Source organism: Bradyrhizobium sp. BLXBL-03, assembly GCF_051853015.1.
Lineage (GTDB): Bacteria > Pseudomonadota > Alphaproteobacteria > Rhizobiales > Xanthobacteraceae > Bradyrhizobium > Bradyrhizobium manausense.
The window spans coordinates 2311227-2536102 of the sequence record NZ_CP182470.1 but is presented as its reverse complement, the minus strand read 5'-3'; the positions used below and the strand labels follow the sequence as shown (position 1 = coordinate 2536102).

At 64.6% G+C, this 224876-nt stretch carries 216 protein-coding genes, 2 other RNA genes, 4 pseudogenes and 1 riboswitch (2 of these 223 cut by a window edge); of the genes and pseudogenes, 97 read left to right on the top strand and 125 right to left on the bottom strand.

Annotation, left to right across the window (positions count from 1 at the left end):
• The 5 genes from ACNJX9_RS12055 to ACNJX9_RS12035 form a co-directional block, all read right to left on the bottom strand.
• Window positions 1-143, bottom strand: partial view of an ABC transporter substrate-binding protein gene (locus ACNJX9_RS12055; RefSeq protein ID WP_439408954.1) — the beginning only. The gene continues 1180 nt to the left of window position 1, outside the view; the window shows 143 of its 1323 coding nt (coding positions 1-143); its start codon is at window positions 141-143; its stop codon lies off the left edge, out of view.
• Window positions 144-236: 93 nt separating this feature from the next.
• Window positions 237-941: a hypothetical protein gene (locus ACNJX9_RS12050; RefSeq protein ID WP_057747265.1), complete on the bottom strand. Its 705-nt coding sequence runs from the start codon at window positions 939-941 to the stop codon at window positions 237-239.
• A gap of 29 nt (window positions 942-970) precedes the next feature.
• Window positions 971-1996, bottom strand: coding sequence for an ABC transporter substrate-binding protein (locus ACNJX9_RS12045; protein ID WP_057747264.1), 1026 nt, complete (start codon window positions 1994-1996; stop codon window positions 971-973).
• Window positions 1997-2068: 72 nt separating this feature from the next.
• On the bottom strand, window positions 2069-2854 hold the full coding sequence (locus ACNJX9_RS12040) for an ABC transporter permease (protein ID WP_439408952.1): 786 nt from the start codon (window positions 2852-2854) through the stop codon (window positions 2069-2071).
• Window positions 2854-3672 (bottom strand): ABC transporter ATP-binding protein, encoded by an 819-nt coding sequence (locus ACNJX9_RS12035; protein ID WP_057747262.1) that lies wholly within the window; start codon window positions 3670-3672, stop codon window positions 2854-2856. The genes ACNJX9_RS12040 and ACNJX9_RS12035 overlap by 1 nt, the downstream gene beginning before the upstream one ends.
• A 138-nt stretch (window positions 3673-3810) precedes the next feature.
• On the opposite strand from ACNJX9_RS12035, the gene ACNJX9_RS12030 reads away from it, so the two are divergent.
• Both ACNJX9_RS12030 and ACNJX9_RS12025 read left to right on the top strand, forming a co-directional pair.
• Window positions 3811-4593, top strand: a complete 783-nt coding sequence (locus ACNJX9_RS12030; RefSeq protein ID WP_439408950.1) for an ATP-binding cassette domain-containing protein — start codon at window positions 3811-3813, stop codon at window positions 4591-4593.
• Window positions 4590-6149, top strand: coding sequence for a glycine betaine ABC transporter substrate-binding protein (locus tag ACNJX9_RS12025; protein ID WP_057747260.1), 1560 nt, complete (start codon window positions 4590-4592; stop codon window positions 6147-6149). The genes ACNJX9_RS12030 and ACNJX9_RS12025 overlap by 4 nt, the downstream gene beginning before the upstream one ends.
• Before the next feature lie 86 nt (window positions 6150-6235).
• Here the strand turns inward: ACNJX9_RS12025 and ACNJX9_RS12020 are convergent, their stop codons facing one another.
• From ACNJX9_RS12020 to ACNJX9_RS12000, 5 genes are all read right to left on the bottom strand, one after another.
• The gene (locus ACNJX9_RS12020; RefSeq protein ID WP_057747259.1) at window positions 6236-7198 is read right to left on the bottom strand and encodes an ABC transporter permease; all 963 of its coding nucleotides are present in this window, start codon (window positions 7196-7198) and stop codon (window positions 6236-6238) included.
• Complete coding sequence (locus ACNJX9_RS12015; protein WP_439408948.1) at window positions 7188-8174, bottom strand: ABC transporter ATP-binding protein; 987 nt, start codon at window positions 8172-8174, stop codon at window positions 7188-7190. Before ACNJX9_RS12015 ends, ACNJX9_RS12020 begins: the two co-directional genes overlap by 11 nt.
• A complete protein-coding gene (locus ACNJX9_RS12010; protein ID WP_439408946.1) occupies window positions 8171-9337 on the bottom strand; it encodes a COG1470 family protein in 1167 nt (388 codons plus the stop codon). Before ACNJX9_RS12010 ends, ACNJX9_RS12015 begins: the two co-directional genes overlap by 4 nt.
• 234 nt (window positions 9338-9571) lie before the next feature.
• On the bottom strand, window positions 9572-11284 hold the full coding sequence (locus ACNJX9_RS12005; RefSeq protein WP_439408945.1) for a sulfatase-like hydrolase/transferase: 1713 nt from the start codon (window positions 11282-11284) through the stop codon (window positions 9572-9574).
• A gap of 196 nt (window positions 11285-11480) precedes the next feature.
• On the bottom strand, window positions 11481-12149 hold the full coding sequence (locus tag ACNJX9_RS12000; RefSeq protein WP_439408943.1) for a TetR/AcrR family transcriptional regulator: 669 nt from the start codon (window positions 12147-12149) through the stop codon (window positions 11481-11483).
• Window positions 12150-12259: 110 nt separating this feature from the next.
• Between ACNJX9_RS12000 and ACNJX9_RS11995 the strand changes: the two genes are divergently transcribed.
• Entirely contained in the window at window positions 12260-12880 is a 621-nt protein-coding gene (locus ACNJX9_RS11995) for a hypothetical protein (RefSeq protein ID WP_439408942.1), read from the top strand.
• A gap of 183 nt (window positions 12881-13063) precedes the next feature.
• Here ACNJX9_RS11995 and ACNJX9_RS11990 read toward each other — a convergent pair whose 3' ends face one another.
• From ACNJX9_RS11990 to miaA, 9 genes are all read right to left on the bottom strand, one after another.
• The gene (locus ACNJX9_RS11990) at window positions 13064-13252 is read right to left on the bottom strand and encodes a hypothetical protein (protein WP_439408940.1); all 189 of its coding nucleotides are present in this window, start codon (window positions 13250-13252) and stop codon (window positions 13064-13066) included.
• 43 nt (window positions 13253-13295) lie between these two features.
• Window positions 13296-14315: a ketol-acid reductoisomerase gene (ilvC, locus tag ACNJX9_RS11985; protein WP_057747255.1), complete on the bottom strand. Its 1020-nt coding sequence runs from the start codon at window positions 14313-14315 to the stop codon at window positions 13296-13298.
• Window positions 14316-14449: 134 nt separating this feature from the next.
• A complete protein-coding gene (locus tag ACNJX9_RS11980) occupies window positions 14450-15052 on the bottom strand; it encodes a LysE family translocator (RefSeq protein ID WP_057747279.1) in 603 nt (200 codons plus the stop codon).
• A gap of 7 nt (window positions 15053-15059) precedes the next feature.
• Window positions 15060-15935 carry an EamA family transporter gene (locus ACNJX9_RS11975; protein ID WP_057747254.1) on the bottom strand — a complete coding sequence of 292 codons (876 nt, stop codon included), beginning with the start codon at window positions 15933-15935 and terminating at the stop codon, window positions 15060-15062.
• A 47-nt stretch (window positions 15936-15982) separates the two neighbouring features.
• Window positions 15983-16678, bottom strand: a complete 696-nt coding sequence (locus tag ACNJX9_RS11970; RefSeq protein WP_057747253.1) for a class I SAM-dependent methyltransferase — start codon at window positions 16676-16678, stop codon at window positions 15983-15985.
• Window positions 16679-16681: 3 nt separating this feature from the next.
• Entirely contained in the window at window positions 16682-17224 is a 543-nt protein-coding gene (ilvN, locus tag ACNJX9_RS11965) for an acetolactate synthase small subunit (protein WP_057747252.1), read from the bottom strand.
• Window positions 17225-17247: 23 nt separating this feature from the next.
• A complete protein-coding gene (locus tag ACNJX9_RS11960; protein WP_439408937.1) occupies window positions 17248-18231 on the bottom strand; it encodes a threonine dehydratase in 984 nt (327 codons plus the stop codon).
• 4 nt (window positions 18232-18235) lie between these two features.
• The gene (locus ACNJX9_RS11955) at window positions 18236-20011 is read right to left on the bottom strand and encodes an acetolactate synthase 3 large subunit (protein WP_439408936.1); all 1776 of its coding nucleotides are present in this window, start codon (window positions 20009-20011) and stop codon (window positions 18236-18238) included.
• A 329-nt stretch (window positions 20012-20340) separates the two neighbouring features.
• Window positions 20341-21297 (bottom strand): tRNA (adenosine(37)-N6)-dimethylallyltransferase MiaA, encoded by a 957-nt coding sequence (miaA, locus tag ACNJX9_RS11950; RefSeq protein WP_439408934.1) that lies wholly within the window; start codon window positions 21295-21297, stop codon window positions 20341-20343.
• Window positions 21298-21308: 11 nt separating this feature from the next.
• On the opposite strand from miaA, the gene serB reads away from it, so the two are divergent.
• Entirely contained in the window at window positions 21309-22214 is a 906-nt protein-coding gene (gene serB, locus ACNJX9_RS11945) for a phosphoserine phosphatase SerB (RefSeq protein WP_439408932.1), read from the top strand.
• A 127-nt stretch (window positions 22215-22341) separates the two neighbouring features.
• Here the strand turns inward: serB and ACNJX9_RS11940 are convergent, their stop codons facing one another.
• From ACNJX9_RS11940 to ACNJX9_RS11890, 11 genes are all read right to left on the bottom strand, one after another.
• Window positions 22342-23835, bottom strand: a complete 1494-nt coding sequence (locus tag ACNJX9_RS11940; protein ID WP_271602610.1) for a Do family serine endopeptidase — start codon at window positions 23833-23835, stop codon at window positions 22342-22344.
• 143 nt (window positions 23836-23978) lie between these two features.
• Window positions 23979-24185 (bottom strand): DUF2065 domain-containing protein, encoded by a 207-nt coding sequence (locus ACNJX9_RS11935; RefSeq protein ID WP_057747247.1) that lies wholly within the window; start codon window positions 24183-24185, stop codon window positions 23979-23981.
• Window positions 24186-24256: 71 nt separating this feature from the next.
• Window positions 24257-25153: a protease modulator HflC gene (gene hflC / locus ACNJX9_RS11930; RefSeq protein WP_057747246.1), complete on the bottom strand. Its 897-nt coding sequence runs from the start codon at window positions 25151-25153 to the stop codon at window positions 24257-24259.
• Window positions 25150-26286 (bottom strand): FtsH protease activity modulator HflK, encoded by a 1137-nt coding sequence (hflK, locus tag ACNJX9_RS11925; RefSeq protein ID WP_439408930.1) that lies wholly within the window; start codon window positions 26284-26286, stop codon window positions 25150-25152. The genes hflC and hflK overlap by 4 nt, the downstream gene beginning before the upstream one ends.
• A gap of 160 nt (window positions 26287-26446) precedes the next feature.
• On the bottom strand, window positions 26447-26959 hold the full coding sequence (locus ACNJX9_RS11920) for a dihydrofolate reductase (RefSeq protein WP_439408929.1): 513 nt from the start codon (window positions 26957-26959) through the stop codon (window positions 26447-26449).
• Window positions 26959-27444, bottom strand: coding sequence for a GNAT family N-acetyltransferase (locus ACNJX9_RS11915; RefSeq protein ID WP_439408928.1), 486 nt, complete (start codon window positions 27442-27444; stop codon window positions 26959-26961). The genes ACNJX9_RS11920 and ACNJX9_RS11915 overlap by 1 nt, the downstream gene beginning before the upstream one ends.
• Window positions 27445-27449: 5 nt before the next feature.
• Window positions 27450-28244, bottom strand: a complete 795-nt coding sequence (locus tag ACNJX9_RS11910) for a thymidylate synthase (RefSeq protein WP_057747242.1) — start codon at window positions 28242-28244, stop codon at window positions 27450-27452.
• A gap of 244 nt (window positions 28245-28488) precedes the next feature.
• Window positions 28489-30003 carry a tripartite tricarboxylate transporter permease gene (locus ACNJX9_RS11905; RefSeq protein ID WP_057747241.1) on the bottom strand — a complete coding sequence of 505 codons (1515 nt, stop codon included), beginning with the start codon at window positions 30001-30003 and terminating at the stop codon, window positions 28489-28491.
• Between the two features lie 7 nt (window positions 30004-30010).
• Window positions 30011-30772, bottom strand: coding sequence for a tripartite tricarboxylate transporter TctB family protein (locus ACNJX9_RS11900; protein ID WP_439408926.1), 762 nt, complete (start codon window positions 30770-30772; stop codon window positions 30011-30013).
• A gap of 94 nt (window positions 30773-30866) precedes the next feature.
• On the bottom strand, window positions 30867-31397 hold the full coding sequence (locus tag ACNJX9_RS11895; protein ID WP_439408925.1) for a chromate transporter: 531 nt from the start codon (window positions 31395-31397) through the stop codon (window positions 30867-30869).
• A complete protein-coding gene (locus ACNJX9_RS11890; protein WP_439408923.1) occupies window positions 31394-31999 on the bottom strand; it encodes a chromate transporter in 606 nt (201 codons plus the stop codon). Before ACNJX9_RS11890 ends, ACNJX9_RS11895 begins: the two co-directional genes overlap by 4 nt.
• Window positions 32000-32094: 95 nt before the next feature.
• On the opposite strand from ACNJX9_RS11890, the gene ssrA reads away from it, so the two are divergent.
• The 10 genes from ssrA to ACNJX9_RS11840 all read left to right on the top strand — a co-directional run bounded on the left by ssrA (window position 32095) and on the right by ACNJX9_RS11840 (window position 41931).
• Window positions 32095-32473, top strand: a transfer-messenger RNA (tmRNA) gene (gene ssrA, locus ACNJX9_RS11885).
• A gap of 115 nt (window positions 32474-32588) precedes the next feature.
• Window positions 32589-33104 carry an SspB family protein gene (locus ACNJX9_RS11880; protein ID WP_439408922.1) on the top strand — a complete coding sequence of 172 codons (516 nt, stop codon included), beginning with the start codon at window positions 32589-32591 and terminating at the stop codon, window positions 33102-33104.
• Between the two features lie 88 nt (window positions 33105-33192).
• The gene (gene fumC / locus ACNJX9_RS11875; protein ID WP_439410045.1) at window positions 33193-34620 is read left to right on the top strand and encodes a class II fumarate hydratase; all 1428 of its coding nucleotides are present in this window, start codon (window positions 33193-33195) and stop codon (window positions 34618-34620) included.
• A gap of 284 nt (window positions 34621-34904) precedes the next feature.
• Window positions 34905-35093, top strand: coding sequence for a DUF4169 family protein (locus ACNJX9_RS11870; RefSeq protein WP_057747236.1), 189 nt, complete (start codon window positions 34905-34907; stop codon window positions 35091-35093).
• A complete protein-coding gene (locus ACNJX9_RS11865) occupies window positions 35090-35335 on the top strand; it encodes a ribbon-helix-helix domain-containing protein (RefSeq protein WP_057747235.1) in 246 nt (81 codons plus the stop codon). Before ACNJX9_RS11870 ends, ACNJX9_RS11865 begins: the two co-directional genes overlap by 4 nt.
• A 109-nt stretch (window positions 35336-35444) precedes the next feature.
• Window positions 35445-35720, top strand: coding sequence for a FeoA family protein (locus ACNJX9_RS11860; RefSeq protein ID WP_057747234.1), 276 nt, complete (start codon window positions 35445-35447; stop codon window positions 35718-35720).
• 25 nt (window positions 35721-35745) lie between these two features.
• On the top strand, window positions 35746-37617 hold the full coding sequence (gene feoB, locus ACNJX9_RS11855; protein WP_057747233.1) for a ferrous iron transporter B: 1872 nt from the start codon (window positions 35746-35748) through the stop codon (window positions 37615-37617).
• Between the two features lie 540 nt (window positions 37618-38157).
• A complete protein-coding gene (locus ACNJX9_RS11850; protein ID WP_439408919.1) occupies window positions 38158-39669 on the top strand; it encodes an ATPase domain-containing protein in 1512 nt (503 codons plus the stop codon).
• Window positions 39666-41372, top strand: coding sequence for a response regulator (locus tag ACNJX9_RS11845; RefSeq protein WP_439408918.1), 1707 nt, complete (start codon window positions 39666-39668; stop codon window positions 41370-41372). Before ACNJX9_RS11850 ends, ACNJX9_RS11845 begins: the two co-directional genes overlap by 4 nt.
• A 61-nt stretch (window positions 41373-41433) precedes the next feature.
• On the top strand, window positions 41434-41931 hold the full coding sequence (locus tag ACNJX9_RS11840; RefSeq protein WP_439408916.1) for a GNAT family N-acetyltransferase: 498 nt from the start codon (window positions 41434-41436) through the stop codon (window positions 41929-41931).
• 19 nt (window positions 41932-41950) lie between these two features.
• Here ACNJX9_RS11840 and ACNJX9_RS11835 read toward each other — a convergent pair whose 3' ends face one another.
• A complete protein-coding gene (locus ACNJX9_RS11835) occupies window positions 41951-42448 on the bottom strand; it encodes a response regulator (protein ID WP_439408915.1) in 498 nt (165 codons plus the stop codon).
• A gap of 54 nt (window positions 42449-42502) precedes the next feature.
• Here ACNJX9_RS11835 and ACNJX9_RS11830 point away from each other — a divergent pair, with 54 nt between their 5' ends.
• Both ACNJX9_RS11830 and ACNJX9_RS11825 read left to right on the top strand, forming a co-directional pair.
• Window positions 42503-42736, top strand: a complete 234-nt coding sequence (locus ACNJX9_RS11830) for a hypothetical protein (RefSeq protein WP_063958233.1) — start codon at window positions 42503-42505, stop codon at window positions 42734-42736.
• Window positions 42737-42991: 255 nt separating this feature from the next.
• Window positions 42992-43354, top strand: a complete 363-nt coding sequence (locus tag ACNJX9_RS11825) for a hypothetical protein (protein WP_057747275.1) — start codon at window positions 42992-42994, stop codon at window positions 43352-43354.
• A 167-nt stretch (window positions 43355-43521) separates the two neighbouring features.
• On the opposite strand, the gene ACNJX9_RS11820 is transcribed toward ACNJX9_RS11825, so the two are convergent.
• From ACNJX9_RS11820 to ACNJX9_RS11805, 4 genes are all read right to left on the bottom strand, one after another.
• Complete coding sequence (locus ACNJX9_RS11820) at window positions 43522-43782, bottom strand: hypothetical protein (RefSeq protein WP_057747228.1); 261 nt, start codon at window positions 43780-43782, stop codon at window positions 43522-43524.
• A gap of 25 nt (window positions 43783-43807) precedes the next feature.
• Window positions 43808-44932, bottom strand: a complete 1125-nt coding sequence (locus ACNJX9_RS11815) for a DUF2336 domain-containing protein (RefSeq protein ID WP_057747227.1) — start codon at window positions 44930-44932, stop codon at window positions 43808-43810.
• 363 nt (window positions 44933-45295) lie between these two features.
• Window positions 45296-48922, bottom strand: a complete 3627-nt coding sequence (locus ACNJX9_RS11810) for an AsmA family protein (RefSeq protein ID WP_439408914.1) — start codon at window positions 48920-48922, stop codon at window positions 45296-45298.
• A gap of 144 nt (window positions 48923-49066) precedes the next feature.
• Window positions 49067-50299, bottom strand: coding sequence for a cytochrome P450 (locus ACNJX9_RS11805; RefSeq protein WP_439408912.1), 1233 nt, complete (start codon window positions 50297-50299; stop codon window positions 49067-49069).
• Window positions 50300-50432: 133 nt separating this feature from the next.
• On the opposite strand from ACNJX9_RS11805, the gene ACNJX9_RS11800 reads away from it, so the two are divergent.
• The 4 genes from ACNJX9_RS11800 (at window position 50433) to ACNJX9_RS11785 (ending at window position 52299) form a co-directional block, all read left to right on the top strand.
• Complete coding sequence (locus tag ACNJX9_RS11800) at window positions 50433-51044, top strand: TetR/AcrR family transcriptional regulator (RefSeq protein WP_439408910.1); 612 nt, start codon at window positions 50433-50435, stop codon at window positions 51042-51044.
• 139 nt (window positions 51045-51183) lie between these two features.
• Window positions 51184-51633, top strand: a complete 450-nt coding sequence (locus ACNJX9_RS11795; protein ID WP_057747224.1) for an ester cyclase — start codon at window positions 51184-51186, stop codon at window positions 51631-51633.
• Between the two features lie 105 nt (window positions 51634-51738).
• Window positions 51739-51951: a hypothetical protein gene (locus ACNJX9_RS11790; RefSeq protein ID WP_439408908.1), complete on the top strand. Its 213-nt coding sequence runs from the start codon at window positions 51739-51741 to the stop codon at window positions 51949-51951.
• Window positions 51952-52086: 135 nt separating this feature from the next.
• The gene (locus ACNJX9_RS11785) at window positions 52087-52299 is read left to right on the top strand and encodes an isocitrate lyase/phosphoenolpyruvate mutase family protein (protein ID WP_439408907.1); all 213 of its coding nucleotides are present in this window, start codon (window positions 52087-52089) and stop codon (window positions 52297-52299) included.
• A 21-nt stretch (window positions 52300-52320) separates the two neighbouring features.
• On the opposite strand, the gene ACNJX9_RS11780 is transcribed toward ACNJX9_RS11785, so the two are convergent.
• The 3 genes from ACNJX9_RS11780 to ACNJX9_RS11770 all read right to left on the bottom strand — a co-directional run bounded on the left by ACNJX9_RS11780 (window position 52321) and on the right by ACNJX9_RS11770 (window position 59135).
• Window positions 52321-54900, bottom strand: a complete 2580-nt coding sequence (locus ACNJX9_RS11780; protein ID WP_439410044.1) for an EAL domain-containing protein — start codon at window positions 54898-54900, stop codon at window positions 52321-52323.
• A 280-nt stretch (window positions 54901-55180) separates the two neighbouring features.
• Window positions 55181-56461: an MFS transporter gene (locus ACNJX9_RS11775; protein WP_439408906.1), complete on the bottom strand. Its 1281-nt coding sequence runs from the start codon at window positions 56459-56461 to the stop codon at window positions 55181-55183.
• A gap of 244 nt (window positions 56462-56705) precedes the next feature.
• Window positions 56706-59135 carry a bifunctional diguanylate cyclase/phosphodiesterase gene (locus ACNJX9_RS11770; protein WP_439410043.1) on the bottom strand — a complete coding sequence of 810 codons (2430 nt, stop codon included), beginning with the start codon at window positions 59133-59135 and terminating at the stop codon, window positions 56706-56708.
• Window positions 59136-59424: 289 nt separating this feature from the next.
• On the opposite strand from ACNJX9_RS11770, the gene ACNJX9_RS11765 reads away from it, so the two are divergent.
• Window positions 59425-60591 (top strand): ABC transporter substrate-binding protein, encoded by a 1167-nt coding sequence (locus ACNJX9_RS11765; protein WP_439408904.1) that lies wholly within the window; start codon window positions 59425-59427, stop codon window positions 60589-60591.
• 6 nt (window positions 60592-60597) lie between these two features.
• Here the strand turns inward: ACNJX9_RS11765 and ACNJX9_RS11760 are convergent, their stop codons facing one another.
• Genes ACNJX9_RS11760 through ACNJX9_RS11750 form a run of 3 tightly spaced genes read right to left on the bottom strand, consistent with a single transcriptional unit; the run spans window position 60598 to window position 64480 of the window.
• Window positions 60598-61575 (bottom strand): hydroxyacid dehydrogenase, encoded by a 978-nt coding sequence (locus ACNJX9_RS11760; RefSeq protein ID WP_439408902.1) that lies wholly within the window; start codon window positions 61573-61575, stop codon window positions 60598-60600.
• A gap of 12 nt (window positions 61576-61587) precedes the next feature.
• Complete coding sequence (locus ACNJX9_RS11755) at window positions 61588-63441, bottom strand: TRAP transporter large permease (protein WP_057747273.1); 1854 nt, start codon at window positions 63439-63441, stop codon at window positions 61588-61590.
• 7 nt (window positions 63442-63448) lie between these two features.
• Window positions 63449-64480: a TRAP transporter substrate-binding protein gene (locus ACNJX9_RS11750; protein ID WP_057747209.1), complete on the bottom strand. Its 1032-nt coding sequence runs from the start codon at window positions 64478-64480 to the stop codon at window positions 63449-63451.
• Window positions 64481-64634: 154 nt separating this feature from the next.
• Here ACNJX9_RS11750 and ACNJX9_RS11745 point away from each other — a divergent pair, with 154 nt between their 5' ends.
• Window positions 64635-64814 (top strand): hypothetical protein, encoded by a 180-nt coding sequence (locus ACNJX9_RS11745; protein ID WP_439408900.1) that lies wholly within the window; start codon window positions 64635-64637, stop codon window positions 64812-64814.
• A gap of 2 nt (window positions 64815-64816) precedes the next feature.
• Here the strand turns inward: ACNJX9_RS11745 and ACNJX9_RS11740 are convergent, their stop codons facing one another.
• Window positions 64817-65260: a DoxX family protein gene (locus tag ACNJX9_RS11740; RefSeq protein WP_057747272.1), complete on the bottom strand. Its 444-nt coding sequence runs from the start codon at window positions 65258-65260 to the stop codon at window positions 64817-64819.
• Window positions 65261-65355: 95 nt separating this feature from the next.
• Here ACNJX9_RS11740 and ACNJX9_RS11735 point away from each other — a divergent pair, with 95 nt between their 5' ends.
• The 3 genes from ACNJX9_RS11735 to ACNJX9_RS11725 all read left to right on the top strand — a co-directional run bounded on the left by ACNJX9_RS11735 (window position 65356) and on the right by ACNJX9_RS11725 (window position 69783).
• Window positions 65356-66276 carry a LysR family transcriptional regulator gene (locus ACNJX9_RS11735; RefSeq protein ID WP_439408898.1) on the top strand — a complete coding sequence of 307 codons (921 nt, stop codon included), beginning with the start codon at window positions 65356-65358 and terminating at the stop codon, window positions 66274-66276.
• A gap of 144 nt (window positions 66277-66420) precedes the next feature.
• Window positions 66421-67917 carry a caspase family protein gene (locus ACNJX9_RS11730; RefSeq protein ID WP_057747203.1) on the top strand — a complete coding sequence of 499 codons (1497 nt, stop codon included), beginning with the start codon at window positions 66421-66423 and terminating at the stop codon, window positions 67915-67917.
• Between the two features lie 198 nt (window positions 67918-68115).
• Window positions 68116-69783 carry a SulP family inorganic anion transporter gene (locus ACNJX9_RS11725; protein ID WP_439408897.1) on the top strand — a complete coding sequence of 556 codons (1668 nt, stop codon included), beginning with the start codon at window positions 68116-68118 and terminating at the stop codon, window positions 69781-69783.
• On the opposite strand, the gene ACNJX9_RS11720 is transcribed toward ACNJX9_RS11725, so the two are convergent.
• From ACNJX9_RS11720 to ACNJX9_RS11710, 3 genes are all read right to left on the bottom strand, one after another.
• Window positions 69784-70146: a hypothetical protein gene (locus ACNJX9_RS11720; protein WP_439408895.1), complete on the bottom strand. Its 363-nt coding sequence runs from the start codon at window positions 70144-70146 to the stop codon at window positions 69784-69786.
• Between the two features lie 99 nt (window positions 70147-70245).
• On the bottom strand, window positions 70246-71580 hold the full coding sequence (locus ACNJX9_RS11715) for a Spy/CpxP family protein refolding chaperone (protein WP_057747306.1): 1335 nt from the start codon (window positions 71578-71580) through the stop codon (window positions 70246-70248).
• Between the two features lie 95 nt (window positions 71581-71675).
• Window positions 71676-73100 carry an FAD-binding oxidoreductase gene (locus ACNJX9_RS11710; RefSeq protein WP_057747284.1) on the bottom strand — a complete coding sequence of 475 codons (1425 nt, stop codon included), beginning with the start codon at window positions 73098-73100 and terminating at the stop codon, window positions 71676-71678.
• An 87-nt stretch (window positions 73101-73187) separates the two neighbouring features.
• Here ACNJX9_RS11710 and ACNJX9_RS11705 point away from each other — a divergent pair, with 87 nt between their 5' ends.
• A complete protein-coding gene (locus ACNJX9_RS11705; RefSeq protein ID WP_057747285.1) occupies window positions 73188-73691 on the top strand; it encodes a thioesterase family protein in 504 nt (167 codons plus the stop codon).
• A 47-nt stretch (window positions 73692-73738) separates the two neighbouring features.
• Here ACNJX9_RS11705 and ACNJX9_RS11700 read toward each other — a convergent pair whose 3' ends face one another.
• Window positions 73739-73909, bottom strand: coding sequence for a DUF1328 domain-containing protein (locus ACNJX9_RS11700; RefSeq protein WP_027529527.1), 171 nt, complete (start codon window positions 73907-73909; stop codon window positions 73739-73741).
• A gap of 239 nt (window positions 73910-74148) precedes the next feature.
• Between ACNJX9_RS11700 and ACNJX9_RS11695 the strand changes: the two genes are divergently transcribed.
• From ACNJX9_RS11695 to ACNJX9_RS11655, 9 genes are all read left to right on the top strand, one after another.
• Window positions 74149-76734 carry an ATP-dependent helicase gene (locus ACNJX9_RS11695; protein WP_439408893.1) on the top strand — a complete coding sequence of 862 codons (2586 nt, stop codon included), beginning with the start codon at window positions 74149-74151 and terminating at the stop codon, window positions 76732-76734.
• A 6-nt stretch (window positions 76735-76740) separates the two neighbouring features.
• Window positions 76741-77022 (top strand): type II toxin-antitoxin system HicB family antitoxin, encoded by a 282-nt coding sequence (locus ACNJX9_RS11690; RefSeq protein ID WP_057747288.1) that lies wholly within the window; start codon window positions 76741-76743, stop codon window positions 77020-77022.
• 88 nt (window positions 77023-77110) lie between these two features.
• Entirely contained in the window at window positions 77111-77527 is a 417-nt protein-coding gene (locus ACNJX9_RS11685) for a hypothetical protein (RefSeq protein WP_057747289.1), read from the top strand.
• On the top strand, window positions 77527-78195 hold the full coding sequence (locus ACNJX9_RS11680; protein ID WP_439410042.1) for an OmpA family protein: 669 nt from the start codon (window positions 77527-77529) through the stop codon (window positions 78193-78195). The genes ACNJX9_RS11685 and ACNJX9_RS11680 overlap by 1 nt, the downstream gene beginning before the upstream one ends.
• Before the next feature lie 171 nt (window positions 78196-78366).
• Window positions 78367-78885: an Mpo1 family 2-hydroxy fatty acid dioxygenase gene (locus ACNJX9_RS11675; protein WP_057747308.1), complete on the top strand. Its 519-nt coding sequence runs from the start codon at window positions 78367-78369 to the stop codon at window positions 78883-78885.
• Between the two features lie 31 nt (window positions 78886-78916).
• Window positions 78917-79948: an NAD-dependent epimerase/dehydratase family protein gene (locus ACNJX9_RS11670; RefSeq protein ID WP_439408891.1), complete on the top strand. Its 1032-nt coding sequence runs from the start codon at window positions 78917-78919 to the stop codon at window positions 79946-79948.
• A gap of 29 nt (window positions 79949-79977) precedes the next feature.
• Entirely contained in the window at window positions 79978-80604 is a 627-nt protein-coding gene (locus ACNJX9_RS11665; protein ID WP_439408889.1) for a methyltransferase family protein, read from the top strand.
• A gap of 256 nt (window positions 80605-80860) precedes the next feature.
• A complete protein-coding gene (locus tag ACNJX9_RS11660) occupies window positions 80861-81070 on the top strand; it encodes a hypothetical protein (protein WP_057747292.1) in 210 nt (69 codons plus the stop codon).
• A 144-nt stretch (window positions 81071-81214) separates the two neighbouring features.
• Window positions 81215-82519, top strand: a complete 1305-nt coding sequence (locus ACNJX9_RS11655) for a PQQ-dependent sugar dehydrogenase (protein ID WP_439408887.1) — start codon at window positions 81215-81217, stop codon at window positions 82517-82519.
• Window positions 82520-82522: 3 nt separating this feature from the next.
• On the opposite strand, the gene ACNJX9_RS11650 is transcribed toward ACNJX9_RS11655, so the two are convergent.
• Both ACNJX9_RS11650 and ACNJX9_RS11645 read right to left on the bottom strand, forming a co-directional pair.
• Entirely contained in the window at window positions 82523-83347 is an 825-nt protein-coding gene (locus ACNJX9_RS11650) for an aspartate dehydrogenase (RefSeq protein WP_439408886.1), read from the bottom strand.
• A gap of 40 nt (window positions 83348-83387) precedes the next feature.
• Window positions 83388-84305, bottom strand: a complete 918-nt coding sequence (locus ACNJX9_RS11645) for a LysR substrate-binding domain-containing protein (RefSeq protein WP_439408885.1) — start codon at window positions 84303-84305, stop codon at window positions 83388-83390.
• Window positions 84306-84428: 123 nt separating this feature from the next.
• Between ACNJX9_RS11645 and ACNJX9_RS11640 the strand changes: the two genes are divergently transcribed.
• Complete coding sequence (locus ACNJX9_RS11640) at window positions 84429-85502, top strand: tartrate dehydrogenase (RefSeq protein WP_439408883.1); 1074 nt, start codon at window positions 84429-84431, stop codon at window positions 85500-85502.
• 7 nt (window positions 85503-85509) lie between these two features.
• Here ACNJX9_RS11640 and ACNJX9_RS11635 read toward each other — a convergent pair whose 3' ends face one another.
• Together ACNJX9_RS11635 and ACNJX9_RS11630 are read right to left on the bottom strand one after the other, a co-directional pair.
• Entirely contained in the window at window positions 85510-86463 is a 954-nt protein-coding gene (locus ACNJX9_RS11635) for a LysM peptidoglycan-binding domain-containing protein (RefSeq protein WP_439408881.1), read from the bottom strand.
• A 124-nt stretch (window positions 86464-86587) separates the two neighbouring features.
• Window positions 86588-87208 carry a CGNR zinc finger domain-containing protein gene (locus ACNJX9_RS11630; RefSeq protein ID WP_439408880.1) on the bottom strand — a complete coding sequence of 207 codons (621 nt, stop codon included), beginning with the start codon at window positions 87206-87208 and terminating at the stop codon, window positions 86588-86590.
• 125 nt (window positions 87209-87333) lie between these two features.
• Between ACNJX9_RS11630 and ACNJX9_RS11625 the strand changes: the two genes are divergently transcribed.
• The gene (locus ACNJX9_RS11625) at window positions 87334-88185 is read left to right on the top strand and encodes an alpha/beta fold hydrolase (RefSeq protein WP_439408878.1); all 852 of its coding nucleotides are present in this window, start codon (window positions 87334-87336) and stop codon (window positions 88183-88185) included.
• A 105-nt stretch (window positions 88186-88290) separates the two neighbouring features.
• Here the strand turns inward: ACNJX9_RS11625 and ACNJX9_RS11620 are convergent, their stop codons facing one another.
• Window positions 88291-89007: a hypothetical protein gene (locus ACNJX9_RS11620; RefSeq protein WP_439408876.1), complete on the bottom strand. Its 717-nt coding sequence runs from the start codon at window positions 89005-89007 to the stop codon at window positions 88291-88293.
• Between the two features lie 275 nt (window positions 89008-89282).
• Here ACNJX9_RS11620 and ACNJX9_RS11615 point away from each other — a divergent pair, with 275 nt between their 5' ends.
• The 4 genes from ACNJX9_RS11615 to ACNJX9_RS11600 all read left to right on the top strand — a co-directional run bounded on the left by ACNJX9_RS11615 (window position 89283) and on the right by ACNJX9_RS11600 (window position 93292).
• Entirely contained in the window at window positions 89283-90206 is a 924-nt protein-coding gene (locus tag ACNJX9_RS11615; RefSeq protein ID WP_057747310.1) for an ABC transporter ATP-binding protein, read from the top strand.
• Window positions 90203-90964 carry an ABC transporter permease gene (locus ACNJX9_RS11610; RefSeq protein WP_057747300.1) on the top strand — a complete coding sequence of 254 codons (762 nt, stop codon included), beginning with the start codon at window positions 90203-90205 and terminating at the stop codon, window positions 90962-90964. Before ACNJX9_RS11615 ends, ACNJX9_RS11610 begins: the two co-directional genes overlap by 4 nt.
• A gap of 423 nt (window positions 90965-91387) precedes the next feature.
• A complete protein-coding gene (locus tag ACNJX9_RS11605; protein ID WP_439408873.1) occupies window positions 91388-92170 on the top strand; it encodes a L,D-transpeptidase family protein in 783 nt (260 codons plus the stop codon).
• A 183-nt stretch (window positions 92171-92353) separates the two neighbouring features.
• Window positions 92354-93292: a glycerophosphodiester phosphodiesterase gene (locus tag ACNJX9_RS11600; protein ID WP_439408872.1), complete on the top strand. Its 939-nt coding sequence runs from the start codon at window positions 92354-92356 to the stop codon at window positions 93290-93292.
• Window positions 93293-93398: 106 nt separating this feature from the next.
• Here ACNJX9_RS11600 and ACNJX9_RS11595 read toward each other — a convergent pair whose 3' ends face one another.
• Window positions 93399-95681 carry a fused MFS/spermidine synthase gene (locus tag ACNJX9_RS11595; protein ID WP_439408870.1) on the bottom strand — a complete coding sequence of 761 codons (2283 nt, stop codon included), beginning with the start codon at window positions 95679-95681 and terminating at the stop codon, window positions 93399-93401.
• 216 nt (window positions 95682-95897) lie between these two features.
• Here ACNJX9_RS11595 and ACNJX9_RS11590 point away from each other — a divergent pair, with 216 nt between their 5' ends.
• Window positions 95898-97508, top strand: coding sequence for a phytoene desaturase family protein (locus ACNJX9_RS11590; protein WP_439408869.1), 1611 nt, complete (start codon window positions 95898-95900; stop codon window positions 97506-97508).
• Window positions 97509-97819: 311 nt separating this feature from the next.
• On the opposite strand, the gene ACNJX9_RS11585 is transcribed toward ACNJX9_RS11590, so the two are convergent.
• Window positions 97820-97975, bottom strand: coding sequence for a Flp family type IVb pilin (locus tag ACNJX9_RS11585; protein WP_083514188.1), 156 nt, complete (start codon window positions 97973-97975; stop codon window positions 97820-97822).
• Window positions 97976-98137: 162 nt separating this feature from the next.
• Between ACNJX9_RS11585 and ACNJX9_RS11580 the strand changes: the two genes are divergently transcribed.
• Window positions 98138-99025 (top strand): 50S ribosomal protein L11 methyltransferase, encoded by an 888-nt coding sequence (locus ACNJX9_RS11580; protein WP_439408868.1) that lies wholly within the window; start codon window positions 98138-98140, stop codon window positions 99023-99025.
• Window positions 99026-99152: 127 nt separating this feature from the next.
• Here the strand turns inward: ACNJX9_RS11580 and ACNJX9_RS11575 are convergent, their stop codons facing one another.
• Entirely contained in the window at window positions 99153-99326 is a 174-nt protein-coding gene (locus tag ACNJX9_RS11575; RefSeq protein WP_167354003.1) for a hypothetical protein, read from the bottom strand.
• 185 nt (window positions 99327-99511) lie between these two features.
• Here ACNJX9_RS11575 and ACNJX9_RS11570 point away from each other — a divergent pair, with 185 nt between their 5' ends.
• A complete protein-coding gene (locus ACNJX9_RS11570; protein ID WP_439408866.1) occupies window positions 99512-101341 on the top strand; it encodes an aminopeptidase P family protein in 1830 nt (609 codons plus the stop codon).
• Between the two features lie 109 nt (window positions 101342-101450).
• Window positions 101451-102728: a multidrug effflux MFS transporter gene (locus ACNJX9_RS11565; RefSeq protein ID WP_439408865.1), complete on the top strand. Its 1278-nt coding sequence runs from the start codon at window positions 101451-101453 to the stop codon at window positions 102726-102728.
• Between the two features lie 102 nt (window positions 102729-102830).
• Here ACNJX9_RS11565 and ligA read toward each other — a convergent pair whose 3' ends face one another.
• A complete protein-coding gene (gene ligA / locus ACNJX9_RS11560; protein ID WP_439408863.1) occupies window positions 102831-104978 on the bottom strand; it encodes an NAD-dependent DNA ligase LigA in 2148 nt (715 codons plus the stop codon).
• A gap of 120 nt (window positions 104979-105098) precedes the next feature.
• Between ligA and ACNJX9_RS11555 the strand changes: the two genes are divergently transcribed.
• Complete coding sequence (locus tag ACNJX9_RS11555; protein WP_439408861.1) at window positions 105099-105386, top strand: GIY-YIG nuclease family protein; 288 nt, start codon at window positions 105099-105101, stop codon at window positions 105384-105386.
• A gap of 114 nt (window positions 105387-105500) precedes the next feature.
• Here the strand turns inward: ACNJX9_RS11555 and recN are convergent, their stop codons facing one another.
• The 18 genes from recN to rsmH form a co-directional block, all read right to left on the bottom strand.
• Entirely contained in the window at window positions 105501-107174 is a 1674-nt protein-coding gene (recN, locus tag ACNJX9_RS11550) for a DNA repair protein RecN (RefSeq protein ID WP_439408859.1), read from the bottom strand.
• A 24-nt stretch (window positions 107175-107198) separates the two neighbouring features.
• The gene (locus ACNJX9_RS11545) at window positions 107199-108086 is read right to left on the bottom strand and encodes an outer membrane protein assembly factor BamD (protein ID WP_057754431.1); all 888 of its coding nucleotides are present in this window, start codon (window positions 108084-108086) and stop codon (window positions 107199-107201) included.
• 282 nt (window positions 108087-108368) lie between these two features.
• Entirely contained in the window at window positions 108369-109331 is a 963-nt protein-coding gene (lpxC, locus tag ACNJX9_RS11540; protein WP_439408857.1) for a UDP-3-O-acyl-N-acetylglucosamine deacetylase, read from the bottom strand.
• A 362-nt stretch (window positions 109332-109693) separates the two neighbouring features.
• On the bottom strand, window positions 109694-111487 hold the full coding sequence (gene ftsZ / locus ACNJX9_RS11535) for a cell division protein FtsZ (RefSeq protein WP_271602543.1): 1794 nt from the start codon (window positions 111485-111487) through the stop codon (window positions 109694-109696).
• 87 nt (window positions 111488-111574) lie between these two features.
• Window positions 111575-112897 carry a cell division protein FtsA gene (gene ftsA / locus ACNJX9_RS11530; protein ID WP_439408855.1) on the bottom strand — a complete coding sequence of 441 codons (1323 nt, stop codon included), beginning with the start codon at window positions 112895-112897 and terminating at the stop codon, window positions 111575-111577.
• Window positions 112894-113910 (bottom strand): cell division protein FtsQ/DivIB, encoded by a 1017-nt coding sequence (locus tag ACNJX9_RS11525; protein WP_439408853.1) that lies wholly within the window; start codon window positions 113908-113910, stop codon window positions 112894-112896. Before ACNJX9_RS11525 ends, ftsA begins: the two co-directional genes overlap by 4 nt.
• A 348-nt stretch (window positions 113911-114258) precedes the next feature.
• Window positions 114259-115245, bottom strand: a complete 987-nt coding sequence (locus tag ACNJX9_RS11520) for a D-alanine--D-alanine ligase family protein (protein WP_439408851.1) — start codon at window positions 115243-115245, stop codon at window positions 114259-114261.
• 96 nt (window positions 115246-115341) lie between these two features.
• Entirely contained in the window at window positions 115342-116262 is a 921-nt protein-coding gene (murB, locus tag ACNJX9_RS11515) for a UDP-N-acetylmuramate dehydrogenase (protein WP_439408850.1), read from the bottom strand.
• 4 nt (window positions 116263-116266) lie between these two features.
• A complete protein-coding gene (gene murC / locus ACNJX9_RS11510; RefSeq protein ID WP_439408849.1) occupies window positions 116267-117670 on the bottom strand; it encodes a UDP-N-acetylmuramate--L-alanine ligase in 1404 nt (467 codons plus the stop codon).
• Between the two features lie 151 nt (window positions 117671-117821).
• Window positions 117822-118922 carry an undecaprenyldiphospho-muramoylpentapeptide beta-N-acetylglucosaminyltransferase gene (murG, locus tag ACNJX9_RS11505; protein WP_439408848.1) on the bottom strand — a complete coding sequence of 367 codons (1101 nt, stop codon included), beginning with the start codon at window positions 118920-118922 and terminating at the stop codon, window positions 117822-117824.
• A 216-nt stretch (window positions 118923-119138) separates the two neighbouring features.
• Window positions 119139-120290 carry a putative lipid II flippase FtsW gene (gene ftsW, locus ACNJX9_RS11500; protein WP_057754406.1) on the bottom strand — a complete coding sequence of 384 codons (1152 nt, stop codon included), beginning with the start codon at window positions 120288-120290 and terminating at the stop codon, window positions 119139-119141.
• A 252-nt stretch (window positions 120291-120542) separates the two neighbouring features.
• Window positions 120543-121940, bottom strand: coding sequence for a UDP-N-acetylmuramoyl-L-alanine--D-glutamate ligase (murD, locus tag ACNJX9_RS11495; RefSeq protein WP_439408846.1), 1398 nt, complete (start codon window positions 121938-121940; stop codon window positions 120543-120545).
• 118 nt (window positions 121941-122058) lie between these two features.
• Entirely contained in the window at window positions 122059-123162 is a 1104-nt protein-coding gene (gene mraY / locus ACNJX9_RS11490) for a phospho-N-acetylmuramoyl-pentapeptide-transferase (RefSeq protein WP_057754400.1), read from the bottom strand.
• Between the two features lie 150 nt (window positions 123163-123312).
• Window positions 123313-124692, bottom strand: coding sequence for a UDP-N-acetylmuramoyl-tripeptide--D-alanyl-D-alanine ligase (locus ACNJX9_RS11485; protein ID WP_439408844.1), 1380 nt, complete (start codon window positions 124690-124692; stop codon window positions 123313-123315).
• Window positions 124689-126161, bottom strand: a complete 1473-nt coding sequence (locus ACNJX9_RS11480; RefSeq protein ID WP_439408842.1) for a UDP-N-acetylmuramoyl-L-alanyl-D-glutamate--2,6-diaminopimelate ligase — start codon at window positions 126159-126161, stop codon at window positions 124689-124691. Before ACNJX9_RS11480 ends, ACNJX9_RS11485 begins: the two co-directional genes overlap by 4 nt.
• 83 nt (window positions 126162-126244) lie before the next feature.
• Window positions 126245-127996: a peptidoglycan D,D-transpeptidase FtsI family protein gene (locus tag ACNJX9_RS11475; protein ID WP_439408840.1), complete on the bottom strand. Its 1752-nt coding sequence runs from the start codon at window positions 127994-127996 to the stop codon at window positions 126245-126247.
• The gene (gene ftsL / locus ACNJX9_RS11470; RefSeq protein WP_057754387.1) at window positions 127993-128385 is read right to left on the bottom strand and encodes a cell division protein FtsL; all 393 of its coding nucleotides are present in this window, start codon (window positions 128383-128385) and stop codon (window positions 127993-127995) included. Before ftsL ends, ACNJX9_RS11475 begins: the two co-directional genes overlap by 4 nt.
• 3 nt (window positions 128386-128388) lie before the next feature.
• Entirely contained in the window at window positions 128389-129378 is a 990-nt protein-coding gene (gene rsmH, locus ACNJX9_RS11465) for a 16S rRNA (cytosine(1402)-N(4))-methyltransferase RsmH (protein ID WP_439408839.1), read from the bottom strand.
• Window positions 129379-129902: 524 nt separating this feature from the next.
• Between rsmH and ACNJX9_RS11460 the strand changes: the two genes are divergently transcribed.
• Window positions 129903-130685, top strand: coding sequence for an N-acetylmuramoyl-L-alanine amidase (locus ACNJX9_RS11460; protein WP_057754380.1), 783 nt, complete (start codon window positions 129903-129905; stop codon window positions 130683-130685).
• Window positions 130686-130795: 110 nt separating this feature from the next.
• Here the strand turns inward: ACNJX9_RS11460 and ACNJX9_RS11455 are convergent, their stop codons facing one another.
• Both ACNJX9_RS11455 and ACNJX9_RS11450 read right to left on the bottom strand, forming a co-directional pair.
• The gene (locus ACNJX9_RS11455) at window positions 130796-132028 is read right to left on the bottom strand and encodes an RNA polymerase sigma factor (RefSeq protein ID WP_057754452.1); all 1233 of its coding nucleotides are present in this window, start codon (window positions 132026-132028) and stop codon (window positions 130796-130798) included.
• Window positions 132028-132378, bottom strand: a complete 351-nt coding sequence (locus tag ACNJX9_RS11450) for a YciI family protein (RefSeq protein WP_057754450.1) — start codon at window positions 132376-132378, stop codon at window positions 132028-132030. Before ACNJX9_RS11450 ends, ACNJX9_RS11455 begins: the two co-directional genes overlap by 1 nt.
• Window positions 132379-132526: 148 nt before the next feature.
• Between ACNJX9_RS11450 and rnpB the strand changes: the two genes are divergently transcribed.
• An RNA gene (rnpB, locus tag ACNJX9_RS11445) (RNase P RNA component class A) lies at window positions 132527-132944 on the top strand.
• Between the two features lie 182 nt (window positions 132945-133126).
• On the opposite strand, the gene ACNJX9_RS11440 is transcribed toward rnpB, so the two are convergent.
• Both ACNJX9_RS11440 and ACNJX9_RS11435 read right to left on the bottom strand, forming a co-directional pair.
• Entirely contained in the window at window positions 133127-133840 is a 714-nt protein-coding gene (locus ACNJX9_RS11440; protein ID WP_439408837.1) for an alpha/beta fold hydrolase, read from the bottom strand.
• A gap of 76 nt (window positions 133841-133916) precedes the next feature.
• Entirely contained in the window at window positions 133917-134378 is a 462-nt protein-coding gene (locus ACNJX9_RS11435) for a DUF983 domain-containing protein (protein WP_439408835.1), read from the bottom strand.
• A gap of 49 nt (window positions 134379-134427) precedes the next feature.
• Between ACNJX9_RS11435 and ACNJX9_RS11430 the strand changes: the two genes are divergently transcribed.
• Window positions 134428-135804: a PLP-dependent aminotransferase family protein gene (locus ACNJX9_RS11430; RefSeq protein WP_057754374.1), complete on the top strand. Its 1377-nt coding sequence runs from the start codon at window positions 134428-134430 to the stop codon at window positions 135802-135804.
• Window positions 135805-136424: 620 nt separating this feature from the next.
• Window positions 136425-137168 (top strand): sulfite exporter TauE/SafE family protein, encoded by a 744-nt coding sequence (locus ACNJX9_RS11425; protein ID WP_439408833.1) that lies wholly within the window; start codon window positions 136425-136427, stop codon window positions 137166-137168.
• Here ACNJX9_RS11425 and ACNJX9_RS11420 read toward each other — a convergent pair.
• From ACNJX9_RS11420 to ACNJX9_RS11400, 5 genes are all read right to left on the bottom strand, one after another.
• Window positions 137165-138430, bottom strand: a complete 1266-nt coding sequence (locus tag ACNJX9_RS11420) for an O-antigen ligase family protein (RefSeq protein WP_439408831.1) — start codon at window positions 138428-138430, stop codon at window positions 137165-137167. The two genes, ACNJX9_RS11425 and ACNJX9_RS11420, sit on opposite strands and share 4 nt — an antisense overlap.
• A 172-nt stretch (window positions 138431-138602) precedes the next feature.
• Entirely contained in the window at window positions 138603-140006 is a 1404-nt protein-coding gene (locus tag ACNJX9_RS11415) for an MATE family efflux transporter (protein WP_057754363.1), read from the bottom strand.
• Between the two features lie 53 nt (window positions 140007-140059).
• Complete coding sequence (locus ACNJX9_RS11410; protein ID WP_439408829.1) at window positions 140060-141859, bottom strand: ABC transporter ATP-binding protein; 1800 nt, start codon at window positions 141857-141859, stop codon at window positions 140060-140062.
• Between the two features lie 421 nt (window positions 141860-142280).
• Window positions 142281-143867 (bottom strand): DHA2 family efflux MFS transporter permease subunit, encoded by a 1587-nt coding sequence (locus ACNJX9_RS11405; protein ID WP_057754357.1) that lies wholly within the window; start codon window positions 143865-143867, stop codon window positions 142281-142283.
• Window positions 143868-143897: 30 nt separating this feature from the next.
• Window positions 143898-145196 (bottom strand): HlyD family efflux transporter periplasmic adaptor subunit, encoded by a 1299-nt coding sequence (locus ACNJX9_RS11400; protein WP_439408828.1) that lies wholly within the window; start codon window positions 145194-145196, stop codon window positions 143898-143900.
• Window positions 145197-145403: 207 nt separating this feature from the next.
• Here ACNJX9_RS11400 and ACNJX9_RS11395 point away from each other — a divergent pair, with 207 nt between their 5' ends.
• Both ACNJX9_RS11395 and ACNJX9_RS11390 read left to right on the top strand, forming a co-directional pair.
• Window positions 145404-146039: a TetR/AcrR family transcriptional regulator gene (locus ACNJX9_RS11395; protein WP_057754352.1), complete on the top strand. Its 636-nt coding sequence runs from the start codon at window positions 145404-145406 to the stop codon at window positions 146037-146039.
• Between the two features lie 55 nt (window positions 146040-146094).
• Window positions 146095-146448, top strand: coding sequence for a DUF6665 family protein (locus ACNJX9_RS11390; protein ID WP_057754349.1), 354 nt, complete (start codon window positions 146095-146097; stop codon window positions 146446-146448).
• Between the two features lie 19 nt (window positions 146449-146467).
• Here the strand turns inward: ACNJX9_RS11390 and ACNJX9_RS11385 are convergent, their stop codons facing one another.
• The 6 genes from ACNJX9_RS11385 to ACNJX9_RS11360 form a co-directional block, all read right to left on the bottom strand.
• On the bottom strand, window positions 146468-147208 hold the full coding sequence (locus ACNJX9_RS11385) for a Crp/Fnr family transcriptional regulator (RefSeq protein WP_439408826.1): 741 nt from the start codon (window positions 147206-147208) through the stop codon (window positions 146468-146470).
• Between the two features lie 72 nt (window positions 147209-147280).
• Window positions 147281-148636, bottom strand: a complete 1356-nt coding sequence (locus ACNJX9_RS11380) for an amidase family protein (RefSeq protein ID WP_439408824.1) — start codon at window positions 148634-148636, stop codon at window positions 147281-147283.
• A gap of 60 nt (window positions 148637-148696) precedes the next feature.
• A complete protein-coding gene (locus ACNJX9_RS11375; protein ID WP_057754340.1) occupies window positions 148697-149707 on the bottom strand; it encodes a taurine ABC transporter substrate-binding protein in 1011 nt (336 codons plus the stop codon).
• Between the two features lie 36 nt (window positions 149708-149743).
• Window positions 149744-150577, bottom strand: coding sequence for an ABC transporter permease (locus ACNJX9_RS11370; protein ID WP_083514580.1), 834 nt, complete (start codon window positions 150575-150577; stop codon window positions 149744-149746).
• Complete coding sequence (locus ACNJX9_RS11365) at window positions 150574-151872, bottom strand: M20 family metallopeptidase (protein ID WP_439408823.1); 1299 nt, start codon at window positions 151870-151872, stop codon at window positions 150574-150576. The genes ACNJX9_RS11370 and ACNJX9_RS11365 overlap by 4 nt, the downstream gene beginning before the upstream one ends.
• Window positions 151873-152102: 230 nt before the next feature.
• Window positions 152103-153305 carry an extensin family protein gene (locus ACNJX9_RS11360; protein ID WP_439408822.1) on the bottom strand — a complete coding sequence of 401 codons (1203 nt, stop codon included), beginning with the start codon at window positions 153303-153305 and terminating at the stop codon, window positions 152103-152105.
• 244 nt (window positions 153306-153549) lie between these two features.
• Between ACNJX9_RS11360 and ACNJX9_RS11355 the strand changes: the two genes are divergently transcribed.
• Together ACNJX9_RS11355 and ACNJX9_RS11350 are read left to right on the top strand one after the other, a co-directional pair.
• On the top strand, window positions 153550-154326 hold the full coding sequence (locus tag ACNJX9_RS11355; RefSeq protein ID WP_439408821.1) for a DUF2147 domain-containing protein: 777 nt from the start codon (window positions 153550-153552) through the stop codon (window positions 154324-154326).
• A gap of 303 nt (window positions 154327-154629) precedes the next feature.
• Entirely contained in the window at window positions 154630-156084 is a 1455-nt protein-coding gene (locus ACNJX9_RS11350) for a FecR domain-containing protein (RefSeq protein ID WP_439410041.1), read from the top strand.
• A 129-nt stretch (window positions 156085-156213) separates the two neighbouring features.
• Here ACNJX9_RS11350 and ACNJX9_RS11345 read toward each other — a convergent pair whose 3' ends face one another.
• Together ACNJX9_RS11345 and asd are read right to left on the bottom strand one after the other, a co-directional pair.
• Complete coding sequence (locus ACNJX9_RS11345) at window positions 156214-156777, bottom strand: NUDIX hydrolase (protein ID WP_439408819.1); 564 nt, start codon at window positions 156775-156777, stop codon at window positions 156214-156216.
• A 69-nt stretch (window positions 156778-156846) separates the two neighbouring features.
• On the bottom strand, window positions 156847-157710 hold the full coding sequence (gene asd / locus ACNJX9_RS11340) for an archaetidylserine decarboxylase (RefSeq protein ID WP_057754320.1): 864 nt from the start codon (window positions 157708-157710) through the stop codon (window positions 156847-156849).
• A 35-nt stretch (window positions 157711-157745) separates the two neighbouring features.
• Here asd and ACNJX9_RS11335 point away from each other — a divergent pair, with 35 nt between their 5' ends.
• Window positions 157746-159410, top strand: coding sequence for an aminotransferase class III-fold pyridoxal phosphate-dependent enzyme (locus ACNJX9_RS11335; protein ID WP_439408817.1), 1665 nt, complete (start codon window positions 157746-157748; stop codon window positions 159408-159410).
• Window positions 159411-159610: 200 nt separating this feature from the next.
• On the opposite strand, the gene ACNJX9_RS11330 is transcribed toward ACNJX9_RS11335, so the two are convergent.
• From ACNJX9_RS11330 to ACNJX9_RS11320, 3 genes are all read right to left on the bottom strand, one after another.
• On the bottom strand, window positions 159611-160270 hold the full coding sequence (locus tag ACNJX9_RS11330) for a hypothetical protein (protein WP_439408815.1): 660 nt from the start codon (window positions 160268-160270) through the stop codon (window positions 159611-159613).
• Between the two features lie 146 nt (window positions 160271-160416).
• Complete coding sequence (locus tag ACNJX9_RS11325; protein ID WP_057754311.1) at window positions 160417-161106, bottom strand: class I SAM-dependent methyltransferase; 690 nt, start codon at window positions 161104-161106, stop codon at window positions 160417-160419.
• A gap of 33 nt (window positions 161107-161139) precedes the next feature.
• Window positions 161140-162192, bottom strand: a complete 1053-nt coding sequence (locus ACNJX9_RS11320) for a glycosyltransferase family 4 protein (protein WP_439408814.1) — start codon at window positions 162190-162192, stop codon at window positions 161140-161142.
• Between the two features lie 275 nt (window positions 162193-162467).
• On the opposite strand from ACNJX9_RS11320, the gene ACNJX9_RS11315 reads away from it, so the two are divergent.
• Window positions 162468-163172 (top strand): L,D-transpeptidase, encoded by a 705-nt coding sequence (locus ACNJX9_RS11315; protein ID WP_439408812.1) that lies wholly within the window; start codon window positions 162468-162470, stop codon window positions 163170-163172.
• A gap of 147 nt (window positions 163173-163319) precedes the next feature.
• Here ACNJX9_RS11315 and ACNJX9_RS11310 read toward each other — a convergent pair whose 3' ends face one another.
• A complete protein-coding gene (locus ACNJX9_RS11310) occupies window positions 163320-163601 on the bottom strand; it encodes a hypothetical protein (RefSeq protein ID WP_439408810.1) in 282 nt (93 codons plus the stop codon).
• Window positions 163598-164383, bottom strand: a complete 786-nt coding sequence (locus ACNJX9_RS11305) for a DUF899 domain-containing protein (RefSeq protein ID WP_057754299.1) — start codon at window positions 164381-164383, stop codon at window positions 163598-163600. Before ACNJX9_RS11305 ends, ACNJX9_RS11310 begins: the two co-directional genes overlap by 4 nt.
• Before the next feature lie 99 nt (window positions 164384-164482).
• Here ACNJX9_RS11305 and ACNJX9_RS11300 point away from each other — a divergent pair, with 99 nt between their 5' ends.
• The 9 genes from ACNJX9_RS11300 (at window position 164483) to ACNJX9_RS11260 (ending at window position 174106) form a co-directional block, all read left to right on the top strand.
• Window positions 164483-165703, top strand: a complete 1221-nt coding sequence (locus tag ACNJX9_RS11300; protein ID WP_439408808.1) for a helix-turn-helix domain-containing protein — start codon at window positions 164483-164485, stop codon at window positions 165701-165703.
• A 31-nt stretch (window positions 165704-165734) separates the two neighbouring features.
• A complete protein-coding gene (locus ACNJX9_RS11295) occupies window positions 165735-166373 on the top strand; it encodes a Vgb family protein (protein WP_439408806.1) in 639 nt (212 codons plus the stop codon).
• A 137-nt stretch (window positions 166374-166510) separates the two neighbouring features.
• Window positions 166511-168073 carry a DUF4403 family protein gene (locus ACNJX9_RS11290; protein WP_439408804.1) on the top strand — a complete coding sequence of 521 codons (1563 nt, stop codon included), beginning with the start codon at window positions 166511-166513 and terminating at the stop codon, window positions 168071-168073.
• A 137-nt stretch (window positions 168074-168210) separates the two neighbouring features.
• Window positions 168211-169314 carry an ABC transporter ATP-binding protein gene (locus tag ACNJX9_RS11285; RefSeq protein ID WP_439408803.1) on the top strand — a complete coding sequence of 368 codons (1104 nt, stop codon included), beginning with the start codon at window positions 168211-168213 and terminating at the stop codon, window positions 169312-169314.
• Between the two features lie 47 nt (window positions 169315-169361).
• The gene (locus ACNJX9_RS11280; RefSeq protein ID WP_439408801.1) at window positions 169362-170432 is read left to right on the top strand and encodes an ABC transporter substrate-binding protein; all 1071 of its coding nucleotides are present in this window, start codon (window positions 169362-169364) and stop codon (window positions 170430-170432) included.
• An 83-nt stretch (window positions 170433-170515) separates the two neighbouring features.
• On the top strand, window positions 170516-171778 hold the full coding sequence (locus ACNJX9_RS11275; protein WP_057754281.1) for an ABC transporter permease: 1263 nt from the start codon (window positions 170516-170518) through the stop codon (window positions 171776-171778).
• Window positions 171775-172602: an ABC transporter permease gene (locus ACNJX9_RS11270; protein WP_439408799.1), complete on the top strand. Its 828-nt coding sequence runs from the start codon at window positions 171775-171777 to the stop codon at window positions 172600-172602. The genes ACNJX9_RS11275 and ACNJX9_RS11270 overlap by 4 nt, the downstream gene beginning before the upstream one ends.
• 227 nt (window positions 172603-172829) lie before the next feature.
• Window positions 172830-173075 carry a hypothetical protein gene (locus tag ACNJX9_RS11265; protein WP_439408798.1) on the top strand — a complete coding sequence of 82 codons (246 nt, stop codon included), beginning with the start codon at window positions 172830-172832 and terminating at the stop codon, window positions 173073-173075.
• Window positions 173076-173101: 26 nt separating this feature from the next.
• A complete protein-coding gene (locus ACNJX9_RS11260) occupies window positions 173102-174106 on the top strand; it encodes a hypothetical protein (RefSeq protein ID WP_439408796.1) in 1005 nt (334 codons plus the stop codon).
• A gap of 156 nt (window positions 174107-174262) precedes the next feature.
• Here the strand turns inward: ACNJX9_RS11260 and ACNJX9_RS11255 are convergent, their stop codons facing one another.
• The 3 genes from ACNJX9_RS11255 to ACNJX9_RS11245 all read right to left on the bottom strand — a co-directional run bounded on the left by ACNJX9_RS11255 (window position 174263) and on the right by ACNJX9_RS11245 (window position 175566).
• Window positions 174263-174655 carry a hypothetical protein gene (locus tag ACNJX9_RS11255; RefSeq protein ID WP_439408795.1) on the bottom strand — a complete coding sequence of 131 codons (393 nt, stop codon included), beginning with the start codon at window positions 174653-174655 and terminating at the stop codon, window positions 174263-174265.
• Window positions 174656-174676: 21 nt separating this feature from the next.
• A complete protein-coding gene (locus ACNJX9_RS11250) occupies window positions 174677-175195 on the bottom strand; it encodes a hypothetical protein (RefSeq protein WP_439408793.1) in 519 nt (172 codons plus the stop codon).
• Window positions 175196-175443: 248 nt separating this feature from the next.
• Window positions 175444-175566: a hypothetical protein gene (locus ACNJX9_RS11245; protein WP_439408792.1), complete on the bottom strand. Its 123-nt coding sequence runs from the start codon at window positions 175564-175566 to the stop codon at window positions 175444-175446.
• Between the two features lie 432 nt (window positions 175567-175998).
• Here ACNJX9_RS11245 and ACNJX9_RS11240 point away from each other — a divergent pair, with 432 nt between their 5' ends.
• Window positions 175999-177213, top strand: a complete 1215-nt coding sequence (locus ACNJX9_RS11240) for an ABC transporter substrate-binding protein (protein ID WP_057754275.1) — start codon at window positions 175999-176001, stop codon at window positions 177211-177213.
• Window positions 177214-177293: 80 nt separating this feature from the next.
• Here the strand turns inward: ACNJX9_RS11240 and ACNJX9_RS11235 are convergent, their stop codons facing one another.
• Window positions 177294-177830 carry a PRC-barrel domain-containing protein gene (locus ACNJX9_RS11235; protein ID WP_057754272.1) on the bottom strand — a complete coding sequence of 179 codons (537 nt, stop codon included), beginning with the start codon at window positions 177828-177830 and terminating at the stop codon, window positions 177294-177296.
• Window positions 177831-177976: 146 nt separating this feature from the next.
• Between ACNJX9_RS11235 and ACNJX9_RS11230 the strand changes: the two are divergent.
• A pseudogene (locus ACNJX9_RS11230) lies at window positions 177977-178075 on the top strand (DNA-binding response regulator); the annotation flags it as partial.
• Window positions 178076-178177: 102 nt separating this feature from the next.
• Window positions 178178-178831 (top strand): annotated as a pseudogene (locus tag ACNJX9_RS11225) (sensor histidine kinase); the annotation flags it as partial.
• A gap of 10 nt (window positions 178832-178841) precedes the next feature.
• Here the strand turns inward: ACNJX9_RS11225 and ACNJX9_RS11220 are convergent.
• Window positions 178842-179036, bottom strand: a complete 195-nt coding sequence (locus ACNJX9_RS11220; RefSeq protein ID WP_057754269.1) for a hypothetical protein — start codon at window positions 179034-179036, stop codon at window positions 178842-178844.
• A 224-nt stretch (window positions 179037-179260) separates the two neighbouring features.
• Here ACNJX9_RS11220 and ACNJX9_RS11215 point away from each other — a divergent pair, with 224 nt between their 5' ends.
• From ACNJX9_RS11215 to ACNJX9_RS11180, 8 genes are all read left to right on the top strand, one after another.
• On the top strand, window positions 179261-179794 hold the full coding sequence (locus ACNJX9_RS11215) for a transglycosylase SLT domain-containing protein (protein WP_439408790.1): 534 nt from the start codon (window positions 179261-179263) through the stop codon (window positions 179792-179794).
• A 150-nt stretch (window positions 179795-179944) separates the two neighbouring features.
• A riboswitch (TPP riboswitch) is annotated at window positions 179945-180089 on the top strand.
• Complete coding sequence (locus ACNJX9_RS11210) at window positions 180077-181087, top strand: FAD-dependent oxidoreductase (protein ID WP_439408789.1); 1011 nt, start codon at window positions 180077-180079, stop codon at window positions 181085-181087. Its footprint overlaps the riboswitch before it by 13 nt.
• Before the next feature lie 7 nt (window positions 181088-181094).
• Window positions 181095-181292, top strand: coding sequence for a sulfur carrier protein ThiS (gene thiS, locus ACNJX9_RS11205; RefSeq protein WP_057754260.1), 198 nt, complete (start codon window positions 181095-181097; stop codon window positions 181290-181292).
• Window positions 181293-181482: 190 nt separating this feature from the next.
• The gene (locus ACNJX9_RS11200) at window positions 181483-182265 is read left to right on the top strand and encodes a thiazole synthase (protein WP_057754257.1); all 783 of its coding nucleotides are present in this window, start codon (window positions 181483-181485) and stop codon (window positions 182263-182265) included.
• The gene (locus tag ACNJX9_RS11195) at window positions 182252-182875 is read left to right on the top strand and encodes a thiamine phosphate synthase (protein ID WP_439408788.1); all 624 of its coding nucleotides are present in this window, start codon (window positions 182252-182254) and stop codon (window positions 182873-182875) included. Before ACNJX9_RS11200 ends, ACNJX9_RS11195 begins: the two co-directional genes overlap by 14 nt.
• On the top strand, window positions 182872-183027 hold the full coding sequence (locus ACNJX9_RS11190; RefSeq protein WP_439408786.1) for a hypothetical protein: 156 nt from the start codon (window positions 182872-182874) through the stop codon (window positions 183025-183027). Before ACNJX9_RS11195 ends, ACNJX9_RS11190 begins: the two co-directional genes overlap by 4 nt.
• Before the next feature lie 12 nt (window positions 183028-183039).
• Window positions 183040-184938, top strand: coding sequence for a phosphomethylpyrimidine synthase ThiC (thiC, locus tag ACNJX9_RS11185; RefSeq protein ID WP_439408785.1), 1899 nt, complete (start codon window positions 183040-183042; stop codon window positions 184936-184938).
• 247 nt (window positions 184939-185185) lie between these two features.
• Window positions 185186-185722, top strand: a complete 537-nt coding sequence (locus tag ACNJX9_RS11180) for a mismatch-specific DNA-glycosylase (RefSeq protein ID WP_439408783.1) — start codon at window positions 185186-185188, stop codon at window positions 185720-185722.
• A 140-nt stretch (window positions 185723-185862) separates the two neighbouring features.
• Here ACNJX9_RS11180 and ACNJX9_RS11175 read toward each other — a convergent pair whose 3' ends face one another.
• The 3 genes from ACNJX9_RS11175 to ACNJX9_RS11165 form a co-directional block, all read right to left on the bottom strand.
• A complete protein-coding gene (locus ACNJX9_RS11175; protein WP_439408782.1) occupies window positions 185863-186423 on the bottom strand; it encodes an HD domain-containing protein in 561 nt (186 codons plus the stop codon).
• 239 nt (window positions 186424-186662) lie between these two features.
• Window positions 186663-187391: an SDR family oxidoreductase gene (locus ACNJX9_RS11170; RefSeq protein ID WP_439408780.1), complete on the bottom strand. Its 729-nt coding sequence runs from the start codon at window positions 187389-187391 to the stop codon at window positions 186663-186665.
• A gap of 168 nt (window positions 187392-187559) precedes the next feature.
• A complete protein-coding gene (locus ACNJX9_RS11165) occupies window positions 187560-187997 on the bottom strand; it encodes a VOC family protein (RefSeq protein WP_057754237.1) in 438 nt (145 codons plus the stop codon).
• A 264-nt stretch (window positions 187998-188261) separates the two neighbouring features.
• On the opposite strand from ACNJX9_RS11165, the gene ACNJX9_RS11160 reads away from it, so the two are divergent.
• Both ACNJX9_RS11160 and ACNJX9_RS11155 read left to right on the top strand, forming a co-directional pair.
• Window positions 188262-188657 carry a hypothetical protein gene (locus ACNJX9_RS11160; protein WP_057754233.1) on the top strand — a complete coding sequence of 132 codons (396 nt, stop codon included), beginning with the start codon at window positions 188262-188264 and terminating at the stop codon, window positions 188655-188657.
• An 11-nt stretch (window positions 188658-188668) separates the two neighbouring features.
• Window positions 188669-189361, top strand: coding sequence for a glutathione S-transferase family protein (locus tag ACNJX9_RS11155; protein WP_439408779.1), 693 nt, complete (start codon window positions 188669-188671; stop codon window positions 189359-189361).
• A gap of 164 nt (window positions 189362-189525) precedes the next feature.
• Here ACNJX9_RS11155 and ACNJX9_RS11150 read toward each other — a convergent pair whose 3' ends face one another.
• The gene (locus tag ACNJX9_RS11150) at window positions 189526-189960 is read right to left on the bottom strand and encodes a hypothetical protein (RefSeq protein WP_439408777.1); all 435 of its coding nucleotides are present in this window, start codon (window positions 189958-189960) and stop codon (window positions 189526-189528) included.
• 481 nt (window positions 189961-190441) lie between these two features.
• Between ACNJX9_RS11150 and ACNJX9_RS11145 the strand changes: the two genes are divergently transcribed.
• The 4 genes from ACNJX9_RS11145 to ACNJX9_RS11130 all read left to right on the top strand — a co-directional run bounded on the left by ACNJX9_RS11145 (window position 190442) and on the right by ACNJX9_RS11130 (window position 192407).
• On the top strand, window positions 190442-190825 hold the full coding sequence (locus ACNJX9_RS11145) for a RidA family protein (protein ID WP_439408776.1): 384 nt from the start codon (window positions 190442-190444) through the stop codon (window positions 190823-190825).
• A 145-nt stretch (window positions 190826-190970) separates the two neighbouring features.
• Entirely contained in the window at window positions 190971-191231 is a 261-nt protein-coding gene (locus tag ACNJX9_RS11140) for a hypothetical protein (protein ID WP_057754219.1), read from the top strand.
• 191 nt (window positions 191232-191422) lie between these two features.
• Window positions 191423-191677, top strand: a complete 255-nt coding sequence (locus ACNJX9_RS11135) for a hypothetical protein (protein ID WP_057754216.1) — start codon at window positions 191423-191425, stop codon at window positions 191675-191677.
• 91 nt (window positions 191678-191768) lie between these two features.
• Window positions 191769-192407 (top strand): hypothetical protein, encoded by a 639-nt coding sequence (locus ACNJX9_RS11130; protein ID WP_439408775.1) that lies wholly within the window; start codon window positions 191769-191771, stop codon window positions 192405-192407.
• A 6-nt stretch (window positions 192408-192413) separates the two neighbouring features.
• On the opposite strand, the gene ACNJX9_RS11125 is transcribed toward ACNJX9_RS11130, so the two are convergent.
• Complete coding sequence (locus ACNJX9_RS11125) at window positions 192414-192899, bottom strand: J domain-containing protein (RefSeq protein ID WP_439408774.1); 486 nt, start codon at window positions 192897-192899, stop codon at window positions 192414-192416.
• Window positions 192900-193010: 111 nt separating this feature from the next.
• On the opposite strand from ACNJX9_RS11125, the gene ACNJX9_RS11120 reads away from it, so the two are divergent.
• From ACNJX9_RS11120 to ACNJX9_RS11110, 3 genes and pseudogenes are all read left to right on the top strand, one after another.
• Window positions 193011-193778, top strand: a complete 768-nt coding sequence (locus ACNJX9_RS11120) for an SDR family NAD(P)-dependent oxidoreductase (RefSeq protein ID WP_439408772.1) — start codon at window positions 193011-193013, stop codon at window positions 193776-193778.
• A gap of 198 nt (window positions 193779-193976) precedes the next feature.
• The gene (locus tag ACNJX9_RS11115; protein WP_057754205.1) at window positions 193977-194225 is read left to right on the top strand and encodes a helix-turn-helix domain-containing protein; all 249 of its coding nucleotides are present in this window, start codon (window positions 193977-193979) and stop codon (window positions 194223-194225) included.
• A 284-nt stretch (window positions 194226-194509) separates the two neighbouring features.
• A pseudogene (locus tag ACNJX9_RS11110) lies at window positions 194510-195027 on the top strand (collagen-like protein).
• A 102-nt stretch (window positions 195028-195129) separates the two neighbouring features.
• Here the strand turns inward: ACNJX9_RS11110 and ACNJX9_RS11105 are convergent.
• Entirely contained in the window at window positions 195130-195345 is a 216-nt protein-coding gene (locus ACNJX9_RS11105; protein WP_057754199.1) for a hypothetical protein, read from the bottom strand.
• A 97-nt stretch (window positions 195346-195442) separates the two neighbouring features.
• Window positions 195443-195709: a DUF2277 domain-containing protein gene (locus ACNJX9_RS11100; protein ID WP_439408770.1), complete on the bottom strand. Its 267-nt coding sequence runs from the start codon at window positions 195707-195709 to the stop codon at window positions 195443-195445.
• A gap of 37 nt (window positions 195710-195746) precedes the next feature.
• On the opposite strand from ACNJX9_RS11100, the pseudogene ACNJX9_RS11095 reads away from it, so the two are divergent.
• The 3 genes and pseudogenes from ACNJX9_RS11095 to ACNJX9_RS11085 all read left to right on the top strand — a co-directional run.
• Window positions 195747-195988, top strand: a pseudogene (locus tag ACNJX9_RS11095) (hypothetical protein); the annotation flags it as partial.
• 166 nt (window positions 195989-196154) lie between these two features.
• Entirely contained in the window at window positions 196155-196499 is a 345-nt protein-coding gene (locus ACNJX9_RS11090) for a hypothetical protein (RefSeq protein WP_128950206.1), read from the top strand.
• A gap of 76 nt (window positions 196500-196575) precedes the next feature.
• Entirely contained in the window at window positions 196576-197178 is a 603-nt protein-coding gene (locus ACNJX9_RS11085; protein ID WP_057754446.1) for an MSMEG_1061 family FMN-dependent PPOX-type flavoprotein, read from the top strand.
• 128 nt (window positions 197179-197306) lie between these two features.
• Here ACNJX9_RS11085 and bfr read toward each other — a convergent pair whose 3' ends face one another.
• The 3 genes from bfr to ACNJX9_RS11070 all read right to left on the bottom strand — a co-directional run bounded on the left by bfr (window position 197307) and on the right by ACNJX9_RS11070 (window position 198656).
• Window positions 197307-197795, bottom strand: coding sequence for a bacterioferritin (gene bfr / locus ACNJX9_RS11080; RefSeq protein ID WP_011089420.1), 489 nt, complete (start codon window positions 197793-197795; stop codon window positions 197307-197309).
• A gap of 131 nt (window positions 197796-197926) precedes the next feature.
• Window positions 197927-198199: a (2Fe-2S)-binding protein gene (locus ACNJX9_RS11075; RefSeq protein ID WP_057754191.1), complete on the bottom strand. Its 273-nt coding sequence runs from the start codon at window positions 198197-198199 to the stop codon at window positions 197927-197929.
• A gap of 166 nt (window positions 198200-198365) precedes the next feature.
• A complete protein-coding gene (locus ACNJX9_RS11070) occupies window positions 198366-198656 on the bottom strand; it encodes a hypothetical protein (RefSeq protein WP_439408767.1) in 291 nt (96 codons plus the stop codon).
• Window positions 198657-198784: 128 nt separating this feature from the next.
• On the opposite strand from ACNJX9_RS11070, the gene ACNJX9_RS11065 reads away from it, so the two are divergent.
• Together ACNJX9_RS11065 and ACNJX9_RS11060 are read left to right on the top strand one after the other, a co-directional pair.
• Window positions 198785-199117, top strand: a complete 333-nt coding sequence (locus tag ACNJX9_RS11065; protein WP_057754185.1) for a hypothetical protein — start codon at window positions 198785-198787, stop codon at window positions 199115-199117.
• A gap of 238 nt (window positions 199118-199355) precedes the next feature.
• Entirely contained in the window at window positions 199356-199640 is a 285-nt protein-coding gene (locus ACNJX9_RS11060; RefSeq protein WP_057754182.1) for a hypothetical protein, read from the top strand.
• Window positions 199641-199721: 81 nt separating this feature from the next.
• Here ACNJX9_RS11060 and ACNJX9_RS11055 read toward each other — a convergent pair whose 3' ends face one another.
• On the bottom strand, window positions 199722-200948 hold the full coding sequence (locus tag ACNJX9_RS11055) for a lytic murein transglycosylase (RefSeq protein ID WP_439408766.1): 1227 nt from the start codon (window positions 200946-200948) through the stop codon (window positions 199722-199724).
• Between the two features lie 7 nt (window positions 200949-200955).
• The gene (gene ettA, locus ACNJX9_RS11050; protein WP_439408765.1) at window positions 200956-202605 is read right to left on the bottom strand and encodes an energy-dependent translational throttle protein EttA; all 1650 of its coding nucleotides are present in this window, start codon (window positions 202603-202605) and stop codon (window positions 200956-200958) included.
• Window positions 202606-202837: 232 nt separating this feature from the next.
• Here ettA and ACNJX9_RS11045 point away from each other — a divergent pair, with 232 nt between their 5' ends.
• Window positions 202838-203047 (top strand): hypothetical protein, encoded by a 210-nt coding sequence (locus ACNJX9_RS11045; RefSeq protein ID WP_439408764.1) that lies wholly within the window; start codon window positions 202838-202840, stop codon window positions 203045-203047.
• Window positions 203048-203192: 145 nt separating this feature from the next.
• Window positions 203193-204155, top strand: coding sequence for a D-2-hydroxyacid dehydrogenase family protein (locus ACNJX9_RS11040; protein ID WP_439408763.1), 963 nt, complete (start codon window positions 203193-203195; stop codon window positions 204153-204155).
• Window positions 204156-204212: 57 nt separating this feature from the next.
• Here ACNJX9_RS11040 and ACNJX9_RS11035 read toward each other — a convergent pair whose 3' ends face one another.
• Window positions 204213-205382, bottom strand: coding sequence for a L,D-transpeptidase family protein (locus ACNJX9_RS11035; protein WP_439408762.1), 1170 nt, complete (start codon window positions 205380-205382; stop codon window positions 204213-204215).
• A 220-nt stretch (window positions 205383-205602) separates the two neighbouring features.
• Between ACNJX9_RS11035 and ACNJX9_RS11030 the strand changes: the two genes are divergently transcribed.
• Window positions 205603-206718 (top strand): hypothetical protein, encoded by a 1116-nt coding sequence (locus ACNJX9_RS11030; protein WP_439408761.1) that lies wholly within the window; start codon window positions 205603-205605, stop codon window positions 206716-206718.
• Between the two features lie 3 nt (window positions 206719-206721).
• Here ACNJX9_RS11030 and sseA read toward each other — a convergent pair whose 3' ends face one another.
• The 3 genes from sseA to ACNJX9_RS11015 form a co-directional block, all read right to left on the bottom strand.
• The gene (sseA, locus tag ACNJX9_RS11025) at window positions 206722-207573 is read right to left on the bottom strand and encodes a 3-mercaptopyruvate sulfurtransferase (RefSeq protein WP_439408760.1); all 852 of its coding nucleotides are present in this window, start codon (window positions 207571-207573) and stop codon (window positions 206722-206724) included.
• A 124-nt stretch (window positions 207574-207697) separates the two neighbouring features.
• Window positions 207698-208108 (bottom strand): rhodanese-like domain-containing protein, encoded by a 411-nt coding sequence (locus ACNJX9_RS11020; protein ID WP_057754161.1) that lies wholly within the window; start codon window positions 208106-208108, stop codon window positions 207698-207700.
• Between the two features lie 133 nt (window positions 208109-208241).
• On the bottom strand, window positions 208242-209417 hold the full coding sequence (locus ACNJX9_RS11015; protein WP_057754158.1) for a vWA domain-containing protein: 1176 nt from the start codon (window positions 209415-209417) through the stop codon (window positions 208242-208244).
• Between the two features lie 123 nt (window positions 209418-209540).
• On the opposite strand from ACNJX9_RS11015, the gene ACNJX9_RS11010 reads away from it, so the two are divergent.
• Together ACNJX9_RS11010 and ACNJX9_RS11005 are read left to right on the top strand one after the other, a co-directional pair.
• Window positions 209541-209786 (top strand): GlsB/YeaQ/YmgE family stress response membrane protein, encoded by a 246-nt coding sequence (locus tag ACNJX9_RS11010; protein WP_057754156.1) that lies wholly within the window; start codon window positions 209541-209543, stop codon window positions 209784-209786.
• 107 nt (window positions 209787-209893) lie between these two features.
• Entirely contained in the window at window positions 209894-210736 is an 843-nt protein-coding gene (locus tag ACNJX9_RS11005; protein ID WP_018641030.1) for an AAA family ATPase, read from the top strand.
• A 1099-nt stretch (window positions 210737-211835) separates the two neighbouring features.
• Here ACNJX9_RS11005 and ACNJX9_RS11000 read toward each other — a convergent pair.
• The 5 genes from ACNJX9_RS11000 to ACNJX9_RS10980 all read right to left on the bottom strand — a co-directional run bounded on the left by ACNJX9_RS11000 (window position 211836) and on the right by ACNJX9_RS10980 (window position 216675).
• Window positions 211836-213491, bottom strand: coding sequence for a GMC family oxidoreductase (locus ACNJX9_RS11000; RefSeq protein ID WP_439408759.1), 1656 nt, complete (start codon window positions 213489-213491; stop codon window positions 211836-211838).
• 17 nt (window positions 213492-213508) lie between these two features.
• Entirely contained in the window at window positions 213509-214102 is a 594-nt protein-coding gene (locus tag ACNJX9_RS10995) for a GNAT family N-acetyltransferase (protein ID WP_439408758.1), read from the bottom strand.
• A 118-nt stretch (window positions 214103-214220) separates the two neighbouring features.
• Complete coding sequence (locus ACNJX9_RS10990; protein WP_057743146.1) at window positions 214221-215147, bottom strand: SMP-30/gluconolactonase/LRE family protein; 927 nt, start codon at window positions 215145-215147, stop codon at window positions 214221-214223.
• 148 nt (window positions 215148-215295) lie between these two features.
• On the bottom strand, window positions 215296-216129 hold the full coding sequence (locus tag ACNJX9_RS10985; RefSeq protein ID WP_439408757.1) for a GyrI-like domain-containing protein: 834 nt from the start codon (window positions 216127-216129) through the stop codon (window positions 215296-215298).
• 198 nt (window positions 216130-216327) lie between these two features.
• Entirely contained in the window at window positions 216328-216675 is a 348-nt protein-coding gene (locus ACNJX9_RS10980) for a hypothetical protein (RefSeq protein WP_057743142.1), read from the bottom strand.
• A 192-nt stretch (window positions 216676-216867) separates the two neighbouring features.
• Here ACNJX9_RS10980 and ACNJX9_RS10975 point away from each other — a divergent pair, with 192 nt between their 5' ends.
• Window positions 216868-217092, top strand: a complete 225-nt coding sequence (locus ACNJX9_RS10975; protein WP_220005815.1) for a hypothetical protein — start codon at window positions 216868-216870, stop codon at window positions 217090-217092.
• A 279-nt stretch (window positions 217093-217371) separates the two neighbouring features.
• Here ACNJX9_RS10975 and ACNJX9_RS10970 read toward each other — a convergent pair whose 3' ends face one another.
• Entirely contained in the window at window positions 217372-218028 is a 657-nt protein-coding gene (locus tag ACNJX9_RS10970) for a glutathione S-transferase family protein (protein ID WP_057743140.1), read from the bottom strand.
• Between the two features lie 123 nt (window positions 218029-218151).
• Here ACNJX9_RS10970 and ACNJX9_RS10965 point away from each other — a divergent pair, with 123 nt between their 5' ends.
• On the top strand, window positions 218152-219375 hold the full coding sequence (locus tag ACNJX9_RS10965) for a polyhydroxyalkanoate depolymerase (RefSeq protein WP_083513980.1): 1224 nt from the start codon (window positions 218152-218154) through the stop codon (window positions 219373-219375).
• Window positions 219376-219404: 29 nt separating this feature from the next.
• Here ACNJX9_RS10965 and ACNJX9_RS10960 read toward each other — a convergent pair whose 3' ends face one another.
• From ACNJX9_RS10960 to ACNJX9_RS10950, 3 genes are all read right to left on the bottom strand, one after another.
• Complete coding sequence (locus ACNJX9_RS10960; RefSeq protein WP_057743138.1) at window positions 219405-221309, bottom strand: diguanylate cyclase domain-containing protein; 1905 nt, start codon at window positions 221307-221309, stop codon at window positions 219405-219407.
• 171 nt (window positions 221310-221480) lie between these two features.
• Window positions 221481-223673, bottom strand: coding sequence for a glycosyltransferase (locus tag ACNJX9_RS10955; protein ID WP_439408756.1), 2193 nt, complete (start codon window positions 223671-223673; stop codon window positions 221481-221483).
• A 12-nt stretch (window positions 223674-223685) separates the two neighbouring features.
• Window positions 223686-224876 carry the 3' portion of an HlyD family efflux transporter periplasmic adaptor subunit gene (locus ACNJX9_RS10950; protein ID WP_439408755.1) on the bottom strand. The gene runs 90 nt beyond the window's last position, so 1191 of the gene's 1281 nt are visible here — the last part of the coding sequence; its start codon lies beyond the right edge, outside the window — the gene reads right to left on this strand; its stop codon occupies window positions 223686-223688.

Genomic DNA, 224876 nt, shown 5'->3' with positions numbered 1-224876 from the left:
GGGCCGGTCAGGTCGAAAATCACGCCGATCTTGATTTTCTTGTCCTGAGCCTTGTCTTCAGCCTTGGCCGAAGCCGTCAGGCCCATCGTCGCAATCGCGATCAACAGCCCACCTACCAAGCGGGCAGCCATGCGCAGGCGCATCTAAACCTCCCTGGACGATTATGCGTCGTATTCTTGTTGCTTTTGCTTTTTGCCCATCACATGGGCTGCGCGCGGCGATGTCAAGCCTCGCGCTCAGCGCGAGGCGAACTGCTGCTCGACGAAGGCCGTGACAAATCGCGGCATGGCCGGCGTGAGATCGCCGATTCCGCGCACGAGATGAATGGCCGACAGTTCGGGCTCGGTCTCGCGTGCAAGATTGGCCTGGATCCGGGCGCGGGCCACGTCGCCCGGCACATCAAGGTTGAGGACCTGTATCATTGCAATCGAGGGGCCCGTGACGATGCAGTGCCAATCCGGCTCGGCCCAGTAGTCGGCCGTGGTCAGCCCGGTCTCTTCCCCGAGTTCTCGGATGACACTGCCGGGAATGTCGAGGACTCCCTCCGTGACGTCATCGAGGTCGGGCGTACCGGAGGGGAAATAGATGCGGCCGGCATTCGCAGTGTGGTGCGCCATCTCGCCCATGATGAAGGCGCCGTCCGAGGCGCGCAGCGCGCCCATGCCAAAGCCGTTGAACACGGCCTTGTCGGGAAAGCCCCAGTCGCGCCAGGCGAGGAAACTGGCGAAATCGGTCTCGAAATAGGTCGCGGCAAGATGACCGTCACCGAACACGGCATCGCGCCCGAGCAGGACACGGCCGTTCCAGAGCTTAGGCCGCTCACGCTGCTTCTCGGCGAAATGCGCCGCGATCTCGGCGCGCCGTTCCTGCGCGAACGGCCAGACGACCGGCCGCACGGCAAGGTCGAGCGTCGTGACGCGATGAATGACCAATGACGTCATGACGCCTTGTTACTACGACTTCGCGTCAGTTATTTGGCGCTCCCCGTGGTCTTCTTGGCCTGGTCGACGAACTTGTTGGTAAATGTCTTGTTGACGTCGATCTTGGCGTTCGCGACCTCCGGCGAGCCGACGCTGAACACCGCGAGCACGGCATCCGCGCCCTTCGGGTCCATCTTGCCGGTCTCGGAGAACATCGGGATCGTGTTCTTCAGCGCAGCGAGATAGAGGTCCTTGTTCTTGCCGACCATCTCCTCCGGCATCTTCGCCATGATCTCCTCTGGAGAGTGCGAATGGATCCAGGCGAGCGTCGACAGCATCGCGTTGGTGAGCGCCTGCACCTCCTTCTCGTGGCCAGCGACCCAGGCCGCCGTCGAGTATAGCGCGCCACCCGGATATTCACCGCCGAAGGTCTCGAGCGTGTCCTTTTGTGTCCGGGTGTCGCTGAGGATACGCAAGTCCGGATGGCTGCCCTTGAGCACCGTGACGGAGGGATCGAGCATCACCGCGGCGTCGATTTGCCCCTGCTCCATCGCAGCCACCGCGGTGGCGCCGAGGCCGACGCCGATGACGGCGGTACCGGCGGGGTCGAGACCATTCTTCTTCAGGAGATATTTCAGGAAGAAATCGGTCGAGGAGCCGGGTGCGCTGACGCCGACCTTCTTGCCGGCAAGATCCTTGATCGACTTGATGTCGGCCGTATGCGAAGGCGCCACCACCAGCACGAGGCCGGGATAGCGGTCATAGACCACGAAGGCCTGCAACTCCTGCTTCTTGGCGGCCAGGTTGACGCAATGGTCGAAATAGCCGGATACGACGTCGGCGCTGCCGCCGAGCACGGCCTTGAGCGCGTCCGAGCCGCCCTTGAGGTCGACCAGATCGACATTGAGGCCGGCCTTCTCGTACTCGCCAAGCTGCTTGGCAAGCACCGTCGGCAGATAGCACAGGCACGCGCCGCCCCCGACCGCAACGGTGACTTTGCTTTGCGCTGCGGCAAGCGAGGTGGTGAGCGTCAGCGCAAGCAAGGCGCCGGCGAGCCTGGCAATCGTGTTCTTCATTGGTTTCCTCCGTTCGGCTGGCGGCACCATAGAGCAGCAGGGTGGGCTTGAGAAGGCGACTAACGGATACGCCTACCCGCGGCCGTCTACGGTCGGCCGCCAGACCAGCAGACGCCGCTCCACCAGCGTGACCCCGAAATCGATCAGGATGACGAAGGCCGACAGCACGAACATGCCGGCGAACACGCCGGCGACATCGAACACGCCCTCGGCCTGCTGAATGAGATAGCCAAGGCCGGCCGCCGACCCCAGATATTCACCGACGACGGCGCCGACCACGGCGAAACCCACTGACGTGTGCAGCGAGGAGAACATCCACGACAGCGCCGACGGCCAATAGACGTGCCGCATCAACTGCCCCTCGCTCATGCCGAGCATGCGGCCATTGTCGAGCACGGTGCGGCTGACTTCCTTGACGCCCTGATAGACGTTGAAGAACACGATGAAGAACACCAGCGTCACGCCGAGCGCAACCTTGGACCAGATGCCGAGGCCCAGCCACAGCGCGAAGATCGGCGCCAGCACCACGCGCGGCAACGCATTGACCATCTTCACGTAAGGGTCGAACACGGCGGCAACCAGCGGCTGGCGCGCGAACCAGAAGCCGATGAGAACGCCGCCGAGCGATCCGATCACGAAGGCCAGGATCGATTCCATGAGCGTAATGCCGAGATGCTTCCAGATCACGCCGGAGACGAACCATTTGACGATCTGATCGAGCACATCGACCGGATTGGAAAAGAAGAACGGCGGCAGCAGGATCTTGCCGAACACCGGCACCGTCGACAGCAACTGCCACAGCACGATGCCGACGATCGCGACCAGGAGCTGCAGCGCAAGCAGCGCGACGCGCGACATCAGACCGCCTCCGCCGCGTGGGTGGATTGCGCGTAGCCCTTCATCACCTCGTCCTTGAGCACGCTCCAGATCTCGCGATGCAGCGCATGGAACTCCTTGTCCAGCCGCACCTCGAAAATGTCGCGCGGGCGGGGAAGCGTGACACGCCAATCGCCGATGATGCGCGAGGACGGCCCCGCCGACATGATCACGACGCGGTCGGCGAGCGCGATGGCCTCCTCTAGGTCATGCGTCACGAACAGCACGGCCTTGCGGTCGGCGTTCCAGAGATCGAGCAGCAGATTGCCCATGACTTGCCGCGTCTGCGCATCGAGGGGCCCGAACGGCTCGTCCATGAGGAGGATTTTGGGATCGCGGATCAGGACCTGCGCCAGCGCCACGCGCTTGCGCTGGCCGCCTGAGAGCATGTGGGGATAGCGGCCCGCAAAGGCGCCGAGGCCCACGGACGTCAGCCATTTCTGCGCCTGGGGTAGCGCCTCGGCGCGCGCCGTGCCCCTGATCTCGAGGCCGATGGCAACGTTGTCGAGCGCAGTCTTCCAGGGGAACAGCGCGTCGGCCTGGAACAGATAGCCGGCATCCCGGTTCAGCCCCGCGAGCGGCCGATCAAAAATCCTGACGCTGCCGGCGGCAGGCTTGAGCAGGCCGGCGGCGACGTTGAGCAGCGTGGATTTTCCGCAGCCGGTCGGCCCGACAATGGCGACGAACTCGCCCTGGGCGACTGTGAGATGGGCCTTCTCCACCGCTGTATAGACCCGTCCGTCCCCCAGCCGGAACGCAACCTTGGCATCTTCCAGCGCCACTGCCGTGGGCGTTGTCATATGTTCCCTCCAAACTTGGCTTGATGCCTTAGCCGCTCGCGCGACCAAGTTCAATCAAGCGACCAGGCGTGCTACGCATGGGCCTTGGCCCTGCTCTCACCTGAGGGGGAGGGTAAGAGAACAGCGAGCCCGTCAGCGATGCCTTCCAAGCCGGCGATCAGCTACCGAAACGTCAGCAAGAGCTTCGGCGCCCTCAGGGCCGTCGACGATGTGTCGCTCGACATCGCCGAGGGCGAGCTTCTGGCCGTCGTCGGCCGCTCGGGCTCGGGCAAGACGACGCTGCTGCGGCTCGTCAACCGGCTGATCGAGCCCGATGGCGGCACCATCACGGTCGAGGGCAGGAACGTGCAGGACATCGATCCGGTCGCACTGCGGCGCCGGATCGGCTACGTTTTCCAGAGCGGCGGGCTGTTTCCGCATCTGAGCGTCGCCGACAATATCGGGATCACGCCAAAACTGCTCGGCGCGCCCGCAGCCGAGATTGTCGCGCGCGTCGACGAGTTGATCGAGCTGATGCAGCTCGACCGTGCCTCCCATCGCGACCGGCTGCCGGAAGCGCTCTCGGGCGGCGAACGCCAGCGCGTTGGCGTGGCGCGGGCACTGGCCGCCAAGCCCCGCATCATGCTGATGGACGAGCCGTTCGGCGCGCTCGACCCCCTCACCCGCGACGCCCTCGGCGAGGATTTTCGCGAGCTGCACCGCAAGCTCGGCCTGACCACCGTCATGATCACGCATGATATGACGGAGGCGATCTTGCTCGCCGACCGGATCGCGGTGATGCGCGGCGGAAGGCTGCTCGCGCAAGGTACGCCGGCGGAGCTGTCAGCGAGCAGCGATGCCTATGTGCTGGAATTGCTGCGCACGCCCCGCCGCCAGGTCGAGCGGCTGAACGCGCTGCTGCGACAGGGCGGTGCGGCATGAGCCTTTTCAACGATCCGCGTTGGGGCGAGGCGCTGTCGCATCTGCCCGACTATCTCGGCAATCATGTGCGGGTGAGCCTCGCCGCGCTCGCGCTTGGCCTCGTTGTCAGCCTGCCGCTCGCCATCCTGACGCGCAATCGTCCGGCGCCGCGCGCCATCCTGCTCGCCCTCGCCAGCATCGTGCAGACGGTGCCGGGGCTGGCGCTGCTCGCATTGTTCTACCCGCTGTTGCTGCTCGCCGCCTCCCTGGCACTGAAGTGGTTCGGCGTTTCCTTCTCCGCGTTCGGCTTCCTGCCGGCGATGCTGGCGCTGGCGCTCTATTCGATGCTGCCGGTGCTGCGCAACGGCATCACCGGACTGAACGGCATCGATCCCGCATTGATCGAAGCCGCCAAGGGCGTCGGCATGACCCCACGGCAGTCGTTGGTCATGGTCGAGTTGCCGCTGGCTCTGCCGGTGATGATGGCCGGCATCCGCACCGCCTCGGTGTGGGTGATCGGCACCGCCACGCTGTCGACGCCGATCGGGCAGACCAGCCTCGGCAATTACATCTTCGCCGGACTCCAGACCCAGAACTGGGTGTTTGTGCTGTTCGGCTGCGTCGCCTCGGCCCTGCTGGCGCTCGCCGTCGATCAGCTGCTCGGCCTGATCGAGGGCGGCCTGCGTCAGCGCGGCCGCTTGCGTACTGCGCTCGGCGCGGCCGGGATCGCGGCGCTGGTTGCGGCGACGCTGGTGCCGACGATGGGACGCTCGTCGTCCGGCTACGTTGTCGGCGCGAAAACCTTTGCCGAGCAATATGTGCTCTCGGCCCTGCTTCGCGACCGCCTCCAGGCCGCAGGCCTCTCCGCAACGGCGCGATCCGGCCTCGGCTCGAGCGTGGTCTTCGGGGCGTTGAAGGCCGGGGATATCGATCTCTATGTCGATTATTCCGGCACGCTCTGGGCCAATCAGTTGCACCGCACCGATATCAAGCCGCGCGCAGAGCTGGTGGCGGAGTTGAAGACGGCGCTCGCCAAGGACAACATCACCCTGCTCGGCGAGCTCGGCTTCGAGAATGCCTATGCGCTGGTGATGCCGAAAAAGCGCGCCGACGCGCTCGGCGTCCACACCATCGCCGATCTCGCCGCGCACACCTCGACGATGTCGATCGCCGGCGACTACGAGTTCTTCTCACGTCCGGAATGGGCGGCGTTGCAGAAGGCTTACGGCCTTCAGTTCGGCGCCCAGCGCCAGATGCAACCGGACTTCATGTATGCGGCGGTGGCGAGCGGCGAGGTCGACGTGATCGCGGGCTACACCAGCGACGGCCTGATCGCGAAATATGATCTGGTGGCCCTCGACGATCCCAAGCAGGCGATCCCGCCCTACGACGCGATCCTGCTGCTGGCGCCGAAGCGCGCCGGCGACGAGCGGCTCAAGGCGGCGCTGAGCCCGCTGCTCGGCAAGATCGACATCTCCACCATGCGCGAGGCAAACCTGCGCGCCAGCGGCAACGATGCGAACTCCTCGCCGGATGCGGTCGCGAAGTGGCTGTGGGAGAAGATCGGGCGACCATAGATGGAGTTGAGGGGGTAGCCGCAGGGGACACCGGCCACCCCCTCGTGCCCATCTCTTGGAGGATGAGAGGGCAAAGCGCAATCAGTTCACGCCCTCACCTCCTGGCGCTGAAACAGCACATAGCTGAAGACGAACAGAATGATGGTGCCGGCGATGAGGCCGACGGTCTGCGGCCAGGCGAGCATGACGCTTTCGCCGAAGGGCAGCGGCGCGCCGATGACGGCGCCGCGGAGCTGATCGAGGAACACCGGTCCGAGTGAGCGGGTTGTCGGTGACAGCACGGCAAGCATCGCTTCTTCGAACAGATCGTTCGGCGATAGCCGCAACAACTCCTGGGCCCACACTGTCGTTGCCGGATCGTTCAGGCCGAGCAGCGCATAGCGCGGGTCAGGAGGCGCGACCACCTGTGCCAGGGCCGGGGCCAGCATCGGCCACAGTATCGTCAGGAACAGCCAGATACCCAGCGAGACCAAGGCCGCGGTGGCAGCCGACCGGAACACCGTGGACAGCAGCATCGCCAGCGACAACCAGACACCCGCGTAGAAGATCGCCACAACCAGGAACACGAGCGATCGCGCGACCTCCTCGCTGCCGGGCGGCACGCCGAGAAAGATCAGGCCGAGGCCGATCACCAGCAACCAGAGGGCGGCAAGGCTGATACCGATGGTCGCGAGCGCCGCAAGGAACTTTCCCATCAGCAAAGCATCACGATAGATCGGCTGCGCCAGGATGCGCGACAAGGTTCGCCTGTTGTGCTCGCCATTGACTGCGTCAAAGCCAAGTCCAATCGCCATCAGCGGGATGAGGAAGCCGAGGATCGCGACAAAGGACGGTAACGGCGCCTGGTCGATCGTAAACAGCCGCAGCAGCAGGAACGGATCCTCGGCGGTGTTCTGCCTGAGACTGTTGATCGCCTCGTACAGCGCGGCGAGCGCCGTGAAGACGATCAGGAGCTGCAGCATCAGCATCCGGACGCTGGAAATATGGTCGGCGAGCTCCTTGACGAAGACGGTCGACATTCCCTGAAACGGTGATCCCTCACGCCGCATGACGAGCGCCTCCCGCAGGCAGGTCCTGGAAATAGCGTGTGTAGATCGCTTCGAGGCTCGGCTCATCGACGGACAGTCTGCGCAAGGAACCGTCAACCGCGACCACCGCGCGCGCCGCATCCGGCCGCACGTCGCGCTCAGCCGTCATGCGAAAGCGATTGACGGAGAGTGTCTCGACATGCGTGACGCCAGGGATCATGGCGAGCCGCCGGGCGAGACCAAGCCCCTCGGCCTCGACCTCCACGACAAAGCCAGCGCCCAGCACCTTGACCGCGAGCTCAGGCACCGCCCCCATCAGCACGATGTGACCGGCCCTGAACAACGCGACACGGTCGCAAATGCGCTGAACCTGATCGAGCATATGGGACGACAGCAGCACCGTGATGCCTTCGGCCTTGAGTTCTCCGATCATGCCCAGAAACTCCTGGGTCGCCTGCGGATCGAGGCCCGACGTCGGCTCGTCCAGGACCGCGATCTCGGCCCGCTTCATGATGATCTCGGCGAGGCCCAGCCGCTGCCGCATGCCGCGCGAGAAGGTCGCGACCCGCTTCGAGGCAACCTCGGTCAGCCCGGCGCGCCAGAGCGCCTGCTCGATCCTGCGCGCACGCTCCGCGCGGGCGAGCCCCATCAGCTTGCCTGTGTAGGCGAGGTTCTCTGTCGCCGTGAGCTGGTCATAGAAGCCGACGGCATCAGGCAGATAGCCGACGCGACGCTTGACCTTGAGCGGCTCGCGCGCCGGATTGAAGCCGAGCACGCTCATCTCGCCCGATGATATCTCGGTAAGGCCCAGCATCATCAGGATGGTCGTGGTCTTGCCGGCGCCGTTCGGGCCGAGCAAGCCGAACACCTCGCCCCTGGCGATGTCGAGGTCGATGCCATCGACGACCGCTTTATCGCCGTAGCATCGGGTCAGGCCGCGCGCATGGATGACCGGAACCTGCGGTGGAGTCCTGGTCTCGGTGGGTTGCTCGCTCATCGCCGTCCGAACCTCGCAACGGCGCCCAGCATCAACAACAACGCAACGCCGATGACGCCGGCTCCGGCCATGCCCCATACGGTGGAGGTGCCGACGGTGATGCGGAACTGGCTCGAGGCGGTCTCACCCCTGGACGTGGCGCGGATGTTGGCCTGATAATCGCCGGCCAAGGATTTGTCGCTGGGCGTGAGCAGCGCCTGCACCTCGCTATCCTTGCCGGGCACGAGATGATCGATCGACGCCGGCTCGAAGGTCACTTTCCAGCCGTTCGGCGCCGTGGCGGCGAGGCTGATATTCTCGGCCGGCGCCGTTCCATTGTTGCTCACGACGATCGGGATCGAGCTCTGCTTGCCCGCGACGGCCCGCGCGCTCAGCAGGCCATCGCGGCCCGAGATCTGAAGCTGCGGCTCGCCGACAACGTCGAGCGCAAGCTCGGTCGAGGCCAAAGCGTCGCCCGCCTTCACCGTGACCTTCACCGGAAAATGTCCGGCAGCGGTCGAGCTGGGTGGCCGCACCTTCAGCTTGACGTCTTTGGATTGACCGGCGTCAATCGGGATCGATGACAGCTCCTGCGTGCCATAGGCTTCGGTGAAGGAGGTTTCGAAATTGGCGGGCGCATCGGCCGCGAAGCTGGCCACAACGTTGCGACCCGAATCGTTCTTGATCGAGAGCGTGTAATCGAAATTCGATTTCGGGCTACCACGCAGCGAGGGCAGGCCCGACTTGACCGAGAGCTTGGCGGGCAGCTCCTTGGCGAGCGAGACGGCTATGGGAAGTTCGGCGTTGGTGCCCTGCCCCTCCGCCTTGACCGTAAGCGTATGAGCGGTGAGATCGCTGGTGGCGGGGATGTCGAGCCGAAGCTGGAGCGCCACACTGCCATCGGGCGCCGGCATCGCTGCACCAACCGGCTGGCCGCCGCCCAGCAATGTCGCGGACCAGCCGCTCGGCACGCCGGAGACCGAAAGCTGGTAGCGCGCCGGCGCGAGACCATAGTCGTGCAACCGCAGCGAAACATTGGTCGTTGTCCCCGGCCGCACCGTGACGGCCGGATAATCCGTCATGAGGTAGAGACCTTTGATGTCCTGCGCCGGTTCGGCCGCGTAAGCCGTCGAGCTGAGCAGCAAAAGGGCAAATGCAAGACGCGCAGCATCAAGCGCTCGCATGGATGATACTCCTGCAAGGAAAATGGACCCAGAGATGGATGACGCCGCCTGAAAGACGACGGCGACGGCTTGCCGGATGATGGGAGAAATCGTGACAAAGTTTGGGAAATGAGGCGCCGCCCCAATTACAAGTCGGTGATTTCAGGTATTTTTTGCTCAGACTTTAGTTTGAAATGCACCTCGCGCATCCCGACGATTAATATGTCGTAAGGCGATATATATTGTTCGCCGGCGCTACAGCCCCCGGATCATCCCCGCATCGATCAGCAGCCGGTTCAGCCGCCGCGCCTCGGCGCCGTCCTTGCAGCCGTAGAAGATGCCCTTGCAGCGGAGCATGATCTCCTTCTGCTCCGCGAACGACGGATCGAGCGGGATGCCGGCAGCCTCCTGGATCACCAGCGGCAGATAGGGACCATCGATCGTGTCCATCACGGCGTCGCTCTTCACCGGCTCGAAATTGAGCGCGTCGATGGCGTAATAGGTGGCGTAGAGGCGCGGATCATAGGCGTCGAGCCTCTTGCCGATCGCGCCTTCGTCGAGCCCGGGCTCGAGGATAGCAGGAGCGAACTCCGGCTGGTGATCGCCATAGCGCACGATCAGGAACGGCTCGCCCGGAAAATTCTTGGTCAAGCCCGCGAGGAAGGCTTTGTATTGCTCGGCACTCATGACCTGGCGGCGCAGATATTCGTCGATGGACGGCAGGTTGCCCGGTGCGCGCCAGTTCGGCAGCAGGTCGGGACGGAAGCGCGTCTCCCAGGGGAAATGGTTGGCGCCGAGATAGATGAAGGTGAACAGCGGCTTGTTCGGCGTGCGCTCGGCCATCAACCGCAGCGCCTTGTCGTAGAAGAAGCTGTCGGGCTCGACGTCTTTGGCGCCGAGATCATGAGAATCGAGAAAGCGCTCGACACCGGTCGTCATCTGGAAGCCGCGTGCGCTCATGAAGCCGCCATAGGCAGGGTAGAGCGACATGGTGTCATAGCCGCAACGGCGTAAGCTGAGCGGCAGGCCACGCTCGACGCGGCCCGACGCAAGGCGCGTCACGAAATAGGCAAAGCGGCCAAACGAGCGCGAGGACAGACCCGCCAGCACGTTGTATTCGGTGAACCAACTCGGCCCGCCATTGCTTTCAGCCAGGAAGGTGCGCTCCTTGCCGTCCCAGGACTTGAAATGACTGCCGTAGCCCGGTGGCACCTTGATGCCCTGCGCGGCGCGGATATCGAAGCTCGATTCATCATGGATCATGATGATGTTCGGTCGGCGGCCCGCCGGGTGGCAGGCGTCGACCAGCGGTATATTGAGCCGCTCATTGGTCGCGGCGGCCGACTCCATGAAGCCGTACTCCACGAAATCGGACACCGCAGTGACGCCGGAGCGGAAGAACTTCGAAAGATAGCCGTCGTCGTAATAGCCGCGCCAGGCCTCGTCCGGATGATAGGCGGAATAGAAAACCAGGGCGGCGAGACAGGCGAGCTTGCAGGCCAGCGCTGGAAGGCGGCGGATGCGGAACGGATCGAGCCACCACAGCGCATACATCAGCGGCAGCGTGACAAGGCCCGCCCCGATCACCGACCAGCGCAAATTCGGGAAGATCGTGAACAGGAACGCGACCGTGTCGCGATCGATCATCATCAGGTCGATGAAGTTCACCGTCATCTGCACGACGTCGTGCTTGAGCCGGGACAGCAGCACCAACATCACGACCATAGTCAGCGACAATGCGCCCGAGAGTGCCGGCCGGCGCAGCAGCGTGATCCAGAAGAAGTTGAGAATGCCCCAGGCGAGCAGGAAGGACAGGCGCGAGCCGAAATCGGTCTCGGTCTCGTACATCAACGCAAGAGCAGCGACATGCGGCGCGGCCACCGCCAGCAGCCGCCAGATGCCGACCGCAGCGACGCTCGCCAGAACGGCGGTGGTGGCAGAAGGACCTGGATTGGGCGCGGACGCCATCGACGGCACGCTGAACTTGGGTCCGGCGCGGTGATGCCAAGCCGTCTGGCCAGCCTCGAGGCCGCCAAGGCGGACGGCGCAGCCGGCTGCACCGTGTCACAAAACTGTAATGGAACGGTCACGAACAGGCAACGCGCGCGACGATCCGACCTTCGCTTAATGTTAGCGGACGGCGAAGGGCCCGCACTTGGATGACCTAGCTCTTGGCGATCCCGGCGATGAACAGATCGATCACGCCCTCCGCCATCCGCTCGATCTCCCCCTCCTCGACGCCCCAGCGCGGGAAATGGCCGTCGAGGTGCATGCGGGCAAAGCCGTAGATCAGAGCGCGGCCGGCGATCAGGATACGTTTCAGATCCGGCGAGCGCAGCAGGCCCTGCGCGGCCGCCTCTGCCAACATCCGTTCGGTCAGCGCCACGAGCTCGGCGTTGTCGCGGAGCAATTCGGCCGAGCTGCCATACGCGAAATAGCGTCCCGTGGAAATGATCTCGAAATGCGCGGGGTTGTGCATCGCCCAGCGCACATAGGCGATGCCGAAGGCGCGGAAGCGCGCCAGCGGATCGGTGGAGCTCGCTTCCGCCAGCGCAGCCTCGATCTCGGCGCGAAAGCGCCGCTGCGCCTCCTCGGCCACCGCAGCCATCAAGGCGTCGCGGTTGGGAAAGTGCCGGAAGGGCGCCCCCGGCGACACCGCGGCGCGGCGCGCGGCCTCGCGCACGGAGACCTCGGCTCCTTCGGCCGCCAGTTGCAACGCAGCATCGATCAGCACCCGGCGGAGGTCACCGTGGTGATAGGGCCGGGCTCCCGGTGCCTGTCGACGGGTGCGGGGCTTTGAAATCCGGGGCCTAGGGGACTGACGGGCGGGCATGACCGCTTCCTAGCATCACCCGAACGTGAATGTAAGCATCGATTACACTATTGACGATCATGCCAGCTCGAAATGTAATCGATGATTACATGACGGAGGAGACCGCTACGATGTCACAGCGCCACAACTGGTTCGAAGGCTGGCGGCTGCTTGCCGTGCTCACGCTGAACCTGATCGCCTTGAGCTTGTGGATCGCCTCGATGCGCCAGTTCGAGGTCGAGGGCGTCCGCATGGTGATCCGCTTCACGGCGCGCAGCTCGCTGCTGCTGTTCTGTCTGGCCTTCAGCGCTGCAGCGGTGGCCCGACTGTGGCCCAACGCCTGGACGCGCTGGCAGCGGCGCAACCGCCGCTATCTTGGCCTGAGCTTTGCGGTCTCCCACGCCATCCATGCGGTGGCGATCGTCGGCTTCGCCAGGATGGATCCAGCAGGCTTTGCGGAAGCCACTTCGCCGGCCTCCTACATCTTCGGCGGCATCGGCTATGCCATGATCATTGCCATGAGCGCGACCTCGTTCGATCGTGCTGCCGCACTGCTCGGACCGCGGGCCTGGCGCACGCTGCACCTCGTCGGCGGCTACTATCTCTGGGTCCAGTTCATGGTGTCGTTCGGCAAGCGCGTGCCGGCGATGCCGGCCTACGCCGCGTTCCTCATTCCGCTGCTCGCGGTCATGGCGCTGCGGATGATCGCAAAGGCCCGCCACCCGCGCGGGCAAGCCATCACGGCGAGCTGAGAGGACGGCTTGCAAGAAGGCGTATCGGGTGTGCGTTCTTAAGATGAAGCGGCGTGCGAACGTTGCCAACCGCGATCGATGATGCCTTGAGAGCGCGGATGAAGAGCCGACTTCTAGCCGCTGAGTGCATTGCGCTTTTGGCGATCACGGCTTCTAAAAAAGGTCCTGAAAAACGACGCGAACTCAAGAATGTGGTTTAAGCGTCAGTTCTTCGCTCTGGGAAAGCACATCAAGGCGCGAAGAATTTGAATGAAGCAGCAATGCTTCGCGCGAGAAGGAAAGAGCGAGACCGCTGATTGCGATCTCGCTCACAAATAATCGCGAAGATTTAAAATTTGGTTTGGCGAGCGAAGCTTGTGCTTCATTCGTCATTCCGGGGCGCGCTTAGCGCGAACCCGGAATGACGGCGATGCCGTCAGTTCTTCGACTTGTCGACCAGCGCGCCCTTCTTGATCCAGGGCATCATGTCGCGGAGTTTCGCGCCGACTTCCTCGATCGGGTGCGCGGCGAGCTTGGCGCGGGTCGCCTTGAACGAAGTCTGGTTGACCTTGTTCTCCAGCATCCAGTCGCGGGCGAACTTGCCGCCCTGGATGTCGGCGAGAACGCGCTTCATCTCGGCCTTGGTCTCGGCGGTGACGATGCGCGGGCCGGTGACGTACTCGCCGTACTCAGCGGTGTTGGAGATCGAGTAGTTCATGTTGGCGATGCCGCCTTCATAGATCAGGTCGACGATCAGCTTCACTTCGTGCAGGCACTCGAAATAGGCCATCTCCGGCGCGTAGCCGGCTTCGACCAGAGTCTCGTAGCCGCCCTTGATCAGCTCGACCAAGCCACCGCAGAGCACGACCTGCTCACCGAACAGGTCGGTCTCGCACTCTTCCTTGAAGGTGGTCTCGATGATGCCGGCACGGCCGCCGCCGACAGCCGAAGCGTAGGACAGGCCGAGATCATGGGCATTGCCCGAGACGTCCTTGGCGATCGCGATCAGGCAGGGCACGCCGCCACCGCGCTGATATTCCGAGCGCACGGTGTGGCCGGGGCCCTTCGGCGCGATCATCAGCACGTCGAGATCGGCGCGCGGGTCGAGCAGATTGAAGTGGACGTTGAGGCCGTGCGCGAACACCAGGGCCGCGCCCTTCTTCATGTTGTCGTGCAGGTGCTCGCGATAGATGTCGCCCTGGAGCTCGTCCGGGGTCAGCATCATGACGAGGTCGGCCCATTTGGCGGCTTCGGCCACTTCCATCACCTTGAAGCCGGCGGCTTCGGCCTTCTTGACCGAGCTCGAATCCTTGCGCAGCGCAATGGCGACGTCCTTGACGCCGGAGTCCTTCAGATTGAGCGCATGGGCGTGGCCCTGGCTGCCATAGCCGACGATGGCGACCTTCTTCCCCTTGATCAGGTTCAGGTCGGCGTCGCGATCGTAATAAACACGCATAGTCGTTTCCTCGTTGAGGGCCGGAAATCGGCCGATGGGTCAGGGTCCGAAGGGTGGAATTTGCGGATTTCGGGGGCTGTCTAGAGCATTTTCAGCCTTTAGGGAAACCCGTTTCTGCATGGAAATCCGCGACATCATGCATCCATGAAAACGGGGTAGAGGGAGGCGAGCAGCAAGAGCGCCATCAGGATATTGAAGGCGCGGACCAGCCGCTCCGAGGTCAGCACCGGCCTCAGTGCAGTGCCGAATAAAGCCCAGACCACGGTCGAGGCGGTGCCGACCAACAGGCTGATCAGGGTCTGGATCGCGATGTTGACCGGGAACTGGGCAATCGCCGCATAGGCGGTGATGGTGCCGATCACGATCACCCAGCCCTTGGCATTGATCCACTGAAACATGGCCGCGCCCCAGAACGACATCGGGCCGCGGCCGTCTGCCTCGCCCGGCTTGGCCGGACCGGACATGGCGATGACGACGGCAAGATAGATCAGGTAGGCCGCACCGGCATATTTCAGGATGGTCTGGAGGATTGGATAGGCCAGAAACACGGCGCCGAGCCCGAGGCCGACGGCACCGACCATGAAGGCGAAGCCAAGGACGATGCCCGCGATGTGAGGGATGGTACGCCGGAAGCCGTAGGTCAGGCCCGAGGCCAGCAGCATGATGTTATTCGGCCCGGGGGTGAAATACATCACCACCATGAAGGCGAGAAAGGCATAGAATAGCGAGTGGGTCATGCTCACCTCACGCGGTCTTCGGCAGGATTTGCGGACGCTTCGCCAGCACCATCACGGCGATACCGCCGATCACGGTGAGCATGCCGGCGAGGCGCAGCGGGCCGAACCGTTCGCCGAACACGATGCTGGAGGCGGCTGAGCCGACGAACGGCACCAGCAGCGCGAATGGCACCACCTGCGCCGCCGCATAATCGCGCAAAAGGCGGCCCCAGAGCCAATAGGCGATGCTGGTGGAAATGCCGCCGAGCATCAGCATGCAGAGCGCCGATCTCAGCGAGATATGCGTCAGCGACGTCAAGGTCGATGCCGGCCCGTCCGCGATCAGCGCCAGCGCGAACAGCGGCACCGCGGCAGCGAGACACAGCCAGGCAAACAGATCGAACATCGGCACGCCGCGAGCACCGCGCAGCAGCAGATTGCCGACGGCAAAACTGATCGGCGAGATCATCAGCACAGCGAATGCGGCAACGCTGAAATCATAGCCGACGGTGCCGCAGATCATCAGCAGGCCGATCGCAGCAATGACGATGCCCAGCGTCTGCATGGGCGTCGGCCGCTCGCCAAAGGCGAGCGCGGCAAAGCCGATCGTGAACAGCGCCTGGCTCTGCACCACGACGCTGGTCAGGCCCACCGGCACGCCGTGGGCGATGCCATAGGCCTGAGACAGGAACTGGCCGAGGAACAGCGTGAAGCTGATTGCGATGAGAAGTGACCAGGCGACCTTCGGCTTGCGGATGAACAGGCACGGCACCGCGGCGATCGCAAAGCGCAACGCCGTCATCAGCTCCGGCGAAAGCTCGTCGAGCGCGATCCGGCTCGCCACGAAGGCGAGCCCCCAGATGATCGCCACCATGAGGGCGATGAGGATATCGGCCGGCTTCATTGTTGTTCTCGGTTCTGCCTCTCGTGCAGCCCTGCTTGTTCTTCTGTCTAGCCTTGCTCGCCGGCTTTGGGTTTGCGTAGGAGATAAGTGCCGTGCATCGGCGCGTGATAGTCGGCCGAGACCAGCGTGAAGCCGACGTCGGTCAGCATCCGCTCCATCACCCAGCCGAAGGTGGAATATTCGTCGCGCATATGCGTCACCACGCTCTCGCGCGAGAAGTCGTGGTTCTTGATCTGGTAGTCGGCCCATTGCTCGATGTCGCGCTCGACCGCGTCAGGCATCGAGGCATAGACGATATCGCGCAGATAGAAGCTTGCGCCGGGCTTGAGCGCGCGAAAGATCCGCGACATCGCCACGACCTTCCAGAAGTCGGGCAGATGATGCAGCGTGAACTCGCTGACGATCAGATCGTAGGATTCCGGGCGATAGGCGAAGCTGAGCAGACCGGCGGACTGCGTGCGCACGGGCGCCTTGCGGTCGCGGGCGTAGATCTCGGCGAGCGCCAGCATCGCCGGCGAGATGTCGATGGCGTCGACATCGGCGCCCATCAGCGCGGCTTCGGTGGCGAGAACGCCGTTGCCGCAGCCGATGTCGGCGATGCGCCAGCCGCGCTGGACGCCCAGCATTTTCAGTGCGGCGCGCGCCCGCAGATCGGCATCATCGTGAGCATCGTAGATCGACGCCACTGCGGGCTCGATGCCCATACGGTTCCGCTCGTTGTAATACCAGTCGCGCGCCAGCATGGCTCACATCCCTTCAGGCCCGCGGCCGATCGCGGCAACACCGGTGCGCGACACCTCGACAAGACCGATCGGGCGCATCAGGTCGATAAACTGATTGATCTTCTCCGTATTGCCTGTGATCTCGAACACAAAGCTCTCGGTGGTGGCGTCGATCACGCGGGCGCGGAACGCATCGGCCAGCCGCAGTGCCTCGACGCGATGCTCGCCCTGCCCGCGCACCTTCACCATCGCCAGCTCGCGCTCGATCGAGCGGCGGGTCTCGGTCATGTCGACGACCTGGTAGACCGGGATCATGCGATCGAGCTGATGCTTGATCTGCGCGATCACCATCGGCGTGCCCGTGGTGACGATGGTGATGCGCGAGAGGTGCTTCTGGGCCTCGGTCTCCGAGACCGTGAGGCTCTCGATGTTGTAGCCGCGCCCCGAGAACAGGCCGATGACGCGCGCGAGCACGCCCGGCTCGTTCTGGACGAGCACCGCAAGCGTGTGCGTCTCGTTGGGATCGTGGCGCTCTTCGATGAAGTAGGCGGATGCGGGCTGATTCATTGTCGTCCTCTCTTGTCTCGTCCTCACGCCTTGCCCAGTTCTTTGGCGGGCGCGTCCGTCCCGACCCAGCGGCGGAACAGATCGAAATCGATATTGCCGCCGGACAGCACGAGACCGACGCGCTTGCCCTTCAGCTTGCTCTTTTCCTGCAACGCCGCGGCGAGTGCGGCCGCGCCGGCGCCTTCGGCGAGATTGTGCGTGTCCGTCCAGTAGGCGCGGATCGCGGCAGCCACCTCGTCGTCGGTCACCTGAACGATGCGCGAAGCGCCCTTGCGGATCAGCGCGAGCGCATCCGCGTCGGGAATGCGCGTTGCCATGCCGTCGGCGCGCGTATTGGCGGTCTCGGTGGTCACGACCTTGCCGGCGGCAAACGACAATGCGTAGGACGGTGCTTCCGTCGACTGCACGCCGACAATCTCGGTGTTCAGGCCGAGCAGGTCGCGCGCCATGATGCAGCCGCAGATGCCGGAGCCCTGCCCGATCGGCACGTAGAGAATGTCGAGATCGGGCGCAGAGCGGAACAGCTCCAGCGCGTAGGTCGCGACACCCAGCACCAGGTCCGGATGGAACGACGGCACCATGTGAAGGCCGGCGAACTGCGCGCGGCGCTCGGCTTCCTCGCGGGCGGCCTGAAAATCCTCGCCATGCTCGACAAGCTCGGCGCCAAAGGCCTTCATGGCACGGTTCTTTTCGACCGAGTTGCCGCGCGGCACGTAGATCACAGCCGGCACGCCGTGGCGGCTGGCAGCGAACGCCAGGCTCTGACCGTGATTGCCACGGGTTGCCGAGATGATGCCGGGACCATTCGGCCGCTCGCGCTTCAGCCGTTCGAGATAGACCAGCCCGCCGCGCACCTTGAAGGCCCCGATCGGCGTATGGTTCTCGTGCTTGACCACGACCTGCGTGCCAAGCCGCCGGCTAAGCAGCGGCCAGGCATGCGCCGGCGTTGCCGGCACCGCCTGCCCCACGATCGCATGTGCGCGCTCGAGCTCCGTCAGGTCGAACATGACCTCACACCAGCGCCTTGCCGCCGGCGAACGCCTTGGCGGTGGCCTCGTCGTTAGCCTGCTCGGGCAACAGCATCTCGTTGTGCGCCTTGCCGGAGGGGATCATCGGGAAGCAGTTTTCCAGCGCGGCGACACGACAGTCGAACAGCACGGGGCGCTTGACCGAGATCATCTCCTTGATGGCACCTTCGAGATCGGCGGGCTTGGTAACCTGGAGACCGACGCCACCATAGGCTTCCGCGAGCTTGACGAAATCAGGCAGCGCCTCCGAATAGGAATGCGACAGCCGGTTGCCATGCAGCAACTGCTGCCACTGCCGCACCATGCCCATATATTGGTTGTTCAGGATGAAGATCTTGATCGGCAGCTCGTATTGAACCGCGGTCGACATCTCCTGCATCGTCATCTGCACCGAGGCATCGCCCGCGATGTCGATGACAAGGCTGTCCGGATGGGCGACCTGCACGCCGATCGCGGCCGGCAGGCCGTAGCCCATCGTGCCGAGACCGCCGGAGGTCATCCAGCGATGAGGCTCCTCGAAGCCGTAGAATTGCGCCGCCCACATCTGGTGCTGACCAACCTCGGTCGTGATGTAGGTGTCCTTGCCGCGCGTGGCCTCGAACAGGCTCTGGATCGCATGCTGGGGCAGGATGACGTCATTGCTCTTCTTGTAATAGAGCGAGTTGCGGGCACGCCATTGCGCGATCTGCTGCCACCAGCTCTTGATGTCGGGCTTCTTCGCCTCCGCCTTGAACACTTGCAGGATGTCGCCCAGAACGTTGCCGCAATCGCCGATAATCGGCACGTCGACGCGGATGTTCTTGTTGATCGAGGACGGGTCGATGTCGATGTGGATCTTCTTCGAGTTCGGCGAGAACGCATCGACACGGCCGGTGATGCGATCGTCGAAACGCGCGCCGACGCACAGCATGACGTCGCAATCATGCATGGTCATGTTGGCCTCGTAGGTGCCGTGCATGCCGAGCATGCCCAGCCAGTTCTTGCCCGACGCCGGGTAGGCGCCGAGGCCCATCAGCGTCGAGGTGATCGGGAAGCCCGTGACCTCGACCAGCTCGCGCAGCAGCTTCGTCGCCTCCGGCCCGGAGTTGATCACGCCACCGCCGCTGTAGATCACAGGGCGCCTGGCGCCCGCGAGCAACGCCACGGCCTTGCGGATCTGCGTCGCATCGCCCTTCACGCGTGGCGCGTAGGAGCGATGCACGTCGGATTTTCGTGGCGGATGATAGGTGCCGATTGCGAACTGCACGTCCTTGGGAACGTCGACCAGCACCGGGCCTGGACGGCCCGTGGTCGCAACGTAGAAGGCCTCGTGCAGGACCTTGGCGAGATCGTTGACGTCGCGCACCAGCCAATTGTGCTTGGTGCAGGGCCGCGTGATGCCGACGGTGTCGCATTCCTGGAACGCATCGTTGCCGATCAGATGCGTCGGCACCTGACCGGAGATGCAGACCAGCGGGATCGAATCCATCAGCGCGTCGGTCAGCGGCGTCACCATGTTGGTGGCGCCGGGACCTGAGGTCACCAGCGCAACGCCGGGCTTGCCGGTCGAGCGCGCGTAGCCCTCGGCGGCGTGACCGGCGCCCTGCTCGTGGCGGACCAGGATGTGCTGGACCTGGCTCTGCTGGAAGATCTCGTCATAGATCGGAAGCACCGCGCCGCCGGGATAGCCGAAAATGTCGGTCACGCCGTGATCGATCAGTGCGCGGACGATCATCGCTGCGCCGGTCATCTGGTTCGGATCGTGGCTCTTGTCGCTCATTGGCTTGCTCCGGATGCGCTGTTGCCAGCGGCTTCGTTCGTGTCTGGTTCGGGAAATAAAAAAGGCCCCGAAGAGGGCCCATGCACACCGCCTGTCATGTGGATGGCAGCTAGCCACCCCCGGCGGTGTGCCTGGGTACGACGGCGATAAGGAGTTTGGCAATAATGTTGCGCATGGCAGACGTTCGGCTTCCCAAAGGTTGCGCGAAACATAGCGACCAAAGCCCCGATGTCAAGGCAAAGCGGCCACTTCCGCGCGATTTTGGCAGTGTAACCGCGTTCCCGGGGTTCGGCGAGAGGTAAATTCGGGAAGCCGCGCACAAAAGCACGTCAACCGGGCTTCCCGGCCGCATCGGCGGCGGCAGACAGCCAGCCCCTCGCCTCCGCCGGCCTCACCCACTCGAATTCGGGCAATTGGTGCCTGAACCAGGTGAATTGCCGCTTGGCATAGTGGCGGGTATCGGCCCGGCCGATCGTCGCGGACTCCTCGAGGCTGAGCTCACCGCGCAGATGCCGGATCAGCGCCGGCACGCCATGGGCCTTCATGGCCGGCAGCAGCGGATCGAGGCCGCGGGCGGCAAGCTGCTCGACCTCGTTCAACGCGCCGGCCCTCAGCATGGCGTCGAAACGGGCGTCGATGCGGGCATAGAGCTCGTCACGCTCCGGGGCGAGAAACACCGCCCGAAAGCTGTCCTTGGGCAGCAGCGATGGCTGGGCCTCATGGTGCCAGTCGAGCAGTGAACGCCCGGTCGCCTCGACCACTTCGAGGGCGCGCGCGATGCGCGTGCGGTCGCGGAGATTCAGTCGTTCCGCCGCGCGCGGATCGCGGCGCGCCAGTTCCGCATGCAGCGCCTCGACGCCGTTCCGCTCCAGCCGCGCGCGCACAGCCTCGCGCACCTCGGCGGGGATCGGCGGCACCACCGAAAGGGCCGCCGTCAGCGCCTTGAAATACAGCCCTGTGCCGCCGACGAAGATCGGCAGGCGGCCCTCGGCCCGCACTTCGTCGAGCACCTTGGCGGCATCGCTCACCCAGGCGCCGGCCGAAAAATTCACGGCCGCATCGACATGGCCGTAGAGGCGATGCGGCACCTGCGCTTCTTCGTCGAGCGTAGGACGCGCCGTGATGATACGGAGGTCACGATAGACCTGCATGGAATCGGCATTAATCACGACTCCGCCTGCACGGCAGGCAAGCTCGAGCGCCAGCGCCGACTTGCCGCTGGCGGTCGGGCCTGCGATAAGCACGGCCTTGCCAACATGCTTTCTGCCGACTTGCCCCTCGTTCACGAAAACCTCAAATGTCCCTCGTCGCCACGCTGATCTGCAACCCCAACAATCCCGCGCTCGACTCTACCATCGTCGATGGCGCCCGCGCCGTGCTGCCCAGCGCAGCGCCCGCGCACTGGCTGTTCGACGGGGTTGCGGTCGACATTCCCTTCGGCGCCGACAGTAACCTCGAAGGCGACCGTCACGCCATCGAAGAGCGGCTGCGCGAGCTCCGCGGCGACCTGCCCATCGACATCGTGGTGCAGCCTGTTGGCTTCAGGCGCAAGAAGCTTTTTCTCGCCGACATGGATTCCACCATGATTGGCCAGGAATGCATCGACGAACTCGCCGATCTCGTCGGGATGAAGGCGCATGTCGCTGGCATCACCGAGCGCGCGATGCGCGGCGAAATCGAGTTCGAGCCGGCGCTGCGCGAGCGCGTCGCGCTGCTGAAGGACCTCCCCGCCAGCGTGGTCGATGAGGTGCTGGCCAAGCGCATCACGCTGACCCCGGGCGGCCGCGAATTGGTCGCGACCATGCGCGCGCATGGCGCCTATACCTGCCTCGTCTCCGGCGGCTTCACGCTGTTTACCAGCGCGGTCGCCGCCAGGATCGGCTTCCAGGAGAACCGCGCCAACGAACTCGTCGTGCGCGAGGGCAAATTCACCGGCGAGGTGAAGGAGCCGATTCTGGGTCGCGCGGCGAAGCTGGCGACGCTGGTGGATCTGATGGAATCGTTCGATCTCGACGACATCGACTCCGTCGTCGTCGGCGACGGCGCCAATGATCTGGCAATGATCCAGGCGGCGGGACTGGGCGTGGCGTATCACGCCAAGCCGGCGGTGGCGGCTGCCGCTGCGGCGCGGATCGACCACGGCGATCTCACGGCCCTGCTGTACGCGCAGGGATATCGGCGGGACGAGTTCGTGGAGGCGTAGGCTCTGCCTCACACTCCGCTGCCGTAGGGTGGGCAAAGGCGCACTTGGGCCGTGCCCACCACTCTTGCCGATATGATAGAGATGGTGGGCACGCTTCGCTTTGCCCACCCTAGGAGATCGTTTCCGCCTACTGCACGCTGAGCGCCACGAAGCGCAATTCGCCGTCGCCGTTGGACACCAGCAGCAGCACGGACTTCTTGCCGTCCTTCTTGAGCTGGTCGATCCGCTTCTGGATGTCCTCGCCGCTCGAGACCGCTTCCTGTGCGACTTCGACGATGACGTCTCCCGCGGAGAGCCGCTTCTCGGCGGCATCCGAAGTGGCATCGACATTGGTGACGACCACGCCCTTGACGCTGTCCTTGATCTTGTAGCGCGCGCGCAGATCCTTGTTCAGCACGGCGAGATCGAGGCCGAGCGCCTTCTGCGTCACCAGCTTCTCCGGCGGCGGCTCGTCCGTCTTCACCGCGGCCTGCACCTTGTCGGGATCCTGCAGGCGGCCGAGCGTCACCTTCTTGGTCTGCTCCTCGCCCTTGCGGATCACGATGACGTCGACTTCCTTGCCGACCGCGGTGTCGGCGACGACGCGGGAGAGATCCTTGGGGTCCTTGACGTCCTTGCCGTCGAACTTGACGACGACGTCACCAGGCTCGATGCCGGCGGGCTTGGCCGGGCCCTTGTCGTCGACGCCGGCCACCAGCGCGCCGCGCGCCGGCTTGATGTTGAGGCTCTCGGCGATCTCGTCAGTGACGCTCTGGATGCGCACGCCCAGCCAGCCGCGGCGCAGTTCGCCGAACTGGCGGAGCTGGTCGACCACGCCCGCAACCGTCTTTGACGGCACGGCAAAGCCGATGCCGATCGAGCCTCCGGAGGGCGAGATGATCAGCGTGTTGACGCCGATGACGTCGCCTTCGAGGTTGAACAGCGGACCACCGGAGTTGCCGCGATTGATGGCGGCGTCGGTCTGGATGTAGCTGTCATAGGGCCCCGAGGAGATGTCGCGGTTCTTGGCCGAGACGATGCCCGCCGTCACCGTGCCGCCGAGGCTGAAGGGGTTGCCGATTGCGACCACCCAGTCACCCAGACGCAGTTTGTCGGAGTCGCCGAACTTCACTGCAATCAGCGGCTTCGGCGGCTTGAACTTCAGGACAGCGAGGTCGGTCTTCTTGTCGACGCCAACCAGTTCGGCCTTGATCTTGGTGCCGTCGTTGAGAATGACATTGATCTCGTCGGCATCGGCGATGACGTGATTGTTGGTGACGACGACACCTGAGGTGTCGATGATGAAGCCGGACCCGAGCGAGTTGGTCTTGCGCGGCGGGCTATTGTCGCCGCCCTTGCTGCCGCCACCCGGGCCTTTGCGGTTCTTGAAGAAGTCGTCGAAGAATTCCTCGAAGGGCGAGCCGGGCGGCAGTTGCGGCATGGTGTTGCTGCCGCCGCCTTTGGCCTCGACAGTCTGCGAGGTCGAGATGTTGACGACCGCGTCGATCACCTTCTCGGCGACGTCGGCGATGCCCTCCGGTCCGCGTGCATAGGCTGGCGAACCGAATGCGCTGACAGCGCCGATGGCGAGCGCAGCCAACCCAAATCGCAAGCGGGTCGGGACAATGGTGGCAGCGGTCATTGTGATCTCCAGAGAAAAGGATTCGGCGCCAAGACTGCGCTCGAACATGGGCACGGCGCAAGCACGGAGCTTAACGGCCCTCAAGATCCGGATAATACGGCGAAAACCCGCCGCTCGCCTTCACTTTGGCGTTGGCGCTGCGGCTAGATCGGGCGTCGCATGACCCAGATCAGGATCAAACCGGCCACAGCCGAGCCGATCCCCACCGCCCGCAGGATATTGTCCGGCGTGGCGATGGCGCTCTTCATGGCCTTGCGCATCCAGTTCGGACTTGCCGCGAACATCAAGCCTTCCAGCACAAACAGGATGCCTAAGCCGATGAGGAAGTCGGCGAACGCAATGGACCTCATCGGATTGGAACCTCCCGTGGTGCTGTTTTTGTCTGGACGAAGGGCGGCCAAACCTGCCGCCCTTGTCTAACTTACGGTTTCGCCGGCGTCTCGGTCGACGTCTTGCCGGAGGGGTTACCAAAATACCGGAAGAAATCCGAGTCCGGCCGCAGTAGATAGCGGGTGTCGTCCTTCTTCAGCCCGTTCTCATAGGCCGTCATCGACCGGTAGAAAGCGAAGAAGTCAGGATCCTTGCCATAGGCTTCGGCGAACAGGCGGTTGCGCTCGGCGTCGCCGACACCGCGGGTCTGTTCGGCCTGCGAATTGGCCTCGGCGACGATCACGGTTGCCTCGCGATCCGCCTTGGATCGGATTTCCTGCGCTTTCTGGCCGCCCTGCGCGCGGAACTCCGCCGCTTCCCGCTGACGTTCGGTCTGCATGCGCTGATAGACCGCCTGGCTGTTCTGCTCCGGCAGATCGGCGCGGCGGATCCGGACGTCGACCACCTCGATGCCGTATCCGTCCGCCTCATGGTCGAGCTGTTCACGGATGCGGCCCATCAGCTTCTCGCGCTCATCACGCACCACGGTGATGAAGGTGACTTCGCCGAGCACGCGACGGAGCGCCGCGTTCAGGAGCGATGTGAGCTGGAGATTCGCCGCCTGGATCGAGCCGACGCTCTGATAGAAGCGTAGCGCGTCCTTGATGCGATAGCGCGCGAAGGCGTCGACCACGAGCCGCTTCTGGTCGGACGCGATGACTTCCTGCGAGGGATTCTCGAGGTCGAGGATCCGCTTGTCGATGTTGATCACGGAGTTCCAGGGCGCCTTGAAGTGCAGCCCGGGGTCGGTGACGACGTCCACCGGCTTGCCGAATTGCAGCACGATGGTCTGCTCGGTCTGCTGCACCGTAAACAGCGACATATAGCCGACGATCACGACCAGAAGCGCCGCAAGCAGCGCGACGATGCCTGTAACCGGAGACCTCATCGGGTGCCTCCGCTCGGTTGCTGGCCCAGCGTCGTAGGCTTCTTGGCAGACAATTCATTGAGGGGCAGATAAGGCACCACGCCCTGGCCCGATGAGCCACCATCATAAATCAGCTTGTCCGAGCCGCCGAGCACGCGCTCCATCGTCTCCAGATAGATCCGTTCACGCGTCACGTCGGGCGCCTTCTTGTATTCCTCGTACACTTTCAGGAAGCGTGCGCTCTGGCCCTTGGCCTCGGCAACCGCCTGCTCCTTGTATCCTTCGGCAGCTTGCAGGATCCGCGCCGCGTTTCCGCGCGCTTCCGGCACGATCTTGTTGGCATAAGTCTGCGCTTCGTTTTGCAGCTGCTCCAGATTGGCGCGCGCTGCCTGCACGTCGCGGAAGGCGTCGATCACCTGTGCCGGCGGATCGACCTTCTGCATCTGCACTTGCGTGATCTGGATGCCGGCGCCGTAGCCGTCGAGCGTCTTCTGCATCAGGTCCTGCACCGTGGTCTCGGTCTGCGTCCGCGCGCCGGTCAGGATCGGCTGGATGTTGGAGCGGCCGATCACCTCGCGCATTGCGCTCTCGGCCACCGCCTTCACGGTGCCTTCGGGGTTCTGGATGTTGAACAGGAAATTGCCGACGCCGTTGGGCTTGATCCGCCACAGCACGGTGAAGTCGACGTCGACGATGTTCTCGTCGCCGGTCAGCATCAGGCTCTCTTCCGGCACGTCACGGATCGAGCGGCCGCGCCGGGCCGGATCGTCGATCAGCGTCATGCCGATCGAAATGGTGGAAACGCGCAGCGCTTTCGGCAGCAGCACTGTCTCGATCGGATAGGGCAGATGATAATTCAGGCCCGGATCGACGGTGCGCACATGCTTGCCGAAACGGAGCACGACACCCTGCTCTTCGGACTGCACCCGGAAGAAGCCCGACAACAGCCAGAGCGCGACGATGATGAGCAGGATCAGCGTGATGCCGACACCGGAGAAATAGCCGCCCGGCATGATCTGCTGCAGCCGGTCCTGGCCACGCCGCAGAAGGTCTTCCAGATCCGGCGGCCTCGGCCCGACCGGTTGCGGGCCTGTGCCCCATGGTCCTTTCGGACCCGAGCCCCACGGGCCACCGCCCTGATTCTTCCACGGCATTCGACGTTCTCCTCGGCAGGCCGGGACTAGAACTAAAGCCGGCCCGCATTGTCCGGTCCGGCTTTATAGGGGACCGAAAGGGCCCTTACAACGCAAGCCTGACCGTCTCACGAGCTATGCTCGGGGGCGGAAAAGTCAATGTAAACATTGGCGAATGCGGTTAATGGGAGGGCCGCCGACGATATGTCACATAGGAGAAGTCGGCGCTGTCGTCCGGGCCGGCGGCATGGCGGACGCGCTCGGTCTCCTCCCACTGCGCCTTGTCGATGTCGAAATGCGTGTCGCCGTCTGGCCGCGCATGCACTTCGGTGATCTCGAGGCGGTCGGCGCGGTCGAGCCATTGCCGATAGATTTCGGCACCGCCGATCACGGCGATTTCAGCGACCGAACGCCGCAAGGCATCGCCAAGGGCGACCGCGCCGGCGTCCTCCGCCGAGGTCGTGACGATGGCGCCGGCGGCGCGATAGGCCGCATCGCGCGTGATGACGATGTTCGTGCGGTTTGGCAGCGGCCGGCGCGGCAAGGATTCGAAGGTCTTGCGGCCCATGATCACGGGCTTGCCGATGGTGAGCGCCTTGAAGCGCGCCACGTCGGATTTCAAACGCCACGGGATCGCATTGCCGGCGCCGATGATTCCGTTTTCCGCGATCGCAACGACGAACACGATCTCCATCAGGACGCGCTCCCCGCAAGGCGCGTCAGCGCAGGGCCGGAGACGCGGCACAACGTCCAGTCGTCGAGCATGACGGCGCCGAGCGATTTGTAGAACGCGATGGACGGCGCGTTCCAGTCGAGCACCGCCCATTGCAGGCGCGACCAGCCGTTGTCGACGCATTCCTTCGCCAGATAGGTGAGCAGCGCCTTGCCGAGACCCTTGCCCCGATGCGACGGCCGCACATACAGATCTTCCAGATAGATGCCGTGGCGGCCGCTGAAGGTGGAGAAATTCAGGAACCAGACGGCAAAGCCGACCGGCTCGCCGTTCCACTCCGCAATCGCAGAGAACAGCCTGGAATCGCGACCGAATAGTGCATCCGCAATGTCAGTCTCCGTCGCCTCGACTTCATGCGAGAGCTTTTCGTACTCGGCAAGCTCGCGGACAAACGCAAGAACGAGGCCGGTCTCGTCCGAGCGCACGCGGCGGATGTTGAGCGACATCAGTGCTAGACCGCGACTTCCGCCTTGATATGCGGATGCGGATCATAGCCGACGAGCTCGAAATCCTCGTAGCGGAAGGAGAAGATGTCCTTCACGTCAGGATTGATCCTCATCACCGGCAGCGCACGCGGCGTGCGCGTGAGCTGGAGCCGCGCCTGCTCCAGATGGTTCGAATAGAGATGCGTGTCGCCGAACGAGTGCACGAAATCGCCGGGCTTCAGCCCCGTGACCTGCGCCACCATCATGGTGAGCAGCGCATAGGAGGCGATGTTGAAGGGCACGCCGAGAAACACGTCGGCCGAACGCTGATAGAGCTGGCACGACAGTTTTCCATTGGCGACGTAGAACTGGAACAGGCAGTGGCACGGCGGCAGCGCCATCTTGTCGACCTCGGCCGGATTCCAGGCCGAGACGATCAGGCGGCGCGAGTCCGGGTTGCGCTTGATCATGTCGACGACGTTGGCGATCTGGTCGATGCTGCGTCCATCAGGCGCGGGCCAGGAGCGCCATTGATGCCCGTAGACCGGGCCGAGATCGCCATTGGCGTCCGCCCATTCGTCCCAGATGGTGACGCCGTTCTCCCTGAGATATCTGATGTTGGTGTCGCCCTTCAGGAACCACAGCAGCTCATGCACGATCGCCTTCAGCGGCAGCCGCTTGGTCGTCAGCATCGGGAAGCCGGCGGACAGGTTGAAGCGCATCTGATGGCCGAACACCGAGAGCGTGCCGGTACCGGTCCGATCCGTCTTCTCGGCGCCGTCTGAAAGAATCCGCTCGAGCAGGTCCTGATACTGGTGCATGTGCGATTTAGCCTTTGGGGATCGGCGAACTTATCGGCCGCTCCGGCGCTGCGACAGCGGCGATTCGCCGTCCACTGGGATTATACCCGGAAAATGAGTGTTCCCGGTCGAAACGACAAGGGCGGAACTCACGTTCCGCCCCCTCCCCTATCGGCTTGATCCTTCTGACAAAACGGCCGGATCGAGAAGCCGCGCCCCGTTTTCGCGCGCCCCTGCCCGGCATGCCGACGCGAGTACACCTCGATCAATTCTCGGATTCGGTGAACACCTCGTCGCGCTTGGCGCGCAGCATGGGCAGCAGCGTCAGCACCAGCAGGAAGGCGGCGATCGCGAGCAGCACGGCCGAGAGCGGACGCGTCAGGAACACGCTCCAGTCACCACGCGAGATCAGCAATGCGCGGCGAAGGTTCTCTTCCATCAGCGGTCCGAGCACCATGCCGAGCAGCAGCGGCGCCGGCTCGAAATCATGCTTGATCAACCAGTAGCCCACCAGGCCAAACACACCTGCGAGGATGACATCGACCGGTGCGTTATTCACCGAGTAGATGCCGATCGCGCAGAAGATCACGATGGAGGGGAACATCAGCCGGTAGGGCACGCGCAACAGGCGCACCCAGATGCCGACCAGCGGCAGGTTGATGATGATCAGCATCAGATTGCCGATCCACATCGAGGCGATCATGCCCCAGACGAGGTCCGGCTGTTTCTGCATCACCTGCGGGCCCGGCACGATGCCGTGGATGGTCATCGCGCCCACCATCAGCGCCATCACCGCGTTCGGCGGGATGCCGAGCGTGAGCAGCGGGATGAAGGAAGTCTGGGCCGCCGCGTTGTTGGCGCTTTCCGGCGCCGCCACGCCCTCGATCGCGCCGCGGCCGAACCGCGACGGGTTCCTGGCGAGCTTTTTCTCGAGCGTATAGGCGGCAAACGACGCAATCACCGCACCGCCGCCCGGCAAAATGCCAAGGATCGAGCCGAGCACGGTGCCGCGCAGGATCGCGGGCGTCGAGTCGATCAGGTCCTTTCTGGTCGGCATCAGGCCGGTGATCTTCTGCTGCACCAGATCGCGATTCATCTCGGCGCCATGGTCGAGATTGCGGATGATCTCGGCAAAGCCGAACACGCCCATCGCCACCGTCGCAAAGCCGAGACCATCGGCAAGCTCCGGAATGTTGAAGGCCATGCGCGAGGCCCCGGTCTCGATGTCGGAGCCGACCATCGACAGCAAGAGCCCGAACACGATCATCGCGATCGCCTTCAGCACCGAGCCCTTGGCGAGCACGACGGCGAAAATCAGGCCAAGCACCATCAGCGAGAAATACTCCGCCGGCCCGAACGCCAGCGCGAGCTTTGTGAGCGGCGCGCCAAGCACGGCGATGAGCACGGTCGCAACGCAGCCGGCGAAGAACGAGCCGATCGCGGCGATCGCCAGCGCCGGACCGGCGCGGCCCTGCTTGGCCATGGCGTGGCCGTCGATGGCGGTGACGACCGATGTCGCTTCGCCTGGAATGTTGACCAGGATCGAGGTGGTCGAGCCGCCATACTGGGCGCCGTAATAGATGCCGGCGAGCATGATCAGCGCGCCGACCGGCGGCAATCCGAACGTGATCGGCAGAAGCATCGCCACGGTCGCGATGGTGCCGATGCCCGGCAGCACGCCGACCAGCGTGCCGACGAGCGCGCCGATCAGGCACATCAGAAGGTTGATCGGAGAGAAGGCGACGACGAAACCGTGAGCGAGGTTGGCAAAAAGCTCCATGACAGCCTCACTGAACCAGGAAACGCGGGAACATCGGCATCGGCAGGCCGAGCACGTAAGGGAACAGCAGCGCGCAGCCGATCGTCAGGCAGGCACCGACGATGGCGGCCTCGACCCATCGTGTCTCGTGCGATCCGAGTGCGGCGATCATGAAACTCGCGAATGCGGAGACCACGACGCCGAGCGGCCGGATCGCCAGGGCAAAGAACAGGATCGCGCACATCACGAACAGCGGCCCGCGCCAGGAATAATGTGCCAGCGCCGGTCCCTCGTTCAAAAGACCCGTCAGGGCGATCGCGGCAGACAGAGCCACCAGCAATCCGCCGAACATCCGCGGCGCGGTGCCCGCACCGAAGGAGAAGCCGCGCATGCCCTGCAAATCGCTCGAGGCCCACAGCGCGAACAGCGCGAGCGACATCAGGATGACACCGCCGATATAGTCCTGCGCCGACTTGATGGTCATGAACAGCGTCACGAATGCCACTGCGAACAACGGATAGGAATAGATCAGCGCCAGCAAGACATCCGATGACGCCTTCTGGGTCTCACCGCCGATCGCGCCAAGCAGCGCAGCGGGCGCGCCGGCGACGAGCGCCGTCGTGTGGCTGATCAGGACCGTGGCCGGACCGCGTCCAGCGCCCCAGCCGAAGATCGTCCCGATCGACCAGATCAATTCGAAAATCTGGGGTGCGAGCGCCAGCAGGCAGAAGCCGAGCGCCACCGAGGTGTTTCTGGTGGCTGTCGCCGAGTGGCCCATTGTGTCGGCCATGCATGTCTCCTCCGCGACCCGTAAGTCACGAGCACTGTTGTTCTAATCGGCTGGAAATGGATCCCCGCCCCGGATCATTGCCTAGCGATTTTCATCACACAATACCAGCAAAACCCAACAGTCCGCCCGCGAGCAGAAGCCACAGCGGATTGACGCGCGAGACGGAGGCGATCACCGCAATTGTCGCGGTCAGAAGCAGCGCAGCAATGCTGCGATCGATCGCCTGTGCGAGGATCAAGGCACTTGCCGCCATCAATCCGATCGACAGCGGAACCAGGGCAACCTGGATCAGCGCCGGCCAGTGCGATTGGCTCGGCCGGTTCAGCAGCCGGGCGACACCGTAGGCAAGCAGGGCGGTCGGCAGACACATCGCCAGCGTCGCGGCCAGCGCGCCTGGAATGCCGGCAACGGCATAGCCGATCAGCGTGACGATCAGTACGTTTGGACCCGGCGAAAGCTGCGCGATGGCATAGGCGTCCGCGAACTGCTTCTCGGTCATCCAGTGATGCACATCGACAGCGATGCGGTGCATCTCGGGCACTGCGGCGGCAGCGCCGCCGACCGCGAATAAAGACATCAGTCCAAAGGTGGAGATCAGCGCCCAGATCGGGTTCTGGCTGCTCATGCTGCTGCCTTCCGTCGCATCACATAGGTAGCCGCGATGCTGAACGGAATCGCGATGAGCAACACCGCCTGCAAGGGCCAGCGAAACACGCCAATGGCTGTGAACACGCCAAGCATCATGATGAGCACGACGACGTCCATCCGCTTGAGCAGCGGCGCCATCATCCTGAAGACCACGGCGATCAGCAGGCCGACCGCGGCGCAGGAGATGCCCGCGAGACTACGACGCAGCACCTCCGCATCGCCGAACCGGGTGTAGATGATCGCAAGCACCGTCATGATCAGCGTCGGCGGCAATAGCAGGCCGGTGAAGGCCGCGACACCGCCGGCGATGCCGCGCAGCCGCGATCCGAACACCATCGACAGATTGACGATGTTGGGCCCGGGCAGGAAATGGCAGAGCGCGAAGGTCTCGTTGAACTCGTCCGCGGTCATCCAGCGGTGCTGGTCGACGATGGCGTGCCGGGCGAATACCAGGACGCCGCCGAACCCGGCCAGCGACATCCGGCCAAAGGCCAGGAACAGTGCTACCAGGCCGGGCGGAGGGACGTGAAAGGCGGGATGATCCGACTCTTGGGCGGCCGGCGCTGAATCCGTGGACATGTCAGGAGCTTAGAACGCGAGCCGGAGGGCGGCCAAGGTCAGGCTCCGGCCCACCTCGGACCTATCCAAAGGGAACCAGCCCTTTTCGCTCGAAAGCCCTGTTTTTTGAAACCTTTGCCCCCTATATTGGGAGTGCCGGTTCGCCGGCTATGGAAATAAACGGTCGTCGCAATAAACCATTCGGACCCGGGGGCGGTACCCGGCGCCTCCACCAAAGCCCACTTGAAGGCCCATTTACGGGCATACCCGAAAGCGGGCTTTGGCGGGGGCGAAATAGGATCGACGAGGGCGTAAAGGGCGTACTTTTTCCCGGTATTGTTCCGCCGTTATCGGGCTACTGCAATAGTTGCCAACGACAACTTTGCTCCGGTTGCTCAGGCTGCGTAACGCAGTTTGAAAGACCAACTTAAAGTCCTAACGGGTTAAGCTCCGTTAGGCGGGGTTCGGAGGCACCTGGCAACAGAAGCCTCCACTTAGCTCTGATTTCCTTTCCGGCGGGGACTCCTGCTGACCCGTCAGGCGCGGTACTATTGCGGCTTGGCGAGTCGGGGCCGACGGGGCCCGTCTGCTGGAATGCAACAGGACCATTATGGCGACCGATCACATCCGATACGACGTGCTGGCGAGCGAGGCGATGCGCGGCGTGGTCAAGAAAGTGCTGACTGACGCTGCGGCCCACGGCCTGCCGGGTGAGCATCATTTCTTCATCACCTTCGTATCGAAGGCCGAGGGCGTGAAGCTGTCGAGCCGGTTGCTGGCGCAATATCCGGAAGAGATGACGATCATCCTGCAGCACCAGTTCTGGGACCTGACCGTGCTCGAGGACCGTTTCGAGGTCGGCCTGTCCTTCGGCGGCATTCCGGAGCGGCTGGTGGTGCCGTTCAGCGCCATCAAGAGCTTCCTCGACCCGTCCGTGAAGTTCGGCCTTCAGTTCGAAACCTCCGACGCCGAAGTGGCGGGCGAGAATTTGCCGGCCGCCCCTGCCCCGTCGGCTGTGCCGATGCCCGCGGCTGCCATTGAGCCGACAGAGACCGCGGAAGAGCCGAGCCCGCCGAACCCAGGCGGCGCCGAAGTCGTGCGGCTCGATCGTTTCCGCAAGAAATGATCCAGGCTGGCCGCGAGACCGTCGCGTCCGGCCAAACTCCCTATTAGAAGAGCACATGAAGAGGCCGTGCGGCACCTCGCGCGGCGGAATGGATGTGCCCATGGCCAAAGCTGCGAAGACCGCTCGCCCCGCGACCCGCATCGAGACCGACAGTTTCGGTCCCATCGAGGTGCCCGCCGATCGTTATTGGGGGGCGCAGACCGAACGCTCGCGGCAGAATTTCCGCATCGGCATCGATCGCATGCCGATTTCGCTGGTCCATGCGCTCGGCATCGTCAAGCTTGCGGCGGCACAGTCCAACCTCGAACTCGGCCTGCTCGACAAGCGCAGAGCCGGCGCCATCATCCGTGCCGCACACGAGGTGATCGAGGGCAAGCTCGACGATCATTTCCCGCTGGTGGTGTGGCAGACCGGCTCGGGCACCCAGAGCAACATGAACCTCAACGAGGTCATCGCCAACCGCGCCAACGAAATTCTGGGCAGCGAGCTTGGTGCCAAGAAGCCGGTGCATCCCAACGACCACGTCAATATGAGCCAGTCGTCGAACGACTCCTTCCCGACTGCGATGCATATTGCCGCGGCAAGCCGCATCAATGCCGATCTGCTCCCTGCCCTCGGCGAACTGCACCACGCGCTGCGCAAGAAGGAGAAGGAGTTCGCCAGGATCGTGAAGATCGGCCGCACCCACACCCAGGATGCGACGCCGCTCACGCTCGGCCAGGAATTTTCCGGCTATGCCGCCCAGGTCGACAGCGGCATCGCGCGGCTGAAGGTCGCAGTCAGGGATCTCTATCCGCTGGCGCAGGGCGGCACGGCCGTCGGGACCGGCCTCAACTCGAAGCCGCGCTTTGCAAAGCTGTTTGCAAAGCACGTTGCCGGGATCACGAAGCTCCCCTTCACCAGCGCCGCCAACAAGTTCGAGGCGCTGGCATCCAACGACGCCTATGTGCTGGCGCACGGCGCCATCAATTCGGTCGCCACAGGCCTGTTCAAGATCGCCAACGACATCCGCCTGCTCGGCTCTGGCCCGCGCTCGGGCCTGGGCGAACTGATCCTGCCGGAGAACGAGCCGGGCTCATCGATCATGCCGGGCAAGGTCAATCCGACGCAATGCGAGGCGATGACCATGGTGTGCTGCCAGGTGTTCGGCAATCACACAACGATCACACTCGCCGGCAGCCAGGGACATTTCGAGCTCAACGTCTACAAGCCCGTACTCGCCTACAACATGCTGCACTCGATCCGCCTGATGGCCGACGCGGCGCGCTCCTTCACCGAGCATTGTGTCAGCGGCATCCGCGCCGACGAAAAGCACATCAAGGAGTTGATGGAGCGCTCGTTGATGCTGGTGACCGCGCTCGCGCCGAAGATCGGCTACGACAACGCCGCCAAGGTCGCCAAGACTGCACATGCCAACGGCACCACGCTGAAGGAAGAGGCGCTGCGGCTCGGCTTCGTCTCGGCCGACGAATTCGACCGCCTGGTGCAGCCGGACAAGATGACGCGGCCAGGATGAATTCCGAATTCCGATAGCCATCCGTAGTGATACGGAGCCCCAAAAGCTCATAATTATAAGGTTTAAAGGACGGGATTTGATTACCGTCAATGTGGCGGCCGGGATGCGTGTTACGGAAGGCCCCCTCCGCTCCTTGACGGGGCGAAATTCATCGTTTGATGGCCTCGAGGCCGATTGACGAGGACGAGCGAATGACGACGATCAAGTCTTGTTGGGCGCGACGCTGCGCCCTGTTTCTGAATGTAACATCCTGCCCGAAAAGGATCGGGTGATGGAGACGCGGCATGGGGAACGTCATCAACCTGAATCGTTTCAGGAAGCGCGCCGAGCGGGAAGCCTCGGCGAAGCAGGCGGACGCCAACCGAACGAAGTTCGGCCGCACGAAGGCCGAGCGATCGGCGCAGGAGAAGCAGGCGGACCAGGCGAAGGCGCATCTGGACCAGCACCGGATCGATCGCGAGGAGCAGCCATGAAGTCGCCCGTGGTGAAGCGTTCGATCGTGGTCGCCGGCCACAAGACCAGCGTCAGCCTGGAAGAGGCGTTCTGGAACGGCATGAAGGAGATCTCGGGCCTGCGCAACATGACGCTGTCCGAGCTCGTCGGAGAAATCGACGGCGCCCGCCAGCAGGGCAACCTGTCCTCGGCGATCCGCCTGTTCGTGCTCGACTACTTCAAGAGCCGCGCCATGCAGCCGGACAAGGTCCCGGCGCAATAGCCACCGCCTGGCCACGCTTTTCGTGATCTGCACTTTAAAATCCCTCTAAGGTGCAGTTTCCACGGGCGCGCGCGCTTGACCTGCATGCCCTGCGTTGAAAATACAGGGCATGACCGACACTCATGATATGCGCCGCGAGATGCCGCTGGGCCTGGCCCAGCGCGGCTACACCGGCGTCATTCGACACCTCGCCGCCAAGGAGGCGGGTTCGGCTCTCTCGGATATCGAGCTCGAGAGCCGGCTGATCGAGCTGGGCTTCGTCGAGGGCGCCCGGGTCGAGGTCCTGCATGAGGGGCTGGTCGGGCGCGACCCGATCGCCGTACGTGTCGACAACATCACCATCGCGGTGCGCCGCCGTGAGGCCATGGCCATCATCGTCGCTTAAGTCACGCGACCGGAAATCCGATTCCATGGAATTACCCCTTCTGCATCTCGCCCTGGTGGGCACGCCAAACAGCGGCAAGACCTCGCTGTTCAATGCGCTGACCGGCAGCCGGCAGAAGGTCGCGAACTATCCGGGCGTCACCGTCGAGCGCAAGGAAGGTTTTTTCGTCACGCCGCTGGGGCGCCAGGTCTCGATCGTGGACCTGCCCGGCACCTATTCCTTGCGCGGCCGCAGCCCGGACGAGGAGATCACCCGCGACTTCGTGCTGGGCAAGGCTTCCGGCGAGATCGTGCCCGACCTCGTGCTGTGCGTTGCGGACTCCACCAACCTGCGCCTGACCATCCGCCTGCTGCTCGAGCTGAAGCGCACCGGCCGGCCGCTGGTGCTGGTGCTCAACATGTTCGACATTGCGAGCCGCCGCGGCATCTCGGTCGACGTCGTCAGGCTCGCCAAGGAGCTCGGCGTGCCCGTGGTCACCTCGATCGCGGTGCGCAAGGGCGGCACCGCCGACCTCTTGAAGCTGACCGACGAGATCTCCGCCAGGCTAGCCTCCGAACCGCGGGAAAACAGCTGGCGCGCACTCAGCGTCCCCGAGCTGCGCGCGACCCAGCGCGAGGCCGACCGCATCATCTCGGACTGCGTCAGCCTGCCTGCGAGACCCGACACCTTGACCGCACGGATCGATGCGATCGTGCTGCATCCGGTCGGCGGCCTGATCGTGCTGGCGCTGATCCTGTTCGTGATGTTCCAGGCCGTGTTCGCCTGGGCGCAGCCGGCGATGGACCTGCTCAAGTCCGGCTTCGACGCGCTCGGGGCGTTCGTGCAGGCCACCCTGCCCGACGGCCTGCTGCAGAGCTTCCTGCAGAACGGCGTGATCGCGGGCGTCGGCAGCGTGATCGTGTTCCTGCCGCAGATCATCCTCATCTTCCTGTTCATCCTGCTGCTGGAAGATTTCGGCTACATGGCGCGCGCCGCGTTCCTGATGGACCGCATCATGGGCGGCGCCGGCCTGCACGGCCGCGCCTTCATTCCGCTCCTGTCGAGCTTTGCCTGCGCCATTCCCGGCATCATGGCGACGCGCGTCATCGACAACAAGCGCGACCGGCTGACCACGATCCTGATCGCGCCGCTGATGACCTGCTCGGCGCGCATCCCGGTCTACACGCTGATCATCTCGGCGTTCATTCCGGCGAGGGACGTCTGGGGCTTCATCAACCTGCAGGGCCTCGTGATGTTCGGCCTCTACGCCGCCGGCATCACCAGCGCGCTTGTCGTCTCGTTCCTGATCAAATTCTTCATGCTGCGCGACTACGCGCCGGCGCCGTTCATGCTGGAGCTGCCGGACTACAAGGTGCCCAGGCTGAAATCGATCGCCATCGGCATCTTCACCCGCGCAAAAATGTTCCTGCAGCGCGCCGGCACCACGATCTTCTCGATGATGGTGCTGATCTGGTTCCTGGCCTCGTTCCCGCAGCCGCCGGCAGGCGCGACCGAGCCCGCGATCAACTTCAGCCTCGCTGCCATCATCGGCAAGGCGATCGAACCGCTGCTCGCGCCGGTCGGCTTCAACTGGCAGATCGCGGTCGCACTGATCCCGGGCATGGCGGCGCGCGAGGTCGCGGTCGCTGCGCTCGGCACCGTCTATGCGATCGAAGGCGGCAAGGAGGCGGCCGAGCAGATCGGCCAGGTGCTGGCGAGCAAATGGTCGCTCGCCACCGCGCTGTCGATGCTCGCCTGGTACATCTTCGCCCCGCAATGCGCCTCCACGCTCGCCGTCATCAGGCGCGAGACCGGAAGCTGGACCTGGATGGCAGCGACCTTCGGCTACATGCTGGTGCTGGCCTATGCAGCGAGCCTTCTGACCTACAATGTCGCGGTCGCGCTGGGCGCCGGCTAGCGCCCCGCAAACCAAAACTCGAAAACAACCCCATGCACAGTAGACGGGGTTGTGAAATCGATGGCCGTAGCCCGGATGGAGCGGAGCGAAATCCGGGTTTCCTCCCGCGACGCCCCGCCGGCCCCGGATTGCGCTCCGCTCCATCCGGGCTACGAACTATGCACTTCTGAAAATCCGTTGACGCGTCGGGCAAAACATTGGCATGATACCATCATCCCCGACAAGCATCTGCTTCCATGAATAGCTACAGCACGACGTGGCTGCTCGTCGAGCGCCTGCACGACGACCACCTCGACTCTCGTCGCGCTCGAATCCCGATCCCGATGTCTCCCGCCATCTCCAAGGCTCCCAAAGCGACTTGTGTGCAATTGTGAACCGACCCTGCCTGGGTTGTTCGCGTCCTATGGTGCCGGGATCGGATGTGGAGCCGCCGGGAACTCGATCGCTGCTAGCGAGTTCCTATTGCGGACCTTTTTTCCTGACTGGCCTCGTGGAGGCTCGGGGCAATAGCGGCCTTTCCAGAGCGTATAGAGGTTTCAATTGACCGGTTCGTCCAATGCTCCAGGCAGCAATCCCTCGGATTTGCCGCGAATTTCGACCGGCAGCGATGGCCTCGATGACATCCTCTGCGGCGGGTTCGACGCCAACCGGATGTATCTTTATGAGGGACGGCCCGGGACCGGCAAGACGACGATCGCGCTTCAGTTCCTTCTGCGCGGCGTGCGGGATGGCGAGCGCGTGCTCTACATTTCACTTTCCGAAACCAAGCGTGAACTGACTGTCGTCGCGCAGCGACACGGCTGGTCGCTGCAGGGCGTCGACATCTTCGAGCTGGTCCCGCCGGAAACGACGCTCGATCCGGACCGCGAGCTCACCGTGTTTCATCCGGCCGAGGTGGAGCTGAGCGAGACCACCGGCCTGATCTTCAAGGAGGTCGAGCGGATCAACCCGGCCCGCGTCGTGCTCGACAGCCTGTCCGAACTTCGCCTCCTGGCCCAGAACCCGCTGCGCTACAGGCGTCAGGTGCTGGCTTTGAAGCACTTCTTCACCAACCGCAACTGCACCGTCGTCCTGCTCGACGACCTGTCGTCGGCGCAAGACGATTTGCAACTGCATTCGATCGCGCACGGGGTCGTGATGCTCGAGCAGCTCGCAATCGATTACGGCTCGGAGCGGCGCCGGCTTCGCGTCGTCAAGATGCGCGGCATCCGCTTTCGCGGCGGCTATCACGACTTCATCATCGAACGAGGCGGGCTGACCATCTTTCCCCGGCTCGTGGCGGCCGAACATCACAGATCATTCACCGGTGATTTCACGCCGAGCGGCAACGCGGAGCTCGACCAGCTTCTGGGCGGCGGTCTGGAGCGCGGCACCAATGCCCTTCTCATTGGCGCGGCCGGCGTGGGTAAATCGTCGGTGGCTCTCACCTATGCGATCGCGGCGGCGGAGCGCGGCGAGCACGCCGTGTTCTTTGCGTTCGACGAGGGCCGCGGCACCGTCGAAGCGCGCGCCAGGACGCTGGGGCTGGATCTCGACAAGCACATCGATTCGGGCCGCATCCGCTTCCAGCAAGTCGATCCGGCCGAGCTATCGCCCGGCGAGTTCGCCGCCAATGTGAGGGACAGCGTCGAGCGCGACAACGCCCGAATCGTCGTCATCGACAGCCTGAACGGCTATCTGAACGCGATGCCGGACGAACGCTTTCTCATCCTGCAAATGCACGAGCTGCTCAGCTATCTCGCCCAGCAAGGCGTGTTGACCATCCTGATCCTTGCCCAGCATGGCTTGGTGGGCCCGACCGACACCAGCCTCGACGTCAGCTATTTGAGCGATGCGGTGCTGATGCTGCGCTATTTCGAAGTCGGCGGAACGGTACGGCGCGCTCTGTCGGTCGTCAAAAAGCGCAGCGGCAATCACGAGCATACCATCCGCGAGTTTCGGCTTACCACCAGCGGCATCAAGCTTGGCCCGCCCCTCAAGGACTTCAGCGGCATCTTTTCCGGCACGCCGCGTTATACCGGCCCGGCGCTGTCCGAAGAGACCGCTGAATGAGCGCCGCGCCGGATCAACGGATTCTCGTCTTTGCTCCGATCGGGCGGGACGGGCCTGCATCGGTCGAGCTGTTCCGCAGCGCGAACCTGGAGGCGGTCAACTGCAGGAACTTGGCCGAACTCGTCAGCGAGATGGCGCTCGGGGTCGGCACCGTCTTCGTGGCCGAGGAAGCCCTGTTCGGCAAGGACACGGTGCCGCTGGCACAATGGATCGAGAGCCAGCCGCCCTGGTCGGATCTGCCCTTCGTCGTCCTGACCAGTCACCGTGAACAGCCGGCGGTCATGGCGTGGCGCCGCAGCCTTGTCTCGCTGCTTCGCAACGTGTCGCTGCTCGAAAGGCCGCTGCAGCCGATGACGTTGACGAGCGCCGTTCAGTCGGCGTTGCGCGCCCGGGGGCGCCAATATGAGATCCGGGCCCTGCTCGCCGCGCGCGAGCAGATCGCTCAGCAGCTCGAGAAACTCGTGGTCGAGAGGACGCGCGCGCTGGCGGAGGCCAATGAGCAGTTACGCCTTGAAATGAACGAGCGCGCCCGGGTCGAGGAGACGCTTCGACAGGCCCAGAAGATCGAGGCCATCGGCCAGTTGACCGGCGGGGTGGCGCATGACTTCAACAATCTGCTGATGGTCATTTCCGGGGGCCTCGACATGCTCGATCGCCAGACTGATCCGGACCGCAGGCGCCGCCTGATGGACGGAATGGTTCAGGCGGCGCAGCGCGGCGCCAGCCTGACCCGGCAGCTTCTTGCCTTCTCTCGCCGGCAGACACTCCGGCCAGAGCCGGTCAATATTGCTGCGCAGATGGGCGGCATGCGCGAATTGCTCGATCGGAGCCTGCGAGGCGACGTCCACGTCGAGTTCGATTTTCCGGACACGCTCTGGCCTGTTGAGGTCGATCCCGGCGAGCTCGAGCTCGTGATCCTCAACCTCGCCGTCAACGCCCGTGACGCCATGCCCAATGGCGGCACGATCGTCGTGCGCGGGGAAAATCTTCCCGATCTGAAGGACGAGCAGATTGTGGGAGACTTTGTGCGCTTGTCCGTCATCGACACCGGTGTCGGCATGGGGCCGGAAATCCTGTCGCGCGTGTTCGAGCCGTTCTTCACGACCAAGGAGGTCGGAAAGGGCTCGGGGCTCGGCCTCGCCCAGGTCCACGGATTTGCGACACAGTCGCGGGGGACGGTCCGCATTCGCTCGGAGGTCGGCAAAGGCACCAGCATCGAACTCTACCTGCCGCGATCGCACGACGTTCCCTCCCGAGAGCTGCACCTGGTGGATCTGAACATGGTGCGGCCGACAAGAAGCAGCCACGGCCGCATTCTGCTGGTCGAAGACGACGACGAGGTCGCCGCACTGGTGAGCGAGATGCTCGCACAGCTCGGCTACGAGGTCACCCACGCAGCGAGCGGCGCCGCCGCGCTCGGCGCTCTCGCCGACGGCCGAACGGTCGACCTCGTCTTTTCCGACATCATGATGCCCGGCGGCATGAATGGCGTGGAGCTCGCCCGCGAAATCAGACGACGGCGAAGCGACATACCCGTGCTCCTGACCAGCGGGTATTCCGAGGCCGCAGTTCACGACGCTGAATTGGCGGGGATCCAGATCCTGCCGAAACCCTATCACATCGAGGAACTGGCCGCAGCGCTGAGCGCGGTGACGTCAGAGCTCGGGCGCGCAATCGACACCAAGCGCTCCAACCGATGCTGATGCGTGGTCTTGCGCCCCGAAAGCGATCGACAACGGGCTTCAAGAGCAGCTATCTGTCAGCATGGACCGCTTCAGCACCGAGAGATTGATCGCCGAGAGGCTGAACGAAGATCACCTGGCCGACCTCGTCGCGCTCCATCTCGATCCCGATGTCTCCCGCTATCTCGGCGGCGTGCGTTCCGCCGACGTCACGAAGGTCTATGTTGCGACCAACATGACACATTGGGACCGGCACGGATTTGGCCTGTGGGCGCTACGCACGAAGGACGGTGCATTCGCCGGGCGGGCCGGAATCCGGCACATTCCCGTGGACGGCGTCGACGAGATCGAGATCGCCTACACGTTCAAGCGCAACCACTGGGGCCAGGGCCTCGCCAGCGAGATCGCGACCGCGCTGACTGACATCGGCCTGTCGCAGCTTCAGCTGCCATCCCTGATCGGTCTCGTCTCTGTCGAACACGTCGCCTCACGGCGCGTGCTGGAGAAGGCAGGCTATGCACTGGAGAAACACACGGCGCATCACGGCGAGGACGTCGTGATCTATCGTATCAGGCGATGACGCATGACATGCCGGCGGCTCACAGCCTCGTGAGCGCCGCAACCAAATGTTCGGGATGAAACGGCTTTTCCAGCAACAGGCTGTTGGGCACGCCTTGTGACTTCCACAATCCAGCACCCGCGCCGCCGGTGATGTACACGACCGGAAGGGCCGGATCCTTTTCCCGCATTCTCCGCGCGAGATCCCAACCATTGAGCTTGCCGCCCAAATAGACGTCGGTCACCAGCGCCTTGTGACGCTTGCCGCGCGCGAGGAACACCGTCATCGCCTCTTCGCCGGACGAAAGGATGTCCGAGGCAAAGCCTGCATCCGCCAGCACGCTCTCGAGCACACCCTGCAGCGGATATTCGTCCTCCACGATCAGGATCGAAGGTGGTTCCGACATGTTGGACCTTTGGCTCACGCGATACAAATGTTCCAGCTCATCCGCAGCGCAACATAGGTTTTTGGCTTTCTGACGATGGCGTGTGTGAAACCTGAACACCCATTCAAGAAAGTTTCTTGTCAGTTCCTGCAACAGGCAGCGGCGGCATCCGTTGACGAACCGACGATGCAGAAGGAGGAGGAACAGATGAGGAAGCTGACTTACGCTCTTGCGGCAGTTGCGACACTCGCAATCGGTGCCCCCACCATCGCCAATGCGGCCGGCTTCGGCGTCTATGTCGGCGGCGATCGCGATGACTATTACGGCCCGCGTGCCCGCATCTATGAGCACGATCGCGGCTGGCATCATGGCTGGTACCACCACGACCGCGACTACGATCGCGGCGTCGTGATCCGCCGTCACCACTGGGACGACGACTAGTTCGTGCCAGCATCGTAAAACAAGGAGGCCTCGCTTCGGCGGGGCCTTTTTGTGTCGGATGCAGGGTAGCTAGTCGGATGGGGCTAGAGGCTTGTCCACCGTAGCTCGTAGGTGGATTAGCGAAGCGTAATCCACCACTTTGCTTCCCTTTGGCGAGAGAAGAGGTGGATTACGCCTGCGGCTAATCCACCCTACGCACCGAATCCCACTCGGATTTGAATGGCTTTCGCGCGACCGGCTGTCTATGGTCTGACCATGTCACGCCTTCTCTGTCTCTTTGTTGCTGTCATCCTGTCGCTGCTGCCGGCCATTGTGCCTGCCGAGGCCGTCGCAAAGAAACCCAGGCAAGCCTGGCACGGCTATGGCTTCCTGCCGGGCTATCGCCAGCCGCTGAGCAACACCCAGCCGATCTTCATGCAGAAGAACGGCTTTCGTCGCTACGCGCGCGAAAACCAGCGCCCCTGGTACATCGATCCGGTGCCGGCCTATTACCGTTTCTTCGACGGCGAATGGCACTATTTCGGCCGGCCCGGGTTTGGCGGCTCGCGCTACAATGGCGGCAGCTTCGGTCCGTGCTGGACGCGGACGCCGATCGGCGCGATCTGGAATTGCGGCTGATTGTGCGGCCGACTCATCAATCCCGCCGGTTGAAGATCGGTAGGGTGGGCAAAGGCGCACTTGCGCCGTGCCCACGAATTCGGCGCTCCGATAGAAAGTCGTGGGCACGCTTCGCTTTGCCCACCCTACGATAGCTCGCGCGACTGTGAGGGGTGAGCTTGAAGTCGTTACCTGAAATACCCGACCACGAGATCGGTATCCGCACTGGCGGCGACCGTGCCGTTCAGCTCGGCGTCGATGACGCGGCGGCAGGCTTCGATCGCGGCGTGGTCGCCGAGATCGTTGGCGGCTTCCAGCACGAGCCATGCGGCGTCGACCGTGGCCTTCTCCGGAGCCGCCCCGCCCGTCTCGGCGGGAAGCGGCTTGGCGGGAAGCGTCTTGGCGAGGCTCTTGTTCTTGCGAATCGCGGTGCCGAATTGAGGCAACATTGCAAATACTCCCTCGATATCCCGCTCAGTGGACCTGGAGCTCGGGCTGACGACCCGTGGCGGGATCGGCGCCGGCGCTGTTCTTGCGCGACTGGTAGAATTTCAGAATGCTGCGCGAGGTCTCGATCTTGAGCCGGCTGAAATCGCGCTCATTGTCGTGGAGCTCGCGCGCCGTGATCAGGTGATCCTTGGCGCCGAGGAAGAGCAGCGACATCGTCGTGTCCCAGGAGAAGTCGAGCGCCTTGCACAGCACCAGGATCATCTCGCGGTTACGATCCATCAGCGCACGCTCGATCACGTCGACCGGCAGCGAGGACAGCAGCGACAGGCCGATCTGGACCTCGTCGAAGCGATGCTGGCGCGCATAGTTCGAGATCGAGACCTGGTTCAGGTTGCCCTGCCGGTACTGCGTCGTCACCACGCGCTTGGCGACGAAATAGCTGCGCGAGGACGGGCCGAACTTCGACTGCAGGTCGCCGGTGACCTCGGTCACCGAGCTCTGGATCTGCGACATCATCTCCGGGCGCTCGGTCTCGAGGCGGCGACGGACGTCCTCCGACGCCTTGGAGATGAGCTGCTGGAAGACGTGGCGCGGCACGTCCTTGCGCAGGCCAAGTTGTTCGGCAAGAATCGAATCTCCCTCGGCGCGGCGGACCATGTGCAGCAGGCCCGAGCCGGAGAAGCGCGCCCCCTCGTTCCTGGCGACCGAGGTGACAACCTCCTGGTTACCACGCTTGACGAGAACGTCGGTCACGGCCTCGCCGATCGTCTCGCGCTGGGAGATCGCGAGCAGATGCGCCTGGCCCTTGGTCATGGCGCTCTCGACCAGCACCTTCTCGCCGATCCTGACGGAGTCGCGCAGCACGGGGCCGGCGACCGCGATCTCGTCGTCGAGCGCGAGCTTCTCGATGACGTTGAGCGGCGCGTGATCGCAGCCTGCCATCAATTCGGAGAGCTGCGCCCGCGCGGCGACCTCGATCTCATCGGCAAGCCGGCCGATGACCTCGCCGAACATGCTGATCTCGTCGTCGACGTAGCGGCCGGTGATCAGAAGATCAGTCGCATGCCACAACGCCTTCGCCCGGCTCTCGTCCGTGCCGCGCGCGATTGCGTCGTCCAGATCCTGTAGAAGCGTTTTCGCCCCATCCATCGCGATAACCCCAGTTCTTGGTCCAGTTGCTGGCGAGCCATCCTGCCGATGCGGGCAGGACGCCGGATTCCTCTGGGGACCAACACTAGGGAACAAACGCGAGAATCCAGTAAAACCGTCACATCAGTTTTGCCGACGAAAATTCATTCAAATGCGAGGAAGTTCGGTTACTGCGGCGCAAGGTGTGCTCCACCCTCCCGGAGTATCGTAGGGTGGGCAAAGCAAAGCGTGCCCACCACCTAATCGTGGGCACGGCGCAAGTGCGCCTTTGCCCACCCTACGATTTCGGACTCGCGGCGACATACCTCTTGCAAGCGGGAGAGGTAAGAAGAGCCCGCGGCTCGAGCTTTCCTTATTGATGCCTTAGGGATTCTGCGGCGTCAGGACCAGCGGCGGCTTCGGCCGCGGCTTTGCGGGCGGTGGGCCCGGGGCGGGCCGCACGTCGATCGGCGGCGGCAAGGGGGCGACTTGCTGGCTCGCCAACGGCGGGCTCGGCGCAGCGGGCGCGGCCAGCGGCGGCTTCGGTGTCGGTGCGGCTTTGGGCTCCAGCTTCGCCTTCGGCGGCGGGCGGCGCGGATCGCGGCCGGGCAACGGCACCTCGGTCGGCGACGGCTCAGGCTCGGGCGAGACCAGCGTCGGCAGCGCGGCGGTTGCCGGCGGCGGCTCGCCACGCTCGATGGCATCGAGCCGTCGCGTCTCGCGATCGATCGTGCGCACCGCGAGCCACGACGACAACGGCGTGAGATCGACGGTGCGGCTGAGCTTGTCGGGAGGTCCGGCCGCAAACAGCTGTATCTCCGGCGGTGCGCCGGAGAGACCGGTCATGATCGGCGTGAGGCTGGCGCGGATATCGGCCTGGTCGGCGGGAATGTCGTAACCGCCGGAGACGATGGCATGGGCGTTCTTCGCTTCCAGCGGCGTTGCGCCGACGCGCAGGCGGCCGTCGCGGATCGTGAACGGGATCTGCGCCGAGGCGACCGCGATCGGCCCCGCGGACAATGCGGGCTCGACCAGCTGACGCAATCTGGTATCGTCGGAGATCTGGCCATTGTCGCTGGCGCGAATGGCGATCTCGAAGGCGCGCGGATTGAGGCCGTTGATCTCGGCCGCATCAAGCGTCACCGTGCCGTTGCCGGCGAGTGCGCCTGTCAGCGCCGAGACGCTGCGGCCCTGGCTCGTCAGCGTCATCTGCGCCGAGATGCGCCCCTTCGGCAGCGCCAGATCGCGGTAGCGCAGCGAGGCCGCATCGACATTGCCGAGATCGAGATGCGCATTCAGCGCCAGACCGTTGGGGCCGTTGCGGGCATCGAGGCTTGCGGTCATCTCACCGCCACCGAGGCTGCCTTTGAGTGCGTCGAGCGCGAGCGACTGGCCGTCGCCCCTGAGCGCGCCGCTGAAGGGACGAATCTCGATTCCCCCGGGCAGGTTGCCGCGCAGCGCCTGGAACGCGACCCGGCCGCGCCAGCCGGTGATGAGGCCCGCGCTGAGCGGCTCGCCGCTGTCGCGCCCGGCCGCGCCGACGGCAAGCGCGAGCGCCGGCATCAGGTCGAGCGTGTCCAGCCCGACTTCGCCGTCGACGCTCTTCTCCTGATCAAGCGTCACGACGAGATGGCCGCGCAGGCGTGAACCCGATGCGGTGCCGTCGAGATCGTCGAAGATCAGGCGATTGCCTGCCAGCGTGAGGCGGGAGGACAGGCTCGCAGTCTGAGCCGATTTATCGGCCGGAGCGGCCCCGAACAGCGGCGCCAGATTGACGTTGCGGACGTGCAGGTTCACGTTTGCCTTGGGCTCAGCCGCCGACAAGTCGACGCTGCCTTGCGCATCCGCGTCCAGGCCGCCGCCACCGAGCTTTGCATTCAGCTGCATCGGCCGTCGCCAGGCGCCGCTCAGCCTGCCCTCGATCTGCGCGGCGCCCGCGCCTGCGGCAACGATGCGATCGAGGCCAAGCAGCGCCGTCAGCGCGGCGGCCTGCGGCGTCGAGATTTTCGACTCCAGCGTGAAGTCGCTGCCCCGTAGTTTTTCGATGTCGAGGCCGCCAACCGCCGCGACCTGCGGCTGCGCGGCGAACGTCGCGGCGGCCTTGAGCTGCGGCGCATCGAGGTCGAACACGATACGGGCATCGCTGCGGTCGGCATGTTCGGCGCTCTTGTCAAGGCTGAGGTCGAGCTTCAAGCGCGTTGCGCCGGGCAAGGCCGGGATGGCGTCGAAGCGCGCGCGGACCGCAGGCGCGACCGGCTCCAGCAACGCCGTGAGATCGCGCAGAGAATTGGCCGACGATTTCAGCGCGAGCTTGCCGGTGGCCCTGGTGCGGTCAAAGCTGCCGCTCGCCTCCGTGGTCACGCCGCTGGCCTGGCCGAAGTGCAATTGCTCCAGCGACAGTGCGGTCGGGCCGTAGCCGAGCCTGGCCGCGAACGGCCGCAGCTCCTGTCCCGCCGAAATCGCGCGGCCGATGTCGAGCGAAAGTTTCGCCTCCTCCGGCCATTCGCCTTGGGGACCTGCGACCGCGCGGACAAAGCTCGTGGCGGCATCGAGATCGAGACGGTCCGCCTTCAGCTCCGCCTCGATCCGCGAGCCTTTGTTCGCGCCCGTTTGCACGAAGGCGATCCGCCCCTGGACGGTGCCACCTTCAATGTCGGCCTTCAGGGCGTCGATGGCCAGATGATTGGCCGCGATCGTCACATTGCCATCGAGACGGAGCGGCCGCGTGCTGCGCCGGATGATTTCGTTGCGGCCCTGCAGCCAGGCCACCAGCGTATCCGGATCGGAGGACTCGACACTGAGGCGGCCGCTGAAACTGTCGGCGCCGGGCGCGGCGCCGTTGAGCGAAACCTGCGTCATGCCGGGTGCGCGCAGCTCGAGCCGCTGAAAGGTCCAGGACCGGCCATCGGTCTGAAGCTCGGTCGTGATGTTCTGGAGCGGACGGCCGCCCAGCATGATCTGGTCGGAGTTGAACTCGATCTGCGCCGGGATCGGCGCCTGCGGAATCGCCGCGAGACCCGCGCGCAGGGCCGGCAGGATACGCAGCGGCTCGGCATCGTCGCGGCCGGCGAGCTTGTCGGCATCGACCTGCCGCGCCGACAGCACCGCGCGCAGCAGCGGCGAAGCGCCGAACCTGAGGTCGCCGACGCCGCCGACCTTCAGCGCGCTGTCTTCCGCGCCGAAGCTCGCGTCGATCTGGTCGAACTTGGCACCGGCCGGATCGGCCTTGAGCTTTGCGGTGAGCTTCCAGGGCGTCGGCCCCGCCTCGCCTGCTTTCTTCGGTGGCGGCACGGCCAGCGTCAGCGCGCCATCGAATTTCGGCGAGCGGTTGTCGAAGGCAAGCACGCCTTCGAGATCGGCCAGAATGGCGCGCTCGCCGGGATCGATATTGAGGTGCACACGGGTGGCGCTGCCGTCGGGGCTGGGGCCGGAGGAGACGCGGAACGGATAGCGCACGCCGTTGGCGGTGAAATGGCCGTCGCCGCGCACCGATCCTGCGAGCGAGCGGACGTCGCCGGAGAAGCCGATGTCAATCAGCTCGAGCGTCGAGCGGCTGGCGGCGTCGTGAAGGGCGATGCGGCCGGTGAGGTTGAGCCGCTCGATGGCGAGCGAGGCGAGATTGAAGGTGCCGCTCGCGGTGGAGGGCAGATCGACCTTGCCCCTGGCGTCGAGGCCGAGATCGGCCGCCATGCCACCGACCGAGAGCTCGGTGGCACGCCATTCGCCGCGCATCAACGAGCTCAGGCTGAACTCGACGTCGAGCTTGTCGGCGCGCAAGCGCCCGAGATCGTTGTTGCCGCCGAAGGTGACCGAACGCAGCCGCAATGTCGGCGCCGGCAGGAGCCTCGCATCGAGCTCGCCCGCCACGCGCACCGGCACGCCAATGATTCGGGTCGCCTCTGCCTCGAACTGGGGCCGGAACTGGTTCCAGTCGATGAAGTAAGGCCCGATCAGCGCGGCCAGCAGCGCTAAGATGAAGGCAATCGCCAATCCGAGCAGCGTCGTCTGCACGGGTCTCCCCTCGGCCAAGCCGGCACCCGGGTCAAACCCAAGCTGACAAACCAAGCTTCAGGCGCGCCGGAACAGCCCCTTATATAGGGGGAAGTGTGGCGAAGTCACAGCGACTGTTGCGCGCGGCGGTTAACGCACCCGGCCTCACCAGCTGGCCGGAAGGCGCCTCAAGCCCCGCAAGACGAAGGTCGGCCGCCATTCCGGGTTCTCGACGTCGTCGATGCGCAAATCCGGCAGCCGCCGCAGCAGCGTGGCGATGGCGATCTCGGCCTCGATGCGGGCCAATTGGGCCCCCAGGCAGAAATGGATGCCGCCGCCGAACGACAGCGGCCGGACGTTCGGCCTGGCGATGTCGAGCCTCTCGGGGTGGTCAGGATAAACCGCCGGATCGTGATTGGCCGAGCCGAGCAGGCAGAGCACGGTCTCGCCCTTGGGGATGGTCTTGCCGCCGAGATCGTCGATCTCCTCCAGCGCGACGCGCCCGGTCATCTGCACCGAGGAATCGTAGCGCAGGAATTCCTCGATCGCGCCCGTCATCAGGTCCGGCCGCGCCTTCAACAGCGCCAGCTGGTCCGGATTGCGATGCAGCGCGAGCAGGCCGTTGCCGATCAGATTGACTGTGGTCTCGTGGCCGGCGCCGAACAGCAGGATGATGTTCGCCGTCAGCTCCTCATTGGTGAGCTTGTTGCCGTCCTCCTCGGCCTGCACCAGCTGGCTGATGAGATCGTCGCCGGGAGACTTGCGGCGCAGCTCGAACAGCTGCTGGAAATACATCTGCGCCATCGTGGTGGCGGCGTTGGCCTTGGCGATCTCCTCCGGCGTCATCGGCACCGGGTCGAGCAGCCGACCGCCCTCGCGCGAGCTTTTGTAAAACACCTCGCGATGGTCCTCGGGAATGCCGAGCATCTCGCAGATGATGGTGACAGGCAGGCGGAAGGCGAAATCCTCGATCAGGTCCATCTGGCCGCGGCCGATCACGGCATCGATGGTCTGGTCGACGATCTGCTGGATGCGCGGGCGCATGTCCTCGACGCGGCGGGCGGTGAACGCCTTCACCACGAGGCCGCGCAGGCGGGTGTGATCGGGCGGATCGGCCTGCAGCATCCAGTGCCCCATGCTGCGGAACACCGGCTCCTTCATGATGTCGGGGCCGTAACGGCGGCTCGTGCGCTCGACGAAATCCTTGCCGAAACGCTTGTCGCGCATCACGAGGCTGACCTCGGCATGACGACTGGCCACGAACTGGCCGAACGGCGTGACGTGGATCGGGTCGATCGCGCGCAGCCGGTCGTAATGCGGATAGGGATTGCGGATGAAGTCCGGCGCGAGCGGATTGAACAGGGGATCGCTGGCGACGCTCTGAACTTGCTCGTTCATGGTGACCTCACGTCGGTTGCCGCATGACACGATACGCCGGTTTGCAGCTCCGAAAGCCGGCGTAACCATCCCTGATGATTTATCAACTCGATACATTGTTGTATCGAGTTGCATTCTGCCCTAACCTTGAGGGATGTCAAGACTGAGAACCAGGCCGACCAGGGACGACACGCGCGAGGCGCTGTTCGAGGCAGCCGCGCGCGTGTTCGAGCAGGACGGGATCGGCGGCGCCAGCATCGAGGCGATCGCGGCGGAGGCCGGCTTCACCCGCGGCGCGTTCTATTCGAATTTCAAGAGCAAGGACGAGCTGATCTTCGCCATGCTCGAGGACCATGTCGAGCGATCGATCCGGCGCAACATGGAGATCCTGGCGCAGCACAGGAACCTCGACGACTTCATCGCGGCGCTGAAGACGATGGACCGGGCCCGGCAGGACCCCCTCGCCCGCTCGCCGCTGCTGCATATCGAGATGATCCTGTTCGTCGCGCGCGCCGAGAAGCGCCGGCCCGAACTCGCCAAGCGGCTGCGGGCGCGGCGCAAGCTGATCGCCGACATCGTCGAGGCGACGTTGAGAGACAGCGCCACAGGCGAGACGCTGAACCCGCCCTGGATGGCCTCGGTGGTGCTGGCGCTGGAAGACGGCTTTCGCCTGCACCGGCTGATCGATCCCGAGACCACGCCGGCCGACAGTTTTCTGCGCGCGATCACGGATTTGAGGCGGCGAACGGGATTGACGACGGATTAGGGCGCACCAGCGCCGCGCTCGACATTGCGATGCCGGGAAGCAGCAACGTAGCGCCGTCGTCGGGAATCGGGTGGGAGAGCAGCGGTGTGATCGTCATAGCTTCTCATGGTGGGCACCAAAGCACACAGGAGAAGCGATCGTGACGGTTGAACAAGACAACAAAGCCATCGTCGGCCAGTGGTTCACGAAATTCTGGGGCAAGACCTGCGACCTCGGAATTGTCGATGAACTCGCCGCACCGGATATGCTGCTGCAATATTCGCTGCACGAGCCGCGCCGTGGGCGCGACGACATCAAGGCATTCATGACGGACTTTCGGAAAGCGTTCCCCGATCTCAATTTCTGGGGCGCTGCCGATCTCATCGCCGAAGGCGACTATGTCGTCGGCCGGTGGGAGGGCGGAGGTACGCATACCGGGCCGGCATTCGCCGACTTCCTGGCAGGATCGCTGCCGGCCAACACCGGCCGCAAGATGAAGTTCACCGGCACGACCGTATTGAAACTCAAGGACGGAAAGATCCTCGAGGAAATCGGTCTCGACGACGGGGTCACTGCCCTGCAGCAGCTCGGTCTCATCCGCGCTGCCTGAGCCCTGTGCCAGGCGCAGAGACCTCAACGAACACACCGGCGATCTTGCGGTCGCCGGTGTCATTCTGGAAAACGCGCGCCAAGCCGCCCCCTTCACCGCAATCGGTTGCCGATCATCGAGGCGACATTGCTGGACAACGCGAATGGCGAAAGGCTGAACCTGCCGTGGATGGCCTTGGTCGTGCTGGCGTTGGAAGATGGTTTGCGCCCGAACCGGCTGATCGATCCGGAGACGACACCGGCCGACGGCTTCTTGCGTGCGATCCGGCGGACGGCATTTTCGATCCCATCGCACTGGGCAAGGATCTCGAAGCGCTGATCGCCGCGCTGAGCGAGGACGGGCAAGCCTGCGTCGTCGGCATGGATTGGGGCCGCACGTCGACCTTCCAGGCGCTGGCCACGGCACCGTCGGCGATCAAGGCTGCAGTGGTGATGAACACGACCCACCCGATCATTGATCGCGAGACTGGTTCAGCTGGCGCCCCTGCCGGTCAATATCATCGTGACGCAGGGGATTCCGGAAATTCGCGATCTCGCTCGCGTCGGCGTTCGGCGGGTGAGCCTTGGGCCATGGCCGATGATGGCGGCGATGTGCCTCATCGGACAGGCAGCCGCAGGGGTCGCCGCGAGCAAGCAATACGGGACGTTCCTGCAGCCGAATGCCTGAGCCGTTCTCCGGCGTCGTGCCTCAAGCCGAGCGCTTCACCGCAACCGCCGGCTTGACCTCGAGCTGCCCCAGCATCGCCCTCGCCTGCTCGGCGCAGTGCTCGATCAGCCAGCGCTCGAAGGCGACGGGCGCCAGCGCGGGGGCGTAGAGGTAGCCTTGCACGACGTCGCAGCCGAGCTCGGCCAGCATCTTGCGCTGGCCTTCGGTCTCGACGCCTTCGGCGACGACGGTCAGCCTAAGGCCCTGGCCGACCCGGACCACGGCGGTGGCGATCGCGAGTGCGCCGGCATCCTTCTCGATGTCGCGCATGAAGCTGCGGTCGATCTTCAGCTCGCGGATCGGCAGATGGGCGAGCCGGCTGAGGCTCGAATAGCCGGTGCCGAAATCGTCCACCGACAGGCCGATGCCGAGGGCGCGGATCGCGTGCATCGTCTCCAGCGCAGCGGCGCCGTCCTGCATGAAGGTGCCTTCGGTGATCTCCAGCATGAGGGCATCGGGCGGCAGATCGTGTTCGGTGAGGACATCCTGGAGCCGCGCGGCCAAGGTGACGTTGCGGAAATTGATCGGCGACAAATTCACCGAGACACTGGGGATGTTGAGCCCGGCGCGACGCCAGGCCGCCATCTGCCGACAGGCCTCGCGCACCGACCACAGGCCGATCTGCTCGATCAGGCCGCATTCTTCGGCGAGCGGAATGAACTTGGCCGGCGAGACGTCGCCGAGCACGGCATCGTGCCAGCGTGCCAGCGCTTCGACCCCGTGGACGGCGCCGTCGCAGCTGCGGATCTGCGGCTGGTAGAACAGGCCGAGCGCACCCTCGGCAATGGCGCGGCGGAGTGCTGCGATCATCGCCAGCCGCTGTTCGGTCAGGCCGTTCATTTGGGCGTTGAACATGCAATGGGTGGAGCGGCCCGCCTGCTTGGCCATGTACATGGCGGCATCGGCCTGCTGCATCAGCGTGTCGATATCGGTCGCATGGTCGGGATAGAGGCTGATGCCGATGCTGGCCGACATCGGCATCAGCTTCGATCCGAGCCGCAGGGGCGCAGCCAGCGCCTCGGTGATGCGGGTCGCGACCTGCTCGGCGCTCTCGGCATTGCGATGCGGCAGCAGGATGACGAACTCGTCGCCGCCAAGCCGGCCCAGCATATCCTCCGGCCCGATCTGCTCGCGCAGGCGCTGCGCGAGCTGGATCAGAAGCTCGTCGCCGGCGGCATGGCCGAGCGTGTCGTTGACGTCCTTGAAGTGATCGACGTCGAGGAAGGCCAGCGCGACATGGCTGCCGGTCGGACAGGCATCGATCGCGGTCGTGATCAGGTGCCGTAATTGCGCGCGGTTGGGCAGGCCGGTGAGAATATCGTGATAGGCAAGCCGCGCGATCTCGGCGCGCGCTTCCTTGCGTTCGATGGCGAAGGCGGCGAGGTCGACGCAGGCATCGACGATGCGCCGGTGCCAATTGCTCGGCGCGCGAGACTCGCGATAGTAGAATGCGAAGGTGGCAATGACCCGGCCGTCCTTGGCCTTGACCGGGGTCGACCAGCAGGCCCGCAAGCCGGTTGCGAGCGGCATGGCCTTGTAAGGCTGCCAGCGCGGATCGGTGTCGAGATCTTCAGCCAGCACCGGCTCGCCATAGAAGGCGGCGGTGCCGCAGGAGCCGACGTCAGGCCCGATCGCGATGCCGTCCAGCGCGCTGGAATAGTCCTCGGGCAGGCTCGGGCCCCCGAGCGGGTGAACCAGGCCTGCGGCATCGACATGCAGCAGCGAGCAGACGACGTCGGGTGCGATCTCCTCGACGCGGCGGCAGAGCCGGTCGGCGATCTCGGTGATCGGGACCTCGTCGGCGAGCGCGCTCATGATGAGCTGCTGCAGCGAGCGCAACTGCCTGCTCTCGGTGATGTCCTCGACCAGCGCGAAGATGTGCCTGAGCCGGCCTTTGTTGTCGCGGAAGGCGTCGAGCCGCGCACAGACCCAGATCTCCTCGCCGCTCTTGTCGTAAACGAGTGTCTCGACCTCGCCGCGGCGGCCGCCGGCCATGAGCCGCTTGACGAGCTTCGCGATCGCCCTGCGGTTGGTATGGCAACCGGCGATGAGCTCCGCCGCAGGTCGTCCCTCGGCTTCCCCGCTGGTATAGCCGAACAGCGCCGTGAAGGCCGAATTGACGTAGCGGATGTTGTGCTCGACGTCGGCGATGATCACGGCGCGATTGGTCTGGTCCGAGACTGCGTTGAGCAGCCCGATCCTGACGCGACGCTCGGCCTCGGCGGTGACGTCGCGCGCGAATATGATGTGATTGACAGTACCGTCGATGGTCGTCGACGACAGCGCAATCGTGGCCTTGATCCGGCTGCCGTCGCGCCTGATGAGGCTGATCTCGTCGCGAAAGTCCACGACCGGATCGGCTTGAAGACATTTGAGCGTGAGAATGGCGGCGTCGCCGCCGAGCACGTCGGCAGGCGCAAGCTTCCAGATCCGCTCAGCGCCGGCGTTGAAATAGGTGATGCGACGCGCATCGTCGACGATGACGATGCCGTCGTCGGCGCATTCCAGCGCGGCGCGCAGCACGTCCGGCATTTTGGTCAGGGGGCAGTCGGAGGCAGACATCATTCGACCCGGCAGCATCGGCAAGATACGGCAACCAGCCCAAGGCTACCGCGCCGATGGTGTCCAAGACCTTTTTGCAACCGGCCCGGGTTCGGCCAAGCCGCGACATGCTTAACAGTCCGAGAAAAATGCCGTGCTAATGCAGCGCGAGCGGAACCTATTGGGCGCGAGTTCCCGCCCTAAAGCGCGATGAGATCAGGATGCATCGTCATCGCGCTTTAGCTCCTTGTTTGAGCATGATCTTTTCGGAAAACCGCTTCGCACTTTTCCGGATCATGCTTTAGAGCATGTGCAGCCGGCCGGCCACGGCCCTAACCTTGCCCGGCGAGGCCCGCCAGACCGACAGCGCCGAGAGAAGGCTGACGATGATCGCAATGCCAAATGCGAGCGTGTAGTCGCCGGTGCGGTCATAGAGCAGGCCGGTCACCCATGGCCCGGCCGCGCCTCCCGCCAATGCCGCGAGCATGATCATGCCGAAGATGCTGCCCTGGTGGCGGCCCCCAAAAATCTCGAACACCACTGCGCCCATGATCGAGGTGAGCCCGTAGCCGAGCGCGCCTTGTGTGAACACCATCAGCCAGACCAGCCAGAACGAAGGCTGGTATTTCAGCGCCATCAGCGCCGCGAAGCAGATCGCAAACCCCACACAGCTGATGGCCCAGACCCATTCCCGCCCGATCCGGTCGGAGGTATGGCCGAGGAAGATCTGGCCGGGGATGCCGAGCAGGCTGACGGCGCCGAGCGCCCAGACCGCAACGCTCGGGCTGAAGCCGATGTCGAGCAGGAATTTGGTCTGGTGCACCTGCACCGCGTACCAGATGTACAAGCCGCAGAAATAACCGAGCGCGAGCCACCAGAAGCGCGCAGTCGCAACCGCCCGCTTCAGCGTCCAGTCGATCGCGGCCCAGTCGGGATCGACGATATTGGAGACCGGCTTTGCGGCACCCCTGACCGGCGCGCTGTCGCCATCGGGCCGCAGGCCGATGTCTTCGGGGCGCTTGTGCAGCAGCAGATTGATCGGCGCCAGCACGACCAGGATCATCAGACCCATCGCGGTGCAGGCGGTGCGCCAGCCGGTCTGCTCGATCATGTGCTGCACCCACGGCAGCAGCGTCATCGAACCGATGCCGACGCCGGCAAAGGCGATACCGATGGCAAAGCCGCGCTTGCGGATGAACCAGTTCGGCAGGAACAGCGACTGGCCGGAATAGCCGAGGCACACGGAGCCGGCGCCGACCATGACGCCGATCGTCACGTAGAGATGCCAGGGCTGGCTGGTGAGCGGCGCAAGCAGCAGCCCGCCGGCCATCAGCGCCACCCCGAGCTCCATCACGGCGCGCGGGCCGGCACGGTCCATCAGCCTTCCGATCAACGGGCTGGCCACGGCGGACGCGATGAAGCCGAAGGAGAACGCGCCCGCAGTCACGCCGCGCTCCCAGCCGAACTCGGCAATGATGGGCGGAAAGAACAGCGAGAAGGAAGTGCGCGCGTTGACGCCGATGGCCATGGTGACGAACGTCACCGCAACCACGACCCAGCCGTAGAAGAACGGAAGCCGCATTTTTCTTGTTTCATCCCTAGACGGTCGTCTACCGATCATCCGGGATTGCCCGGGTCAAGTGATTTTAGCGAATGCCTCTACATCGTCATTGCCGGGCTTGTTCCGGCCATCCACGCCGTGCAACGCGGTACAAAGAACGTGGGTGCCCGGGCCTTCGCCGCGCCGAAGCGGCTTCGGCCGCGCAGGCGGGACAAGCCCGGGCATGACGACCTCTTGTGATGTTCAAATGCTGCGAGACGGGCGTTCAGGCGGCGTCGCGCTGCGAGCCTTCGGCCGGCCCGTCAAGCTCGATCTGGTCGATCGGCAGCGGGCGGCTGAACAGATAGCCTTGCGCAAAATTGACGCCGAGTGCCTTCAGCCGCTCGAACTCCTCTGATGTCTCGACGCCTTCGGCGGTGACCGACATGTCGAGCCCGCGCGCCAGAGTCACGATCGAGGAGATGATCGCGGAGGAGCGCGGCTGGTGCGTGAGATTGCGGATGAACGATTTGTCGATCTTGATCTTGTCGAACGGAAATGCGGTGAGATAGCTCAGCGAGGAATAGCCGGTGCCGAAATCGTCGAGCGCGAGCTCGACGCCGATGCTCTTCAGCCGCTCCATGAAAGCAAGGTTCTCGGTGCCGCGTTCCAACAGGACGGATTCGGTGATCTCGATCTCGAGCCGCTGCGGCGACAGGCCGGAATCCCGCAAGGCCGCGTTGATGACATCGAACAGATCGGCTTCCTTGAACTGGATCGGCGAGAGATTGACCGCGACCATCAGGTCCGACGGCCACGCCGCCGCATCCGCGCAGGCGCGGCGCAGCACGAATTCACCGAGCGGCACGATCAGCCCGGTCTCCTCGGCAAGCGCGATGAACTGATCCGGCGGGATCAGCCCGCGGGCCGGATGCCGCCAACGCACCAGTGCTTCGAAGCCGCGCCGCGCGCCGGTGCCGGCATCCATGAACGGCTGGTAGTGCACCTCGAGCTGGCAGAGCGCGATGGCGTCGCGCAGATCCCCTTCCAGCGTGTTGCGCGCCTCGAGCTCGGCCGACATCGCCTCGTCGTAGATGGTGAAACAGTTGCGGCCGGCCGATTTCGAGCGATAGAGCGCAAGGTCGGCCTTCTTCAGCAATTGCTCCTGGTCGCTGCCGTGATCCGGCGCGACGGCAATGCCGATGCTGGTGCCGATCTCGACGCGATGCCCCGGCAATGGGAACGGCTCGGCGATGAGCTTGGCGATCCGCGCGGCCAGCTCGGTCGACGATGCGCGCTGATCCTCGCAGCCCTCCTGGATGATAGCGAACTCGTCGCCGCCGAGCCGCGCCAGCACGTCGGTGGCGCGCACCGCGGATTTCAGCCGCTGCGCCACCAGGCGCAGCAGTGCATCGCCCGCGCCATGACCGAGGGAATCGTTGACGTTCTTGAAGCGGTCGAGGTCGAGCATCAGGATCGAGAAGGTCCAGCCGCCGTTCTTCAGCTGAGCATTAAGCTCGTCGAGCCGGGCAAGGAAGAAGGCGCGGTTCGGCAACCCGGTCAGGACGTCGGTCTGCGCAAGCTCGAGCACGCGACGGTTGGCCAGCGACAGCCGCCGCGAGTTGCGGCTTGCCAGCATCAGATAGATCGACAGTGACAGTGTCAGCAGCATGCCGACGATGAGGACCGCGCCGGCGCGGTCGTAGGTCATCTCGAGGGAACCACCGACCGTCGGCATCGCGCGCACCTGCCAGTCGGTATCCCCGATCTTGAGATGGCCCGACCACTGCAGGCCCCGCGCGACGTCGCGCATCGACTGCGGCGCGGAAGGCGCCGACGAATAATCCGGCATCATCTCCTCGAGGCCGACGATCCCCGCCGTGAAAGGCGGATACACGTTCACGCTGACCGCAGGGCTTGCGCCGGTCGTGCCACGAATGGCCTCTATCAGCAGCGGCAGGTCGAACACGCCGACCACGTAGCCTGTGAGATTGCGGCGCCGGTCCGCGACCGTGTCGCGAGAGGTCCCCTTGGCGTAGACGGGAACGGCGACGAGAGCATAGGACAGCCGGCCACCCCCGCGCGGATCGTAGAGGCGCGCACGAACGCTGGCGATTCGGTCGTTGTCACGCGCGCGCTCGAGCGCCGCGGCGCGTTCCGGAACACTGGCATAGTCCATACCATAGACGGGCGACGTCTTCGGGTAGGTCGAATAGAACACCGGAAAATATTCATCGCTTTGCGGCGCGGTCGCAAATCTCTCGCCCTGGAGCGACTTGATGCGATAGCCGGACAGGCCGTCCGCGACCGCGGCAGCCTCGTATTCGGCGCGCTCCTTGCGGTTGACGCGCGGCAGCCAGGAGATGCGCAGCATGCCGGGATGATGCTCGAACAGCCGGGCGCTGAACGTCTGGAACTCGCTGCGGGTGATTTCCTCGTTGGCCGATTCGAACAGGGTGCGCAGCGCGACGAGCCGGCTGATATATTCGTTCATGCCGTTCTGCATGACGATGGAATCGGTCTCAGCCGTGCTTTCGAACTCGATCCTGTTGACGCGGTCTTCCCACCGCGCCACGGCCGCAGCGCCCGCCAGCGAGAACAGCACACCGACCCCGGCTGCGACGAGAGCAGGACGATAGAGCCCGAGCAGCGGCGCAGTGCGCCACCACCCGCTCCGCCGTTTCCGGCCCTGATCGTTCCGATCGCGATCGCCCATCCGTAAAAGCCGCCGTTCCCCTCTTCGCGGCGGACCGAACTTCTGGTTGAACCGCCGCAGTGGCAATCGGACAAGGACCGCGGTTAAGAACTGCACAATTTCGGAACCAGGCCTTGCCGCATTGCACGGCTTAGTTAACGAAGTGCGCCCCTGAACCGCCTGCATCGGCGCAACTTGCCGGTTTTACCCGGAGTATTACGGAGCTGCCGGTCCAGAGCCGGTTAGCGAGCTATTCAGGCCGCGCGACTATGCTTGGCGCGCTTTCTCCAGCATCCGGCAACACTTCCTGATGAACCTGTTTCGATCAGCGACACGCATCGTGCTGAGCTTCGCACTGCTCGCCGCAGCCACGTGTGCTGCAAGCGGCGGGGAGGTCGGCGTCGGCGCCGACACGATCCTGTTCGGCCAGACGGCTGCGTTCGCAGGCCCCTCAGCTTTGCTCGGTCAGCGCATGCGGCAAGGCATCGTCGCAGCATTCACCGAGATCAACGCAACTGGCGGCATCCATGGCCGCAAGCTGCAGCTGATCAGCCGCGACGACGGCTACGATCCCGACCGTTCGGTGGCGCAGACGCTGCGGCTGATCGAGGACGACAAGGTGTTCGCGCTGATCGGCGGGGTTGGCACGCCGACGGCGATGGCGACGATTCCGATCACCAGAGCCCGGAACATTCCCTTCATAGCACCGTTCACCGGCGCCGAATTTCTGCGCGACCTCAAGCTTCCGAACGTCGTCAACATCCGCGCGAGCTATGGCGCGGAGGCCGAGGCCTGGATCAAGCACCTCACCGAGGACCGCAAGTTCACCCGCATCGGCATCTTCTACCAGGACGATTCCTTCGGCCGTGACGGCCTTGCCGGCGTGAAGAACGCGCTGGCCCGGCGCGGCCTCGAGCTCGCCGCCGAAGGCACCTTCGAGCGCAACACCCGCGCCGTCGGCGCGGCCTGGCGGGTGATCAAGCGCGCCGAGCCCGAGGCGATCGTCATGGTCGGGACCTACGGTCCTTGCGCCGAATTCATCAAGCTGGCGCACCGCAGCGGCCTTTCGCCGACATTCGTCAACATCTCCTTCGTCGGCGCCACCGCGCTTGCCAAGGAGCTCGGTCCCGAGGGCGAAGGCGTCATCGTCTCGCAGGTCGTGCCATTTCCGTGGGATCGCTCGCTCAAGCTCGTGGCCGACTACCAGGCCGCACAGAAGGTACTCGACCCGGCGCTGACCCCGGACTTCGTTTCGCTCGAAGGCTATCTCGCCGGCCGCTTTGTCGCCGCGGTCCTAAGACATCTCGGACCGAACCCGACGCGGGCGGAGCTGATGCGGATCATCAACGACGTCGGCCGCTTCGACATCAGCGGCAGCGTCATCACCGTCGGCTCCCGCGCCATCGACACGCCACCGAAGGTGTTCTTGACGGTGATCCAGAAGGACGGGACCTTCAAGGCGGTCGATAGGCTTTAGGGCAGTTCACCGCCTGCGCGTCCAGCGCTCGGCGTTGACGGCACCCTGCGGCGCCTCGCCCTTGATGATGGCCTCGACCTGCCGCACCGTCTCCAGCGACTGATATTCGATCGCCTGCGGCGTCAGGCCGCCGACATGCGGCGTGGCGATGACGTTCGGCAGCCTTGCCAGCTCGGGCGTCGGCATCTGGTCGGGTGCACGGCCGACATCCATTGCCGCGCCGGCAATGCGGTTCTCCAGCAGCGCCTTGGCGAGCGCCGCCTCGTCGACCAGATTGCCGCGCGAGAGGTTGATGAAGAATGCGTGCTTCTGCATGCGCGCCAGCGCCGCCTCGCCGATCAGCTTCTCGGTCTGCTCGTTGGCGATGGCGAGGCAGACGACAAAGTCCGATGCCGCGAGCAGCTCGTCGAGCGCGACATGCCGGATCGCGCTGTCGTTGACATCGGCGAAGGGATCGGCCACCAGCACCTGCATACGCAGCACTTTTGCGATCTCGGCGAGGTAGCGCCCGATGCTGCCATAGCCGATGATGCCGATGGTGCTGCCGGCCAGCTGGCGGCCCATCCGCGCCTCCGGCTTGCGGCCGGCGTGGTAGTCGGCCGTCGCTCCCGACACGCCGCGCGACAAATCGACCATGAAGCCGACCGCGAGCTCGGCGACCGCCTGCACGAAGCCGGGACCGGCCCGTGTCACCAGCACACCGGCTTGCGAGGCCGCCTCGACATCGACGTTCCTGATATCGACGGCACAGCGGACAAAGGCACGCAGGCGCGGCAATTGCGCAAAAATCTCGCCGCGACCTTCGGTCATGCGATCGGCGACGATGATGTCGGCGTCCTTGGCCGCACTGACGAGGCCTGGAGAATCGAGCGCCTGGTCGCCCTCGTGCAGGATCACCTCGGCGATGGCGCGCAAGCCGTTCAGGCTGCGATCGCCATAGTAATTGCGGCGCATCTCCGGCGTATGGGCCAGCAGGACTTTCACGGCAGCACTCCCTTAGTAGCCGAACGCGCGCGGCAGGGCGGTGCTCAGCCACGGCACGAAGGCGATGACGAGCAGGCAGAGGAACAACAGGCCGAGATAACCCAGGATCGGCTTCACCGTCTGCTCGATCGGCACGTTGCCGATCAGGCAGGCGCCGTAGAGCCCGAGCCCGAGCGGCGGCGCGAACAGGCCGACGCCCATCGCAATCACCAGCACCACGCCGAAATGCAGGGGATCGATGCCGAGCTGCACCGCCACCGGCAACAGCAGCGGGCCGAAGATGATCAGCGCGGCCGCCCCTTCCAGCACCGAGCCCATCACGATCAGCACGGCGATCGCGAGCAGGATGAACAGCCAAACACCCGACGTCTTGGACAGGCCCAGCATGAAATCGCCGACCGCATGCGGCACCTGCTGCAAGGTCAGCGTGAAGGCCAGCGACTGCGCAGCGGCGACGATGAACAGCACCAGACCGGCGCGCGTCGCCGCCTGCACGAAGCTGTGCGCGGCCGATCTGAAGCTGAGCTCGCGGAACACGACGCTGCCGACGACGAGCGCATAGGCCACGGCAAAGGCGGAGATCTCGGTCGCGGTGGCAAAGCCGCTCTTGAAACCGAAGAAGATCATGAAGATCAGGCCGAACGAGGCGATCGCGCCGCTCCACAGGCCTGAAACCGCCATCTGCGGCTCGACCTCCTCGGCGGCATCAGGCGTCTTGCCGAAGACGATGGAGAAGGCGATCAGCACCGCCGCCATCAGCGCCGCGGGCAGCAGGCCTGCCATGAACAGGCCGCCGATCGAGAGGTTTGCGACAAAGCCCAAGATGATCAGGTTGATGCAGGGTGGGATGGTCTCCGCCATCACCGCGGACGCCGCGAGCAAGGCGACCGCGCTGCCCGGATTCTGCTTGGAGCGGCGCGCGGCCGGGATCAGCACGGAGCCGACGGCGGCGACGTCGGCCATCTTCGAGCCCGAGATGCCGGAGAACAGCACCATCGAGGCGACCATCACGACGTTCAGGCCGCCGCGCATGCGGCCGACCGCGCGCTGCAACAGCTCGATCAGGCGCACCGACATGCCGTTGGCTTCCATGAGGTAGCCGACCAGGATGAAGAACGGGATCGCCAGCAGCACGAAATTATCGATGCCGCGCGCCATCTGCTGGGCGAAGATGACGCCGGGCAACGCGCCCTCGACCCAGATGAAGATCAGAGCGGCCAGCGCCAGCGCAAAGCCGATCGGCAGGCCGCCGAACAGCGTGGCGAAGAAGCCGATCAGCATCAAGGTGCCCGCCGACGGCACCGAGGACGGCGACAGATAATCCCAGGCGAGATAGAGGCCGGTGACGACGGCGACTGCAACAAGCCCCCTGACAATGTCCGGGAGCGGCCGCGCGCAGAGATGATCGATCGCGAACACCGTCATGAACAGCGCGCCGATCCCCATCGGATAGAAGGTGAGCTCAAGTGGCAGACCCGAGCCGGTGGTCTGGCCTGAGGTCAGCGAGCCCAGCTTGATCGCGTTGTAGGCGACATAGCCGGAGATCAGCACGACGAGCAGGCTGCTTGCCGCATCGACCAGCGTGCGCAGCCGTCCCGGCAACAGATCGCGGAAGAAGGACACGCCGACATTCTCGCCGCGCGCCAGCGCGCTGGCCGCGCCGAAGAAGGCAGATCCAACCATCAATCCGCGCGCGACATCATCGGACCATTCGACCGGCGCGTTGAAAAAGAAGCGCAGCAGCACCGAGCCGCAGACGACCGCGAGATCGGCGGCCAGCAAGACGGCCGCGATCGCGTCGCTGAGGCGAAGCAGGAGGGCGATGCTCCCGTGGCGGCCGCCCGGGAGCGATACGGCGTCTGCCATCACCATCTCAGGCTTGGGTCGAACGAATGATGTCGATGACGGGCTTGGACTCCGGCCGCGCCTTGATGAAGTTTTCGATCTGCGGCGCGACACGCTTCTTGAAGGCCTCGCGGTCGCATTCGGCCACCGTCACGCCCTTCTCGGTCAGGGCCGTCAGCGCCTCTTTCTCGACCGCAAGCCCGTGGGCCCGCGTGTCGACCGCGGCCTTCTTGGCGGCGTCCAGGAAGCCCTCGCGCAGCTTCGGATCCATGCGGTTGAACGTCACGTCGCTGAAATAGACCGCGAGCGGCGAGAAATTGTGCTGCGTCAGCGCATAGAATTTCGCAGTTTCGAAGAACTTGCTGGCGAGGATGGTCGGCGGATCGTGCTCGAGACCGTCGAGCACGCCGGCCTGCAGCGCCGTGTAGATCTCGCCGAACGCCAGCGGCGTCGCGGCGGCGCCCATCAGCCGCAGGCATTCGGTGATGACGGGATTGGGCAGGGTGCGGATCTTGAGGCCGGCGAGATCCTCAGGCGTCTTCACCGGCTTCTTGGCGAGCACGCTGCGCGAGCCGAAATTATAGGCCCAGGCGATGATACGGATGTTGCTGCCCTTGAGCAGCGCGTCCTCGATCGGCTTGGCGGCGCCGGCATCGAACGCCTTGGTCTGCTGCGGGAAGCTCGAGAACAGGAAGCCGAGATCGTAGGTCCCGACCAGCGGCACCAGATTGGCCGAGATCGACGAGCCCGAGATCATGAGGTCGATGACGCCGAGCTTCACCGAATTGATGACGTCGATCTCCTGACCGAGCTGGTTGTCGGGGAAGAAGGCGACCTCGACCTGCTCGCCAAGACCGTTGGCCTTAATCTGCTTCACGAGGTTGTCGTAGTAGACGCGGCCGTTGGCGAATTTGGGATCGTTCGGCAGCGAGGACGAGCATTTCAGCTTCAGCGTCGCAGCTTCTGCGCGGCCGATGATGGCAGGAGAGAGCACAAGGCCGGCGGTCAGCGCCGTCGACGACTTGATGAACGTGCGACGGCTGACGGGCACGATGGTCATGGTGTTTCTCCCCAATATTTTTTGTTTGCCGGCCGCGGTCGTTGCCACGGCCTGTTGCGCGGAGAGTAGGGCCAAAGCGACGGGGCAGGCAAGGCGTGCCACGGAGCGCGATGCGCGCGCGAGCGGCAGGGGCGCCGGCACGGATTGCAGCGCAATGCCTATATTTGCCGATGTTTTCGATCATGCCGCATCGCGGCCAAGCGGCTTCCATGCAAGATTGCCGCAGATCGATCCAATTCAGGTATGGATCGATGCCGAACGCAGATTGATGGGCACGCAGCAAAAAGCTGCGGGACCGGGATCCCGCAGCTCTGTCATTTTCCGCGATCGATGAGATCAGCGCGACGGCGCGACGCTCAACTGTCCGTTCGCCGCCTCGACATCACGCGAGGGCCGCAGCGCGAAGGCGCCGTCGCCAAGCAGCGCCTGCGCAGCCAGCGCGATCGCCCAGAAGGCGGGAAATTCCCAGCCGCCCTTCGGGTTGGTGAAGAAGAAACCGGCCGCGCCATGCACGGTGAAGATCGCACCAAGCAGGACGGGAATGCCTGCCAGCGCCGCATAACGGGTCCAGACGCCGAGGATCAGGGCAATGCCGCTGAGAACCTCTACAGTCATGACCAGGTAGGCGAGTTCCGGCGGGAAGCCGAGGCTGCCGAAGAACTTTGCGGTGCCGGCGGGGGTGAAAACGAACAGTTTCAGGCTGGCATGGGCCAGGAACAGCGCGCCCAGGGTCACACGCAGCACCAGCGCGGCGTAGGGGGCGGTACGGGAATCGATCATGGCGGTCTCCATTGTTGGGCAATCTATGATCTATTCTCAGAACAATGATAATCTGCTATTTTAGAAATATACTTCACACTAACAGAGTGAAATAGGTGCTCGACCGCCTGACCAGCCTGGAAGTCTTCGCCAAGGTCGCGGCGAGCGGCAGCCTGTCGGGCGCGGCCCGGGCGATGGGCCTGTCGCAGACCATGGTGACCAAGCATGTCGCCTCGCTGGAGGCGCGGCTCGGCATCAAGCTGTTTCACCGCACCACGCGGCGGCTGTCGATCACCGAGGCCGGCCGGCTCTATCTGGAATCCTCCGAACGAATCCTCGCCGACATGGAGACGGCCGACGCCGCGGTCGCGCGCGAGCGCGTCGAGCCGCGCGGCTCGCTGCGGGTCAATGTGCCCGTCGTGTTCGGCACACGCCAGATCGCCCCGCTGATTGCCGACTTCTCGGAGCGTCACCCCGAGGTCACGATCGAGCTCGGCCTCAACGATCGCCTGGTCGATCTCGCCGAGGAGGGTTGGGACCTCGCGATCCGAATCGGCACATTGCGCGACTCCAGCATGGTGGCGCGCAAGCTCGCGCCGAACCGCCTGGTGGTCTGCGCGGCCCCTTCCTATCTCGCCAAGCACGGCACGCCGCGCAGCGTCGCCGATCTCGCCGGGCATAATTGCCTCGGCTACACGCTGTCGCAACAGGCAAGCGCCGCGGAATGGCTGTTCGGCGCGGAGGGCGAGATCCGCGTTCAGGTCTCCGGCAATCTGCGCGCCAACAATGGCGATGCGCTACGCGCGGCGACGCTGGCCGGCCTTGGCCTTGCGCGGCAGCCGACCTTCATCGTCGCCGACGATTTGCGCGCCGGCACGCTGGTCGCGCTTCCGCTCGACCAGCCGGAGGTGCAGTCATCTGCCGTGCATGCGGTCTACCTGCCCGACCGTCGTCCGCCGGCAAAGGTGCGCGCCTTCATCGATTTCCTCGCCGCGCGCTTTGCGCCGGACCCGCCGTGGGACCACGGCCTGTTCTGACGCTGCACGGTGCAACACGTCGGCTCCGGCATACGCCCTGCCCAATCGCCGCTCGTTGCAACGTGAGCCAGCGCACAGACGCAGCAATGGCGGACGATTAGAAAAGGTGACATTCTTGCACCCATTGCCAGTGGAGGTGACCCCATGCGCCGTCCAGTCCTTTGCAATTTGATCCTTGCCTCCGGTCTCCTTGCGCTTACCCAGTTGATGACGCCGACGGACGCTGCGGCCGAAGCCCGGCTTGCATTGGTGATCGGCCAGTCCGCCTATCGCACGGTGCCGGAGCTGCCCAACGCCGCCAATGATGCCAAGGGCATGGCCGAGCTGCTCGGCAATGCCGGCTTCACCGTCACGGCAGCACCGAACCTCGCGCAGAACGAGATGCGCCAGGCGATCTCGGATTTCGCCGGCAAGGTCAGTGCCGCCGGCGCCGACACCGTCGCGCTGGTGTTCTATGCCGGGCACGGCCTGCAGATCGACGGCGAGAACTATCTCGTGCCTGTCGATCTCGACCCCAAGCGCGAGGCGGACATTCCGCTGCAGGGCGTGCGGCTGAACGACCTGCTCAACACGCTCGGCGCGCTGCCGACGCGGGCGCGCATCTTCATGCTCGATGCCTGCCGCAACAACCCGTTCCCGGCGCTCTCGGGTGCCGGCCACGGGCTCGCGATCGTCGACACCAAGGCCGGCGCACCCGGCTCGTTCATTTCGTACTCGACTTCGCCCGGCGCCGAGGCCGAGGACGGCGATGGCACCGACAGTCCCTACACCACGGCCGCCCTGACCGTCGCCAAGCAGCCGAACATTCCGATCGAGGAAGTGTTCAAGCGCATCCGCATCGCGGTGGCGCAGTCGACCGACGGGCGCCAGATTCCCTGGGAAAGCTCGTCGCTGACGACCGACTTCAAGTTCTTCGGCGAGAGCAGCGGCCAGCCGCCTGCGCCGGGCGCAAATTCGATGGCGCTCGCCAGTGCCTCGCGCAGCGTCGCTGACTGGCGCAAGGATTTGCAGGGTAAGGATGCCAAGGTCGCCTATGATCTCGTGATCGCCGACGACACGGTGGAAGCCTATCAGGCCTATATCGAACTGTACGCGCAGGATGTCCGCACGCCGCGCTTGCGCACCGTCATGGAGCGCCGGCGTCAGATGCTGGCGTGGGACCGCGCCGTGGCGATCAACACCCGTGCATCCTATGAGGCTTATCTGGCGAACTGGGACAACAGCGATCTCGCCGCAACCGCGCGGCGGCTCCTGCTCCGCGTGCAGAACCGCAACTATGCCTTACCGGTTGCCGCCGCTGCGGTCCCGGTCGCCGTCGCGATGGCGCCGACCTGCCCATGCTCGGCACCGACCCCGCCGGCATCGACGCCGATCAACCCGACGGTTGCGCCCATCATCAAGAAGCGCGTCGACGACACGCCGCCGCCCTCAAAGCGCAAGGTCGCCGACACACCGCCGAAGCGCAAGCCGCCGACTGATGAAGTCGTCGAGCGCGCGCCACCTCAACAAGGCCCGCCACCCGCCGCCATCATGCAAGGCATCGGCATCGGTGTCGGGATTGGCATGGGAATGGGCATGGGCGGCGGCCGCGGTGGCGGCGAGATGGGACACGGCGACTACGGTCGCAGCAACAGATACTGAGGCTATTGATCGCGAAGCGGAGGGCAAACTCGCCCTCCGTCATTGCGAGCGCAGCGAAGCAATCCAGAGTCTTTCCGCGGAGGAATTCTGGATTGCTTCGCTGCGCCCGCAATGACGACGGAGAGGCCGTGGCCTGCCCCTTGCGGAAATGCTGTAGTCTCACCGGCCGACTCAGGCCTTTCCCGGGACACCACATCGATGCCGCAAGACCCTCACGCCAGAAGCTCATGGCCGCTGTTTCGATCGCTCGCGTCCTATGCCCTGCCCGGCGATCTCATGGCGGGACTGACGCTCGCGGCGATCGCCATCCCCGAGCAGATGGCGACCGCGCGGCTCGGCGGCTTTGCGCCGCAGATCGGCTTCTTCGCCTTCATGGCCGGCTCGCTCGGATTTGCGCTGCTCGGCGGCAATCGCTTCCTGTCCTGCGGTGCCGATTCCACGATCACGCCGATTTTTGCCGGCGGGCTCGCGGCGCTCGCCACGACAGGTTCACCTGAATATCAGGTCCTTGCCATCGCGCTGGCCTTGATGGTCGGCGCGATGATGCTCGCCGGCGGTGCGTTCCGGCTCGGCGGCATCGCCAATCTCTTGTCGATGCCTGTCATGGTCGGCTTCCTCGCCGGCATCTCCGTCCACATCATCGTGTCGCAATTGCCTGGCGTGCTCGGACTGGACTCGCCTGGTGGTCCGACGCTCGACCGCATCGGTGTGCTCGCGAGCGAGATCGGGCGCACCAATCCCATCACGTTGTGCATCGGCCTCGGCGTGCTCGCCGTGGTCTTCATCTCCGAGAACGTCAGCGCAAAAATTCCCGGCGCGCTGATCGGCCTCGTCGGCGCGACGCTGGCCACCGTCGCGCTCGATCTCGAGAGCAAGGGCGTCAACGTGGTCGGCACAGTGCCGGGCACGCTGCCACGGCCGACCTTGCCCGACCTCGCACCGGAACTGTGGGTACGTCTCGTGCCGCTCGCCTTCGTCATCACAGTTGTTGTGATGGTGCAGACGGCGGCGACGACGCGGTCGTTTCCGTCCGATCCCGATAAGCCCGCCGATGTTGATCGCGACTTTCTTGGCGCAGGCGCCGGCAGCGTGCTGTCAGGCCTGTTCGGCGCGTTTCCGGTCAATGCCAGCCCGCCGCGCACCGGCATCGTGGCCGAAACCGGCGGACAATCGCAGCTCGCAGGCCTTGCCGCGGCGGCGATCGTGCTGGCGCTGCTCGCATTCGGCACCGGATTGTTGCGACACGTTCCGGACGCTGCGCTTGGCGGCATCCTGCTGTTTGTGGCGCTGCGGATCATCCGCGTGCAACAGATCGTGACGATCTATCGCCAGTCGTTCAGCGAGTTCCTGCTGATCGTGGCCACCGCCGCGCTGATCATCGTGCTGCCGATCCAGCAGGGCGCCTTTCTCGGCATCGTGCTGTCGCTGCTGCACGGCATCTGGAGCACGACGCGCGCGAGATTGGTGGAGTTCGAACGCGTGCCGGGCACCACGATCTGGTGGCCGGCGCATCCGCACATCACCGGCGAGCGTGTCGCGGGTGTCGCCGTGATCGGGCTCCAGGCGCCGCTGTCCTTTCTCAACGCCCCGGGCTTCCGCAGCGACGTGACCAAGGTTTTGGGCACGTCGGCACCGCAATTGCTGGTGCTGGAGGCGAGCGGCATGGTCGAGATCGACTTTACTGCGGCGCAGATCCTGCTCGACGTCTTCAAGGTGTGCAACGCGCAAGGCGTCACGGTCGCGGTGGCACGGCTGGAATCGCTGCGCGCGCAGGAGGCGTTCGAGCGCTTCGAATTGTACGGTGCCCTGCCGAAGGAGCACGTCTTCCACAGCGTGGATGAGGCCGTGCACAAGCTGGCGAAATAATCACTGCACCAAGGTGGGATGATCCCGCTGCGCCGTCTCGCGGATCCAGCTGGTGTGGATCGCGCGGAACAGGATCTGCGCGGTCTTGAGATCGTTCGCCGTCATGCACAGATTGACGATCCGATGCACGGCGTCGTCGCGCATCAGGCCGTCGGAGATCTTCATGGCGATCTCCATTGCCGCCTTCGCCGCGCGCTCATAACGAGCATTCTCGCTCTTGTCGTTTCGCGCAGCGGCGATGGCGGTCTGGGCCGCGGCGTCGCAGATGGCGCGGATGCGCGCGGCAGCTTCGATGTCGCCGAGCGGCGATTCGATCGCTTCGTCCCAGATGTCCGCCCGCTTCTGCCTCGCGAACCACTTCATCGCCTCACCGCCGATTGACCGCGCTTCAGGCTCACTCAGCATAGAGAGCCCAACCGGGATCGGCGAGGCGATTTTTGCGGTACAGTTTCTCGGGCGCGTTCAGGACGTCCGACGCGGTCCGATGGCCTCGAACTGCGCCTTCTGCTCGTCACTGAGCGTGCCGTAGAAATCCTCCAGCGCGGCGCGAACCGACTTGACGCCGTCCAGCATGACATCGAGCCGCTTGCGGACCGCTGCCATGCGCGCCGGTGGCGTCATCACGTCGGCCGGCTGGCACGCCGCCTTCAGCGATGCGCTGGCCCTGGCGCTCGTGTCCTGGAGCACTTGCAGCGCGGCGCGCTGGGTGTCGCTCGGACGAAGCCTCGCCTCGATGTCGGCACCGGGCCAATCGAGCGCGGCGGGCGTACCGCAATTCTGGATCAGCGACGTCCCGGCACTGCCGGAATCCGTCGCGCGCCGCTGGTTTTCGGCGAGCGCGTTGAAGCGCAGCTTCTGTTCGTCGGTCAGCGAGCCGTAGAATTTATCGAGCGCGGGCTGCACGAGATCGACGGCCTTCTCCATCGCCTCGATGCGCTGCTGCATCGCCGCCAGCCGGCCGGGTGCCGTCGCCGCGACCTGCGTCGGGCAGGAGGCGCGGATGATCCCGGCCGCATCGATCGAGGCATTGCCGAGCTCGTCGAGGCTTGCACCTTGCGTTTCGGTCGGCTGTACCGCGGCGGCAATCTGGTCGATCGGCAGACCGACGATCTCGCGGCGATCGCTGCCGCAAAGCTGATCCAGCGCCACACCACGCGCTTGCCGGCGACCCTGCGGCCGCGACGGCAGATAGGCTGACAAACCGTCATAGCCATAGGGCGCGAACAGGCCTGCATAGATGTCCGGATAGCCGTAGCCCCAGAAACCGAGACCGTCGCCCCAGATCGTGTAGTCGTAGAGATCGTTGTAGGCGAACGGCCAGAACAGCGGTCCGACCCAGCCGTAACCGCCTCCTGGATGTTGCCACCATCCGCTGCTTGCACCATGCCAGCCGGCAAGCGCCGCCGCCGCTGCGATCTGGGCGCGCGCCGCGGGATTGCTGATCAGCCGACCGTTGCGGAAAGCACTGGAATGCAGATTGAGTGCACTGCGGAAATGCGCCGGGCCGACGGCCGCATTGCGAATCCGACCGAAGTTCGGACCGCCATGTCGCGCGCCCGCCGCAAAGCGGGGTCCGCCATGATGCCCGCCACCATGCGCGTGCCCACCACCATGACCACCACCATGATGACCACCACCATGTCCGCCGCCATGAAAATGGCCACCGCCGTGCCCGCCGCCGTGACCACCACCGCCGTGACCACCACCGCCATGGCCGCCTCCGCCTTTACCCAGAGCCGTGCCCGCCAGCACGCAGGCAAGCGCCGCAGCGGCGAGTCCAATGACCGGTCGCAACATCGCATCCTCCGAAAGAAGCCGCGCCATGGAGGCATCGGAAATTGTTCGGGAGACGGAACCGGCGTGGCCGCGGAAAGTTCCGCGGGCGCGACAGGCTACGCCTCCGGCACGATCTTGCCGGGGTTGAAGATGTTTTGCGGATCGAGTGCCTTTTTCAGCGCGCGCATCGCATCGAGCGCCTCGGGGCCGAGCTCGGCCTTGAGGTATTTCTGCTTGCCCTGGCCGATGCCATGCTCTCCGGTGCAGGTTCCGTCCATTGCCTGGGCGCGCTCGACCAGGCGATGCATGAACTCCTCGCCGCGCGCCATCTCGTCGGCGTCGTTGGTGTCGCAGACCAGCGAGCAGTGGAAATTGCCGTCGCCGACATGGCCGACGATCGGCGACAGCAAATTGAGACGCTTGAGATCTTCCTCGGTCTCGCTGACGCAATCGGCAAGCCGCGAGATCGGCACGCAGACATCGGTTGCGACCACGCCGATGCTGTCGCCGGGGCGGAGTGCCTTGACGGACCAATAGGCATCGTGGCGCGCCTGCCAAAGTTTCGTGCGATCCTCCGGCTTGGTGGTCCAGGAGAAATCGCCGCCGCCGCAGTCCTTGGCGATCTCGCCGAACGCCTTGGACTGCTCGGCGACCTCGATCTCGCTGCCGTGGAATTCCATCAAGAGCAGCGGCGTCTCCGGCAGCGTCAGCTTCGAATAGGCGTTGCAGGCCTTGACCTGCGCGGCATTGAGCAGCTCGATGCGCGCCACCGGAATGCCGGTCTGGATTGCCAGGATCACGGCCTGACACGCCCCGTGCACGGACACGAACGAGACCGCGCCCGCCGCGATCGTCTCGGGGATGCCGCGCAGACGGATGGTCAGCTCCGAGATGATGCCGAGCGTGCCTTCGGCACCGACGAACAGATGCGTCAGGTCGTAGCCGGCGGACGATTTCTTGGCGCGCGTCCCTGTGGTGATGATCTCGCCGTCGCCGCGCACCACCTTCAGCGCCAGCACGCTGTCGCGCATGGTGCCGTAGCGCACCGCATTGGTGCCTGAGGCACGCGTCGAAGCCATGCCGCCGAGCGAGGCATCGGCGCCGGGATCGATCGGGAAGAACAGGCCCTGGTCGCGTAAGTGCTCGTTGAGCGCCTTGCGGGTCACGCCGGGCTGGATCACGCAATCAAGGTCCTCGGCATGCACCGCGAGCACCTTGTTCATGTCGCGCAGATCGATCGAGATGCCGCCGGCGGGCGCGTTGACCTGACCTTCGAGCGAGGTGCCGGTGCCGAAGGGAATGACGGGCACGCCGTTCCTTGCGCAGATCCGCACCACGTCCTGGATGTCGGCGGTCTCCTGCGCCATCACCACGCCGTCGGGCGGCTGGTTGACGATCCATGTGGTGGTGTGGCCGTGCTGCTCGCGGACGGCCTGCGAGGTGATGAGGCGGTTGCCGAAGCGTGCGGCAAGCTGCTCCAGCGCGCTCGCGAGGGCTTTCGGCTCCGGCCGCGGCGGATTATTGGTGATGGTCGTACCCACGGATCGTCCTCCCGACAGAACAAACCGTGGCAAAGGACATCTGACCGGTCAAGTCAAGCGACCGGACGCATAGCCAGGGAATGAGACATGCCGGAGAGTGCCGCTTCGAAGCCCGCCGAGCCGTTCAGAAGCTCGATCATGCAGATCGAGCCGCAATGGATCGACTATAACGGCCATCTCAACATGGCCTATTACAACGTGATGTTCGACCGGGCGATCGACGAGTTCTGGCTCGAGCTCGGGATTGGTCCGGTCTACAAGAACGAGCGCCACGGCTCGACCTTCACCGCCGAATGCCATGTGCGCTATTTGCGCGAGATCCATCTCGGCGATCCCGTGCAGATCCTGGTGTGGCTGCTGGCCGCCGACGACAAGCGGCTACATACGTTCGAGGAGATGAGGCATGGGACGGAGGGCTGGCTGTCGGCCACCTCCGAGAACATGTCGCTGCACATGGACATGAAGGCGCGGCGCGTTGCGCCGTTTCCGCCCGACATCCAGCAGCGCATCGCGGGCATTGGCAGGACCCATAGCGCCCTGGCGCAGCCCGAGGGCATCGGCCGCAGCGTGGCGATGCCAGTCAAACGCTGATGCCCGGCGCTTGCCTCACCTCTCCCAGCGGCGAGAGGTGAAGGGCGCTAGATCCTGCGGCCGCGGGCCAATCCGACCACGGCCGAGACCAGGAACAGGACGACCGCGATGAAGAAGATGATCTTGGCGATCTCGACCGAGGCGCCGGCGATGCCGCCGAAGCCCAAGATGCCGGCGATCAGTGCGATAACCAGAAACGTCACAACCCAGCCTAGCATGGTCAAACCCTCGTCTTGATGTCTGTCGGCGATCGGCGCGGCTGCCCGCGCCACCTATCCAGACAATCTCGACGCGGGAACGATGGTTCCGGCACGCATAACGGCGAAATTCGCAGCTCGCGCTGGAACAAATCGGGCCGCCGTGCACGTGGAAAACCTCTCCCCGCCGCCCCATATAGGCGCTAATCCCTGTTAAGAAGGCTCCCTCCCGTCACCCCGCGGTGCCATCGTGGGGCCAAATGATTCGCATGACCGAGCCGAGCAAGATCACAGGCGTACCCGACCACCAGCCCGCAGCCGGCGGCATCGCCGCGCGTGCGCGCGCCTCGGTGGGCCCGAAATACCTCACCGGACTCAATCCGGAGCAGCGCGAAGCTGTCGAAACGCTGGACGGCCCGGTCCTGGTGCTGGCCGGTGCCGGCACCGGCAAGACGCGCGTGCTGACCACGCGCATCGCCCATATCCTGAGCCAGGGCCGCGCCCGCCCCGCCGAGATCCTGTCGGTGACCTTCACCAACAAGGCCGCGCGCGAGATGAAGCACCGGCTCGGCCAGATGCTCGGCCACGCCGTCGAAGGCATGCCGTGGCTCGGCACCTTCCACTCCATCGGCGGCCGCATCCTGCGCTTCCATGCAGAGCTGGCGCAGCTCAAGTCGAACTTCACCGTGCTCGATGTCGACGACCAGGTGCGGCTGCTCAAGCAACTGCTGCAGGCCGAGAACATCGACGACAAGCGCTGGCCGGCGCGGATGCTCGCCGGCCTGATCGACGGCTGGAAGAACCGCGGCCTGATGCCGTCACAGGTGCCCTCGGGCGAGGCCGCGATGTTCGCCAACGGCAAGGGCGGCAAGCTCTATACGAGCTACCAGGAGCGGCTGAAGATCCTGAACGCCGCCGATTTCGGCGATCTGCTGCTGGAAAACATCCGCATCTTCCGCGAGCACCCGGATATCCTGCGGCAGTATCAGCAGCGCTTCAAATTCATCCTGGTCGACGAGTATCAGGACACCAACGTCGCGCAATATCTGTGGCTGCGGCTGCTGTCGCAAGCGCCGGGGGCGGCGAAGCCCACCACTCCCGCCGTCGTTCCGGGGCAGGCCGAAGGCCTGAACCCGGAATCCGGAGATGAGTCCTCGGCTGGAGATTCCGGGTCTGCGCCTCCGGCGCATCCCGGAATGACGGTGGCTCCCTCAGGCCCCACCAAAAACATCTGCTGCGTCGGCGACGACGACCAGTCGATCTATGGCTGGCGGGGTGCCGAGGTCGACAACATCCTGCGCTTCGAGCACGATTTTCCGGGCGCAAAAGTCATTCGCCTCGAGCGCAATTACCGTTCGACCGGCCACATCCTCGCCGCCGCCTCGCATCTGATCGCGCACAATGAAGGCCGGCTCGGCAAGACGCTGCGCACCGAGGACGTCGAGGGCGAGAAGGTCACGGTGACGGGCTCGTGGGATTCGGAAGAGGAAGCTCGCGGCATCGGCGAGGAGATCGAGCAGCTGCAGCGCCAGGGCGAGAAGCTCAACGAGATCGCGATCCTCGTGCGCGCGTCCTACCAGATGCGCGAATTCGAAGACCGCTTCGTCACGCTCGGCCTGCCCTATCGCGTCATCGGCGGCCCGCGCTTCTACGAGCGGGCCGAGATCCGCGATGCGCTGGCGTACCTGCGCGTTATCAATTCGCCGGCCGACGATCTCGCCTTCGAGCGCATCGTCAACGTGCCCAAGCGCGGTCTTGGCGATGCCACCATCCAGTTGCTGCACGATCACGCCCGCAAGCGGCGGATTCCGCTGTTCGAAGCGGCGCGCGCCGTGGTCGAAACCGACGAGCTGAAGCCGAAGGCGCGCGGATCCCTGCGCGACGTCGTCGCCCAGTTCGATCGCTGGCGCGCCCAGCGCGAGGTCACCGCGCATACGGACCTCGCCCAGATCGTGCTCGACGAGAGCGGCTACACCGAGATGTGGCAGAAGGACCGTTCGGCCGATGCCGCGGGCCGGCTGGAGAACCTCAAAGAGCTGGTGCGCTCGATGGAGGAGTTCGAGAACCTGCAAGGCTTCCTCGAGCACATCTCACTGGTGATGGACCGCGAGGGCGGCGCCGAGGACGACGCGGTGTCGCTGATGACGCTGCACTCCGCCAAGGGCCTCGAATTCGACAACGTGTTCCTGCCCGGTTGGGAAGAAGGCCTGTTCCCGAGCCAGCGCACGCTGGACGAACAGGGCCGCGCGGGACTTGAGGAAGAGCGCCGGCTCGGCCATGTCGGCCTGACCCGTGCCCGCCGCCGCGCCATGATCTATTTCGCGACCAACCGGCGCATCCATGGCACCTGGTCCACCACGATCCCGTCGCGCTTCCTCGACGAATTGCCGGCGGCCAATGTCGAGATCACGGAATCCAAGGGCGGCTCGGCCTGGGGCGGCACCGGCGGCTACGGCGCCTCGCGCTTCGACGACATGGAGGCGTTCGGATCAAGCTACACCACGCCGGGCTGGCAGCGCGCCCAGGCCAACCGAGAAGGCAACCGCAATCGTGGCGGCGGTCGAAGCGGCAGCTTCGAGGAGGAAGCCGCGACATTCTCCACGTCGTCGTCTTCAGGCCCCGATTTCGGCAGCTTCTCCTCGCGCCGCCGCGGTCCCCTGACGATCGAAGGCGAGCTGGTCGCGAAATCCACCGGCACGACCTCGGAATTCTCGCTGTCCGACCGCGTCTTCCACCAGAAATTCGGCTACGGCCGCGTCACCAAGATCGACGGCAACAAGCTCACCATCGCCTTCGACAAGGCCGGCGAGAAGAAGGTCGTGGACAGTTTTGTGCAGCGGGCGTGAGCCTGCATGCCTCGGTACGTTGCCATCATCGAAGACAATGGCCCTGATGACGTCAGCCTGTGGTTTCCCGACCTGCCCGGCTGCATCTCCGGCGGCGACGACGTCGAGGAGGCGCTGGAGAGCGCGCCCGACGCGATCACGTTCTATGCGGAGGAGCTGATCGAGAACGGCCGCGAGCTTCCTCCGCCCAGGACATTGGACGAGCTGAAGGCCGCCCCGGAATTTGCCGAGGCGATCCGGAACCACACGGCCGTCCTGATCGAGTGGCCACCCCTCGCTGCGGAGTGAGGACTGTTCGCCGCACTCGCCGGGCTCCTGACAGTTCGGGGGCGATCAGCCCTTGACCATGGCGAACTTCCCCGTATCAGATGCAATCATGGTCCGGGGCTTCGTCACATCAGTCGTGCTTGCATTGGGGATGCCGTCGCTCGCGACGGCGGAGACCATGAGCTTTGGCGATTCGATCGGGCTGCTGGCCAGGAGCTGCGGCGCGGAAATCGTCGCCAATTGCCGCGGCGTCAATCCTGATTCCACGCGCCTGAAGGAGTGTCTGTCCCGCAACCGGGACGTGCTCTCCCAACAGTGCCTGAGCGACTACCTCACCGCGTTCGACGCCATCCAGAAGCGCGTCGCCGCCCGCGTCACCGTGGCGAACGCCTGCCAGCGCGAGATCGTCAAGGTCTGCGGCGGCTCGACCAAGGAGACCAGCAAGTCGATCCCCTGCCTGGTCTCGACGCCTAAGGGCATCAGCAACAACTGCCTGAAGGCCGTCGACGAGGCGGGGTATCGATGATGCGCGCAACCGGGCACATCGCCGCGGGCATCGGCATCGCGTTGGGCCTCGCGCTGCTCGCCGGCGCAGCCTTTGCACAGACTGCGCCGACCCGCGACGATATCGTCGGCAAGCTCAATCATTTCGAGGAGACCCCTGAGGTCGACTTCCCCGCGCTGAAGCAGCAGGTGATGGAACGGGCCAAGGCCAGGATCAAGAACGATCCGGGTCCGGTGAACCGGCCGCCGATCGCGCCTGACCTCGCCAAGCTGCCCGCCTTCAATGCGCAGATCCAGTTCGACGCCGACACGCCGATCATCCAGCCGGAATCCTACCAGACCGTCGGCCGGATCGCCGACGCGCTGGTTCACGCCTCGCTGCTGCCCTATACGTTCCTGATCGTCGGCCACGTCGAATCCAGTTCGAAGACGCGCGAGGCCAACGCGATCCTGAGCCAGCGCCGGGCCGATGCAATCCGCGACGTACTGGTGAACACGTTCAAGATTTCGACCAAGCGGCTGCAGCCGATCGGTCTCGGCGAGGAGCAGTTCCTCGACCGTGCCAAGCCGACCTCACCCGTCAACGGCCAGTTGCAAATCCTGACCTTTGCCAAAGTGCCCGAAGAAGCGCCCGCGCATCCCGCAACAGCCCCTGCGCCTGCGGCGAAAAAGCCCGCCAAGAAGCATTAAGCGTGCAGACTTCGCGGCCAACGGAACCCCTTGAAGTTCTGATTATTTTGTGACCTGTCTCACAGCGCGACAACAAGGCCTTGCGCGACAATAGTGCCGGTTTGTGCGCTGCCCTCCCAGGTGCTATAGGCTGTTTTCGCCCTTCCCGACCCCGTGCTGCATGAGACCAAGATGGGTGGCTTGTTTCAACGCCAACTTGCCGTTTATGTCGAGTACCATCGCGATCCCCGGAACACGGCGATGCATGTGGTGGGCATCCTCCTGCTGTTCACCGGCGCGGTGATGCCGCTGACGCTGGTGAAGGTCCCGCTGTTCGGGTCCGAGGTCAGCCTTGCGGTGCTCCTGGCCTTGCCGGTTCTGATCTACTGGCTGCTGCTCGATGTGGCGCTCGGGGCCGGCATTCTGGCGGTCTCCATCGTGCTGTTCTCGATCGCATCGACCATTGCGGCGCAAGTGAGCACCGTGACGATGTGGGCGGTCTTCGCCGCCCTGGTCGTGCTCGGCCTCGCCGCGCAGACCATCGGCCACAAGGTTTTTGAGGGGCGCGAAGCCTCGTTGTTCACGTTTCCGTCGCATTTGTTGCTGGGACCGATGTTTGTCATGGCAAAATTGTTCATTGCACTGGGCTTCCGTCGCGACCTTGCCGCGATTCTGGCGCCTCTTCCGGCCAACTCCCTTTCAACCCGATAGCTTTCTCAAGCGGAACAGCAAAACCTACTTCATGGCTCTCGTACTGGTTACCGGTGGCAGCGGTTTCATCGGACAGCATCTCGTCGAAGCGCTCCGCGCCCGTGGGCAGCGGGTGCGCGTGCTCGATGTCCGCCCGCCGGCGACCGCGAATGCGGACGTCGAGTATGTGCCCGGCTCGGTGCTCGACGCTGCGACAGTCGATGCTGCGGTTTCCGGGGTAGATCAGGTCTATCACCTTGCCGGCCTGCCCGGCATGTGGGTCGCCAACAAGCAGGACTTCCACGACGTCAATTTCCGCGGCACCGAGGTCGTGCTTGCGGCTGCGATGAAGCGCAACGTCTCGCGCTTCCTGCATTGCTCGACGGAATCGATCCTGTTCCCCTACGCCAACCTCAACGGCGTGGCCGCCGAGGAAGCCTTGCAGCCGGCCGACGCAATGCCCGGCGCCTATACGCGTTCGAAATCGCTCGCGGAGCATCACGCGGCGAAGGCCGCGGCCAGCGGCTTCCCGCTCGTGATCGGCACTCCGACCATGCCGATCGGCGCTGCCGACCACAATCTGACGCCGCCGACGGCGATGCTGTGGTACTTCCTGCAGAAGAAGGTGCAGCCGCATCTCGACTTCCTGGTCAATCTCGTCGACGTCCGCGACGTCGCCATGGGCCTGGTGCTGACGATGGAGCGTGGCCGCATCGGCCAGCGCTACATCCTCGGCGGCGATTGCGTCAGGCTCGGGCAGATCCTGCGAATGATGTCGGCGATGAGCGGTCGGCGGCATCTTCCGATCGTCGTTCCCGGCAAGATCGCCGAACTCTCCGCGATCTTGCTCGAGAAGATATCTGATCACATCACGCATCGTCCGCCCAACGGCACCGCCGAGGGCGTGCGCATCGCGCTTGCCGCGAGCGACCTTTCGATCGGCAAGGCCCGTGACGAGCTGGGCTATGCGCCGCGCCCGATCGAGCCGGTGCTGCGCGAAACCATCACCCATCTGCTCGCCCGCGGCGGCCAGGCCGCCTCCGATGCCATCGAGCATCACGCGCTCTCCTCGCGCGCGAGCTGATCTGCTCCCCAACCCAAAGAACCTTCCTTATGTCCTTCGATTCCAACAAGCTTCTGTCGATCGCCTGGGGTGGCTGGACCACGACCTGGCCGACCGAACTCCTGGCCCTGATCTGGCTCGCCTTTCTCGCCAGCTGGGTGGGCGCCTCGTTCTGGCAGGGGCGGACCAAGAAGCAGGTCATGACGCTGGAGTCGCAGCGCTATCGCCTGCCGATCCTGGTCGGCGGCATCCTGTACACGCCCTTCATTGCCGAGGTGATGGGCTGGAAGCCGCTCTGGGTGCTGGGCAACACCGGCATCACCATCGCCGCGGTCCTCTCGATCGCCGGCATCGCCTTCGCCTGGTGGGGACGGCTGCATCTCGGAAAGTTCTGGTCCAACACCATCACCCACAAGGAAGATCACCGCGTCATCGACACCGGGCCCTACGGCATCGTGCGCCATCCGATCTACACCGGGCTGATCTTCGGCATGCTGGTGACCGGCGTTGCGATCGGCCTGGTGACGACCATCCTCGGCGCCATCCTGATCTCGCTCGGCATGTGGCAGAAGGGCCGGATGGAAGAGGTGTTCCTGTCGAAGGAACTCGGCGAGGACGCCTACGGCGCCTATTGCCGCCGTGTGCCCATGATCATCCCGTTCACGTCGCCGCGGTGAGAGCGTGCATCACTGCTAATCCGTCATCCTGAGGTGCGAGGTTCGCGATGCGCATGCATCGCGAGCCGAGCCTCGAAGGATGCACGGCCGAGATGCAGCCGGGCCGTTCATCCTTCGAGGCTCCCCATGGCGCGCGTTGCGCGCCCTGGCTCGCACCTCAGGATGACGGATTGGTAAGCGCGGGATCAGGCAGGAACCGCCTCTCCCCTCACCCGTTAGCCCTGCGACACCTGCACCAGACGCAGAGCATCGCGCCATGTCGGACGCCTATGATTATTTTCGTGCGCACGCGATTGCGGCAGTCCGCAAGGCGCGCGCGCTGCCGCCAGGGCGGCCGAAGCTGAAGCAGCGCACGGTCGCGCGCGTCTATCATCTCCTCGCCAAGGAGGCCGCGTTCACCCCGAACGTTCATCACCTCGACGATTTCAGGCACGCGCGACGGGCGGAGCGGCAGGTCCGGCACTGATCAGCATCTCCTATGCAAATTCGATCAGCAGCCATTCCCCGGGAATAGACACCGGGCCAGTTCCGCCCCGGTTGACCTTTTGACCGCCACCCAGTTGGATGCGCGCGCAAAATGGGCGCGACCAAACTTCGACAGGGGCTTCGCATGACCTTTTCCAGCATCTTCGCGCAGTTCGTCGCAGTCCTCGGTGGCATCGCGCTGCAATGGCGGAAGCTGACCGGCACCGAGGCCGCGCCGGCCTGGGGCCAGACGCCGGCCATTCCCGAAGCCAAGCCGCAAGGCGCGATCCCGACCCTGAAGATGCCGACCGCGCGCGGCTGGAGTCAGGGCCAGAAGCCGACGGCCGCAGCCGGGCTCAAGGTCAACGCGTTCGCGACCGATCTCGACCATCCCCGCTGGATCGAGGTGCTGCCCAGTGGCGACGTGCTGATCGCTGAAGCGACGCAGATCGCAGGCCCCCCGCGCAGCGTATTCCACTATGCGATGCAGGCAACGATGCGCCGTGCCGCGGCGCTCGGCGTCTCCGCCAACCGTATCACGCTGCTGCGCGACAAGGATGGCGACGGCGTCGCGGAAGTTCGCGGCGCCTTCATGGAGAACCTCAACCAGCCGTTCGGCATGGCGCTGGTCGGCGACACCTTCTATGTCGGCAACACCGACGGTGTGATGGCCTTTCCTTACGTCGCCAATGCCGATCGCATCACTGCGCCGGGCAAGCGGCTCACCACGTTCAAGCCGAGCGGCCACTGGACGCGCAGCCTGCTCGCAAGTCCCGACGGCAAGAAGCTCTATGCCGGCGTCGGCTCGCTCAGCAACATCGCCGAGATGGGCATGGAGGTGGAGGAAGGCCGGGCCGCGGTGTACGAGCTCGATCTCGCCGCCGGTACCCATCGCATCTTCGCGAGCGGCCTGCGCAATCCGGTCGGGCTTGCGTGGGAGCCGAACACCGGCGCGCTCTGGACCGTCGTCAACGAGCGTGACGGACTCGGCGACGAGACGCCGCCGGACTATCTCACGTCAGTGCGCGAGGGCGGCTTCTATGGCTGGCCTTATTGCTATTGGGGCAAGACGGTGGACGACCGCGTGCCGCAAGATCCGGCGATGGTCGCCAAGGCGATTCAACCTGATTACGCGCTCGGCGGCCATACTGCGTCGCTCGGCCTGTGCTGGATGCCCGCAGGCACCTTGCCGGGGTTCGGAGACGGCATGGTGATCGGCCAGCACGGTTCGTGGAATCGCAGCACGCTGTCCGGCTACAAGCTGGTGTTCGTCCCGTTCGCGAACGGCAAGCCCTCCGGCCCCGGCCGCGACATCCTGTCGGGATTCCTGTCCCCGGACGAGAAGGAATCCTACGGCCGCCCGGTCGGCGTCGTGATCGGCCCCGACAAGAGATCGCTGCTGATGGCCGACGACGTCGGCAACGTGATCTGGCGCGTGACGGGCGCTTAAGAATTACGTCCCAACGCTCAGCGTGGCGCGCTGCTTGCGGAGCAGTGCGATCACCGACAGCGCGGTGATCATCCCGGTCTTGGGATTTTCGGACGGGATGTTCTCGATGCCCATCGAGAATCGCGCCGAATCCGCTTCGACCTCGATGCGATGAACATTGCGCGTCACAGTGGGATCGGCCCAGACCTGGATCTGGGTGCGGTCGGGCCCGATGCCCGCCAAGGATAGCGCCACGGCGACATTGACGTTGGCAGGAAAGCCCTTTGCGGCGTCGCGCGCGCTGCCCTCGAACAGCTTGAGCGGCTCGCGCAGACTATCGATGTCGATGTTGTTCTGAACGATGAACGGCGCGCCTCTCAGCCCGTCGATCGGCTTGCGCGTGACCATCTTCACCGAATGGATGGTGCCGAGCGCGGCGGCGTTGACGGCATCGAGCCCGATCAGCGCGCCGGTCGGGACAAGAATGCGGCCGCCCTTGGCGCGGGCGAGATCGATGAGATCAAAATTGTCGAGCAAACCGCCGACGCTGACCACGACCGCGGACCTGCCTCGCTTCACCGCGGGCTCCACGATCGCGCGCAACTGGCTGCTCGGCGCGCACTCGACCACGATGTCGGCGACCTCGCCGAGCTGATCGATCGGCAGGATTTGCGGCTGGTGACGCAGGCCACCCAGATACGCCTGATGCTTGGCGGGATCGCGCAGGGCCACGGCTGACAGCATCAACCCCTCGATTCCATGATCGAGCGCGGTCGCGATCTTGCTGCCGATCGAACCCAGCCCGGCGATGGCCACCCGCAACTCGTTCGAAGCTTTCTGCCCAGTCATCGCGTCATACCTCTTTTGTCCAAGCCCGTGTCATAGCCCCTCACGCCTCCCGCGCATAGGAGCGCAGGCGCGCCTCCAGCACCGCCAGCATGGCATCGCGGGCCGGATCATTTGAGCCGCGCAGCCAGGCCGCCGCTAGCGGCAGCCGGCCGGCCGGGCCGCTCTGCCTCAGTCGGAGCGGCACGAAGCGCACACCCGAAACCGCCATCCGCGTGGTCCAGCGCGGCACGATGGCAACGCCGAGCTTGGTTGCCACGAGATTGATGATGGTCTGCTTCTCGTCCGCGACTTGCACGATGCGCGGCGTCAGGCCCACCTGCTCGAACAGCTTGACGGTGAGGTTGTAGCTGTCCGGCCGCGAACGGCGATCCGGCACCAGCATCGCCTCGCCCGCAATGTCCGCCAGCGTGATCGATTTCCGTGCCGCGAGCGCATGGCGCTGCGGAAACGCCACGATCGCGGTTTCCTGAAGCAACGGGCGAAACTCGAGCCGTTTGTCCGCCCGATCGGGCGGACGGACGAAAGCGAGATCGAGCGCGCCGGTCAGGATCTTTGGCAACAGCCTGACGGTCTTGTCCTCCAGAAGCTGGACCGAAACTTCGGGATGCCTGCTGCGGAAGTCACGCAGCAGCGGCGGCACCAGCCCCGCCGCAGCGCTGTCGACGGCGCCGATCCGCAGCCGTCGCGCTGCGCCCGCGCGGGAGCGATTGCGCAGATTGCTCTCGACCGCCTCCACCTTGGCAAGGATTGCGCGGGCATCACGCAGCAAGGTGGTGCCGTCCTCGGTGAGCGAGACAGCCCGGGTCGTGCGCGCGAATAGTCGCGTTCCCAGATCCTCTTCCAGCAGACGGATTTGGCGGCCGAGCGCAGATGGCAGCATCTGCAAATGCTGCGCGGCGCGGCCGAAATGCAGCTGCTCGGCCGCCGCCACGAAGCATCGGAGCTGATGCAATTCCATCAAACATTCCCTCGTCCCACCAAGCGATGATTATATCATTTTTTTGTATAAACCAGCGGCAATTGAATCCGCCTCATAGCCCGGCCTAAGCTTACCGCGCGACATCCCAAACGGAGCCTTCCCATGCGCACACATTCGATCGCAGCCATTCCCGCCGACGGCATCGGTCCCGAGGTGATCTCGGCCGGAATCCGCGTGCTTGAGGCCTTGGCGAAGCGCAGCGGTGACATCGCCTTCAATGTCAAAACCTTCGACTGGGGCTCGGACTATTACAAGAAGCACGGCGTGATGATGCCGGCCGATGGGCTCGCCGAGCTGAAGAAGTTCGACGCGATCTATTTCGGCGCGGTCGGCGCACCTGACGTGCCCGATCACATCACGCTGTGGGGCCTGCGCCTGCCGATCTGCCAGGGCTTTGACCAATACGCCAATGTGCGGCCGACCAAGATTCTGCCGGGCGTGGCCTCGCCGCTGCGTAACGTCGGCGTCGGCGATCTCGACTGGGTGATCGTGCGCGAGAATTCGGAAGGCGAATATGCCGGCATGGGCGGCCGCGCGCATAGAGGCCTGCCCGAGGAGGTCGGCACCGAAGTCGCGGTCTTCACCCGTGTCGGCGTCAGCAGGATCATGCGCTACGCGTTCCAGCTCGCGCAGTCGCGTCCGCGCAAGTTCCTGACCGTGGTCACCAAGTCGAACGCGCAGCGCCACGGCATGGTGATGTGGGACGAGATCGCCGCGGAAGTCGCGACCGAATTCCCTGACGTGACCTGGGACAAGATGCTGGTCGATGCCATGACCGTGCGCATGACGCTGCATCCGAAGAGCCTCGACACCATCGTTGCGACCAACCTCCACGCCGACATCCTCTCGGACCTCGCCGGTGCACTCGCAGGCAGCCTCGGCGTGGCGCCGACCGGCAACATCGATCCGCAGCGCCGCTTCCCCTCGATGTTCGAGCCGATCCACGGCTCGGCCTTCGACATCACCGGCAAGGGCATCGCCAATCCGGTCGCGACGTTCTGGACCGGCGCGCAGATGCTGGAGCATCTCGGCGAGAAGGACGCGGCCGCGCGGCTGATGAAGGCGGTCGAGCAGGTCTGCGCCGCCGGCGTGCTGACGCCTGACGTCGGCGGCAAGGCGACGACGAAGGACGTGACCGACGCCGTGATCGACGCGATCCACTGCTCGAACGTCTGAGGGCAAGCTACTTCTTCCGCACCGAAGGTGCCGCCGGCGGCGGCGCCGCCATTGCGGCTGCGGTGTCCGGCGGCGCCAAATGTCTGGGCACGACGATGGACTGGCCCGGCGTGAGCGTGGCGTTCTCGACCAGCGAGTTGCTCTGCGCGATGGCCCAGACCGGCACGCGATGGGTTGCCGCGATGCTCTCCATCGTATCGCCGGTGCGGACCGGTATGCGCACGCCGCTGTCCCACAATTCAACGAGCGTGTCCCCAGGGACCTGATAGCGCAGCGGCACGGCGTCAGCCTGGGTCTGCGCCTGGATACGCGGCAACTGCGTCACCATGTCGACGATCTGGCGATGGATGTCGTCCGACTTCTCGATGTTGATGTGCGTGACGCGGCCGTTCAGCTTCAAATCGTAGCTGGCATAGTGGCCGCGAAAGCCAGGTACCGCCACCACATCGCCGCCACCGAGCACGCTGTCGGACAGGAAGATGTTGATGAAGCGCTCGACATTGAGCGGCACGTCGTCGGTTGCGTGCGCGGGGTCGATGGCGATGACGAGGCTGATCGGGATGTTCTCCTTGGCTGCCATCTCGGAGATGATGACCGAGCACAGCCCACCCATGGAATGGCCAATCAGCACGATCGGCGCCGGGCTCTCCTTGTAGCTGTCGATCGCGCGATTGCCGATCAGCCGGCACAAGGTGAATTCGTAGACGTCGGCCGAGAAGCCGGCCTTGGTCAGCTTCTCGCTGAGCCGATCGATGCCGGTCGAGAAGAACGGCCCCATGGCGCCGCGGAACAGATAAATCTTCGGCGGCGGCAGCGGCTCGACCGGCGGAGCCGGAGGCGGCAGCGCGACCACCGGGACTGCAGCCGGCTTTGGCTTTGCGGGTGAGGCCGCAGCCAGACCGGGATTGAAGGCGAGCAGCGCGCAAGCTGCCAACACCACAAGTCGCCTGGGATCAATCATCAAGTCCTACAGTCCCACCACGGGAGGCAGGGGCCTCCCCGCGGCGGTTCTTGACCGCCGATTGGGTGGTTTTTGCGGCACGAAACCGGCCCGGTCAACCGGCTCCGTGGGCGCGATCAGCTGATCACTGCCGGCTCTTGAGCCTGCTGCGATGCGCCGCCTGTTTGGCTCGGTTGCCGCAGACCGCCATGATGCACCATCGCCGCGCGCGGCGACGGGTGTGGTCCGCGAACAGCATCGTGCAATTATGGCCCTCGCACGCCTTCACGTCGGAAAAGTCTTCGTCGCAGACGAACTTCGCCATCGCCTCACCGATCGGCAACAGCAGCGACCGTGGTGATCGCCAGTGCCGCGTGGTCCGCAACGCAAGGCCACGATGGCTGTCGTCCTGCCGCGGTTCGATCCGGCTGAAGACCTCGTCCTGTTCCAGGAGGCTGTTCAGCGGACCGAGCTCCTTGAGCGCCGTCGCCGCGAGCGGTCGGCCCGCATGCTTGCGGACAAAGCCCCTGAACCATTCGCGCAAGGCCCGCGCCTGATCGGCAACTTTGTCCAACTCACCAGGCTTTGCGCGTGCCCTCAACGCCTCCAGTTCGTCCGTGGGCACCAGCTTCGCCTGCGCCAGCCAATCGATCAGCCCATCGCCATCGTTGATCCAGTCGACCGGCGTATCGACCGGCGTCGCGATCGAATTGAGGAAATCCAGCCCGAGGGAGTCGGCGATGAATACGGCAGGCGGTCTGTCCATGGGTGATCCCTGACGATTCCGGGTGGGCATGGCCACGTAACCATCAAATTAGCAGTTGACAAGTTACTAATATCAAAATAACCGTATTAATGCCAATTAGCAGGTTACTCGAAATGGAGAGGCTCATGGCCCGCACGACCTATCGCACCGCCGACGTCGACGGCTTCAAGGTGTTCTATCGCGAGGCCGGCCGCGTCGGCGCGCCGAAGCTTCTGCTGCTGCACGGGTTCCCGAGCGCAGGTCACATGTTCCGCGACCTGATCCCGCTGCTGGCGGACAAGTTTCACATCGTTGCACCTGATCTTCCCGGCTTCGGCCAGTCGGACATGCCTTCGCGCGAAACCTTCAGCTACAGCTTCGACAACATTGCGCGCGTGATCGAGCGCTTCACCGAGGTGATCGGCTTCGATCGATTCGCCGTCTACGTCTTCGACTACGGCGCGCCGACCGGCTTCCGGCTCGCGCTCAGCCATCCCCAAAGGATCACCGCGATCATCTCGCAAAACGGCAATGCCTATGAGGAGGGCCTCAGCGACGGCTGGACGCCGATCAAGGCCTATTGGCAGGATCCCTCGCCCGCCAATCGCGAGGCGCTGCGCGGCTTTCTCACACCGGATGCGACACGCTGGCAGTATACGCATGGCGTCCCAGATCCGACGGCCGTATCGCCTGACGGCCAGAACCTCGACAATTTCTACCTGGCACGCCTTGGCGCCGATGAGGTGCAGCTCGATCTGATCGGCGACTACAAGAGCAATGTCGCTCTCTATCCCGCGTTCCAGGACTATTTCCGCAAGCACAAGCCGCCCATCCTTGCGGTCTGGGGCAAGAACGATCCGTTCTTCATCCCGCCCGGCGCAGAAGCGTACAAGCGCGACAATCCAAATGCGGTGGTGAAATTCCTCGACACCGGACATTTCGCGCTGGAGACGCACGCAAGTGAGATCGCGGAGGCCATCCGCGCCTTTCTCGCATAGCGAACGCGCGACCACGGCGTTACGGCAGCGCGGACAAGACAAGGCCGCCGCCGACAATCAAGTCGGCGGCGGCACAATCAGATCAGCATTCGCTGGCGCCAGGCCTCAGTTCCTCGCCGGCGCCGTCGCCGCCGCCGAGCGCGCGGCCCGCGGCGCCGCGCCGGGCTCGGCGACAGGTGCCGGACCGTGCGAACGGGCGATCGCGGCGTCGATCTCGGCGATGACGCGGCGCTGGATCGCCTCGTTCTTGTCGATGGTGATGTGGCCGACGCCGCTGCCGCGCACGTCGACATTGTCGAGCTTGCCGCGCAGGCCGGCCGCGGCGCGCACCGGCTCGCCCGGACCGTCGCCGATATAGATGTTGATGTAGCGCTCGGCGCCGGTCGACAGCCTGGTCTTGAATACGGAGTCGAGGCCGATCGCGAGCTTCACGGGCACGCCGAGCTGGTTCAGCTTGGCGATCATGTCAGGGAGCGCGGTCGCGCCGGAGGAATGGCCGACCAGGATGATGGTCTTGAGGCGGCCGGCCTTGTAGGCGGTCGCGGCTTCATCGGCGAGCGAGGACCAGGACACGAAGTTCGCGACCGTCACCGGGATACCCTGCGCCTCGAGCCTTGCACCGATCGTGTCGAGCCCGAGCGAGAAGATGTTGAGCACGCCGCGGAGCAGATAGACGTGCGTCGTTGCAGCGGCCTGGCTCGGCGCCGCCCTGGCGGGGGACGGGCTCATGGCAACAGCTGACAGCAGGAGCAGGCAGATCGCCCACACGCGGAGGGCGGGCAACTGGCTTGCGCCGGCGGTGTGACGGCCGTTCAGTCTCATTGATGTTTTCCCTGGGACATACGCTTCGCGATTGGCCGGAATCGTAGCCTTGGCCTGCTCGCAGACGCAACAAAGAGCCGCGTGAACGGCGATCTTCGCCACCATCCGTGACCATCGCGCAACACCTGCCCGAAACCTACCACCAATGGGCCGGTTTTGAGACCATTTTTCTCAAGGCGATTGCGACCGGGCAAGGCCATTCCTATTTCGGGGGTCCGCCGGACGAGCCCGCCAGGGCGCAGGTTCCGGTGCATCCCCCCACCCTAGCGGCCCCCATGTCCTCCATCATTTCCGTCGCCAACCTGTCCAAGACCTATGGGTCCGGATTCAAGGCACTCAAGAACGTCAATCTCGACATCAGGCGCGGCGAGATCTTTGCGCTGCTCGGCCCCAACGGCGCCGGCAAGACCACGCTGATCTCGATCATCTGCGGCATCGCCAATCCGAGCGAAGGCAAGGTTTTGGTCGGTGGCGAGGACATCCAGATCTCCTACCGCAAGGCGCGCTCGCTGATCGGCCTCGTGCCGCAAGAGCTCCATACCGACGCCTTCGAAAGCGTGTGGGCGACGGTGAGCTTCTCCCGCGGCCTGTTCGGCAAGCCGAAGAATCCGGCCCTGGTCGAGAAGATCCTCAAGGATCTGTCGCTCTGGGACAAGAAGGACAACAAGATCATCACGCTGTCCGGCGGCATGAAGCGCCGCGTGATGATCGCGAAAGCGCTCTCGCACGAGCCGCAGATCCTGTTCCTGGACGAGCCGACCGCCGGCGTCGACGTCGAGCTGCGCAAGGGCATGTGGGAAGTGGTGCGGGCCTTACAGCAATCCGGCGTCACCATCATCCTGACCACGCATTACATCGAGGAAGCCGAGGAGATGGCCGACCGCATCGGCGTCATCAACAAGGGCGAGATCGTGCTGGTCGAGGACAAGACGACCCTGATGCAAAAGCTAGGCAGGAAACGGCTGACGCTGCATTTGCAGGGTAAGCTCGGCGCGCTGCCGGAGAGCCTCAGCAAATACAAGCTCGAGCTTTGCGACAGCGGGGCGACGCTGGTCTACGACTACGACACCAAGGGCGAGCGCACCGGCATCACCAGCCTGCTCAGCGACCTCCGCACCGCCGGCATCCGCTTCAACGATCTCGACACGACCCAATCGTCGCTCGAGGACATCTTCGTCGACCTCGTGAGGACGTCATGAACCACCGCGCCATCCGCGCCATCTATCTGTTCGAAATGGCACGCACCTGGCGCACGCTGCTGCAAAGCATCGTCTCGCCTGTCGTTTCGACCTCGCTCTATTTCGTGGTGTTCGGTGCTGCGATAGGCTCGCGCATCAGCCAGGTCGAGGGCGTCAGCTACGGCACATTCATCGTGCCGGGCCTGATCATGCTGTCGGTGCTGACGCAGAGCATCGCCAACGCCTCGTTCGGCATCTACTTCCCGAAATTCACCGGCACGATCTACGAGATCCTGTCGGCGCCGATCTCCTATTTCGAGATCGTGCTCGGCTATGTCGGCGCCGCCGCGACCAAGTCGATCATTCTGGGCCTGATCATCCTGGCGACAGCCGGCCTGTTCGTGCCGCTGCACATCCATCATCCGGTCTGGATGCTGGCCTTCCTGGTGCTGACTGCGGTGACGTTCAGCCTGTTCGGCTTCATCATCGGCATCTGGGCCGACGGGTTCGAGAAGCTGCAGATGATCCCGATGCTGGTGGTGACGCCGCTGACCTTCCTCGGCGGCAGCTTCTATTCCATCGACATGCTGCCGTCGACCTGGCGCACGCTGGCCCTGCTCAACCCGGTCGTCTATTTGATCTCCGGCTTCCGCTGGAGCTTCTACGAGATCGCTGACGTCAGCGTGTCCATCAGCATCGGCATGACGGTGGCGTTTCTGGCGATCTGCCTCGCCGTGATCTGGTGGATCTTCCGGACCGGATATCGGCTGAAGAACTGATTGCGGATCAGTAGCCCGGATGGAGCGAAGCGAAATCCGGGACAGCCGTCACCTCAGGCACAAAGACCCCGGATTGCGCTTCGCTCCATCCGGGCTACTGCGGCATAAGTTCATCAGTCCAAGCGATGGACGGCGGCGAAAGCCGCGTCTGGAAGGGCCACCATCAACGCGCAAGGCGGCCAAATGGTTGCGCCTTTGTCATGAATTGTCGGCGTTATGAACGTCCGCCCGCTCGCGAAAATGTCAGCACCGGCAGCGCCGGCGCGGCACAAAGCGGCCTTGCTTACGCCCGGCATCGCGTTAACGATGGCAGGAAGGTGAGCTAGGCAGGCCGCTGGAACGAAAGCCGGATTGCAGGCATAGTGCATGCCGGGGACGGAGAGCCGCGGCGCTAGCAAGAACAGGCCGGAGGCCAGACGTCAGATGCGTTCGTTTCTTATCGCTTTCACTTCGTTGATGCTCTTGAGCGCGGGCACCGCGCAGGCCAAGGTCGACATTACCGTCGACAAGGACAATCAGCAGATGACCGTCGCGGTCGACGGCGTGACGCGCTACCGCTGGCCGGTGTCGACAGGCATCCCCTCGCGCGAGACGCCAAATGGCTCGTTCCGCGCCTTCCGCATGGAAGAGGATCACTTCTCCAAGGAATTCGACGACGCGCCGATGCCGCACTCGATCTTCTTCACCAAGATCGGGCACGCCATCCACGGCACCGACTCGGTCGGACGATTGGGCACGCCCGCCTCGCATGGCTGCGTGCGGCTGTCGCGTCAGAACGCCTCGACGCTCTACGCGCTGGTGCAGGAGCAGGGCGTGCTCAACACCACGGTGACGCTGACCGGCTCGGCGCAGGTCGCGCTGGCCCGCAACCCGCGCGGCCGCGCCAACAATGCGGTGGCCCGTGCCCAGCAGCCGGCCGAGGAGCAGCAGTACGCCACCTCTGGCGATCCCGTCAGTCTGACACCGCCGATGCAGCCAGCGCGGCGCTACGATGACAATTACATCTATCCCGCCGACGGCAGCGACACCGGCGCGCGCTATCCGGCGCCGCGCCCGATCACCCGCCCCTATGGCACCCAGGTCTACCAGCACCTGCCGCAGCCGCAGCAGCCGACCTACGACCCGGCCTATAGCCAGCAGGGCTATTACTATCAGCCGCAGCCGCGCCAATACTATCAGCCGCGCAATTACTACTACCAGAACTGACGCTATCGCTTGAGTTCGGCGCCGGCCCCGACGCCGAACTCTCACGGGGTGGACGGCGCAGTCGATGCCGATTATTGGTCGGTCCGGCTTAGGCTGCGGTTCCTCTTGCCATTCGCGGTCATGATGTCATTTCGTCCTGCACACCTGCTCGGCACGATCTGTCTTCTCGCTGCAGGAGGAGCCATGACTGGCAACGCGATGGCTTTCGATCTCGAGGCGCATCGCGGCGGACGGGCGCTGCTGCCGGAAAACACCCTGCCGGCCTTCGCCAACGCACTCACGATGGGCGTGGACACGCTCGAGCTCGATGTCGGCGTGACCTCGGACGGCGAGGTGGTCGTGTCGCATGAGCGCGGGCTCAATCCCGACCTCACGCGGGATGCTGGTGGCACCTATGTCACGGCACCAGGCACGCCCTTCGTCAAGCTGCGGTTCGCCGACGTCAGGACCTATGACGTCGGCCGGATCCGGCCGGACAGCGCCTATGCGAAGCAGTTTCCCGACCAGCGTGCCGTGCCGGGGACGCGCATTCCCACGCTGAAGGAGCTGTTCGCACTGGTGCGCAAATCCGGCAACGACCGCGTGCGCTTCAACATCGAGACCAAGATCGATCCCGATCATCCCGATGAATCGCTGGAGCCGCAGCCCTTCGTCACGAAGCTGCTCGGGGTGATCGAGGACGAAAAATTCTCGGGCCGCGTCATGATCCAGTCGTTCGACTGGCGGACCTTGCTCCTCGTCCAGCAGCAGGCCCCGGCCATTCCGACGGTTTATCTGACACTGCAGCGCGGCCCGGCACCGACGATCGCCCTCGACAAGGCCACCAGCTGGACGGCGGGTTTCAACCCGGCCGATCACGGCGGCTCGCTGCCGCGGACCATCAAGGCCGCGGGCGGCGCGGTGTGGTCACCCTATTTCGGCGACGTGACCGCGGCACTCGTCGCAGAGGCGCATACGCTTGGGTTGCGCATCGTGGTCTGGACCGTCAACAAGCCCGACGACATGGCCCGGATGATCGAGCTCGGCGTCGACGGCATCATCTCCGACAGACCCGACCTGCTGCGGCAGGTGGCCGGCGAGAAGGGCATAAAGCTGCCGGCGGGAACACCGGTCCAGCCGTAAGCCCTCCACCTTGTAGCCCGGATGGAGCGCAGCGAAATCCGGAAGCGGTGTGGCCCAAGCGCAGGGGGTCCCGGATTACGCTTCGCTCCATCCGGGCTACGAAGCGCTACTGCTCCCCGAACCGCAAGCGCCGATACAGCGCGCCGAGGATGTTGGAATAGTCGTCGGTCCAGACCCGCACCTTCTCGTCCGCGTCGGTCTCCTCCCACTGCTTGGAGGACGCGAGCTTGCCGACGTCTTCAGCCTCGCGCGCGGAGATGACGACGTCGGTCGAGAAGATGTAATCGGCGTCGCGCCCCGAATCCTCGTCATAGACCCAGCTCTTCAGATCGTTGGCATCGGCAATGCCGACCACGACGGGCTCGAGATCGAGATGGCGGTTGGAGACGTGCATCACCACCGCGCCGTGAGGGGCGAGCTTGTCCTTATAGATCTTCATTGCCTCCTGGGTCGCGAGATGAATCGGGATCGCATCCGACGAATAGGCGTCGACGATGATGAGGTCGTAGATGCCGTCGGGTTCTCTGGCGAAGGTGAGGCGCGCGTCGCCGATGACCGGCTTCAGGTCCGGCAGGCAGCTCGAGATGTAGCGAAAGTTTTTGGGATCGCGCGCAGCATCGACCATGGACTGGTCGATCTCGAAGAATTTCCAGTCCTCGCCGGGTTCGGCGGCGCAGGCCAGCGTGCCTGATCCAACGCCGATCGCCGCGACCTTGAGCGGCGCGCCTTTGCGCTCGCGGATCGCTGTGATGGCCTGCCCGATGCCGCCGTCCCGGTGATAATAGGTGATCGGCTCCGGCCGGCCGGTGACCGGCGTGCCGTCATTGTTGCGGAAGCGCTCGGCGCCGTGAATCGTGGTGCCGTGCATCAGCACATGGAAATAGCCGCCCGGCGTCTCCACGATCTTGTGCACGCCGAAGAAGCTGCGCACCGTGGTGACCCGGCCTTCGTCGGCCGGATAGATTCGGATCAATGCGAGCGCGAGCGCGACAGTGGCAAAGATCTTCCAGCGACTGGCATTGAGTGCGAGCGCCAGCAGCGCAGCCAGCACGCCGACGGCGCCAGCGACCCAGACGCGCTGATCCTGGAGCCAGGTCGAAACACTGCCCGTCGTACAAGACGGTGCAATCAGCACGACCGCGAGCACGGCCAGTGCCAGCCAATACCATTTCACGATGACCGCAGGACGCTCGTTCGCCGACGGCCGGCACAGCGCGGCAAGCGCGATCAGGATCGGATATTCGGCGATCCAGGAGAAGGTGAAGGGCGCGACGAGGCCCGCAAAGAGACCGCCGACCATGCCGCCGAACGACAGCGCGACATAGAAGCCGGTGAGATATTTGGCGGCCGGGCGGGTCCGCGCCAGCTCGCCGTGACAGGCCATGGCGATGATGAAGAAGCAGAGCTGATGGCCGCCAAGCGTCAGCAGCAGATTCTGCTCGCCGCCGAAGGCCAGCAGGATGACGACGCCCGCGATCGCGGCAGGCTGGAGCAACAGCATCCATTTGTGCGGCAAAAGCGGCCGCGACTGAAACACCACCACCCAGGTCAGCAGATACAGCGACAGCGGCAGCACCCACAGCAGCGGCGCCGCCGCGACGTCGGTGGAGATATGCGCGGTGACCGCGATCAGCAGGCCTGACGGGACTGCTGCGAGGAAGATCCAGCGCAGCCGCGTCACGATGCCTGGCGCCGGCGCATTCGCCTCTTCGGCACGCATATCGGCCAATGCAAGCTTCGGCGAGCGCAACAACAGCACGCCGCAAGCGGCGATCAGCAGGATCAGCAGGCCGTAGCCGCCGGTCCAGAGCCGGTTCTGCGTGTGCAACGTGAACATCGGCTCCAGCAGAAAGGGATAGGACAGCAGCGCGAGGAAGCTGCCGATGTTCGACGACGCATAGAGGAAATACGGATCGTGGCCATCAGGGTGGCCGGTGCGAACGAACCACGCCTGCAGCAGCGGATTGTTGGCAGCGAGCGCGAAGAAAGGCAGCCCGATCGACATCACGAACAGGCCGAGCAGCCACAGCGCATAGCCCGACGCCGGCGGTTCGCCATAGGCGCTGGCGATGCCGAGCGGCAGCGTCACGAAAGCCGCGATCAGCAGCACCAGATGCACCCCGACCGGAACCAGGCGGTTTTTCACCTGCATCAGCAGATGCGCATAGGCATAGCCCGCCAGCAGCAACGACTGGAAGAACACCATCGCCACCGACCACACCGCCGGCGAGCCGCCGAGCCGCGGCAGCACCATTTTCGTGAACAGCGGCTGCACCGAGAACAGCAACAGCGCGCTGACGAAAATCGCGGCCGTGTAGACTGTCAGCAGCAGCCGGTTGCGCAAGGCGGACGGCTGCTCCGTGGCAGCGGGTTGCACGATCGAATCCATGGGAGCTCCGGCATTCCTCCGGCGCGCGCCGGGCGCGCGCAATGGAGCACACCACGCCTGAACGGGCAATAAATGGTCTCGTGATGTTGCAGGCGGGAATGCTTGATATAGAGATGTCATTCCGGGGCGCCTCGAAGAGGCGAACCCGGAATCTCGAGATTCCGGGTCTGGTCCTTCGGACCATCCCGGAATGACAGCGGAACATTAGACCTCATCATGACCGAAACCGACGTCGTCATCATCGGCGCTGGCCATAACGGCCTCACCTGCGCGGCCTATCTCGCGATGGCGGGCTTGCGCGTGCATGTGGTCGAGCGCCGCAGGGTGGTCGGCGGGGCGGCTGTCACGGAGGAGTTTCATCCGGGCTTTCGCAACTCGGTCGCGGCCTACACGGTGAGCCTGCTCAATCCGCAAGTCATCCGCGACCTCGGACTTGCAGAACAAGGCCTGCGCGTGGTCGAACGGCGCGCGCAGAATTTTCTGCCCGCGCCCGACGGCAGCTATCTCCTCACCGGCGAGGGGCGGACCAAGGCGTCGGTTGCGCGGCTCAGCGCGCGCGATGCCGATGCGCTCGATGGTTTTTCGCGCGAGCTCGAGGACATCGCCGACGTGCTGCGACAGTTCGTGCTGCGCGCGCCGCCGAACCTGCTCGACAGTTTTGGCATCGGCGCGATCCGCGAGGCCGCGAATGCGCTGGCGACAGCCAACATCCTGCGCACCCTGACGCTGGAGCAAAGCCGCAGCCTGCTCGATCTCTTCACCCGATCGGCCGGCGAGATGCTGGATGAACGCTTCCAGCACGATCTGGTCAAGGCGCTGTTCGGCTTCGATGCCATCGTCGGCAACTACGCCAGCCCTTATGCGGCCGGCTCGGCCTATGTGATGCTGCATCACGCCTTCGGCGAGGTGAACGGCAAGAAAGGCGTCTGGGGCCACGCCATCGGCGGCATGGGTGCGATCACGCAGGCCATGGCGCGCGCCGCCCGCGCGCGCGGCGTCACGATCGATCTCGATGCCGGCGTGCGCGAGGTCATCGTCGAGCGCGACCGCGCCGCCGGCGTGGTGCTGGAGAACGGCACCATGATCCGCGCAAGATACGTCGCGGCCAACGTCAATCCCAAACTGCTCTACACGCAGCTGGTCGCAGCCGACGCACTGCCCGCAGATTTCCTCGCCCGCATCCAGTACTGGAAGAACGGCTCCGGCACCTTCCGCATGAACGTGGCGCTGGACCGCCTGCCCACCTTCACGGCGCTGCCTGGCGACGGCGATCATCTCACCTCCGGCATCATCGTGGCACCAAGCCTGGCCTACATGGACCGCGCCTGGCTCGACGCGCGGGCGCAGGGCTGGAGCAAACAGCCGATCGTCGAGATGCTGATCCCCTCGACGCTCGACGACACGCTCGCGCCGGCGGGCAAGCACGTCGCCAGCCTGTTCTGCCAACACGTCGCGCCGGACCTGCCCGACGGCAAATCCTGGGATGATCATCGCGAGGAGGTCGCCGATCTCATGATCGCGACGGTGGACAGTTACGCGCCGGGCTTTGCGGCAAGCGTGCTCGGCCGCCAGATCCTCTCCCCGCTGGATCTCGAGCGACAATTCGGCCTGCTAGGGGGCGACATCTTCCATGGCGCGCTGACGCTGAACCAGCTGTTCTCGGCGCGGCCAATGCTGGGTCATGCCGATTATCGCGGGCCCCTGAAGGGCCTCTATCATTGCGGCTCAGGGGCCCATCCCGGCGGCGGCGTCACCGGCGCCCCCGGCCACAACGCGGCGCAGGCGATCCTGCGCGATCACCGCAGCCTGTTCGCAGGCCGTGGATAGGTCTGTGGATGGGCTTGTGGATGGGCTGTGGACAGACCTGTTGGCAGGGCTGTGGTGAAGCGGTGGGATCCTCACGCGACCGCCAGGTACATCGAGGGATCAAGCTGTGGAGAAGGGGCTGGATAGACCGCGGACAAGCCGGTGGAAGACTTCACGATCGCGAGTGGACAACCTGTGGCCACAGGCGGCGATCTCAGCCTCGCTTGCTCCCAAAACGACATCGCCCACCAGGGGGCAACTCCCTGGCAGGCGGTCGTCGAAAAAAGCCGTCTATGAAGAAAATGGCCCCGCTGGGAAATGGGAGGCTGAAATCACTTCAAGGAGGTGCTAATCGAACCGAACTTGTCGTTCATCGTGGTGCCCAGGCTGTTCACCACGGTGATGATGGCCAGCGCGATGCCGGCCGCGATCAGGCCGTATTCGATCGCAGTCGCGCCGGATTCATCGGACCAGAACTTCAAAATCATGTGCTTCAAGACTCGCCTCCGTTTTCGATTCCGAGCGGTGTTGGTTGGAACGTCGGGGATTCTACGGGGCACAACCTACAGTCCGGTTAACCCGGGAACCGCAAGTTATGCGGAAAATTGGGAACAAAAGTTCTCCAAATTGAATCCAATGGAACCCTGAGCATGCAGCCTTCTCCCACCCATCGCGCCAGCTTTTCCATCGGCAACGAGGCTGCTGCCAGGCGTGTCGTCGACCTGCTGACGGAAGTCTTTTTCGAGGGCGATGCTGCGGTTGCCGCTTTCGAACGACCGGATGGACAATGGGATGTCACGCTGCATTTTGCAGAGGCGCCCGATCACGAACTGCTCCGCGAACTCGTTGCAACTTCAGCAGGAAATGACATCGCCGCGACGCTTGCATTCGACACGGTCGAAGCCAAGGACTGGGTCAAGGCCAGCCTGGAGGACCTCGTGCCGGTGCCGGCCGGACGCTTCGTCGTCCATGGCAGCCACGACCGCGACCGCGTGGCGCCAAACAAGCTCGCCATCGAGATCGAGGCGGCCCTCGCCTTCGGCACCGGACACCATGGCACCACGCGTGGCTGTTTACTTCTGCTTGACCATGTCCTGAAGCGCGCGCAGCCGAAGCGCGTGCTCGACCTCGGCACCGGGACCGGCGTGTTGGGCATCGCCGCGGCCAAGGCGCTGCATCGCGCCGTGCTGGCCTCGGACATCGACCCGCCCTCGGTGCGGGTTGCAGCCGAGAACGCCGCCCTGAACGAAACAGGTCAATATGTGCGGGTGATCCGCGCCACCGGCTTTGCCGCGCCGGACTTTGCCAAAAGCGGCCCGTTCGACCTGGTGCTGGCCAACATCCTGGCCAATCCGCTGCGGCAATTGGCGGGCCCGATGGCCCGGCATCTTGCGCCCGGCGCTCGCGTCATCCTCTCCGGCCTGTTGACCCACCAGGCCCCCGCAGTGATCGCCGCCTACCGCGCGCGCGGCCTGGTGCCGCTGCGGCATCTGCGGATTGAGGGGTGGAGCAGCTTGTTGCTGAGGAAGGTCTCGTAGGCTGGGTTAGCCCCGCAGATGCGCGAAGCGCATCTGCTCGGCGTAACCCACCTCTTCTGCCTCGACGGCTACACACAGCGGTGGGTTACGACTTCGGCTAACCTACCCTACGACACCGTCGATGTGGCTACTTCATCGGCTTCTCGTCACCGCGCGCCGAAGCGCGCAACGCCCGCCTTGCACGACGTTCGGCGAAACGCTCGATCATCTGGCTGATGAGGCCGCGCGGCTTCTTCGGTGTCGTTGCAACCGGCGCGCGGCGCACCGGCGGCGAAATCTTCTCAAAAGTGAACGATGGCATCGTGTGTCCCCTCGCCGTTGAGATGAACCACTTGCTCGAACTTCCCTGTTATCCGGACGAAGCGCAACTGCCGCATCCATTACTCCACTCAATTCGAATGGAACATTTTCAAGCACAGTCCATGCCAGATGAAAGGGCAATTGCGTCTACATTGCGGACTGATCCCCATGATCCTAAACTGAGCCATGTTCGAAGCACACTTCCAGACATTCGAGGAGCCCGAGGCCGGCGTCGCATTGACGGCGCGTCTGGCTGCGCTCCGTGAAGAACTCGCCCGCCGCAAGCTGACCGGCTTCGTCGTTCCGCGCGCCGATCAGCAGCAGAATGAATATGTGGCGCCCTCCGAAGAGCGGCTCGCCTGGCTGACCGGCTTCACCGGCTCGGCGGGACTTGCCGTGGTGCTGGCCCAGGAAGCCGCTGTCTTCGTCGACGGCCGCTACACCATCCAGGCCGCCAAGCAGGTCGACCCCAAGGCATGGGCGGTGGAATCGCTGATCGATCCGCCGCCGGAGAGCTGGATCTCGGCGCATCTCAAATCGGGCGATCGCCTAGGATTTGATCCGTGGCTGCACACTTTTTCGGCAGCCGAACGCCTTTCGGCCGCCTGCAGCAAGGCCGGCGCCGAACTGGTGGCGGTCGACAGCAACCCGGTCGACGCAGTCTGGCAGGACCGGCCACATCAGCCGATCGCACCGGTCGCGATCCACGGCCTGCAATATGCGGGGGTCGCCGAGGCCGAGAAGGTGGCGCAGATCAAGAGCGAGATCGAGAAGCTCGGTGCCGAGGCGCTGGTGCTGTCGGACAGCCATGCGGTCGCCTGGACCTTCAACATCCGCGGCGCCGACGTCGCACACACGCCGCTGCCGCTGTCCTACGCGCTGGTGCCCAAGGTCGGCCGTCCCACCGTGTTCATCGACCACCGCAAGCTCTCCAATCTGACGCGGGACCATCTCGAGCAATCGGCCGACGTGCGCGAGCCCGACGCGCTGACGCCGACGCTGATGGCGCTGGCCAAAAGCGGTGCTGCGATCGCCCTCGATGGCGCTACCGCGGCCGAGGCGCTGAGCCGGTTGATCACCGAGGGCGGCGGCAAGCCGCTGCGCGGCAGCGATCCGATCGCGCTGCTGAAGGCGGTGAAGAACGCCACCGAGATCAAGGGGACGCAGACGGCGCACCGGCGCGATGCCATCGCGCTGGCGCGCTTCCTTGCGTTCATCGATCGCGAGGCAGGAAGCGGCAAGCTCACCGAGATCGACGCCGTCGAGGCGCTGGAGACCTTTCGTCGCGACACCGGTGCGTTGAAGGACGTGTCGTTCCCGACCATCTCGGGAACGGGGCCGAACGGCGCCATCGTGCATTACCGCGTCACCCGCAAGAGCAACCGGCGCATCGTGCCGGGCGATCTCCTGCTGATCGATTCCGGCGCGCAATATGAAGACGGCACCACCGACGTGACCCGCACCATGGCGATCGGCGAGCCGACCGACGAGATGCGCGACCGCTTCACCCGCGTGCTGCGCGGCCATATCGCGATCGCGCGCGCGGTCTTCCCCGACGGCACCACGGGCGCGCAGCTCGACACGCTGGCGCGGCAATATCTGTGGGCCGCCGGAATCGATTTCGAGCACGGCACCGGCCATGGCGTCGGCAGTTATCTCAGCGTGCATGAAGGCCCGGCGCGGATCTCGAAACTCGGCACCACGGCGCTGAAGCGCGGCATGATCCTCTCCAACGAACCAGGCTATTACAAGACCGACGCCTTCGGCATCCGCATCGAGAATCTCGAGCTGGTGGTCGCGGCCGACATCAAGGGCGCCGAGAAAGCGATGAACGCGTTCGAGACGCTGACCTTGGCGCCGATCGATCGCCGGCTCATTGACACAGCGATGCTGAGCAAGGACGAGCTGGCCTGGCTCAACGCCTACCACGCCCGCGTCCGCACAGAGGTGGGGCCGGCGCTGGACGAGGCGACCAGGGCGTGGCTGGATCAGGCGACAGCGGAGCTGACGGCCTAGACGATGCGCGCATAGCGCCACGCAACTGGCGCAACGCTCCAGCATCGCGCATAGCCGCATACCGAAACGACCATGTTCGCGGCCGCAGCGATGCGGCTAGTGTCGATCCATGCACGGTATGATCAGCCAACCGCCGGGAGCGGCAACCAACATCGCGACTTCGCGCGTGGTGCTGCTGTTGCTGGTCGTCATGACCGGGATCGCGCCGATCTCGCTCTACATCCTGGTTCCGGCATTGCCCGTGCTGGCGACGAATTTCGGGCGCGACATCTCGATCGCGCAGATGACGGTGTCGCTCTACATGGTCGGCATCGCGCTATCGCAGCTCACCATGGGGCCGCTGTCGGACAGATTCGGCCGGCGTCCGGTTCTGCTTGGCGGCCTTGCGCTGATGGTCGCGGCGAGCATCGCCTGCATCTTCGCGCAAGACCTGCCGCAACTGATCGCGGCGCGCTTCTTCCAGGCGCTGGGCGGCGCCTCCGGCATGGTGATCAGCCGCGCCATCATCCGCGACATCTACGAACGCGACCGTGTCGCCTCGATGATCAGCCTCGTGGTTGCCGCCCTCATGATCGGACAAATGGTTTCGCCGCTGACCGGCGGCCTGATCGAGACCGCATTCGGCTGGCGCGCGATCTTCTACGCCGTCACCTTCGGCGCGGTTGCCGTCGCAATCGGCATCGCAATCGCACTGCCCGAAACGCGCCGCGACCGCGCAGTCGGCAGCGGCGGCTTTCGCAGCGACGTCGGCAGCCTGATCAAGAGCCGCGCCTTCATCGGCTATGTGATGTGCCAGGTGCTGGCCTCGCAGATCATCTTCACCTTCGCCGGCGGCGGACCCTATATCGTCGTGACGCAGATGGGCCGGACCAGTGCCGAATACGGCGCGTGGTTCGCCACGACAGGCTTTGCGTATCTCGTCGGGAATCTGCTCTGCGTGCGCTTTGCGCCGCGGCATTCGCTGGAGAAGCTGATCTGGTTTGGGCTGGCCCTGCAACTCTGCGGCAGCCTGCTGAATCTGCTCTGGAGTTTCACCGGCTGGAACGAGGCCCCAGGCTGGCTGTTCGGCACGCAGATGATCGTGATGGTCGGCAACGCCTTCGTGATGGCGAACTCTGCTGCGGGCGCCATCAGCGTCCGCCCCGAGGCCGCCGGCACCGCGTCGGGCGCCATGGGCTTTCTCCAGCAGGGTATCGGCGCGCTGATGTCGCAATTCGGCGCCTATCTCGGCGGCCATTCCGCAACGACCCTGCCGCTGACCTCGGCCGTGCTCGCGATCTCGCTGCTCTGCGCCTGCATGATGATCTTCGTCGTGCCGCGCCGGGACGTCATGGTGAGCGAGGAATTGATCGAGCAGGCGGAGGAGGAAGAGAGCGGGATGATGTGAGATTTTCTCACCGTCATTCCGGGGCGCCTCGAAGAGGCGAACCCGGAATCCCGAACTTCCGGGTTCGATGCTTCGCATCGCCCCGGAACGACAATACCAGCATCACTCCCCGATCAGCGCCAACCACTCATCCTCGGTGAGCACCTTGACGCCATGCTTGTTGGCGTCCGCGAGCTTCGAGCCGGCACCGGGGCCGGCGACGACGAGATCCGTCTTCTTCGACACCGAGCCCGAGACCTTGGCGCCAAGCCGCTCGGCGGTGGCCTTGGCCTCATCCCGCGTCATCTTCTCCAGCGAGCCCGTGAACACCACCGTCTTGCCGGCAACCGCCGAGTTGCTCTTCGGCTTTTCGGCGTCGATGATCTCGACCTCCCTGGTCAGCCGCTCGACGATGCCGCGGTTGTGGCTCTCGCCGAAATAATCGGCGATGCTCTTGATCACGGTATCGCCGATCTGGTCGAGCGCATCCATCTCCGCCATCGCCTCCTCGTCGCCCTTGGCGACCTTGAGGCAGGCGTCGTGGAAGGCATCCCAGGAGCCGTAGCCACGCGCAAGCGCCAGCGCGGTGGTTTCGCCGACATGGCGCATGCCGAGCGCATAGATGAAGCGCTCCAGCGCAATTCTGCGCCGGCTCTCGATGGCACTGAACAGATTGCGCACCGAGGTCGCGCCGTAGCCCTCGACCTCCTCGAGCTTGAGCCTGGAGTTGCGCTTCTCCAGCGTGAAGATGTCGGCGGGCTCTTTCACCCAGCCCTCGTCGAAGAAATACTGCAGCTGCTTCTCGCCGAGGCCGTCGATATCGAAGGCGCGCCGTGACACGAACAGCTTGAGGTGCTCGATCTTCTGATAGGGGCAGGCAAACTCGCCGGTGCAGCGCGCGCGCGAACCTTCTTCGCCCGTCGCGGTCTCCTCGCGCACGACGTCGGTATGCAGCGGGCACGGGCACTTCTTCGGGAAAGCGAATTCCTTCGCACCCTTCGGCCGCTTGTCGAGCACGACGTCGACGACCTGCGGGATCACGTCGCCGGCGCGCTGGATCACGACGGTATCGCCGATCCTGATGTCGCGCCCCTCGCGCAGCACCTCGCCCTTGTTGCCGATGCCCTTGATGTAGTCCTCGTTGTGCAGGGTGACGTTCTGCACGATCACGCCGCCGACACCGACCGGCTCGAGCTTGCCGACCGGCGTGAACGAGCCGGTGCGGCCGACCTGGATCTCGATGTCGCGCAGCACGGTCATGGCTCGCTCCGCCGGGAATTTATGTGCAATGCCCCAGCGCGGCGTGCGCGAGACGAAACCGAGCCGTTCCTGCCAGTCGATGCGATCGACCTTGTAGACGACGCCGTCGATGTCGTAGTCGAGCTCGGCGCGCTGCTCCTCGATGCTCTGGTGGAACGCGATCAGTTCCTCGACGGAGTGACAGAGTTTTGTCAGCGGATTGGTCTTGAAGCCGCAGCGCTCGAACCAGTGGATCATGCCGGTCTGCGTCCGCTCCGGCATCGCGCTCATCTCGCCCCAGGCATAGGCGAAGAAGCCGAGGGGACGCGAGGCGGTGATGCCAGGATCCTTCTGCCGCAAGGAGCCTGCGGCCGAATTGCGCGGGTTGGCGAAGATGGTGTCGCCCGCCGCCTTCTGCCGCTCATTGAGCGCGAGGAAGGCCTTCTTGGTCATGTAGACCTCGCCGCGCACCTCGCAGATGTCAGGGATGTTGCGGCCCTTCAGCTTCTGCGGCACGTCCTCGAGCGTGCGGATATTGGCGGTGACGTCCTCGCCGACCGCGCCGTCGCCGCGCGTCGCCGCCGTGACGAGCTCGCCGCCCTCGTAGCGCAGCGACATCGACAGGCCGTCAATCTTGGGCTCGGCCGAAAAATTGATCTTGTCGTCGTCGAGCTTGAGGAAGCGCACGATGCGACCAACGAAGTCGCGGACGTCCTCCTCGGCAAACGCGTTGTCGAGCGACAGCATCGGAACGGAATGCTGCACCTTCCTGAAGCGCCCTGACGGCGCCGCGCCGACCTTTTGCGACGGTGACTCCGCACTGACGAATTCCGGAAAGCGCTTTTCGATCGCATTGAAGCGCTGACGCAGGGCATCGTACTCGGCGTCGGTAACGGTGGGCGCGTCCTCTTGATAATAGCGCTCGTTGTGCCCCTCGATCTCGAGCGACAGCCGCATATGCTCGACCTTGGCCTGTGCCTTGGTGAGTTCGGCGACGTCACGAAGCGTTTTGGATTTTGCTGCTCTGGCCATTACACTTAAGGTTGCGTCTCGTCGTTCCGGGATGGTCCGAAGGACCAGACCCGGAACCTCGAGATTCCGGGTTCGCACCTCGTGCGCCCCGGAATGACTGTTGGGATGGGCTCGGAAATCATGGCGTACTACGTCTATATCCTAGCAAGCCGGCGGGACGGAGCAATCTATGTCGGCGTTACCAATGACCTTGTACGCCGCGTCTATGAGCATCGAATCAAGGCCGTGCCAGGCTTCACGAAGAAATACAACATCACGCAGCTCGTTTGGTTCGAGACCTATGATGATCCAATCTCCGCAATATCGCGCGAGAAAGAACTCAAGAAGTGGAAGAGAGTTTGGAAAACCCAACTTATCGAGAAGGACAATCCGAACTTGAATGATCTCTACGAATCGATCTGCAAATGAGACGTCATTCCGGGGCGGCTCGAGGAGCCGAACCTCAGGTGCGCAATTGCGCACCGGGGAATCTCGAGATTCCGGGTTCGATGCTGCGCATCGCCCCGGAATGACGGTGGGGGTCTAAGCCGTCGCCGCTTTGAGCAGCCGCTCCGCGGCGGCCCGCGCCTCGGCCGTGATCTCGGCGCCGGCGAGCATGCGGGCGATTTCCTCGCGACGGTGGTCAGCGGCGAGCGCATTGACGCGGGTGGCGACGCGCTTGCCCTTGTCGAGGGCGTCCTTGGAGATCAGCAGGTGCTGGTCGGCGCGGGCTGCGACCTGCGGGGCGTGGGTCACGGCCATCACCTGAACCTTGCCGGCGAGCCGTGCCAGCCGCGCGCCGATCGCATCCGCGACCGCGCCGCCGACGCCGGTGTCGATCTCGTCGAACACGAGGGTCGGTGCCGAGCCGCGGTCGGACAGCACGACCTTGAGCGCCAGCAGGAAGCGCGAGAGCTCGCCGCCGGAGGCGACCTTCATCATCGGCCCCGGCTTGGTGCCCGGATTGGTCTGCACCCAGAACTCGACGCGATCGAAGCCTTGCGGCCCCGGCGCGGCTTCGTCCGTCGTGACCTGGGTGATGAATTTGGCGCGTTCGAGCTTGAGCGGCGCGAGCTCGGCATTGACCGCCTTGTTGAGCTTCTCGGCCGATTTCTGCCTGCTGGCGGAGAGCTTTTTCGCAGCGGCAGCATAGCGTACGTCGGCCTCGATCGCGGCCTGCTCCAGCTTCTTCAGGCGCGAGGCGCCGGCATCGATCAGCACGACATCGGCAGCGTATTTGGCGGCGAGCGCGGCGAGGCCATCGACCGGCGTCGAATATTTGCGCGAGGCGGCGCGCAGGGCGAACAACCGCTCCTCGATGCGCTCGAGCTCGGCCGGGTCGAAATCGGTTGCGGCGAGCGCGGCCAGGAGATGCTGGTCGGCCTCCTCCAGTGCATTGATCGCGACGTCGATCGCCTTCACAGCAGGCTCGACCAGCGCCGGCGAATTGACGCCGCGACGCTCCAGCCGGCGCACCGCAGCCGACAGCGCCGCGACCGGCGAATTGTGGCCGCCGACGACCTCCTGCGCCTCGCGCAGATCGGAGGCGATCTTCTCGCCCTGCATCATGGTGGTGCGACGATGAGCGAGCGAGGTCTCCTCGCCGTCCTTGGGCGCGAGCTGCTTCAGCTCGTCCGAGGCATGGCGCAGATAGTCGGCTTCGCGCGCGGCGCGCTCCATGCTGGCGCGATGCTCTTCCAGCTCGGTGTTGGCGGTCCGGCGCGCATCCCAGAGCGCTTCGACGGCAGCTACGTCCTTTTCGAGGCCGGCAAAGGCATCGAGCAGGCTGCGATGGGTGGCGGCATCGACCAGCGCCCGTTCATCATGCTGGCCGTGGATCTCGACCAGGGCGGCGCCGACCGCCTTCAGCGTCTGCACGCTGATCGCCTGGTCGTTGATGAAGGCGCGGGTGCGGCCGTCGGCGAGCTGGACCCGGCGCAAGATCATTTCGCCGGTATCTTCGAGCCCGTTCTCGGCCAGGATCTTCGTTGCGGGATGACTCTTCGGGATATCGAAGACGGCGGTCACCTGCCCCTGCTCCGCACCATGGCGCACAAGACCCGCGTCACCGCGGCCGCCGAGGGCCAACGCGAAGGCATCGAGCAGGATGGATTTGCCCGCCCCGGTCTCGCCGGTCAAAACCGCAAGCCCGGTGTCGAATTCGATATCGAGCCGTTCGATCAGGACGATGTCACGGATCGACAGACGCGCCAGCATGGAACCAGATTTCCTAGCCGAGACTTAAAGGCCAATCTTCTTGAAGGTCTGGCTGATCCAGGACCCCTGATTCTCGCTCGGCTCGAGACCGCCGGATTTTACAAGATTATAGGCGTCCTTGTACCAGCGGCTGTCAGGAAAATTGTGGCCGAGCACGGCGGCTGCCGTCTGGGCCTCGCCGACGATTCCGATCGACATATAGGCCTCGGTGAGGCGGTAGAGCGCCTCCTCGACGTGCCGGGTGGTCTGATATTGCGTCACCACCGCCTTGTAGCGGTTGATCGCGGCCGTGTAGTCGCGCTTCTGCATATAGTAGCGGCCGACCGCCATTTCCTTGCCGGCGAGCTGGTCGCGCGCGCCCTCGATCTTGGCCTTGGCGGAGGTCGCATATTCGGAGTTCGGATATTTGCGCACCACCTCTTCCAGCGAGGCGATCGCCTTCTCGGTGCGGCCCTGATCGCGGTTGATGTCCGGTATCTGGTCGTAGTGCGAGGCGGCGATCAGATATTGCGCGTAGGCGGCGTCCGGGCTGCCGGGATGCAGGGTGATGTAGCGGGTCGCAGCGCCGATGCAGCTGTCATAATCGCCGCCCTGGTAGGAAGCATAGGCCGACATCAGCAGCGATTTGCGCGCCCAGTCGGAATAAGGATGTTGGCGGTCGACCTCCTCGAACTTCTTGTTCGCCGCCTTCATGTCCTTCTTTTCGTTCATGAGGTACAAGCCCTCATTGTAGATCTTGTCGGCAGGCTCCTCGACGAAGGTGTCGTCCTTGTTGAGGAACTTGTCCCAGAGCGCGCCGGTGCCGCAACCGGCCAGCGGCAATGCGAACAGGAAGAGAGCAGCGGCTTGAAGCAGCCCACGGGCTCGCGGTGAGACCAAGAGAAATCCGCGCGTCATACGCTGTGCCGACATGAATTTAAGACCTGACGCCCTTTGGTGCGGTGCCCGCCAGCCCATGATCCCCGTCATGGGCGCGAAATGTGTCGTGGTGCCTGCCATGCGACCACGTCGGTGTGACCGAAAAACGATCGTTAACCCATCGGATAGGCAGGCATTCCGCCCGGATTAAGGCGAAAACGCCGCAATCCTAGTCGATCATGGTTACCAGGAGTTTCCCGGAGAAATCGCCGCTTGGATGCCTGCCGCAGGCTTTGCTGCCTGCCGCAGGGCTTGTCCGCCTGCGGCAACTGCCCTTCAGGACACGTCCGGCCCGTAGGCCGCGGCAATCCGGCCGCCGACGATACCGCTGCCGACCTCGACCACGGGCCGGCTGGTGCGGCGAGCTGCCTCACCCTCGACCACCCGCCAAGCGGTGCGGTCGGCGAGCAGCGCGGTCAGAACGGCGTGGTTCAGCTTGTGGCCGCCACGCACCGAGCGATAGGCGCCGAGCAGCGGCAGGCCAGCCAGCGCAAGATCGCCGATCGCATCCAGCACCTTGTGGCGAGCGCATTCGTCGGCGTAGCGCAGGCCCTCGGTGTTGAGCAGCCGCTCCTCGTCAAACACGACGGTATTCTCGAAGGAGGCACCGAGCGCGTAGCCAGCGCCCCAGAGCTTGGCAACATCGCCCATCAGACCGAAGGTCCGGGCGCGGCCGACTTCGCGGCGAAAGCGCTCAGGGTTCAGGTCGAAGCCATAGCTCTGCTGGCCGATGACGGGATTGGTGAAGTCGATTTCGACCTCGGCACGGAAGCCGTTGGCGTAGGGCCGGAGCTCACCGAAGGAGTCGCCCATCTTGACCGAGACAGGCTTCAAAACCTGGATGAAGCGGCGCTGGGCCGGTTGGGTCACGATGCCAGCCTGATCAATTGCTGCGATGAAGGCCGCAGCGCTGCCGTCCATGATCGGCACTTCGGGACCATCGACTTCGATGATGGCGTTGTCGACACCCATACCCCGCAGCGCAGCAAGCACATGCTCGGCCGTGGAGATCAGCGGACCAGTGCGATCACCGAGCACCGTCGCGAAATCGGTTGCCACCACCTGATCGGCAGTCGCCTGAATCTCGCGGTCACTTCCCTCAAGGCCGGTACGGACAAAAATAAGACCTGCGTCCACAGGTGCAGGTCCAAGCGTGAGGGTAACCGGAAGACCGGAATGAACGCCGACGCCGGCCACGGTGGCTTGCGCACGAAGCGTTGTTTGCCGGCTAAACTTCATCAGGAACCGCCCCACTACGACCCATTGCGACTTATACGAGATCTGATTGATCGACCGAGATCGACCGTTCGAATCTCCGTATCCCCAAGTCACGCCAAACCATAGTCACTGCCCTAAACAGCGCCAACTCACGCTTTTTTACCGATTGTTACCCCAAACCCGCCGTATTCGCGCCAAGGCTTAACCAAATTGCACCTCGCTTTGGGGTCGTTACGAGCAGCTTTACTGAAGCACCCAACAGGTAATTAATGATTTAAAATCAGTTGCTTGAAGATGAAATCCGGACCTGCACGGGGAAACTGGAAAGGCCCCGGCAAGCTTCTCGCCGGGGCCTTTTTGCGTCTGCCTTATTGTAACAATTCTCAGGTTGCCTGCCGCCGCAGGAAGGCCGGGATATCAAGATGGTCGTCTCCCTGTGGCGCCGGCGCAACAGGTGCCGGGCGGCCATGGGCGTCGAGACCCTGCGGCGCGGGCCGGCGGGCGTACTCCGAGACCGGCTCGTTGGCGGCGATTTGCTGCGCCACCGACCGCTGCGGCTTGCGCTCGGGCAGCGCCGGCATCGCGGGACCAGCAGTGCGGGCGGCGATCGGGGCCTCGGTCTCCTCGTCGCGACGGCCGAGGCCGACATTGGCGAGGCGCTGGAGCAGCGACAGGCGGGTCTTCTGGGGCGTCTCTTCTTCCACCTCGCCACGGGCCTGACGCAGCTCGGCCTGGGCCGGCATCGGCAGCTCGTCGAGGCGCGGCATCCGGGGGGCGCGAGGCGGCGCACGCTCGGCCTGCGGCGGGATGAAGGTTTCCGGCGTCATCGGCTCCTGGATGGCAAGCGGGGCCTGCTCGGGTTCCGGAAACAGCGTGGGCTTCTGCGCGATCGGACGCACGGTAACGTCGCCATAGGTCTGCGGCGCGGGCGGGACTTCGGACACGGCCGCTGCGATGGCGGCGAGCGCCGCACGCTCGACGTTGGGACGGGCGGCGGCGGGCGCGGCCGCAACCGGTGCGGCGGCCGGGATCTGCGCTTCCATCTTCTGGGCACGCTCGGCCAGGCGCTGATTGTCGGCGCGAAGGCGCGCGGTGAGATCGGCAAGACGGCTCTCGGCAACAGCGGCGGGAGCCGCGGGGGCCTGCTGCAGCTGCTGCGGCGCGGCGTTTGCGACCGGAGCGGAGGTCGCCTGGCTGTTGCGGGCGATCGCGGCCTGCTCGATGCCGGTGGCAACGACCGAGACGCGGATCAGGCCGTCGAGCGCTTCGTCGAAGGTGGCGCCCACGATGATGTTGGCGTCCTGGTCGACTTCCTCGCGGATGCGGGTCGCGGCTTCGTCGACCTCGAACAGGGTGAGGTCCTTGCCGCCGGTGATCGAGATCAGCAGGCCCTTGGCACCCTTCATCGAGGAATCGTCGATCAGCGGGTTGGCGATCGCAGCTTCGGCGGCGGTCAGCGCGCGCTTGTCGCCGGAGGCCTCGCCCGTGCCCATCATCGCCTTGCCCATTTCCCTCATCACCGCTCTCACGTCGGCGAAGTCGAGGTTGATCAGGCCTTCCTTGACCATCAGGTCGGTGATGCAGGCGACGCCCGAGTAGAGCACCTGGTCCGCCATCGCGAAGGCGTCGGCGAAGGTGGTCTTCTCGTTGGCAACCCGGAACAGGTTCTGGTTCGGGATGATCAGCAGCGTGTCGACCACCTTGTGCAGCTCGGCAATGCCGGCCTCGGCGGTGCGCATGCGGCGGCCGCCCTCGAAGTGGAACGGCTTGGTGACGACGCCGACGGTGAGGATGCCCATGTCACGCGCGGTCTTGGCGATGACGGGAGCTGCGCCGGTGCCGGTGCCGCCGCCCATGCCGGCGGTGACGAACACCATGTTGGCGCCCGACAGATGATCGCGCAGCTCGTCGATCACTTCTTCGGCGGCCGCAGCGCCGACGTTCGGCTGCGAACCCGCGCCCAGCCCTTGCGTTACCGCCGTGCCCATCTGCACGATGCGCTGCGCCTTCGACATCGTCAGCGCCTGCGCGTCGGTGTTGGCGACCACGAAATCGACGCCCTGAAGGCCCGCCGTGATCATGTTGTTGACGGCGTTGCCGCCGGCGCCGCCGACGCCGAACACGGTGATGCGGGGCTTCAACTCGTGAATATCAGGAACGTTGATGCTGATGGTCATGTTTGCCTCTCGATCACGCGCGCGTGGGTTCGCCCCGGCCTGCGGCCGCGGGAGTTGGTGAAATCAGACATTTGCGGAAAGCGGTCATCAAAAGCCCTCGCGTAGCCATCGTCCGACCTTTCCGAAATAGCCGCCGGTCCCTGTCTTGACCTGCTGCCGCGTATGCCGCGGTTCGACATGTTCGAGGTGAACATATTGCGGGTAGACGAGAAGTCCGGCCGGCACCGCGAACGCGGCGTTCTTCGCCTCGTTGGGCAGCCGGCCAAAACCGAGCGGACGTCCGACCCGCACGGGCCGGCCGAGAATTTGCGTTCCGAGCTCGACGAGGCCGGTCAGCTGCGAGGCGCCGCCCGAGAGCACGACACGGCCCTTGGGCTCTGCCGCGAAGGGCGAATCCTTCAGCTTGTCCCGAGCCATTTCGAAGACTTCCTCGGCACGATGCTTGACGATGTTGGCGATAGTGGCGCGCGAAACGATCTGCGGCAGATCCTGGTCGTCACCGGCCGTCGGTACAGACATCAGCTCACGCGAGTCCGATCCGCCGGTGATGACGGTGCCGTATAACGTCTTGATTCGCTCGGCATCGGCAATGGTCGCCGAGAGTCCGCGCGCAAGATCCATCGTGATGTGTTGCCCGCCGACCGCAAATCCGGCCGCGTGCACGAAGCGGCCGCCGGAATAGACCGCGATCGTGGTGGTGCCCGCGCCCATCTCGATCACGGCGGCGCCGAGATCGGCCTCGTCGTCGGTCAGCACCGACAGGCCGGCCACATAAGGGCTCGCTGCCATGGCTTCGACATTGATGTGGCAGCGTTCCACCGCCAGCATCAGATTCCGCGCCACGGTGGCGTCGCAGGTGACGACATTCATGTCGACGCCGAATTGATGCGCGACCATGCCGCGGGGATCGCGGATGCCCTTGACGCCGTCGAGCGTGTAGCCGACCGGCAGCGCATGCAGCACGGTGCGGCCCTCGCCGGTGGCGTGGCGCATGCCGGTGGAGGTGACGCGGCTGACATCGGCCGGCGTCACCGCGCCGCCACGGATATCGGCTGCAGCTTCGACGAGCTGGCCGGAAAGCCTGCCGCCGGAGACGGACAGCAGCACGGACTCGACCCGCACCTTGGCCATTTTCTCGGCAAGCGCGACGGCCTGGCGCACCGACTGTTCGCATTCGGCGAGATCGATCACCGCGCCGGCCTTCATGCCGCGCGACTGGATCTGGCTGTAGCCGATCAGTTCCACCGCATGGGTGCGGCCTTGCAGGGCTTCGCTCGGCGCCGACGGTTTCAGCCGCGCGATCATGCAGGCGATCTTGCTGGTGCCGATGTCGAGGCAGGCAACGAGGCCGCCGCGCTTGTGCGGCATCGGGCGCGTCTTCGGCGTCTGGGTGCGATCAAGACCGGTCATGCGGCGTCCCCGGCCTTCTTTTTCTTCTTGTCCTTGAACAGATCCTCGCGCGCCTTGGCGGCATCGTCGGACAGCTGCACCACCAGACGGTCAGGCAGGCGCATGTCGATCGCGACGATGTCCTTCGAGAACAGGCGCTCGTCCTTGTCGAGCTTGGAAAGCGCGGCAAGTGCGTTGCCGACGTCCTGCTCCGGCAGGCGGACGTCCAGGCCGTCCTTCAGCCTCAAGTTCCAGCGCCGCTCACCGACATAGATCGCGGCCTTGGTCACCGAATTCACCTGCGGGTAGCGCGCCAGCAGCGCCAGGAAGTCGCGTGCCTGGGTGTCGGCGCCCTTGCCGACCACGAGCGGCAGCGACAGGAACCGGCGCGAGACATAGGGCTCGAGCAGCGCGCCGTCGTCGGCGATGACGGAGAGCCGGCCGGCCTCCTGCCACAGCGCGAACGGCTTGCGCTCGGTGATCTCGATCATCAGCTGGCCCGGATAGAGCTTCAGCACGGTCGCATCCGCGATCCAGGGATTGGCCTTGAGCTTGTCGCGGACGTCGTCGGCATCGAGGAACAGCAGCGAGGAACGGCCGCTGACGCCGCCGACCGCGAGGATCTCGTCCTGGCTCAGCTGCTTGCGGCCGTTGATCACGACCGAGGTGATGCGGAAGCCGGCCGAATTGGCCATGGCGTTGCGCGCATCGCTGACCGCGGTGACGAAATCCTGGAGATGGCCGCCCTTGACGATGCCGAGGCCGCAGCTGCCGATCAGCAGCAGCACGGTCATGGTGATCCCGACCCGGCGCGGCAGATAGCGCTCGACCAGCGCCACCAGGCGCGGCGGCGGCTCACGCTCGACGACGACCTTGGGCTTGGTTTTCTGCTTGAGGGCAATGCGCTTCTCGGCGCGCTTATCTTGCACCCACTCGCGCAAAAGCACGACCGCTCCGATAGCGGCCGCCTTCAGGTCAGCTTGGGGCCTCAGCGATCTCATAAACGATCGGGTGAGGCTTCCTGCTCCATCCATTGCACGAGCTCGTCAACAGTTTGCCCACGACATTGCGCGGGTCCTGGCGAACATGACGTCTCGGACGTGCCGGGCCGGGTGATGGTCTTCGGCAGAAGAAACCGCTCCCCTTCGAAGCGTTCACCGATCGGGAACAATCCGAAACGGCTCACGCGCCGGCAGCCAAAACGCCATATGCGCCGCCAGCGTTAACCTTCGGACGTCCTGGTAAACAAAAGGTAAAATTCGTTAACGCGGGATGCTTTTTGCCCAGGCAAGTGAGGCAGTTGCGCCACGATGTCCGGCATTTTACCGGCTTTGGGCACCAAACCGGGCGTTTTTGCCGGTCCGGCCGTTAACCAATCCTAATTATTTCCGCACCCGCCGCTCGGCGAGCTCGATCAGGCCGCGGAGGAAGTCGACGAATGCGATGCCCTCGGCTTTCAGCGCCTTGGGGTAGAGCGAGGACTTGGTCAGCCCGGGCAGCGTGTTGGTTTCGAGATAGACCAGCCCCTTCTCCGAGACGATGAAGTCGGAGCGGGAATAGCCGGTGCAGGACATCGCCCGATGCGCCAGCATCGCCTGCTCTTTGAGCGCGGCGGTGATTTCGGGCGTGAAGCGGCCCGGGCAGATCTCCTGGGTCGTCGACAGCAGATACTTTGCGGCGTAGTCGAAACTGCCCTCGCCCGGAATGATCTCGATCGGCGGCAGCGAGATGATCGATCCATCCAGCCGCTCCAGCACGCCGCAGGTCGCCTCGATGCCCGCGATGTACGGCTCGATCACATATTCTTCGTGCTTGGCGGCGTTGCGGACGGCGACGAGATCCTGCTTGGCGTTGACGAAGATCAGGCCATAGCTCGAGCCGTCGCGCGCCGGCTTTGCGATCAGCTTGCCGTATTCGGCCAAGGCGTCGTCGATGTTCTCGAGCGCGATGCCCACAGGCGGCGTCACGCCGCCGATCGCGGCAAAGCGCTTGGCCGCGATCTTGTCGAAGGCAAGATGCGAGGAGGCCGAGCCGGAGCCGGTGAAGGGCACGCCGCGCGTCTCGCACATCACCTGCAATTCGCCGTTCTCGGCGCTTCCGCCATGCAGGCTCAGCACGAGAACACGGTCTTCCACCCTGGCCTGGTCGAGCGCCTGCGGAAGCGGAATGCCACGCGTGCCGGGCTTGAACTCGTCCTCGAACGGACGGGCATGCTCGAGCAGCTGTTTCGACTGCACGACATGCACCTTGTCCTCGACGTCCCAGAACCAGAGATCGGCCTCAGGCAATGCCTGATGCAGCGCCTGGGCCGAGGCGACGGAGACCAGACGTTCGCGGTTGGAGCCGCCGAAGAGGATGGTGATGCGCATGTTTCCTCGCATTTCGTCATTCCGGGATGGCGCGCAAGCACCAGACCCGGAATCTCGAGATTCCGGGTTCGCGCTCCGCGCGCCCCGGAATGACCGTTAAATAGGGATTCCAATCCGCTTGATTTCCCACTGCAATTCGATTCCGGAACTTGCCTTTACCCGTTCGCGCACGGTCTCTCCGAGCGTCTCGATGTCGTGCGCGGTGGCATCGCCGGTGTTGATCAGAAAATTGCAGTGCATCTCGGAGACCTGGGCACCGCCGACCCGCAGGCCGCGACAGCCGGCTGCATCCACAAGCTTCCAGGCTGAGTGGCCGGGTGGATTCTTGAAGGTCGAACCGCCGGTCTTTTCGCGGATCGGCTGCGCGCTCTCGCGGTGGCTCTGCACCTCCGCCATCCGCGCACGGATCGCCTCTGCATCCCTGATCTCGCCGCGGAAACGCGCGGAGGTGAAGATGATGGAAGGATCGACGCCGCTATTGCGGTAGACGAATTTCATGTCGGCGTTGTGGAAGATGTACCTGGTGCCGTCGCGCCCGACGCCGCGTGCCTCGATCAGCACGTCCTTGGTCTCGCCGCCATTTGCGCCGGCATTCATCCGCAGCGCGCCGCCGATCGTGCCGGGAATGCCGAAGAAGAATTCGAGCCCACCGATATTGGCGCCGGCCGCGACCTCCGCGACGCGCTTGTCGAGCGCGGCGGCACCTGCGGTGACGGTATCGCCGCTCGCGGTGGCCTCACCAAAGGCGCGCGGCGCAAGGCGGACCACCACGCCGGCGATGCCGCCGTCGCGCACGATCAGGTTGGAGCCGACACCGACGACGTAGACCGGAATGTCGCCGGCGAGATGCGCGAGGAAGTAAGCGAGGTCATCCTCATCCGACGGCGTGAACAGCACCTGCGCCGGACCGCCGACGCGAAACCAGGTGAGCTCGGCCAGCGACTGGTTCGCCAGCAACCGGCCGCGCAGCTCCGGCATCGCGGCTTTGAGTGAGGGGGTGATGTCGGGGAAGGTCACGGCCTTACCCCAACGCCTTCAATTGATCCGGCAGCGCATAGGCCCATTGCGTGATGTTGCCGGCGCCGAGACAGACGACGAGATCACCCGACTTTGCCAGCCCCTTGACGATTTCAGGAAGCTCCGTCGCCGCCGGCAGCGGGATCACCTCGCGATGGCCGTGGGCACGCAGACCTGCGACGAAATGATCGCGGTCGATGCCATCGATCGGCGTCTCGCCCGCGGCATAGACATCGGCGACGATGACGGCGTCGGCATCGTTGAAGCAGGTGCAGAATTCCTCGAACAGCGATTGCAGGCGGGTGTAGCGATGCGGCTGCACCACGGCGATGATCTTGCCGTTGGTGGATTCCCGCGCTGCCTTGAGCACGGCTGCGATCTCGACGGGATGATGGCCGTAATCGTCGATCACGGTGACGCCGTTCCACTCGCCGGTCTTGGTGAAGCGGCGCTTGACGCCGCCGAAGCCGGCGATCGCCTTGCGGATCGCATCGTCGGAGACGCCGAGCTCGCGCGCCACCGCGATCGCGGCCGTCGCGTTGGAGGCGTTGTGGCGGCCCGGCATCGGCAGCATCAAATCAGGAATCTCGTGCACGGCGCCGGTCTTGCGATCGCGGAAGGCGACCTTGAATTTCGAGCCGCCGCCCATCGGCGTCAGGTCGAGCAGTCGCACGTCGGCCTGCGGGTTATGGCCGTAAGTGATGATACGGCGATCCTCGATCTTGCCGACGAGGGTCTGCACCACGGGATGATCGATGCACATCACGGCAAAGCCGTAGAACGGCAGGTTCTCGACGAAATGGCGGAACGCGTCCTGCACCGCCTCGAACGTCTTGAAGTGGTCGAGATGTTCGGGATCGACGTTGGTGACGATTGCGACATCTGTCGGCAGCTTCAGGAACGTGCCGTCGCTTTCGTCGGCCTCAACCACCATCCAATCACCGGCGCCGAGACGTGCGTTGGAGCCGTAGGCGTTGATGATGCCGCCGTTGATTACGGTGGGATCGAGCCCGCCGGCGTCGAGCAAGGTCGCGACCATCGTGGTGGTCGTGGTCTTGCCATGCGTGCCGGCAATCGCGACGCAGCTCTTCAGCCGCATCAATTCGGCCAGCATTTCGGCGCGGCGAACCACGGGAATGCGCCGCTCGCGCGCCGCCATCAATTCCGGATTGTCGCGCTTGATCGCGGTAGAGACCACCACGACCTCGGCGCCGTCGACATTCCCGGCCTTGTGGCCGACGCAGACCTTGGCGCCCTGCTTGCGCAGGCGGTCGAGATTGTAATTGTCGGAGGCGTCCGAGCCCTGCACGGCATAGCCGAGATTGACCAGCACCTCGGCGATACCGCTCATGCCGATTCCGCCGATCCCGACGAAGTGGATGGGTCCGATCTCGCGCGGCAGTCTCATGTGGTTTCCTTGGGATCATCGTCCGCGGAAGGCGGACGATCCAGTATTCCGCGACGCCTGAGAGTCAAATCAGCTGCGTCGTGTACTGGATGCCCCGCTTTCGCGGGGCATGACAAGGGGCTTTTTTGGCCATTCCGGGGCGGAACAGGCGTCAGAGTCCCGCGACTTTGATCACAAGATCGGCCAGCCGTTCGGCGGCATCGAGCCGGCCTGCCCCTTTGGCTGCGGCCGCCATGGCGGCGAGGCGCGCCGGCTCGGCGGCAAAGGCGGAGATCTCCGAGGCGAGCCGATCGGAGGTGAACTCGGTCTGCGGGATGCGGATCGCGCCGTCAACCCTGGCCAGCACGCCGGCATTGGCGAACTGGTCCTGGTCGATCGAGCCCGGCAGCGGCACCAGGATCGAGGGCCGCCCGATCGCGGCGAGCTCGGCCACCGTGCCGGCGCCGGAACGCGACACGATCAAATGATTGGAGGCGAGTCGCGCCGGCAGATCGGTGAAGAAAGGTGCGAGCTCCACCTTGATCTTGAGCTTGTCATAGACCGCGCGCACGCGGGTCATATCCTCGTCGCGTACCTGCTGGGTCAGCACGAGACGGCCCCACAAAGCGGGCTCGAGCCGCTCGATCGCGCCGGGCACGATGTCGGCCATGATGCGCGCCCCCTGGCTGCCGCCGACGACGAGCAGGCGCAACGGTCCGTTCGCTTCAGGTGCGGCATAGGGCACCGCCGCCGCGGCGAGCACCGCCGGTCGCATCGGCGTGCCGACTGTCGTGGTCTTAGCCGCAAGCGCCGGATCGCGGTCGAGCACGCCGGGCAGCGACGTCGCGATGGCCTCGACGCGGCTCGACAGGAAGCGGTTGGCGCGGCCGAGCACCGCATTGGCGTCGTGGATGATGCCGGGCACGCCGGCGAATTTTGCCGCAACCAGCGGCGGCAATGTCGGATAGCCGCCGAAGCCGACGACGGCTGCGGGCTTCAATCGCCTGATCAGGCTGTAAGCGGACAGCGTACCGGTGGCGAGCGTGAGGCCGGCATAGGCGAGCTGGATCGGATTGCGGCCGCGCGCGGTCTCGCTCGCGACGACGTCGATCATGTCCTTGCTGAACAGCCCGCTGTAGCGCAGCGCGCGGTCATCGGTGACGAGACGCACGCGAAAGCCGCGCCGGATCAACTCGACGCCGAGCGCCTCGGCCGGAAACAGGTGGCCGCCGGTGCCGCCCGCGGCGAGAAGAATCAGGGGAGATTGATCCATAATTCACGTTTTACAGTGTCTCCCCCGTCATTGCGAGCGGAGCGAAGCAATCCAGAAATGCATCCGCAGGAACAGTCTGGATTGCTTCGCTCCGCTCGCAATGACGAGTCCGTAGCCCGGATCGAGCGCAGCGTAATCCGGGGTCTCGCGGTTGGAATAAGCATCCCGGATTGCGCTACGCTCCATCCGGGCGATGCATTCAACCATTACCGGAAACTACGCGTAGCTCCGCATCGCCTCGGCGTGGCCGCTGGCCTCGACCTCGGTGCGCGGGCGCAGCCGCGTCAGCGCCAGCATCATGCCGACGCCATAGGCCAGCGAGACAATCGAGGAACCACCGTACGAAATGAACGGCAGCGTCATGCCCTTGGCGGGGATGAGCTGCAGGTTCACCGACATGTTGATCGCGGCCTGGACGCCGAACAGGATCGCCAGCCCAGAGGCCGCAAAGCGCGAGAACATGTCCTCATTGGCATAGGCGCGCGACAGCGTGCGGATGACGACGAAGGCGAACAGCGCCAGCATGGCAAGGCACAGGATGATGCCGAACTCCTCGGCGGCGACCGCGAACACGAAGTCGGTGTGGCTGTCCGGGAGGTTCCGTTTTGCGATGCCCTCGCCTGGCCCTAGGCCAAACCAGCCGCCGTTGTAGAACGCCTCCATTGCGGTATCGACCTGGAAGGTGTCGCCGGAAGCCGGATTCATGAAACGCTTGATGCGGCCGGCGACGTGCGGGACGAACAGATAGGCGCTGAACAGGCCGGCGGCGCCGAGGCCTGCGAGGCCGAACACCCAGATCATGCGCATGCCCGCGATGAAGAACAGCGAGCCCCACACCATCAGGATCAGCATGGTCTGGCCGAAGTCCGGCTCCATCACCAGCAGCGAGACCAGCATCAAGAGCAGCACCAGCGCCATCGAGGTCGCCGGCATCTCCGGTCGCCTGGTCGATTCCGCGAACAGCCAGGCGGCGATGACGACGAAGGACGGCTTTGCGATTTCGGAGGCCTGGATATTGACGCCGATGAGCGTGATCCAGCGCCGCGAGCCCTTCACCTCGGGGCCAATAGCGAGCGTCACCACGATCAGGATGATGCTGAGCGCGAAGATGATCAGCGCCGAACGTCGGATCGCGCGCGGCGACAGGAAGGAGACGCCGAGCAGGACCATGAAGGACGGCGCCAGGAACATCACGTGACGGCTGAAGAAATGGAAGGGATCGAGCCCGATGCGGGTCGCAACCGACGGGCTCGCCGCCAGCGACAGGATGACGCCGGTCAGCATCAAGAGCAGGATCGCGCCGAACAGCGGCTTGTCGACGGTCCACCACCACTCGGAAAAGGGGGTGCGTTCTTCACGGGAGAGCATGGGCGGCCGCTTTCGGACAGAGGTCCGTCCATTGGTCGCCGAGGTTGGTTACCGGAGGGTTAAGGGAATGCGGATGTTTCGAGATGAGCTCCGCAGACGCCACAAAACACTCTGTCATGCCCCGGGTCGACCGGGGCATCCAGTACGCCGCGGCCCCTCGGCTCAAGCACGGTCTCTGGAATACTGGGTCGCCCGGTGCTACTGCGCAATTGCGCACTGGCCGGGCGACGACAGCGGAGGAGCAGCCGCGCCTCACACCACCGGCTTCACGCCCGGCAGCGCCTGCACCAGTTCGCGGAACCTGGTGCCGCGGATCTCGAAATTGCGGTACTGGTCGAACGAGGCGCAGGCCGGCGACAGCAGCACGACCGCATCCGCAAGTCGCGATGCTTCCGCATCGCGCGCGGCGTGCGCGACCGCGACGTCGAGTGTCTGGCTGATCTCATGCGCGACCGAACCGAGCGTGCCGGAAAATTCCTGCGCGGCCTCGCCAATCAGATAGGCCTTGCGGATGCGCGGGAAGAATCCCGTCAGGCTGGTGATGCCGCCCGCCTTCGGCTTGCCGCCGGCGATCCAGAAAATGTCGGCAAAGGACGACAGCGCGTGGGCTGTAGCGTCGGCGTTGGTGCCCTTGGAGTCGTTGACGAACAGCACGTTGCCGCGGCGACCAACCTGCTCCATGCGATGTGCCAGGCCTGGAAAGCTGCGCAGGCCGTTCTGAAGCACGTCCTGGCCGATACCCATCGCGAGCGCGGCAGCAGCGGCGCAGGCTGCGTTCTGCGCATTGTGCAGGCCGCGCAGCGAGCCGATGCCGCCGAGCTTGGCGATCTCGCTGCGGGCGCCGCCCGCGGTCCGCACGATGCTGCCGTGCTCGACATGAATACCCGAAGCGAGCGGATTCTTGACGGAGATGCGCACCACGTTCTTGCCGGCGCGATCGAGCCGGTCGGCGATGTCGCGGCACCAGCCGTCATCAACGCCGACGATGGACGTGCCGCCTGCCTGCACGTTCGCAACCAGGCGCTCCTTCACTTCAGCGTAATGCTCGATCGTGCCGTGACGATCGATGTGGTCTTCGCTGACATTGAGCAGGATGCCGACGGAGGGATCGAGCGAGGGCGTGAGGTCGATCTGGTAGGACGACATCTCGATGACGTGGACGCGGCCCGTGCGCGGCGGCTCCAGCGACAGGATCGCGGTGCCGATATTTCCGCCCATCTGGGTGTCGTAGCCGGCAACCCTCGTCAGATGCGCGATCAAGGCCGTCGTCGTCGACTTGCCGTTGGTGCCGGTGATGGCGACGAACGGCGCGTTCGGCGCGTGACGACGCCGCTCGCGGCAGAACAGCTCGATGTCGCCGATCACCTCGACGCCTGCCTCGCGCGCCTTCAGCACGCTCCAGTGCGGCACCGGATGAGTCAGCGGCACGCCGGGCGCGAGCACCAGCGCTGCGAAATTGTCCCAGGAGGCGTTGCGCAAATCCGCGGTGATGAAACCCGCCTGCGCCGCCTTGGTGACATTCTCGGCATTGTCGTCGGCTGCGATCACTTCGGCGCCACCGGCCCTCAGCGCATGGCACGAGGCCAGCCCCGAGCCGCCGAGGCCAAACACCGCGACCGTCTTGCCGGCAAAGGATGTAACGGGGATCATGATTGGGCCTCTGTCATTCCGGGGCTCGCGCAGCGAGAACCCGGAATCTCGAGATTCCGGATCGCCGCTTCGCGCCGTCCGGAATGACGAGAATGGGGATACAGGGCCGTCACCATCATCAACGCAGCTTCAGCGTGGAAAGGCCGGCGAGCGCCAGCATCACCGAGATGATCCAGAAGCGGATCACGATCTGCGGCTCGGTCCAGCCGAGCTGCTCGAAATGGTGGTGGATCGGCGCCATGCGGAAGAAGCGCTTGCCCGTCAGCTTGAACGATACCACCTGCACGATCACCGAGACCGCCTCCAGCACGAACAGGCCCCCGATCACCGCAAGCACGATCTCGTGCTTCACCGCGACCGCGATCGAGCCCAGCATGCCGCCGAGCGCGAGCGAGCCGGTGTCGCCCATGAAGATAGAGGCCGGCGGCGCATTGAACCAGAGGAAGCCGAGCCCGGCACCCAGCAGCGCGCCGCAAAGCACCGCCAGTTCGCCGGTGCCGGCGACATATTTGATCTGGAGATAATCGGCGAACACCGCGTTGCCGGCGAGATAGGCGATCAGCCCAAAGCTCGCGGTCGCGATCATGACAGGCACGATCGCGAGGCCATCGAGACCGTCGGTGAGGTTCACGGCATTGCCGGCACCAACGATGACGAAGGCGCCGAACACCACGAAGAACCAGCCGAAATGCAGCACGGTGTCCTTCAGGAAGGGGACCGTCAGCGCGGTCGAGGCGGGATCGCGGTTCAGCCGCACCAGCGCGTAGCAGGCGACCAGCGCGATGATCGCTTCGATCAGGAGGCGCAGCTTGCCGCCGAAGCCGCTCGTGGTCTGCTTGGTCACCTTGAGGTAATCGTCATAGAAGCCGACGAAGCCAAAGCCGAGCGTCACCGCCAGCACGATCCAGACGTAAGGATTGAGCGGATTGGCCCAGAGCACCGTGGCGACGGTCAGCCCGGACAGGATCATCAGCCCGCCCATGGTGGGCGTGCCCTTCTTGGCCAGATGCGATTGCGGACCATCGGTGCGGATCGGCTGGCCCTTGCCCTGGCGGATGCGCAAATGATCGATGATCCAGGGTCCGAACAGGAACACGAACAGCGCGCCGGTGGCAATTGCACCGCCGGTTCGGAAGGTGATGTAGCGGAAGACGTTCAGAACGGTGCGCACGGCACCGAAGCCCGGAAATGTGTTGGAGAGCTCTATCAGCCAGTAAAACATTCAGTCGGTCCTATGGCGCCTTTCGCGCGGCCTTCGCTCAGGCCCCAACCTCTGACGCGCATTCTCTGGTCTTCGTCATGGGGTCGGGCGACCCCAAAGAAACCGGACGGCGCAAAGGGTGGGATTCGGAAACTGCGCCTTCCAAGCAGTTTACGCCTTTGCCTGCAAGGCGGCCACTAGGCCCGGCACAAACTTGTTGACCCAGAACATCTTCTTGCTGCCCTTGACAACCACGACATCGCCTGCCTTCAGCAGGCTAGCGACCTCGCTGGGTTTAAGTGTGGCAGGATCGTCGTGCCAGCCAAGCCCCTTGCCTGATGGAAGCGTGTCATAGAGGTGCCGCATCAGGGGACCGACGCAATAGATGCCGTCGATGCCTTGGAGATGCGAAGCCAGCGCGGTGTGGTAGCGCGGGGCATCGTCGCCCAGCTCCAGCATGTCGCCGAGCACCGCAATGCGGCGACCGCCGGTCACGTTGCGCGCCTGCAGGCTTTGCAGCGCGGCAGCGACGCTCGCCGGATTGCCGTTGAAGCTGTCGTCGATCACGGTGACGCCGCCGACCGCCTGCTCGACGCCGCGGCCGGTCATGATGCCGACGCGATCGAGCTTGATCGCGAGCGTCGCGACATCGAGATGGGCGGCGTGAACAGAGGCGAGCGCGGCGAGCGCATTCTGCACGCGGTGCGGCGCGCCCGGCGTCAGGCTGAAGGCGATCTCCTTCTTGCCGATCGCGGCCACGACCTGCCAGCTCTCGCCATGCCGCGCGTGCTTGACCTCGTGCACCTCGGCATGCTCGCCGAAGCGCACCACCTTGCCCTTCCATTCCGCCGCCTTGAGCCCGGCGGGGAGCACCAGCACGCCGTCGTCGGGCAGGCCGAGCGCGATCGACACTTTCTCGCGCCTGATCGCATCGAGCGAGCCGAGCTTTTCCAGATGCACCGGCTGGACGTTGACGACGAGCGCGACCGTCGGCCGCGTCAACTCGCTGAGCCGCGCGATCTCGCCTGGCTGGTTCATGCCCATCTCGACCACCCAAAGGCTGGCGTCTGCCTTCGCATTGCACAGCGTCAGCGGCACACCCCAGAAATTGTTGAAGCTCGACGGGCTCGCATAGGCATTGGGATAGGCCGCCAAAAATTCCTTGGTGCTCGTCTTGCCGGCACTGCCGGTCAATCCGATCACGGGGCCGTTGAAGCGTGCGCGCGCGGCGCGGGCGAGACCCCAGAGGCCGTCGATCAGCGTGTCCTTGACGACGATCTGCGGGACACTGATGCCCGCGATCTCGTGCGGCACGATCATCGCGACCGCGCCTGATGCTTCCGCCTTGTCCGCGAACTCCCAGCCATCGCGCGCACTTGCGAAGGCCGAGATGAAGCCGCCGCTCGGCGTGCCTGATAGCGCCACGAACAGACTGCCCGGCTTCACCAGGCGGCTGTCCTGGGTGACGAAGTCGATCGGGGTATCAGGGAATGATCCTGTTGCACCCAGCGCACGCGCCACCTCGGCAACCGTCCATAATGGCCCGCTCATGCGACCCTCGTTGCTAATGCGGCGGCGACCGCCTCGTGATCACTGAACGGCAGGACCTCGCTGCCGACGATCTGCCCGGTCTCGTGGCCCTTGCCGGCGATGAGCAGCGCATCGCCATCTTCCAGCTCCTCGATCGCCGCACGGATCGCGGCCGCGCGATCGCCGATTTCGCGCGCGCCCCTGGCGGTGGCGAGGATCGCGGCGCGAATGGCTTCCGGCTTCTCGCTGCGCGGATTGTCGTCGGTGATGATGACGCGATCGGCATTCTCGGCCGCGATCTCGCCCATGATCGGCCGCTTGCCGGCATCGCGATCGCCGCCGGCGCCGAAGACGACGATCAGTCTCCGCCTGGCGTAAGGCCGCAGCGCCTGCAGCGCCTTCGCCAGCGCATCGGGCTTGTGCGCATAGTCGACGAAGACAGGCGCGCCGTTACGCTCCCCGACCCGCTCGAGCCGTCCCTTGGCGCCTTCCAGATGTTCGAGGCTCGCAAACACATGGGCTGCATCGCTGCCGGTGCCGATGGCAAGGCCGGCCGACACCAGCGCGTTCTCGATCTGGAATTCACCGACCAGCGGCAGCCGGACTGCATGATGTTTGCCGCGATGTTCGAGGCTGAGCCTTTGCGAAAAGCCTTCGACCACGGCCTCGAGGAGGCGGATACCCTCGCCTGCCCCATCGCCGTTGCGTCCCACCGCCATCACATGCAGACCACGCGTCTTCGCCGCGTCGATCGCCTCCGCCGAGCAATCATGATCGGCCGAGATCACCGCGGCGCCACCCGATGGAATGAGTTCGCGGAACAGCCTGAGCTTTGCTGCAAGATAGTGCGCGACGGTCGGATGGTAATCCATATGGTCGCGCGACAGGTTGGTGAAGCCGCCGGCGGCGATGCGCACGCCGTCGAGGCGATATTGATCGAGGCCGTGCGACGAGGCTTCGAAGGCGAGATGCGTCACGCCTTCCCGCGCGATCTCATCGAGCTGCCGGTGCAGCGCGATCGGATCGGGCGTCGTCAGCGAACCGTAGACGGTGCGCTTGGGCGAGACGAGACCGATGGTGCCGATGCTGGCCGAAGCGTGGCCGAGCCGTTCCCAGATCTGGCGCGTGAACGCGGCGACCGAAGTCTTGCCGCTGGTGCCGGTGACCGCCGCGATCGTCGCAGGCTGGGCCGGGAAAAATCTGGCCGCCGCCAGCGCCAGCGCGCGACGCGGATTGGCGACCGTGATGAACGGGACCTTGCAGCCGTCGGGTGCGTGATCCCCGACCACGGCCAGCGCGCCGGCCGCGATGGCCGCGTCGATGAAGCGCGCACCGTCAGTCTTGCTGCCTGCGAGCGCAAAGAAGAGATCGCCCGGCTTGACCGCGCGGCTGTCGAGCGCAACGCCCGTCACCTCGAGCGCCCCCGCTATAGGCTCGATCGCGGCTTCATGGCCCAAAGCATCTTGGCCTAAGAGGTCACGCAGCTTCATGGTCTTCCAGTCGACATGCCGCGCCGGAACGCCGAATCGTCAGGAAAAGCCGAATCAGCGGCGGCGGCGGCCACCCCAGTTGATTACTGGGTTGTCCTGGATGCTGCAAGAATAAGGCGGTCCGCGGGCGGCAAGTCGTAGCGGGGCTCGATGCCGAGCAGCGGCCCGATCCGGGTGATGACGTTGCCGGCGGTGGGAACAGCGTTCCAGCCCGAGGTGATGAAGCCGTAGGTCTCCTTCAGCGGCTGCGGCTCGTCGAGCATGATCAGGAGCTGGTACTTTGGCTTGTCCGCCGGCAGGATCGCGGTGAACGCGGTCAGCACTTTCTTCTTGGCATAGCGGCCATTGATCACCTTTTCCGCGGTGCCGGTCTTGCCGCCGATATAGTAACCGGGAACGTTGGCCCTCTTGGCGGTGCCGATCTCAGCATTGAGCCGCATCAGGAACCGCATCTTGTCCGACGTCTCGGGCTTGATCACGCGCTTGGCGACCGCCCGCGCCTCCTCTTCCGACCGCTTGAGGAAGGTCGGCGGAATCAGCAGGCCGCCATTGGCCAGCGCGCTGACGCCCATCACGGCCTGCAACGGCGCCACGGCCATGCCGTGGCCGAACGAGATGGTGATGGTGTTCAGATCGCCCCAGCGTTTCGGCACGATCGGCGAGGCGCTTTCCGGCAATTCGGTCCGCAGCCGTTCGAGCTGGCCCATCTTGCGCAGGAAGGCCTTGTGGGCCTCGACGCCCTGCGACAGCGCGATGCGCGCGGCGCCGACGTTGGAGGAGAAGGTGAACACCTCTTTCATGCTCAGGAAGCGGCCCTTCGGCTCGTCGTCATGAATCGCGAACTTGCCGTAGTGCAGCGGCCCGCGCGCATCCCACATCGAATCGAGGCCGTACTTGCCGGTATCGAGCGCCATCGCGAGCGTGAAGGCCTTGAACGTCGACCCCATTTCGTAGACGCCCGTGGTCAGACGGTTGATACGGTCAGGGTCGTGGGCTTCCTTGGGATTGTTCGGGTCGAAATCCGGCACCGACACCATGGCGATGATTTCGCCGGTGTTGACATTGGTGACGAGGCCGGAGGCCGCCTTGGTGTGGAACTTTTCCTTGGCCTTCAGCAGTTCGTCGCGCAAGGCGTGCTCGACGCGCAGATCGACCGACAGTTCGACCGGCTTTTGCAGGCGATCGGTCGCAAAACCGGCGCGATGGAGATCGGCGAGGCCCTGGTTGTCGAGCCACTTCTCCATGCCGGCGATGCCCTGGTTGTCGATATTGACCAGACCAATGAGGTGGGCGACCTCGTTGCCGGTCGGATAGACACGCTTGTTCTCGCGCAGGAAGCCGATGCCGGGAATGCCGAGCTTGTGGATGTCCTGCTGCTGCTTTGCCGTGATCTCGCGCTTCAGCCAGACGAAGCCCTTGCGCGTTTTCAGGCGGTCACGCACCTCGGCCTCGTCGAGATCGGGCACGGTCGCGGTCAACAGCTCGATCGCCTCGTCCTTGTCGATGATGCGGCGCGGCTCGCCGAACATGCTGGCGGCCTTGACGTCGGTCGCGAGGATCGCGCCGTTGCGGTCGACGATGTCGGGCCGGGCGGTCGCAACCACTTCCTGCGAGGCGGCACGACGCGCGCCGTGGGCGTCGGCGCCGATCGCGAACATCACGAGGCGGCCGGCGATCAGGGTGTAGACGGTGGCAAAGGCGAGTATCGCAAGGCCGACGCGCGCACGCGCTTTCGCGGCGCGATCGACATTGCGCCCGTAGAGGAGGCTGCGGATCAGACGCTGGCGCCAAGGCTCGGCTGGCCGCGCGGAGGGTTTGGCCGGAACAGCGCTCATTGCTTGTCCTCGGGCTGGGGCACCGAGCCGGTCACGCTATCGGGATCGCTCGCGGCTTCGATGGTGTTGATCATGGACCCGATCGGATCAGGCTCGCCCGGCCGGAACATCCGCGGCGGACGATCCGGCAGGTTCTTCAGTGAATCATATTGCGTGCCATTGACGGGCTTGAGCGGCAGATGCCGCTCGACCAGGCCTTGCAGGCGCAAGGGCGCATCGAGCTTGGCCCATTCGGAGCGCAGCTGCGCGATCGCATCGCGCTGCTCGCGGATCTCCGCATGCAGCCGCAGCACCTTCTCGGTGCGCGCGGTGGAATCCATCTTGATCCGGTAGACATAGGCCGCCGCAAAGATCAGCGCGCCGATGACGAGAAGGTGGATGAAGCGCATCTGCTAGCCGCCCCTCATCACGTCGGAGAGTTTTGGCCAGGACGATGGCTCGTCGTCATGATGCGCAGGCGCCGTGGTGCGCTCGGCGGCGCGCAGCTTTGCGGAACGCGCCCGCGGATTGTGCGCGACTTCTGCCTCGCCGGCGATCACGGGCCGCCGCGTCAGCAGGTGGAAGCTCGGTGCTGTTTGCGCCACCTCCGGCAGATGCCGCGAGCCGCCGCCGGTCTTGGAACGCTCTGCGAGGAAATTCTTGACGATGCGGTCTTCCAGCGAATGGAAGGAAACCACGACGAGACGGCCGCCGGGCTTGAGCACGCGCTCAGCCGCGGCGAGCGCGGTCTGGAGTTCTTCGAGCTCTTCGTTGACGAAGATGCGCAGCGCCTGGAACGTCCGCGTCGCCGGGTGAATCTCACCGGGCTTCGAGCGCACCACGCGGCCGACGAGATCGGCGAGCGCGCGCGTGGTGGTGAACGGCGTCTCCTGCCGGTCCGCCACAATGGCACGGGCGATTCGGCGCGAATGCCGTTCTTCTCCGAAGAGGTAGATGATGTCCGCGAGATCGCCTTCCGAGGCACGCGCGACGATTTCGGCGGCCGTCGGCCCGGTCTGCCCCATCCGCATATCGAGCGGACCGTCGAGACGGAACGAGAAGCCGCGACCAGCCTGGTCGAGCTGCATCGAGGACACCCCGACATCCATCACGACGCCGTCGACCGTCTCGACGCCTTGTGCGGCGCAGACTTCGGCAAGATTCGAGAAACGGTCTTCGACCAGTGCCAGCCGGCCCGAAGCGCTCGCAACCAACTCGGCGCCGCCGGCAATCGCGGTGCGATCGCGATCGATCGCGATGACCTGGGTTCCCGGCACATCGAGGATGGCGCGGCTGTAGCCGCCGGCCCCGAAGGTGGCATCGACATAGATGCCGCCCTCGCGCGGCGCGAGATGCGCGACCGCCTCGACGCCGAGCACGGGAATGTGCGGCGCGTCGCTCATGCGTCGCGCCGGTCGGGCAGACAGGTGAAATCGGCGGCGAAGCAGCCCATCACGCCTCGAATAACTCCGCGTCGCGGCGGTTCCACGACAAAGCCCCTCTTCAGCATGCTTGCCAGCATGCGCGCCGCGCCCGGTCGTCCCAGGCGTCAATCCCGGTGTTCCCAGTGGAAAATGTCGGGCAGCCATGGGGATTCGAGCCAAAAACGCTTTTGGCCGCCTCCGGACGCGGGTCGGCTCTTCACCTCTCAGTAACGGCGCTTAGCATTAAGAAAGCGTTGATCGGCTCACGACATCTCGAAAAGGTGCCTGGGTGGTGATGCGTCATCCACACACCAGGCGCAAAATGCACGCATTAACCGACCTGCGCGATTGCGCGGACCGGACAGTAAAGAAATAGTAAAGAGAAGGGCTTGGCCCAGCCGTCCTCCGATTCTGAGCTGTTTATGTCGTCCGGTCCGTCAACACCGTCGGGTACTGATTCGAAGCGTCAGCGCGTTCTCCCGGTTCCAAAGGCCGCGGCGAACATGCGGACGTTCGAGCCGGATTCGTCGATCGTCTCGGACATCATCCCGTCGCCCAATCACGGCGAGCGCAATAAGGGACGGCAGATCGACATGATCTTGCTGCACTACACCGGCATGCCCGACGTCGAGGGCGCGCTGGCGCGGCTGTGCACGGCCGGCACCGAGGTGTCGGCCCATTATGTCGTGCTGGAGGACGGCCGCATCGTGCAATGCGTACCCGAATCGCGCCGCGCCTGGCACGCCGGCGTCTCGTCCTGGGCCGGCGAGGACGACATCAACTCCTGCTCGATCGGGATCGAGATCATCAATCGCGGCCACGATTGGGGCTACCCGGAATATCCGCTGCGCCAGATCGCGGCCGTCATCGCGCTGTGCCGCGGCATCATGCTCCGCCGCAAGGTAGCGCCGCAGCGCGTGCTCGGCCATTCCGATGTCGCGCCCGCACGCAAGAAGGATCCCGGCGAAAAATTTCCCTGGCATTCCCTGGCTAATTCCGGCGTCGGTCACTGGGTGACGCCGGCGCCAATCGTGCGCGGCGAGACCCTGATGCTCGGCACCATCAGCGACGCGGTGCTGAACCTGCAGCAGGCGCTCGCACGCTATGGTTATGGCGTGCCGCTGTCAGGCAAGTACGATGCCGCGACCATGGAAGTCGTTACCGCCTTCCAGCGCCACTTCCGCCCCGCGCGCCTGGATGGTATTGCCGATCACTCGACGCTGTCGACGCTGCAGGCGCTGCTGGCGAGCCTGCCGGCCGATGGGACCGCTGCCGCGTCGAAGTGACGGCGAAGCCGTCATTGCGAGGAGCTCTTGCGACGAAGCAGTCCAGAGTGTCTCCGCGGAACGATTCTGGATTTGCTTCGCTGCGCTCGCAATGACGGAGTTTGTGGCACCTACCCCATCTCCCTCACCCGCCGCGCATACAGACGCCGCAACGGTTCCAACTGCGTTGCCGCCGTCGCTGCCGCATAGGCCTCGCGCGCTTCCTGCTTCCGCTCGAGGCGCCGCAGCAAATCCGCGCGCACGGCCGGCAGCAACTCGTAGCCGTCAAGGCCGCCGCGCGCGGTGATCGCCTCGACGAGATCGAGCGCGCGGGCAGGGCCGTCGACCATCGACACGGCGGCGGCGTGGTTGAGCTCGATCACCGGTGACGGATTGATGCGCAACAGCACTTCATAGAGCCCGGCGATCTGCGGCCAGTCGGTCGCCTCGAAACTCGGCGCGCGAGCATGCAGTGCGGCGATCGCGGCTTGCACCGCATAGGGCTGCGGCCGGCCCGGCAGGCGCAGCGCGTCGTCGACGAGACGCAAGCCTTGCTCGATCTGCGCGCGATCCCACAGCGAGCGGTCCTGCTCTTCGAGAAGGACGATGTCGCCGGCCGCGGTCTCGCGGCCAGCGCGGCGCGCATCGTGCAACAGCATCAACGCCAGCAGGCCCTTGATTGCGGCGCGATCGGGCATCAGACGGTCGAGCAGGCGCGCGAGCCTGATTGCCTCAGTCGCGAGATCGGGCCGCATCAGGTCGGCGCCCGAGGTTGCGACATAACCCTCGGTAAAGACGAGATAGATCACGGCGAGCACGCCGTCGAGCCGCGGCACCAGCGCCTCGCGCTCCGGCACCTCATAGGGGATGCCGGCGAGCCTGATCTTCTGCTTGGCGCGGACGAGCCGCTGCGCCATCGCATCCTCACCGACGAGGAACGCCCGCGCGACCTGCGCGGCAGAGAGGCCGCAGACGGTGCGCAGCGTCAGCGCGACCTGCACCTCGGCTGCGAACGCCGGATGGCAACAGGTGAAGATCAGCCGCAGCATGTCGTCGTCGAGCATCGCCGGCGGCTCGGCCGGCGTATTCGCGTTGAGCTCGAGCTCATGCAGGAGCGCCTGCTGCTTGCCGCGAAAGGCGGCCTGGCGCCTGATACGGTCGATCGCCTTGTTGCGGCCGACATTGACGAGCCAGGCGCGCGGATTGTCGGGGATTTCGCCGGCCGCCCAGCGCTCCAGCGCGACCGCGAACGCATCTTGCAGCGCGTCCTCGGCCAAATCGAAATCACCGACGAGGCGGATCAGGGTGGCCAGCGCCCGCCCCGCCTCGTCGCGGAAGATCCTGTCGATGTCGCTTGGTGTGATCAATTGTAGATCATGACCGGCCGGACCTCGATCGAACCCCGCTTCGCCTCGGGAACTCGCGCGGCGAGCGCAACGGCCTCGTCGAGATCCTTGGCCTCGACCAGGTAATAGCCGCCGAGCTGCTCGCGCGTTTCCGCGAACGGACCGTCGGTGGTCATGGTCTTGCCGTCGCGCACGCGCACCGTGGTCGCCGTCGTGGTCGGCTGCAGGCCGTCGCCGGCCTTGAAATGGCCGCTCTGGATGATCGACTGCGTGTAGGCGCCGTATTCTCCCATCAGCTTCTGGCGGTCGGCGGCGCTCATGTCGGTCATGTAGTTTTCGTTCCGGTAGATCAGCAGCAGATATTGCATCGCTTCACTCCTGTGGTTCGGCGGGATCGCCGACATCAGTCGAACGGGGCCGGCACCAAACGACATCTTCAGGATAAATTATTTGCGCCGCGCGTGCGCCACGATCTTGGCTTGACGAAACCGTCACAAATGCCCATTGCGTTGTCAGTCAGTCGGCCGGACGGCCGCTCCGGCAGGTGCCGAAAGGCCGCCGGGGAGGAAAGTCCGGGCTCCCTTGACATACGGTGCCGGATAACGTCCGGCGGGGGCGACCCCAGGGAAAGTGCCACAGAGAACGAACCGCTCCCTCCTCGGAGGAAGTAAGGGTGAAAAGGTGCGGTAAGAGCGCACCGCGGGTCCGGCAACGGAGCCGGCATGGTAAACCCCACCGGGAGCAAAACCGAATAGGGACGGCGTAGCGGGCTGTTCGCTTTGAGCGATAACGCCGCGGGGCGATGTCAGGCCCGCCGTCCGGGTAGGTTGCTCGAGGCCGTGTGCAAACATGGTCCCAGAGGAATGGCCGTCACGTATCGCCTGCGCAAGCAGGCGGTGCCCTACAGAACCCGGCTTACAGGCCGGCTGATATCTTGCAACGAGGGGTTCGATGCTAGCGCATCGGACCCCTCACCATTTTGGACGCGCAACCATTCAATTGCCGTCATTCCGGGGCTCGCGAAGCGAGAGCCCGGAATCCATCGTGCGACAGAGTTGGTGGAGGGACGGATTCCGGGCTCGCGACTTCGTCGCGCCCCGGAATGACGGCTGTGGGTTAAGCCACGATCTCCTGCAACACACCCATCAACGCCTCTGGCGCCGTCACGTTCGGCGCGTGGCTGGCGTCGAGCTCGAAATAGCGCCAACCATCCTCGCTCTTCGCGCGCCTTGCGAATTGGCCGAACACGTCGCCCGGCGGAATGCGGGCGCAATAGATGTAGCTCCGCGGCATCGCCGGTTCGCCGTGCTGAAGCTTCAGCTTCGTTTCGAAACATTTGATCGGCATGTTGATGCGGCGCGCGTTGAGCCAATCGAGATCGGCCTGCGGCGTATCTGATGGCGGCGGGTTCGGCGGGATGCGGTAGCCATCGCCGGCGGCGGCTGCCTTGCGCATCGGCTCGCGTCCAGCTTCGTTGAGATCGAACAGCGACTGGCCGTCACGCGGCACGAAGGCGTCAAGATAGATCAGTTGCGTGATGCGCTCACGCGCGCGGTCGGCAACGCCGGTCGCGACCATGCCGCCATAGCTGTGGCCGAGCAGCACGATGTCGTCGAGATCCTCAAACTTGATGACACCCAGGATGTCCTGGATGTGCGTGTCGAGATCAACAGGGGGACTGGCAAGATGCGCACGCTCGCCGAGCCCGGTGTAGGTCGGCGCGACCAACCGGTGACCCGCCTGCGCCATCAGCGGATGCATCTTCCGCCACGACCAGCCGCCGGACCACGCGCCATGACAGAGCAGGAAGGTTGTTGCGCGTGCGGCCATCGGCGTTTCCATCGTTCTCGTTTTGACGCGATGGAGTGTAGCGATGGCCGGCGCGATGTAAACGCCGCGAGCCGCCTCAGGCCGCGCGCGGCGCCTTCACCAGCACGGGCGCAAGCCGGCCCGCTTCGCGCCGCAGCTTGCTCGCCTCGAACCCGTGCATGCCGATCTGCCACTGCAGGCCGACGATGGCGCCCTTGGTCGGTTGCAGCAGCGCGAGCGAGGCAAACAGCGTCACCGGCAGCCACACCGCCAGTTGCAGCCAGACCGGCGGCGCATAGGCGGTCTCGACCGCGAGGATCGCCGGCACCACGAGATGGCCGACCACAACCATCACCAGGTAGGCCGGAAAATCGTCGGCGCGCTGGTGGGACAGCTCCTCGCCGCAATGATCGCAGGCGTGAGCCACTTTCAGGAAACGGCCGAACATATGCCCTTCGCCGCAGTTCGGGCACTTGCCGCGAAAACCGCGCCACATCGCCTTTGCCAGAGAAACTGAACCGGTCGCCATGACGACACCTCTTCCGTTTTGCTGATCCATACAATAATATATAGTTTCCATACATTCAAAGGATATGGACCCAAATTGCATGGATTGGACCCCTACAATCTCGGAGCTGTCAGGGCCGCGCTACCAGCGCATCGTCGAGGCCATGGAGGCCGACATCGCCGCCGGCCGGCTGGTGCGGGGACAGCAACTGCCGACGCAGCGCGCGCTGGCCAAAGCGCTGGGCATTGACCTCACCACGGTGACGCGCGCCTACACCGAGGCGCGGCGCCGCGGCATCATGGAGGCCCGGGTCGGCCAGGGCTCGTTCGTGTCGGAGACCAGCGCGCGCCGCGCCGTCGACCTGCCGCATCCGCTCGCGATCGATCTGTCGATGAACGTGCCGCCGCATCCGCTGGAGGCGCAGCTCGACGAGCGCATCCTCGCCGGCCTTGAGGCCCTTCGCGCGCAATCGGGTCTGACCGCGTTCCTGAACTACCAGCCGCCGGGCGGCAGCGCGCATGAGCGCGAGGTCGCCGCGCGCTGGATGCGCTCGCGCGTTCCACATGCGCAGGCCGACAAGCTCGTGATCTTTCCCGGCGCGCAGACGATCCTGTTCAACCTGCTCGCGCACCTTGCGCGGCCGGGTGACGTCGTGCTGACGGAGGCTCTCACTTTCCCTGGCATCAAAGCGGCGGCGGCGCAGCTCGGCGTCAGGCTCGTCGGCGTCGCCATGGATGACGGCGGCATCTTGCCCGATGCGCTGGCGAAGGCATGCCGCAGCTACAAGCCGAAGGCTGTCTATCTCATTCCGACGTTGCACAATCCGACCACCGCGACGCTCTCCGCCGATCGTCGTAACGCCATCGCAAAGATCGTCCGCGATGCCGATACAGACCTGATCGAAGATGATGCCTACGGGCTGCTCGAGCGATCGGCCTCGCCGATTGCGAACCTCATCCCTGACAGGACATATCTCGCGACCACACTGTCAAAATGCATCGCGCCGGCGCTGCGCGTTGCCTATCTGCTCGCGCCCGACAGCGGCGCGCAGCTTCAGATGCGAGGCCATCTGCAAGCGACCGTGCAGATGCCCGCACCGCTGATGGTCGCGCTGGTGACGCACTGGCTCGAGGGTGGAATCGCCGACCGCATCATCACGGCCATCCGCAGCGAGGCCGTCGGCCGCCAGCAATTGGCGCAGCGCGCGCTGAAGGGGTTTCAGTTCCAGGCCAGGCCCGCCGCGCATCATTTGTGGCTGCGGCTGCCGGAGGGATTGGGCCGCCGCGATGTCACCGCGCAGCTGCTGCGCGAAGGGCTCGCCGTCGTGGCGAGCGACTCTTTCGTGGTCGATGGCGACCCGCCGAATGCGGCGCGGCTGTCGCTCGGCGCCGCGCGCAATCGTGCGGAACTCACGCAAGCACTCCGGATTCTGACCGGCGCCCTGCAAAGACCCGCTGATACCAGGCAGATCGTCTAAGGCGCGTTAGCCACCCTGTCTCACGCTGTCGAGAAATTGCTCGCGTTCGCCGGGTGCGTAACCCTGGGAATCTCGCGGATACATTCCATAGTCTTCACCGTATGGTGCCCCGCGGGGGTAGATCGCCGGCCCGGATGGCGCGTAACCAAAAGCCGAAGCGGGGTCCGAGGCGCCCTGATCGGGACGAACAATATGGTGCCGGTGCGCGTGGTGCACCGTGGCCGCGTTCACAGAGCCCGCCAAGGCGATCAAGAGGCTCGAAGCCAGAATCATACGCATCGTTTTTCCTCCAATCGACAGCCGCCCGCCTCAGATACGAATCGGGTCGCGCTTTTCCAACAAGGAGAGGGTTCACGATTAATCACATCGGTGGCATCACCGGCGCGCCCCACCTATGGTTGTTGTCCATTGTCCACCCTGGACTGCGGAATCCGCGGGGCTACGCTCATCGAGCCGCGAACCCGAACTCCTATGCGGACGACCTGGGCCGGGCATGTCGTTCGAAAATGCCCGACGATTGCAGGCCGCGGTTGCGTGCAAGCATGCATTGACCGTCACGTCCGTGGCCGTGCTATGCACGGTGCGGTGATCACGAGATCGCGCCAACAGGAACCTAAGGCTTGGAAACGTTCACGATTGCGCTGCTGCTGTTCGGCGCGCTGGCCGGTGGCTTCGTCTCGGGGCTGGCCGGGTTCGGCACGGCGCTGATGGCGCTCGGCATCTGGCTCTATGTTCTGCCGCCCTCGCTCGCGGTGCCCTTGGTGCTGATCTGCTCGGTGATCGCGCAGAGTTCGACGCTGCCATCGATGTGGAAGAGCTTTGACCTCTCGCTGGTGTGGCCGTTCCTGATCGGCGGGTTGATCGGCGTACCGATCGGGACCACGCTGGTCGCCTCCGCCGATCCCAAGGTGTTCAGGCTGAGCGTCGGCGTCCTCTTGCTGATCTTCTCGAGCGCGCTGTACTTCAACAAGAAGCAGTTCGCCGTGACCTTCGGCGGCCGCATCGCCGATGGCGCGATCGGCTTTGCCGGCGGTATTCTGGGCGGCCTTGCCGGCCTGTCCGGTCCGCTCCCGATCCTGTGGGCCAACATCCGTGGTTGGAACAAGCACGAGCGGCGCGGCATCTTCCAGTTGTTCAATTTCACCGTGCTTGCGACCGCGCTGATGCTGCAGGCGGCCTCGGGCCTGGTCGCATTCAAGGTGGTCTGGCTCGCGATGGTCGCATTCCCGGGCACGCTGATCGGCGCCTGGCTGGGAGCGCGTGTCTATCACGCGCTCAGCGACAAGCATTTTGGCGACGTCGTGCTAGGCCTGTTGTTCCTGTCGGGCGCGACGCTGGTCTGGAACAGCGTCAATGCGTTCTAGCTCTTCTTCGCCAGCGCCATGCCGCCTGCGACACCGACACCAAGCACATAGATCCAGCCCGGCGTGAAGTCGAACAAATGGGTGTTGAGCAGCGAGGACAGCATGTTCTGCACCACGACCAACAGGCCGATCCAGCAGGCAAGCCCCTCGCCACGGAACATCAGCAAATGCGCAAACCACAGCGCGTAGAGCACCAGGACGCCCACCACGCCCCATTGCACCGCAACGCTTAGCGTCTGATTGTGCGGATTGCTGACGATCTCGCTGCGCAGCGGATCGACCTCCACATCCGCAGCCGCACCCGCGAACAGAGCGCGGATCGAGCCGGTGCCGTGGCCAAGCAACGGCGCGTCTGCAATGAAGCCCAGGGATTTGCGCCAGTACTCCAGACGCGAGCCCATGCCGCTCACCTGCTTGTCCTCCACGCTGATCTCGTAGTCGCCCTGGAATTTCGCAACGGTCACGCGCAGATGCGGCGAGACCGCCCAGAGGAATACAGCCAACAAGGCCATCGCGCCCGCGGCCAGCAAGGCGGCGCGCCAACGCAGATGCAGGAGAGCAAAGACCACGAGCAGGATCGGCAGCGTCACCAGCGCGGTGCGCGAGACCACGACAAACATCATGTTGACGAGAAAGCCGGTCGCGATGGCCGCGAGCACTATCGCGGTGCGGACGCGTCCCTTTCGAAACAGCGTCACGATCGGATAGATCAAGGCAATCGCGCAGAGGGCGAACTCCTGGCTCTGATCGATATAGTTGCGCACGGCGATCCCGCTCTCGACCTTGTACGGTCCGCGCGACAGATAGAGCTTCAGCGACAGATCGGGGTCAACAGCCACGGCGAAGGAGACCAGCATGACCAGCGCGCAGGACGCCAGAAAGGCCGCGAGCACCCAGATGCCGTAGGGCCAACGCTCGAACTGGTAGATCAGGAGCGGGATCACCAGGAGCTTCAACACCGGCCCGATCGCATGAATTCTTTCCGGCCATGGGGCACCCGACCAGAGCATGCCGACAGCTGCGAGGACCACCAGCGCGATCGGCAGCAGACTGACCGGACGCAGCAGCGAGCGCGGAAAGTCGCGCAGATCGAGGAACGCGAAGGCAATCAGCCAGGGGATCAGCGCGAACGTCGTCCCGGTCGTCGTCCACGGCAGCAGCAACGCGATCAGCGCGACGAAACGAGCCGGCGTGCGGTAGCGCGCCGCCCAGATCGCCGAGACCCAGGTCGCCGGCCGCCCCTCGTCCGCCACTCCGCCCATTCGTCCCTTCGACAACCCATTCCCGCGGCCCGGGAAGTTAGCCGGAGCCGCGGGGATGGAACAAGCCGCCGCTAGAGCATGATCCGGAAAAGTGTGAAGCGGTTTTCCGAAAAGATCATGCTCAAACAAAGAGCTAAAGCGCGATGACGATTCAATCCAATCTCATCGCGCTTTAGGCCGGCTCGCGTGCCAGAGGCGCGCCGGGCTCGGGACTCGCCGGCGCTTCAGCTTTCTCCTCCGGCGTCACCAGCCGCTTCCTGAACTCACGGCGCAGCAGCCACAGGCTCTGGACAGCCTGGAGCGTCGTCGCCGCATTCGACATGTACCAGACGTATTCGATCCGAAAGCCCGGCCGTGTCGAGAGCCAGATCGCCGGCAACGAGTAAGTGAGGACGCGCGTCGCCGAGCTCCACAGCACCGGCTTGGTGTTGCCGAGGCCCTGGAACATGCTGGAGCAGACGAAGATCAATCCCTGCGCCACCATGTTCAGCGAGATCATCTTCAGGAACAGCAACGCGACCCTCATGGTCTCCGGATCATTCGAGAAGCCGGCGAGCAGCAATCCGGGCGCGAGCTGCACGAACACAGTGAGCATGATCATCACGGCCGTCGCGATCAGCGCCGCCTTGACGAAGGTCTCCCGCACCCGCTCGCTGTTGCCCGCGCCGAAGTTCTGGCCGGCAATCGGCCCTGCCGCGAGTGCGACGGCGAGGGCCGGCATCTGGATCAAGCCGATGACGCGCGTGCCGATGCCAAAGCCGGCCTGGGCCGCCGGACCAAGGTCTCGCAGCACGTAGTAGATCGCGGCCATGAAGATGAAGATCATCACGAACTCGCCGCCCGCGGGCAGGCCCACATTAAGGATCCGTTTCCATTCCCGCAGCCGTGGACGCCACTGCGCCGGATGGAACGCGACGTAGCGCTCCAGCCTGTGGAAATACGCGAACAGCATCAGCACGCCGATGAACACGGCGATCGAGCTTGCCAGACCCGCTCCGGCGACACCGAAGGCGTATCCGGTGCCCCAGCCGGTGATCAGGACCGGCGCCAGCGCGATGTTGAGGAGCACGGCGAGCACCTGCACCAGCATGCTCGGCCGCACGATGCCGGTGGCCCGCAGCGCCGCCCCCATCACCTGCGTCACGAATTGCAGCGCCAACGCCGGCATGAACCAGTGCAAATAGGTGGCGCCGGCCTCGATCGTGGCCGCGTCGACCGAGATCGCTCGCATATAGGGGCGCGCCAGCGCCAGGCCGCCGAGCAGCGTCAGCAGCCCTGACAGCACCGACAGCACGACCGACTGGTTGAAGATCATATTGGCGTCGGCGCGATCCTTGCGGCCAACGGCGTGCGCGATCAGCGCGACCGCGCCGACGCCTAGCATCTGCATCAGCGCGTTGACGAGGAAGCCGGCGTTGCCGGCCGCGGCGACGCCGGCAACCGCGGCATCGCCGAGCCCGGACACGAAGTACAGGTCGACGAGCTGGCAGATCATGATCGTGATCATGCCCGCCACGATCGGTGGCGCCATGCTCAGGATGTGGCTCACGATGGAGCCGCGCGTCAGGTCCTTCATGTCATTCCATCCTCGACGACGCGACGACGGGATCTTCGCCCCGCCACCGCGCGTCATTCCGCCGCTGCGATATGCCCGAGCTCCACCACCTGGCGCTCGAACAGACTTCGATAGATGCCCCCTCGCTTGCTCGCGAGCATGGCATGGGTGCCCTGCTCGACGATCTCGCCGCGGTCGAACACCAGGATGCGATCGAGGCTCTTTACCGTCGACAGCCGGTGCGCGATCACGATCGAGGTGCGGCCTTTCATCAGCCGCTCCATTGCCTGCTGGATCAGCGCCTCCGATTCCGAATCGAGGCTCGAGGTCGCCTCGTCCAGGATCAGCACCGGCGCATCCGCCAGGAAGGCGCGCGCCAGCGCCACGCGCTGCCGTTCGCCGCCGGACAGTTTCACGCCGCGTTCGCCGACCAGCGTGCCGTAGCCCTTCGGCAGGCGCAGGATGAAATCGTGCGCGTTGGCCAGCCGCGCCGCCTGCTCGATCGCCTCCAGGCTGGCGCCGGGCCGGCCGTAGGCGATGTTCTCGGCCAGCGTGCGGTGAAACAGGATCGGCTCCTGCTGCACGATCGCGATCTGGCTGCGCAGCGATTGCTGCGTTGCCAGCGCGATATCCTGCCCGTCGATCAGAACGCGGCCACCGGTGACGTCGTAGAGCCGCTGCACCAGCTTGACGAACGTCGTCTTGCCGGAGCCGGAGCGGCCGACGAGGCCGATACGTTCGCCGGCGCGGATCGTGAGCGACAATCCGTCGTAGAGCGGCGCGCGATGGCCACCATAGTGGAACGTGACGTCGTCGAACACGATCTCACCGCCCTCGATCGCGATCGGCAGCGCGCCTTCGGCATCCGCAATGCCGATCGGCTCGTCATGGATCGCCACCAGTTCGTCCATGTCGTTGACCGAGCGCTGGAGGTTGTTGATGTGCATGCCGACATCCCGCAGGTAAGCGTGGATCACGTAGTAGCTCGTCAGCACATAGGTGACGTCCCCGGGCGAGGCGCGACCCGACATCCACAGCAGCACAGAGCCGCCGATCACGGACGCGCGCAGGCACAGCAGCAGCGAGAGCTGCGACATGGCCGTGTAGTTGTAACGGAACCAGGTGCGACGCACGCGCGTGCGCCAGCGCTTGATGACGCGGGCGAGCCGCGCATCCTCGCGCATTTCCGCGCCGAACGACTTCACCACCGCATTGCAGGTCAGCGCGTCCGCCAGCGTGCCGCCGACCTTGGTGTCCCAGGCGTTGGAGACACGCGCGGCCGGCGCGATGTAGCGCGTCGAGAACAGCACCGTCATCGTGACATAGACAGCCGCGCCGAGCGCGATCACCGCACCGAGCGAGCCCCAATGCACGCCGAGCAGGATCATCGACCCGATCAGCACCGCAAGCGACGGCAGCAGCGCCAGCAGGATGGTGTCGTTCAGGAGATCGAGCGCCCACATGCCACGCGTGATCTTGCGCACGGTCGAGCCGGCGAAGGAGTTGGCATGCCAGTCGGTCGAGAAGCGCTGCACGCGCAGGAAGGCATCCTGCGCGACGTCAGACATGATCTTCAGCGTGAACGGCACGATCACCTGGAGGCCGCTCAGGCGCAACACCATCGACGCGGCGCCCAGCACGACGATGCCACCCAGCGCCACCAGCGCGGCGTGGCGTGCATCGGGATCGGACGGTCCGCGCGTCAACGCATCGACCAGATACCCTGAGAACACCGGCATGAACAGGTCGGCGACGGTCGCACCTAGCAGGCCGACGGCGATCGCAAGCGCCCGCCCCGGCTGCTTCAGCCAGTGCCTGAACACGAAAGGCAGCACCAGGCGGATCGCCGCGGGCTTTTTTGACAGAGCGGTCATGGCATCATCCGGCCGCTGTTGCGGGCCGGCTCCATCGATGGACGCGAGTCGGCCCGAAGGCCGCAACGGCGTCACGTAAGACTGATTTTGACTTGGAAAGCGGAACGATCGGGACCTGGAGCCCAATCGAAGCTGGCGGAAGAGGCCTCTAACAGGCCGCGTACATACCGAACCAGGAGATCATCGAGCGCGGGTGCACGATCTGCGAATGCGACGACATCATGCAAATCTCTCCCCGGTTCGATTGAAATGAGGTGCGCTTTATAGATGTGTCATTTGCGATTTGCAACGGGGCCTGCGCGAGATCACGCACGAGTGTTGCATTTTGGTGCGAGGTGCCGCGTCGAGCCCCCGCTGTCATGCCCCGCCTAGGGCGCAATTGCGCACAAGGCGGGCGATGACACGGAATTTATCGCTTGCTTCAGTGCGCGTCGCCGCCGCTGCCGAACGGCGAGGCCGGCCTTTTCAGCAGGGTGACCAGCACGCTGAGGCAGAGGTAGAACAGCGTCAGCATGAAGAACGCGTCGCCAAAGCTCATCACCACGGCCTGACGGTGCACGATCTGGCTGAGCTGCTTCATCGCCATCAGCGCGGAGTCGCCGAGCCCCTGGAACTTTTGCTGGAGCATGGTCAGCGTTTCGGTCGCAGTCGCATTGCCCCAGGTCATGCGCTCCTGAAGGCGCGTGATGTGCAGGTCGGTACGATTATTGAGCACGGTGTTGATGACGGCGAGCCCGACCGCACCACCGAGATTACGCATCAGGTTGAACAGGCCGCTCGCGTTCTTCACTTTCTCGGGCGCAAGCGTGCCGAGCGCGACGTTGTTGGTCGGCACCATCGCGAACATCATGCCGATGCCGCGCAGGATCTGCGGCATCAGCAGCTCGTAGAAATCGTAGTCGCGCGTGATCCAGGTCATCTGGTAGGAGCCGATCGCGAACACGATCAGGCCGAACGCGATCATGTAGCGCATGTCGAGCTTGGCCATGAGCCGGCCGACCAGCGGCGCGACCAGGAACATGGTGATGCCCGAGACGAACATGGTCTCGCCGATCATCAGCGCGCTGTAGCCGCGCACCTCGGCGAGATAGCGCGGATAGATGTAGGTCAGGCCGTAGAGGCCGATGCCGATGCAGAATTGCAGCGTGCAGCCGACGGCGAAATTCCGGTCGGAGAAGGTGCGCAGGTTGACGATGGGCTCGGCTGCCGTGAAGACACGCACGAAGAAGGCGATCGCCGAGACGGCGCCGATCGCGGCACAGATCGCCACCGACGTGTCCTGCAGCCATTCATATTGCGGCCCCTCTTCCAGCACATATTCCAGCGTGCCGAGGAAGCCGGCCATGAACAGCAGGCCCCACCAGTCGAAGCGGTCGAGCAATTCGAAATGCGGCTCGTCGAAATCGACCAGCGCCCAGACGCCGAGGGTGATGCCGATGCCCGGCACGACGTTGATGAAGAACAGCCAGTTCCAGGACATCAAATCGGTGATGTAGCCGCCGACCGTCGGCCCGACGGTGGGAGCCAGCGTCGCAACGAGCCCGATGATGGGACCGACGATGTGGAACTTCGACCGCGGGAACACGGTGTAGGCGGAGGCGAACACCGTCGGGATCATGCCGGCGCCGAGGAAGCCCTGGAGCGCGCGCCACAGGATCATCTCCTCGATGGTCGTGGCGAAGCCGCAGAGCAGGCTCGAAAACGTGAAGCCGGCCGCCGAGATCGCGAACAGGAGCCGCGTGCCGAAGGCGCGCGACAAGAATCCCGACAGCGGAATCGCGATCACTTCGGCGATCAGATAGGCGGTCTGGACCCAGGAGACTTCGCTGGAGCTTGCCGACAGGCCGGCCTGGATTTCGCTCAAGGACGCCGAGACGATCTGGATGTCCAGGATCGACATGAACATCCCGAACACCATGATGATGAAGGCGAACAGCCGCTTGGGCGCGATGCGCTCCGAAGCGGGATCCGCCATCATGGCAGGTGAAGCAGTCGTGGCGTTCGCCATGGTCTGATCCTCGCAGCGCCGATCGCGCGCTTACTGCGGATGGATCATGGTGGGATCGTCGAGATCGATCTCGCTGTCGGCGTCGGCGGCGCCCGTGTTGGTGTCGACGGTGGCGTAGACCGACATGCCGGCGCGCAGCAGGTTCTGCTTGGCGACCGACTTCGGCACGCGGATGCGGACCGGCACGCGCTGCACGATCTTGGTGAAGTTGCCGGTGGCGTTGTCGGGCGGCAGCAGCGTGAACACCGAGCCGGCGCCCGCCGCAATGCTGTCGACGACGCCGGAGAACTTGCGCATGCCGTAGGCGTCGACCTTGATCGTCACCGGCTGGCCGGGACGAATCCGCTTGAGCTGCGTCTCCTTGAAATTGGCGTCGATATAGACCTCGTCGAGCGGCACGACATTGCCGAGGCGCTGGCCGACGGCAACGAAATCGCCGGCGTTGACGAGACGGTTGGAGAAGATGCCGTCGACCGGTGCGCGCACCGCCGTGAAGGAGAGGTCGCGCTCGGCCTTGGCGAGCGTGGTCTTGAGCTCGGCGAGCTGCGCCTGGGCTTCGGCCTGCTGGGCCTTGGCGACATCGACATTGCTCACTGCAACATCGTAGGCGGCCTGCGCGGCCTTGACGGCCGCCGCGCCCTGGTCGCGGCCGGCTTCCGAGCTCTCGAAGGTTGCGCGCGAGGCAAAGCCCTTGCTGCTCAGTGCCTGCTGGCGCTCATAATCGAGATCGGCGCGCTTGAGCCCGGCCTCCGCCGAGACGAGCTGCGCCTTGGCCTGCGCGACCTGGCTGTCGAGCGCCGCGACCTGGCGGCCGATGCGGTCGATGGTCGCCTGCTGGGTCGCGATCTTGGTCGCGGCGGCGTCGACAGCGATCTTGTAGTCGCCGTCGTCGATACGCATGACGATCTCGCCGGCATGCACCGGCGTGTTGTCTCTGGCCAGGATCGAGGAGATATGGCCGGCCACGCGCGCGCCCAGCATGGTATTGTTGGCACGGACATAGGCGTCGTCGGTCGAGACATAGAAGCGGCCGACCAGCGTGTAGTAGCCGGCATAGCCGGCGGCTGCGAGCGCCAGCACCAGGCCGACGCCCATCATGACGAATTTGCGCTTGCCGGGCTTCGGCGCCGCAGCGGCGGTCGGAGCCGGCTGATTGGTCACAGGCTTCTCCGGCGCCTCACTGGTGCGGCGCTTGCTTTCTTCGACCACATGAGACCGCAACTGCTCGGCGAGGGCTGCGGACGTCCCGGTCGCAGCTTCGCCGTTCGCCGTCGTCTCCGCTGCTTCCTGGCGAAGGACGCGCGCAGCCTGATCTCTCGATGTGGCCATAAAGGCCTCCCCAATAAAAACGCGATCGGGGGCAGCCGTCGCACGACCGCAATCCCGCTCACCTATCCCAAATACCATTGACCGAACCGTTCGGTCAATATACCAAATATCGCTGGCGGGACCCTACTGGCCCGAATCCTTTATTTGGGTTCAATCACCCCAAGACCGCGCCAAGACCGCGCCAAAACCTTTGGAGACCCTGAACCAATGGTTGCAGCAAACCGCGAACATCTGCACGTCCTCCCGGACGAGGACAGCTCCAAGCGCCGCCAGATCCTGGCCGGCGCCCGCAAGGTGTTCATGGATCTGGGTTTTGACGGCGCCAGCATGGGCGAGATCGCGCGCGCGGCCGGCGTCTCCAAGGGGACGCTCTACGTCTACTTCGCCGACAAGAGCGCGCTGTTCGAAGCCATCCTCGAGGAGGAAGCGCTGTTTCACGGCCAGGTCGTGTTCAATTTCGACCCTGCGCGTGATGCCGAGACCACGCTGAAGGATTTCGGCCAGGCCTATCTGCATCTGCTCTGCCGGCCCGGCGGCGGATCGGCGATTCGCACCGTGATGGCGATTGCCGAGCGCATGCCCGACGTCGGTCGCCGCTATTATCTGCGCGTGCTGGACAAGACCATCAACCGGCTGTCCGAATATCTGAAGGCCCATGTCGCCTCCGGCGATCTCGCCATCGACGATTGCGACCTTGCGGCCTCGCAGTTCATGGAACTCAGCAAGGCCTCGCTCTTCCTGCCGCTCATCTTCCAGGCCGCGCCGCCGCCTTCGGAACAGCGCATGGCGGAAGTGATCGACAGCGCGACGCGGATGTTTCTGGCCGCGTACAAGGCGAAGTGAGCGGAAGCCGGCGACGCGTTGCGCCCGCGGTTCGTGCCGCTTTATATTGCGCGCCATGTCCCGTGACCTTCGCCCGCCGGTCGATATCCTCCATTATGAGATCGTCCAGGAACAAGCCTCGGCGCTTGGACGGATGGGCCGCACGCTCGAGCAGGCGCTGGCGCGCCTGCGCGAATTCGACGCCGCCCATGAAACCTCGGAGTCGTCCTCGGAGACGCCAGCCGCGATGCAGCCTGCCAGGCGCAAGCTGGTGATGGAGGCCGGTCAGGCGCTCTGGATGTTCGTGGTCCAGCGCGAGGCCACGGGCCTGCGCGACAGCCGCCATATCATGCGGACCTACGACGTCCCGGCCGAGGTGCAGCGCTGCATGGGGCTGGCCCCGCCGCCGTCGAAGCCGGCTTCGAAATGACTGTCTACCGCGACGTTCGCTAATCGGCCACCTGCTTCCTCAACGCCGCGAGATCGTTGACGACCATTTTGGTCGGACCGGTCGAGATGATGCCCTCGTCCTGCAGCCGACCGAGGATCAGGCTGATCGACTGCCGTGTCGCACCAATCATGCGCGCCAGGTTGGCCTGCGTGATGCGGCCGAGCGAAATTGGGCCACTCTCGTCCTGAGCAGCGTTTTCGCACAGCTTCACCAGCAGCAGCACCAGCCGCTCCGCCGCCTTCTGCCCCGCCAGCGTCTGCGCCAGCATCGAATATGTCTCACCCTTGAAGCCGAGGCACTCGATCAGTGCCACCGCAAACGACGGCGATCGTGCGATCAACGTTCGGATCGCGTCCTGGTCGAGATGCAGCGCCTCGACCCGGCCAAGCGCCCGGGCCGACCAGCTATGGCGATGATCGCCGAGAATGTAGGGCGCACCGACGAAGTCGCCGGCCTCCCAGGTCGCCAGCATCAGCTCGCGTCCCTGTGTGCCGGCATGGGTACTTTCCACGATCCCGTTCAGGATGATGTGGATGCCGTTCGCGGGCTCTCCCTCCCGCAGCAGATATTCGCGGTTCTGGTAGGCCGCGAGCCTGCCGGTCCGCATCACCAGGTCGAGATCGGCCTTGTCGAGCGCCTTCAGCACATAACGTCCGGTCCCGGCCGCTTGCACCTCGGCGCAAGGCCCACTTGAAGGCTCACCCGGATCGGCCTCATCATGCGCATGACTGCGCCCCACAATCGGTCTCCCTTCGAGCGACGGCTCGAAGGCTAGGAGGTCTCCGCTTGGATTGCAACGCGGGGAAAATGCTCAAGCCTGGGCTTCCGCTCCCGTGAATGCACAGGCGAGGTCGGCGAGCAGGCGCTCCCGCCCCGCCGGCGCCAGAAAGGTGACGCCATAGGGCACGCCCGCCCTGGTCATCGCATTCGGCACCGCGATTGCGGCGAGCCCCAACGGATTGGCGTAGTTCGTGTAGTAGCCATTGTTGAAATTTGCCGTCAGCGGATCGCGCGCGACGTCGTCAATCGTGAGGACGGTTCCGACCGTCGGCACGACCAACGCATCGTGAGTTTGCCAGAAGTCACGCAGCGAACGCTGTACCTGCTTGACCTGGTAGAGCGCGCGATAGGCGTCCGCCGCGGTGAACTTCCGGCTGCCGACGACGAGATCGCGCACGATCCTGACGCCGGCATCCGGATTGGCATCGAGGAACGCGCCGACCGAAACATCCCGCTCGGCGAGGAACGGCCCGAAGAACATCAGATCGTTGATCGAGGTGAACGGCGAAAAATCGGTGGAAGCGACCGACATGTCGAGCCGCCGCAACTTGCGAAGCCCGCCGCCGAACAGCCTCTCCGTCTCTTCGTTGCCGAAGAACCTAAGCTGGTCCGGTCGAGGTGTCGCGATCCGGAATGGCCGCGTCGGAGGCATCTGCTCCGTCCAGCCGGCAAAATCGACTGGTGAAAAGCAATCCTCGGGATCGCGTCGCGCCAGCGCCCGATAGACGTCATAGCCGTCGCCCGGCTCCCGCGTGTAGAGCGAGATGGTATCAAAACTCCGGCAGGCATAGACCATGCCCCGCTGGCTGAACGCACCCGGTGCCGGCTTGAAGCCTGTGACACCGCAATAGGACGCCGGCACTCTGCCCGATCCGCCGGTATCGGTGCCGAAGGCAAAAGACGATGTGCCTGACGCGACCGACACCGCGGCGCCCGAACTGGAGCCGCCGGGAATGTAGTCCGGATGATGCGGGTTGCGCGCGATGCCGTAGGGCGAGCGCACACCGACGAGGCCGGTGGCAAACTGATCCATGTTGGTCTTGCCGATATAGATCGCTCCCGCGGCGATGGCGTCGGCGACAACCGGGCTCGTGGCTTTCGCGACATAAGCGAATTCCGGGCAGGCCGAACTGGTCTGCTCCCCTGCGACATCGATACAGTCCTTCACCGAGACGATCAGCCCGTAGAGCGGCAGCTTGTCGATTTCATGGACGCGCGCATCGAGCGCACGCGCGGCGGCCATGACATTCTCGGGTTTGGCTTTCGATATCCAGACGCCGCTCTGGTCGGCATCCCCAAGGCGCGACAGCACATGCGCGGCGATATCGGATGGCCTGAGCGCGCCGCTGCGATAGGCGGCGCGGAGATAGCGGGGCGAGATATCCATGTCGTTCTGTACCTGCAGGAACGGGACTATGCCGGCGAGACAAGCCCGCCGGCACTGGCCTTAACGGCCGATGACTTTCTCGAGATAGGCCGGCTGGACGAAGGTTTCGAAGTCGGCGCGCGGCAGCAGTTTCGGCAGTCGTTCCTGCTTGACCAGAAAGTCGGCGGTCGACACCAGCGTATCGACGAACTTGCCCTTCTTTGCGGATGTGCCGAGATAATCTCCGGTGAGCTGCTTGTCGCAGGGGACCATACCGGTGCCCTTCATCATGCGCGTTGCATCCTCGAGCGGCAGCGACAGCTCCTCCGCGATGATCTCGGCCGTCTTCTCAGGATTCTTCAGCCAGAAATCGATCCCCTCGCACTCGGCCTTGACGAACTTCTCGACGTAAGAAGGATATTTGTCCGCGAACGCATTCATGACGACGCCGATGTCCCAGGTCGGGTAACCGCGCTTGGCCATCTCTCCAGAGGTGATGAGGATCTTGCCGCCGTTCTTCACGGCCCTGTCGAGGTTCGGTTCCCAGAACCAGGCGGCATCGATGTCACCGCGAAGCCAGGCCGCTGCGATATCCGACGGCGCGAGATCCAGGATCTTCATCGAAGCGGGATCGACGCCCTCGTCCTTCAACGCCTGGAGCAGCAGATAATGCGTGGTCGAGCCGAACGGCGCGGCGACCGTCTTGCCTTTGAGGTCCTTGAACGAGGTGATGTTCTTGTCGGTGCGGACCACCATCGACTCGACATAGTCGAGCATGTTGATGACGAGGATACCCTTGATCGGCAAGGCACGCGTGACCCCGATCGCCGTCGGCGGATTGCCGAGGCCGCCGAAATCGACGTCGTTGCCGGCGATCGCGCGCAGCATGTCGCCGCCACCTCCGACCTTGACGTATTTGATGTCGACATCCGGCATCTCCTTGGCGAGCAGGCCGAGGTGTTTTGTCACGAGCTGCGCGTTCACCAGGTTCAGATAGCCGACCGTGATCTTGGCCGGCTTGTCCTCGGCGCGTGCGGTGGACGTGAATGCAAACGTGGCGACAGCAACCGCGGCAACAAGTCTCTTGATCATACTGGTCTCCCCTCGGATTGGAATCAGGCCCATGAATCACGACCACGGCATCAATAGTTTCGCGATGCCGCGCATCATCAGGTCAAGCAAGACGCCGGTGAGGCCGAGCACGATCAGGCCCATGATCACGACATCGGACAGCAGGAACTTTGCGGCGTCCCAGATCATCCAGCCGATACCGGCGGATGCCGCAACGATCTCGGCGGCGACAAGAACGGTGTAGGTGAAGCCAAGCGAGATCCGCATGCCGGCAAGGATCAGCGGGCCGGCCGCGGGCAAATAGACGTGAAACAGCAGGTCGCGCCGGGTCGCACCGAGCGATTGCGCGGCGCGCACATAGACAGGATCGACGCTGGTGACGGCCTGGACCGTCGAGATGACGATGCCTGGCAGGCCGGCAAGAAACAGCAGCGACAGTTTCGAGCTCTCGCCGATGCCGAGCCACATCACCAGCAGCGTGTAGAGCCCGAGCGGCGGCAGCGGCCGGTAAAACTCGATCAGAGGATTGAGCAGCGCGCGCGCATTGCGCGAGACACCCATCAGGATTCCCAGCGGAATGCCGATCAGGCAGGCCAGGGCGAAAGCGACGAGAATGCGATAAAGACTGGCACCGAGATGCTGAAGCAGCGTTGCGCCCTGGTAGCCCTTGGTCATGGTCTTGATGAAGGCAGCCCACACCGCCTGCGGCTTCGGCAGAAAAAGCTCGTTGGCCCAGCCCATCTCAGTAACGACGGCCCATGTCGCCAGCAGCACGGCGACGGTGAGCGTCGAGAGCAGAACGGACCGCGAGACCTTCGGGAGCCTCAGGCTGCCGCGCCGCGTGCGATCAGCCGAGATCGGAATGGCCATGGGGCTAGCCTCGACGCTCATGTGCGAACTCCCAGGATCTGCATGATGGTCAGCGCATAGATCTGCGTCGCCATCACCGACTTGGTGATCGAGATATTCTCATTGTCGACAGCCCAGCCATCCTCGCCGGGACCGAAGGTCACCGCGTTGATGCCGGCCTCGCGGAAGCGGATGGTGTCGTTGAAGGCGTTCTTGCGATTGACGCCGGGCTCGCGGCCCATCAGGCGCCGGTAGACCGCGCGCAAGGAGCGGCAAGGCTCCTCCTCCACCGGCACCGGCTCGGTAGCGTTGACGAACAGAGAGCCCGGTACCTGGCGCACCGCGACCTTGACGTCGTTGACGCCCGCAAACGTTTCCTTGCCGAGGCGCTCGATGTCGGACAGGACGCTGTCCAGCGTCATGCCGGGCACGACGCCGACCACCGCAAGCGTGATGGTGCAGGCATCCGGAGAGAACTGCATCTCGCCGGGCAGGCCACCGCGAATGCGCACCACCGAGCAACAAGGCGGCGTGTGGCCCATGAACTTGCTGGGGACATGCGTGAACGCCATCTCCTTCAGCTTCGGCAGCAGCTTGGCCGCCTCCATGATGGCGTTGACACTGATGTCGGGCCGCCAGATGTGCGACTTGACCCCCTGGATCGTCACCTCGACCAGGCAATGACCTGAATTGGCGACCGAGACGTTCATGCCCCAATCGCCGGAGACGTCGCCCCAGGCGGTCGGCTCCGCAGTGATCTCGTAGTCGGCGGTCAGGCCGACCTTGCTCAGCATATAGATGGAGCCCTCGGTGCCGTTGCGCTCCTCGTCGACGGTGTAGCAGCACATCAATGTGCCATCGAACTTCACACCCTCCTCAATCAGCGCCTGCACCGCCAGCAGCGATGCGGCGAGATTGCCGCGCGTGTCGGATGTGCCGCGGGCATAGAGCAGGTCACCGTGACGCGTGGCCTTGAACGGATCGAAATCCGTCATGTGCCATTTCTCCGGCTCGACCACCGGATAGGTATCGAGGTGATCGTTGAGGATCAGCGACGGCGCACCCTCGCGTCCCTTCAACACGCCGAGCACGTTCGGCCGGTGCGGCTGCGCACTGTGCTTGGTGACCTCCATGCCGAGGGCTTCGAGCTTGCCCGCGACCAGCATCGAGATTGCCTCTTCCTCGGCCGGCGGCAGGTCGGGATCGAGCGGATTGCCGGAGCGCGGCTGGCCGGTGCGGATCAACTCCGATGCCAGTTCAAGCCAGCGCTGCTCCGTGATGCGCGACAGCACGCGCTGCTCGAGCTCGGAATTAGGCGGGGTAACAGGCATCTGCATGACGGTTCCGATGGCTCACGGCGCCGGCCGCGCCGCTTCGTTGCAGCACCTTCATTGCAGCGACTGTGCCAACCACCCGAAATACCCGTCAGGGCGTGATTAGTGATTGCAGTTCAATGATTTGGACGGAAATCTCGACCGCGCAAATTTTTGCGCCCCAGATCGGCTTTGCCGAAGACGCAGCGCAGGCTGAACAGACTGTCCTCAGCATGCGAGCGGCTCGCCTCTGGCTAATCGTCCGAGAACTCGTCTTCCTCGTTGATCTTCTCGTGCCTGCCGCTCTTGCGCCCGCCAAGCGAGCCGGTCACGTAGGGATCGCGACTGTTCGCATATGGATTGTGCTTGCCCGCGCGCGCGGCGACCTCTTCGCCGGAGACTGCGGCCGGCTGGCAGATCAGGCGACGGCTGGCACGGCGCATCAAATCGACGTGGATGTGATCGTAGTGATAGACGTTGGAGCCCGGTGCCAGCACCGTGGTGAAATGTGCGCACGCGCCCGACTGGACGTCGCGCAGGAATCCCTGCTCTTCCGGCATGCCGTGCCAGCCATCCTTCACGGTGATGCGGCGGCCGTCGGCAAGCGTGAAGGCGGCGATGTCGAGCGCGTTGCCGAAGGCGTGCTCGGAGATATGGGCGTGCGGGTTGCCGTTCATGCCGCGGCAGGAATAGGCGGAGATCTGCTTGATCTCGACCACGCGGGCGCCGAACCAGCGCATCGCCGACGGCTGCACGCTGTCGGCAAACCAGCGGTCGAGCTCCGACACGATCGGACAGGCGAGCGTCGCCGTCGGCTTCACCACGACGGGACCCACGGCAGCGACGGGATCGCCCTGCGCGGTGCCGAGGCGCGGCAATGGCTGTTGCACCGGCGCCTGTGAATACGGCGCTGGAGCGGGCTGCCGCGCCGGATAGCTCGGCGCATTCATGTAGCGCGCGGCACCCGCGGCGTCCGTTCCCTCGGGCGGCAGGTCGATCTCGTCTTCCTGCGGTGCGACGCCAGGCGCGCTGAGCGACACCGGGCCAGAAGACGCGCCATAGCCGGCGGGCTGGCGCACCGCGCTTTCGGGATAGTTCGAGCGCTGCGGATAGCCGGAGGCTGGATAATTCTGTTGCGGCCCGCTCACCGGCCAACGCGGCTGGTTGCCGATATTGCCGGGCGGTCGCAGCTCCTCGTCGGCGAAACCATAGCTGCCGGCGGGTTCACCGATGGCGGCGACCTTCAGCGGGAACTCGGCGCCGCACATGCCGGGGCCGGAGATTGGATCGATCCGGACGATGTCCGCGCTTTCTTTCACGGCGCCCGATTTCAGGCACGCCGCTTCAGCCTCGGCTCGCCACGGTTCGCGCTCGGCCTGGAAAAAGCCGCGTCCGCAACCCGCAAGCGAAACGAGGACGATGGAGCCGACCAGATACAAACGAACTCCGCGCGTCATGCGCGGCAGGTTCGGTGAATTTACTTAAAGACTCTTCAACGTGTTGATTTCAGCCTTCCTTAACCATGCCGGCCGCGCACGGCAGGCGCAGCCGGCAGCGAGGCGACGTTGGCTGGCCCCGGCAGCCGTTGTGAGGTCCGTCACAGAAGGCCGCAGCTGTCAGGCCTAGGGTCGAACCACATCGGGCCCAAGGGCGACTTCAATCCATCTCGGCACCCACACCATTTTATTTTCGGAGGTTGTCATGAACAAGCTCACCATCGCCGCCGCGGCACTGTTCCTCGCCTCGACCGCCGTCGCGCATGCCGGCAGTTCGATCTCGTTCCAGATCGAAGGCCAGAACATCCGCATCGAGACGCCGCGCAATTGCGCCTCGCTCGATTGCGTCACCATCGTGGCGCCCGGCCTGTCGAACAAGCCGATCAGGCTCAACAACATCAACCTCAACGGCCTTGGCTCCTCCAAGGACGATGACGACAGCACGCCGCCCGCGACGACGGCGCAGCCGGCGCCGGCTCCGGTGCAGCAGCAGCCCGTGACGCCAGCGCCGGTGCAGGCGACCGCGCCCGCTGTCGCGCCCGCCGCCCCTGCCCCGGCCGTTGCCGCCGCTCCGTCCGTCGACACGACCACGCCGCCTGCACCCGTTGCAGCTCCCGCGCCGGTCGCTGCGCCTGCGCCGGTTGCTGCTGCGCCCGCTTACACAGCACCGCCGGCTCCTGTTGCGCCGGTGCAGGCCGCGAACACGCCGATCGGCGTGTGGGCGACCGAAGAGAACAAGGGCAATGTTCGTGTCGAACAATGCGGCCCCAATCTCTGCGGCTACGCCGAGAAGACCAACGAGCGCATCCTGATCAACATGAAGCCCGACGGCGCCAAGTGGAGCGGCCGCATCCACGATCCCGACTCCGGCCGCAATTACGACTCGACCATCGCCATGAAGGGCCCGAACGCCCTGCGCGTGCAGGGCTGCGCTTTCGGCGGCATGTTCTGCGGCGGCCAGACCTGGAAGCGGGTGAGCTGACGTGCGAAGCGCGTCATCCCTATTGCGCAATTGCGCAATGGGGGCGATGCGCAGCATCGAACCCGGGATCTCGCTCCACAATCTCGAGATTCCCCGATGCGCAATTGCGCATCTGAGGTTTGCGACTTCGTCGCGCCCCCGGAATGACGAGCAAGAAGGCGGCGCCACGTCCTGTTTCAGGGACGTGGCGTTTGAACGTTCACCGTTTCCATGCAACAGATGTTCATCCGCCGTTCAGCAATCTCCGGCTGATATCGGCCGATCTCGCCTCGCGTTCTCACCGGGACCTCATTCGTGGCTTTGATGGTGGCTTGGCGCCGCGTCATGTTTGCTTTGTCGCTGCTGGCGCTGCCATTGGCCGGCGCGGACAATGCGCGCGCCTCCGACACAATCGAGCTTGCGCAGGCCCAGCCGCAAGCGCAGCCGGCGCCCGCGCCCTCCCCCGCGCCGGCAGCCTCGCCGGCGCCATCAGCGGACGCGCAACCGGCCGCCGTGGAGCCGATCGGCAACGTCGCCACCGTGACGGGAATTGCGACCGTCATCCGCGACAAGAACTCCTATCCGCTCAAGGTGCGCGACGACATCTATCTCAACGATGTCGTGCAGACGTCCTCGAACTCCTCGCTCGGCATCACCTTCAACGACGCCACCACGTTCAATCTCTCCGCCAGCGCCAAGATCACCATCGACAACTACGTCTATGAGGACGGCGGCAAGCAGAACTCGGCGATCTTCGACATCGGCAAGGGCACGGTCGCCTTCGTCGCGGCCGCCGTGGCAAAGACCGGCGACATGAAGATCGCAACGCCGACTGCAACGCTCGGCATCCGCGGCACCACCGGCGTCGTCGACGTGCCCGCGAACGCGGCGGCGAGCAGCGCCAACAACGTCAACATCAAGCTCTATCCCGACGCCGACGGCCGGGTCGGCCATATCGACGTCAACGATCGTGCCAGCGGCACGCGGCTCGGCGCGCTGACGCAAGCCTCGAGCGGCTTTGCGATCCGGCCCGGTGCGGCCGGCCCCGGCGGCATGCGCTTCGCCGCAGTCCCGATCACGATTCCGCCGCAGCAGGTCGCGCGCGACCGCGGCATCGTCAGCCAGGTCCACGCAGCGCAAACCACGGGACGCCAGATCGTCACCGAGCAGCGCGATTTCCGCCGCGCCAATCCGGCTGCGGTGAGCCGCATTCCGCGGCCGGCGCAGGTACCGCAGCAACAGCAATTGCGTCCGAATCCGACACCGCCCCCGCAGCAGCCGAACGGCCAGCCTGGTCAACCCGGCCAGAACAACCGTCCGGGTCAGCAGCCGCAGCCGGGAGCACCGAACCGTCAGGGCACGCAGCAACCGCAGCGCCAAGGACAAGGTGGAGCGACGCAGCCGGGCACGCCGCGCGCGGGCCAGGGTCAGCAGCAACCGGGCCAGCAGGGCACGGGTCAACCGGCCGGCCAGCCGCGTGCGGGACAAGGCGCGCAACCCGGGACCGCGACGCCGGCGCAGCCACAGCGCGGCGGACAACGTCCGCAGCGGCCGGGAGCGGTCACGCCCGCGCAGCCGAACGGCACCACACCGCAGACGCCGCCGCACACCGGATTGCAGCCCGGTCAGCCCGGAGCGCCACCGACCGTGCAGCCGCAACAAGGCGCCGCGCCACGCCAGCCCGGCTTCTTCCAGCAGCGCCTGCCCGGCGCACAACGCCCCGCCGCGCCGCGCAAGCCGGCGCTGGCCCCGCCGCCGAAGGAAAAGAAGAAGCGGTAGGTCGGAGGGCTCCGCTCCCTCCCCGTCATTGCGAGCGCAGCGAACCAATCCAGAGTCCCTCCGCGGAAAGATCCTGGATTGCTTCGCTGCGCTCGCAATGACGGCGTGGAGAGAAACGAACGAAAAGACTCACGCCTCGCCGCGCAGCCAGGCGCGCACCTTTTGCAACAGGCCGTGCCGCAACTCGTCAACCGATGCAGCCTCGGCCGGTGTCAGCGTCTGCAACGCTGCATCGATCTCGTCGGCGGCCGGCGTCGGTTCGGGCGCGGGTGACGGTGCAAGGCCGGCCGCGGCGATCGCGATCGGCCCAACCTGGGTGAGAAAGGCGCGCTCATATTCGCGTGAGAGGCGCGCGAGCGCGTCGTCCAGCGGCAACCAATCGACCGCCTTGATGTCGTTCATCAACTTCCGGACCTGGCCGCCCTCGGCCTCCATCCGCCAGAAATGCACCGCTTTCGAGCGCCCTCCCGACTGGTACACGAGCGTGCCCAGGAATTCGTGCATGACGACGTCGTGGCCGGTCTCCTCCATCACCTCGCGGTGCGCGGCCTGCTTCGGCGTTTCGCCGTCGTCGAGCTTGCCCTTGGGCAAGACCCATTCATTGCGCTTGTGTTGACGCACGATCGCGATCAGCGGCGCGTCGCCACGCCGCAACACAATACCACCCGCCGCCATCACCGGCGCCCGCACCATCACCAATCCCGTCGTATCGTCTATTCGTCCCCGTGGACGATATAGACGCAGGACGCGGCGGAATGAAGACTAGTTCCGCCGCAGCAGCGCTTGACCTGCACGAATGCGCGTGCCCTCCGCAACTCCGTCGCAGAACGAGAAATCGCCCGGCGCGAGGATGATGATGGTCGAGCCGTGCTCGAACCAGCCAAGCTCCTCGCCCTTGGTGACGTTGACGTCGCAAGGAAAATCGACCGGTCCCCTGGTCTGCGCGTTCAGCACCATGTCGAGAAAGTGCAAGCGGATGCTGGCGACCAGAATCGCCGCCACCGGCACCAGCGTCACGGCCTCACCCGTCGACAAATGCGTGCGGATCACCGCGCGCTCGTTCTTGCAGAACAGCCGCTCGACCCGCTTCAAGGCGATCGGGTTGACGTTCCAGACGTCGCCATGGATCAGCGTGACGCGCTCGATGTGCGCATCGTACGGCGCATGGAAGCGGTGATACATGCTCGAGGTCAGCCGCAGCGTGACGAAGCTGCCGTTGCGGTGCTGCTCGACCATTGCGGGATCGCCGAGCAGGTCGAGCAGCGAATAGGGCGCGCCCTTGACCTGGAACAGCTCGGTGTCGGCGATCTTCCCATGAGCGCCGACGATGCCGTCGGAGGGGCTGGCGACGACCGAGGGATCCGGATCGAACGGACGCAGACCCGGCTTCAGCTCGCGCGTAAAGCAGTCGTGCAGGCTGGTGAAATGGGTCTTGCGCGCTTCCGACAGATCGAGGTCAGAGAACAGCTTCCAGAGCGCGATGGAAAAATCCCGCACCAGCGGATTCCTGATCTTGGAGAACCAGCCCATGAAGCGGGTCAAGCCTGCGCGGGGGATGCGGTTGGTCAGCAGGAAGTTGAGGTCTTCCTGCTGGGTGAAAGAGGCGATGAGGGCTTTGACTGTCATGAATCTGTCAGCTCACAGGTTTAGCGCTTGTTGTCATGGAAACGACACTCCCGATTCTCTCGATGTCCGTGGCCGCCGCAGCGTCTGCTGCCGCCGTCCTCCCGAAAATCAAGGCGCGGGTCGAGTTGTCCCGCGCCAAGCACCGCTCGCTCGCCGGACACTCCAAGATGTCGCGCCGGGTGGCCAAGCTGCTGCCGTTCTACGAGTTCGAGGGTGATAAGTATTTCTGCTGCGACGGCGCGCCCGGCAATGTGGTGATGCAGCGCAAGGACGCCTTCTTCCGTCTGGCGCGCATCTACGCCGATCGCTATCCCAGGGGCCGCGCGATGACGAAGGCGGCGGCCGAGACGATCTCGGACCTCAATTTCACCGAAAGCTACCGCGTGCCCTTCCAGTTCTCGCGCCTCGTCCGCGAGCATCTGGGCACCTCGGCGTTCATGGAGTCCTCGAGCGGTGTCACCGTCACCGATGTCGACGGCAACACCTTCTACGACCTCACCGGGTCCTACGGCGTCAACATCTTCGGCAACGACTTCTACAAGGAGTGCATCGAGGGTTCCGAGAAGCGCGCGCATGCGCTCGGCCCCGTGCTCGGCCCTTACCATCCTGTCATCCTCGACAACGTGCAGCGGCTCTGCCAGATCTCGGGCCTCGACGAGGTCTCGTTCCACATGTCCGGCACCGAAGCGGTGATGCAGGCGGTGCGCCTTGCGCGCTACCACACCAAGCGCACGCATCTGGTTCGTTTCGCCGGCGCCTATCACGGCTGGTGGGGCGACGTGCAGCCCGGTGTCGGCAATCCGCTTCCCACGCATGAGACCTACACCCTCTCCGAAATGTCGGAGAAGACGCTGCACGTGCTGAGGACGCGCAAGGACATTGCCTGCGTGCTGGTCAATCCGCTGCAGGGCCTGCATCCGAACAGCAACGCGCCCGGCGATTCCTCGCTGGTCGATTCCTCGCGCGGCGGCAATTTCGACCGCGCGGCCTACAGCGAATGGCTGAAGAAGCTGCGCGAGGTCTGCGACCAGCGCGGCATCGTGCTGATCTTCGACGAGGTCTTCGTCGGCTTCCGGCTCGCCGCCGGCGGCGCCCAGGAATATTTCGGCGTCAAGGCCGACATGGTGACCTACGGCAAAAGCCTCGCCGGCGGCCTGCCGGTCGGCGTGGTCTGCGGCAGACGCGACCTGATGCGCCGCTTCCGCGATGATCGTCCCGCCGACATCTGCTTCGCCCGCGGCACCTTCAACTCGCATCCCTACGTCATGACGGCGATGGACGAGTTCCTGAGCCGGCTCGCCAGCCCGAATTTTCGCGCGGTCTATGACGGACTGGAGGAGACTTGGAACGGGCGCGTGAATAGGCTCAACCAGATGATGCAGGATACCGACCTGCCGGTGCGCTTCGCCAACTTCTCCTCGATCTGGACAGTGAAATACACCACGCCGTCCCGCTACAATTGGATGCTGCAATATTACCTGCGCGCCGAAGGCCTGGCGCTGAGCTGGGTCGGCACCGGCCGTCTGATCTTCAGTCTCAACTACACGGACGCCGACTTCACTGAAGTCGCCGATCGCTTCGTCCGCGCCGCCGAGAAGATGAAGGCGGACGGCTTCTGGTGGCACGACGGCGCACTCACCAACAAGACCATCAAGCGGCAGATCTTGAAAGAGATGCTGGCCAGGCGTCTTGGGCGCTGAGGCTGGCTCTTTCAGCACAACCACCGTCATTCCGGGGCGGCTCGGAGAGCCGAACCCGGAATCTCGAGATTCCGGGTTCGATGCTGCGCATCGCCCCGGAACGACGGCGCTCGCGGCAGCCCTCAACACGTGGATGCCCGGCACGAGGCCGGGCATGACGTAACCGTCGGACATCGGACTGCGTGGCGTGCGCGGCGCGCTCAGGCGTGCTGCTCTTCGAGCACGGGCTCGTCGATGAAGCCCAGCGTGTGCTCGGGGTTGAGGTGCAGGCCGGGATCCATCAGTTCGCCGCGCATCAGGGCGAGCGGAGCGCTGCGATACAGCATCAGATCATGGAACGGATCGGTCAGGATCTTGGTCATCCAGACGAGGCCGGTCTCGACATCGCGGATGAAGAACAGATGCACGGTGCGGAACAGAAGACCGCCGCCGCCGACTGCCAGCCAGATCTTGGCGACCTGGCGGACGAAGTCGCTCGCATTCGCCCAGGGCGTGAACAGGCCGAACAGCGTGGGATCGACGACCAGCACCAACGGCGATGCCGCCCAGATCGCCATCAGCACCACCTTGCGCTGAAGGTTGTAGCCGACCTTGATCTCCTCCTTGTACTCGTGCGTCGCCTGGTTGATGTGGTCGTAGGTGTGCGGCTCGAAGAAGAAGTGGCCGGCCTGGCGCGAGGTCATCGAGACCAGCCAGCCGACCAGCGCCGAGATCATGGGATCGACGAACAGCCAGACATAGGCAAAGAGGAAGCTCAGCGCGCTGACGAAGTGCAGGCTCTGATTGATGCGGCTGTGGTGATAGTAGCGATGGTCGTCCCAGCGCTGGATCCGCAGCTGCTCGAGATAGTTCTTGATCATGCTCTCCCCCAAAATGCTTTCGGGCTCGGGATTTACAGAGATTCGATGTACGGCGTGTGACATCATCGTTTTGTCATATGATGTGCAGCGCCGCGATGACGCACGAAGAACGCGCGAGCGGTGCTGCCTTGCTCAAGCTGCCTTGCTCAAGCTGCCTTGGCGATGTCGATCTTGCGGAAGCGCACCAGCGAGAAATGGCCGAGCGGCGGAATCAGGCGGCGCTCGGCGAGCTCCATGCCCTTGGCGCCGGCAAGCCATTTGGCATAGCGCGACCAAGCGAACTCGGCGGTGCGGAAGCCGAGCGGACGCACCACCGGCTGCAGCTTCTGCTCGATGAAACGGCGCATGCCGGTGTCGGCGCTGACACGGGTCAGGATGATCAGCTCGCCGCCCGGACGCAGCACGCGGGCGAATTCGTCCAGCGCCTTCTCCGGATTCGGCACCGCGGTGACGACATATTGCGCCATCACGACGTCGAAGGAATTGTCGGGGAATTCGAGCTTCTCGGCGTCCATCACCGCGAGGCCCTCGACGTTCTTGAGATTGCCTTCGCGAACGCGGCGGCGGGCCTTGTCGAGCATCGCGTCCGAAATGTCGGTGCCGAAGATGCGCAGATGCGGGGCATAGAGCGGCAGCGAGATGCCGGTGCCGACGCCGACCTCGAGCACGCGGCCGCCGATCTTGTTGGTGGCTGCGATCGCGGCCTGGCGGCCCTTGGCGAATACGCCGCCGAACACGAGATCGTAGACGGGCGCCCAGCGGTCATAGGCCTGCTCGACCGAGCCACGGGTGAGGTCGAGCTGCTGGGTGCCGTCAAGGTTCATGATCTTAGCCATCGATGAGGTTCTCGCTTTGGGTCAAAATATGGATCACCCGCGCACCGGCCGCTGCGCCATGCGAGGTGAAGCGCGCAAGGCGCGGCTGGGCTGAAGTGAGGTGAGATTGCCGACGAACTGGCGCGCGCTGTTTTCCCAGGAGCGCTCCAGCGCGAAGTTGCGGCAGGTCTCGCGCGACATGGTGAGCGCGCGCAGGCAGGCGGCGCGCAGATCATGGTCGATCGCGCCGATCGGATGATCGGCGATGACGTCCTTCGGTCCCGTTACCGGAAACGCTGCAACGGGCGTGCCGCAGGCGAGCGCCTCGAGCTGCACCACGCCGAACGTATCGGTGAGGCTCGGGAACACGAACACGTCAGCGGCGGCGAGATGCGCGGTGAGATCGGCGCCCTTCTTCTCGCCGAGGAAGACCACGTCAGGATATTTCTTCTCCAGCGCGGCCTTCTGCGGTCCGTCGCCGACGACCACCTTGGTGCCGGGCAGATCGAGCGAGAGGAAGGCTTCGAGATTCTTCTCGACCGCGACGCGCCCCATGGTCATGAAGATCGGGCGCGGCAGATCGAGCTCGGCCGGAGAATCAGGATGAAACAGCTCGGTGTCGACGCCGCGGCCCCAGTAGCCGAGGCGCTTGAAGCCGCGCGCCGAAAGCTCCTGCCGCAGCGACGGCGTCGCCACCATGGTCATGGCGGCGGCATCGTGGAAGTGGCGCAACACGGCGTAGCCGACGGCATCGGGGATGCCTGTTCGCACCGAGACATATTCCGGAAAGCGCGTGGTGTAGGACGTCGTGAAAGCGAGGCGGTTGCGGCGGCAATAGGCCCGCGCGGCCCAGCCGATCGGGCCTTCGGTGGCGATGTGCAGCGCTTCGGGCGCGCACCTCTCGATCCGGCGCGCGATCTCTTTCCCGCTCGGCAACGCAATGCGAATGCCCGGATAGGTCGGCAGCGGCCAGGACCTGAAGCCGTCAGGCGTCAGGAAGTCGATCTCGACATCGAGCGCCTTGGCGGCGGCAGCGAGCGAGGTCAGCGTCCGGACCACACCGTTGACCTGCGGATGCCAGGCGTCGGTCGCGATTAATACCCGCATGGGGAAATCCCGAGAGTTTGATGATTCTCAGGCATCGACCATCAACCACGGATATTTCAGGCGTGTGACGTCACAGAAGTGTCGGCCCAGTGTTTTGTTCGTTAACGGACCCGTCGTGGCCACGAAACTGTCATGAAACAATCCTTGCCGCGATGAAACCGTTTTCGATTTTCCGCGCAAACGTCCCGAAACTTGTTTCCGTTAGGAACCTAAGCAACGGAGCACCGCAACGGTGCCGGGGTGACCAAGAAACACCACGCAAACAGGGGCGACCAATGTTCAATCTGGACACGTTCAGGACGTATTCGCGCGCCGTTGCCGTCAGTGCAGTGGTCGTTGCTGCAATCGCATGTGCCGGCCCGGCAAAAGCCGCGCCCGTGCAGCTCTTCCCGTTCTTCCAGCCGCTGCCGGTGATGACTGCGCCGCAGCCGCTTCAGCCTTACCAGCCCTATTCTGCGCCGACCTACCAGGCCGCGCCATCAGAGAACCAGGATGCCGTCGAGACGCCGGCCCGCTTCCGCCGCCAGACCGTTTCGTATGCGACGCGCGAAGCGCCAGGCACCATCATCATCGATACGCCCAACACCTATCTCTATTATGTGCTCGGTAACGGCCAGGCGATCCGCTACGGCATTGGCGTCGGCCGTGACGGCTTCACCTGGTCCGGCACGCAGTCGGTGACCAAGAAGGCCGAGTGGCCGGACTGGACCCCGCCGCCGGAAATGATCCAGCGCCAGCCTTATCTGCCGCGCCACATGGCCGGCGGCCCCGGCAACCCGCTCGGCGCCCGCGCCATGTATCTCGGCGGCACCGTCTACCGCATCCACGGCACCAACGCCCCCGACACGATCGGCAAGCACGTCTCCTCCGGCTGCATCCGCCTGACCAATGACGACGTCTCCGACCTCTATTCCCGCGTCAACGTCGGCACCAAGGTGATCGTGCTGCCGATGACCGAGCGCCGCGCGGAGCTGAGGTAACGCGAGGTCCTGGAAGAAAATTGCAAACGGCCCCGGCAATGCCGGGGCCGTTTTCGTTTGGAGCTCGTGCGTGCGGCCATCCTTCGAGACGCCCGCTAAGGCGGGCTCCTCAGGATGCGGCCGGGCGAGGCGGGCACGAGGCGCCGCTTACTCCCGCCCCCGCCACCCCGAGAGCAACCGCAGCCACGCCGCCGAATGGAACGCGCTCATCAAGAGATACATCGGCACCATCCCGCCCAGCGACAGCCCATGCCCGGCGGAGCAGAGCATGTCCGCCGGGCCGCCACTGAAGGCGGCCGTCAGCACCGCCATGGCCGCGAAGGTCGGCGTGGCCGCCAGGCCCAGCCACCGAGCAAGATGGGATGGCGCAAGCTGGGATGCGGCCTCGCTGCCGTCACGCCTGGCGCTGGCGGCATGGACCTCGCTCATTGCGCACCCGGTGTGCGGAGCGCGATCTCGCCGGCGTCGGAGACCTCGACCCATTTCTTGTCGGGCTCCGCACCCGCCTCGTAGCTGTCGTGCCAGTTCCACCATTTGTAGGTCGGCGTCTGCGGATAGCCCGGAGGCGAATCCTCCCACACCTCCTGGCGGCCGAGCGGGGTGATGTCGAGATAGTTCCAGGTGCTGCCCATCTGCTCGTCGCCGCGGCTCTTGATCAGATAGGTCCGGAAGATTCGTTTCCCGTCGCGGTAGAACACGTTGGTGCCGTGCCACTCGCCGACGCCAAAATCGGCATCAAAGCTGTCGGTGATGGTGACCCACGGAATGTTCCAGCCCATCCGCGCCTTCAGCCGCGCGATATCCGGCTGCGGAGCCCGCGAGGCGAACACCAGCGTGGTGTCGCGGGCGTTCAGATGCGCCACATGGGCGACCTGGTCGGCCACCATGGAGCAGCCGCGGCAGGCATGGTCGGGCCAGCCGAACACATCAGGCTCGAAGAAGGCCCGGTACAGGATCAGCTGGCGCCGGCCCTGGAACAGATCGAGCAGACTGGCCTTGCCGGATGGCGTCTCGAATGCGTAGGTTTTGGTCACTTCCATCCACGGCATGCGCCGGCGTTCGGCGGCGAGTGCGTCGCGGGCGCGGGTATGTGCCTTCTCCTTCACCAGCAGCACCTGACGGGCCGCTTCCCACTCCTCCGCCGAGACCACTGGCGGTGTTAGCATGGCGGGCTGTCCGTTGGTCGCTGCTTTGTTGGCTGATGTCATCATGGCTCTCCAAATCTCTCGCTCGCCGCACATCGTCGGCCGTGGGAGAGTTCTCGCACCGGACGGGCGCACGGTGGGAGTAACAAGTGTGGCGGGATTTTCATGGAGTCGCTGATCACGGCCGCCGCCCGCGCGCTGGAGGCCGGCGATCCGCTCGGCGCGCTGAACCGCGTCGCACTGCGCAACGATGCGCCCTCGCTGGCGCTGCGCGGCATCGCGATGGCGCAGCTCGGCGATCTCGCCAAAGCCAAGGCGCTGCTGCGCAGCGCCGCCCGCGCCTTCGGGCCGCGCGAAGCGGTCGCGCGGGCCAGATGCGTGGTGGCGGAGGCCGAGATCGCGCTGGTCTCGCGCGACCTGAACTGGCCGGCGAAGGCGCTCACAGCGGCGCGGGCGACGCTGGCAAGCCACGGCGATCTCACCAATGCCGCCCATGCCGGCCACATCGAGGCGCGCCGCCTGCTCCTGCTCGGGAGGATCGATGAGGCCGAGCGGACGCTGGCCGAGATCCGCGCCTGCCCGCTGCCGCCTGCGTCCCAGGTCGTGCGCGAGCTCGTGGTTGCCGGCATCGCCATCAGGCGGCTCAAATCGAACGAGGCGCGCGCGGCGCTTGACCTCGCGGCCCGCGCTGCGCGACGGGCCAACATCCCGGCGCTGGTGGCCGAGGTCGACGGCGCAAGCCTCATTCTGAAGACGCCAGCCGCGCGCCTGATCGCACGCGGCAGCGAGCACCCGCTGCTGCTCGGCGAGGTCGAGCGCCTCGCGACCTCGACCGCGCTCGTCGTCGACAGCTTTCATCATGTCGTGCGCAGGCAGGGCATTGCCGTATCGCTCGGGACGCGGCCCGTACTGTTCGCGCTCGCCCGTCTGCTGGCGCAGGCATGGCCGGAAGATGTCTCGCGCGAGGCGCTGATCTCGGGCGCGTTCCAGGCGAGGCACGCCGACGAATCGCACCGTGCGCGCTTGCGCGTCGAGATCGGACGGCTCCGCACCCAGCTCAGGCCGCTGGCCGAGATCAGCGCCACAAAACAGGGCTTCGAGCTGGCGCCGCGAAAGACGCGCGACGTCATCGTGCTGGCGCGCCCGGTCGAGGAGAAGCACGCCGCCGTCCTTGCCATTCTTGCCGATGGCGAGCCATGGTCGAGCTCGGCGCTCGCGCTCGCGCTTCGAATGAGCGCACGCACCGTGCAGCGGGCGCTCGAGGAGCTGGCGCGATCGAACAAGGTGCAGTCGTTCGGCCATGGCAGGGCACGGCGCTGGATGACCCCGCCGGTCCCGGGTTTCCCGACAGGCTTGTTACTCCCCTCGCCGCTCTTGAAAGCGTAGGATTCATTGATCGCCGCACAGGGACCACACCATGAAACGATCAGCCGCCGAGATCATCCGCGAGTACGGGCCTTTTCCGAACGTCAAGTCCGTGCACGGCGTCACCTATGACGGCAGCCAGGTCTGGTTCGCGTCCGACGACAAGGTGAACGCCCTCGATCCCGCGAGCGGCGAGGTCTCGCGCTCGATCGACGTCGCCGCACATGCGGGCACGGCGTTCGATGGCCGTCACCTGTTCCAGATCGCGGAGGATCGCATCCAGAAGATCGACGCGGCGAGCGGCGCGATCGTCAGCACGATTCCAGCACCGGGCGGTGGCGGCGATTCCGGGCTGGCCTGGGCCGAGGGCTCGCTCTGGGTCGGGCAATATCGCGAGCGCAAGATCCATCAGGTCGATCCTGAAACGGGAAAGATCCTCCGCACCATCGAAAGCAAGCGCTTCGTCACCGGCGTGACCTGGGTCGACGGCGAGCTCTGGCATGGCACCTGGGAAGGCGATGACAGCGACCTCAGGCGGATCGATCCTGACACCGGCAAGGTGCTCGAGCAGCTTGATATGCCAGAGGGGACGATGGTCTCGGGGCTGGAATCCGACGGCGGCGACCAGTTGTTCTGCGGCGGCGGCGACAGCGGCAAGGTGAGAGCGGTCCGTCGCCCCAGGCGCAGCTAAAGGAGCGCAGCTTGCGGAGGCCAAAGCGAGCAACGCCGCCGCCGTTAACCCGTTTGCCGCAATTCCACCCCACCGGTGCGCTCTAGCGCCCTCCTCGCCCGCCCTGTAAAATCCCCGTTGGGCGGCTTGGGGGACTGATGCGTCTGACGTTGAATTTGAAGACCGTGCTGATCGCTGTTGCGGTGCTGGCGGCGTCGTTTTTCATCAGCCTGAAGGCGATGGACTTGATGTCGCCGCGCGTGGTCAATTCGGCGCCGCCGATCGCACAATTGCCGCCGCTGCCGCCGACCGCGAAGAGCTCGATCGTGGTGGCACCCGTCGCGATCGCGCTGTCGGCGATCCGCGACCAGGCCGAGAAGGCCTCGCCGCGCAATTTCGCCGGCAAGGCCGAGAACCCGATCTCGCAGATCCTGGAGAATGCCGATATCGGCTGGACCGCCGCCCGCGGGCCGATGTCGGCGACCGGCGACAAGGACGTGCTGACGCTGTCGACGCCGATCACCGGCAAGCTGAACGTAACAGGGTCGCTGTCGGCAAAGGCCACCGGCGCGCTCGGCGATGCCCTGGGCAGCGTGCTCGGCGGCGACGCGGCGAAACGGATCGGCGCCGTCAACATCAAGAATTTGAATGCCAGCGCCGAGATCAGGGGCAGCGTGGTCGTCACCTCGCGCCCCAAGCTCGCGGCCGCCTGGCACCTCGAGCCGAATTTGGGCGCGCAGGTCAATCTCGGCGACACCAACGTCAACGTCGCCGGCGCCAAGGTCAACGTGCCGGCGCAGGTCAAGCCGCTGATCGACAAGACCGTCGGCGAGCAGCTCAACGTCGTCGCCGAGCGCATCCGCAACGATCCCAGCCTGCGCGACAATGCCAGGGTGCAATGGGCCAAGGCCTGCCGCTCAATCCCGCTGCAGGGCGCCGGCTCCTCGGCGGCGCTGCCGCCGCTCTGGCTCGAGATGAAGCCGACCCGCGCCATTGCGGCGCAGCCGCGCGTCGACGCGCAGGCCGTGACCTTGCTGCTCGGCCTCGAGGCCGAGACGCGCGTGACCTCGACGCAGACCAAGCCGGACTGCCCCTTCCCCGACAAGATCTCGATCGTGCCGCCGACCGGCACCGGCGTGAACATCGGCGTTCCCATCGACGTGCCCTTCACCGAGATCAACAAGCTGATCGCGGCGCAAATGGTCGGCCACACCTATCCCGAGGACGGCTCCGGTCCGGTCGACGTCACCGTGAAGAGCGTCAACGTCATCCCCTCAGGCGATCGCCTGCTGATCTCGCTGCTGGTGCGCGCCAAGGAGAAGAAGAGCTGGCTCGGCCTGGGTGCCGAGGCGACCGTGCACATCTGGGGCCGGCCGATGCTCGACCAGGCGCAGCAGACGCTGCGGCTTGCCGACATCCAGCTCGCGGTGGAATCCGAGGCGGCTTTCGGCCTGCTCGGCGCCGCGGCCCGCGCGGTGGTGCCGCAGATGCAGCAGGCGCTGGTGCAGAAAGCGACGCTCGACCTGAAGCCGATCGCCGCCAATGCGCGCGAGAAGATCGCAGCCGCCATCGCCGACTACCAGAAGAGCGAGGACGGCCTCAGGATCGATGCCAAAATCGACAGCCTCACGCTGACCGACATCGCGTTCGATTCCAGGACGCTGCGCGTGGTTGCGGAAGCCGGCGGGACGCTGAACGTCTCGCTGACGAAGCTGCCGTAGCGCGCCTTCTCGGCGGGTCCGCGCGCGTCAAGCGCTTGCGCCGCTGGCATTCTCGTCGCAGGATGATAAGCTCATCTGCGCCACGACGCGCAGATAATATTGTAGCAGATAAAATTGTAGTGGGGCACGAAGACAAGATGGAAGCCGGCCTGGTCACGCCCATCCTGGTGCGCTTTTCCGGCATTCAGAAGACCTATGATGGCGAGCACCTCGTGGTGAAGCACCTCGATCTCGACATCAAAAAGGGCGAGTTCATCACGCTGCTCGGCCCCTCGGGCTCGGGCAAGACCACCACGTTGATGATGCTGGCCGGCTTCGAGGTGCCGACCCAGGGCGAGATCTACCTCGCCGACCGCCCGATCAAGAACATGCCGCCGCACAAGCGCGACATCGGCATGGTGTTCCAGAACTATGCGCTGTTTCCGCACCTGACGATCGAGGAGAACGTCGCCTTCCCGCTCTCCGTGCGCAAGAGGAGCAAGGCGGAAACACAGGAGCGCGTCAAGGCTGCGCTGCGCATGATCAAGATGGAAACGCTGGCGCAGCGGCGACCCGGGCAGCTTTCCGGCGGCCAGCAGCAGCGCGTGGCGCTGGCGCGCGCGCTGGTGTTCAACCCGCAGCTGGTGCTGATGGACGAGCCGCTCGGCGCGCTCGACAAGCGCCTGCGCGAGCAGATGCAGCTGGAGATCAAGCAGCTGCACGAGACCATGGGCATCACCGTCGTCTACGTCACCCACGACCAGAGCGAAGCGCTCACCATGTCGGACCGCATCGCCGTGTTCAACGACGGCATCGTGCAGCAGATCGACAGGCCCGATGCGCTGTACGAGCGCCCGGTGAACAGCTTCGTCGCCAATTTCGTCGGCGAGAACAACGTGCTGTCAGGCACGGTCGAGACAACAGACAAGGATTATTGCCGCGTCTTGCTGGCCGCCGGCGGCACCGTCATGGCCCGTGCGGTCAACGTCTCGGGCGCGGGAGCTGCGACCTCGCTGTCGGTGCGGCCGGAGCGGGTCGCGATTGTACCCGACGGCGCCTCCAGCGACGGTGCGAACCGGCTGCCGGCCAAGGTGCAGAACACCATCTATCTCGGCGACCATGCGCTGGCCGTGCTCGATGTCGCCGGGAATACAGAGTTCATGGTCAAGCTGCAACCAGGCGCGCATGACCGGCTGAGATCGGGTGAAAGCGTCTTCATCAGCTTCCGCCCCGAGGACTGCCTCGCGCTCGACCCCGTTTGATCGACCGATCAACCTCAACGCAACTCACCAGAAGAAGGACAACGACCATGCGGAAGCGCAAGACCAGCAAGATGACCGGCAAGATTGCTCTGGGTTTCGTCGCGGCGTTCACCGCCAGCGCGGCGCTGGCGACGGTTGCGCAGGCGCGTGACCTCACGGTGGTGTCGTGGGGCGGCGCCTATCAGGACGCGCAGAAGAAGGTTTATTTCGAGCCGTTCAAGAAGGCGTCAGGCATTGCCATGAACGACGAATCCTGGGACGGCGGCGTCGGCGTGTTGCGCGCCAAGGTGCAGGGTGGCGCCGCCACCTGGGACGTCGTGCAGGTCGAGAGCGACGAGCTCGCGGTCGGCTGCGAGGAAGGCCTCTACGAGAAGCTGGATTATTCCAAGATCGGCGGCGAGGCCGCCTATATCCAGCCGTCGGTCAATCCCTGCGGCGTCGGCGCCATCCTCTATGATTTCGTGCTCGGCTACGACAAGGACAAGCTGAAGGAAGCGCCCAATGGCTGGGCCGACTTCTTCGACACCAAGAAGATCCCCGGCAAGCGCGCCTTGCGCCAGGGCCCGAAGACCACACTCGAGATCGCCCTCATGGCCGACGGCGTCCCACCGAAGGACGTCTACAAGGTGCTGGCGACCGACGAAGGCGTCGATCGCGCGTTCAAGAAGCTCGACACCATCAAGGGCGACCTCGTCTGGTGGAAGGCCGGTGCCCAGCCGCCGCAATTGCTCGCCTCCGGCGAGGTGGCCATGACCTCGGTCTACAACGGCCGGATCGACACTGCGAACAAGAACGAGAAGAAGAACTTTGGCATGGTGTGGGACGGCGCGCTGTTCACGCTCGACAGCTGGGTCATCCTGAAGGGCAGCCCGAACAAGGACGCGGCCTACAAGTTCCTGGACTTCGTCGGCAAGGCGGAGAACCAGTCCAAGCTGTCGCAGAACATTGCCTACGGCACCTCGAACAAGGATGCCGCCGCCCTGATCCCGCCGGCCGTCCTGAAGGATCTGCCGACGGCGCCTGACAACATCAAGAACGCGGTCGAGATCAACGTCGCCTTCTGGCTCGAGAACATCGACAAGCTGACCGAGCGCTTCAACAAATGGGCCGCGAAGTAGCGCGGCCGAACTCGCGTGCGGTGCGGGCGGAGGGGCGAGACCCTTTCGCCGGCGCACCGCCCCTTGCCTGAAATGATCAACCCATGACAGCAGCCTCCCTCACCGGCGCGGATGTGAAGACCAACGTGTCGCTCAAGCGCCGCCTGAAGCGGGCGGAGCGCGCGCGCCAGATCAAGGCGCTGGCGCTGGTTCTGCCGCTGCTGCTGTTTCTGCTGTTCACCTTCGCCGGGCCCATCGCCGGCATGCTGTGGCACGCGGTCGATGACCACGAGGTGCGCCAGGTTCTGCCGCAGACGGTCGCGGCTCTCGCCGGCTGGGACGGCAAGGATGTGCCGGACGAAAAGGCCTATGCCGCCCTGGCAAGCGACATTCAGGCGGCGCGCGCCGCCGGCACCATCGCCATCGCGGCCAAGCGGCTTAACTACGCCCAAAACGGTTTTCGCACAATCCTCACCAGCACCGCACGCAATCTGAAAGCGATGCCGGAGCCGGGCACGGCCAGGGAGACGCTGGGCAAGATCAACCCGGCCTGGCGCGACCGCGCCACCTGGACGACGATCAGGGACGCCAGTGGTCCGGTCACCAGCTTCTACCTGCTCGGCGCGCTCGACCTTGTCAGGAACGCGGACGGTGCGATCGTCGCGGCTCCGCCGGATCAGGCCATCTACCGCGATGTCTTCGGCCGCACGTTCCTGATCAGCCTCGGTGTCACGGTGCTCTGCCTGGTCCTCGGCTTCCCGGTCGCCTATTTGCTGGCGACGCTGCCGCCGGGCCGGTCGAACCTGCTGATGATCTTCGTGCTGCTGCCGTTCTGGACCTCGCTTCTGGTTCGAACCTGCGCCTGGATCGTGCTGTTGCAAAGCAAGGGCGTCGTCAATGACAGCCTGCACTGGCTCGGCATCATCGACGAGCCGCTGCGCCTGATCTACAACCGCTTCGGCGTCTGCGTGGCCATGACCCACGTGCTGCTGCCGTTCATGATCCTGCCGCTGTACAGCAGCATGAAGGCGATCTCGCCGGCCTATATGCGTGCCGCCGCCTCGCTCGGTGCATCGCCCATCACCGCTTTCCTGCGGATCTATATGCCGCAAACCCTACCCGGCATCGGCGCGGGCAGCCTGCTCGTCTTCATCCTGGCGCTCGGCTATTACATCACGCCGGCCCTCGTCGGCGGCGCCGCCGACCAGATGATCAGCTACTTCATCGCGCTCTACACCACCGAAACAGCCAATTGGGGCCTGGCTTCGGCGCTGGGCGCGGTGCTGCTGCTCGCGACCGTGCTGCTCGCGCTCGTTTATGGCAAGCTGGTGCAGGGCCAGCAGGTGACGGGAGGGATGAAGAATTGAACGACGCTTCCTCCTTGCGCACACCCAGCCAGCGCATCGCCTGGACCGCAACCATCGTCATCTCGACGCTGGTCTTCATCTTCCTGATCGCGCCGATCCTGGCGATCATGCCGCTGTCCTTCAGCTCCGGTTCGTATCTCACTTATCCGCTGCCGGGCCTCTCCTTGCGCTGGTACGACGACTTCATCAGCTCGCCGCGCTGGATGAACTCGCTGAAGAACAGCATGATCATCGGCGTGGCCTCGACGCTGCTGTCGATGGTTCTTGGCACGCTGGCAGCCCTTGGGCTGGCGCAGTGGAAGAGCCGGCTCAAGCCGCTGGTGCTGGCCTTCGTGCTGTCGCCGGTGGTCGTGCCCGGCGTCATCACCGCGGTCGGTCTCTATTTCTTCTTCGCGCCGATTGGCCTCACCGGCAGCTATCTCGGCCTGATCCTGGCTCACACCGCGCTGGCAACGCCGTTCGTGGTGATCACGGTCGGCGCGACGCTGCAAAGCTTCGACACCAACCTCGCCCGCGCCGCCGCCTCGCTCGGCGCCTCACCGCTTCTGGCGTTCCGCCGGGTGATCCTGCCGCTGATCCTGCCGGGACTCGCATCGGGTGCACTGTTCGCCTTCGCGACCAGCTTTGACGAGGTGGTGATCGTGCTGTTCATGGCAGGGCCCGAGCAGCGCACTTTGCCGCGCGAAATGTTCAGCGGCATCCGCGAGAACATCAGCCCGACGATCACGGCAGCCGCGGTGATCCTGACGACGGTCTCGGTGATCCTGCTCGCCACGCTGGAAGGCCTGCGCCGGCGTAACGAGCGGCTCAAGGGCGGCGCGTAATGCCCTCTTCCTTCTTCCCTTGCGGGAGCCGAGATAGCGAAAATAGTGCAATGATATCAACGGTCAGGCCGCCTCCTTTCGGTCTCGCCGGCGGGGGCTCTCGAACGTCCCAAATATTCTAGTGGGGTACTGCTACGCCGAGGCGGAGAAGTACGGGTCCGGCCACGCGCAGTGGCTACAAGAGAGAATCAGCTACACTGTGAGCAGCCTTTGGGAGAATGCTCAGCGTGCCTAGCGACCGCTATCCTCACGTCACCGAGCGGAACAAGCGCATTTGCGCCCTCTACGAAGAGGGCCGCGCTTCCGGTCTGTCGTTGACTGCGCTTGGCAAGGAGTTCGACCTCAGTCGCGAGACCATTCGCGGCATCATCCGTCGCCGCAACAATGCACGCCGACGAGCAGAGGCACTTGCGCCGCTCAGAGAAGCGTTTGCTAAGGGCAATGGCGACCCCCGTCGTCACGACCGGACGTAGGCCGCGACTTCGCCGCTGGGGAATGCATGCGGATACGTGAACAAGTGCAACTGAATCCAGTGAGCGATGAAGTGTTGGCGCTCACTGCCGTGGTTCGCCCAATTCTTACGGGCACTCTCTATGCCTTGAAGGCCGATATAGTTGCCGAGGCGGGCGGATATGATCAGATCAAGCTGAAGATGCTACCTCGGCTCTACAAAGCTGGCGATGGCGACTGTGGCATCTGCTTTGAGTACGCAGTGCATGAGGCGATCAGCAGGGGCGATGCCCGCGTGCTTGAGCGGATAGAAGACGCGGCAAAGCTGTGTAAGTTGAACGGGCAAGCGCCCCCTCGCTCGCTGTTGTTCGGTCTCGAAAAAACCGGAACGCAGCAGTTAATCGACACTGCGGGTGACATCCTCACAGATGACTCGCGGCTTCTGTACGGGACGCGCGGCCAACCCGCGAAGTTGAAGCGCCACCTTAACCAGATCGCCGGAGCATTCCGAAACAGAAAGACGCGACTGGCGCTGCCATACTCAATTCGCGGTCTTTGGAAAGCTGACTTGTTCGTCGGCTACACCGGGTTAGAACGTTGGGTGGCGACGACCGTGAAGATCAATCCGTCTCAACTTGAGGGGGCCGCTGGACTTCGCATCGGCATCGTGCCGACGAAGCAAGGCGCAAAAGACATCGTTCGGAAGGACGACGGAAAGAACCTCATCATCTGCCCGCTGCATCACGATGAAGACTTCATGCAGACCTTTTACGAGGGTTGGCGCATCGTACAGGCTTTCATTGATGCGGACGGGCAAATGCCCAAAGAGGTCTCGCTGCCGCGTCCGGCGCATCGAGAGGTCGTGAGGATTCTGGTTGAGCGGCGCGAGTTCCCTGTCGTCGATGTTGTCGAAGCCATAGAGGCCTTCGGCCAGCCGGAATTGCTCGCAACTGACGACAAGCAAGTGGAAACGACGACGCTCAAGGGCCATTCAAATACCGACCTGATGATCGCTCCTGTTTCGCGAGAACCAGACTTGTTTGGCCCACGGTAACTCCATGCTCTCCCAGATTTTCGGCGCAGCCGTTCAGATCGCTTGCGGGCCTCGCTGATGCGTCGGCACGTCGGCCGATGTTCAGTGCCGGCGATCTCGAACGAATGCATGGGCGGTCGGCTCCGGCGATCTTGCCGAGGCGCAGGCATAGTCCGCCTACTCCTTGAGCCAAAAAACCACGACGGATGCCACTTTAGGATCAGGAACATCCCCTGCATACCAGTCCCACGTCTTGCCGTCGTTATAAGAGATGATGGAGCTTCCGGTTTTGCTATCGCGCCCATATTTTGGCGCGTCCTCGCCGCTGACTAACGCACCGCTCGCATTATAGGCCTTCACATGCGCCTTGTAACTGCAGCCTTTGTCGCCGAGAGGCGCGTGCATGAAGTCGCAGTCTTTTGGTTTGGTGCTCGTCTGGACCTTGTCAAAGCCAACTTGGTATTTGACGCCATACCAGAGCGCATTCGTCCAACTGTCTGGAGCAAAGAACCAAAGAGCTACCAACCCAAAAAGAAAATATACTGCAGCACCATCGTCAGATTGAGCCACGTTTCCAGCCCTCTTTTACAGCTATGCGTCCCTCGTGAAGCCGGCGAACACCCAGCCAATCACCCAGAAGAGGACATAGGCGAGGATGGCACAGATGCCGGTGATGATCAGGCCCATCCCGAGCGCGGAAGCTGCCTCGCTCGTCATGAATGTCGGAGCCGGCGAGTCTGCGATTGCAATGATCTCGCCTACCGACTTGCCATAGAGGCCGTAGTCCGAGCAACCGTTCACGTCGTAGTCGAGCGTTCGGCTGTCGATCGATGGATATTTCAGTTTGAAGACGTAGCCCGCGCGTGACAGCCGCGCGATGCACTGAGCGTTCCTTTGGACGCTCACTTCTCTACTGTAGCCCTCGTTGACGATACCGTACGTAATCGCGAGGCCGATCACAGCCACCAGCACGGCAACGACCGCGCCGATCCGAGTGAAGCCGCGAATGAAGCGCGCACCGCCGGTCAACGGTGCATCGCGCTTTGGTTGGAAAGGACTAAGACTGTTCATCGCCCCCGGTGCCCCAGCATTCATCAAGCCCCAAATCACTGGTCTAATTCGCACACCGTAAGGAGGTCAATGCTGCTTATTTCTCGCCTCCAGCGCGGCCAGCGGCGCCTTCCGCCAAGCCTGCATGATCGGCCAGTCCTGATACACGCCATGGGCGACATCAGGTAGCCCGGCGGCGGGCCGTCCAGCGCGGGATAAAACACGGAGGGGCCGCCGACGACGCCGATCAAAGACCAGTCTAGCTTCTTGCTGATGGCCAGATATTCGGCGCGCCGGCCGCCGTGCTCTTACCACCGCTGATGATCGCCGGCCGCGACGATCTCTATGCCGGTCGCGAACAAGCCGACCATCTCGTCGCTGACGTTGGGCTTGGCCGCCCGGTGCAGCAGCTCCCGCTCGGCCGAGCTCATGGCGCGCTTCCCGGCGGACGACCGGGCGAGGCGCGTACCGGTTCGTAGTTAGCCCAGTCGGCTCAGCGTCCGGACCACGAAGGCGGTTCGCGAGTTCGTGCTTCAGCGCCGGGTGATCCTTGATGCCGCTGCGGGTGCGGATCACCGGACAGCGCTCCTGATCTCCTCGCACAAGGCCTCGGCATAATCGCGAAGCGCCGGATGAGGCGTATCTGTCCGCGGATTCAATTGAGAGTTGGACTCGCGGAGAGAACCCGTCACCCGTCTCGCCGCTGGCCACCCTCTCCTCCAAGGGGAGAGGGTTAGGAACACCGCCCGCCCCTTCCGATTTTGCATTCTGCTATGGCGCGGGGCGCTTAGCTGCGATCGCCGATAGCCGCTAGAACAGTCCCCGCAACAACGCCCCAACGACAATACACAGGGAGAAACGATATGCATAAACTCATCGCCGCGGTCGCGGCCGGCCTCGCCGTCGCCGCCACACCGCTCGCGGCACAGGCGCAGATTTCCGACAACGTCGTCAAGCTCGGCGTGCTCACGGATATGTCGAGCCTTTACGCCGACGCGACCGGCAAGGGCTCGCTCGCCGCTGTCGAGATGGCCGTCGCCGATTACGGCGGCAAGGTCGCTGGCGTGCCGATCCAGGTCGTGTCCGCCGACCACCAGAACAAGCCCGACGTCGGCGTCAACATCGCCCGCAACTGGTACGACAACGAGAAGGTGGACGCGATCCTCGACGTGCCGACCTCCTCGGTCGCGCTGCCGATTTCGGCGCTGACGCGCGAGAAGAACAAGATCAATCTCAACTCCGGCGGCGGCTCGTCCGACATCACCGGTCCGGCATGTTCGCCCAATACGGTGCACTGGACTTACGACACCTATGCGCTGTCGAACGTCGCCGGCAAGGCGATGGTGAAGCGCGGCGAGGACACCTGGTTCTTCGTCACCGCCGACTACGCCTTCGGCATGGCGCTCGAGCGCGACGCCGCCAACGTCGTCAAGGAGAGCGGCGGCAAGGTGCTCGGCGACGTTCGCCATCCGCTCAACTCGTCGGACTTCTCGTCCTTCCTGCTGCAGGCCCAGGCCTCGAAGGCCAAGGTGGTCGCGCTGGCGAATGCCGGCGGCGACACCACCAATGCGCTGAAGCAGGCCGCCGAATTCGGCATCACGCAAGGCGGCCAGAAGATGATCGCGCTGCTCATGGAAATCACCGACGTTCACTCGCTCGGCATCAAGGCGACGCAGGGCCTGATCATCACCGATGCCTTCTACTGGGACACGAATGACGAAACCCGCGCCTTCTCCAAACGCTTCAACGACAAGGTCGGGCACATGCCGACCATGATCCAGGCCGGCCTCTATTCCGCGACCATGCACTATCTGAAGGCGATCGAGGCCATCAAGAGCGACGAAGCGCCGAAGGTGATGGAGCAGATGCGCAAGACGCCGGTGAACGACTTTTTCGCCAAGAACGGCAAGATCCGCATCGACGGCCGCATGGTCCACGACATGTATCTGTTCGAGGTCAAGAAGCCCGAGGAATCCAAAGGCGAGTGGGACCTCTACAAGCTGATCGCCACCGTGCCCGGCGACGAGGCCTTCCGACCGCTCGACAAGGGCGGCTGCCCGCTAGTGAAGGGGAATTGAGGATATTCTCCCCGAGAAAAAGACACGACGGCGCGCCCGGTGAAAACCGGGCGCGCTGCGTTCAGGCGTTTAAAAGCCCATTACTCCGAGTACTTGAACTCGGGCATGTTCTTCAGCTCGTCCTTGGTCGCGTTGAACACGGCGTGGTCAGGATACCACTTCGAACTGGACGACGCCGTCGTGGTGGTCGTCGTCTTCTCGGTGCCGGTCGCAGCACCCGTCGTCGTGGTCGCAGCGGGCTTGGCGCCCGGGTTCGTCCCGGCGCCGGTGTAGGCCACGGCCTCATTGACGAACTTCAACTTCTCATACGGCACGGCAACGAGATGCTCGCCCATGCCGAGGAAGCCGCCGACGCCAATCACAGCGATTTTCACGGCGCCGCTCTTGTCCATCAGCAGGTCGTTGATCGAGCCGATGTTCTCGTTCGCCTCGTTATAAACCTTCACGCCTGCCATCTTCGAGGCGCGCCATTCGCCCGACGCGCTCGTGGTTGTCGTCGTCGCGGTCGAAGCGGTGGGCGATTTGTCGGCGGTGGTAGCGGCCGGGTTCTGCGCAAACGCAACGGTCGCAAGCAAGGCAGTGCCGGCCAGGCCGGCAGCGATCGATTTCATCAACATGGTTTGTCCTCTCCTTCAGCAGAAAACTCGTGCGGAGAAAACAGCGAGGGTCAGCAGCAGTTCCCAAGGTGCGGCAATTTCGTCGCGCCTTTGCGGCACTGCGGCGCGAGGAAAAGTTCCTGGAACGCGCGAGGCGCACAGTTCCCCGCGAGATGTCGCGAGCCATCGCCGACCACCGCGTTGATCTCATCATCCTCGACGTCATGCTGCCCGGCGAAGACGGCCTCGGCCTGTGCCGCAAGGTCGCCCGGACACGTCGCCTGATGGCGCGCATCAGCTGACCGATGCGGCGCTGCTGCTCGGCTCGGCGAGGCCCGACGACCGGCCGCGCCTCGTCGCAGATCTCGCGCGCGTCGGATCGCACCAGGATGCTGGCGGCGATCAGCCACGATCTGCGCACGCCGATCACGCGGCTGCGCCTGCGCGCCGAGTTCATCGCGGACGAAGGCAACCGCAAGCGCATGCTTGTTGACCTCGACCAGATGCGCTCGATGCTGGAGAGCGTGCTGTCGCTGCTGCGCAACGACCGCAAGATCGAGGCGGTGACGCTGGTCGATATCGCCTCTACGCTGCAGCTCATCGCCGACCAGTTCGGCGACATGGGCCATGTCGTGCATTACGAAGGCCCGCCATCCGCGACCGCCGCAGCGCGGCCCGACGATCTGCATCGCGGCGTCACCAACCTGATCGAGAACGCGGTGCGCTTCGGCGCCGAGGTCAGGATCCGCCTCGATGTATCCAGCACAAAACTCGTCATCGATGTCGAGGATGACGGCCCCGGCATTTCGGACGCGCGCAAGCAGGAGATGCTGGAGCCGTTCGTGCGCGGCGAGGATGCGCGCACCATGGACCATGCGACCGGCTTCGGCCCTGGCCTGTCGATCGCGCGCGCAATCGCGCTCGCCCATGGCGGCGAGCTGTCACTGCACGATCGCCGACCGCACGGGCTGATCGTCCGAATGCAATTGCCGATATGGCAGCAGCCGCGGCTGGCCGCCTAAGGCCTTGGCCTCAGGCCGCGAGCGGGACGGTCACGGGCTCATCGAAGATCGCGATCGCCTCGAAGTGATAGCCACAAGCCTGGCATTTCCAGAGATAGGAAATGCGTCCCTCGCCCGGCTCGATCCAGTCCGGGAACGGGATCGGTGTCCCGCATTGTGCACACGGATTCTGCGTGGGGATGTCGCCGATGTCTGCTGGGGTCACGGACGTCCTCCCGAATGCTGGTGGTGCGGTTTTTGGGCGGATGCACCAAGGGACAGACCTGCTGTCGCGTAAGGCACTCCGCCGGCTCCGAACCTAACCCATGTTTGAGTCGTAAAAACGACGGCTCGGCGAAAATCGCCGGTGGCGGCGTTTCGCCACATCATCGCCGTGTTCGGCAGGCCTAACGCGCACGGTCCAGGTCAGTTCTGCCGGGGAACATTTCAATGAAAATTTTGCGCATCGCCGTTCTCGCGGCAGTCGGGCTGATATTGCCGCAGGCCGCAATCGCAGGCCAGGCCGACTATGCAGAGATGGTCGCGATGCATGCGCGCGCCAACGGCGTGCCGGAGGCGCTGGTGCATCGCGTCATCGTGCGCGAGAGCCGCTATCAGCCGGGCCTGGTCGGCCATGGCGGCACCATCGGGCTGATGCAGATCAAGCTCGCGACCGCCCGCGGCCTCGGCTACACCGGCGATGCGAGCGGCCTGCGCGACCCCAACACCAATCTCACCTATGCCGTCAAATACCTCGCCGGTGCCTATCACGCTGCCAATGGCGATCACGACCGGGCCGTGCGTTATTTCGCGGGCGGCTATTACTATGCTGCAAAGCGGCAGCGTCAGGAGATGGTGCGAGAGGCAAGCTTCGAGCCTCAGCTGGAGCCGAACGGCAATCCGCAGCCGATGTTCGGCCCCGCGCCGCATCGCAAGCTGGCCCAGCAGCTCCGCAACGCGCGGGCGCAGGTTCCACACGATTGATCGTCATTCCGGGATGGTGCGAAGCACCAGACCCGGAATCTCGAGATTCTCAGGTGCGCAATTGCGCACCGGAGTTCGGTCCTGCGGACCGCCCCGGAATGACGGGGCTGCAACATGCGTTGACCACCCTGTCCTACTGGCCTACATTAGAGCCGTTCCGAGGGGTGCTCCGAGGAGGAGCTGAGATACCGCTAAATGGGCAAGCCTGCACTTCGGCAAGCACGCCCAGGACCGCGGTGACCCTTTGAACCTGATCCGGGTCATGCCGGCGAAGGGACAGGGATGTTGCAGACGACCAAGCGACCGGATTCCCCGGTATCCATCATCGGCGCAGGCATCGCCGGAGCCTGGCAGGCGCTGCTGTTCGCGCAGGCCGGCCACGCCGTGACCCTGCACGAGCGCAGTGACGCTGACATGACCGATGCCACCAGCCATTGGGCCGGCGGCATGCTTGCGCCCTATTGCGAGGCGGAGGTCGCCGAGCCCATCATCAGCCGCCTGGGGCTTCGCTCGCTCGATATCTGGCGCCGCGAGCTGCCCGACACCCCCTTCAACGGCTCGCTGGTCGTCGCCCATCCGCGCGAGCGCAACGATTTCGAGCGCTTTGCCCGGATGACCGAGGGCCATCGCCGGCTCGATGCCGCGGGCCTCGCCGCGCTCGAGCCGTCGCTGGAAGGCCGTTTTCGCGAGGCGCTGTTCTTCCCGACCGAGGGCCATGTCGAGCCGCGCCGCGTGCTGCCGAAGCTGCACGAGCGCATCAAGGCCGCCGGCGGCACCATCAAGTTCGGCAGCGACGTCACGGCCGCCGATCTTGATGGCCTCGTGATCGACTGCCGCGGCCTTGCCGCGCGCGAGGAACAGCCCGGCTTGCGCGGCGTCAAGGGCGAGATGATCCTGATCGAGACCCGCGAGGTGCAGCTGTCGCGCCCGGTGCGGCTGATCCATCCGCGCTGGCCGCTTTACGTGATCCCGCGGGAGGCCAATCTGTTCATGCTGGGCGCGACCTCGATCGAGGCCGAGGACACCGGTGTCAGCGTCCGCTCGGCGCTGGAGCTCTTGGGCGCCGCCTATGCCGTGCATCCGGCGTTCGGCGAGGCCCGCATCGTCGAATTCGGCTCCGGCCTTCGCCCTGCGTATCCCGACAATCTGCCGCGCATCGGCGTGCACGGCGGCAAGATCAGCGTCAACGGGCTCTACCGCCACGGCTTCCTGATCGCCCCCGCCCTCGCCGAGCTGACGCTGGCTTTCGTCGAGCGCGGCCAGATCGACAACGAGGTGATGCAATGCGCGTGATCGTCCAATGCTTGTAATCGTCAACGGCGAACAGCGCGAGATCAGTTCAGCCAGCGTCGATGCGCTGCTGTCCGAGCTCGACTATGAGGGCACGCATTTCGCCATCGCGCTCAATTACGACGTCGTGCCGAAGAGCCGCTGGGCCGAGACGAGCTTGAAGCCCGGCGACGAGATCGAGATCATCACGCCGCGGCAGGGAGGGTGATGGAATGAATGCCTCCACGAACTCAGCCGTCATCCCCGCGCGAGCGCGAAGCGCTCGTCGCTGGAGGTGCGAGCCGTCTTCGGCTCGCCTCGAAGAATGGCCGCAAGGGCGCTGTCATCCTTCGAGGCGCGCAAATGCGCGCACCTCAGGATGACGGTCTGTGCAAGTTGCCTGCAAGGAAATTAGAGCCATGGTGACCTTCTACGGCAAGACCTTCGCCTCCCGCCTGCTCATCGGCAGCGCGCTCTATCCCTCGCCTGCGATCATGCAGGACGCCATCCGCGCCTCCGGCTCCAACATCGTCACGGTGTCGCTGCGGCGCGAATCCGCGGGCGGCAAGACTGGCGAATCGTTCTGGAAGCTGATCCGCGAGCTCGACGTCGCGGTGCTGCCGAACACCGCCGGCTGCCGCACCGTGCGCGAGGCCGTGACGACCGCAAAGCTAGCCCGCGAATTGTTCGGCACCTCCTGGATCAAGCTGGAGGTCATCGCCGACAACGACACGCTGCAGCCCGACGTCGTTGGCCTCGTCGAGGCCGCCACCATCCTGATCAAGGACGGCTTTGAGGTGTTCCCCTATTGCACCGAGGATCTCTCGGTCGCCAATCGCCTGGTCGAAGCGGGGTGCAAGGTGGTGATGCCGTGGGCCGCCCCCATCGGCAGCGCGAAGGGCATCATCAACCGCGACGCGCTCAAGCTGCTGCGCGAGCGGCTGCCTGACGTCACGCTGGTAGTCGACGCCGGCATCGGCGCGCCGAGCCATGCGGCTGAAGCGCTCGAGCTCGGCTATGACGCCGTGCTGCTCAACACCGCGATCGCCAAGGCCGCCGATCCCGTCGCCATGGCCAAGGCTTTCCGCCTCGGCATCGAGGCCGGCCGCACCGCTTATGAGGCCGGGCTGATGAACGCCCGCGACTTCGCCTCTCCTTCCACCCCTGTCGTTGGGACCCCGTTCTGGCATGCCGTATCCTGATCGCGACGCGTATCCTGATCGCTTTTATCCTGTGGTCGACAGCCTGGCGTGGGTCGAACGCCTGACCAGGCTCGGCGTCGGCACCATCCAGCTGCGCGTGAAGAATCTCGACGACGCGCAGGCCTTGCAGATCGTCACCGATGCGCTCGCGATCACGAAAGGCACGCAAGCCAAGCTGGTCGTGAACGATTATTGGCGCGCGGCGATCGTCGCCGGCGCCAAATATCTGCATCTCGGCCAGGAGGATCTGGCGGAGGCCGACCTCAAGGCGATCCGCGAAGCGGGCCTCTCGCTCGGTATCTCCACCCATGACGACGACGAGCTCGCGACCGCGCTCGAGGCCAAGCCTGACTACGTCGCGCTCGGCCCGATCTTCTTCACCACGCTCAAATCGATGCGGTTCGAACCTCAGGGCATTCCCAAGATCACGGAGTGGAGGCAGCGCATCGGCACCATCCCGCTGGTCGCGATCGGCGGCATCAAGTTCGAGCACGCCGCGGAGATTTTTGCGGCGGGTGCGGATTCCATTGCCGTCGTCAGCGACGTCACCCAGAACGCCGACCCGGATGCGCGCGTGCGTCAGTGGCTGGGCCAAAAGGAGGCGGCATGACCGAAACTCTCTCCGCTCGTCATTGCGAGCGCAGCGAAGCAATCCAGGATCGTTCCGCGGAGGGACTCTGGATTGCTTCGTCGCAAGAGCTCCTCGCAATGACGGAGCAAGATCTCACCGCCGTCGCTTTGGCGCACGCACAACAGAATTAACCGGAGGACCCCATGAACATTCGCTCCAACCCCGAAAAAACCGTCCCCGCCGTCACCACCGGCCCGTTGCCCTCCTCGCGAAAGATCTTCGCTTCCCCGGACGCCGCGCCCGATCTGCGCGTGCCCTTGCGCGAGATCATCCTGTCCGAAGGCGCCGGCGAGCCGAACCTGCCGGTGTACGACACCTCGGGCCCCTACACCGATCCGTCCGTGACCATCGACGTCAACGCCGGTCTGCCCCGCAACCGCAAGCAATGGGTGCTGGAGCGCGGCGGCGTCGAGGAATATGAGGGCAGGCAGATCAAGCCCGAGGACAATGGCAGCGTCTCCACCGACAAGGCCGCGCGCGCCTTCTCGGCCTATCACAAGCCCTTGCGCGGCCTCGACGGCCACAAGATCACCCAGCTCGAATTCGCCCGCGCCGGCATCATCACCAAGGAGATGATCTACGTCGCGGCGCGCGAAAATCTCGGGCGCAAGCAGCAGCTCGAGCGCGCCGAAGCCGCCCTTGCCGACGGCGAAAGCTTTGGCGCCGCCGTCCCCGCCTTCATTACCCCGGAGTTCGTCCGCAGCGAGATCGCGCGCGGCCGCGCCATCATTCCCTCCAACATCAACCACTCCGAGCTCGAGCCGATGATCATCGGCCGCAACTTCCTGACCAAGATCAACGCCAATATCGGCAACTCGGCGGTGACGTCGTCGGTCGAGGAAGAGGTCGAGAAGATGGTGTGGGCGATCCGCTGGGGCGCCGACACCGTGATGGACCTCTCCACGGGGCGCAACATCCACACCACGCGCGAATGGATCCTGCGCAACGCGCCGGTGCCGATCGGCACCGTTCCCATTTATCAGGCGCTGGAGAAGTGCAACGGCGATCCGGTGAAGCTGACCTGGGAGCTCTACAAGGACACGCTGATCGAGCAGTGCGAGCAGGGCGTCGACTATTTCACCATCCACGCCGGCGTGCGCCTGCAATACATCCACCTCACCGCGAACCGCGTCACCGGCATCGTCAGCCGCGGCGGCTCGATCATGGCGAAGTGGTGCCTGGCGCATCACAAGGAAAGCTTCCTCTATACCCATTTCGACGAGATCTGCGACCTCATGCGCAAATACGACGTCTCGTTCTCGCTCGGCGACGGCCTGCGACCGGGATCGATCGCCGACGCCAACGACCGCGCGCAATTCGCCGAGCTCGAAACGCTCGGCGAGCTCACGAAGATCGCGTGGGACAAGGGCTGCCAGGTCATGATCGAAGGCCCCGGCCACGTGCCGATGCACAAGATCAAGATCAACATGGACAAGCAGCTCAAGGAGTGCGGCGAAGCGCCGTTCTACACGCTTGGGCCGCTGACAACCGACATCGCGCCGGGCTATGACCACATCACCTCAGGGATCGGCGCCGCCATGATCGGCTGGTTCGGCTGCGCCATGCTCTGCTATGTCACGCCGAAGGAGCATCTCGGCCTGCCCGACCGTAACGACGTCAAGACCGGCGTCATCACCTACAAGATCGCCGCCCACGCCGCCGACCTCGCCAAGGGCCACCCCGCCGCGCAACTGCGCGACGACGCCCTGTCCCGCGCGCGGTTCGAATTCCGCTGGACCGACCAGTTCAACCTCGGCCTCGATCCGGACACGGCAAAGAGCTTCCACGACGAGACCCTGCCGAAGGAAGCCCACAAGGTCGCCCATTTCTGCTCGATGTGCGGCCCAAAATTCTGCTCGATGAAGATCACCCAGGACGTGCGGGACTACGCGGCAACGTTGAACGATCCGAACAGCGTGGGCATGTCGATGGCCGGCACCGCCGAAGACGGCATGGCCAGGATGAGCGCGAAGTTCAAGGAGATGGGCGAGAGCTTGTATCTGGATGCGGAGAAGGTGAAGGAGAGTAATCGGGTGCTGTGAGGGACTCTTCGCTCTATCAAGCAGCATTCAGCTCGTAGGGTGGGTTAGCCTTGCGGATGCGCGAAGCGCAATCCGGGAGGCGTAACCCACCGCTTCTGCGAATTCGGGATCGGCGTCACCTGGGGATCGGCGAAGGCGCTGCCGCGGCCGGCGGCGCGCAGGATCGGAATCCGTAGCCCGGATGGAGCGAAGCGCAATCCGGGACCACCTTATCCGCCGATCCAGCTCCCGCATTGCGCTTCGCTTCATGCGGGCTACGACGCGACGGACGATTGACTTGATTGAAACCCACCGCCTCCCCGACCAGCTCCGCGAAAACCTTCGCCTTGTCTTCGTCGGCACCGCCGCCTCGACGCGCTCGGCGGAGCTTGGGCATTACTACGCCCATCCCGGCAACCGGTTCTGGCGCGCGATCCATGAGGCCGGGATCACGCCGCGGCGCGATCAGCCAAGCGAGTTCGCGAGCCTGATCGAGCTCGGCATCGGCTTCACGGATCTCTCCAAGTCAGGCGCGGGGATGGATCACCAGATCGCGGCGGAGACGATCGATCTGCCGGGCTTCAGGGCGAAGATGGAAAAGTATCGGCCGCGCACGATTGCGTTCACGAGCAAGAAGGCGGCGAGCCTGTTTTACGGCAGGCCGTCAGCTGCGATTGCGCTGGGGCAGCAGGTGCGCGATGCGAGCTGGCCGGAGATTTTTGTGCTGCCGTCTCCGTCCGGTGCTGCGTCCGGGCATTGGACGATCGAGCCGTGGCGGGCACTGGCGGCGTGGATTGCTGCGTAGGGTGGGTTAGCTGTGCGGCGGCGCGAAGCGCGGCCGCGCGGCGTAACCCACCGCTTCTGCCTCCGCGAATGCACAAGTGGTGGGTTACGCCTTGCGCCGTTCCGTGTCGATGGACCACGCTTGTGAGCGGCTAACCCACCCTACGCACCGCCGCCGCCGCCCAGCGCTGCCAGCTCCCGCGCCAGATTGGCCCGGGCTTGCCGGTCATACACCCCGGCGAAATCCGGGTCGGGAAAGATCACCTCGCGGGCCGCGAAACGGCGCAGCACACGGGCGCGGCCGATGCGATAGTCGTGCTCGCTGACATGGCCGAACTCGCGGCGGATCGCTGCGGCATAGGCATTGTAGCGCACGGGATCAGCGCCGAGAATGCTGAGGTCGATCGAAATCAGGAAGGCCCCCAAGCGATCGCCGGCAGCAACATCGTGCGTTTTCGTCAGGCGAATCAGGCGGCCGACCTCCTGACGAAGCTCGGCGCGAACGTGCTGCTCGGCGAGCTCTGCGCTGCGCTCCTCATTGTCGGACCGGGTCGGATCGTAAACGACATCGTGCCACCAGATCGCCTCCGTCAGCGTCTCGCGCTCGGCTGCCGAAAGACCCTCGACCCGCGCGAGCGCGGCCAGGCAATCCTCGATATGCGCAAGATTGTGATAGTAGCGGCCAGGCGCCGCATAGGCAGCAGCCAGTTGGTCGCGGTTCATCGAAGCATCACTCCTCGAACGTCGCGTTGTCGATCTTGTCAGTATTGATGGCCATCGCGATCTCCCCGGAGCGATGTTTGGGTCCATCCTACGGCACATCGGGCAATCCGCAACGCTCTCCAAGGACACAACTCTCGTAGGGTGGGCAAAGGCGCCCTTGCGCCGTGCCCACCACCTTCCGACAGAACGTGGGCACGTCGCGCGAAGACGCGCGCCTTGCCCACCCTACGAGAGCATGGCTACAGGTCGAAATTGGTCGGCATCATCACGACGTCGCGGATGGTCATGCCGCGCGGGCGGGTCAGCATGAACATCACGACTTCGGCGACTTCGCTGGGCTCCAGCAGGCTGCCGGAATCCCTCGCCTCCTGCAGCTTCTCGGCCGGCCAGTCCGCGAGCAGCGCGGTGACGACGGGGCCGGGCGAGATCGAGCCGACGCGAATGCCGTGCTTGAAGACCTGGCGCCGCACGGTCTGGACGAAGCAGTTGATCGCCCATTTCGACGAGGCATAGACCGGCTCCCATGGCGTCGGGAAATGCGCCGCCAGCGAGCTGGTGACGATGATGTCGCCGCTGCGGCGCGCGATCATGTGCGGCAGCACGTCGTGCACGTTCTTCATCACGACGTTGACGTTCAGGTTCAGCATCCGGTCGATCGCAATGGTGTCCGCATCGACGAGGTCGCCGCCGACATAGCTGCCTGCGTTGGCGTGGAAGATGTCAAGCTGCCCCGCCTTCTCCAGCACGCGCGGCAGCAACGTCGCGCAGTCTTTGGGGTCGAGCAGGTCCACGACCAGCAGGATCACGGCATCGCCATGCTTGTCGCGAAGCGTGTTGAGCGCAGCCTCGTCACGATCGACCATCACCACGCGCGCGCCCGCGGCCAGCATCGCTTCAGAGCTCGCCAACCCGATGCCCGACGCCGCCCCGGTCACGGCCGCAACCTTGCCTTCCAACGCTCTTGCCATGAGATCACCATTCGCTGAGGTCGACAGTATAGCGATACGAGGCAAATTGGCGATGTGGAACACTGTCCTCGTAGGGCGGGTTAGCCTGGCGGATTGCGCGAAGCGCAAGCCGCCAGGCGTAACCTACCAAGTCTGCTGCTGCGGTGACGGAAGCGGTGGGTTACGCCCTCACCCCGCATACGCCTTGTCCAACTCCGCAATCACGAGCTTCCGCATCCCCATCATCGCCTGCATGACGCGGTTCGCCTTGGTGCGATCAGGATCGCTGAGATAGCGGCCGAGCGCGGATGGGATCACCTGCCAGGACAGGCCGAACTTGTCCTTGAGCCAGCCGCAGCGGGATTCCTCGCCGCCGTCGGCGGTGAGCGCTTGCCAAAAGTAATCCACCTCCTCCTGCGTCTCGACGCTGACGAAGAACGACACCGCCTCGTTGAACCGGTATTGCGGCCCGCCATTGAGCGCGTGGAAGCGCTGCCCTTCGAGCTCGAACACCGCCATGAAGTCGCTGACGGTCTCGACTTTGGCGTTGGGGAATACGGATTTGTAAAAGGCGACGGCATCAGGAACATTGTTGTCGAACCAGAGAAACGGCGTGATGGAGGTCATGTCAGGATATCCTTTGCCTTGGACCAGGCGCGCACAGGCACGCCGTCGCACGAAGGACGAAGGCGGGGGCGATAATCCGACAGGCGGAATAGCATTTTTTGATCCGGAGAGCGGCCTCCGCCAAACGGATGATGCCGGGGAATCCTCCGATCGACGTCGTGTGCGGACACTTGCCAGGGCCTGACAGCAGCGATACGACTTTGAGTGGAAACCGCGTTGGAACAGCCGGGCCTCAACCGGCGCACATGTCGAGGATGCCGCCGCATGAGCGACGATCTCTCCGGTGTCTGGGACGGCACTTACATCCAACCCGGCACGGGAATGGTCACGTTCACGGCGACGCTGGTCGAGGCCGGCGGCGCGCTCTCAGGCTGCGTCACCGAACCCTGCTCCAATCCGCGCTGCCCGGTGCGAACCCACAGCGCCTCGATCACGGGCCATCGCGCCGGCAGCGTGGTGTCCTTCGTCAAGCGCTACGAGCCGCCCGGCTACGGCTTCGACATCGTCAACTATGACGGCATCATGAACGGAGAGGCGACCGAGATCGACGGGCGCTGGCGGCTTCCGGGCACGTCAGGATCGTTCCTGATGATCCGCTCCGGCATGCGCGCAGAGGCCGCCACCACCGACAAACGAGCCACGACGCCCGCCCGCGAGTAAAGGGAGCCATCATGCTGACGCTCTATTCCTATCCGAAGCTGTTCGGCGTCGCCGACAACAACGGCTATGGGCTCAAGGTCTACGCGTTCCTGAAGCTGTCAGGCGTTCCGTTCGTGCATGAGCATATCTTCGATGCCTCGGCCGCACCGCGCGGGCAGCTGCCTTATATTGTCGACGACGGCGACACCATCGGCGACAGCGAGACCATCATCGCGCATGCGATCGCAAAATATCATCTGACCATCGATGCCGGACTGTCGCCGGCACAGCGCCGCACGCATCATTTCGTCACGCGCATGCTCGATGATCTCTACTGGGTGATGTCCTATTCGCGCTGGAAGGACGAGCGCTATTATCCCGCGTTTCGCGACGGCTTCATCGCGCAACATCAGCAGATCGATGCTGCCGGCTTCGAGAAGGCGAAAGCCTACAACGCGCAGCGCTACCACTACCAGGGCATCGGCCGCTACACGCCGGAGCAGGCCTACGCGCGGGGGCTGGCCGATTTGCAGGTGCTGGCCGAGATCGTGCCCGCAAATAGCTTCGTCGATGGCGAGCGCCCCACCAGCTGCGATGCCGGCATCTACGGCTTCATCGCGAATATCTATTACTTTCCGATCCCGACGCCGCTGAAGGCCTTCGTCGATGCGCATGGCAATCTCGTCGCGCATTGCGAGCGGGTGCATGCGATGGTGAGCGGGTAGCCGGTCCGGGATCTCGTAGGGTGGGTTAGTCCTGCGGATGCGCGAAGCGTAGGCCGCGGGGCGTAACCCACCATTTCTGTCACCGCGGAAACCAAAGAGGTGGGTTACGCATCGCGACCGCGCTTCGCGCCGTCGCGACGCTAACCAACCTACGGCACCGTGCCCTACTGCATCGTGATCGCAAGGCCGGAGAGATCGGCATTCGCCATCAGGCCGGTCTGGGTGCCCGACAGCTCCAGCACCGCGCCCTTCTGGTTGGTGAGCACGATGGCGCGGGCGCCGCGGCCGACGGCAAGGCCTGCCCCGGCAGCGCCGTAGACGCCGGCAACGTCGGAGGGCCTGACGATATTGGAGACGCGGCCGCGCAGCACGGTCTTGGAACCGCCGAAGACGAGGCCGTAATCGAGCCCGCCGGTCGAGAGCCCATAGGAGCGGCCGTGGAAGTTCAAAACGCCCGAACCGCCGGAGCCGCCGATGAACCAGCCCGCCTTGTAGATCGTCAGCACCACGGTGCCGCCGTCGGCCTGCGCCGCGGTCGAAAGGCCGGCAAAAGCGGCCATGGCGATGAGCACGGCACGCAAGGTGGAAGCAATCTTCATGAGGCGTCTCCGGGGGCTATTTTCTCGGGAGGAAAAGCGAATCAGACGCAGCAATCTATCCGATCGATCGCGGCGGCAACATGATGGGGCGAGTTTCTGCGAGTGCGGTGGCAGCTGGGCTCGCGGTAATCCCTCATTCTCCGTCATTGCGAGCGCAGCGAAGCAAGCCAGAATCTTTCCGCAGAAACAGTCTGGCTTGCTTCGCTTCGCTCGCAATGACGGGTGGATGGATCCCGGGCTCTCACAGTCGGCGGGGGCACGCGGGGAGAGGAGATGCGAGCCGCCCGCCCCCGCACCCATCCCCATCATGCCATCCTGCCACTGTTTTGCCCGACGGGTCAACGCGCATTTCTCCCTTCCCGAATTTGCGTTTTGGCCGATCATTTCTACTGTGCATGGGGTTGTTTTCGCGTTTTGCGTTGGAGCCGGCCGCGCTTCCCGCTACGCTTCGCTCAACTTACCCGCACCCTCCGAGGCCCCCATGCCGATCCAGCATTTCGCGCCCCCGCCGCACGTCAAGGCGCCGCCGCTCTCCTTCGCGACCCGTGTCGGCGACCTCTTGTTCGTGTCAGGCATTCCCGGCTTCGATGCCCATGGCGCGCTGCCTGACGGCTTCGAGGCGCAGTTCGCCAACGTCGTCGTCAACATCAAGCGCGTGCTGGACGAGGCCGGTGCCACGACGCGCGACCTCGTCAAGGTCAACGTGCTCCTGACCCGCCCCACTGATGTTGCCGCGATGAATGCGCTCTATGCCGGCGCGTTCGGCCCGCCGCCATTCCCTGCACGCACCACCTGCGTGGTGCAGGCGCTGCCCGATCCCAGAATGCTGATCGAGATCGAGGCGGTGGCGTCGCTGGCGAAGTGAGCGTGTGTGTCCTGCAGGGCACGCAGCCAAACCAAGTGGTCGCGCCGGTCTGACATGTCCGTGAAAGCCGGCTCTCCGGCTTGCAAAACAGCTGTTTTTACCGCACGAATTTTCGGTTCACCCGTCCAGACTGAGGAGATTTTCCATGCGTCGCGTTTTCGCCCTTTGTGCCGTTGCCGGCATCGCCAGCTCCGTCTTTGCCGCGCCCGCCTCCGCGAAGGTCGGCTATTACGTGATCCGCTGGGACAACACGGGCATCTGCCAGGTCTGGAACGAGGACCTGCACTACAAGCCGCTGCAGTGGGGCGTCTCGACCTACAAGGTCGTCAGCAAGCCGTTGCCGACCTTCGCCCAGGCTTCCGACCTCCAGATCAAGATGCGTGGCGAGCGCCGCTGCACGCTCTGAGCCATCAGGCGGGTCCCGATATCGAGGGCGGGTTGCGCAAGCAGCCCGCCCTTTCCTTTTGGGGGCTTTGAACCTGATCAGCACACGGCACTACTCACCTCTTGTCCGGGGCGCAGGCTGAGGAAGCGCCCCGCACTCCTCCCCGTCATTGTCGGGAGGCGCATCACATCTTTCAATTGAGGAGCTGATCCATGCATCGCCGTATTTCCATGCTCTGCGCTGCCGCCGGTCTCGCCGCCGCCGCTTTCGTCGCTGCGAGCCCCGCCGAAGCCGGCTATCATTTGATCCGCTGGCAGGACAGCGGCTTCTGCCAGATCTGGGACGAGAGCATTCCGACAACGCCGTGGCCCGCCGGCTATCATCGCGCCAGCACGACCGTTCCGACCTTCGTCGACGCACTCGCGATCAAGGACAGCGCGCTCAAGGCCGGTCACTGCCGCTGGTAAGTCCTCGATCGGCGGACGACAGGGCCGGGCAAGGATGCGACGCTAGCATCCTTGCCCGGTGGTTTTTTGCCTCCCGAACAGGAGCAGCTCGATGCGCGCACGGACCACGACGCTGGCGGCCCTCGCCGCTTCGCTCCTGCTTGCCGCTGCAGTGCAGGCGCAAGCCCCGCTATCCTTCCGCGTCATCTCGCCGATCTTCGGCCAGCTCGTCGCCTTCGCGATGCCGTCGCGTTTCGCGGCGGTGTTCGAGAACACCAGGGGCGGCCACTACATCCGCGAAGCCGTGCTGAAGGGTGAGACGCCCGAGCGCTGGACGCAGATGATCACGGTGACAGGCGAAAAGGGCATGACGCTGACGCCGGGGAGCTCGCCGGAGATGTTCGCGGGTACCATCGCCGGCGGCTTCAAATCGGCCTGCCCCGACAGCTTTGCGGCGCGGCCCTTGGGCGAGACCAGGTTCGGCCGCTTCGAGGGCTTTGTCGCGGTGATCGGCTGCGGCCGCATCGACAGCGGCCCGACGCGGCACAGCGAAACCACGCTGCTGATCACGTTGAAGGGCACGAGCGACTATTACACCATCCAATGGGCCGAGCGCGGCCCCGAAAGCGACGAGCCGCCGGTCAACGACATCAGCTGGCAAGCGCGCCTGCGCGACCTCAGTCCGATTGATCTCTGCCCGATCATGCCGGGCGAAGCTGCGCCCTATCCGAGCTGCCTCAACAAGAGCTGAGCGCTCTCAGGCGTCCTTGTGCGCGCCGGGATGAATCAAAACGTCGCGCGCGGCCGCGAGGTCGATGAAGGCCTGCGCGCTGCCGCCCTGGTCGGGATGCATGCCCTTGGCGGCGCGGCGATAGGCCTGGTTGATATCCTCGCAAGTGAGCTGCACCGCGAGCGGCAGGCCAAGCATCTTGCGCGCCCGATCCTCGCTGGACAGTTTCTTTGGCGCCGCGTTGCGACGGCCAAAGCGCGGCGCAGTCAGATCATGGACGACGTCGAGGATCACGCCGATGCGGCGGCGCGCGGCCAGCGTCACTCCGTGATCGTCATTGTCCGCGGCCTGGCGCAGCACGGGCAGCGCCTGTCCGGCAGCCTGGCGCAGCGTGGCATCCGTGCTCATCCTGATGATCTCGGCCACCAGCCGGCCCGCCTCGGCCCACTCCGCCGTGTCCGACGCCCGCAGGCGCTCGAGCGCCAGTTTCCAGGATTCAAGTCGTTCCATCATGCGCGCAACGTTTAGCAACGCGGACGAGTATGCCAAGGCTGCCGTTTCCGACCCCTTAATTTCGGGTTAGCCTTTCATGAAACTTAGAAGCGAATCCGGGAGGAAATTGCCATGGCATTGCTCGCAAACCACATCGCTGTCGTCACGGGCGCCGGATCCGGCATCGGCCGGGCGATTGCCGCCGGCTATGCCCGCGAAGGCGCGCAAGTGGTGCTGCTCGACGTCAACGCCGCCACGGTCGCGGAGGCCGCCGAGGAGATCCGCAAGGCCGGCGGCAAGGCTACGAGCTTCGCGCTCGACGTGACCAGGCGTGACGACTGTTTCGCACTGGCCAAGCAGGTCGCCGATAAGGTCGGGCAGGTCTCGATCCTCGTCAACAATGCCGGCATCACCCGCCGCAATGCCTTTACCGCCGAGACTGAAGCGGTGGCGAAGGACTGGAACGACATCATCTCGCTCAACCTCAACGGCGTTTTCAACATCACGCAGGCATTCCTCAGCCCCCTGCGCGCAACCAAGGGCCGCATCGTCAATATCGCCTCGATCCAGTCCTTCGTGCATCTGCGCACGCCGAGTTCGGCGGCCTACACCACTTCGAAGCATGGCGTGCTCGGCTTCACCAAGGCGCTCGCGGTCGAGCTCGGCAGGGAGGGCGTGCGCGTCAACGCGATCGGGCCGGGCTTCATCGAGACCAACCTCAACGCCCATGTGCGCGCCACCAATCCGGCATTGGTGCAGGCCTTCGTCGACCACACCCCGCTCGCGCGCACCGGCAAGCCCGAGGACATCGTCGGTCCCGCGATCTTCCTCGCGTCAGACCTGTCGTCCTTCGTCACAGGATCGATCGTGATGGTCGACGGCGGATATCGCACGGTGTGAGCGAGATCGGTCCGCATCGCTATGCATCTTATGCCAATCGCGGCAACGCGGCGGCATTCCCAAGGTCAATTCGTAGCGATCGCCTGGAATTAACCTTTCATTAACCAAAGCCGCCCACCGTAGATCTACGGATTAGGAGTCGTTGTTCTCGATCCGCTTCCAACGATGGAAGCGGGCGTTGATCGGGGGAGTGTATTGATGACCACTGTTCATGTCGCGGCGCCCGAGCAGGGCACGCAATTGCTTGCACCCAATGAGATCGTTCCACTGTTGATCGGCGCGACCGTCGGCGAGGTCGAGCGCGAGCTGGTACTGCAGACGCTCGCGCGCTGCGACGGCAACCGCACGCGTGCCTCGCGCGTGCTCGGCCTGTCGGTGCGCACGCTGCGCAACAAGATCAGGATCTATGCGGCCTCCGGCATCGAGGTGCCGGCCTATCACGACTAGCGCGTGACGGCGCCGAGGAGCGTCCGGTACAGCTTCGTGCCGGCAAGCAGTGACGTCGTGATGATCGCGATCCAGGCCGCGGTCGATTGCGCACAACGCGAACGCCGTCAGTATCGCCCATGACGGCTGCGGCTCCTCGGCGTAGCCGACCGGGACGACGTCGGGGCACGATGCCGTCTTGCAGCGCCGATTGATGTTGATCAAGCCCGCCACGACGCCCGGCCGGAATTGCTGCTGCCGTCAAACGCCGCTAATTAGCAAGCGTGCCAAGAGGGAGCAGCGGCGTGGCAGACGATCAGGGACGGCCGGGACCGCAGGGTCCGCGCGGACGGCAGGGCGAACCGGGACGGCCGGGGCCGCAGGGTCATCCGGGCAAGCGCGGCCCGGACGGCGCGCGCGGCAAGCCGGGACCACAAGGCAAGCCTGGACCGACCGGAAAGGCTGGACCGCAGGGCAAGCCTGGCTTGCCAGGCAAGGCAGGCGAGGTCGGTCCGCGGGGTGCCGCAGGACCCCAGGGCCCGCAGGACCTCAGGGCCCCGCAGGACCTCAGGGCCCAGTCGGTCCGCAGGGCCCGCCCGGCCAGTTGCCATCGATCGAGCAAGTGCTGCCGTGGCTCGATCAGCTGTTCGACGCTTGGGACGAGCGCCGCCGCCAGCGCGAGCAGGAAGCCGCCGAGCGCACCGCCCTCGAAGCTGCAGTGCACGAGGTTGAAGATGCGTCCTCGGATAACGATAGCGACGAGGGCGAAGGCGACGAGCCCAAGAAAAAGAAGAAAAAGAAGAAGCACGGCCAGAAGGGCTAAAGCATGATCCGGAAAAATGCGAAGCGGTTTTCCGAAAAGATCATGCTCAAACCACGAGCTAAAGCGCGATGATCCATCCTAATCTCATCGCGCTTTGCGCCGTTACTTCGCCTGGTTGTCACGTCGCGGCACCATGCCCATGCGCTCGAACTGCCAGCGCATGGCGCGGTACCAGAGATAGCCGACAGCCGCGCCGCAAACCGCCAGGATCACCACGTTCGCGCTCGAGAACGAGCCGCTCCACCACATCATCCACGCTGTCCACAACAGCGTGAATATGATGGCACCTGCTTTCAGCGGAAGAAGGGGACGGCTCATGGTTCCTGCTCCGGGTTGTCAGAACCCCGGCAGACATCATCGCGCGTCACGGCCAACGCCACCGTGAGGCAGGTCACGGTGGGGCTTTGTGTAACGTCTAGCCGAAGCGCAGACGCGAACGCTCCTTCGCCTTCTCCGCCTCGACCTCTCGGTCGCGCGCCGGCGCGTGGGTATGCAGCGAGGTCAGTAGTTTTCGCGCAGCCTCTGAAACCTCCGCCACCGCCCGGTCGAAGGCCGCCTCATTGGCCTGTGAGGGCTTGTTGAAGCCGGAGAGCTTTCGCACGAACTGAAGCGCGCCGGCATGGATCTCCTCCTCCGTCGCCGGCGGCTCAAAATTGAACAGGGTCTTGATGTTGCGACACATGCAGTCTCTCCCGGTGATGTCCTCATAAGACGGTCGGCTCGATGCGTCCAAATATTACATCATCCTTCCAGATGCGATCGGCCACGGCAAATCGTCGAAGCCCTCCGATGGCATGAAGACGAGCCGACCGAGATGGCGTCGCGCAACTGGATGCTGCGGCGGATCATGCCCGACACCATCAGGAGCGATCCCGACTACAACAGCGGTAACTATACCGGCCAGCCACGAATGATGAAGGATGCGATCACCGCCCATGGCATCGCCAGCATCGGTGGCACGAACCGCACCGCAGCGCACGATGTAGACATCTTCCAGCGATCTCGATATCGCAACGCATCATGTGCGGCGCCCCCACGCCGCATATTATTTGAGCATGCAATGAGCCGACGGCTCGGGCTTAATCGCGTCAACGATACGAATCGACAACGCGATGAGGAGGATTTGCATGCACAGGCTTGCGCTGTGCGTTTGGCTCGCCGCGATGACGGGCACCGCGCTCGCGTTCGACAATGGCCAGTACGATAGCGTTCCACCCGACATCCGTGCGTGGTTCAAGAGCGTAATCGCGCCGAACGGCGTACCCTGCTGCGACATCTCCGATGGCCACCGCACGGACTACGACGTGCGCAAAGGTGCGTACTGGGTGCCGATCGAGGGACAGTGGATGGAGGTGCCTGAGCGCGCCATCATCCGCGATCGCGGCAATCCGGTCGGTCAAGCCGTGGTGTGGTACGTCCACCACCGCGGCGCAATCATCATCAGCTGCTTCGTGCCTGCCGACGCCGTCTGACGTCTCAAGCGGGAATTCATTGGCGGACGTAGCCCGATCGGGTAGTTTGACGCCGAGCTCATCCGGAGGCACGCCGTTGACTGACCTTTGCGCCGAAGACCTCGCCACCATCTATGCGAAGCCAACCCCGCGCGTGATCGCCAAGGCGCGTCCCGCGATCGATGCGCATGCGAGGAAGTTCATCGAGATGTCGCCGTTCTGCGTGCTCGCGACATCGGGCATCGATGGCAGCGTCGATGCCTCACCGCGCGGTGGCGGCGTCGGCTTTGTCCATGTCGCCGGCCCAAACCAGTTGCTGATGCCCGACCGCGCCGGCAATAACCGCATCGACAGTTTTCGCAATGTCGTTGAAGGCTCGGGGTTCGTGCATTTGCTGTTCTTCGTCCCTGGGATTGACGAAACGCTGCGCGTTGGCGGGCGCGGAACACTCTCGGCCGATCCGGATCTGCTCGCCGCGATGGTGGAGTTCGGCAAGCCGCCGCGCGCGGTGCTGAGCGTCGCCGTCAACGAAGTCTACTTCCACTGCGGCAAGGCTCTGATGCGCTCTAAGCTGTGGTCGACGGAGAAGGTGCCGCGCTCAGTGATGCCCAGCATCAGCCAGGTCATCCACGATCAGACCAGCCTCGGCGAGCCCGAAAGCCAGGAGATCGTGGAGGAGCGCTACAAGGCGCAGCTGTAACGGGATGTTCGCGGCTCGAACAGACCGTCATGCCCGGGCTCGTCCCGGGCATCCACGTTCTTCCTCCCGCGTCGCAAGACCTGGATGGCCGGGTCAAGCCCGGCCATGACGAAAGGAGAGAGCGAGGCTCAGTGCCCCTCGCCCTCGAGCCCGCCGACGTGCTTCTGGGTGTAGAGCTCGAGGCCGATGCGGCCGATCAAGTCGAGCTGGGTTTCGAGGAAGTCGATGTGGTGCTCCTCGTCGCTCATCAGCTTCTCGAACAGGTCGCGCGTGACGTAGTCCTTGACGCCGTGGCAGTAAGTCGCCGCTTCCTGGTAGAGCGCACGCGCGCTCATCTCGGCGGCAAGATCGCACTCGATGATCTCCTTGACGTTCTGGCCGATGCGGAGCGGATCCAGCACCTGCATGTTCGGGAAGCCGTCGAAGAACAGGATGCGCGCAGTGAGCTTGTCCGCGTGCTCCATCTCCTCGATGGACTCCTTGCGCCAGACCTTGGCCATGTCGAGGAGGCCCCAATTGTCGAGGAAGCGGTAGTGCAGCCAGTACTGGTTGATCGCAGTCAGTTCGTGACGCAGCGCCTTGTTGAGATAGTCGATAACTTTTGCGTCGCCTTGCATGGTCCACTCCAGCTCCTGCAGTCCAAATCGGTTCCATCCGATTTAGAACGCTTCTAAATGAGATTAAATACAAGGGCAACTGACTGCCGGGACGCAGCCGGGGAAAAGCTCAGCCGGCGTCGCGGAAATTTTCAGCAGGCCGCGAGGGCGAACTGGGCGGGTTCGGCGAACTCGTCGTTCGCAGCCACCGTGTGGCTGTGCGGGCAACCGGCGCAGCAGGACTGCGCACACGGGCCGAGCGCTTCGTCGATGATCGTCTTGATCGTTCGGGCGCAGCGACCGCATTCGGCGCTACAGCCGAGGCATCCATAGACCTGCTTGGCATGGCGCACAGCATCGTCGGACTCGGCGACGGCGGCGCGGATATCGTCATCGCTCAGCACGTTACAGGAACAAACGATCATGGAAGCGGTAGGCCCCTTCGGTGATGCACCATCATCGATATTTAAGGGGCCGGCCGGACGCAAAAGGAAAAACCGGTATTTCAAGCTATTCCAAACTGGCCCGGATAAAGCCTAGAACGGCTCTAAATTAGCGAGTTGCGCTGGATCAAAAGGAGCCGGACCGAGCTCAATCGCTGCTGCCGCCGCCTCCACCATCACCGCCGCCGCCACAATCTCCACCGCTGCCGCCGCTATCACCGGCGGAGCAGCTGCCGGTCGAGCTTCCGGAACTGTCGCTGGAGAACCAGCTTCCCAACGAGAAGCTGTCATTCGTCGTATCCGAATAGCTGTCGGCGCCGCCATCGCCGCCTGCTCTGGTGCGCGTCCGAGGGGCGCGGTTCTGCAGGTGGGTCATCAGGGCATAACCCACCACGCCAACGGCGCCGCAGGCGATCAGGGCATTGGTCAGGGCATTCATCGTCGTCTCCTGGAAGCCTCTGTCTCAACCATTGGTCGCACCCGTCCATTGCGCCGTTCATTGATCATTCAAGCGAAATATGGAACTTTGGCCGCAAGAGTTATGCGTTCCTGTGAAAGGTCGAGCCGATGAAGAAGACGCTATTGGCAATCGCTGCCGCCGCCACCCTGGTCCTGACGACGGGAGCGCCTGCCCACGCGCAGCGAGGTGTCGCAGCGGGCGTCGCCGCCGGCATCATCGGTGGTGCCATCGTCGGTGGCGCGCTGGCGTCTCCGTATTATTACGGACCCGGCCCCGGTTACGCCTATGGCCCAGGCTACGGCTACTATCCGCCCCGCTATTACGCGCCGGGTCCCGGCTACGTGGCCGACGACTATTACGGCGATGGTTGCGTCTGGCAGAAGCAGCGCTTCTGGGACGGCTACGCCTGGCGCGTTCGCCGCGTCCGAGTCTGTGGCTGAGCGCGTTAGACCGGATCGCTCGAGCCGTTCTCGTTGGGCCGGTTCACTACGGATGCGCCGTTCATCTCAAAGCCTGAAAAAGACCGCTTTTTCTCGTCACAGCTCCGTGCGCGTTTACCGTGGATTGACCAATTGCGCGCTTTCTAGCTGCAAGGCCAATTCCATTAGAGTGTGCGTGAACCTTTGAACCCTGGACGCTCCTAACAAGGGACGTCCTTCTCCCAGGAGAGCCAAGAGCATGAAGAAGACTATTGTTGCCGCCCTCACGGTTGCGACGATCGCCGGTTCGCTGGTGACCGCCACTCCGTCCGCCAAAGCCGGTGACAACATCGGCGCCGGCATCGCGGCCGGCCTGATCGGCGGCGCCATTGTCGGCGGCGCGATCGCATCGAGCCGTCCGGCCTATGGTGGCCCGGTTTACGTCGCCGAGCCCGCTCCGCCCCCGCCGCCCTGCTACTGGCAGCGGCAGCGCTATTGGGACGGTTACGGCTGGGTCATTCGCCCGGTTCGCGTCTGCTACTGATCCGATCGCACGGCGCTGACCAGGCGCTGCGATCGAAGCCCGGCCGAGACCATCGGCCGGGCTTTTTCTTTGGGAAAGCCGCTAGCGCGCGGCCTCGATCGAGCGCAGCACCTCTTCGCTCGGCCAGCAATCAACCTTGAGCCCCGCCGATTTCTGATAAGCGCCGAGCGCGGCGCGCGTCTGCATGCCGGCCTTGCCGTCGATCTTGTCCTTGTACAATCCGATGCGGGTGAGCTCGCGCTGCATCGCTTCCACATCCTTCGTACGCAGCTGCTTCGATGCCGACCATGGCGTCGCAAACGGCAGCGGGCTGGTCATGCGGTCGCTGAGATGACCGACGAACAGCACGTAAAGGTCGGAAAAATTGTATTCCTTGATGACGTAGTAATTCTTCGTGGTCAGGAATGCCGGACCATAGATGCCCTCCGGCTGAAGCAGTGAGGCCGGCTGGGCCTGCTCTGCGGCACTCAGCTTCTGCCCGCGCACCGGCACGAAGCCTTCACGCAACCACTGACCGATCGGCTTGGTCACCTCGGGCACGCCAATGGTGCAGTCGACCTTGGCAGGTGCCTGCACTTCATAGGCCCAGCGCACGCCACTCTGCCATCCCTTGTTGACGAGCTGCTGCGCAGCCGAGGCGAGCGCATCCGGCACCGAGTGCCAGATGTCGATGCGGCCATCGCCGTCGAAATCGACGCCATGCTTGTAATATTCGGACGGCAGGAATTGCGTGAGCCCTGTGGCACCCGCCCATGATGAGGTCATGTCCTTGCGCGTCACCACGCCCTCGCCGAGGATCTTCAGCGCGAGGATGAACTCGTTGCGATAGGTGTCCTTGCGCCGGCCGACATAGGCCTGCGTTGCCAGCACGCGGACGAGATCGTAGGGCAGTTTATAGCGACCATAGTCGGTTTCACGTCCCCAGATCGCGAGCATGACGGCCGCAGGGACGCCGGAGCTCTTCTCGATCTTCGTCAGCGCGACATTGTATTTTTGCAGCAGCCGCTGTCCCTCGCCCGCGAGATTCGCAATCGAGGCTTCCCGGACGTAATCGGCCGGCACCTGCACGAACTCGGCCTGCGACGGCGCACCGGTCGCGGGCCGCCCCGGCAGAATCAGATCAGGCAGCTTGTAGTCAGGCTCGAGCCCGCGCGTCTCCCGGTCGAACGTCGCGCGCGAGACGCCGGCCTCTTGCGCTTCCGGCCAGAGCGAGGCGATGAACTGCGTAAAGACAGCATCGGCAGCATGGGCGGACGGCCATCCGCCGGCGATGATGATCGCCGCAGCGATGAGCGCCCGCCGCATCATCACACCATCACCGCGTCAGCTTCTTGTACTTCACGCGGTGCGGGATGATGCTGTCCTGGCCGAGCCGGCGCATCTTGTCCTTTTCGTAATCCTGGAAGTTGCCTTCAAACCATTCGACATGACTGTCGCCTTCGAAGGCCAGGATGTGGGTCGCGATGCGGTCGAGGAACCAGCGATCGTGGCTGATGATGACGGCGCAGCCGGCGAAATCCTCCAGCGCCTCTTCGAGCGCGCGGAGCGTGTCGACGTCGAGGTCGTTGGTCGGTTCGTCGAGCAGCAGCACGTTGGCGCCGGACTTCAGCATCTTTGCCAGATGCACGCGGTTGCGTTCACCGCCGGAGAGCGCACCGACCTTCTTCTGCTGGTCGGCACCCTTGAAGTTGAAGGAGGAGCAATAGCCGCGCGAGTTCACTTCCTTCTTGCCGAGCAGGATCAGCTCGTTGCCGCCGGAGATTTCCTCCCACACGGTCTTCTTGCCGTCGAGCGCATCGCGTGACTGGTCGACATAGCCCAGATGCACGGTCTCGCCGATCGTGATCGTGCCCTTGTCGGGCTTGTCCTGCCCCGTGATCATCCTGAACAGCGTGGTCTTGCCGGCGCCGTTGGGACCGATGACACCGACGATGCCGCCGGGCGGCAGCTTGAAGGTGAGATCGTCGATCAGCAGGCGATCGCCGAAGCCTTTGCTGAGGCCTTCGAAATCGACCACGTTGGCACCGAGCCGCTCGGCCACGGGAATGATGATCTGCGCGGTCTGGGTCTGCTTCTCGCTTGCCTGCTTGAGCAGTTCCTCATAGCGCTGGTAGCGCGCCTTCGACTTGGCCTGGCGTGCCTTGGGCGACGAGGCGACCCATTCCTGCTCGCGGGCGAGCGTCTTCTGGTGCGCGGCGTCCTCGCGGCCTTCCTGCTCGAGACGCTTCTGCTTCTGCACCAGCCAGGACGAATAATTGCCCTCGTAGGGGATGCCGCGGCCGCGATCGAGCTCGAGGATCCACCCCGTGACGTTGTCGAGGAAGTAGCGATCGTGGGTGACGATCAGGATGGCGCCGGGATAGTTGCGAAGATGACCTTCCAGCCACGACACGGATTCGGCGTCGAGATGGTTGGTCGGTTCGTCCAGCAGAAGGAGGTCGGGCTGGTCGAGCAGAAGACGGCACAGCGCGACACGGCGGCGCTCGCCGCCGGAGAGCTTCGTCACGTCGGCATCATCGGGCGGGCAGCGCAGCGCGTCCATGGCCTGGTCGACCTTGCTGTCGAGATCCCAGAGGCCCTGGGCCTCGATCTCGTCCTGCAGCTTGGTCATCTCGTCGGCGGTCTCGTCCGAATAATTGACGGCGAGCTCGTTGTAGCGGTCCAGAATCGCCTTCTGCTTGGCGACCCCCTGCATGACGTTCTCGCGGACGGACAGCTTCGGATCCAGTTGCGGCTCCTGCTCGAGATAGCCGACGCGGGCGCCCTCGGCGACCCAGGCCTCGCCGGTATATTCCTTGTCGAGGCCCGCCATGATCTTGAGCAAGGTCGACTTACCAGAGCCGTTGACGCCGAGAACGCCGATCTTGGCGTCCGGGTAAAAGCTGAGATGGATGTTGTCGAGCACCTTCCGGGTCGGGTAGCTCTTGGTCAGGCCTTGCATGAAATAGATGAACTGGCGCGCCATCGGTCCCGTGAAACCTTCAATTTGAGGAGATTTGCTAGCCGCCGATGTAGCGATCCCGCCCCCAAAGGGCAATGTTTTCCCTCCGTTCACCACGGATGAATACTGGCCGGACACCATCCGGCCACCGATCCGGACAATTGAAACCATCTTTTAATCAATCAGGCCAAAGCTCGGTTCGCGCGGCAACAGCGCCACCCGCTCAGAATGAACGGGAGCACAGCGAGGCCCCATCATGGCTCTGATTGAGACCCATTCCCTTCCCGTTCCGGCGGAAGCCGGTCGCGCGAACGCGCTCGTGTCCGAGATCAAGGGTTTCTGGAAGCGCTTCTTCGCCACCGCCTTCAATCCCTACCGGCCCGAACTGCACTATATGCGCGGCCCCGGCCCCGCCTGGCGCGCCAAGCACGGCATGGATGCACCGATCCGGTTGAAGCCGCGCTGAAGCGCCCCGTCCCTGTCGGATTTTTGAAGTCCCGGACTGCTTGCGCGCGAGGCTGATTGCGCGCAACCATGGCGCCGTTCCGACAATGGCGCCCCGCCCGGCGCTGTCACCTCTCGCCGTCAACTCTGGCCTTGGATCGACGCTGATGACGCGGCTGCGCTGTGCAATCCTCGACGACTATTTCAACCTCGCCCTCGACGTCGCCGACTGGTCGAAACTCTCCGACCGGATCGACACCACCGTGTTCAGCCATCCCTTCACCTCGGAGCAGGCTGCGGCCAGCGCGCTCGCCGATTTCGAGATCATCTGCGCGATGCGCGAGCGCACGGCGTTCCCCCGGAGCCTGTTCGACAAGCTGCCGAAGCTGAGGCTGCTGCTCACGTCGGGCATGCGCAACGCGGCGATCGACATGGAGGCGGCGAAGGCCAAGGGCGTCGTGATCGGCGGCACGCAATATTCGCGTGATCCAACTGCGTCGCTGACCATGGGCCTCATCCTGGAGCTGACCCGCGGCATCGGCCGCGAGAATGCGCGCATGCATGCCGGCGCGCCCTGGCAGACCTTTGCCGGTGTCGAGATCGAAGGCCTGACGCTCGGCATCGTCGGCCTCGGCAAGCTCGGTAGCAAGATGGCCGGCATCGCCAAGGCATTCGGCATGAACGTGATCGCCTGGAGCCCGAACCTCACGCCGGAGAAGTGCGCCGGCGCCGGCGTCGGCTACGCCACCAAGGAGGAGCTGTTCGCGAAGGCCGACATCGTCACCATCCATGTGGTGCTGAGCGAGCGCTCGCGCGGCCTCGTCAGCCGCGAGGATCTTGCGCGGATGAAGCCGACCGCGTTCCTCGTCAACACCGCGCGCGGGCCCATTGTCGATGAGGCCGCGCTGCTGGAGGCCTTGCAGCAGCGGAGCATCGCGGGCGCTGGCCTCGACGTATTCTCGGTCGAGCCGCTGCCGGTCGACCATCCCTTCCGCAAGCTCGACAATGTCGTGCTGACGCCGCATCTCGGCTACGCTACCAAGGACGGCTTGCGCATCCACTACGGCCAGATGGTCGAGGCGATCGAGGCCTTCACCAAGGGTAGTGAGCCGCCTCGCAAGCTCGCCTGAAATGACGAAGGGCGTGCCGATGGCACGCCCTTTTGCAATCTGAATTCGTGAAGCGCTCTAGCGCACGGTGACCGGGGCGGGCAGCGGCGGCACGACGGTCGGCTGCGTGCCCGGCACGGGGCCTGCCTGGGCGGCCATTGGAGCCGGACCGGGTGCAGGCGCGGCCGATGCGGTCGTCGTACCAGCCGGCGGATTGCCAGGCATCACCACGACGCGGGTGCCGACCTTGGCACGGTCAAACAGGTCCGAGACGTCTTCGTTCAGCATGCCGATACAGCCTGACGAGACGAACTTGCCGATCGTCGAGGGCTGGTTGGTGCCGTGGATGCGGTACACGGTCGAGCCGAGATACATCGCGCGGGCACCCAGCGGATTGCCTTCGCCACCGGCCATGAAGCGCGGCAGATAGGGCTGGCGCTCGATCATTTCCGCCGGCGGGTGCCAATCCGGCCACTCGGCCTTGCGGGTGATCTTCTGCACGCCGGTCCAGGTGAAACCGTCGCGGCCGACGCGGACGCCGTAGCGAATCGCACGGCCATTGCCGAGGACGTAATAGAGGTAGGTGTTCGGGGTATCGACCACGATGGTGCCGGCCGGCTCCTTGGTCTGGAACGCGACTTCCTGGCGGCGCAGGTTCGGCGGCAGTTGCACGGGGGCAGCGTCGGGCTGCTCTTCGGGCGGCAGCGCGGCGACCGACGTCGGCCGGCCATCGGCGCCCTGCTGTGGGACCGCGCCGGTCGCGGCGGGGCCACCGATAGCTTCGGGCGGACGCATGCCATCGCTGGCTGGCGCCTGCCCCGGACGGTCGGCATAGATCACCGCGGGCGGAGCGGCAGGGCGGCCATAACGGGGATCGTCGGGCGACATGACCGGCCCCTGCGGCGGTGCGGCGGAATAGACCGGCGGAGCGCCAGCCGGGCGGCCATAACGCGGGTCATCCGGCGACATCACCGGGCCCTGCGGCGGAGCCGCGGAATAGACCGGCGGGCCGGCGGGACGAGCGTAGCGCGGATCCTCAGCCGGCCCGGGCGGCGGCAGCGAGGCCTGCGGCATTGCGTCGTCGTCGTCCAGCGCGTCGAAATTCGGGGTGCGGTCACCGGGCCGATACTCGGCCGGAGCGCCATAGCTCGGCGCCTGCTGAACCGGATAGCTCTGGGCCTGTGCAAGCGAAGTTCCCGCCGCAGCGACTGTTGCGGCAGCGCATATCGTCAGAAAATGTTTGATCATCATCGCTCTTGTAAGTCCCCGGGCCCCGTCCGAGCCGATGACGGCCAGATGACCGAAGATAGCGGCACATTCAAGACATAACAGGCTGATTTGTGCCCGATTTAGCGATTTGTGATGCAATCGCACACAGTTGCCCCGTTGCATCACGGGGTGAAAATCGCACCCCGCCGTAGATTGCCGGAGTGATCAGCCCCGATTTTTACGGAACGGGACGAAGGCGTTGCGATATGGTCGAATCAGCCTGATTCGCCACCGATTTGAGCTCGAATCCCCGCGTGGCGAAGGCGGCAACCAGTACCGTCACCGCGTTCAGATGGCTCATGGGCCCTGGCCACACGCCGCCGGGGCGGAAATTCGCAACCCGTCAATGCTTCCCGGCTTTCGCTTCCTGCTTGCCGCGATCCTGCTGTCTACCTCCATCCTGGTGTTCGGCCTGGGCGCTGCCGCGCTCGTGCGCGCGAGCCACGAGCAGTATGTCAGCAACCCCTCCTGGCGGAACGGCCCGCAGGAGCAGATGTTCGCGCAAGCCTCCGAGCCTGCCCAGCCGGTGCTTGCGGCCCTGCGCATCGAGCCCGCCGCGCCGGTCGCCAACGATGCGGCGCCTGCGATGCCCGCGCAGGTCTCGAGCAGCCAGGTCTCGAGCAGCCAGGTCTCGAGCAGCCAGGTCTCGAGCAACCAGGTCTCGAGCTACCAGCCCTCGAGCAACCAGGTCCCGAGCATCGGACTGCCCGCGGTCGAAACGGGACCCGAGCAGATGGCTGCGGTGACGCTCGACGCCAAGGTCCAGCCTGAGCCCCAGTCTGAGCCTCAGGTCGTCGCCGTCGCGGCGGTGGCAGAGCCGGCTGCGTCCGCCACCGAAGCGCAGGCTCCTGAGCCGGCCAGGAGTGAGGCGGCAGCTTCCGCGCCCACCGACACGCTCACCCCGGCCGACACCACGGCTTCCATCGCCATGACGATTCCGGCCCCGGCCATGAGCGCCACCGACGTGCCGCGCACCGCAACGCCGGCGCTGGCCTCGCGCGTGAGCGACATCGCAGCGGCCAGAGTGGCGGCACTGAACGACCTCGCGCCGCCGGCGAAGCCCAAGGCCAACAGCGCAAAGCAAGACAGCAAGCCGCGTGCAGACAAGCCGAAGAAGCGTCACCGCATCGTACGGCGCGCGCCGCCTCAGCAGGTCAACCAGGCGCTCGATCCGTTCGGCCAGCAACGGCAGCTGCAGCAGCTACAACAACAGCAGCAGCTGCAGCAGCTACAACAGCAGCAGCTACAGCAGCGGCAGCTACAGCAGCGGCAGCAGCAGATGCTCGCCACGGCGTCCACGCGCCCGCGCCAATAAGGCTTACGCCGGTCCGGTCGCGATGGCCGGGCCGCCCTCCTGGCCCCATTCCGACCACGAGCCGTCATAGAGCGCGGTGTCGGTGATCCCAAGGCGATAGAGCGCGAGCGTCAGCACGCCGGCGGAGACACCGGAGCCGCAGCTCGTGACGATCGGCGCATCGAGCTTGACGCCGGCACCGGTGAAGGCGGCGCGCAAATCCTCGAGTGGCTTCATCACCCCGGTCGCGGCATCGAACAACTGGCTATAAGGCACATTGCGCGCGCCGGGGATGTGGCCGGAGCGGATGCCCGCGCGCGGCTCGGGAGCGCGGCCCTCGAAACGATCGGCGGCGCGGGCGTCGATCACCTGCTCGGCGCGGCTTTCGAGGTTGGCGATCAGCTGCTGCATGCTGCGCACGCGCTTCGGATCGTAACTGGCCTTGAAGCTTGCAGGCTTCGGCTTGACCTCGCCGCTCTCGACCGCACGTCCCTCGGCGCGCCACTTCTTCAGGCCGCCATTGAGGATGCGGACATTGCTGTGGCCGAAGGCCAGGAACATCCACCACGCACGGGGCGCGGCGACCCAGCCGCCGGCATCGTAGATCACCACGGTGTCGGCGTTGGAAATGCCGAGATTGCCGATGTCGCGGCCGAACTGCTCGGCGCTCGGATACATGTGGGGCAGCGGATTGGAATGATCGGACACCGCGTCGACGTCGAAGAACACAGCACCCGGCAGATGCGCGGCGAGATAATCATCCTTCGGCAGCGGCAGCACGCCCGGCAGCTTGAAGCTGGCGTCGAGCACTTTGACGTTGGAATCATTGATATGAGCGGCGAGCCATTCGGTGGAGACGAGGGGATCGGTCGGCATTGGTGTTTCCTTTGTCATTCCGGGGCGCGCGAAGCGCGAACCCGGAATCCATCGGGCCGCGGAGTTGGTGGATAAATGGATTCCGGGTTCGCGACTTCGTCGCGCCCCGGAATGACGAGAGCAATTACTTCTTCTTCGGCTCCCACGCTTCCGTCGGTCCGCCGGCATCGCGCCAGGCGGCAAAGCCGCCGGCGATGTGGGCGACAGGCTTGAGACCCATGTCTTGCGCGGTCTTGGCGGCGAGCGCGGAGCGCAGGCCGCCGGCGCAGTGAAACACGAACTTCTTGTCCTCCTGGAAGATCGGCTTGGCGTAGGGGCTCTGCGGATCGATCCAGAATTCGAGCATGCCGCGGGTGCAGGAGAATGCACCGGGAATGCGGCCCTCGCGCTCGATCTCGCGGGGATCTCTGATATCGACGATGACCACGTCGCCATTCTTGGAGATCTCGATGGCGTCCTTGGCCGAGAGCGTCTCGATCTCGGCATTGGCCTCGTCGCAAAGCTGCTTGATGCCGCGGGTGATGTTTTGGGGCATGTGGTTCTCCCTTCTTCTCTTCCGTCGTTCCGGGGCGATGCGAAGCATCGAACCCGGAACCTCGATCAGCACAGTCCATCCCGAGATTCCGGATCGGCCGCGTTGCGGCCGTCCGGAATGACGGTGGATGGTGCTAGTGCGTCAATTCCTTCATCGCATTCTCCAGACCTTCGATCGTGATCGGGTACATGCGATTGGCAAAAATGCGTTTGATGATGGTGGTGGATTCCGAATAGTCCCAGTGCTTCTGCGCGACCGGGTTGAGCCACACCGTGTGCGGATAGGTGCGGATGATGCGGTCGAGCCAGACCGAGCCGGGCTCCTCGTTGACATGCTCGACCGAGCCGCCGGGCACCATGATCTCGTAAGGGCTCATCGAGGCGTCGCCGACGAACACGACCTTGTAGTCGTGCGGATATTTGTGCAGCACGTCCCAGGTCGGGGTGCGATCGGTGAAGCGGCGCTTGTTCTGCTTCCACACGCCTTCATAGAGGCAGTTGTGGAAGTAGAAATATTCCATGTGCTTGAACTCGCTCTTCGCCGCCGAGAACAGCTCCTCGACCTGCTCGATATGCGAATCCATGGAGCCGCCGATGTCGAAGAACACCAGCAGCTTCACCGCATTGCGCCGCTCGGGGCGCATGTGCACGTCGAGATAGCCGTGATTGGCGGTCTCGCGAATGGTGGTGTCGAGATCGAGCTCGTCGGGCGCGCCGGTGCGCGCGAATTTGCGCAGGCGGCGCAGCGCCACCTTGATGTTGCGGATGCCGAGCTCGACATTGCCGTCGAGGTCCTTGAACTCGCGCTTGTCCCACACCTTCACGGCGCGGTTGTTGCGGTTCTTCTCCTGGCCGATGCGGACGCCTTCGGGATTGTAGCCATGCGCGCCGAACGGCGAGGTGCCGGCGGTGCCGATCCATTTCGAGCCGCCCTGATGGCGGCCCTTCTGCTCCTCGAGGCGCTTCTTCAAGGTCTCCATGAGCTTGTCCCAGCCCATGGCCTCGATCTGCTTCTTCTCTTCCTCGGAAAGGTATTTTTCGGCGAGCTTCTTCAGCCATTCCTCGGGAATCTCCGCCTTCTCCATGGCGTCGAGCAGGCTTTCCAGCCCCTTGAACACCGTGCCGAAGACACGGTCGAACTTGTCGAGATTGCGCTCGTCCTTCACCAGCGAGGCGCGCGAGAGGTAGTAGAAATTCTCGACCGAATAGTCGCTGAGGTCAGCGTCGAGCGCCTCCATCAGCGTGAGGTATTCGCGCAGCGTGACGGGGACCTGCGCATCGCGCAGAGACGTGAAGAATTGCAGGAACATGGGTGACAGATTGCCCGTCGGTGGACGGACGTCAAGGGGCGGAGACCGGCGTGGGACGCTGGACCGGGAGGCTTTTTGCTCTAGAATTGAGGGCCTCAACGGGTCGTTTTGGGGACTGATGCAATGGGTATTCTCGCAGCGCTCATCATTGGCGCGATCGCCGGCTGGCTGGCCGGCAAGATTGTCCACGGGGCGGGATTTGGGCTGATCGGCAACATCGTCGTCGGCATCATCGGCGCGCTCGTGGCAAGCTGGGTTCTGCCCCAGCTGCACATCGAGCTCGCGACCGGCACGGTCGGCTCCATCGTCGATGCCACGATCGGCGCGGTGATTGTGCTGGTCATCCTTTCGCTGATAAGACGGGTCTGAAAGCCTGACCGAACCAGGAACGGCCGCCGCGTGCGGCCGTTCCCATGTCGCGAGCGAGGGCCATGAAATTGGGCACTCTTCCCGCCGACGACCAACAAGGACGCGCGATGAAATTTACCGGCACCAAGGACTATGTTGCGACCGACGATCTCAAGGTCGCCGTCAATGCCTCGATCGTGCTGGAGCGGCCGCTCCTGGTGAAGGGCGAGCCCGGCACCGGCAAGACGGTGCTGGCGGAGGAAGTGGCGAAGGCGCTGAACGCGCCGCTTTTGACCTGGCACATCAAGTCCACCACCAAGGCCCAGCAGGGCCTCTACGAATACGATGCAGTGTCGCGCCTGCGCGACAGCCAGCTCGGCGACGCCCGCGTGTCCGACATCAAGAACTACATCAAGCGCGGCAAGCTGTGGGAAGCCTTCACGGCCGAGCAGCGCCCGGTGCTCCTGATCGACGAGATCGACAAGGCCGACATCGAATTCCCCAACGATTTGCTGCTCGAGCTCGATCGCATGGAATTCCATGTCTACGAGACCGGCGAGACCATCAAGGCCAAACAGCGACCGATCATGATGATCACCTCCAACAACGAGAAGGAGCTGCCGGACGCTTTTCTCCGCCGCTGCTTCTTCCATTACATCAAGTTCCCCGATGCCGACACGATGGGCCGCATCGTCGACGTCCACTTCCCCGGCATCAAGAAGCGCCTGGTCGAGGAAGCCTTGCGCATCTTCTTCGAGGTGCGCGAGGTGCCCGGTCTGAAGAAGAAGCCGTCGACCTCCGAGCTTTTGGACTGGCTCAAGCTGCTGCTCAACGAGGACATGAGCGTCGAGCAGCTTAGGGAACGCGACCCGCGCAAACTGATCCCGCCGCTGCACGGCGCGCTGCTGAAGAACGAGCAGGACGTGCACCTGTTCGAGCGACTGGCGTTCTTGAGCAGAAGGGAAGTGTGAGGCCAGCTGCGGCGCATCTCATGGTGCCGTAGGGTGAGCAAACGCGCGACGCGCCGTGCCCACCAATCGGCAACGACACGCAAGATACGTGGGCACGCTTCGCTTTGCCCACCCTACGATATCTGCGTCCGGGGCACGGGAGTGCAGTGTGACGCAGCATTGTTTCCTCCTCGTCATTGCGAGCGCAGCGAAGCAATCCAGGATCCCTCCGCGGAAAGACTCTGGATTGCTTCGCTGCGCTCGCAATGACGGAGTATGAGGCAGCATCGCCGCTCGTTCAGCTCGCACTTTGACTTGCAGACATACCTTCGCATCCTCGCGGCTGATCCCGCCCGAGCTTTGCTTCATTCCGTCACCCCCCGAGAACAGAGGGCGCAGGGAAGGCCGGGTGCCGACTGAGCACCCACGGTCCGCTGTGCGCGTGTAGCGCAATGAGAAATGCACAGCGGCATACAGGTGAAGCCGAACACACGGCCTTCCCTGCGCGATGGTCGGACGGCTTATGCCGCGCTCTCCCGGGAGCCGAATTCCTTCTGGCCTCCCTCGCCTTGCGGAAGTCACCGGCACCGCGCCGGTTGACGCTGATGCCGCATCCGCAAGACTTGACCGTAGCGACGACGGTCGGGACCACACGGTTTTGCCGTACGCGAGCGAGGCGCCGTTCGTACAACGCGGCTTGCAAGTCGCTCACGGGGTTCGGCTCAATCCATCGCCCCGCCCTGCCACCCGCATCCGCGACGACGCTGCCCACGTCCACCGCAGCCCGATCCGCGGCTCGTGACGACGTACGACCGCCCCTCTTCGCCGGATCAGGATGGGCGAAACATACGACAAATCCGAATTTCGTTAAAGCGGAATATTTTAAAGTGGGGTGGTTGACCGAGCGGTGGGATGTTTTGCCTGACGGGCAACCCAAGGGCTTGTAGGCCGGATGGAGCGAGCGCAATCCGGGACAGCTCGTAGGGTTGGGTTAGCCTTGCGATTGCGCGAAGCGCAATTCACTGGGCGTAACCCACCTCTTTCGTTTCCGCGTCGACGGGAGTGGTGGGTTACGCCAGCGGATTGCGCTTCGCGCAACCCGCTAGCTAGCTAACCCACCCTACGCTGCTGTTCCCACCGCCGTCTCCGGAATCCGCGCGGCTTCCATCGGGGCCTTGCCGCGGATCAAATCGGAGGCGCGGTCGGCGATCATCATCGTCGATGCGTTGAGGTTCGCCGAGATCATGCGGGGCATCACCGAGGCGTCGATGACGCGGAGGCCTTCGAGGCCGTGGACGCGGAGCTGGTCGTCGACGACGGCCCAGGTCGAGTCCGCCGGGCCCATGCGGCAGGTGCAGCCTGGGTGGAAAGTCGTGGTGCCCCGCTCTGTTGCCGCGTGCAAAAACTCGTCGTCGGTGACGACGTTGGGACCGGGGAAATCCTCATAGGCGTAATAGGGCGACAGCGGAGCACTCTTCAGCAAACGCCGCGCGAGCTTCATGCCGCCGACGATGACGCGGCGGTCGAGCTCGGCATCGAGATAGTTGGTCTGGATGATCGGCGGCGCGAAAGGATCATTGGAGCGGATGCGGACATAGCCGCGGCTCTCCGGGCGCTGCTGCCAGGACGCCACCGTCATGCCGGGCTCGTCCTCGAGCTGGCCCTGCACGCCTTCCTTGTAGCTTGCCGGCGTGAAGGTGAGCTGGAGGTCGGACGACTCCGCGCTCTCGCCGGAGTGCCAGAAGCAATAGACCATGGTCGGGGACAGCGAGAGCAGGCCGCGGCGTGCGGTGGCCCATTTCATCGCCTCGACCCAGAGACGCCAGCCGCGGCGGAGCTCGTTGATGGTCTTGATGTCCTTGACCCGCGCCACCGTGCGCGGGGCGTAGTGGTCCTGCAGGCCTTCGCCGACCGGCAGGGCGTGACGCACGGCGATGCCGTGCTGCTGCAACAGATCGGGCGAGCCGATGCCGGAGAGCTGCAACAGCTGCGGCGAATTATAGGTGCCGCCGGAGAGGATCACCTCCTTGTTGGCGCGCACCTCCACCGGCGTGCCGCCGCGGCCGCCCTTGCTGTAGCGTACGCCGACGGCGCGCTTGCCCTCGAAGATGATCTCGGTCGCATGCGCATGCGTGTGCACATGCACGTTGGGCCGCTTCATCGCCGGCTTCAGGAAAGCGGTCGCGCCCGAGACACGCAGGCCGTTGTTGATGGTGCGCTGGCAGTAGGAGACGCCTTCCTGGGTCCTGCCGTTGTAGTCAGGGTTGCGCGGAATGCCGAGCGAGACCGCGCCTTCCATGAAGGCCTCGCAGAGCGGATCGCGCCAGTCCATCGTGGTGACGATGAGGTTGCCGTCGCGGCCGCGATAGATGTCCTCGCCTTCGCCGATCCGCTTCTCCAGCCGGCGGAAGTAGGGCAGCACGTCGGCATAGCCCCAGCCGCGATTGCCCATCTGCGCCCAGGTGTCGAAATCCATGCGCTGGCCGCGGTTGTAGATGTGGCCGTTGATCGAGGACGAGCCGCCGAGCGTCTTGCCGCGCGGCGCGTAGATGCTGCGCCCATTGGTGTAGGGCCCGGGCTCCTGCTGATAGGCCCAGTTGATGCTCTTCATGTGGAAGGTCTTGATGAAACCCGCCGGCAGATGGATGTAGGGGTGCCAGTCGTTCGGCCCCGCTTCGAGCACGCAGACGCTGGTGTTGGGATCTTCGCTGAGCCTGGAGGTGAGGACGCAACCGGCCGAACCCGCGCCGATGATCACATAGTCAAATCTATCCATGGTGCCTCGGCCGCCCCCTAGCGCGGCTTGTCGTTGAGTTGATATTCCAGATGCGCCTTCACCGTCGGCCATTCGGCGGCGGTGATGCTGTACACGACGGTGTCGCGCAGCGTGCCGTTGGGCGCGACCTGGTGGCTGCGCAAAATGCCGTCCTGCCTGGCGCCGAGACGCTCGATGGCGCGGCGGCTCTGGTGGTTGAAGAAATGGGTGCGGAATTCCACCGCGATGCAGTTCAGCGCCTCGAAGGCGTGGGTGAGCAGCAGCAGCTTGCACTGCGTGTTGAGCGGGCCGCGCTGCACGCTCTTGCCGTACCAGGTCGAGCCGATCTCGACGCGGCGGTTGTTGGCGTCGATGTTCATGTAGGTGGTCATGCCGACGATGTTGCCGCCGGCGTCGAACACCGTGAATGGCAGCATCGAGCCAGCGGCCTGAAGGCCGAGGCGGCGGTCGATCTCCTTGCCCAGGTTCTCGGGCAGCGGGATCGCGGTGTACCAGAGCTTTGACAGCTCGCCGTCCTTCACGGCCTCGGTCAGCCCCGCAAGGTGCTCTTTCGACAGCGGCTCGAGACGGGCGTGCTGTCCACGCAGGGTGATGGGATCAGGCCAGGGCATTCGATCGTCCTCATGGTTGTCATTCCGGGGCGGCTCGAAGAGCCGAGCCCGGAATCTCGAGATCCCGGGTTCGGCTCTCCGAGCCGCCCCGGGATGACGATGGCGTACTACGCCATCGTCACTTATTCAAAAAGTTCAACGGCAAACCGCTGCGCGGCCAGTCCATGGCGATCAGCTCGCCCTTGCCTGACAGCGTGATGTAGGCGGTCTTCAGCTCGGGGCCGCCGAAGGCGATGTTGGTGGTGACGCGGTCGCCGGTCGGGACCTGCTCGACCAGGGTGCCGTCGGGCGCGATCACCGAGATGCAGCCGGAGACGAGCGTGGCGACGCAGACATTGCCGTTCGCTTCCACCGCAAGCGAGTCGAACATCTGGTAGCCGCCAAGGCCGCAGATCGGCTTGCCCCGCTCGCCGCGATAGATCGCCTCGCGCGGCTTCAGCACGCCGGGCGCGGAGAGCTCATAGGCCCAGAGCCGGGCCGTCGGCGTCTCCGCGATGTAGACGGTGTTCTCGTCCGGCGACAGGCCAATGCCGTTGGCCGGCAGCACGCCGTGCACGATTTCGACGATCTCGGTCATGCCGGGCTTGAGATAGTACATGCCGCCGACATCCATCTCGCGGGGACGGCGCTTGCCGAGATCGGAGAACCAGAGGCCGCCATGCTTGTCGAAGACGAGATCGTTCGGCCCGCGCAGATCGTGCGCGCCGCATTTGGTCACGACGGTCTCGACCTTGCCCGTTTGCAGATCGACGCGCTGGATCGACCCGCCGAGATAATCCTCCGGCTGCGGGCCCGGCATGATCATCTTGCCGGTCGGAATCCAGGAGAAGCCGCCATTGTTGCAGATGTAGATTTTTCCGTCCGGGCCAAGTGCGGCGCCGTTCGGCCCGCCCGGCACCTTCGCGACGATCTCCTTGCGGCCATCAGGATAGACCCGGGTCAGGCGCTGGCCACGGATTTCCACCAGGACGACCGAACCATCCGGCATCACCACGGGGCCTTCCGGAAATTCGAGGTCGGTGGCGAGAACGCGGATGTCAGACATGGCAGTGGACATTGGCGGGACCCTCCGGGCTGCTTGTTATGGCTTGCTCGGGATGTCCGGCACGGGCCCCGCTGGCAAGTTTTGCCAGCGGTTATGACAAAACAGGTCTCCCTTGCCAAGCAAGCGGGCGCAATGCTGCGTTGCAGCCTTATCCTTTGATGGGCACCCAGATCTCGAAGCCGCCATTGCCGCTGACCGGATCGAAGTTCTCGTCGTAGCGCTCGAAATTGGGGGCGTCGGCGGCCTTGTAGCTGGAAGCCGGCAGCCATTGATTCCAGATCGCGTTGACGGTGCGGCGGATCGAGGCGACGTGGTCGCTGTGGGTGAACACCGCGTAGCGCTGCTCGGGGATACGGATGCGACTGAGCCCGCGTGGCAGGTCGGAGAAGTCGGCGACCTCGACACCGGCGATGTAATCGAAATTGCCGGAATCATCGCCGTTGCAGCAGACGCCGTAAGCCACATTGCCGATGCGCCCGGGAATGTCGGCGACCTGCTGGTGGAAGCGGGCCCACATCCCGGGGATGATGGCGCCGTTGTCACAGGTGATGCGCTCGGCGAGGCCGGCGACGAGGAAGGCCTTGGCGGTTTCGAAACGCGGGGCCTTGAGAGTGTCCGAGATCGTGGAGTCCATGAGGATCGGCTCCTGAAGCTTGAGCTGGCTTGTGCACGTCGCCGCTCTGACCGCTTCGGGCGCGGTGCCGAACTGGTCGCGGAACGCGCGGGTGAACGCTTCGTGCGAGCCGTAATCCGCCTCCAGGGCGACGCTGAGAATGTCCGGCGCGCCGTTGGCGAGACGACGCGCCGCCTCGCTCAGCCGCCGCGCCCGCACGTAGCGCATCACCGGGAAGCCGGTGGCTGCGGCAAACGCACGCACCATGTGGAACCGCGACACGTCTCCGATCGCAGCGATCTCATCGAGCGTCATCGGCTCGGCCAGATGGCTTTCGATGTACCAGAGCGCGCGCTGGGCTGGGTTCATGGCTCAAGGCTCTCGTTCGAAGCGGGGTGATGATGCGCCCTCACCGCGCGCCTCGCTTGATCGAGATTGCGGTCGGACCGCTAGCGCGGAACTCGTAGGGTGGGCAAAGGCGCTCTTGCGCCGTGCCCACGATCCCTTGCTTCATTGCCCGCGGCCGTGGGCACGCTTCGCTTTGCCCACCCTACGGCACTACGGCACCTACTTCGCATCCTTCGGCGGCGGCGCATCCTGTTTCTTCTTCAGATCCTCCGCCTGCTTCGCCTGCGCGGCCTGGAGATCGCCGATGGTTTTCTGCAAACCGGCCAGCGTCACCTTCAGCGTATCGATCTGCCTCATGGCGGCATCCAGTTTCTGCTGGTGATCGAGATTGAGCTTGGTGATGGTCTTCTGGAGGAAATCGACATTGCTCTGCAGGCAGCTGGTACGCCGCTCCATGGTCTTCTCGACCGTGCATATCTCGATGCCGGGAACGTCCTGCGCCGCGACCTCTGTATGCGCGACGAGCGGTAACATGGCGAAACAAACAGCGGCGATCCGGCGCGGCATTCAGGTTCCTCATCATCGATCACGGCAATGTGCGCCGATTGCGCAGAGCCGCGTGAGGCTACCACACTGGCACCGCATTCTCGCGTTGAGCTTGGCACGTTCCCTCGGATGATCCTTTGGATGGGAGCAGGAAACCGCGCGCGGAAGAGGTGGGCGCTCTTTCCGCGGCTTTGATTAGGGGAGATTTTTGGAATGGCAACGCGTGATAGACGTCTGGCGGAATTCGATGGCGCCGGCGAACCGCCACCCGGTCTGCCGGTCGAAGTGCTGTGTGAGGACCACAGTGGAACGTATCAACTGCCGTTCGCCTGCCGCTATGTCGAGGGCCGCTGGCAGAACCACGTGGCCGGCGTCCCGGTGGAAGCCACCGTCATCGGCTGGCGCGTGCCGCGCGTGAAGCATTCCGGCGCGGCTTGACGGCGCGTCTGTCTCAAAATGCAACGGGGCCGCGCTCCACCTTAACGAACGGAACGCGGCCCGAACGAATCACGTCCGAATCAGCCTGATGGCTCCGTACGCGGCTGTTCACGGCTAGATGTCGACAAAGTACGGCCGGCACGCACAATATCTGCCCAGCGCGCGAGCTGGCCGCCGCCGCAGACCCTCCGCAAAAGTTAATCATCGCAAGGACATAGAGGCAGGCGCGGACGCTGGCCGCGTCCGCTCCGGAAACAGGCAAGGCGCTGCGCGGCCTGCCTAATATTCGACCTCGAGTTCCTCGATCTCGGCCGGCTCGTCCTTGGCCGCCGCGATCCACTCCCTCATCTCGGGCATGCCCATGATGGTGTCGGCATAGGTCTTCAGAAGCGGCTCGAGCTTGACGTCATAGGTGACGAAGCGCGTCACCACGGGCGCGTACATCGCATCCGCCATGGTGCGCTTCTCGCCGAACAGGAACGGGCCGCCTGATTTCGCCAGGCAGTCGCGCCAGATGAACCAGACGCGGTCGATGTCGGCCTGCGCGCGCGACCAGATCTTGAAGCCGGGGAAGTGCCCCTTCAGGTTCACCGGCAGCGAGGCGCGCAGCGTGGTGAAACCGGAATGGATTTCGCCGCAGATGGAGCGGCAATGCGCACGCTGAACGCGATCATCAGGCAGCAGCCCGGCTGACGGCATCACCTCGTTGAGATATTCGGCGATCGCGAGCGTATCCCAGACCGTCGCGCCCTCGTGCCGCAGGCAGGGCACCAGGATCGAGGACGACAGCAACAGGATTTCAGCACGCGCCGATGCGTCATCAGGCGCGGTGATGATCTCCTCGAAATCGAGCCCGGAAAATTTCGTCAGCAGCCAGCCACGCAGCGACCAGGATGAATAGTTCTTGCTGCTGATGGTCAGTGTCGCCTTCACCATAGGGCCCTTCCCTCACGTTTCCGACCCAACGCGCAGCAAGCGACGTGCCAATTCCAGGAGGGCGGCGACGTCTCGTCTGGCTTCGATATTGCATGGAAGCGGCGGATAAGTGGGCGCTTCAGTATGATGTCGATGTATTATCAGGCTTTTCAGAACCAGATGGATTTGACGGCACCGTTGCGGGCGGGAGCCTCCTCGGCGCTGAAATTCCTCAATCTGGTACCGCAGGGGATGTCGGACCAGGCCGTCGGCCGGCTCTCGGCGGCGCTGGAGCTGATCTCGCGCTCCACCCTCACCTATGACCGTCCGGCCTACGGCATCGACAGCGTGACGGTCGGCAATCGCGAGGTCGGCGTGACCGAGGAGATCGCTTACGCCACGCCATTCGGCTCGCTGCTGCATTTCAAAAAAGACGGCGCGAGCGAGCAGCCGCGTATGCTGCTGGTGGCGCCGATGTCCGGCCATTTCGCCACGCTGCTGCGCGGCACCGTGAAGACGCTGCTGCAGGACCACGATGTCTACATCACCGACTGGCACAATCCGCGCGACATTCCGCGCAGCGAGGGCCGCTTCGGGCTCGACGATTACACCGAGCACCTGATCGACTTCCTGGGACAGCTCGGCCCGCGCCCACATATGGTGGCGATCTGCCAGCCGTCAGTCTCGGCGCTCGCGGCCGCCGCCATCATGTGCGAGGGCAACCATCCCTCGCGCCCCGCAACGCTGACGCTGATGGCGGGCCCGATCGACACGCGGATCCAGCCGACCAAGGTCAACGAGTTCGCCAAGAGCAAGCCGATCGAATGGTTCGAGCGCAACCTGATCAACTTCGTGCCGGTGCAATGCCGCGGCGCATTCCGGAAAGTCTATCCGGGCTTCGTGCAGCTCACCGCCTTCGTGTCGATGAATCTCGAGCGGCACATCAAGCAGCACATGGATCTCGCCAACCACATCGCCAAGGGCGAGAAGGAGAAGGCGGCAACCATCAAGACCTTCTACGACGAATATTTCGCGGTGATGGATCTGCCGGCCGAGTTCTACATCGAGACCGTGCGCGACGTGTTTCAGGAACATCTCTTGCCGCTGGGCAAGCTGATGCATCGTGGCCGCCCCGTCGACACCAGGGCCGTCAGCCGCATGGGGCTGATGACGGTGGAAGGCGAGAAGGACGATATCTGCTCGATCGGCCAGACGCTCGCCGCCCAGGACCTCTGCACCGGCGTGCGCGCCTATCGCCGCGTCCACCACATGCAGGCCGGCGTCGGCCATTACGGCGTGTTCTCCGGCAAGCGCTGGAACAACGAGATCTATCCGCTGCTGCGGGACTTCGTGCACGTGAATTCGTGAGGCGCGCGGCGGCGCACTACAGTTGCTCTTCAAGCCCGTATCGAGCCGGGCCAAGCGATGACTTGTCCTGACATCACAAGGCGGTTGCGTCCGCTCTCTTTGGCGGCGTAGAGCGCCTTATCCGCAGCCGCTATCAACGACGTGCAATCCGCCTTGTCGTCGAACGACATATGTGTGGCGCCACCAATACTGAGGGTGACCTGCTTGGATGGCGCGTTGAGCGCGTGCAGGATGCCGAGGTCCTGAATCGCCTGCCGGATTCGCTCGCCGACCTGCTCGCACCCTCCCATGTCGGTATTTGGTAGCAGCAAGGCGAATTCCTCACCACCATACCGAGCGGCCAAGTCTGCCGGCCGCCTGGCCAGCTCCGCCAGGACCCCGGCGATCGAGCGAAGACATGCATCGCCCGCCTGATGCCCATACAGATCATTGAAACTCTTGAAATGATCGGCGTCGATCAGCAACAGTGACAGAGGCCTTCCTTCGCGCCTGGCCCGGTCCCATTCCGACTCTAGCCGCTCGTCGAAGTGTCTGCGGTTTGCCAAGGCCGTCAGGCCATCCGAGCTGGCGAGAGCCGCCAGCCTATCTTCCAGGTCTTTACGTTCGGTCATGTCGCGCGAGATCGCCACCACGCCGTTAATGTCCCCGCTCTGCGCATCCCTGGCGATGCGCAGCGCGGTTTCGATCCAGACCTCGCCTTTCTCGCGATGCCGAGTGCGATAAGTGATTCTAGCCTCCTCGGCTTCGCCGTTCATCAACGCGGAGATCGTCTCCCCAACCCGCGCCAGATCCGCCGGATTTATGCCGGCGAGGGCCGACGTATCCACCAATTCGTTCGGAGCCCAGCCGAGAACTCGCGCGCTGGACGGCGATGCGTAGAGGATCCGTCCATCAACCGCTATGCGCATGACCATGTCTCCCGACTGCTCCGCGAGCAGACGAAAATCCGCCTCCTTGGCGATCAGAGCAGCGGCCATCTTCTGCCGCAGGTGCAACTGGCGCACCAGCAAAAGGCCCGCAACAGCGAGCCCTCCTGTCAGTCCCAGCACCGCAGCCATGCGCGTCAGCGCCGCTCTGCGCCAGGGGGCCAAGACGTCGTCTTCCGATTCCGTCGCAACCACGAGAACAGGGTAGCGACTGCTGAGTTGATAAAAGCTTAGACGCCGAACGCCGTCGAGAGGCGATGTGAAGTAGTAGACGTCCGCAGCCGGCCGCTCGTGGATAATCTTGAGGAGCGGAGCACTCGACAGATCGCGGCCCGTATATCCGTTGTCCGGGCTACGCGCGAGGATAATGCCGTTTGCGGTCGCCAGTGCAATTGAACCGTTCTGGCCAACGTCGAATCCGCGATAGAATTGTAGGAAATAGTCGACATCGATCGTGGTCAGAGACACTCCGGCGAAACTGCCGTCAGGATGATTGAAGCGCCTTGACGCTGTGATGATCCATTGCCCGCCCGACCTGTTCCTCACCGGAGGCCCAATGAAGGTTCCCCGCTCAGCCACGGCGCGATGATGCTGGAAATACTCGCGGTCGCTGTCGTTGAGTCCGGCGAGATCCACGGGCTCGCTGGTTGCGAGCCTGCGCCCGGCCTCGTCATAGATGAACACAGCGCGGATCCGGTTCGCGGCTTTGCGCCGGGAAAGAAAAGTCTGAATCCTGGCGATCGCCGCCGGGCTGGTTCCCTCGAGTTCGAGTTGGCCGACCAACACATTGAGAACGGTGTCCGCAAGTTCGAACGTATCGTCCGCGTGTTGCGTCACCGACCGGGCAAGATTGGCCATGTCTGTTTCGGAGGCCTTCAGCAGCGTCTGTCGCGAGGACCACTCGCGCCAGCCGCTGAGCGCGACAATCGCCAGGCAAGCGGCCGCCACGAATGCGGAGGCCCAGAGCGTCGGACGCCCTTTACGAAGATCGCCGCGGTGATCGATCAAGAGAGGCTCCCTGCACCCTCAACCCCGTAAACGCCTTGGGCCAAGGGATGGTTGCTCGTTCCGGTTGAGATTTTTGGCAGAGCACCGGAAGGAGACTGACGCCATCGACGGGCGGCTTGACGGTCGATCGATGGCCCGTGGACTGGTCCGACAAGAAGGACAACACAGCAATCAGCTCGGCGCGACGGCCTCGATCACTGTGCCGGCCACTCGGCTAAAGCCAGGCTCGGTGAAACTCGTCGGATGCAGGCTTCGAGCTCCGGCAAGATGTGCAAAATCGTCTGTCCGCGGTTGAGGCCGAATGACCATGCTCTCTGCCGGCAGACGCTCGGTCGGCGAGAGCGGCGCGGGCTTCGCGCCGCCTGCAACAATATGGGGCAACGGCGCGGCCATTGACCAGATGTTCTTGAGCATCGCCCTGTTCACCGAGCACGCGACGACATCGTTCCGCTTCAGACGCGCGACGGTAAAGAGCTTGCGGATCAGCAGGTCTCGTTCAAGCGACTGCGGCAGTTTGAACCGCACCCCGATGAGCCGGCTTCTTTGTTGCGCAATCACCGCATCGACCCAACCCACTTGCATGATGTGCACGCGCAGCGGTTCTCCGGCGCGAGGACAGTCGATGCCGGAGCCGAGCGTAACGCCGGCGCCGGAGAGGGAGATGTTGCTCACGCGCCCGGAGAGCTGCTCGCCGGTCCCGGTCTGGATCAGGACCGTTTCGTCGACGTCGAAACGCTCCTCGGTACGTCCCATCCGCGCCTGCAGCGAGGTCATGCAGACGAAGAAAAGCACGATGACGTTCACGACCGACCAGAAGGCGACCATCGGCAGAGCCGCCGGATGATCGATCATCCGCCATTCCGGGATCGTGTTCAGAACCACACCGACAACCGTCAACGCCATCAGGATCGCCGACGGCCAGAATATCTCCGCAGCGTAACTTGCGCGCCGCGCCGCAGCGCCCTTGGGCGTCACCCTGAACGCATGTCCCGTCGGCTTGACGAGAGTCCCCAGCACCGTCGGCAGGAGCTTGAAGCTCTGGATCGTCGCCGACACCTGAGCGGCGAGCGGAAAATGCACGTGCGGCGCAAACCAGGAGATGCCGCCGTTGAGCGCCAGGATCGCGGGAAACAAGTAGTAGAACACCGATTCGGGGGTGACGTCGACGACAGGCGCCAGGCCGGTCCACATGAACACGATCGGAACCACCACAACCATGAGCGCCCGCAAGCCCAATGAGAGCCAATGCGTCGGAAAGAAAAGAAGCCGATGCATCAAGCCCAGTCCGGGGCCGAGCGGGCCGGCGGCGAGGTACAGCGTCTGGATCGCGCCACGCGCCCAGCGTTGCCGCTGCACGAAAAAGGCATCAAGGCTTTCCGGCGCCAGTCCAATCGCCAGCGGTTCGCAGAGATAGCGGGTGACGTATCCCTTGCGCAGCAGGACGAGCGTCAACAGGATGTCTTCCGTAATGGACTGTGTCGGCAAGGCATCGCCCACCGCGCGGAGTGCTGCGCGACGGGTGACGGAGTTGGAACCGCAACAGAAGGCACCATCCCAGCCGTCGCGCGCGGGCATGATGGAATCGAAGAAGAACCGTTGTTCGTCCGGCAGTCCCCTGTGCAGGCCGAGATTCGCCTGCATCGGGTCCTCATTGTAGAAGGCGTGCGGGATCTGAACGATTCCGACCTTTGAATCAGCGAAGAAGCCCATCGTGCGCATCAGGAAATTGCGCTGCGGCACGAAGTCCGCATCAAAGATCGCGAAGAACTCGCCGCTCGTCTTGGTCAGCGCATGATTGATATTGCCGGCCTTGGCATTCAAGTTGTCGGCGCGCGTGAGATAGCCGGCGCCCTTTTGCGTGCAGAGTGCCCTGAGCCAAGGCCTGCGACCATCATCCAAGACCCAGACCTGGATGTTTGGATAGTCCAGACACAGCGCGCCGGTGATCGTCTTTTCCAGCACCTCGAATGGCTCGTCATAGGTCGGAATAAAGACGTCCACCGAGGGCAGCGCGTCGTCCGGCAGGCTGCGAAGCCGACGCTCGTGCTGATCTGCTTCGCTTCGACGATCGGTCCTGCGAAGGAACGTCAGATAGAGAATGAACTGATCTGTGAAGGTCAGAAGCTCGACGAACAGGCAGAACCAGATCCAGCCGACCTGATACCAGGTCCCGCCTGCCGGCAGCACGGTGGTGAAAATACGCCACTCGAGATAGCGGGCGACCACAAGCCAAACCACGACGAAGACCGCGACACGCGCCCAAGGGCGCGCGACCGGGAAGGTCGGCGCCAACAGGTACATCACAGCAAAGATGGCCAGCATCGGCGCGAACAGCTGGGAGAAAGGCAGAGTGATGGCCTGCATGGAACAGCTCGCTCACAGGGACGATTGGTCGAGTTCCAGGCGAGCGGTCAGCCATTTCAACTTCGAGCTGACCAATCGTAGCAGGCCGTCGGCTCTGCGCTCGAAGCGCACCTCAGCCAGCCGTCCGATATCGCAGGAGCCGTTGCGGTCGGCCGACGTCTCATTGGGCGGAAGCGATATCTCAATGGTAATGTTGCCGGGATCAGGCCGCGGCACCCGAGCCGCAAGCAGCCGATCATCGCCGTACGCCGCCGATCCGCGGACCTGCCGGATCTGGCCGGTCTTCCATTCGCGGCTCCCAATCAGGCGGACGGTAGCCGCATCTCCGGCCTTGATCTTTTCGAAATCGCGCTCGGGTAGTTCAACAACGATAAACCGCCGTTCGCAATCTGCGAAGTCGAAGACCGACTGTCCTTCCGTGACCATCGAGCCCGGGCTGGCCGCGACCGACCAGACCACATGGGCCGCGGGCAAGGACAGATCGTAGTGATCGAGACGATCAAGTCGAGCGCGTTCCTCTGCGATTTCCGCGGCCAGCTGCGCGGCACGTGAGCTGTTCTGCAACAGGTCCGTCTCGAGCTCCTGTCGGCGGAGGACAAGCCGCTCGCGCTGCTGCTGAGAATAGGGCACGTCATTGGCATCGCCACGAAGATAAATGCCCTTCTCGGCCGCCCCCAGTTCCGTCCTGAGGCGCTGCAGGCGTTGATCGGCCATCTGGCACCGCGTTGCAGTTGCCTCCTGCGAGGCCTGGGCCTCACCGGAGCGGATCTGCGAACTGATGCCGAGCTTCACGAGCCTCTCCATCCGGCCCGCGACATCGTTCCGCTGTCGCGCCTCAGCGAGACAGCCGCCTTTTTCAACTTCCGTTTCACCGATCTCGTGGCTCAGGCGCGCCACCATCCCCGAACGATAGTCGTCGCTGCGTTCGCGGAGCTTGCGATCGAGCTCGGCGATTTCCTCGAGTTGCCGACGTGCGAGCTCGGCGCGTTTGGTGGACACGGCAAGCTGCTGGTCAAGGTCCATGAAGTGCCGGCGATCCGGCGAACGCGCCTCGACCAGCGGCACCATCCGGGTGTGCTCGAAATATTCACCCTTGCGTGGAAGATCTGACGAGAGCTGACCCGCCATCGGCGCAGTCACCCGCATGAGCTCGGCATTGACATAGGCGGAGGGAGCGATTCGGTAGGTCACATACGGCAACAG

Bases quoted from the DNA above. Each gene is read 5' to 3' on its own strand.
- ACNJX9_RS12050 (WP_057747265.1), bottom strand. From the start codon at position 941: ATGACGTCATTGGTCATTCATCGCGTCACGACGCTCGACCTTGCCGTG.
- ACNJX9_RS12045 (WP_057747264.1), bottom strand. From the start codon at position 1,996: ATGAAGAACACGATTGCCAGGCTCGCCGGCGCCTTGCTTGCGCTGACG.
- ACNJX9_RS12040 (WP_439408952.1), bottom strand. From the start codon at position 2,854: ATGTCGCGCGTCGCGCTGCTTGCGCTGCAGCTCCTGGTCGCGATCGTC.
- ACNJX9_RS12035 (WP_057747262.1), bottom strand. From the start codon at position 3,672: ATGACAACGCCCACGGCAGTGGCGCTGGAAGATGCCAAGGTTGCGTTC.
- ACNJX9_RS12030 (WP_439408950.1), top strand. From the start codon at position 3,811: ATGCCTTCCAAGCCGGCGATCAGCTACCGAAACGTCAGCAAGAGCTTC.
- ACNJX9_RS12025 (WP_057747260.1), top strand. From the start codon at position 4,590: ATGAGCCTTTTCAACGATCCGCGTTGGGGCGAGGCGCTGTCGCATCTG.
- ACNJX9_RS12020 (WP_057747259.1), bottom strand. From the start codon at position 7,198: ATGCGGCGTGAGGGATCACCGTTTCAGGGAATGTCGACCGTCTTCGTC.
- ACNJX9_RS12015 (WP_439408948.1), bottom strand. From the start codon at position 8,174: ATGAGCGAGCAACCCACCGAGACCAGGACTCCACCGCAGGTTCCGGTC.
- ACNJX9_RS12010 (WP_439408946.1), bottom strand. From the start codon at position 9,337: ATGCGAGCGCTTGATGCTGCGCGTCTTGCATTTGCCCTTTTGCTGCTC.
- ACNJX9_RS12005 (WP_439408945.1), bottom strand. From the start codon at position 11,284: ATGGCGTCCGCGCCCAATCCAGGTCCTTCTGCCACCACCGCCGTTCTG.
- ACNJX9_RS12000 (WP_439408943.1), bottom strand. From the start codon at position 12,149: ATGCCCGCCCGTCAGTCCCCTAGGCCCCGGATTTCAAAGCCCCGCACC.
- ACNJX9_RS11995 (WP_439408942.1), top strand. From the start codon at position 12,260: ATGTCACAGCGCCACAACTGGTTCGAAGGCTGGCGGCTGCTTGCCGTG.
- ACNJX9_RS11990 (WP_439408940.1), bottom strand. From the start codon at position 13,252: ATGACGAATGAAGCACAAGCTTCGCTCGCCAAACCAAATTTTAAATCT.
- ilvC (WP_057747255.1), bottom strand. From the start codon at position 14,315: ATGCGTGTTTATTACGATCGCGACGCCGACCTGAACCTGATCAAGGGG.
- ACNJX9_RS11980 (WP_057747279.1), bottom strand. From the start codon at position 15,052: ATGACCCACTCGCTATTCTATGCCTTTCTCGCCTTCATGGTGGTGATG.
- ACNJX9_RS11975 (WP_057747254.1), bottom strand. From the start codon at position 15,935: ATGAAGCCGGCCGATATCCTCATCGCCCTCATGGTGGCGATCATCTGG.
- ACNJX9_RS11970 (WP_057747253.1), bottom strand. From the start codon at position 16,678: ATGCTGGCGCGCGACTGGTATTACAACGAGCGGAACCGTATGGGCATC.
- ilvN (WP_057747252.1), bottom strand. From the start codon at position 17,224: ATGAATCAGCCCGCATCCGCCTACTTCATCGAAGAGCGCCACGATCCC.
- ACNJX9_RS11960 (WP_439408937.1), bottom strand. From the start codon at position 18,231: ATGTTCGACCTGACGGAGCTCGAGCGCGCACATGCGATCGTGGGGCAG.
- ACNJX9_RS11955 (WP_439408936.1), bottom strand. From the start codon at position 20,011: ATGAGCGACAAGAGCCACGATCCGAACCAGATGACCGGCGCAGCGATG.
- serB (WP_439408932.1), top strand. From the start codon at position 21,309: ATGTCCCTCGTCGCCACGCTGATCTGCAACCCCAACAATCCCGCGCTC.
- ACNJX9_RS11940 (WP_271602610.1), bottom strand. From the start codon at position 23,835: ATGACCGCTGCCACCATTGTCCCGACCCGCTTGCGATTTGGGTTGGCT.
- ACNJX9_RS11935 (WP_057747247.1), bottom strand. From the start codon at position 24,185: ATGAGGTCCATTGCGTTCGCCGACTTCCTCATCGGCTTAGGCATCCTG.
- hflC (WP_057747246.1), bottom strand. From the start codon at position 25,153: ATGAGGTCTCCGGTTACAGGCATCGTCGCGCTGCTTGCGGCGCTTCTG.
- hflK (WP_439408930.1), bottom strand. From the start codon at position 26,286: ATGCCGTGGAAGAATCAGGGCGGTGGCCCGTGGGGCTCGGGTCCGAAA.
- ACNJX9_RS11920 (WP_439408929.1), bottom strand. From the start codon at position 26,959: ATGGAGATCGTGTTCGTCGTTGCGATCGCGGAAAACGGAATCATCGGC.
- ACNJX9_RS11915 (WP_439408928.1), bottom strand. From the start codon at position 27,444: ATGTCGCTCAACATCCGCCGCGTGCGCTCGGACGAGACCGGCCTCGTT.
- ACNJX9_RS11910 (WP_057747242.1), bottom strand. From the start codon at position 28,244: ATGCACCAGTATCAGGACCTGCTCGAGCGGATTCTTTCAGACGGCGCC.
- ACNJX9_RS11905 (WP_057747241.1), bottom strand. From the start codon at position 30,003: ATGGAGCTTTTTGCCAACCTCGCTCACGGTTTCGTCGTCGCCTTCTCT.
- ACNJX9_RS11900 (WP_439408926.1), bottom strand. From the start codon at position 30,772: ATGGCCGACACAATGGGCCACTCGGCGACAGCCACCAGAAACACCTCG.
- ACNJX9_RS11895 (WP_439408925.1), bottom strand. From the start codon at position 31,397: ATGAGCAGCCAGAACCCGATCTGGGCGCTGATCTCCACCTTTGGACTG.
- ACNJX9_RS11890 (WP_439408923.1), bottom strand. From the start codon at position 31,999: ATGTCCACGGATTCAGCGCCGGCCGCCCAAGAGTCGGATCATCCCGCC.
- ACNJX9_RS11880 (WP_439408922.1), top strand. From the start codon at position 32,589: ATGGCGACCGATCACATCCGATACGACGTGCTGGCGAGCGAGGCGATG.
- fumC (WP_439410045.1), top strand. From the start codon at position 33,193: ATGGATGTGCCCATGGCCAAAGCTGCGAAGACCGCTCGCCCCGCGACC.
- ACNJX9_RS11870 (WP_057747236.1), top strand. From the start codon at position 34,905: ATGGGGAACGTCATCAACCTGAATCGTTTCAGGAAGCGCGCCGAGCGG.
- ACNJX9_RS11865 (WP_057747235.1), top strand. From the start codon at position 35,090: ATGAAGTCGCCCGTGGTGAAGCGTTCGATCGTGGTCGCCGGCCACAAG.
- ACNJX9_RS11860 (WP_057747234.1), top strand. From the start codon at position 35,445: ATGACCGACACTCATGATATGCGCCGCGAGATGCCGCTGGGCCTGGCC.
- feoB (WP_057747233.1), top strand. From the start codon at position 35,746: ATGGAATTACCCCTTCTGCATCTCGCCCTGGTGGGCACGCCAAACAGC.
- ACNJX9_RS11845 (WP_439408918.1), top strand. From the start codon at position 39,666: ATGAGCGCCGCGCCGGATCAACGGATTCTCGTCTTTGCTCCGATCGGG.
- ACNJX9_RS11840 (WP_439408916.1), top strand. From the start codon at position 41,434: ATGGACCGCTTCAGCACCGAGAGATTGATCGCCGAGAGGCTGAACGAA.
- ACNJX9_RS11830 (WP_063958233.1), top strand. From the start codon at position 42,503: ATGAGGAAGCTGACTTACGCTCTTGCGGCAGTTGCGACACTCGCAATC.
- ACNJX9_RS11825 (WP_057747275.1), top strand. From the start codon at position 42,992: ATGTCACGCCTTCTCTGTCTCTTTGTTGCTGTCATCCTGTCGCTGCTG.
- ACNJX9_RS11820 (WP_057747228.1), bottom strand. From the start codon at position 43,782: ATGTTGCCTCAATTCGGCACCGCGATTCGCAAGAACAAGAGCCTCGCC.
- ACNJX9_RS11815 (WP_057747227.1), bottom strand. From the start codon at position 44,932: ATGGATGGGGCGAAAACGCTTCTACAGGATCTGGACGACGCAATCGCG.
- ACNJX9_RS11805 (WP_439408912.1), bottom strand. From the start codon at position 50,299: ATGAACGAGCAAGTTCAGAGCGTCGCCAGCGATCCCCTGTTCAATCCG.
- ACNJX9_RS11800 (WP_439408910.1), top strand. From the start codon at position 50,433: ATGTCAAGACTGAGAACCAGGCCGACCAGGGACGACACGCGCGAGGCG.
- ACNJX9_RS11780 (WP_439410044.1), bottom strand. From the start codon at position 54,900: ATGTCTGCCTCCGACTGCCCCCTGACCAAAATGCCGGACGTGCTGCGC.
- ACNJX9_RS11775 (WP_439408906.1), bottom strand. From the start codon at position 56,461: ATGCGGCTTCCGTTCTTCTACGGCTGGGTCGTGGTTGCGGTGACGTTC.
- ACNJX9_RS11770 (WP_439410043.1), bottom strand. From the start codon at position 59,135: ATGGGCGATCGCGATCGGAACGATCAGGGCCGGAAACGGCGGAGCGGG.
- ACNJX9_RS11765 (WP_439408904.1), top strand. From the start codon at position 59,425: ATGAACCTGTTTCGATCAGCGACACGCATCGTGCTGAGCTTCGCACTG.
- ACNJX9_RS11755 (WP_057747273.1), bottom strand. From the start codon at position 63,441: ATGGCAGACGCCGTATCGCTCCCGGGCGGCCGCCACGGGAGCATCGCC.
- ACNJX9_RS11750 (WP_057747209.1), bottom strand. From the start codon at position 64,480: ATGACCATCGTGCCCGTCAGCCGTCGCACGTTCATCAAGTCGTCGACG.
- ACNJX9_RS11745 (WP_439408900.1), top strand. From the start codon at position 64,635: ATGCCTATATTTGCCGATGTTTTCGATCATGCCGCATCGCGGCCAAGC.
- ACNJX9_RS11740 (WP_057747272.1), bottom strand. From the start codon at position 65,260: ATGATCGATTCCCGTACCGCCCCCTACGCCGCGCTGGTGCTGCGTGTG.
- ACNJX9_RS11730 (WP_057747203.1), top strand. From the start codon at position 66,421: ATGCGCCGTCCAGTCCTTTGCAATTTGATCCTTGCCTCCGGTCTCCTT.
- ACNJX9_RS11725 (WP_439408897.1), top strand. From the start codon at position 68,116: ATGCCGCAAGACCCTCACGCCAGAAGCTCATGGCCGCTGTTTCGATCG.
- ACNJX9_RS11720 (WP_439408895.1), bottom strand. From the start codon at position 70,146: ATGAAGTGGTTCGCGAGGCAGAAGCGGGCGGACATCTGGGACGAAGCG.
- ACNJX9_RS11715 (WP_057747306.1), bottom strand. From the start codon at position 71,580: ATGTTGCGACCGGTCATTGGACTCGCCGCTGCGGCGCTTGCCTGCGTG.
- ACNJX9_RS11705 (WP_057747285.1), top strand. From the start codon at position 73,188: ATGCCGGAGAGTGCCGCTTCGAAGCCCGCCGAGCCGTTCAGAAGCTCG.
- ACNJX9_RS11700 (WP_027529527.1), bottom strand. From the start codon at position 73,909: ATGCTAGGCTGGGTTGTGACGTTTCTGGTTATCGCACTGATCGCCGGC.
- ACNJX9_RS11695 (WP_439408893.1), top strand. From the start codon at position 74,149: ATGATTCGCATGACCGAGCCGAGCAAGATCACAGGCGTACCCGACCAC.
- ACNJX9_RS11690 (WP_057747288.1), top strand. From the start codon at position 76,741: ATGCCTCGGTACGTTGCCATCATCGAAGACAATGGCCCTGATGACGTC.
- ACNJX9_RS11685 (WP_057747289.1), top strand. From the start codon at position 77,111: ATGGTCCGGGGCTTCGTCACATCAGTCGTGCTTGCATTGGGGATGCCG.
- ACNJX9_RS11680 (WP_439410042.1), top strand. From the start codon at position 77,527: ATGCGCGCAACCGGGCACATCGCCGCGGGCATCGGCATCGCGTTGGGC.
- ACNJX9_RS11675 (WP_057747308.1), top strand. From the start codon at position 78,367: ATGGGTGGCTTGTTTCAACGCCAACTTGCCGTTTATGTCGAGTACCAT.
- ACNJX9_RS11670 (WP_439408891.1), top strand. From the start codon at position 78,917: ATGGCTCTCGTACTGGTTACCGGTGGCAGCGGTTTCATCGGACAGCAT.
- ACNJX9_RS11665 (WP_439408889.1), top strand. From the start codon at position 79,978: ATGTCCTTCGATTCCAACAAGCTTCTGTCGATCGCCTGGGGTGGCTGG.
- ACNJX9_RS11660 (WP_057747292.1), top strand. From the start codon at position 80,861: ATGTCGGACGCCTATGATTATTTTCGTGCGCACGCGATTGCGGCAGTC.
- ACNJX9_RS11655 (WP_439408887.1), top strand. From the start codon at position 81,215: ATGACCTTTTCCAGCATCTTCGCGCAGTTCGTCGCAGTCCTCGGTGGC.
- ACNJX9_RS11650 (WP_439408886.1), bottom strand. From the start codon at position 83,347: ATGACTGGGCAGAAAGCTTCGAACGAGTTGCGGGTGGCCATCGCCGGG.
- ACNJX9_RS11645 (WP_439408885.1), bottom strand. From the start codon at position 84,305: ATGGAATTGCATCAGCTCCGATGCTTCGTGGCGGCGGCCGAGCAGCTG.
- ACNJX9_RS11640 (WP_439408883.1), top strand. From the start codon at position 84,429: ATGCGCACACATTCGATCGCAGCCATTCCCGCCGACGGCATCGGTCCC.
- ACNJX9_RS11635 (WP_439408881.1), bottom strand. From the start codon at position 86,463: ATGATTGATCCCAGGCGACTTGTGGTGTTGGCAGCTTGCGCGCTGCTC.
- ACNJX9_RS11630 (WP_439408880.1), bottom strand. From the start codon at position 87,208: ATGGACAGACCGCCTGCCGTATTCATCGCCGACTCCCTCGGGCTGGAT.
- ACNJX9_RS11625 (WP_439408878.1), top strand. From the start codon at position 87,334: ATGGCCCGCACGACCTATCGCACCGCCGACGTCGACGGCTTCAAGGTG.
- ACNJX9_RS11620 (WP_439408876.1), bottom strand. From the start codon at position 89,007: ATGAGACTGAACGGCCGTCACACCGCCGGCGCAAGCCAGTTGCCCGCC.
- ACNJX9_RS11615 (WP_057747310.1), top strand. From the start codon at position 89,283: ATGTCCTCCATCATTTCCGTCGCCAACCTGTCCAAGACCTATGGGTCC.
- ACNJX9_RS11610 (WP_057747300.1), top strand. From the start codon at position 90,203: ATGAACCACCGCGCCATCCGCGCCATCTATCTGTTCGAAATGGCACGC.
- ACNJX9_RS11605 (WP_439408873.1), top strand. From the start codon at position 91,388: ATGCGTTCGTTTCTTATCGCTTTCACTTCGTTGATGCTCTTGAGCGCG.
- ACNJX9_RS11600 (WP_439408872.1), top strand. From the start codon at position 92,354: ATGACTGGCAACGCGATGGCTTTCGATCTCGAGGCGCATCGCGGCGGA.
- ACNJX9_RS11595 (WP_439408870.1), bottom strand. From the start codon at position 95,681: ATGGATTCGATCGTGCAACCCGCTGCCACGGAGCAGCCGTCCGCCTTG.
- ACNJX9_RS11590 (WP_439408869.1), top strand. From the start codon at position 95,898: ATGACCGAAACCGACGTCGTCATCATCGGCGCTGGCCATAACGGCCTC.
- ACNJX9_RS11585 (WP_083514188.1), bottom strand. From the start codon at position 97,975: ATGATTTTGAAGTTCTGGTCCGATGAATCCGGCGCGACTGCGATCGAA.
- ACNJX9_RS11580 (WP_439408868.1), top strand. From the start codon at position 98,138: ATGCAGCCTTCTCCCACCCATCGCGCCAGCTTTTCCATCGGCAACGAG.
- ACNJX9_RS11575 (WP_167354003.1), bottom strand. From the start codon at position 99,326: ATGCCATCGTTCACTTTTGAGAAGATTTCGCCGCCGGTGCGCCGCGCG.
- ACNJX9_RS11570 (WP_439408866.1), top strand. From the start codon at position 99,512: ATGTTCGAAGCACACTTCCAGACATTCGAGGAGCCCGAGGCCGGCGTC.
- ACNJX9_RS11565 (WP_439408865.1), top strand. From the start codon at position 101,451: ATGCACGGTATGATCAGCCAACCGCCGGGAGCGGCAACCAACATCGCG.
- ligA (WP_439408863.1), bottom strand. From the start codon at position 104,978: ATGGCCAGAGCAGCAAAATCCAAAACGCTTCGTGACGTCGCCGAACTC.
- ACNJX9_RS11555 (WP_439408861.1), top strand. From the start codon at position 105,099: ATGGCGTACTACGTCTATATCCTAGCAAGCCGGCGGGACGGAGCAATC.
- recN (WP_439408859.1), bottom strand. From the start codon at position 107,174: ATGCTGGCGCGTCTGTCGATCCGTGACATCGTCCTGATCGAACGGCTC.
- ACNJX9_RS11545 (WP_057754431.1), bottom strand. From the start codon at position 108,086: ATGTCGGCACAGCGTATGACGCGCGGATTTCTCTTGGTCTCACCGCGA.
- lpxC (WP_439408857.1), bottom strand. From the start codon at position 109,331: ATGAAGTTTAGCCGGCAAACAACGCTTCGTGCGCAAGCCACCGTGGCC.
- ftsZ (WP_271602543.1), bottom strand. From the start codon at position 111,487: ATGACCATCAGCATCAACGTTCCTGATATTCACGAGTTGAAGCCCCGC.
- ftsA (WP_439408855.1), bottom strand. From the start codon at position 112,897: ATGACCGGTCTTGATCGCACCCAGACGCCGAAGACGCGCCCGATGCCG.
- ACNJX9_RS11525 (WP_439408853.1), bottom strand. From the start codon at position 113,910: ATGGATGGAGCAGGAAGCCTCACCCGATCGTTTATGAGATCGCTGAGG.
- ACNJX9_RS11520 (WP_439408851.1), bottom strand. From the start codon at position 115,245: ATGCGCATCACCATCCTCTTCGGCGGCTCCAACCGCGAACGTCTGGTC.
- murC (WP_439408849.1), bottom strand. From the start codon at position 117,670: ATGAGACTGCCGCGCGAGATCGGACCCATCCACTTCGTCGGGATCGGC.
- murG (WP_439408848.1), bottom strand. From the start codon at position 118,922: ATGGATCAATCTCCCCTGATTCTTCTCGCCGCGGGCGGCACCGGCGGC.
- ftsW (WP_057754406.1), bottom strand. From the start codon at position 120,290: ATGCTCTCCCGTGAAGAACGCACCCCCTTTTCCGAGTGGTGGTGGACC.
- murD (WP_439408846.1), bottom strand. From the start codon at position 121,940: ATGATCCCCGTTACATCCTTTGCCGGCAAGACGGTCGCGGTGTTTGGC.
- mraY (WP_057754400.1), bottom strand. From the start codon at position 123,162: ATGTTTTACTGGCTGATAGAGCTCTCCAACACATTTCCGGGCTTCGGT.
- ACNJX9_RS11485 (WP_439408844.1), bottom strand. From the start codon at position 124,692: ATGAGCGGGCCATTATGGACGGTTGCCGAGGTGGCGCGTGCGCTGGGT.
- ACNJX9_RS11480 (WP_439408842.1), bottom strand. From the start codon at position 126,161: ATGAAGCTGCGTGACCTCTTAGGCCAAGATGCTTTGGGCCATGAAGCC.
- ACNJX9_RS11475 (WP_439408840.1), bottom strand. From the start codon at position 127,996: ATGAGCGCTGTTCCGGCCAAACCCTCCGCGCGGCCAGCCGAGCCTTGG.
- ftsL (WP_057754387.1), bottom strand. From the start codon at position 128,385: ATGCGCTTCATCCACCTTCTCGTCATCGGCGCGCTGATCTTTGCGGCG.
- rsmH (WP_439408839.1), bottom strand. From the start codon at position 129,378: ATGAGCGACGCGCCGCACATTCCCGTGCTCGGCGTCGAGGCGGTCGCG.
- ACNJX9_RS11460 (WP_057754380.1), top strand. From the start codon at position 129,903: ATGCGGACGTTCGAGCCGGATTCGTCGATCGTCTCGGACATCATCCCG.
- ACNJX9_RS11450 (WP_057754450.1), bottom strand. From the start codon at position 132,378: ATGCAATATCTGCTGCTGATCTACCGGAACGAAAACTACATGACCGAC.
- ACNJX9_RS11440 (WP_439408837.1), bottom strand. From the start codon at position 133,840: ATGGCCGCACGCGCAACAACCTTCCTGCTCTGTCATGGCGCGTGGTCC.
- ACNJX9_RS11435 (WP_439408835.1), bottom strand. From the start codon at position 134,378: ATGGATCAGCAAAACGGAAGAGGTGTCGTCATGGCGACCGGTTCAGTT.
- ACNJX9_RS11430 (WP_057754374.1), top strand. From the start codon at position 134,428: ATGGATTGGACCCCTACAATCTCGGAGCTGTCAGGGCCGCGCTACCAG.
- ACNJX9_RS11420 (WP_439408831.1), bottom strand. From the start codon at position 138,430: ATGGGCGGAGTGGCGGACGAGGGGCGGCCGGCGACCTGGGTCTCGGCG.
- ACNJX9_RS11415 (WP_057754363.1), bottom strand. From the start codon at position 140,006: ATGAAGGACCTGACGCGCGGCTCCATCGTGAGCCACATCCTGAGCATG.
- ACNJX9_RS11410 (WP_439408829.1), bottom strand. From the start codon at position 141,859: ATGACCGCTCTGTCAAAAAAGCCCGCGGCGATCCGCCTGGTGCTGCCT.
- ACNJX9_RS11405 (WP_057754357.1), bottom strand. From the start codon at position 143,867: ATGGCGAACGCCACGACTGCTTCACCTGCCATGATGGCGGATCCCGCT.
- ACNJX9_RS11400 (WP_439408828.1), bottom strand. From the start codon at position 145,196: ATGGCCACATCGAGAGATCAGGCTGCGCGCGTCCTTCGCCAGGAAGCA.
- ACNJX9_RS11395 (WP_057754352.1), top strand. From the start codon at position 145,404: ATGGTTGCAGCAAACCGCGAACATCTGCACGTCCTCCCGGACGAGGAC.
- ACNJX9_RS11390 (WP_057754349.1), top strand. From the start codon at position 146,095: ATGTCCCGTGACCTTCGCCCGCCGGTCGATATCCTCCATTATGAGATC.
- ACNJX9_RS11380 (WP_439408824.1), bottom strand. From the start codon at position 148,636: ATGGATATCTCGCCCCGCTATCTCCGCGCCGCCTATCGCAGCGGCGCG.
- ACNJX9_RS11375 (WP_057754340.1), bottom strand. From the start codon at position 149,707: ATGATCAAGAGACTTGTTGCCGCGGTTGCTGTCGCCACGTTTGCATTC.
- ACNJX9_RS11370 (WP_083514580.1), bottom strand. From the start codon at position 150,577: ATGAGCGTCGAGGCTAGCCCCATGGCCATTCCGATCTCGGCTGATCGC.
- ACNJX9_RS11365 (WP_439408823.1), bottom strand. From the start codon at position 151,872: ATGCAGATGCCTGTTACCCCGCCTAATTCCGAGCTCGAGCAGCGCGTG.
- ACNJX9_RS11360 (WP_439408822.1), bottom strand. From the start codon at position 153,305: ATGACGCGCGGAGTTCGTTTGTATCTGGTCGGCTCCATCGTCCTCGTT.
- ACNJX9_RS11355 (WP_439408821.1), top strand. From the start codon at position 153,550: ATGAACAAGCTCACCATCGCCGCCGCGGCACTGTTCCTCGCCTCGACC.
- ACNJX9_RS11350 (WP_439410041.1), top strand. From the start codon at position 154,630: ATGGTGGCTTGGCGCCGCGTCATGTTTGCTTTGTCGCTGCTGGCGCTG.
- ACNJX9_RS11345 (WP_439408819.1), bottom strand. From the start codon at position 156,777: ATGGTGCGGGCGCCGGTGATGGCGGCGGGTGGTATTGTGTTGCGGCGT.
- asd (WP_057754320.1), bottom strand. From the start codon at position 157,710: ATGACAGTCAAAGCCCTCATCGCCTCTTTCACCCAGCAGGAAGACCTC.
- ACNJX9_RS11335 (WP_439408817.1), top strand. From the start codon at position 157,746: ATGGAAACGACACTCCCGATTCTCTCGATGTCCGTGGCCGCCGCAGCG.
- ACNJX9_RS11330 (WP_439408815.1), bottom strand. From the start codon at position 160,270: ATGATCAAGAACTATCTCGAGCAGCTGCGGATCCAGCGCTGGGACGAC.
- ACNJX9_RS11325 (WP_057754311.1), bottom strand. From the start codon at position 161,106: ATGGCTAAGATCATGAACCTTGACGGCACCCAGCAGCTCGACCTCACC.
- ACNJX9_RS11320 (WP_439408814.1), bottom strand. From the start codon at position 162,192: ATGCGGGTATTAATCGCGACCGACGCCTGGCATCCGCAGGTCAACGGT.
- ACNJX9_RS11315 (WP_439408812.1), top strand. From the start codon at position 162,468: ATGTTCAATCTGGACACGTTCAGGACGTATTCGCGCGCCGTTGCCGTC.
- ACNJX9_RS11310 (WP_439408810.1), bottom strand. From the start codon at position 163,601: ATGAGCGAGGTCCATGCCGCCAGCGCCAGGCGTGACGGCAGCGAGGCC.
- ACNJX9_RS11305 (WP_057754299.1), bottom strand. From the start codon at position 164,383: ATGATGACATCAGCCAACAAAGCAGCGACCAACGGACAGCCCGCCATG.
- ACNJX9_RS11300 (WP_439408808.1), top strand. From the start codon at position 164,483: ATGGAGTCGCTGATCACGGCCGCCGCCCGCGCGCTGGAGGCCGGCGAT.
- ACNJX9_RS11295 (WP_439408806.1), top strand. From the start codon at position 165,735: ATGAAACGATCAGCCGCCGAGATCATCCGCGAGTACGGGCCTTTTCCG.
- ACNJX9_RS11290 (WP_439408804.1), top strand. From the start codon at position 166,511: ATGCGTCTGACGTTGAATTTGAAGACCGTGCTGATCGCTGTTGCGGTG.
- ACNJX9_RS11285 (WP_439408803.1), top strand. From the start codon at position 168,211: ATGGAAGCCGGCCTGGTCACGCCCATCCTGGTGCGCTTTTCCGGCATT.
- ACNJX9_RS11280 (WP_439408801.1), top strand. From the start codon at position 169,362: ATGCGGAAGCGCAAGACCAGCAAGATGACCGGCAAGATTGCTCTGGGT.
- ACNJX9_RS11275 (WP_057754281.1), top strand. From the start codon at position 170,516: ATGACAGCAGCCTCCCTCACCGGCGCGGATGTGAAGACCAACGTGTCG.
- ACNJX9_RS11260 (WP_439408796.1), top strand. From the start codon at position 173,102: ATGCGGATACGTGAACAAGTGCAACTGAATCCAGTGAGCGATGAAGTG.
- ACNJX9_RS11245 (WP_439408792.1), bottom strand. From the start codon at position 175,566: ATGAGCTCGGCCGAGCGGGAGCTGCTGCACCGGGCGGCCAAGCCCAAC.
- ACNJX9_RS11240 (WP_057754275.1), top strand. From the start codon at position 175,999: ATGCATAAACTCATCGCCGCGGTCGCGGCCGGCCTCGCCGTCGCCGCC.
- ACNJX9_RS11235 (WP_057754272.1), bottom strand. From the start codon at position 177,830: ATGTTGATGAAATCGATCGCTGCCGGCCTGGCCGGCACTGCCTTGCTT.
- ACNJX9_RS11215 (WP_439408790.1), top strand. From the start codon at position 179,261: ATGAAAATTTTGCGCATCGCCGTTCTCGCGGCAGTCGGGCTGATATTG.
- ACNJX9_RS11210 (WP_439408789.1), top strand. From the start codon at position 180,077: ATGTTGCAGACGACCAAGCGACCGGATTCCCCGGTATCCATCATCGGC.
- thiS (WP_057754260.1), top strand. From the start codon at position 181,095: ATGCTTGTAATCGTCAACGGCGAACAGCGCGAGATCAGTTCAGCCAGC.
- ACNJX9_RS11200 (WP_057754257.1), top strand. From the start codon at position 181,483: ATGGTGACCTTCTACGGCAAGACCTTCGCCTCCCGCCTGCTCATCGGC.
- ACNJX9_RS11195 (WP_439408788.1), top strand. From the start codon at position 182,252: ATGCCGTATCCTGATCGCGACGCGTATCCTGATCGCTTTTATCCTGTG.
- ACNJX9_RS11190 (WP_439408786.1), top strand. From the start codon at position 182,872: ATGACCGAAACTCTCTCCGCTCGTCATTGCGAGCGCAGCGAAGCAATC.
- thiC (WP_439408785.1), top strand. From the start codon at position 183,040: ATGAACATTCGCTCCAACCCCGAAAAAACCGTCCCCGCCGTCACCACC.
- ACNJX9_RS11180 (WP_439408783.1), top strand. From the start codon at position 185,186: ATGCGGGCTACGACGCGACGGACGATTGACTTGATTGAAACCCACCGC.
- ACNJX9_RS11175 (WP_439408782.1), bottom strand. From the start codon at position 186,423: ATGAACCGCGACCAACTGGCTGCTGCCTATGCGGCGCCTGGCCGCTAC.
- ACNJX9_RS11170 (WP_439408780.1), bottom strand. From the start codon at position 187,391: ATGGCAAGAGCGTTGGAAGGCAAGGTTGCGGCCGTGACCGGGGCGGCG.
- ACNJX9_RS11165 (WP_057754237.1), bottom strand. From the start codon at position 187,997: ATGACCTCCATCACGCCGTTTCTCTGGTTCGACAACAATGTTCCTGAT.
- ACNJX9_RS11160 (WP_057754233.1), top strand. From the start codon at position 188,262: ATGAGCGACGATCTCTCCGGTGTCTGGGACGGCACTTACATCCAACCC.
- ACNJX9_RS11155 (WP_439408779.1), top strand. From the start codon at position 188,669: ATGCTGACGCTCTATTCCTATCCGAAGCTGTTCGGCGTCGCCGACAAC.
- ACNJX9_RS11150 (WP_439408777.1), bottom strand. From the start codon at position 189,960: ATGAAGATTGCTTCCACCTTGCGTGCCGTGCTCATCGCCATGGCCGCT.
- ACNJX9_RS11145 (WP_439408776.1), top strand. From the start codon at position 190,442: ATGCCGATCCAGCATTTCGCGCCCCCGCCGCACGTCAAGGCGCCGCCG.
- ACNJX9_RS11140 (WP_057754219.1), top strand. From the start codon at position 190,971: ATGCGTCGCGTTTTCGCCCTTTGTGCCGTTGCCGGCATCGCCAGCTCC.
- ACNJX9_RS11135 (WP_057754216.1), top strand. From the start codon at position 191,423: ATGCATCGCCGTATTTCCATGCTCTGCGCTGCCGCCGGTCTCGCCGCC.
- ACNJX9_RS11130 (WP_439408775.1), top strand. From the start codon at position 191,769: ATGCGCGCACGGACCACGACGCTGGCGGCCCTCGCCGCTTCGCTCCTG.
- ACNJX9_RS11125 (WP_439408774.1), bottom strand. From the start codon at position 192,899: ATGATGGAACGACTTGAATCCTGGAAACTGGCGCTCGAGCGCCTGCGG.
- ACNJX9_RS11120 (WP_439408772.1), top strand. From the start codon at position 193,011: ATGGCATTGCTCGCAAACCACATCGCTGTCGTCACGGGCGCCGGATCC.
- ACNJX9_RS11115 (WP_057754205.1), top strand. From the start codon at position 193,977: ATGACCACTGTTCATGTCGCGGCGCCCGAGCAGGGCACGCAATTGCTT.
- ACNJX9_RS11105 (WP_057754199.1), bottom strand. From the start codon at position 195,345: ATGAGCCGTCCCCTTCTTCCGCTGAAAGCAGGTGCCATCATATTCACG.
- ACNJX9_RS11100 (WP_439408770.1), bottom strand. From the start codon at position 195,709: ATGTGTCGCAACATCAAGACCCTGTTCAATTTTGAGCCGCCGGCGACG.
- ACNJX9_RS11090 (WP_128950206.1), top strand. From the start codon at position 196,155: ATGCACAGGCTTGCGCTGTGCGTTTGGCTCGCCGCGATGACGGGCACC.
- bfr (WP_011089420.1), bottom strand. From the start codon at position 197,795: ATGCAAGGCGACGCAAAAGTTATCGACTATCTCAACAAGGCGCTGCGT.
- ACNJX9_RS11075 (WP_057754191.1), bottom strand. From the start codon at position 198,199: ATGATCGTTTGTTCCTGTAACGTGCTGAGCGATGACGATATCCGCGCC.
- ACNJX9_RS11070 (WP_439408767.1), bottom strand. From the start codon at position 198,656: ATGAATGCCCTGACCAATGCCCTGATCGCCTGCGGCGCCGTTGGCGTG.
- ACNJX9_RS11065 (WP_057754185.1), top strand. From the start codon at position 198,785: ATGAAGAAGACGCTATTGGCAATCGCTGCCGCCGCCACCCTGGTCCTG.
- ACNJX9_RS11060 (WP_057754182.1), top strand. From the start codon at position 199,356: ATGAAGAAGACTATTGTTGCCGCCCTCACGGTTGCGACGATCGCCGGT.
- ACNJX9_RS11055 (WP_439408766.1), bottom strand. From the start codon at position 200,948: ATGATGCGGCGGGCGCTCATCGCTGCGGCGATCATCATCGCCGGCGGA.
- ettA (WP_439408765.1), bottom strand. From the start codon at position 202,605: ATGGCGCGCCAGTTCATCTATTTCATGCAAGGCCTGACCAAGAGCTAC.
- ACNJX9_RS11045 (WP_439408764.1), top strand. From the start codon at position 202,838: ATGGCTCTGATTGAGACCCATTCCCTTCCCGTTCCGGCGGAAGCCGGT.
- ACNJX9_RS11040 (WP_439408763.1), top strand. From the start codon at position 203,193: ATGACGCGGCTGCGCTGTGCAATCCTCGACGACTATTTCAACCTCGCC.
- ACNJX9_RS11035 (WP_439408762.1), bottom strand. From the start codon at position 205,382: ATGATCAAACATTTTCTGACGATATGCGCTGCCGCAACAGTCGCTGCG.
- sseA (WP_439408760.1), bottom strand. From the start codon at position 207,573: ATGCCGACCGATCCCCTCGTCTCCACCGAATGGCTCGCCGCTCATATC.
- ACNJX9_RS11020 (WP_057754161.1), bottom strand. From the start codon at position 208,108: ATGCCCCAAAACATCACCCGCGGCATCAAGCAGCTTTGCGACGAGGCC.
- ACNJX9_RS11015 (WP_057754158.1), bottom strand. From the start codon at position 209,417: ATGTTCCTGCAATTCTTCACGTCTCTGCGCGATGCGCAGGTCCCCGTC.
- ACNJX9_RS11010 (WP_057754156.1), top strand. From the start codon at position 209,541: ATGGGTATTCTCGCAGCGCTCATCATTGGCGCGATCGCCGGCTGGCTG.
- ACNJX9_RS11005 (WP_018641030.1), top strand. From the start codon at position 209,894: ATGAAATTTACCGGCACCAAGGACTATGTTGCGACCGACGATCTCAAG.
- ACNJX9_RS11000 (WP_439408759.1), bottom strand. From the start codon at position 213,491: ATGGATAGATTTGACTATGTGATCATCGGCGCGGGTTCGGCCGGTTGC.
- ACNJX9_RS10995 (WP_439408758.1), bottom strand. From the start codon at position 214,102: ATGCCCTGGCCTGATCCCATCACCCTGCGTGGACAGCACGCCCGTCTC.
- ACNJX9_RS10990 (WP_057743146.1), bottom strand. From the start codon at position 215,147: ATGTCTGACATCCGCGTTCTCGCCACCGACCTCGAATTTCCGGAAGGC.
- ACNJX9_RS10985 (WP_439408757.1), bottom strand. From the start codon at position 216,129: ATGAACCCAGCCCAGCGCGCGCTCTGGTACATCGAAAGCCATCTGGCC.
- ACNJX9_RS10980 (WP_057743142.1), bottom strand. From the start codon at position 216,675: ATGCCGCGCCGGATCGCCGCTGTTTGTTTCGCCATGTTACCGCTCGTC.
- ACNJX9_RS10975 (WP_220005815.1), top strand. From the start codon at position 216,868: ATGGCAACGCGTGATAGACGTCTGGCGGAATTCGATGGCGCCGGCGAA.
- ACNJX9_RS10970 (WP_057743140.1), bottom strand. From the start codon at position 218,028: ATGGTGAAGGCGACACTGACCATCAGCAGCAAGAACTATTCATCCTGG.
- ACNJX9_RS10965 (WP_083513980.1), top strand. From the start codon at position 218,152: ATGATGTCGATGTATTATCAGGCTTTTCAGAACCAGATGGATTTGACG.
- ACNJX9_RS10955 (WP_439408756.1), bottom strand. From the start codon at position 223,673: ATGCAGGCCATCACTCTGCCTTTCTCCCAGCTGTTCGCGCCGATGCTG.